179 protein-coding genes, 1 tRNA gene, 5 pseudogenes and 2 riboswitches are annotated in these 202255 nt (G+C 75.1%); of the genes and pseudogenes, 105 read left to right on the forward strand and 80 right to left on the reverse strand.

Annotated features, from left to right (window positions below):
- Window positions 1-1029, forward strand: a 1029-nt coding sequence (locus tag RM780_RS05655) for a short-chain fatty acyl-CoA regulator family protein (RefSeq protein WP_311629381.1), incomplete at its 5' end; no start/stop codon positions are given.
- A 384-nt stretch (window positions 1030-1413) separates the two neighbouring features.
- Here RM780_RS05655 and RM780_RS05660 read toward each other — a convergent pair.
- Window positions 1414-2469 carry a ribonucleotide-diphosphate reductase subunit beta gene (locus RM780_RS05660; RefSeq protein ID WP_394812890.1) on the reverse strand — a complete coding sequence of 352 codons (1056 nt, stop codon included), beginning with the start codon at window positions 2467-2469 and terminating at the stop codon, window positions 1414-1416.
- Entirely contained in the window at window positions 2460-4859 is a 2400-nt protein-coding gene (locus tag RM780_RS05665; protein WP_394812891.1) for a ribonucleoside-diphosphate reductase subunit alpha, read from the reverse strand. Before RM780_RS05665 ends, RM780_RS05660 begins: the two co-directional genes overlap by 10 nt.
- A gap of 165 nt (window positions 4860-5024) precedes the next feature.
- Window positions 5025-5109, reverse strand: a riboswitch (cobalamin riboswitch).
- A 124-nt stretch (window positions 5110-5233) separates the two neighbouring features.
- On the opposite strand from RM780_RS05665, the pseudogene RM780_RS05670 reads away from it, so the two are divergent.
- The 6 genes and pseudogenes from RM780_RS05670 to RM780_RS05695 all read left to right on the forward strand — a co-directional run.
- Window positions 5234-5347: pseudogene (locus RM780_RS05670) on the forward strand (DNA-binding response regulator); the annotation flags it as partial.
- A gap of 116 nt (window positions 5348-5463) precedes the next feature.
- Window positions 5464-5964: a hypothetical protein gene (locus RM780_RS05675; RefSeq protein ID WP_311629382.1), complete on the forward strand. Its 501-nt coding sequence runs from the start codon at window positions 5464-5466 to the stop codon at window positions 5962-5964.
- Between the two features lie 293 nt (window positions 5965-6257).
- Window positions 6258-7658 carry a lipase family protein gene (locus RM780_RS05680; protein ID WP_311629383.1) on the forward strand — a complete coding sequence of 467 codons (1401 nt, stop codon included), beginning with the start codon at window positions 6258-6260 and terminating at the stop codon, window positions 7656-7658.
- A gap of 108 nt (window positions 7659-7766) precedes the next feature.
- A pseudogene (locus RM780_RS05685) lies at window positions 7767-8603 on the forward strand (RtcB family protein); the annotation flags it as partial.
- Between the two features lie 198 nt (window positions 8604-8801).
- A pseudogene (locus tag RM780_RS05690) lies at window positions 8802-9317 on the forward strand (LAGLIDADG family homing endonuclease); the annotation flags it as partial.
- A gap of 72 nt (window positions 9318-9389) precedes the next feature.
- Window positions 9390-9989 (forward strand): RtcB family protein, encoded by a 600-nt coding sequence (locus tag RM780_RS05695; RefSeq protein ID WP_311629551.1) that lies wholly within the window; start codon window positions 9390-9392, stop codon window positions 9987-9989.
- 66 nt (window positions 9990-10055) lie between these two features.
- Here the strand turns inward: RM780_RS05695 and RM780_RS05700 are convergent, their stop codons facing one another.
- Window positions 10056-11066, reverse strand: coding sequence for a GlxA family transcriptional regulator (locus RM780_RS05700; RefSeq protein ID WP_311629384.1), 1011 nt, complete (start codon window positions 11064-11066; stop codon window positions 10056-10058).
- Window positions 11067-11199: 133 nt separating this feature from the next.
- Between RM780_RS05700 and RM780_RS05705 the strand changes: the two genes are divergently transcribed.
- A complete protein-coding gene (locus RM780_RS05705; RefSeq protein ID WP_311629385.1) occupies window positions 11200-12135 on the forward strand; it encodes an NAD-dependent epimerase/dehydratase family protein in 936 nt (311 codons plus the stop codon).
- 101 nt (window positions 12136-12236) lie between these two features.
- Entirely contained in the window at window positions 12237-13139 is a 903-nt protein-coding gene (locus RM780_RS05710; protein WP_311629386.1) for an NAD-dependent epimerase/dehydratase family protein, read from the forward strand.
- 19 nt (window positions 13140-13158) lie between these two features.
- Here the strand turns inward: RM780_RS05710 and RM780_RS05715 are convergent, their stop codons facing one another.
- Window positions 13159-13749, reverse strand: a complete 591-nt coding sequence (locus tag RM780_RS05715) for a dTDP-4-dehydrorhamnose 3,5-epimerase family protein (RefSeq protein WP_311629387.1) — start codon at window positions 13747-13749, stop codon at window positions 13159-13161.
- 5 nt (window positions 13750-13754) lie between these two features.
- A complete protein-coding gene (rfbD, locus tag RM780_RS05720; RefSeq protein WP_311629388.1) occupies window positions 13755-14720 on the reverse strand; it encodes a dTDP-4-dehydrorhamnose reductase in 966 nt (321 codons plus the stop codon).
- Window positions 14721-15164: 444 nt separating this feature from the next.
- On the opposite strand from rfbD, the gene RM780_RS05725 reads away from it, so the two are divergent.
- A complete protein-coding gene (locus RM780_RS05725) occupies window positions 15165-16364 on the forward strand; it encodes a cytochrome P450 (RefSeq protein ID WP_311629389.1) in 1200 nt (399 codons plus the stop codon).
- 115 nt (window positions 16365-16479) lie between these two features.
- Here the strand turns inward: RM780_RS05725 and fabV are convergent, their stop codons facing one another.
- The 3 genes from fabV to RM780_RS05740 all read right to left on the reverse strand — a co-directional run bounded on the left by fabV (window position 16480) and on the right by RM780_RS05740 (window position 19760).
- A complete protein-coding gene (gene fabV / locus RM780_RS05730) occupies window positions 16480-17697 on the reverse strand; it encodes an enoyl-[acyl-carrier-protein] reductase FabV (protein ID WP_311629390.1) in 1218 nt (405 codons plus the stop codon).
- Window positions 17698-17900: 203 nt separating this feature from the next.
- Window positions 17901-18608: a GntR family transcriptional regulator gene (locus RM780_RS05735; protein WP_311629391.1), complete on the reverse strand. Its 708-nt coding sequence runs from the start codon at window positions 18606-18608 to the stop codon at window positions 17901-17903.
- A gap of 120 nt (window positions 18609-18728) precedes the next feature.
- Window positions 18729-19760: a M29 family metallopeptidase gene (locus RM780_RS05740; RefSeq protein WP_311629392.1), complete on the reverse strand. Its 1032-nt coding sequence runs from the start codon at window positions 19758-19760 to the stop codon at window positions 18729-18731.
- 429 nt (window positions 19761-20189) lie between these two features.
- Between RM780_RS05740 and RM780_RS05745 the strand changes: the two genes are divergently transcribed.
- The 8 genes from RM780_RS05745 to RM780_RS05780 all read left to right on the forward strand — a co-directional run bounded on the left by RM780_RS05745 (window position 20190) and on the right by RM780_RS05780 (window position 28647).
- Window positions 20190-21584 carry a UbiD family decarboxylase gene (locus RM780_RS05745; protein WP_311629393.1) on the forward strand — a complete coding sequence of 465 codons (1395 nt, stop codon included), beginning with the start codon at window positions 20190-20192 and terminating at the stop codon, window positions 21582-21584.
- Window positions 21585-21591: 7 nt separating this feature from the next.
- Window positions 21592-21741: a zinc-ribbon domain-containing protein gene (locus tag RM780_RS05750; protein WP_311629394.1), complete on the forward strand. Its 150-nt coding sequence runs from the start codon at window positions 21592-21594 to the stop codon at window positions 21739-21741.
- 3 nt (window positions 21742-21744) lie between these two features.
- Complete coding sequence (locus tag RM780_RS05755) at window positions 21745-22368, forward strand: UbiX family flavin prenyltransferase (protein WP_311629395.1); 624 nt, start codon at window positions 21745-21747, stop codon at window positions 22366-22368.
- A 111-nt stretch (window positions 22369-22479) separates the two neighbouring features.
- Window positions 22480-24099 carry a hypothetical protein gene (locus RM780_RS05760; protein ID WP_311629396.1) on the forward strand — a complete coding sequence of 540 codons (1620 nt, stop codon included), beginning with the start codon at window positions 22480-22482 and terminating at the stop codon, window positions 24097-24099.
- A gap of 40 nt (window positions 24100-24139) precedes the next feature.
- A complete protein-coding gene (locus tag RM780_RS05765) occupies window positions 24140-25450 on the forward strand; it encodes an amidase (RefSeq protein WP_311629397.1) in 1311 nt (436 codons plus the stop codon).
- A 142-nt stretch (window positions 25451-25592) separates the two neighbouring features.
- On the forward strand, window positions 25593-26318 hold the full coding sequence (locus tag RM780_RS05770) for a FadR/GntR family transcriptional regulator (protein ID WP_311629398.1): 726 nt from the start codon (window positions 25593-25595) through the stop codon (window positions 26316-26318).
- A 194-nt stretch (window positions 26319-26512) separates the two neighbouring features.
- Window positions 26513-27409, forward strand: a complete 897-nt coding sequence (locus tag RM780_RS05775) for an alpha/beta fold hydrolase (RefSeq protein ID WP_311629399.1) — start codon at window positions 26513-26515, stop codon at window positions 27407-27409.
- Window positions 27406-28647: an FAD-dependent monooxygenase gene (locus tag RM780_RS05780; protein ID WP_311629400.1), complete on the forward strand. Its 1242-nt coding sequence runs from the start codon at window positions 27406-27408 to the stop codon at window positions 28645-28647. Before RM780_RS05775 ends, RM780_RS05780 begins: the two co-directional genes overlap by 4 nt.
- A 69-nt stretch (window positions 28648-28716) precedes the next feature.
- On the opposite strand, the gene RM780_RS27950 is transcribed toward RM780_RS05780, so the two are convergent.
- Together RM780_RS27950 and RM780_RS27955 are read right to left on the reverse strand one after the other, a co-directional pair.
- Window positions 28717-28836 carry a poly(ethylene terephthalate) hydrolase family protein gene (locus RM780_RS27950; protein WP_449657195.1) on the reverse strand — a complete coding sequence of 40 codons (120 nt, stop codon included), beginning with the start codon at window positions 28834-28836 and terminating at the stop codon, window positions 28717-28719.
- On the reverse strand, window positions 28790-29275 hold the full coding sequence (locus RM780_RS27955; RefSeq protein WP_449657196.1) for a poly(ethylene terephthalate) hydrolase family protein: 486 nt from the start codon (window positions 29273-29275) through the stop codon (window positions 28790-28792). Before RM780_RS27955 ends, RM780_RS27950 begins: the two co-directional genes overlap by 47 nt.
- Here RM780_RS27955 and RM780_RS05785 point away from each other — a divergent pair.
- The gene (locus RM780_RS05785; RefSeq protein WP_394812892.1) at window positions 29172-30152 is read left to right on the forward strand and encodes a LysR family transcriptional regulator; all 981 of its coding nucleotides are present in this window, start codon (window positions 29172-29174) and stop codon (window positions 30150-30152) included. The two genes, RM780_RS27955 and RM780_RS05785, sit on opposite strands and share 104 nt — an antisense overlap.
- Before the next feature lie 56 nt (window positions 30153-30208).
- On the opposite strand, the gene RM780_RS05790 is transcribed toward RM780_RS05785, so the two are convergent.
- Window positions 30209-32125: an alpha/beta fold hydrolase gene (locus RM780_RS05790; RefSeq protein WP_311629401.1), complete on the reverse strand. Its 1917-nt coding sequence runs from the start codon at window positions 32123-32125 to the stop codon at window positions 30209-30211.
- Window positions 32126-32469: 344 nt separating this feature from the next.
- On the opposite strand from RM780_RS05790, the gene RM780_RS05795 reads away from it, so the two are divergent.
- Window positions 32470-33447 carry a helix-turn-helix domain-containing protein gene (locus RM780_RS05795; protein WP_311629402.1) on the forward strand — a complete coding sequence of 326 codons (978 nt, stop codon included), beginning with the start codon at window positions 32470-32472 and terminating at the stop codon, window positions 33445-33447.
- A gap of 45 nt (window positions 33448-33492) precedes the next feature.
- Here the strand turns inward: RM780_RS05795 and RM780_RS27805 are convergent.
- The 4 genes and pseudogenes from RM780_RS27805 to RM780_RS05815 all read right to left on the reverse strand — a co-directional run.
- Window positions 33493-33747, reverse strand: a pseudogene (locus RM780_RS27805) (peptidoglycan-binding protein); the annotation flags it as partial.
- A 737-nt stretch (window positions 33748-34484) separates the two neighbouring features.
- On the reverse strand, window positions 34485-35132 hold the full coding sequence (locus tag RM780_RS05805; protein WP_311629404.1) for a peptidoglycan DD-metalloendopeptidase family protein: 648 nt from the start codon (window positions 35130-35132) through the stop codon (window positions 34485-34487).
- Window positions 35133-35813: 681 nt separating this feature from the next.
- Complete coding sequence (locus tag RM780_RS05810) at window positions 35814-36113, reverse strand: low molecular weight phosphatase family protein (RefSeq protein WP_311629562.1); 300 nt, start codon at window positions 36111-36113, stop codon at window positions 35814-35816.
- Complete coding sequence (locus RM780_RS05815; protein WP_311629405.1) at window positions 36110-36478, reverse strand: ArsR/SmtB family transcription factor; 369 nt, start codon at window positions 36476-36478, stop codon at window positions 36110-36112. Before RM780_RS05815 ends, RM780_RS05810 begins: the two co-directional genes overlap by 4 nt.
- Before the next feature lie 136 nt (window positions 36479-36614).
- Between RM780_RS05815 and RM780_RS05820 the strand changes: the two genes are divergently transcribed.
- The 6 genes from RM780_RS05820 (at window position 36615) to RM780_RS05845 (ending at window position 42277) form a co-directional block, all read left to right on the forward strand.
- Window positions 36615-37988: an FAD-dependent oxidoreductase gene (locus tag RM780_RS05820; protein ID WP_311629406.1), complete on the forward strand. Its 1374-nt coding sequence runs from the start codon at window positions 36615-36617 to the stop codon at window positions 37986-37988.
- Between the two features lie 135 nt (window positions 37989-38123).
- On the forward strand, window positions 38124-39179 hold the full coding sequence (locus RM780_RS05825) for an AAA family ATPase (RefSeq protein ID WP_311629407.1): 1056 nt from the start codon (window positions 38124-38126) through the stop codon (window positions 39177-39179).
- A 357-nt stretch (window positions 39180-39536) separates the two neighbouring features.
- Complete coding sequence (locus RM780_RS05830; RefSeq protein WP_311629408.1) at window positions 39537-39713, forward strand: hypothetical protein; 177 nt, start codon at window positions 39537-39539, stop codon at window positions 39711-39713.
- Between the two features lie 49 nt (window positions 39714-39762).
- A complete protein-coding gene (locus RM780_RS05835; protein WP_311629409.1) occupies window positions 39763-39996 on the forward strand; it encodes a cupin domain-containing protein in 234 nt (77 codons plus the stop codon).
- Between the two features lie 39 nt (window positions 39997-40035).
- Window positions 40036-41550, forward strand: a complete 1515-nt coding sequence (locus tag RM780_RS05840) for an MFS transporter (protein ID WP_311629410.1) — start codon at window positions 40036-40038, stop codon at window positions 41548-41550.
- 49 nt (window positions 41551-41599) lie between these two features.
- Window positions 41600-42277 (forward strand): TetR/AcrR family transcriptional regulator, encoded by a 678-nt coding sequence (locus RM780_RS05845; protein ID WP_311629411.1) that lies wholly within the window; start codon window positions 41600-41602, stop codon window positions 42275-42277.
- A 32-nt stretch (window positions 42278-42309) separates the two neighbouring features.
- Here the strand turns inward: RM780_RS05845 and RM780_RS05850 are convergent, their stop codons facing one another.
- Window positions 42310-42708: a helix-turn-helix domain-containing protein gene (locus RM780_RS05850; protein ID WP_311629412.1), complete on the reverse strand. Its 399-nt coding sequence runs from the start codon at window positions 42706-42708 to the stop codon at window positions 42310-42312.
- Between the two features lie 106 nt (window positions 42709-42814).
- The gene (locus RM780_RS05855) at window positions 42815-43345 is read right to left on the reverse strand and encodes a GNAT family N-acetyltransferase (protein WP_311629413.1); all 531 of its coding nucleotides are present in this window, start codon (window positions 43343-43345) and stop codon (window positions 42815-42817) included.
- A gap of 255 nt (window positions 43346-43600) precedes the next feature.
- On the opposite strand from RM780_RS05855, the gene RM780_RS05860 reads away from it, so the two are divergent.
- The gene (locus tag RM780_RS05860; RefSeq protein WP_311629553.1) at window positions 43601-44437 is read left to right on the forward strand and encodes an MFS transporter; all 837 of its coding nucleotides are present in this window, start codon (window positions 43601-43603) and stop codon (window positions 44435-44437) included.
- Here RM780_RS05860 and RM780_RS05865 read toward each other — a convergent pair.
- From RM780_RS05865 to RM780_RS05895, 7 genes are read right to left on the reverse strand one after another with little or no spacing between them, the layout of a single operon-like run.
- Window positions 44421-45407, reverse strand: a complete 987-nt coding sequence (locus tag RM780_RS05865) for a zinc-dependent alcohol dehydrogenase family protein (RefSeq protein WP_311629414.1) — start codon at window positions 45405-45407, stop codon at window positions 44421-44423. The genes RM780_RS05860 and RM780_RS05865 overlap by 17 nt on opposite strands.
- An 18-nt stretch (window positions 45408-45425) precedes the next feature.
- On the reverse strand, window positions 45426-45860 hold the full coding sequence (locus RM780_RS05870) for a lipocalin-like domain-containing protein (RefSeq protein WP_311629415.1): 435 nt from the start codon (window positions 45858-45860) through the stop codon (window positions 45426-45428).
- On the reverse strand, window positions 45857-46180 hold the full coding sequence (locus RM780_RS05875; RefSeq protein WP_311629416.1) for a hypothetical protein: 324 nt from the start codon (window positions 46178-46180) through the stop codon (window positions 45857-45859). The genes RM780_RS05870 and RM780_RS05875 overlap by 4 nt, the downstream gene beginning before the upstream one ends.
- Window positions 46181-46236: 56 nt before the next feature.
- The gene (locus tag RM780_RS05880) at window positions 46237-48219 is read right to left on the reverse strand and encodes a DUF6081 family protein (RefSeq protein WP_311629417.1); all 1983 of its coding nucleotides are present in this window, start codon (window positions 48217-48219) and stop codon (window positions 46237-46239) included.
- Window positions 48216-50129 carry a flavin-containing monooxygenase gene (locus tag RM780_RS05885; RefSeq protein WP_311629418.1) on the reverse strand — a complete coding sequence of 638 codons (1914 nt, stop codon included), beginning with the start codon at window positions 50127-50129 and terminating at the stop codon, window positions 48216-48218. Before RM780_RS05885 ends, RM780_RS05880 begins: the two co-directional genes overlap by 4 nt.
- Window positions 50129-50620 carry a flavin reductase family protein gene (locus RM780_RS05890; RefSeq protein ID WP_311629419.1) on the reverse strand — a complete coding sequence of 164 codons (492 nt, stop codon included), beginning with the start codon at window positions 50618-50620 and terminating at the stop codon, window positions 50129-50131. Before RM780_RS05890 ends, RM780_RS05885 begins: the two co-directional genes overlap by 1 nt.
- Window positions 50617-51771 carry an acyl-CoA dehydrogenase family protein gene (locus RM780_RS05895; protein ID WP_311629420.1) on the reverse strand — a complete coding sequence of 385 codons (1155 nt, stop codon included), beginning with the start codon at window positions 51769-51771 and terminating at the stop codon, window positions 50617-50619. The genes RM780_RS05890 and RM780_RS05895 overlap by 4 nt, the downstream gene beginning before the upstream one ends.
- A 220-nt stretch (window positions 51772-51991) precedes the next feature.
- Between RM780_RS05895 and RM780_RS05900 the strand changes: the two genes are divergently transcribed.
- The 5 genes from RM780_RS05900 to RM780_RS05920 are packed head-to-tail and all read left to right on the forward strand — an operon-like array spanning window position 51992 to window position 55897.
- Window positions 51992-53272, forward strand: coding sequence for a beta-ketoacyl-[acyl-carrier-protein] synthase family protein (locus RM780_RS05900; protein WP_311629421.1), 1281 nt, complete (start codon window positions 51992-51994; stop codon window positions 53270-53272).
- On the forward strand, window positions 53269-54636 hold the full coding sequence (locus RM780_RS05905) for a ketosynthase chain-length factor (protein WP_311629422.1): 1368 nt from the start codon (window positions 53269-53271) through the stop codon (window positions 54634-54636). Before RM780_RS05900 ends, RM780_RS05905 begins: the two co-directional genes overlap by 4 nt.
- On the forward strand, window positions 54636-54887 hold the full coding sequence (locus tag RM780_RS05910) for an acyl carrier protein (RefSeq protein WP_311629423.1): 252 nt from the start codon (window positions 54636-54638) through the stop codon (window positions 54885-54887). Before RM780_RS05905 ends, RM780_RS05910 begins: the two co-directional genes overlap by 1 nt.
- 12 nt (window positions 54888-54899) lie before the next feature.
- The gene (locus RM780_RS05915) at window positions 54900-55442 is read left to right on the forward strand and encodes an SRPBCC family protein (RefSeq protein ID WP_311629424.1); all 543 of its coding nucleotides are present in this window, start codon (window positions 54900-54902) and stop codon (window positions 55440-55442) included.
- Window positions 55439-55897, forward strand: coding sequence for an SRPBCC family protein (locus tag RM780_RS05920; protein ID WP_311629425.1), 459 nt, complete (start codon window positions 55439-55441; stop codon window positions 55895-55897). Before RM780_RS05915 ends, RM780_RS05920 begins: the two co-directional genes overlap by 4 nt.
- 64 nt (window positions 55898-55961) lie before the next feature.
- On the opposite strand, the gene RM780_RS05925 is transcribed toward RM780_RS05920, so the two are convergent.
- Window positions 55962-56867 (reverse strand): MBL fold metallo-hydrolase, encoded by a 906-nt coding sequence (locus RM780_RS05925; RefSeq protein WP_311629426.1) that lies wholly within the window; start codon window positions 56865-56867, stop codon window positions 55962-55964.
- A gap of 168 nt (window positions 56868-57035) precedes the next feature.
- On the opposite strand from RM780_RS05925, the gene RM780_RS05930 reads away from it, so the two are divergent.
- Together RM780_RS05930 and RM780_RS05935 are read left to right on the forward strand one after the other, a co-directional pair.
- A complete protein-coding gene (locus RM780_RS05930) occupies window positions 57036-57638 on the forward strand; it encodes a response regulator transcription factor (protein WP_311629427.1) in 603 nt (200 codons plus the stop codon).
- A gap of 94 nt (window positions 57639-57732) precedes the next feature.
- Window positions 57733-58509 carry an AfsR/SARP family transcriptional regulator gene (locus RM780_RS05935; RefSeq protein ID WP_311629428.1) on the forward strand — a complete coding sequence of 259 codons (777 nt, stop codon included), beginning with the start codon at window positions 57733-57735 and terminating at the stop codon, window positions 58507-58509.
- Between the two features lie 3 nt (window positions 58510-58512).
- Here the strand turns inward: RM780_RS05935 and RM780_RS05940 are convergent, their stop codons facing one another.
- Window positions 58513-59535: a methyltransferase gene (locus RM780_RS05940; RefSeq protein WP_311629429.1), complete on the reverse strand. Its 1023-nt coding sequence runs from the start codon at window positions 59533-59535 to the stop codon at window positions 58513-58515.
- A complete protein-coding gene (locus tag RM780_RS05945) occupies window positions 59532-61157 on the reverse strand; it encodes an MFS transporter (protein ID WP_311629430.1) in 1626 nt (541 codons plus the stop codon). The genes RM780_RS05940 and RM780_RS05945 overlap by 4 nt, the downstream gene beginning before the upstream one ends.
- A 153-nt stretch (window positions 61158-61310) precedes the next feature.
- Between RM780_RS05945 and RM780_RS05950 the strand changes: the two genes are divergently transcribed.
- From RM780_RS05950 to RM780_RS05960, 3 genes are all read left to right on the forward strand, one after another.
- Complete coding sequence (locus RM780_RS05950) at window positions 61311-62288, forward strand: LysR family transcriptional regulator (protein ID WP_311629431.1); 978 nt, start codon at window positions 61311-61313, stop codon at window positions 62286-62288.
- 71 nt (window positions 62289-62359) lie between these two features.
- A complete protein-coding gene (locus tag RM780_RS05955) occupies window positions 62360-63940 on the forward strand; it encodes a phytoene desaturase family protein (protein ID WP_311629432.1) in 1581 nt (526 codons plus the stop codon).
- 99 nt (window positions 63941-64039) lie between these two features.
- A complete protein-coding gene (locus tag RM780_RS05960; RefSeq protein WP_311629433.1) occupies window positions 64040-64888 on the forward strand; it encodes a PIG-L family deacetylase in 849 nt (282 codons plus the stop codon).
- A 75-nt stretch (window positions 64889-64963) separates the two neighbouring features.
- Here RM780_RS05960 and RM780_RS05965 read toward each other — a convergent pair whose 3' ends face one another.
- From RM780_RS05965 to RM780_RS05980, 4 genes are all read right to left on the reverse strand, one after another.
- On the reverse strand, window positions 64964-65086 hold the full coding sequence (locus RM780_RS05965) for a hypothetical protein (protein WP_311629434.1): 123 nt from the start codon (window positions 65084-65086) through the stop codon (window positions 64964-64966).
- On the reverse strand, window positions 65083-66471 hold the full coding sequence (locus tag RM780_RS05970) for a protein kinase domain-containing protein (protein WP_394812893.1): 1389 nt from the start codon (window positions 66469-66471) through the stop codon (window positions 65083-65085). Before RM780_RS05970 ends, RM780_RS05965 begins: the two co-directional genes overlap by 4 nt.
- 403 nt (window positions 66472-66874) lie before the next feature.
- The gene (locus RM780_RS05975; protein WP_311629436.1) at window positions 66875-68134 is read right to left on the reverse strand and encodes a glycerophosphodiester phosphodiesterase family protein; all 1260 of its coding nucleotides are present in this window, start codon (window positions 68132-68134) and stop codon (window positions 66875-66877) included.
- A 421-nt stretch (window positions 68135-68555) separates the two neighbouring features.
- On the reverse strand, window positions 68556-69632 hold the full coding sequence (locus RM780_RS05980) for a PP2C family protein-serine/threonine phosphatase (RefSeq protein WP_311629437.1): 1077 nt from the start codon (window positions 69630-69632) through the stop codon (window positions 68556-68558).
- Between the two features lie 275 nt (window positions 69633-69907).
- Here RM780_RS05980 and RM780_RS05985 point away from each other — a divergent pair, with 275 nt between their 5' ends.
- The 3 genes from RM780_RS05985 (at window position 69908) to RM780_RS05995 (ending at window position 71928) form a co-directional block, all read left to right on the forward strand.
- Window positions 69908-71170: a cation:proton antiporter gene (locus tag RM780_RS05985; RefSeq protein WP_311629438.1), complete on the forward strand. Its 1263-nt coding sequence runs from the start codon at window positions 69908-69910 to the stop codon at window positions 71168-71170.
- A gap of 40 nt (window positions 71171-71210) precedes the next feature.
- Complete coding sequence (locus tag RM780_RS05990; protein ID WP_311629439.1) at window positions 71211-71378, forward strand: hypothetical protein; 168 nt, start codon at window positions 71211-71213, stop codon at window positions 71376-71378.
- Window positions 71379-71511: 133 nt separating this feature from the next.
- Window positions 71512-71928: an enolase-like domain-containing protein gene (locus RM780_RS05995; RefSeq protein WP_311629440.1), complete on the forward strand. Its 417-nt coding sequence runs from the start codon at window positions 71512-71514 to the stop codon at window positions 71926-71928.
- A 308-nt stretch (window positions 71929-72236) separates the two neighbouring features.
- On the opposite strand, the gene RM780_RS06000 is transcribed toward RM780_RS05995, so the two are convergent.
- The 8 genes from RM780_RS06000 to RM780_RS06035 form a co-directional block, all read right to left on the reverse strand.
- A complete protein-coding gene (locus RM780_RS06000) occupies window positions 72237-73673 on the reverse strand; it encodes an NADH-quinone oxidoreductase subunit N (protein ID WP_311629441.1) in 1437 nt (478 codons plus the stop codon).
- A complete protein-coding gene (locus tag RM780_RS06005; protein ID WP_311629442.1) occupies window positions 73670-75178 on the reverse strand; it encodes a complex I subunit 4 family protein in 1509 nt (502 codons plus the stop codon). The genes RM780_RS06000 and RM780_RS06005 overlap by 4 nt, the downstream gene beginning before the upstream one ends.
- A 9-nt stretch (window positions 75179-75187) precedes the next feature.
- Window positions 75188-77047, reverse strand: a complete 1860-nt coding sequence (locus RM780_RS06010) for an NADH-quinone oxidoreductase subunit 5 family protein (RefSeq protein ID WP_311629443.1) — start codon at window positions 77045-77047, stop codon at window positions 75188-75190.
- Window positions 77044-77349, reverse strand: coding sequence for an NADH-quinone oxidoreductase subunit NuoK (gene nuoK, locus RM780_RS06015; RefSeq protein WP_311629444.1), 306 nt, complete (start codon window positions 77347-77349; stop codon window positions 77044-77046). The genes RM780_RS06010 and nuoK overlap by 4 nt, the downstream gene beginning before the upstream one ends.
- The gene (locus RM780_RS06020) at window positions 77346-77852 is read right to left on the reverse strand and encodes an NADH-quinone oxidoreductase subunit J (RefSeq protein WP_394812901.1); all 507 of its coding nucleotides are present in this window, start codon (window positions 77850-77852) and stop codon (window positions 77346-77348) included. Before RM780_RS06020 ends, nuoK begins: the two co-directional genes overlap by 4 nt.
- 72 nt (window positions 77853-77924) lie before the next feature.
- Window positions 77925-78821: an NADH-quinone oxidoreductase subunit H gene (locus RM780_RS06025; RefSeq protein ID WP_311629446.1), complete on the reverse strand. Its 897-nt coding sequence runs from the start codon at window positions 78819-78821 to the stop codon at window positions 77925-77927.
- The gene (locus RM780_RS06030) at window positions 78814-80040 is read right to left on the reverse strand and encodes a hypothetical protein (protein WP_311629447.1); all 1227 of its coding nucleotides are present in this window, start codon (window positions 80038-80040) and stop codon (window positions 78814-78816) included. Before RM780_RS06030 ends, RM780_RS06025 begins: the two co-directional genes overlap by 8 nt.
- A complete protein-coding gene (locus tag RM780_RS06035) occupies window positions 80031-80381 on the reverse strand; it encodes an NADH-quinone oxidoreductase subunit A (RefSeq protein ID WP_311629448.1) in 351 nt (116 codons plus the stop codon). Before RM780_RS06035 ends, RM780_RS06030 begins: the two co-directional genes overlap by 10 nt.
- A gap of 182 nt (window positions 80382-80563) precedes the next feature.
- On the opposite strand from RM780_RS06035, the gene RM780_RS06040 reads away from it, so the two are divergent.
- Window positions 80564-80818 (forward strand): hypothetical protein, encoded by a 255-nt coding sequence (locus RM780_RS06040; RefSeq protein ID WP_311629449.1) that lies wholly within the window; start codon window positions 80564-80566, stop codon window positions 80816-80818.
- Window positions 80819-81127: 309 nt separating this feature from the next.
- Window positions 81128-81385: a hypothetical protein gene (locus tag RM780_RS06045; protein WP_311629450.1), complete on the forward strand. Its 258-nt coding sequence runs from the start codon at window positions 81128-81130 to the stop codon at window positions 81383-81385.
- Between the two features lie 211 nt (window positions 81386-81596).
- Here RM780_RS06045 and RM780_RS06050 read toward each other — a convergent pair.
- Window positions 81597-81684: transfer RNA gene (locus RM780_RS06050), tRNA-Leu, on the reverse strand.
- A 114-nt stretch (window positions 81685-81798) separates the two neighbouring features.
- Window positions 81799-82404 carry an ATP-binding protein gene (locus tag RM780_RS06055; protein WP_311629451.1) on the reverse strand — a complete coding sequence of 202 codons (606 nt, stop codon included), beginning with the start codon at window positions 82402-82404 and terminating at the stop codon, window positions 81799-81801.
- 179 nt (window positions 82405-82583) lie between these two features.
- Between RM780_RS06055 and RM780_RS06060 the strand changes: the two genes are divergently transcribed.
- Entirely contained in the window at window positions 82584-82826 is a 243-nt protein-coding gene (locus RM780_RS06060; RefSeq protein WP_311629452.1) for a DUF397 domain-containing protein, read from the forward strand.
- Window positions 82827-82943: 117 nt separating this feature from the next.
- Complete coding sequence (locus RM780_RS06065) at window positions 82944-83873, forward strand: helix-turn-helix domain-containing protein (RefSeq protein WP_311629453.1); 930 nt, start codon at window positions 82944-82946, stop codon at window positions 83871-83873.
- Between the two features lie 55 nt (window positions 83874-83928).
- Here the strand turns inward: RM780_RS06065 and RM780_RS06070 are convergent, their stop codons facing one another.
- On the reverse strand, window positions 83929-84747 hold the full coding sequence (locus RM780_RS06070) for an SAM-dependent methyltransferase (RefSeq protein WP_311629454.1): 819 nt from the start codon (window positions 84745-84747) through the stop codon (window positions 83929-83931).
- A gap of 92 nt (window positions 84748-84839) precedes the next feature.
- On the reverse strand, window positions 84840-85799 hold the full coding sequence (locus tag RM780_RS06075) for an alpha/beta fold hydrolase (protein WP_311629455.1): 960 nt from the start codon (window positions 85797-85799) through the stop codon (window positions 84840-84842).
- A gap of 219 nt (window positions 85800-86018) precedes the next feature.
- Here RM780_RS06075 and RM780_RS06080 point away from each other — a divergent pair, with 219 nt between their 5' ends.
- Window positions 86019-86846, forward strand: a complete 828-nt coding sequence (locus RM780_RS06080; protein WP_311629456.1) for a helix-turn-helix domain-containing protein — start codon at window positions 86019-86021, stop codon at window positions 86844-86846.
- Window positions 86847-86885: 39 nt separating this feature from the next.
- Here RM780_RS06080 and RM780_RS06085 read toward each other — a convergent pair whose 3' ends face one another.
- The 3 genes from RM780_RS06085 to RM780_RS06095 all read right to left on the reverse strand — a co-directional run bounded on the left by RM780_RS06085 (window position 86886) and on the right by RM780_RS06095 (window position 88766).
- Entirely contained in the window at window positions 86886-87329 is a 444-nt protein-coding gene (locus RM780_RS06085; protein WP_311629457.1) for a hypothetical protein, read from the reverse strand.
- A gap of 149 nt (window positions 87330-87478) precedes the next feature.
- Window positions 87479-88498 (reverse strand): serine hydrolase domain-containing protein, encoded by a 1020-nt coding sequence (locus tag RM780_RS06090; protein ID WP_311629458.1) that lies wholly within the window; start codon window positions 88496-88498, stop codon window positions 87479-87481.
- Between the two features lie 40 nt (window positions 88499-88538).
- Window positions 88539-88766, reverse strand: coding sequence for a hypothetical protein (locus tag RM780_RS06095; protein WP_311629459.1), 228 nt, complete (start codon window positions 88764-88766; stop codon window positions 88539-88541).
- A gap of 163 nt (window positions 88767-88929) precedes the next feature.
- On the opposite strand from RM780_RS06095, the gene RM780_RS06100 reads away from it, so the two are divergent.
- From RM780_RS06100 to RM780_RS06140, 9 genes are all read left to right on the forward strand, one after another.
- A complete protein-coding gene (locus RM780_RS06100; RefSeq protein ID WP_311629460.1) occupies window positions 88930-90048 on the forward strand; it encodes a LacI family DNA-binding transcriptional regulator in 1119 nt (372 codons plus the stop codon).
- The gene (locus RM780_RS06105) at window positions 90045-90950 is read left to right on the forward strand and encodes a PfkB family carbohydrate kinase (RefSeq protein WP_311629461.1); all 906 of its coding nucleotides are present in this window, start codon (window positions 90045-90047) and stop codon (window positions 90948-90950) included. Before RM780_RS06100 ends, RM780_RS06105 begins: the two co-directional genes overlap by 4 nt.
- Before the next feature lie 279 nt (window positions 90951-91229).
- A complete protein-coding gene (locus tag RM780_RS06110) occupies window positions 91230-92351 on the forward strand; it encodes an ATP-binding protein (protein WP_311629462.1) in 1122 nt (373 codons plus the stop codon).
- Window positions 92348-92749, forward strand: coding sequence for a roadblock/LC7 domain-containing protein (locus RM780_RS06115; RefSeq protein ID WP_311629463.1), 402 nt, complete (start codon window positions 92348-92350; stop codon window positions 92747-92749). The genes RM780_RS06110 and RM780_RS06115 overlap by 4 nt, the downstream gene beginning before the upstream one ends.
- Entirely contained in the window at window positions 92746-93159 is a 414-nt protein-coding gene (locus RM780_RS06120; RefSeq protein ID WP_311629464.1) for a DUF742 domain-containing protein, read from the forward strand. Before RM780_RS06115 ends, RM780_RS06120 begins: the two co-directional genes overlap by 4 nt.
- Window positions 93134-93724 carry a GTP-binding protein gene (locus RM780_RS06125; RefSeq protein ID WP_311629465.1) on the forward strand — a complete coding sequence of 197 codons (591 nt, stop codon included), beginning with the start codon at window positions 93134-93136 and terminating at the stop codon, window positions 93722-93724. Before RM780_RS06120 ends, RM780_RS06125 begins: the two co-directional genes overlap by 26 nt.
- A 12-nt stretch (window positions 93725-93736) precedes the next feature.
- Window positions 93737-95131: a cytochrome P450 gene (locus tag RM780_RS06130; protein ID WP_394812894.1), complete on the forward strand. Its 1395-nt coding sequence runs from the start codon at window positions 93737-93739 to the stop codon at window positions 95129-95131.
- Window positions 95132-95609: 478 nt separating this feature from the next.
- The gene (locus tag RM780_RS06135; protein ID WP_311629466.1) at window positions 95610-96539 is read left to right on the forward strand and encodes a cytochrome P450; all 930 of its coding nucleotides are present in this window, start codon (window positions 95610-95612) and stop codon (window positions 96537-96539) included.
- A 33-nt stretch (window positions 96540-96572) separates the two neighbouring features.
- On the forward strand, window positions 96573-97340 hold the full coding sequence (locus RM780_RS06140) for an enoyl-CoA hydratase/isomerase family protein (RefSeq protein ID WP_311629467.1): 768 nt from the start codon (window positions 96573-96575) through the stop codon (window positions 97338-97340).
- An 86-nt stretch (window positions 97341-97426) separates the two neighbouring features.
- Here the strand turns inward: RM780_RS06140 and RM780_RS06145 are convergent, their stop codons facing one another.
- Window positions 97427-97642 carry a dodecin gene (locus RM780_RS06145; protein ID WP_311629468.1) on the reverse strand — a complete coding sequence of 72 codons (216 nt, stop codon included), beginning with the start codon at window positions 97640-97642 and terminating at the stop codon, window positions 97427-97429.
- A 116-nt stretch (window positions 97643-97758) separates the two neighbouring features.
- A riboswitch (ZMP/ZTP riboswitch) is annotated at window positions 97759-97849 on the forward strand.
- A gap of 23 nt (window positions 97850-97872) precedes the next feature.
- Here RM780_RS06145 and RM780_RS06150 point away from each other — a divergent pair.
- The gene (locus RM780_RS06150; RefSeq protein WP_311629469.1) at window positions 97873-99321 is read left to right on the forward strand and encodes a glycine hydroxymethyltransferase; all 1449 of its coding nucleotides are present in this window, start codon (window positions 97873-97875) and stop codon (window positions 99319-99321) included.
- Between the two features lie 111 nt (window positions 99322-99432).
- Here the strand turns inward: RM780_RS06150 and RM780_RS06155 are convergent, their stop codons facing one another.
- The gene (locus tag RM780_RS06155; protein ID WP_311629470.1) at window positions 99433-100509 is read right to left on the reverse strand and encodes an aminotransferase class V-fold PLP-dependent enzyme; all 1077 of its coding nucleotides are present in this window, start codon (window positions 100507-100509) and stop codon (window positions 99433-99435) included.
- 201 nt (window positions 100510-100710) lie between these two features.
- On the opposite strand from RM780_RS06155, the gene RM780_RS06160 reads away from it, so the two are divergent.
- The 5 genes from RM780_RS06160 (at window position 100711) to RM780_RS06180 (ending at window position 109132) form a co-directional block, all read left to right on the forward strand.
- The gene (locus tag RM780_RS06160) at window positions 100711-103134 is read left to right on the forward strand and encodes an ABC transporter substrate-binding protein (RefSeq protein WP_311629471.1); all 2424 of its coding nucleotides are present in this window, start codon (window positions 100711-100713) and stop codon (window positions 103132-103134) included.
- 66 nt (window positions 103135-103200) lie between these two features.
- Complete coding sequence (locus RM780_RS06165; protein WP_311629472.1) at window positions 103201-104346, forward strand: CaiB/BaiF CoA transferase family protein; 1146 nt, start codon at window positions 103201-103203, stop codon at window positions 104344-104346.
- Window positions 104347-104428: 82 nt separating this feature from the next.
- Complete coding sequence (locus tag RM780_RS06170) at window positions 104429-105574, forward strand: acyl-CoA dehydrogenase family protein (protein ID WP_311629473.1); 1146 nt, start codon at window positions 104429-104431, stop codon at window positions 105572-105574.
- A 122-nt stretch (window positions 105575-105696) separates the two neighbouring features.
- Window positions 105697-106911, forward strand: coding sequence for an acetyl-CoA C-acetyltransferase (locus RM780_RS06175; RefSeq protein ID WP_311629474.1), 1215 nt, complete (start codon window positions 105697-105699; stop codon window positions 106909-106911).
- 37 nt (window positions 106912-106948) lie between these two features.
- Window positions 106949-109132 (forward strand): 3-hydroxyacyl-CoA dehydrogenase NAD-binding domain-containing protein, encoded by a 2184-nt coding sequence (locus RM780_RS06180; RefSeq protein WP_311629475.1) that lies wholly within the window; start codon window positions 106949-106951, stop codon window positions 109130-109132.
- Window positions 109133-109205: 73 nt separating this feature from the next.
- Here the strand turns inward: RM780_RS06180 and RM780_RS06185 are convergent, their stop codons facing one another.
- Window positions 109206-109631, reverse strand: a complete 426-nt coding sequence (locus RM780_RS06185) for an ATP-binding protein (RefSeq protein ID WP_311629476.1) — start codon at window positions 109629-109631, stop codon at window positions 109206-109208.
- 259 nt (window positions 109632-109890) lie between these two features.
- Between RM780_RS06185 and RM780_RS06190 the strand changes: the two genes are divergently transcribed.
- The 3 genes from RM780_RS06190 (at window position 109891) to RM780_RS06200 (ending at window position 117933) form a co-directional block, all read left to right on the forward strand.
- The gene (locus RM780_RS06190; RefSeq protein WP_311629477.1) at window positions 109891-113322 is read left to right on the forward strand and encodes a hypothetical protein; all 3432 of its coding nucleotides are present in this window, start codon (window positions 109891-109893) and stop codon (window positions 113320-113322) included.
- A 142-nt stretch (window positions 113323-113464) separates the two neighbouring features.
- Window positions 113465-115942 (forward strand): Tex family protein, encoded by a 2478-nt coding sequence (locus tag RM780_RS06195; protein WP_311629478.1) that lies wholly within the window; start codon window positions 113465-113467, stop codon window positions 115940-115942.
- Between the two features lie 362 nt (window positions 115943-116304).
- Window positions 116305-117933 carry an ABC-F family ATP-binding cassette domain-containing protein gene (locus RM780_RS06200; protein WP_311629479.1) on the forward strand — a complete coding sequence of 543 codons (1629 nt, stop codon included), beginning with the start codon at window positions 116305-116307 and terminating at the stop codon, window positions 117931-117933.
- Between the two features lie 108 nt (window positions 117934-118041).
- Here the strand turns inward: RM780_RS06200 and RM780_RS06205 are convergent, their stop codons facing one another.
- The 4 genes from RM780_RS06205 to galE form a co-directional block, all read right to left on the reverse strand.
- Window positions 118042-119808 carry an ABC transporter ATP-binding protein gene (locus RM780_RS06205; protein ID WP_311629480.1) on the reverse strand — a complete coding sequence of 589 codons (1767 nt, stop codon included), beginning with the start codon at window positions 119806-119808 and terminating at the stop codon, window positions 118042-118044.
- A 359-nt stretch (window positions 119809-120167) separates the two neighbouring features.
- Window positions 120168-120737, reverse strand: coding sequence for an isopentenyl-diphosphate Delta-isomerase (idi, locus tag RM780_RS06210; protein WP_311629481.1), 570 nt, complete (start codon window positions 120735-120737; stop codon window positions 120168-120170).
- A 100-nt stretch (window positions 120738-120837) separates the two neighbouring features.
- Window positions 120838-121773, reverse strand: coding sequence for a cation diffusion facilitator family transporter (locus RM780_RS06215; protein ID WP_311629482.1), 936 nt, complete (start codon window positions 121771-121773; stop codon window positions 120838-120840).
- 149 nt (window positions 121774-121922) lie between these two features.
- Complete coding sequence (gene galE / locus RM780_RS06220) at window positions 121923-122903, reverse strand: UDP-glucose 4-epimerase GalE (protein ID WP_311629483.1); 981 nt, start codon at window positions 122901-122903, stop codon at window positions 121923-121925.
- 207 nt (window positions 122904-123110) lie between these two features.
- Between galE and RM780_RS06225 the strand changes: the two genes are divergently transcribed.
- The 11 genes from RM780_RS06225 (at window position 123111) to RM780_RS06275 (ending at window position 134768) form a co-directional block, all read left to right on the forward strand.
- The gene (locus tag RM780_RS06225) at window positions 123111-124955 is read left to right on the forward strand and encodes a DUF5941 domain-containing protein (protein WP_311629555.1); all 1845 of its coding nucleotides are present in this window, start codon (window positions 123111-123113) and stop codon (window positions 124953-124955) included.
- A complete protein-coding gene (locus tag RM780_RS06230; RefSeq protein ID WP_311629484.1) occupies window positions 124952-125704 on the forward strand; it encodes a phosphocholine cytidylyltransferase family protein in 753 nt (250 codons plus the stop codon). The genes RM780_RS06225 and RM780_RS06230 overlap by 4 nt, the downstream gene beginning before the upstream one ends.
- Entirely contained in the window at window positions 125692-126753 is a 1062-nt protein-coding gene (locus RM780_RS06235) for an iron-containing alcohol dehydrogenase family protein (RefSeq protein ID WP_311629485.1), read from the forward strand. The genes RM780_RS06230 and RM780_RS06235 overlap by 13 nt, the downstream gene beginning before the upstream one ends.
- Window positions 126731-127516: a CDP-alcohol phosphatidyltransferase family protein gene (locus tag RM780_RS06240; protein WP_311629486.1), complete on the forward strand. Its 786-nt coding sequence runs from the start codon at window positions 126731-126733 to the stop codon at window positions 127514-127516. Before RM780_RS06235 ends, RM780_RS06240 begins: the two co-directional genes overlap by 23 nt.
- A 20-nt stretch (window positions 127517-127536) precedes the next feature.
- Window positions 127537-128409, forward strand: coding sequence for a glycosyltransferase family 2 protein (locus RM780_RS06245; protein ID WP_311629556.1), 873 nt, complete (start codon window positions 127537-127539; stop codon window positions 128407-128409).
- An 87-nt stretch (window positions 128410-128496) separates the two neighbouring features.
- Window positions 128497-129411 (forward strand): ABC transporter permease, encoded by a 915-nt coding sequence (locus RM780_RS06250; protein WP_311629487.1) that lies wholly within the window; start codon window positions 128497-128499, stop codon window positions 129409-129411.
- A complete protein-coding gene (locus RM780_RS06255) occupies window positions 129404-130198 on the forward strand; it encodes an ABC transporter ATP-binding protein (protein WP_311629488.1) in 795 nt (264 codons plus the stop codon). Before RM780_RS06250 ends, RM780_RS06255 begins: the two co-directional genes overlap by 8 nt.
- Before the next feature lie 93 nt (window positions 130199-130291).
- Entirely contained in the window at window positions 130292-131209 is a 918-nt protein-coding gene (gene hpnC, locus RM780_RS06260) for a squalene synthase HpnC (protein ID WP_311629489.1), read from the forward strand.
- A gap of 11 nt (window positions 131210-131220) precedes the next feature.
- Window positions 131221-132192: a presqualene diphosphate synthase HpnD gene (gene hpnD, locus RM780_RS06265; RefSeq protein ID WP_394812902.1), complete on the forward strand. Its 972-nt coding sequence runs from the start codon at window positions 131221-131223 to the stop codon at window positions 132190-132192.
- Window positions 132183-133700 carry a hydroxysqualene dehydroxylase HpnE gene (gene hpnE, locus RM780_RS06270; RefSeq protein WP_394812895.1) on the forward strand — a complete coding sequence of 506 codons (1518 nt, stop codon included), beginning with the start codon at window positions 132183-132185 and terminating at the stop codon, window positions 133698-133700. The genes hpnD and hpnE overlap by 10 nt, the downstream gene beginning before the upstream one ends.
- 9 nt (window positions 133701-133709) lie before the next feature.
- Window positions 133710-134768, forward strand: coding sequence for a polyprenyl synthetase family protein (locus RM780_RS06275; RefSeq protein WP_311629491.1), 1059 nt, complete (start codon window positions 133710-133712; stop codon window positions 134766-134768).
- A 123-nt stretch (window positions 134769-134891) separates the two neighbouring features.
- Here the strand turns inward: RM780_RS06275 and RM780_RS06280 are convergent, their stop codons facing one another.
- On the reverse strand, window positions 134892-135704 hold the full coding sequence (locus RM780_RS06280; RefSeq protein WP_311629492.1) for a tyrosine-protein phosphatase: 813 nt from the start codon (window positions 135702-135704) through the stop codon (window positions 134892-134894).
- A 90-nt stretch (window positions 135705-135794) separates the two neighbouring features.
- Window positions 135795-137225 carry a cytochrome P450 gene (locus RM780_RS06285; RefSeq protein WP_311629493.1) on the reverse strand — a complete coding sequence of 477 codons (1431 nt, stop codon included), beginning with the start codon at window positions 137223-137225 and terminating at the stop codon, window positions 135795-135797.
- Between the two features lie 79 nt (window positions 137226-137304).
- On the opposite strand from RM780_RS06285, the gene RM780_RS06290 reads away from it, so the two are divergent.
- The 3 genes from RM780_RS06290 to RM780_RS06300 all read left to right on the forward strand — a co-directional run bounded on the left by RM780_RS06290 (window position 137305) and on the right by RM780_RS06300 (window position 140652).
- Window positions 137305-137925: a TetR/AcrR family transcriptional regulator gene (locus tag RM780_RS06290; RefSeq protein ID WP_311629494.1), complete on the forward strand. Its 621-nt coding sequence runs from the start codon at window positions 137305-137307 to the stop codon at window positions 137923-137925.
- Window positions 137926-138039: 114 nt separating this feature from the next.
- Window positions 138040-138774, forward strand: a complete 735-nt coding sequence (locus RM780_RS06295; protein ID WP_311629495.1) for an alpha-ketoglutarate-dependent dioxygenase AlkB — start codon at window positions 138040-138042, stop codon at window positions 138772-138774.
- A 213-nt stretch (window positions 138775-138987) separates the two neighbouring features.
- Window positions 138988-140652, forward strand: a complete 1665-nt coding sequence (locus tag RM780_RS06300; RefSeq protein WP_311629496.1) for a sensor histidine kinase — start codon at window positions 138988-138990, stop codon at window positions 140650-140652.
- Window positions 140653-140736: 84 nt separating this feature from the next.
- Here RM780_RS06300 and metG read toward each other — a convergent pair whose 3' ends face one another.
- The 6 genes from metG to RM780_RS06330 all read right to left on the reverse strand — a co-directional run bounded on the left by metG (window position 140737) and on the right by RM780_RS06330 (window position 149407).
- A complete protein-coding gene (gene metG / locus RM780_RS06305) occupies window positions 140737-142452 on the reverse strand; it encodes a methionine--tRNA ligase (RefSeq protein ID WP_311629497.1) in 1716 nt (571 codons plus the stop codon).
- 199 nt (window positions 142453-142651) lie between these two features.
- Window positions 142652-144817: a putative bifunctional diguanylate cyclase/phosphodiesterase gene (locus RM780_RS06310; protein ID WP_311629498.1), complete on the reverse strand. Its 2166-nt coding sequence runs from the start codon at window positions 144815-144817 to the stop codon at window positions 142652-142654.
- On the reverse strand, window positions 144814-145614 hold the full coding sequence (locus RM780_RS06315; RefSeq protein ID WP_311629499.1) for an SAM-dependent methyltransferase: 801 nt from the start codon (window positions 145612-145614) through the stop codon (window positions 144814-144816). Before RM780_RS06315 ends, RM780_RS06310 begins: the two co-directional genes overlap by 4 nt.
- A gap of 171 nt (window positions 145615-145785) precedes the next feature.
- Complete coding sequence (locus RM780_RS06320; protein WP_311629500.1) at window positions 145786-147216, reverse strand: transglycosylase family protein; 1431 nt, start codon at window positions 147214-147216, stop codon at window positions 145786-145788.
- 228 nt (window positions 147217-147444) lie between these two features.
- Window positions 147445-148323: a phosphatase PAP2 family protein gene (locus tag RM780_RS06325; protein ID WP_311629501.1), complete on the reverse strand. Its 879-nt coding sequence runs from the start codon at window positions 148321-148323 to the stop codon at window positions 147445-147447.
- A gap of 160 nt (window positions 148324-148483) precedes the next feature.
- Complete coding sequence (locus RM780_RS06330; RefSeq protein WP_311629502.1) at window positions 148484-149407, reverse strand: SDR family NAD(P)-dependent oxidoreductase; 924 nt, start codon at window positions 149405-149407, stop codon at window positions 148484-148486.
- A gap of 132 nt (window positions 149408-149539) precedes the next feature.
- Here RM780_RS06330 and RM780_RS06335 point away from each other — a divergent pair, with 132 nt between their 5' ends.
- The gene (locus RM780_RS06335; RefSeq protein WP_311629503.1) at window positions 149540-150256 is read left to right on the forward strand and encodes a TetR/AcrR family transcriptional regulator; all 717 of its coding nucleotides are present in this window, start codon (window positions 149540-149542) and stop codon (window positions 150254-150256) included.
- A gap of 128 nt (window positions 150257-150384) precedes the next feature.
- The gene (locus RM780_RS06340; protein WP_311629504.1) at window positions 150385-151578 is read left to right on the forward strand and encodes an MBL fold metallo-hydrolase; all 1194 of its coding nucleotides are present in this window, start codon (window positions 150385-150387) and stop codon (window positions 151576-151578) included.
- Between the two features lie 463 nt (window positions 151579-152041).
- Here the strand turns inward: RM780_RS06340 and RM780_RS06345 are convergent, their stop codons facing one another.
- The 5 genes from RM780_RS06345 to bioB form a co-directional block, all read right to left on the reverse strand.
- Window positions 152042-152683, reverse strand: a complete 642-nt coding sequence (locus RM780_RS06345; protein WP_311629505.1) for an HhH-GDP family DNA glycosylase — start codon at window positions 152681-152683, stop codon at window positions 152042-152044.
- A gap of 32 nt (window positions 152684-152715) precedes the next feature.
- Window positions 152716-152916: a hypothetical protein gene (locus tag RM780_RS06350; RefSeq protein WP_311629506.1), complete on the reverse strand. Its 201-nt coding sequence runs from the start codon at window positions 152914-152916 to the stop codon at window positions 152716-152718.
- A 79-nt stretch (window positions 152917-152995) separates the two neighbouring features.
- Window positions 152996-153721, reverse strand: a complete 726-nt coding sequence (gene bioD / locus RM780_RS06355) for a dethiobiotin synthase (protein WP_311629507.1) — start codon at window positions 153719-153721, stop codon at window positions 152996-152998.
- Between the two features lie 4 nt (window positions 153722-153725).
- Window positions 153726-155060 (reverse strand): adenosylmethionine--8-amino-7-oxononanoate transaminase, encoded by a 1335-nt coding sequence (locus RM780_RS06360; protein WP_311629508.1) that lies wholly within the window; start codon window positions 155058-155060, stop codon window positions 153726-153728.
- A complete protein-coding gene (gene bioB, locus RM780_RS06365; RefSeq protein ID WP_311629509.1) occupies window positions 155053-156135 on the reverse strand; it encodes a biotin synthase BioB in 1083 nt (360 codons plus the stop codon). Before bioB ends, RM780_RS06360 begins: the two co-directional genes overlap by 8 nt.
- A 162-nt stretch (window positions 156136-156297) precedes the next feature.
- Between bioB and RM780_RS06370 the strand changes: the two genes are divergently transcribed.
- A complete protein-coding gene (locus RM780_RS06370) occupies window positions 156298-157491 on the forward strand; it encodes an 8-amino-7-oxononanoate synthase (RefSeq protein ID WP_394812896.1) in 1194 nt (397 codons plus the stop codon).
- A 48-nt stretch (window positions 157492-157539) separates the two neighbouring features.
- On the opposite strand, the gene ligD (RM780_RS06375) is transcribed toward RM780_RS06370, so the two are convergent.
- A complete protein-coding gene (gene ligD / locus RM780_RS06375; RefSeq protein ID WP_311629510.1) occupies window positions 157540-158562 on the reverse strand; it encodes a non-homologous end-joining DNA ligase in 1023 nt (340 codons plus the stop codon).
- A 77-nt stretch (window positions 158563-158639) separates the two neighbouring features.
- On the opposite strand from ligD (RM780_RS06375), the gene RM780_RS06380 reads away from it, so the two are divergent.
- Window positions 158640-159719 carry an ATP-dependent DNA ligase gene (locus RM780_RS06380; protein WP_311629511.1) on the forward strand — a complete coding sequence of 360 codons (1080 nt, stop codon included), beginning with the start codon at window positions 158640-158642 and terminating at the stop codon, window positions 159717-159719.
- A gap of 14 nt (window positions 159720-159733) precedes the next feature.
- On the opposite strand, the gene RM780_RS06385 is transcribed toward RM780_RS06380, so the two are convergent.
- Window positions 159734-160189, reverse strand: a complete 456-nt coding sequence (locus RM780_RS06385; protein ID WP_311629512.1) for an HIT family protein — start codon at window positions 160187-160189, stop codon at window positions 159734-159736.
- Window positions 160190-160243: 54 nt separating this feature from the next.
- Here RM780_RS06385 and RM780_RS06390 point away from each other — a divergent pair, with 54 nt between their 5' ends.
- From RM780_RS06390 to RM780_RS06400, 3 genes are all read left to right on the forward strand, one after another.
- Window positions 160244-161341 carry an NAD(P)-binding domain-containing protein gene (locus RM780_RS06390; RefSeq protein WP_311629513.1) on the forward strand — a complete coding sequence of 366 codons (1098 nt, stop codon included), beginning with the start codon at window positions 160244-160246 and terminating at the stop codon, window positions 161339-161341.
- A 449-nt stretch (window positions 161342-161790) separates the two neighbouring features.
- A complete protein-coding gene (locus RM780_RS06395) occupies window positions 161791-162585 on the forward strand; it encodes an SAM-dependent methyltransferase (protein WP_311629514.1) in 795 nt (264 codons plus the stop codon).
- Window positions 162586-162698: 113 nt separating this feature from the next.
- Window positions 162699-163208, forward strand: coding sequence for an NUDIX domain-containing protein (locus RM780_RS06400; RefSeq protein WP_311629515.1), 510 nt, complete (start codon window positions 162699-162701; stop codon window positions 163206-163208).
- A gap of 17 nt (window positions 163209-163225) precedes the next feature.
- On the opposite strand, the gene RM780_RS06405 is transcribed toward RM780_RS06400, so the two are convergent.
- The 4 genes from RM780_RS06405 to RM780_RS06420 all read right to left on the reverse strand — a co-directional run bounded on the left by RM780_RS06405 (window position 163226) and on the right by RM780_RS06420 (window position 168733).
- A complete protein-coding gene (locus tag RM780_RS06405) occupies window positions 163226-164329 on the reverse strand; it encodes a type III polyketide synthase (RefSeq protein WP_311629516.1) in 1104 nt (367 codons plus the stop codon).
- An 84-nt stretch (window positions 164330-164413) separates the two neighbouring features.
- Window positions 164414-165637: a cytochrome P450 gene (locus tag RM780_RS06410; protein WP_311629517.1), complete on the reverse strand. Its 1224-nt coding sequence runs from the start codon at window positions 165635-165637 to the stop codon at window positions 164414-164416.
- A 374-nt stretch (window positions 165638-166011) separates the two neighbouring features.
- Window positions 166012-167109 (reverse strand): ATP-grasp domain-containing protein, encoded by a 1098-nt coding sequence (locus RM780_RS06415; RefSeq protein WP_394812897.1) that lies wholly within the window; start codon window positions 167107-167109, stop codon window positions 166012-166014.
- Window positions 167110-167353: 244 nt separating this feature from the next.
- Entirely contained in the window at window positions 167354-168733 is a 1380-nt protein-coding gene (locus tag RM780_RS06420; protein ID WP_311629520.1) for an MFS transporter, read from the reverse strand.
- 211 nt (window positions 168734-168944) lie between these two features.
- Between RM780_RS06420 and RM780_RS06425 the strand changes: the two genes are divergently transcribed.
- Complete coding sequence (locus RM780_RS06425; protein ID WP_311629521.1) at window positions 168945-169313, forward strand: tetratricopeptide repeat protein; 369 nt, start codon at window positions 168945-168947, stop codon at window positions 169311-169313.
- A gap of 92 nt (window positions 169314-169405) precedes the next feature.
- Here RM780_RS06425 and RM780_RS06430 read toward each other — a convergent pair whose 3' ends face one another.
- The 3 genes from RM780_RS06430 to RM780_RS06440 form a co-directional block, all read right to left on the reverse strand.
- Window positions 169406-171289 (reverse strand): transketolase, encoded by a 1884-nt coding sequence (locus RM780_RS06430; RefSeq protein WP_311629522.1) that lies wholly within the window; start codon window positions 171287-171289, stop codon window positions 169406-169408.
- A gap of 124 nt (window positions 171290-171413) precedes the next feature.
- Window positions 171414-172592, reverse strand: a complete 1179-nt coding sequence (locus RM780_RS06435) for a baeRF2 domain-containing protein (protein ID WP_311629524.1) — start codon at window positions 172590-172592, stop codon at window positions 171414-171416.
- A 74-nt stretch (window positions 172593-172666) separates the two neighbouring features.
- Window positions 172667-173209 carry a type 1 glutamine amidotransferase domain-containing protein gene (locus RM780_RS06440; RefSeq protein WP_311629525.1) on the reverse strand — a complete coding sequence of 181 codons (543 nt, stop codon included), beginning with the start codon at window positions 173207-173209 and terminating at the stop codon, window positions 172667-172669.
- A 158-nt stretch (window positions 173210-173367) separates the two neighbouring features.
- Between RM780_RS06440 and ligD (RM780_RS06445) the strand changes: the two genes are divergently transcribed.
- Window positions 173368-174354, forward strand: a complete 987-nt coding sequence (ligD, locus tag RM780_RS06445; RefSeq protein ID WP_311629526.1) for a non-homologous end-joining DNA ligase — start codon at window positions 173368-173370, stop codon at window positions 174352-174354.
- A 185-nt stretch (window positions 174355-174539) separates the two neighbouring features.
- Complete coding sequence (locus RM780_RS06450; RefSeq protein ID WP_311629527.1) at window positions 174540-176468, forward strand: Dyp-type peroxidase; 1929 nt, start codon at window positions 174540-174542, stop codon at window positions 176466-176468.
- A 91-nt stretch (window positions 176469-176559) separates the two neighbouring features.
- Here RM780_RS06450 and RM780_RS06455 read toward each other — a convergent pair whose 3' ends face one another.
- The 4 genes and pseudogenes from RM780_RS06455 to RM780_RS06470 form a co-directional block, all read right to left on the reverse strand.
- A complete protein-coding gene (locus RM780_RS06455; RefSeq protein ID WP_311629528.1) occupies window positions 176560-177531 on the reverse strand; it encodes a TIGR03557 family F420-dependent LLM class oxidoreductase in 972 nt (323 codons plus the stop codon).
- Window positions 177532-177742: 211 nt separating this feature from the next.
- A pseudogene (gene gndA / locus RM780_RS06460) lies at window positions 177743-179241 on the reverse strand (NADP-dependent phosphogluconate dehydrogenase).
- Window positions 179242-179243: 2 nt separating this feature from the next.
- A complete protein-coding gene (locus RM780_RS06465; RefSeq protein ID WP_311629529.1) occupies window positions 179244-180074 on the reverse strand; it encodes an aldo/keto reductase in 831 nt (276 codons plus the stop codon).
- Window positions 180075-180158: 84 nt separating this feature from the next.
- Window positions 180159-180932 carry a ZIP family metal transporter gene (locus tag RM780_RS06470; RefSeq protein WP_394812898.1) on the reverse strand — a complete coding sequence of 258 codons (774 nt, stop codon included), beginning with the start codon at window positions 180930-180932 and terminating at the stop codon, window positions 180159-180161.
- A gap of 81 nt (window positions 180933-181013) precedes the next feature.
- Between RM780_RS06470 and RM780_RS06475 the strand changes: the two genes are divergently transcribed.
- The 17 genes from RM780_RS06475 to RM780_RS06555 all read left to right on the forward strand — a co-directional run bounded on the left by RM780_RS06475 (window position 181014) and on the right by RM780_RS06555 (window position 199733).
- Window positions 181014-181481: a phage holin family protein gene (locus RM780_RS06475; protein ID WP_311629531.1), complete on the forward strand. Its 468-nt coding sequence runs from the start codon at window positions 181014-181016 to the stop codon at window positions 181479-181481.
- A complete protein-coding gene (locus RM780_RS06480; protein WP_311629532.1) occupies window positions 181457-181663 on the forward strand; it encodes a DUF3618 domain-containing protein in 207 nt (68 codons plus the stop codon). The genes RM780_RS06475 and RM780_RS06480 overlap by 25 nt, the downstream gene beginning before the upstream one ends.
- Window positions 181664-181716: 53 nt before the next feature.
- A complete protein-coding gene (locus tag RM780_RS06485) occupies window positions 181717-182949 on the forward strand; it encodes a DUF4032 domain-containing protein (protein WP_311629533.1) in 1233 nt (410 codons plus the stop codon).
- A 4-nt stretch (window positions 182950-182953) separates the two neighbouring features.
- Window positions 182954-183742 carry an Fpg/Nei family DNA glycosylase gene (locus RM780_RS06490; protein ID WP_311629535.1) on the forward strand — a complete coding sequence of 263 codons (789 nt, stop codon included), beginning with the start codon at window positions 182954-182956 and terminating at the stop codon, window positions 183740-183742.
- Between the two features lie 113 nt (window positions 183743-183855).
- Window positions 183856-184833, forward strand: a complete 978-nt coding sequence (locus tag RM780_RS06495) for an ATP-binding cassette domain-containing protein (protein WP_311629536.1) — start codon at window positions 183856-183858, stop codon at window positions 184831-184833.
- Window positions 184830-185645 carry an ABC transporter permease gene (locus RM780_RS06500; RefSeq protein ID WP_311629537.1) on the forward strand — a complete coding sequence of 272 codons (816 nt, stop codon included), beginning with the start codon at window positions 184830-184832 and terminating at the stop codon, window positions 185643-185645. Before RM780_RS06495 ends, RM780_RS06500 begins: the two co-directional genes overlap by 4 nt.
- Before the next feature lie 37 nt (window positions 185646-185682).
- Window positions 185683-186627, forward strand: a complete 945-nt coding sequence (locus RM780_RS06505; protein ID WP_394812899.1) for a Rieske 2Fe-2S domain-containing protein — start codon at window positions 185683-185685, stop codon at window positions 186625-186627.
- A 142-nt stretch (window positions 186628-186769) separates the two neighbouring features.
- Window positions 186770-187597: an SAM-dependent methyltransferase gene (locus RM780_RS06510; protein ID WP_311629538.1), complete on the forward strand. Its 828-nt coding sequence runs from the start codon at window positions 186770-186772 to the stop codon at window positions 187595-187597.
- A 134-nt stretch (window positions 187598-187731) separates the two neighbouring features.
- A complete protein-coding gene (locus tag RM780_RS06515; protein ID WP_394812900.1) occupies window positions 187732-188319 on the forward strand; it encodes an AAA family ATPase in 588 nt (195 codons plus the stop codon).
- Between the two features lie 321 nt (window positions 188320-188640).
- Window positions 188641-189621 (forward strand): hypothetical protein, encoded by a 981-nt coding sequence (locus RM780_RS06520; RefSeq protein ID WP_311629539.1) that lies wholly within the window; start codon window positions 188641-188643, stop codon window positions 189619-189621.
- 38 nt (window positions 189622-189659) lie between these two features.
- Complete coding sequence (locus RM780_RS06525) at window positions 189660-190760, forward strand: alcohol dehydrogenase catalytic domain-containing protein (RefSeq protein WP_311629540.1); 1101 nt, start codon at window positions 189660-189662, stop codon at window positions 190758-190760.
- 149 nt (window positions 190761-190909) lie between these two features.
- Complete coding sequence (locus tag RM780_RS06530; protein WP_311629541.1) at window positions 190910-192040, forward strand: ABC transporter substrate-binding protein; 1131 nt, start codon at window positions 190910-190912, stop codon at window positions 192038-192040.
- Window positions 192040-193872: an ABC transporter permease gene (locus tag RM780_RS06535; protein ID WP_311629542.1), complete on the forward strand. Its 1833-nt coding sequence runs from the start codon at window positions 192040-192042 to the stop codon at window positions 193870-193872. The genes RM780_RS06530 and RM780_RS06535 overlap by 1 nt, the downstream gene beginning before the upstream one ends.
- Before the next feature lie 76 nt (window positions 193873-193948).
- Window positions 193949-195082 (forward strand): ABC transporter ATP-binding protein, encoded by a 1134-nt coding sequence (locus tag RM780_RS06540; RefSeq protein WP_311629543.1) that lies wholly within the window; start codon window positions 193949-193951, stop codon window positions 195080-195082.
- A 40-nt stretch (window positions 195083-195122) separates the two neighbouring features.
- Complete coding sequence (locus RM780_RS06545) at window positions 195123-196085, forward strand: TAXI family TRAP transporter solute-binding subunit (protein WP_311629544.1); 963 nt, start codon at window positions 195123-195125, stop codon at window positions 196083-196085.
- A gap of 286 nt (window positions 196086-196371) precedes the next feature.
- Window positions 196372-197172 carry an ABC transporter ATP-binding protein gene (locus RM780_RS06550; RefSeq protein ID WP_311629545.1) on the forward strand — a complete coding sequence of 267 codons (801 nt, stop codon included), beginning with the start codon at window positions 196372-196374 and terminating at the stop codon, window positions 197170-197172.
- Window positions 197169-199733 (forward strand): ABC transporter permease, encoded by a 2565-nt coding sequence (locus tag RM780_RS06555; RefSeq protein WP_311629546.1) that lies wholly within the window; start codon window positions 197169-197171, stop codon window positions 199731-199733. Before RM780_RS06550 ends, RM780_RS06555 begins: the two co-directional genes overlap by 4 nt.
- A 198-nt stretch (window positions 199734-199931) precedes the next feature.
- On the opposite strand, the gene RM780_RS06560 is transcribed toward RM780_RS06555, so the two are convergent.
- Window positions 199932-200657: a TetR/AcrR family transcriptional regulator gene (locus RM780_RS06560; protein WP_311629547.1), complete on the reverse strand. Its 726-nt coding sequence runs from the start codon at window positions 200655-200657 to the stop codon at window positions 199932-199934.
- 130 nt (window positions 200658-200787) lie between these two features.
- Between RM780_RS06560 and RM780_RS06565 the strand changes: the two genes are divergently transcribed.
- Complete coding sequence (locus RM780_RS06565; protein ID WP_311629548.1) at window positions 200788-202242, forward strand: MFS transporter; 1455 nt, start codon at window positions 200788-200790, stop codon at window positions 202240-202242.
- The last annotated feature ends 13 nt before the right edge of the window (window positions 202243-202255 follow it).

A 202255-nucleotide genomic window follows, 5' to 3' on the forward strand; every position in this document is an offset into this window, starting at 1 on the left:
CACCCGCCCGCCCCCGCGGCTCCCCGTTCCCCCCACGAGGAGATCCGCGACTTCTTCTACCGCCGCCAGAACTACCTGCACGACGCGGACACCGCCGCCGAGGCCCTGGCCGCCGGGACCGGCATCCGCCCCGGCGAGATCCTGCGCGCCCTTGCCGACCGGCTGTCCGAGCGCCACGGGGTGCGCCTGGTCACCGGCCCCACCGGCCGCGCCGACGAGGCGCACCGCTTCGATCCCTCCGGCCGTATCCTGCACCTCTCGCCCCTGCTGCGCCCCGGGCAGCGGGCGTTCCGCATGGCGACCCAGCTCGCGCTGCTGGAGTACGACGCGGAGCTGTCCCGGCTCGCCGCCGAGGACTTCGAGCCGGGCACCGGCACCTGGTCCCTCACCCGCGTCGCCCTCGCCAACTACCTGGCCGCCGCGCTGATCCTGCCCTACCGCGAGTTCCACGCCACCGCCGAGGAGCTGCGCTACGACATCGAACGCCTCGCCGACCGCTACGGCGTCGGCTACGAGACCGTCTGCCACCGCCTGTCCACCCTGCAACGCCCGCGGCTGCGCGGCGTGCCCTTCTCCTTCGTCCGCGTGGACCGCGCCGGGAACATGTCCAAGCGGCAGTCCGCCACCGACTTCCACTTCTCCCGCGCCGGCGGCACCTGCCCGCTGTGGAACGTCTACGAGGCGTTCGCCGCCCCCGGCCAGGTCCACGTGCAGATCGCCGCGATGCCGGACGGGCGCCGGTACCTGTGGACCGCCCGCACCGTCACCCGCAACCGCGGGGGCTGGCGGCGGCCGGGCCGGACGTTCGCCGTCGGCCTGGGCTGCGAGATCCGCCACGCCGCCCGCCTCGTCTACTCCGACGGCCTGGACCTGGCCAACACCGCCGCCGACACCCCCATCGGCATGGGCTGCCGGGTGTGCGAGCGCCTCGACTGCGCCCAGCGCGCCGCCCCGCCGCTGGGCCGCGCCCTGGCCACCGACGAACACACCAGCACCTTCGTCCCCTTCCCCCTCGCCGACGACCGCTGACCGCCCCGTCCTGCGCGGCGTCCACGGTCCTCTTCGCAGCCCTCTTCGCAACCTTGGGCAAGGGCGGGGCGAAGATTCGCGGAGGCTGGCGCCGCTCCATGGTTGATGGCATCCAGTGCCGCAGGCACAGTCTCCCCACGGCCCCCGACGCTCCCGCGGCCCCCGCCGCGAGCACCCGCTGAAGGAACGCCGCCGGCAGGCCATGCGCCTGGCCGAGGGCGCCCGGCTCGACTGGGGTCGTCACCCCCGCCAGAGACCTGTCCCGGGGCAGGACTCGCCGCCAACCGCGCGGCGCTCGCCTCCCGCGCGGGCCCGCCCGTCACCCGCGCCCCAGCGGGCCCACCTCCGCCTGACCCGGGCACCCGGCCCCGGAGAGGCCGTTCCTCAGAACTCGTCGTCGAAGGTCACCGAGCCCTCGACCGCGACCTGGTAGGCGGAGACGCGGCGCTCGAAGAAGTTGGTCAGCTCCTCGACGTTCTGCAGCTCCATGAAGCCGAAGGGATTGCGCGAGCCGTAGCGCCGGGGCAGGCCCAGCCGGGCCAGGCGCTGGTCGGCCACGCACTCCAGGTACTGCCGCATGGAGTCGGTGTTCATCCCCGGCAGCCCGTCCCCGCACAGGTCGCGGGCGAACTGCAGCTCCGCCTCGACGGCTTCCTCCAGCATGGCGGTCACCTGCCGTCCCAGATCCTCGTCGAACAGGCCGGGCTCCTCGGCGCGCACGGTGTCCACCACCTGGAAGGCGAAGTCCATGTGCATCGACTCGTCGCGGAAGACCCAGTTGGTGCCCGTGGCTAGGCCGTGCAGCAGGCCGCGGGAGCGGAACCAGTACACGTAGGCGAAGGCGCCGTAGAAGAACAGTCCCTCGATGCAGGCGGCGAAGCAGACCAGGTTCAGCAGGAAGCGGCGCCGGTCCTCGCGGGTGCGCAGCGCGTCCAGTTCCTCCACCGCGCTCATCCACCGGAAGCAGAACTGTGCCTTCTCCCGGATGGAGGGGATGTTCTCCACGGCGGCGAACGCGGCGGAGCGGTCCTCGGGATCGGGCAGGTAGGTGTCCAGCAGCGTCAGGTAGAACTGGACGTGCACGGCCTCCTCGAAGAGCTGTCGCGAGAGGTAGAGCCGGGCCTCGGGCGCGTTGATGTGCTTATAGAGGGTGAGCACCAGGTTGTTCGCCACGATGGAGTCGCCCGTGGCGAAGAAGGCCACCAGGCGCCCCAGCAGGTGGCGTTCCCCCTCGCTCAGCCGCGCCAGGTCGGCCACGTCCGCGTGCAGGTCCACCTCCTCGACGGTCCAGGTGTTCTTGATGGCGTTGCGGTAGTGCTCGTAGAAGGCCGGGTAGCGCATCGGGCGCAGCGTCAGCTCGAAGCCGGGGTCGAGGATGTGCGGCGTCCGGGCGCCGGTCCGGCCGGTCGTTCCGGGAGCGGGCTGGGCGGTCACTGGCATGCCTCGCAGGTCTCGGGGTTCCCCAGGGAGCAGGCGACGGCCTGTTCCGGGACGGCCTGCTCGGGAGCGGCCCGTCCGGGACCGGCTCGCTCGGGAACGGCCGCGGCACCGGCCGCGCGGGCGATCCGGGTGGCCGGGCGCGAGCGCAGGTAGTACGTGGTCTTCAGGCCGGCGCGCCAGGCGTAGGCGTACATCGAGCTGAGCTTGCCGATCGTCGGCGTTGCCATGAAGAGGTTCAGCGACTGGCTCTGGTCGAGGTAGGGCGTGCGGGCGGCGGCCAGGTCGATCAGGGCTCGCTGCGGCAGCTCCCAGGCCGTCCGGTACAGCCGCCGGATCTCCCCCGGCAGCCCGGGGACCTCCTGGACCGAGCCGCCGTGCTCACGCAGTGCCTCGCGCAGCTCCTCCGTCCAGCCGCCCGCCGCCTTCAGGTCGGCGACGAGGTAGGGGTTGACCTGGAGGAACTCCCCGCTGAGCGTCTCGCGCTTGAAGAGGTTGGAGACCTGCGGCTCGATGCACTCGTACACCCCGGCGATCGAGGCGATGGTCGCGGTCGGGGCAATGGCCAGCAGCAGCGCGTTCCGCAGGCCGTCACGCGCGACCAGCTCCCGCACCCGCCCCCACTCTTCCGCCCAGTGCGGGACCGCCCCGGGGAAGTGGTCGGGGTGCAGCGTCCCGCGGGCGGCGCGGGTCTCGGCGCAGGCGGGGTGCGGGCCCAGGCGAGCGGCCAGCTCGGCGCTCGTGCGGTAGGCCGCCAGCGCGATCCGCTCCGCGATCAGCGTCGACAGCCGCCGCGCCTCCTCGGAGTCGAACGGCAGCCGCAGCCGGAAGAACACGTCCTGGAGGCCCATCACGCCCAGGCCCACCGGGCGCCAGCGGGCGTTGGAGGCGGCGGCCTGCGGCGTGGGGTAGAAGTTGATGTCCACCACCCGGTCCAGGAATGTCACCGCCGTCCCGACCGTGGCCTCCAGGCGGGCCCAGTCCATCGCCTCCTCCGGGGCGCCGGCGCGGGCGCCCTCGGCCAGGTGCGCGGCGAGGTTGACGGAGCCGAGGTTGCACACGGCCGTCTCGCCGTCGTCCGTGACCTCCAGGATCTCCGTGCAGAGGTTGGAGGAGTGGATCGTGCGGCCGGGCAGCGCGGTCTGGTTGGCCGTGCGGTTGGCGGCGTCCTTGAACGTCATCCACCCGTTGCCGGTCTGCGCCAGGGTCCGCATCATCCGGGCGTACAGCGCGCGGGCCGGGAGGGTGCGCACGGCCTTGCCCGCTGCCTCGGCCGCCGCGTAGGCCGCCTCGAACTCCTCGCCCCACAGGTCGGTCAGCTCGGGCACGTCGGACGGGGAGAACAGCGACCACTCCTCGTCCGCCTCCACCCGCCGCATGAAGGCGTCCGGGATCCAGTGCGCGAGGTTGAGGTTGTGCGTGCGCCGCGCCTCCTCGCCCGTGGAGTCCCGCAGTTCGAGGAACTCCTCGATATCCGCGTGCCAGGTCTCCAGGTACACGCAGGCCGCGCCCTTGCGCCGCCCGCCCTGGTTGACCGCCGCCACCGAGGCGTCCAGCGTCCGCAGGAACGGCACGATGCCGTTCGACAGGCCGTTCGTCCCCCGGATCAGCGAGCCGCGCGAGCGCACCCGGCTGTAGGACAGGCCGATGCCGCCCGCGTGCTTGGACAGCCGCGCGACCTGGGCGTACCGCTCGTAGATCGAGTCCAGCTCGTCCAGCGGCGAGTCCAGCAGGTAGCAGGAGGACATCTGAGGGTGCCGTGTCCCGGAGTTGAACAGCGTCGGCGAGGAGGGCAGGTACTCCAGGCGGCTCATCGGGCCGTACAGCCGCGCCACGTCGGCCACGTCCGCCGCGCCGTCGCCCGTCCGCAGCCCGCAGGCCACCCGCAGCAGGAAGTGCTGCGGCCGTTCGGTCACCCGCCGGGTCACCGGGTGGCGCAGCAGGTAGCGGGAGTGGACCGTGCGCAGGCCGAAGTACTCGAAACGGTCGTCCCCGCGCGGGTCGATCAGCGCCTCCAGCGCCTCGGCGTGCGCGGCCACGAACGCCGCTGTGCCCGCGCCGACCAGCCCCTCGCGGTGGCCCAGCGCGATGGAGGAGGCGAAGTCGCCCACGCCCTCGCCGGCCGCCTCCTCGGCGATGCCCCGGGCCAGCAGCCGGGCGGCCAGCCGTGAGTAGCCCGGGTCCTCCGCGATGAGCGAGGCGGCGGCTTCGACCGCGAGCTCCCGCAGCTCCGCCTCGTCCGCCTCCGCGCTGCGCCCCCGCGCGACCGCGGCGGCGACCCGCCCGGCGTCCACGCCCGGCAGGTCCGCGCACAGGCTCTCCAGGGGCGGGAGCGGGGCAGCGGCCGGGCCTGCGGGCGGCCGGAACGGCGGGGTCGTGATGGTGACGCTCACGTGTACTCCTCCACGGAATGACCGAGGGCCCGGGCCGCGCCGGGGAGGAGTGGGGGCGTGCCGGGGCGGGGCGCGCGGCGGCGCCCGGCGGCGGCGTCCCCGGCCCACCCGCGAGGCCCGGACGTACGGCGCCGCGGGGCCGTTGCCCCGGGCGCACCGCCGGCAGGTACTCGGACTCGCGGCCCGTCCGCGCGCACGCGGGCAGGCCGCTCACCGTTGCGGGGCAGTCCCGGAATCGCACCGGGTTCCCCTGCGTCGGCAGCGGGACGAGCATACATCTTGGGGGTGGGTCGCGTGCGTGACCCCACATCTAGTGGTCCGCGTCCGGCCGCCCGGCGAGTCGCCGCCACCCTCCGCCCGCCGCCGGACGGGCCGTCGCGGAACAGACCGTCGAGACGCACGGAGGCCGCGTCCTCGGCGAGCTCGGCCTGCACGACCGCGCCCAGGCCCTGGTCACGGCCTACGAGTCCGGCCTCGTCAGCCCGGGCCCCCGACCGCCCCGGGTCCCCTCCCGTCAACAGGTCTTGACGGGCGCGTCCCCTTCGTCAAGGCTTCTTGACGGGCGGCGGGGCGCCGTTCGAGCGGGCGAGGAGAGGGCCGGGGCATGAGCTGGGTGCTGGAGGGCTTCGGCCTGTACGGGCACGAGGGCACGATGGCCGCCCTGCTGGAGGACGGCTCCGAGATCCCGTACGCCGAGGCCGGGCCGCGCGAGGCGACCCGGGTGCGGGCCGTCTGTTCCTGCGGCTGGCGCGACGTCGAGGACCACCCGGCCGTCCCCGGGGACCTCCGCGCGACCGAGGGGCGCGGCAGCGACGACACCCCGCACGCCGCCTGGGAGGCGCACGCGGCGGGCGTCCTGCTGGAGTCCCTGTCCGAACTCGACGAGGCCGTGCGGACGGTGGACTGGTACCTGGACCGCCTCGCGGACTCCCGCCCCATGGTCACGCTGGCCGCCGCCTCCCGCCTGGAGGCCATGATCCAGCGCGTCCTGCCCCGCGCGGCGGCCCGCGCCCGCATGCAGGACGCCACCTGGGAGGACATCGGCCGCGTCATGGGCCGCTCCCGCCAGGCCGCGCACCAGCGCCTGCGCAAGTACACCGCCTGAACGCCCGCCCCGGGCACGCCGGTGCAATGCCCGCGCCGGGCACGGCCGTTCAACGTCCACGCCGGGCACTGCGTTGGACGCCCCGACCGGCCCCGCCCCGTCCGTGCCCGCCCCGGCTGCTCCGGAAGTGAGCAACGCGCCCGCCGCCGCGCCCCGCCTCGTCATCCGGTGCGGCTCACCCCGAGGAGCCCGGCTTTGCCGACCCGTGAATTACTGACCGGTTACTTACCGGCCCTCCCGGGTGCTTCACTTCCCTCACCCCGCCCCCCTCGGCCGGAGCCAAGGAGACCCCGATGACCACCGCACCCACTCCCACTCCCGCCCGCGGCGGCGGCCGTACCCGCGGGTCTGCGCGGCGCCGACTGGCCTGCGCGCTGGCCGTGGTGGCGAGCGTCGGCGCGGGAGTGGCGTTCCTCCCGGCCCCCGCCTCCGGCGCCCCCGAGCGCCCCGCCGCGCAGGCCGACGCGCCCGGAGTCCCCGCGTTCTACGACCCGCCCGCCACGCTGCCCGCCGCCGACGGCGCCCTGGTGCGCACCGAGCCCCTCACCCTCGGCCTCCGGCTCCCGGGCCTCAACGGCCGCGCCCTGCCCGGCACCGCGACCCGCCTGATGTACAAGTCCACGGACTCGCGCGGCCGTCCGATGGCCGTGACCGGCGCCTACATCGAGCCCGCCGCGGACTGGGACGGCCCCGGCCCGCGCCCCCTGGTGGCCCTCGCCCCCGGCACCATGGGGCAGGGCGACCAGTGCGCGGCCTCCCTCGCCCTGGAGAACCCCTTCGACCTCGACATCCTCGGCGGCACCGTCTCCGTCGGCTACGAGAACATCGCCGTCTACCGCCTGCTCGCGGAGGGCATCGCCGTCGTCGTCACCGACTACGCCGGCCTGGGCACCCCCGACCGCGTCCACACCTACGTCAACCGCGTCGACGAGGGCCACGCCGTGCTCGACGCCGTCCGCGCCGCCCGCGCCGTCGAGGGCGCCTCCGTCACCGCCGCCTCGCCCGTGGGCCTCTACGGCTACAGCCAGGGCGGCGGCGCCACCGCCGCGGCGGCCGAGCTCCAGCCCTCCTACGCCCCCGAACTCGCCCTCGCCGGCGTCTACTCCGGGGCCCCGCCCGCCGACCTCGCCGCCGTCCTGGAAGGCGTCGACGGCAGCGCCCTGGCCTCCGCCATCGGCTGGACCGTCAACGGGGCCGCCGAGTCCGACCCCGCCCTCCTGCCCCTCATCGAGGAGAACCTCAACGACGCCGGGCGCGAGGCCCTGGCCGAGAGCGCGGAGATGTGCGTCGGCGACGGGATGCTCGCCCACGGCTTCACCGAGTCCACCGAGTGGACCGCCACCGGCGAGACCGTCGGCGGACTCGTCGCCCGCGAGCCCGCCGCCCGCGCCTTCCTCGCCGCGCAGCGCCTCGGCCGCGCCCGCCCGGCCGTTCCCGTCCGCGTGGCCACCGGCGTGGCCGACGACACCGTCCCGCACGCCCAGGCCAGGCGCCTGGCCGTCGACTGGTGCGCGCGCGGCGCCGACGTCACCTACGTGCCCGTCCGCCTGCCCAACCTCGGCGACGGCCTCGTCCTCACCAACCACTTCCTGCCCCTGATCGCGGACCAGGGCGACGCGCTGGCCTGGCTGACCGACCGTCTCGAAGGCGAGCCCGCCGCCCCCAACTGCGCCGCGCTGCCCCGCCTGCCCTGAGCCGCCCCCGGCACCGACCCCCGCCCGGCGCGGGGGAAAACGCGTTGCCGCCCCACCCTCCCCCCGACACCATGAGTGACCGAAGGTCGTCTACGGGGGAGGGACCCGATGCACACCGAACTGCCCGGCGCCCGCGTGCCGATCCGGATGTGGGCCGACCCGGCCGAGGTCGAGGACGCCGCGCTGCGCCAGTTGCACAACGTCACCACCCTGCCCTGGGTGCGCGGCCTGGCCGTGATGCCGGACGTGCACTTCGGCAAGGGCGCCACGGTCGGCTCGGTCATCGCGATGGAGGGGGCGGTGTGCCCCGCGGCGGTGGGCGTGGACATCGGCTGCGGCATGTCCGCGGTCCGCACCTCGCTCACCGCCGAGGACCTGCCCGAGGACCTGTCGCGGCTGCGCTCGCGCATCGAGCGGGCCATCCCGGCCGGGCGCGGGATGCACGAGGAGCCGGTCAGCCCCGCGCGCCTGCACGGCTTCGCCACCGCCGGGTGGGGGGCGTTCTGGGACCGGTTCGACGGGGTGGCCGACGCGGTCTCCTTCCGCCGGGAGCGGGCAGAGAAGCAGATGGGCTCGCTCGGCTCGGGCAACCACTTCGTCGAGGTCTGCCTCGACACCGAGGGCGCCGTGTGGCTGATGCTCCACTCCGGCTCGCGCAACATCGGCAAGGAGCTGGCCGAGCACCACATCGGCGTCGCCCGGAAGCTCCCCCACAACCAGGGCCTGATCGACCGCGACCTGGCCGTCTTCGTCACCGGCACCCCCCAGATGGACGCCTACCGCCACGACCTCTTCTGGGCCCAGGAGTACGCCCGCCACAACCGCGCCGTGATGATGTCCCTCCTGAAGAACGCCGTCCGCCAGGAGTTCGCCGGGGCCGGCCCCCGCTTCGGCGAGGAGATCTCGTGCTTCGCGGGAGAGACCGAAGTCCTCACCCGTCAGGGTGTCCGGCCGATTCGCGACCTGGCGGGCGCGTGGCACGAACTGCTCACCACCGGCGGCGAGTGGGTGAAGGCGCCGGTCGAATCGTTCGGCGAGCAGCCGCTGTACGAGGTCGTCGTCGGGCGATTCGGCAAGGAGAAGGTCATCCGCGCGACGGCCGAGCACCGCTGGCTGCTCCGCGCCAAGACCAAGCACAACCGCATGGAGGCGATCACGCGCGAACTCCGGGTCGGCGACAGGCTCGACTACGCGTTCCCGCACCGTGTCAGCGGCCTCAGCCCGGCGCCCTCGGGTGTCGCCCGCGGCTTCGTGTTCGGCGACGGGACCGCTCGCCCCGGAGGCGGGCGCGCCTGTGCGCTGTTCTACGGCGACAAGGACGCGGCCCTGTTGCCCTGCTTCCAGGGCGTGGGCGGCACGCTGCTCACCTACTACTACCGGTACGACGCGGCCACGGGCGTCAAGCGGCACGTGCCGCCCGCCGAGGTGACCCCCGAGCGGCTCGCGACGGGGGAGGTCAGGCCCTACCGGCGACTCGACGGCCTCCCTCGCGAGTGGAAGACGGAGTGCCCCTCGCTCGCCAGCGACGAAGGCGAGCTCTACGGCTGGCTGGCCGGTTACTTCGCGGCGGATGGCGAGGTCGGCAAGACCGGCAGGCCCGCGATCTGGTCGGCGAGCCGGGAGAACCTGGAGTTCTTCAAGGCCGCCTGCGACACGCTGGGCATCTGGACACTGCCGATCCGGTCCAGGGTGCGGCGCGGCTCCGCCCGGGAGGCCCGGGCCATGTATGTCATGGGCATCTCCCGCGCAGACCTGACAGCGGAGTTCTTCCTCCACGAGGAGCACCGCATCCGGTGGGCCGCGCACCGCGACGCCGTCGAACGCCGTGGGTGGACCGTTCGTGCGGTCCGCCGGACCGGCGCCGTCGAGGAAGTCTTCTGCGCCGTCGTGGACGGCACGCACGCCTTCACGCTGGCCGACAACATCCTCACGGGGAACTGCCACCACAACTATGTGGCCGAGGAGAGCTACGACGGGATGGACCTGCTCGTCACGCGGAAGGGGGCGATCCGGGCCGGGGAGGGGGAGCTGGGGATCATCCCGGGGTCGATGGGGACCGCCTCGTACATCGTGCGGGGTCTTGGCAGCACGGCCTCCTTCCGGTCGGCCTCGCACGGGGCCGGGCGGCGGATGAGCCGGGCGGCGGCGAAGCGGCGGTTCACGGAAGCCGACCTGGCCGAGCAGACGCGGGGCGTGGAGTGCCGCAAGGACGCCGGGGTGGTGGACGAGATCCCGGCCGCCTATAAGCCGATCGAGCAGGTCATCGACCGGCAGCGGGACCTGGTCGAGGTCGTGGCGCGGCTGCGGCAGGTGGTCTGCGTCAAGGGCTGAAGGCGGCCCGGGCGCGCGGCGCGGAGCGGGTGAACGCCCCTCCCGCGCCGCCGCGTCGGGCTCCCGTCAGGGCGTGGCCGGGACCCGGGCGTGGGCGGCGCGCCAGGCGCGGGGCGTCAGGCCGGTGCGGCGGGCCAGGTGGCGGCGCAGGGAGTCGGCCGTGCCGATGCCGCTGCGGTGGGCGACGTGCTCCATCGTCAGGTCCGTGCGCTCCAGCAGCTCCTGCGCCCGGTCCAGCCGGGCCTCCAGCAGCCATTGCAAAGGGCTGAGCCCGGTCTCGGCGCGGAAGCGGCGGGTGAGGGTCCGGACGCTGGTGCGCGCGTGGCGGGCCAGGTCGGGCAACGCCAGCGGCCGGTCCAGCCGCCCCAGCGCCCACTCCCGGGTCGCGGCCAGGGACAGGCCCCGCTCCTCGGGCAGCGGGGCCTGCACCACCTGGGCCTGACCGCCCGGCCGGACCGGGGCGGCGATCAGCCGCCGGGCGGCCTCGGCGGCGACGGCCGCGCCCAGGTCGTTGCGGATCAGGTGCAGGCACAGGTCCACCCCGGCCGAGCCGCCGGCCGAGGTCAGCACCTGCCCGTCGTCCACGAAGAGCACGTCGCCGACCAGGTCCACGTCGGGGTAGCGCCGGCGGAAGACGTCGCTGTACTCCCAGTACGTGGTCGCCGCGCGCCCGTCCAGCAGGCCGGCCTCGGCCAGCACGAAGGAGCCGGAGCAGATCGAGGCGATCCGCCGGCCCGCGGCGGCGGCCTCGCGCAGCGCGTTCAGGACCCGCCGGTCGGTGCTCTCGGGCCGCCAGATGCCGGTGACGAGGACGGTGTCCGCCTCCGCGACCTCGTCCAGGCCGTGCGGCAGCACCACGTCGAGGCCGCCCAGGCCCCGCACGGTCCCGGGCCGCGCGGTGCAGACCCGCACGTCGTAGGCGGGGTGCCCGTCCACGCGCAGCTCGCCCAGGACCAGGCCGGGGATGGACAGGTCGAACGTCGTCAGCGGCGGCACGGCGACCACGGCCACCCGGTGCGGGGCGGGCGGGGCCGAGGGGGCGGGCTCGTCGGTTCCGTCCCCGGTGCGGTGCGGCATGGCCCGATCCTCCGGTTCTTCGGCACGTGGACCCCTGTCGGGTCCCACCGGCCCAACGCAGGCTGAGGCGTCGGTTCTTCCCGGCGCCCTCGCCCGAGGCGCGAGGCCCACCCCTTCCCCCAGGAGCACACCCATGCCCACTCATGTCGTCATCGGTGCCGGTCCCGTCGGCTCCGCGGTCGCCCGCCTGCTGGCCGCATCCGGCGAGCGGGTCCGCGTGATCACCCGCGGCGGGAGCGGACCGGACCTCCCCGGGGTCGAGCGCGTCGCCGCCGACGCCACGGACGCCGACCGGCTGAGCGGCCTGACGGCCGGGGCCGCCACGGTGTTCCACTGCGCGATGCCGCCCTACGACCGCTGGCCCGAGCTGTTCCCGCCGCTGTCGGAGGCGGTGCTGGCCGCGGCGGCGAGCGCCGGGGCCCGGTACCTGCTGCTGGGCAACGTCTACGGCTACGGGCCGGTGGACGGCCCGCTGACCGAGGACCTGCCGCTGGCGGCCGTCACCCGCAAGGGCCGGGTGCGGGCCGCGATGTGGCGGGAGGCGCTGGCCGCGCACGAGGCCGGGCGGGTCCTGGCCGCGGAGGTCCGGGGCAGCGACTACCTCGGCCGGGGCGCGGGCTCGCTGTTCAACCTGACGGTCGCCCCGGCCGTTCTCGCCGGGGAGCCGGCCGCCTACCCGGCGGATCTGGACGCGCCGCACGCCTGGACGTACACGGGCGACGCCGCCGCCACGCTGGTGGCGGTGGCCCGCGCGGGGGAGGGGGCGTTCGGCCGGGCCTGGCACGTGCCCTCGGCCTCGGACCTCCCGGCCCGGGAGCTGACCGCCCGGCTGGCCGGGGTGAGCGGCGCGCCCGCGCCGCGGCTGCGCGCGATGCCCGAGGAGGAGCTGGAGCGGCTGGGCGCGACGGATTCCGTGATCGCCGAGCTGCCCGAGATGGCCTACCTCTACCGCCGCCCGCTGGAGGTGGACGCGGGCGCGGCCGAGCGGGAGCTGGGCGTGGGGGCCACGCCCCTGGAGCGGGTGCTGGAGGAGACGGCCGCGGGCCACCGGGAGGCGGCGGCCCGGTGAGCCCGGCGTTTGACAAAGCTTGCGCACGGCGTCAATCTTGAATCGCAATAATAGGCGTGTGCAAGTAAATGAGATGCTGGAGGGGCCGGATGAAGGTCTTCGTGACAGGTGCGACCGGATACATCGGGGGGACGGTCGTCGTCCGGCTCCTCAAGGAGGGGCACGCCGTCGCCGGGCTCACCCGCGGCGGGCCCAAGGCCGAGGCTCTGGCCGCCCTCGGCGCCGAGCCGGTCCTCGGCACCCTGGACGATGCTGAGCTGCTGACGGAGCGGGCCCGCGCCGCGGACGCCGTGATCAACGCGGCCGACAGCGACCACCGCGGCGCGGTCGAGGCGCTGATCGCCGGGCTGGCCGGCTCGGGCAAGCCCTTCGTGCACACCAGCGGCTCCAGCATCGTCAGCGACGGCGCCGGGGGACGGGCCACCGAGGCCGTGTTCACCGACGCGGACGTCACCCCCGGCTCGGCCTGGACGCCCCTGCCGGACAAGGCGGAGCGGGTGGCCGTCGACCGCCTGGCTCTGGGCGCGGCCGAGTCCGGCGTCCGCGCGGCCGTGCTGTGCCCCACCCTCATCTACGGCCACGGCCGCGGCCCCAGCCGCGACAGCATCCAGATCCCCGCCCTGGTCCGCCAGGCCAGGGCCGACGGCGTCGTGCGCCACGCAGGCCCGGGGCAGAACGTCTGGTCCCACGCCCACGTGGACGACCTCGCCGAGCTCTACCTGCTGGCCCTCGAACGCGCCCTGCCCGGGGCGTTCTTCTTCGTGGAGAACGGCGAGGAGTCCTTCGGCGCGCTCACCGCCGCCCTCGCCAAGGCCCTGGGCCTGCCCGGCCCCGAGCCCTGGGGCATCGAGGAGGCCGTCGCCGCCTGGGGCAGCGGCATGGCCCTGCACGGGCTGGCCTCCAACTGCCGCGTGCGCGGCTCGGCCCGCGAGGCCCTGGGCTGGTCCCCGCGCCACGCCTCCGTCACCGACTGGATCGCGGAGCAGGGACCCGCCGTGGCCTGATCCGGCGTCAGGCCGGAGATCAGGCCAGGTTCTTGCGGAACGCGGCGCACTCCTCGTACGACGGCAGCAGCCCCTCGCGTTCGGCCGCCGCCAGCGTGGGCGCCCCGGCGTCCTTAGGGGAGAGCAGCGGTTCGATGTCCGCGGGCCAGGCGATGCCCAGGTCGGGGTCCACCGGGTTGATCCCGTGCTCGCGGCCGGGGGAGTACCCCTCGGAGCACAGGTACACGACGGTGGCCTCGTCCGTCAGCGCGAAGAACGCGTGGCCCAGGCCCTCGGAGAGGTACACCGCGTCGTGGTCGGCGTCGTCCAGCCGGACCAGCTCCCACTGCCCGAAGGTCGGGGAGCCGGTCCTGATGTCCACGACCGCGTCCAGGACCGCGCCGCGCACGCAGCGCACGTACTTCGCCTGGCCGGGCGGCACGTCCGCGAAGTGGATGCCGCGCAGGGTGCCGCGGCGGGAGACCGAGCAGTTGGCCTGCGCCAGCGCCAGGCCGTGGCCCGTCGCGGCGCGGAAGTCCCCGCCGCGGAACCACTCGTGGAAGGAGCCCCTCTCGTCCGGGAAGACCCGCGGCCTGGTCACCCAGGCCCCCTCGATGGACAGCGCTCGCATCGTCCTCAACCCCTCCTGACGTCCTCGTGGCCGACTGCCGTGCCGGCCGCGCCCGTTGATCCGGCCATGTCCGCCCCGGCCATGTCCGTCCGGGAACGGCCCTCCGCCCGCAGCAGCGCCGGGAACGCCGCGGCCAGCGCCTGACGCCACGGCCGTATCGCCTCCCCGGCTCCCCAGCGCCCGTGCCCCAGCACGCTGTACGCCGGGCGCGGGGCGGGCCGCACGTAGGCGGCGCTGGTGGTGGGCCGCACCCGCTCCGGGTCGGCGCCCAGCAGCCGGAAGATCTCCCGGGCGAAGCCGCACCACGTGGTCTCCCCGCCGCTGGTGCCGTGGTAGATCCCGGCGGGAACGTCCTTGGCGGCGGCTGCCTCGCCCAGCCGCGCCAGGAGGGCGGCGAGATCCGCGGACCAGGTGGGCTGCCCCCGCTGGTCGTCCACCACCTCCAGCGTGGGCCGCTCCCGCTCCAGGCGGATCATCGTGCGCGCGAAGTTGGGCCCGCCCGCCCCGTAGAGCCAGGCGGTGCGGACCACGAACCCGGCCTCGGGCAGGATCTCGCGCACCGCCAGCTCGCCCGCCAGCTTGGTGCGGCCGTAGACGCTGCGCGGCGCCGTGGGGGCGTCCTCGGCGTAGGGCGAGTCGGCCTCGCCCGCGAACACGTAGTCCGTGGAGACCTGGAGCAGCACCGCGCCCTCCTCCCGGCACGCTTCCGCCAGGCGGCGCGGGCCCTCGGCGTTGGCCCGCGCGGCCTCCTCGGGCCGCGCCTCGGCCTCGTCGACGGCCGTCCAGGCCGCGCAGTTGACCACCACGGCCGGGCGCGTCTCGCGCAGGGCCGCGTGCACGGCGGCGCGGTCGGCGATGTCCAGGGCCCTGCGGTCCAGGCCCCGCGCGCGGTGGCCGTCCGCGGCCAGGCGGGCCAGGACGTCCCGCCCGAGCATGCCGCCGGCGCCCGTGACCAGCCAGCCGCCGCTCACGCCTCGCTCCCGCGGGGAATTCCGCGCCCCTTCTCCGCCTTCCGCGCTCTTCCGGCTCTTTCCGCTGTTCTCGCCTTTTTCCCCGAAGCCGGGAAATCCGGGCGGACTCGGCGGGCCGGCGGCCGGGCCGCCGGAGAGAAACGGGTCATGGGTGAAGCCCTCCCAGCGATTTCGGCCGGCGGTGACGGCGCCTCCGCTCCGCAACGATGCCAGTGCCGGGGCCCGCCCCGCGAATCCCCTAGCCCCCTGCTTTCGGGGCAGGTGGGCCCCTACTCACCTCCTATGGGCCGGGTAGGGGTTGCCCGCCCCGGTCCTGACGGGAGGATGGAAAGCACCTGCCGAATTCTCCGCCGGGAGCCCGGACGGCGGACGGCGAGGCAGGTGGTCGCGGCAGATCCCGCGGGCCCCGGGAAAGCCCGGAGAAAACGCAGAAAGGTGAATCACATGACGGTGGACACGGACCTGCCGCAGCTCCCGTTCCGCCGCTCCGGCCTTCTGGAGATCGCCCCCGAGTACGCGCGGCTGCGAGAGCGCGCGCCCCTGGTGAGGGTGCGCACGGAGGCCGGCGACCTCGCCTGGCTGGCCACCCGCTACCACACCGTGCGGCAGCTCTTCGCCGACGAGCGCCTCGGGCGTTCGCACCCGGACCCTTCGAGCGCGCCGCGCGTCTCGGGATCGCTCCTCTTCGGCGGCCCCACCGGGGACTTCGACACCGAGCCGGAGCTGAACCGCCTGCATCGCGAGGTGCTGGCCCCGGCGTTCTCGGCCCGCCGGGCGCGCCTGGTCGCCGGGCACGTCCGCGCGCTCGCCACCGGCATGATCGACCGCCTCGCCCAGCGGCAGCCCCCGGTCGACCTGCACGAGCACCTGTCGTTCCCGCTGCCCGTCATCGCCATCTGCGAGCTGCTGGGCGTCCCCGTGGCCGAACGCGACCTCTTCCGCCTGTGGTCGGCGCGCTTCGCCGGCCTGGTGGACCCGGCGGACGCCGCGGGCGCCGTGATGGCGATGCAGCACCACATGCGCGAACTCGTCGGTGAGAAGCGGTCGCACCCGGGGGACGACCTGGTCAGCGACCTCATCGCCGCCGCCGAGGGCCACCCGCTGCTGACCGACGACGAGATCGCGGACATCGCGGTGCACCTGCTGCTCGGCGGGCACGAGAACACCGTCGCCCGCATCGACCACGGCACCCTCCTGCTGCTGCGCCACCCCGAGCAGCGCGAGGCGCTGCGCCGCCACCCCGCGCTGGTGGAGGCGGCCGTCGAGGAGATCCTGCGGGTGAGCGTCCCCGTGGAGGACCACTTCCCGCGCTGGGCGCGCGCCGACATCGAGGTGGGCGAGGTGACGATCCGGGCCGGCGAGGCCGTGCTGCTCTCGCCGAGCGTCGCCAACATGGACGAGAGCGTCTACCCCGAGCCGGAGCGCTTCGACATCTTCCGCACCCCGGCGCCCCCGCAGACCGGCTCCGGGCAGGGTTTCGCCCCCACCGTGGGCGCGGCGCTGGCCCGGATGGAGCTGCGGGCCATCTTCTCCCTCCTCTTCCAGCGCCTTCCCGGCCTGCGGACGGCCGTGCCGCTCGCGGAGCTGCGCGGCGAGGAGGAGCGCGGGACCGGCGGCCTGAAGTGGCTGCCCGTCACCTGGTGACTCCCCGGGGGACCCCGCCCTGCGGCCGTCACCGGCGGCTGCGGTGGGTCCCGGGGCGGCCCGAGGCCGGTCCGTGCGGGGGGGAGCCCGCACGGACCACCGGCCCGGCCCGGCGTCAGGCGCCGGGCCAGGGCACGGCCGTCTCGACCGGCCTGTCGTAGTCGATCCCCGGCACGGCGAAGCCGTACAGGCGGCGGACCTCGCCCAGGAACCAGTCCACGTCGGCCAGTTCGGCGATGGACTCGGTCGTGGCCAGCTCCCAGCGGCGGGTGACAGCGGCCTGCACCTCCTCCTCCAGCTCCCAGGTGTCCAGGCGCACCCGGCCCTCCCCGTCCACGGGCAGCGGGGCGGCCCCGGTCAGGTCGTCCCACAGCGCGGAGAGCTGCGCGGCCGGCGGCACCAGGCCCTCCCCGAGAACGCCCCGCAGCAGGCCGGTGTACAGCGCGATGCCCGGGATCGCGGTGGAGGACTGGGTGACCGCGGCGCCGTTGACGGAGGTGAACGCCCGGCCGCCGACCAGCTTTTCCAGCCGCTCGTGGAGGATTCCGGCCGTGGCCTCCAGGTGGGCCTTGGCCGCGCCGATGGTGCCCTGCCGGTACAGCGCCGCCGTCAGGGGCGAGCCGATGTAGGTGAGCGCGACGGTGGCGAAGCCCTCGGCCAGCAGGCCGCGCCCGGCCAGGTGCGCGATCCACCGCTCCCAGTCGGCGCCGCCCATGACGTTGACGGTCTGCTCCACGTCGTCGCCCTGGGCGGCGGCGGCCTCCACCTCGCGGACCACGGGCACGTCCCCGTCCTCGAAGAGGAGGGTCTTGGTGCGGTGCGGCCCGCCCACGGGCTTGAGCACGGAGGAGTACGTCGCGCCCGTGTCGGGGTCGGTGCGCCGGGGCGCGGCCACCGAGTACACCAGGTGGTGCAGCCGCCCGCCGAAGCGCTCCTCGATCAGGGTGGCCACCCGCTCCTTGAGGTCGTCGCCGAAGGCGTCGCCGTTGAGGAAGACCATCTCTTGTCCGGCCTGCCCGGCCTGGCGGGCCAGTTCGGCCGTCGCCGCCGTCCGGTACCAGCCGGCCGTGCCGGTGCGCCGCCCCGTGGGCTCCTTCTCGAAGCAGACCGCGACGCCGCGGATGCCCGCCCGCCGCAGGCCCGCGACGGTGGCCGCGAGGCCGTAGCCGGCGGAGGAACCGATGATCAGGGCCACCGGGCGTTCGGCCTCGGGGGCGGGCGCGGCGGCGGGAACGGCCTGCCACATGTCCTCCACCACCCGTCGGCAGCCCGCGGGGTGGGCGTCGACGTAGAGAAAACCGCGATGACGGGGCGCGACGACGCGTTCGCTCACGAGGTCAGTCCTCCTGGGGCCGGTCCGGGCTCGCGCGGCGGCCCGGCGGCCACCGCACCCGCAAGTCTGGGGCCCGCCGCGACCCCCCAGGACCCTTCCCGGGCACAACAAAGCCCCCTGGCCCTTGGAGCGTTCCCACCAAGACGGTCGGCCCCGGGACAGGGCGGGCGGGGACCGCCGGTCCCGCGCGGGGGGCCGGCGGCTCAGGCCACGAAGCCGAAGCCCCGCAGCGCTGCCTCGCGGCCGTGGGCCACGTGCATCCGGGTCAGGCCCACCGCGCCGACCACGTCGCCGTGCTCGTAGCAGCGCACCAGCTCGGCGTGCTCGCGGTGGGCCTGCTGACGGCGGTCGCCCTGGGCGGAGATGTTGATGAACCGCTCGCAGGCGTGCCAGATCATCCGCGTGGTGCGCTGGAGCAGGCCGGGCCCCAGGGCGCGGAAGACCTCGAAGTGCAGCGCCCGGTGCGCCTCCAGGTACCTCTCGGGGTCGGCCTCGGCCGACAGCGCCTCCAGTCGCTCCAGGTGGGGCCGCATCCGGGCGGCCGTCTCCTCCGGGGCGGCGGCAGCGCAGCGTTCGGCGGCCATGGCCTCCAGGTACTCCAGCATGCGGTAGCCCTCCTCGACGTCCTGGCGCCGGACCTCGGTGACCACCGCTCCCTTCCAGGGGTAGATCTCGGTCAGGCCCTCCGCCAGCAGCTCGCGGAACGCCTCGCGCACCGGCACGCGGCTCATCGACAGCTCGGTGGCCAGCACGTCGACCCGCAGCTTCGTCCCGGCGGGGAGCCGGCCCAGGACGATGCGCTTCCGGATCTCCTCCACCGCGATGTCGGTCATCGTCTCCTGGGTGGCGACCGCCTCCGTGTCGGTGCGGGAGGAGTCTGCCGCCTGGTCGGTCTTCTTCACGTTGGTCATGGTCGCATGGGCCGGCCGTCCGCCCGGCCGGGCCTTCGCAGTCCTCGGAAGGGGGTGGGAGGCCCGGCGGCGGGGGCGGCGTGCCGCCCGCCGCCGGGCCCGTCGGCGGGCGCGGCGGGGTCAGCCGCGCGGGCGCATCTCCTCGATGACGAGGTCGCCGGTGTCGATGACCTGGCGGTCGTCGAGGAAGAGGGAGCAGCCGCGCATCGGGATGTCCAGGTGGCAGGGGGAGTCGTTGGAGCCGCCCAGCTCCTGGTTGGGGCCGGTGGCGAAGAGGACGTTGCCGTAGAACGCCCGGCCCTCCTGGCCGATGCCGCGGGTGTCCATCTTCAGGCAGGACCACAGGGCCTTCTCGTTCAGGCCCCAGCCGATGTGCGAGATCGCGTAGCCGTTGGGGTCGTTGAACTGGGCCATGTAGTCCTTCATCAGCTCCGCGTCGAGGTCGCCGCGGATGTCGGTGATCATCCCCTCCTCGATCCGGATGTCGATGGGCGTGCGGATGTAGTCCTTGAAGGGGTAGACGATCGTGCCCGGGGCCAGCACCACCCGGCCGTTGACGCCGGTCTCGTGGGCGCCGGTGAAGACGAAGCCCGAGGGCCAGTGGTCCCAGCCGCCGGGCTTGTCGCTGTAACCGGTCTGCGCGATCACGGGGTACTTGCCCAGCTCGTAGGTGACATCCGTGCCGGACTCGTGGGTGATGCGCAGGTTCCTGGCGCCGCGCAGCAACTCGCCCGCGAACTCCGTGCGTTCGCCCAGCTCCCGGGTCGGCAGCAGCCGGGTCAGCACGTCCTCCGGCTCCACGGCCAGGATGATGCGGGTGCCGGAGGCCTGGATCTCCAGCTGTTCCTTGGAGAACAGCAGGAAGACCAGATCCACGACGATGTCGGCCTCCTTCAGGGCGGCCATCGCCGGCCCGTGGCCCTCCAGGGGCGTGGTCCCCACCTTCCAGCCGCCGCCGCCCTTGCCGCGGCTGGCGGGGACGCGGACGTGGTAGGGCAGCGCGCCCAGGCTCTTGGCGGCGGCCATGAAGGCGTTGGCGTACCCCAGGCGCTCCTCGTCGGCGTCGCTCGTCAGGATCGCCACCGACTCTCCCTCGTGCACTCCGCAGAGCTTCAGCTCCTCACGGCAGGTGGCGATGAAGTCCCAGCTCATTTCGGGTTCCTCCAGTCAGTGTTCGTCTGCGCGGTCCGGATGCCGGAGTCTAGAAGTTAATTAAATCTGAGGCAAGGGGTTGGCGAGAGCGTCCGGGGTGAGGGATGCTGGGTGACGTTTCCGCAGGTCATAGGGGGTCGATGTTTCTCCGAGGTGAAGTCTCGCGGCAACCTCTTGACAGGAAGATATGAAAAAGACAGCATGATGCCTCCCCGTAGCCCGCAGTGAGCCAGGTCACATTCCGGTGTCGTCCTGGGTCTTCGCGGGGTCGGGGCGAGGTGGTTCGGTGGTAGGACGTCTCACGCGGACGTAACAAACGCCGCCTCGCTCGTTCATCAGCGTCCGATGGAGTGTCCGGGCCCCGCCGCACCGCGGCGGCCCGGCCGCCCGGTGCTCGCCCGGGCCACGAGAAGCAGGAGCGCACGCCCCATGGCCAAAGACCTCAGAGACTTCCTCGCCACGCTGGAGGCCGAGGCGCCGGACGACCTGCTGCGCGTCGCCAAGCCCGTCGTCCCCCAGGAGTTCGACTGCACCGCGATCCTGGAGAAGCTCGATCGCCGGGGCCGCCGCCCCCTGGTGGTCTTCGAGTCCCCCACGGACGTGGCCGGCCGCCCCTCCCCGGTCCCCGTGGTCATGAACGTCTTCGCCACCCGGGAACGCTGCGCGCGGGCGCTCGGCGCGGACCCGGCCCGCCCCGGCATGGAGCTGGCCCTGGAGTTCGCCCGCCTGGGCCGCCACCCCCTGCCGCCCGTGACCGTGCCCCCCGGGGCGGCCCCCGCGCAGGAGGTCGTCCACACCGGCCAGGACGTGGACACCTCCCGGCTGCCCATCGTCACCCACTCCGAGGGCGACTACGGCCCCTGCCTGACCATGACCCTCATCGTCCGCGACCCCGAGTCCGGCGCCTACAACGTCGCCTTCATCAAGGCGTTCTACGACTTCGACTCCCCCCGGCGGCTGCGGATCACCATCCACTCCCCGGACTCCCTGCGGGCACTGAAGCACTACGAGGACCGCGGCCTGCCGATGCCGATCGTCGCCGTCCTCGGGCACCACCCGGCGTTCTACCTCGGCAGCATGGGCCTGACCTCCTACCAGAACGACGACTACGCCACCATCGGCGCCTACCTCGGGGAGCCGCTGCGCCTGGTGCCCTCCCGCACCTGGGGCGAGGAGTTCGTGGTCCCGGCCGACGCGGAGATCCTCATCGAGGGCACCGTCCCGCCCGGCGTCCGCGAGATCTGCGACCCCTTCGGCGACATCACCCGCCAGTACCAGGCGCAGACCCTGCGCCCCGTCATGGACGTCACCGCGATCACCCACCGCGAAGAGCCTTTGCTCCAGGACGTCTTCGCCGGGCACCGCGACCACATGACCGTCGGGCAGATCCCCAAGGAGGGGTCCCTGTTCAACACCCTGACCGACCGCTTCGGCTCCATGGTCAAGGCCGTGCACCTGCCCTACTCGGGCTGCGGCCGGCTGGCCTGCTACGTCGCCGTCGAGAAGTCCAAGGAGGGCCAGGGCAAGGCGGTCGCCCTGGCCGCGCTCCAGGAGTCCTTCACCTTCCAGACCGTCGTCGTGGTCGACGCGGCCATCGACGTCTTCGACGAGGAGGACGTCCTGTGGGCCGTGATGGTCTACACCGACCCCTCCCGCGACGTGGACCTCGTCCACAACATGCCGACGCTCTTCACCACGGCCATGGGCACGCGCAAGGTCCTCATCGACGCCACGCGCCCCCTGGACCGCGCCATGCCGGAGCAGAACCGCATCCCGGCCGAGGCCCTGAACAGGGTCCGGCTGGAGGACTACATCGAGGAGTGACACCGTCGTGGAACGCATCTTCTGGGTCTCGTGCCCCTCGTGCCGCTTCCGGTACTCGGTCGACCACGCCCTGCGCCGGCGCGCGGACGTGACGCTGGAGTGCCCCCGCTGCCGGGACAGGTTCCCGGTCGAGTCCGCAGCCTCGATCGAGGACTGAGCCGTGCCGCCGCCGCCCGCACCGCCCGCGGCCCCGCCGCGCCGCCTGGTGGTGGCCATCACCGGGGCCAGCGGGGCCGCCTACGGCCTCACCGCCCTGCGCCTGCTGCGCGAGGACCCCGGCGTGGAGACCCACCTCGTCGTCACCCGGGGCGCCCGCGCCACCATCCGCGAGGAGCTGGGGACCCCTGTTCCCGGACTCGCGGCCCTGGCCGACGTCGTTCACAGCGAGGGCAACCTCGGCGCGAGCATCGCCAGCGGCTCCTTCCGGGCCCACGGCATGCTCGTCGCCCCCTGCTCGGTGAAGACGCTCTCGGGCATCGCCACGAGCTGTGCGGACAACCTCGTGGTCCGCGCGGCCGACGTGATGCTCAAGGAGCGCCGGCGCCTCGTCCTCCTGCTGCGGGAGACCCCGCTCCACCTGGGCCACCTGCGCCTGATGACCGCCGCCACCGAGGCCGGCGCCGTCGTGATGCCGCCGGTCCCCGCCTTCTACGCCCATCCCAAGTCCCTCGACGACATGGTCGAGTTCACCGTGGTCCGGGCCCTGGACCTCCTCGACGCCGGCACCGCGCCCATCCCGCGCTGGCGCGGCAACGACGCCCCGCCCCGCACCCCGCACCCCTGACGTGCCGGTCCCTCCCCGCACCCGCCCGGCCGGTATCACCATCCCGCTCAGCTCGCGGTCCCGTGGCCCGCGCCCGCCGTTCGCGAGCCCTCAACCCCCAAGAGGCACACAGTGGATGTCGACATAACCTCCGTACACTGGATCTATCTCGCCGGAATCGTCCTGATCATCGCCTGCATGCTGCGCCGCAAGAACGTGGTCATCCCCTCCGTTCTCGCCACGCTGCTGACCGCGACCTTCTTCTCCCACAGCCTCATCACCGGCATCGCGGCGGTCTTCAACGCCAGCCTCACCGCCGCCAAGGAGCTCTTCAGCGTCTTCCTGATCATCGCGCTGGTGACGGCGATGCTCGGCGCCCTGCGCGAACTGGGCGCCGACCGGCTGATGGTGCTGCCCTTCCGGCGCCTGATGCGCGGCGGCATCGTCAGCTTCCTCGTGCTGGCGGCCGTCAGCTACGTCATGGCCCTGTTCTTCCTGCCCACACCCTCGGTGCCGCTGCTGGGCGCGATCCTCATCCCGGTCGCGATCCAGTCCGGCCTGCCGCCCATGACGGTGGGCCTGGTCGTCGCCATCACCGGCCAGGGCATGGCCCTCTCCTCCGGCATGGTGCTGCGGTTCCTGCCGGAGATCTCGGCCAGCGCCGCCGGCGCGGACGTGGACACGGTCGCCAACCGGGCCTTCGTGATGTCCCTGCTGACGGGCGTCACCGCCCTGGTCATCACCTACGTCATGCAGCGCCGCAAGTTCCAGGAGCCCTCCGACGCGCTGCTGGAGGCCTGGGAGAGCCGCGTCTCGGACACCGGCGCCTTCGGCGGGACGCGGGGCGGCGGCGAGGCGAAGCACGGCACGGCGCGCGGTGGCGAGGCGGGGGGCGGCGCCGGGCCCGGGCGCCGCACGCCGCCGGGCGGCGCGGGCCCGGGCGCGGAGCAGGCCGGGGCAGCGGAGTCCGGCGGCCCGGAGCCGGAGGGCGGGGGAGTGGCCGTCGCCGCCCCGCCCGCGCCGGTCCTCGCGCCTCAGCGCCCCGCCGCGGCTCGGACGTTCGCGATCCTCGTCCCGGTCGCCTACCTCTGTCTCATCCTCTACCTGGCCCTGGAGAGCTTCACCGACGTCGTGGGCCACCCCGAGGGCCTGGACGCGGCGGCCCTGGTCGGCGGCGTCGCCACGCTGATCCTCTTCGCCGCGGCGATGACCAACGACCGCGGGGACAGCCTGGAGACCGCCTCCGGACACCTCATCGACGGCCTGCTCTTCGCGTTCAAGACGATGGGCGTGGTCATCCCGATCGCCGGCTTCTTCTACCTGGGCAACGGCGGCTACGCGCCCGGCATCCTGGGCATGCCCGAGGACGCCGAGGGCGGCCCCAGCCTCATCTTCGACCTGGCCACCGCCGCCCAGTCGCACCTGCCCGAGAACGGCCCGGTGCTGGCCTTCGCGATCCTCGCCGTGGGCCTGGTCGCGGGCCTGGAGGGCGCCGGCTTCGTCGGCCTGCCGCTGACCGGCTCGCTCTCGGCCGCCTTCGGCCCCGGCGTGGGCATGGACCCGGCGACGCTGGCCGCCATCGGCCAGATGGGCAACGTCTGGTCCGGCGGCGGGACGCTGGTCGCCTGGTCCTCGCTGATCGCGGTCGCCGGCTTCGCCCGGGTATCCGTCTTCGAGCTGGCCCGTCAGTGCTTCATCCCGGTCATGGCGGGGCTGATCGTCTCGACCACCGTCTCGCTGTTCATCTTCTGACGTGGAGAGCGGGGTGAAAGCGGAGAGAGGGAGAGGAACCATGCCCACCGACGACCGCGCGGGCCCGCCCGCCGGCGACCTCGCCGCGCTGGTGAACGCCCTCGCCTCCGGCCGGCTCACGGCCCGGGGCGCGGTGGAGGCGTCGCTGGAGCGCGTCGCCGCCACCGACGGCGCCCTGCGCGCCTGGGTGGAGATCGCCGCGGAGCGGGCCGTGGAGGAGGCCGGGCGCCTCGACACGGCCCCCGGCCGGGGCCCCTTGCACGGGGTACCGCTCGGGGTGAAGGACCTCATCGACGTGCGGGGCCTGCCCACCCGCTGCGGCTCGCCCCTGCGCGGCCCGCGGCCGGCGGAGGCGGACGCCGGCGGCGTGCGCCTGGCGCGCGCCGCCGGGGCCGTGCCCCTGGGCAAGACCGTGACCACCGAGTTCGGCTACTTCGCCCCGGGGCCCACCCACAACCCGCACGACCCCGAGCGCACGCCCGGCGGCTCCTCCAGCGGCTCGGCGGCCGCCGTCGCCGCGGGCGCCGTGCCCCTGGCGTTCGGCACCCAGACCGCCGGGTCGCTCACCCGGCCCGCCTCCTACTGCGGCGTGGCCGGATACGTCGCGCAGGCCGGGGAGTTCCCCCTCGACGGGATCACCGGCCTCTCCCCGGGCCTCGACCGGCTCGGCCTGCTGACCGCCAGCGTGCCCGGGCTGCATCTCGCGTGGCGGGCCCTCACCTCGGGAACGGCCGCGCCGCTGCCCGCCTGCGGACCCCCGCGGGTCCTGGTCTGGGACGGGGCGCCGCTGGGCGAGGTCCACCCGGCGATGGCCGACGCGGTCGAAACGCTCGCGGCGGCCCTGGCCCGCTCCGGCGCCCCCTGCGAACGGCTGGGCCGCGAGGGCGTGGTCCGCGAGCGTTTCGTGGCCTCCCTCGCCGCCCACCACCGGCTGATCATGGCCTACGAGGCGCGCCGCGAGCGGGCCGAACTCCTCCCGCACGCCCAGGAGGTGAGCCCACAGCTGCGGGAACTCCTGGAGGCGGGCGGGGAGATCGAGGAGGCCAGGTACCGGGGTGCGTGGGAGCGCGTGCGCGACGCGCGGGCCCCCGTGGCCGACATCTTCGGCCGCTACGACGTGATCCTGGGGCCCGCCGCCTTCGGGCCCGCGCCCAAGGGGCTGGAGTCCACCGGCTCCCCGGACCTGAGCAGGCCCTGGCAGGTCCTGGGCCTGCCCGTGGTCACCGTGCCGGGCCTGGCCGACCCCGCCGGCATGCCGCTCGGCGTGCAGGTGATCGGCCGGCACGGCGGCCAGGAGCGGCTGTTCGCGGTCGCCGCCTGGATCGAGGACGCCATCCGGGGGGCGCGGTGAGAGCGGCCCCGGACACAACTCGACTGGTAGGGTTTTCGGTTGGTAGGAGGACTGACCATGTCGTCGTACCGCCCGCGTCCCGCCCCGTGCGGCGGCGCGGAAGAAGGGGCATGCCCGGCGGCATGCAGAGGGGAGAGCGGCCGTGACAGCGCAAAACGCCCGTCCGGACGCCCGGTTCACCGCGGTCAGGCTCGGCCGCGTCTCGCGCCAGGTCGTCGAGCAGTTCCAACGGCAGCTTCGCGAGGGGAACTTGCGCCCCGGCGACCGGCTGCCCCCCGAGCGGGAGATGGCGGCCCAGTTCGGCGTGGGCCGCAACTCCGTGCGCGAGGCCCTGCGCGAACTCGACCTGCTTGGCCTGGTGGAGAGCCGGCACGGCGAGGGCACGTTCGTCTCCGCTCCCTCGCCCGAGGCGCTGATGACGCCCTTCCGTGCCGTCATCGAACTGTCCAGCACCGCGGCGGGCACGGTGATGGAGTTCCGCCGCGCGTTCGAGCCCGGGGTCGCCGCCCTGGCCGCGACCAACCTCACGGACGCGGGACGGGACCGGCTGCACGCCGCGCTCACGGACTTCGAGACCCGCGTCACCCAGGGCGTCACCGAGGTGGAGCGCGCGGACGCCGACTTCCACCTGATGACCGGCCACGCCACGGAGAACGCCGCCGTCATCGGCGTGCACACCGCCCTCTACACCCTGCTGCGGGACGTCCGTTCGCGCGTCACCTCGGCGCGCTACGGCCCCTCCGACAGCGCCGTCGCGGGCCACCGGCTGATCTACGAGGCCATCCTCGCCCGCGACCCCGAGGCCGCGGCCCGCGAGATGCGGGCCCACCTGGACGACGTCTCGGAGACGCTCGCCGACTTCTGCTGACCCCGACCTCCGCCACACCGGACTTTCGCCGACCCGGCGACGGCCGGGGCGCCCCGCGCCCCGCCGCCGCGTTCCCCAGCCCGACCCGCCCCTCCTTCCCCGCGGGCCGAAAGGTAGGTCCACCGGACCTCTGAGCCGCCCGCGCGGCCCACCCGCCGGAGAAGGAGGCCGATCCACCGAAAGGAGCGTTTGCGATGAACACCGGCAAGCGTCCTCCCGCCCCCACCGCCACGCCCGTGCGCGACCGGATCGCGGCCATCGCCGCAGAGGACCGGTTCACCTCGGGCGGCCTCGCCCACCGCGTGCTGTCCTTCGGGCCACCCACCGGGCGGGACCTCGTCTACGTCCCCGGCATCACCACCAACGCCGAGGCCGTCCACTTCATCGCCGCCGCGCTGCCCGAGTTCCGCTTCCACGTGCCCGACCTGCGCGGGCGCGGCGGAAGCGATGCGGCGGGGCCCGGCCGTTACACGCTCGGGCACTACCGCGACGACCTCGCCGCGCTGATCGCCCACCTCGGCGTCCGGGCGCCCGTGGTCGTCGGGCACTCCCTCGGTGCCCGGATCGTCGCCGCCTGGGCCGTGGACCACCCCGACGCGGCCACGGAGGCCACCGTCGTCCTGGTCGACCCGCCCACCTCCGGGCCCGGCCGCGCGCCCTACCCCATCACCCGCGCCGCCTTCCTCGCCCAGATCGACGCCGCCCGCCGCGGCGTCACGGCCGAGGAGCTGCGCGCCCACTACCCCAAGTGGCCCCCGCGCGAGCTGGAGCTGCGGACCGAACTCCTCGGCTCCTGCGACCGCACGGCCGTCTCGGAGACCCACCGCGGCTTCGAGGAGGAGGACTTCTTCCCCCTGTGGGACCGGCTCAGCGGCGATGTCACCCTCGTCCACGGCGCCGACAGCCCCATGGTGCCGCCCTCCGCCGTGGCCGAACTGGCCCGGCGCAACCCGGCCGTGCGCCTGGCCCGCGTGGACGGCGCCGCCCACATGATCCCGTGGGAGAACCTGCCCGGCTTCACCGCCGCGCTGCGCGCCGCCACGGCGGCCCCGGCGGGCGCGTCCACCAGCGGCACGACGGAGGAATCATGAAGGCGGTCATCGTCGGCGCGGGCATCGGCGGCCTGACCGCGGCGCTCGCCCTGCGCACCCGCGGCATCGCCGTGACGGTGCTCGAACAGGCCGGGCGCCTGGGCGAGATAGGCGCCGGCCTCCAGATCGGGCCCAACGCCTCCCGGGTGCTCTACCGGCTCGGCCTGGCCGAGGCCCTCGCCCCGGTCTCCCTGGTGGTGGAGGAGAGCGTCCGCCGCCGCTGGAGCTCCGGCGAGATCCTGGCCAAGACGACTCTGGGTCCCGGCGCGGCTGCCCGTTTCGGCGCGCCCTACCTGCACCTGCACCGGGCCGACCTGCACCGGGTCCTCCACGAGGCCGCCATCGACCCCCGCCGCCCCGGGCCCGTGGTCCGGGTCGAGACGGGGCGGAGGGTGGTGGGCCTGGAGGATGCCGGGGTCCGGGCACCGGCCGTGGTCACCGAGGACGGCTCCCGCTTCGGCGGCGACCTGGTCATCGGCGCGGACGGCATCCGTTCCCGCGTCCGCCGGCTGATCGGCGCGCCCGACGAGGTCCACCACTCCGGGGACATGGCCTACCGCACGCTGATCCGCCGCCCGCAGGTGGCCCGCGACCCCGTCACCCGGTGGTTCTTCGACTGGCCGGCGGCGAACTTCTGGCTCGGCGAGAACCGCCACCTGGTGGCGTACCCCGTGCGCGGCATGGAGTTCGTCAACATCGTGGCCATCGTTCCCATCGGCGAGCGGGTGCGGGAGGAGCTGCGCGCGGAGGTCCCCGCCGCCGAGATGCGCGCCCACTACGAGGGCTGGGACGAGCGGGTGGTGCGCCTGCTGGGGTACTCCGACGAGCGTGTCGTCGCCTGGGCGCTGAACTACCAGACGCCCTTCCCCCGGTGGCACCGCGGCCACGTCGCCCTGCTGGGCGACGCCTGCCACGCGATGCTGCCCTACTTCTCGCAGGGCGCCTCGCAGGCGATCGAGGACGGCGCGGTGCTGGGCGAGCAGGTGGCCAAGGCCGCGCTGGGCAAGCTCTCCGTCGCCGAGGCCCTGGCCGGGTACAGCGCCCGCCGCGCCGAGCATGCGGGCGTGGTCCAGAACGGCGCGCTGAACAACCGCGCCCTCTTCCACCTCCCCGACGGCCCCGAACAGCGCCGCAGGGACGAGAAGTTCCGCCGCCACCACCAGGAGTCGGACGTCTCCTTCGACTGGATCTACGAGGGCACCCCGCTGGAGGACGATCTCGTGGGCCAGGGCGCCTGACCCCGCACCCCCACGCGGGCCCGGCCCCCGGGCGCTGTCGCCCGGGGGCCGGAACCGTGGTGGGGCGGGTCAGTAGGAGGGGCAGGAGCTGCGGTACGCGGAGATCGTGAGGCTGGGGGTGGGCGCCGGGCAGAGGAACAGCTCATAGCGGGTGTCGTTGTCCACGAATCGCTTGGCCCACGACAGCACGTACCGGGTGAGGGGTCGGGCTGTAGGCCAGCGGCGCGCCGTGGCCGGCCCCGCGCAGCTCCAGGTAGGCCCGCTCCTCGGCGGAGGTGAGGCTGTTGTAGAACGGCTCGGCGTGCTGCCGCACGCCCGCGACCGCGTCGTTCTCCGCCCCGATGATGAGGGTGGGAGTGGTGACCCGCTGCCAGCCGCTCAGCAGCCGTCCCTTCCGGCCGCCGGACGGCGGAAGGGCCGCAGGATCGCGCCGGCGCGCCCCGGTGCCGCCCGGCGGCCGGCCGCCGAGGAAGGCTCGCGCGCCCCGGGACGAGCGCCCTCGGGCAGGGCCTAGAGTCTTCGGCGTGCCGCACCGAGACCCCGAGGAGGCCGCGGGCCCCCGCCCCGCGCAGGAGACCGCCGCGCCCCCCGCGGCCGAGGGGCTGATCGATCTCAACCTGCTGCGCACCTTCGTGGCGGTGCATCAGGCGGGCTCGTTCACCGCCGCCGGGCAGGTGCTCGGCCTCTCGCAGCCGACCGTCACGGCGCAGATCCGCACGCTGGAACGGCGCCTGGGCCGCGAGCTGTTCGAACGCCTGCCGCGGGGCGTCGCGCCCTCCCCCTACGCCGACGAGCTGGCCGCCCGCCTCGCCCCGCCGCTGGACGCGCTGACGGCCGCCGCGGGCGAGGGCGCCGGGACGGGCGCCGCGCGGCCGGGCCCGGTGCACCTGGCCGGCCCCGCCGAGGTGATGGCCGCGCGCGTCCTGCCCGAGCTGGCCCCTCTGGTCGAGGGCGGCGTGCGGCTGCGCGTCACCCTGGGCCTGACGGAGCCGCTGCTGGCCGAGCTGCGCGCCGGGCGCCACGACCTGGTGATCGCCAGCACCCGGCCGCGCGGCCGCACGCTGGAGTCCGTGCCGCTGCTCGACGAGGAGTTCGTGCTGGTGGCCGCGCCCGCGTGGGCGCGGCGGATCGGCGCCCCCGGGCGGGTGGAGGCGGAGGGCCCGGCGGCGCTGGAGCCCGTGCCCCTGATCACGTACGCGGAGGACCTGCCCATCGCGCGCCGCTACTGGCGTTACGTCTTCGGACAGCGCCTGACCCGGCAGGCCGCCGTCACGGTGCCCGACCTGCGCGGGGTCCTCGCGGCGGTCGTCGCGGGCGCCGGCTTCAGCGTGCTGCCGCGCTACCTGTGCCTGTCCGGACTGGCCTCCGGCGCCCTCGTCCCCCTGCACGTCCCCGAGGACGCCCCGCTGAACACCGGCTTCCTCGTCCAGCGCCCCGGCGTCCCCGCGAACCCCCACGTCCTCCTCGTCCGCGACCACCTGCTGCGCGCGGGCCGGACCTGGTAACGCCCGCGGCCCCCCGACCGGCGTGGGTCCGGGGGCCGCGGGTGCGAGGCGGGGGCTCAGGCCGTGGCGGCCTCCCCCGGCTCGGCCGGCGCGTCGTCCTTGTCCCCCCGCGTCCGCAGCCGCCGGGCGGCCTGGCCCAGCAGGGCCAGGCCGAGCAGCAGCGGCAGCCCGACGCGGACGAACTGGCTGCCGCCGCCCCAGGCCGTCACCGGGTGCTGGGTGGCGGTGCCGGCCACCAGGTTCCACGTGATGAGGACGGCGTTGACGAACGCCCCCGGCAGGACGCTGCCCGTCGCGCGGAAGAAGTACGTGGACAGCAGCGCGGCGACGGCCAGCATCAGCACGGCCTGGAAGGCCACGATGATCAGCAGCGGCTGCGTCGGGACGGCCAGGGTCCCGCCCGCCAGCAGCGGGACGTAGTCCACGACGATCAGCACCGCCAGCCCCGCCACGACGATGCCCGCGTTGGCCGCCATCTCCCGGCGCAGCGAGCGTTCCGCGCCGCTGGGCCTGAACTGGCCGTGCAGGACCGTCCCCAGCACCACGAAGAAGAAGGCGAACGGCAGCAGGTAGGTGAGGAAGATCCGGAAGTGCAGCGCGTCCATCAGGTGCAGTTGCGCCACCCAGATCCGGAAGTCGGTCGTGAACGCCCAGTCCGAGAAGGCCAGCAGCGCGTACAGCCCCGCCGTGACCGAGGCGGCGAAGAGCGCCGCCCGGCCCGCCTCCCGGAAGCGCAGGCCGTAGTCCGCCGCGCCCGCGCCCCGGTTGGCGCGCAGGTGCCAGACCGCCAGCAGTGCCAGGGAGATCAGGCCGCCGACGACGGCCCAGCCCATGAAGCCGGTGGTGATCAGCTGCGGGAACAGGCCGCTGACCTCGATCCGCCTATTCGTCTGGTCCTGGACCCAGAAGAACGTCACCGCGGGCAGCGCCGTGGCCACCGCGGCCGAGGCCCACCAGCCCGGGCCCCGGGGGATGCCGCGGGCCCGCGGAACGCTCCCGCGCAGCCCAGCGAAGTACGGGGTGCGCAGCAGCAGCGCGCCGAAGGGGAAGAGGAAGAGGAGGCCGCCGGCGAAGGCGACCAGCGTGCCCAGCTCCTTCAGCCACCAGATCTGGCCCGGGGCCGGGTGCCCGCCCTCCAGCGTCCTGGCCATCCAGTCGGTGGCCCGGTCCACGGCCCTGGGGTCGAAGTGCAGGCCCGGGTGGGTGTTCGCGGGCCGGTACAGGACGCGGGCCGTTCCCTCCTCGATGTCGCCGTAGACGCGGCCCTCGACGACCTCCTCCTCGGTGCCGAAGAGCGTGCGCATCTTCTCGGAGCCGTTCGCGTCGGCGGGGTTGTCCACCCCGTACATCAGCGGCGAGAACTCCTCCCAGGTGCCGTAGATGTTCGCGAGGTTGCGCGGGAACTCCGTCGTCCCGGGCGGGGCGGCCGGGAATGCCGCGTCCCCCGGCGAGGAGCCCACCAGCACCATCGACCGGTAGCCCTCGGGGAAGGCCGCCGCGGCGTTCAGCACGGTCCAGCCGCCCATCGAGTGGCCCTCCAGCCCGATGTTGTCGGTGTCCACGATGTCCAGCGAACGCAGGTACGCCAGCGCCGCCGGGCCGCCGAAGCCGTTCTGCATGGCGGGCGGGTCGGAGAAGCCGTGGCCCTGCTGGTCCAGGGCCAGCACGACGTAGCCGCGCCGCGAGTACTCGATGGCGAACGCGTCCTGGGTCTCGCGGGAGTTGATGTAGCCGTGCACGGCAAGGACGGCGGGCGCGGGATCGGCCGCGCTGACCCCGTCCGGCACATAGAGCAGGCCGGACAGCCGGCGGCCGTCCGCGCCGTTGAACCGGACGTCCTGGATGGCGACGTCGCCGCCGCTGGTCTGCGCCCACGCGGCGGTGCCGCCGCCGAGCAGGACCAGGGCGAGGGCCAGGAGGAGCAGGGCCCTGGCCCTGCCGGTGCGGGGTCTGTCCCGGGGTGGACTGTCCATGGGAATCGCGGCCTTTCTTCTTGCCTTCCGGGGGCCCGGGGCCCCCGGTCCTGCGGGGCGGCCCGCCGGGCAGCGGCGTGGGCGTCCGCCACGCCGCTGCCGACATGGCGCGCCGTTGTTCGACAATGCCGAACGCGGGCCACTCAAGCACCGCTGCCCGGCCAGGGGAAGAGCCCCAGCCATCGGATTCCCGATGCCGGCCATCACCGCGCCGATGGCGACGGGCGGGCCGCCTCCGGTGGGGGGCCGCGTCCGGCTCTACCCGCCGCCGGTCCGGCGTTCTAGCCTTGCGTTGTCCGAGGCGAGGGGCTGCCGCCCGCCACGTCGGCCCGGGGGAGCACGCGATGATCAGGACGGTATTCCACAGCGAGGACCTGCCTCCGCAGGAGCGGCTGGCCGCCTTCAACGCGGCGCAGGTGCGCAACCCCCACCCCGTGCGCTTCGGCTCGGAGCGTCCGCAGGAGTTCTGGGCCACGGCGCGGGAGCTGGACCTGGGGACGGTGAACGTCTCCGTGCTGACGTGCTCGACCGCCGAGGTGCGGCGCACGCCGAGGCTGATCCGGGACTGGGACCCGGAGCTGTGCTCCCTCGTCCTCCCCCTGCGGGGCGATGTGGCGATCGGCCAGGCCGGCCGCCAAGCCGTCCTGGAAGAAGGCGACTTCGCGGTGTACGAGAGCTCGAAGCCCTTCCGGGCCCTGGTCGGCGGCGGCTCGGGCACGGCGACGGTGGTGACCGCCCACGTGCCCCGGAGGCTGTTGTCCCACCCGGCCGGGGACGACGGCAGGCTGCTGGCGGTGCGCCTGCCCGGCCGGGACGGCGTGGGGGCGCTGCTCACCCAGTTCCTCACCGGGCTGATGGCCGGGGCCCCCACCTACCGCCCCAACGACGTTCCCCGGCTGAGCACGGTGGCGATCGACCTGCTGACCATGGCGCTTGCCCACTACGCCGACCACGGCCGCTCGGTGCCGCCCGACGCCCAGCAGCGGGTGCTCCTCGTGCGCATCCAGGCGTTCGTCCAGAGGCGCCTGCACGACCCGCTGCTGACCCCGGCCGCGATAGCCGCCGCGCATCACATATCCCTGGGCCACCTGCACCGCCTCTTCCGCGCCCAGGACACCACCGTCTCGGCGTGGATCCGCCGCCGGCGCCTGGAGCGCGCCCGCCGCGACCTGGCCGACCCGCTGCTGTGCGCGCTCCCGGTCCACCGCATCGCGGCCCGTTGCGGCTTCAAGGACCACGCGACCTTCACCCGCTCCTTCCGCGCCGCCTTCGGCGTGCCCCCGAAGGAATACCGCAGGAACGCCCTGAGCCCGGCGGCGTGAACGGCGGACGCGGCGCACCGGCGCGCGCCCGCCGCCGCGGGATCAGATGTCCCGGCCGCCGCCGGTGACCAGAAGCCGCCACGTGGTCGGGCCGGGGATGCCGTCGGCGTCCTCGCCACGCCAGCCCTGCGCCTGCTGGAAGGCGCGGGTGGCCCTGAGGTCGGCCTCGCTCCACTTCGGGCCGGGGCCCACCGTGTAGAACCGCCCGGCGCCGCGCTGGATCAGCATCCGTCCCAGCTGGGTGACGTAGGCGTTGTTCGCGCCGGGCCCGAAGTACTGGGCGCCGGGGAAGTCGCCGACGCCGCGCTCACCGCCGCTGCCGGGACGGTCGTGGAACCACCCGCTGGCCCATTCGAGCCGCTGCCGCGCGGTGGCGTTCCGGCGCGGGAACGCGGGGCAGTCGGCCTGAAGCCAGTTGGCCAGCGCCCGGCCGGGGCAGGCCGTGGAGACGTGGTCGCGGTGGCCGTTGACCTGCGCCCCCGCGCCGTGGTGGCGCAGGTAGTGGATCGTGGCCCGCCCGGCCGCGGCCATCTCCGGCCACACCGGGGTCCGGGTCCCGGCGAGGAAGCACACGGAGTAGAAGGCGCGATTGGCCTTCGCCGTGCCGTTGGCCCCCGAACGCACGCCCAGGCCCCGGCCCTCGAAGAGCACGCCGTGCATGCAGATCAGGAAGGAGTAGGCGATGTCGTTGTAGTCCTCGGTCGGGTGGTTCAGGTGTGCCCGCTGGATCCCGCGCACCCGTCCCGCGCACGAGTCGTGGTCGGGCGGGTCGATGGTGCCGGCGTTGCCCTCGTAGTGGAAGGTGACGCCCTGGGGGACGAAGTCGCGGCTGACGCCCTGCGAGGGCGCGGCGCCCCACTGCGTCCGCGTGATCAGTGTGCCGTCGAAGCGCATGTCGTTCGGTCCTCTCTGTCCGCTGGCCGGGGTGGCCCTTCGGTGTCCGGGGTTCGGCCGTCGAGGCCGGTGCGCGGGTCCCGCCCGGCCGGACGGCGGGTGGTGCCGCCCGGCCGGAACGGGGTTGCCGCGGTGGGCCGTTCTCACCAGGAGGGGTCGCGGTCCTGCCCGTAGCCGCCGCCGCGGGGGCGGTCCTCGAAGTGCAGGTGCGGGCCGGTGGTGTTGCCGGTGGAGCCCACCCGGCCGAGCCGGTCGCCGGCCTTGACCCGGTCGCCCTTGCCGACCTCGCGCCGGGAGAGGTGGCAGTAGAGGTAGTCCCGGCCGTTGTCGGCGCGCAGGCACACCCAGTTCCCGTACGAGCCGCCGTCGCCGTTGGACCACGCGATGGTGCCGTCCCGCACGGCCACCACCGGCGTGCCGGTGGGCGCGGCGTAGTCGTCGCCCGTGTGGTACCCGGCGGTGTAGGGGCCGGAGGCGCCGTAGCGGTGGCTGATGCGGTACCCGGGCACCGGGGAGGCGATCCGGCCGCCGGACCCGCCGGAGCGGTGGCCGCCGTCGGACAGGCTCAGGCGGGCGAGCGTCTGCGGCCCGGGCAGGCCGTCCGCCCCGCTGCCGCTCCAGCCCTGGGCGCGCTGGAAGGCGGCGCAGGCGGCCTTCGTCTCCTCGCCGTAGAGGCCGGTGGGACCCGAGGGGATCCTGTGGCCGCGGGAGATCAGTGCCTTCTGGAACGCGACGATGCACGTGGAGTCGGTCGCCCCGAACCTCACATGGGAAAATTCGATCGTAGCCATGACAAATGCTCCTTGGTGTGGGTGTGCTGAGGTGTGGTGCGGACCCACGCCCGGCGCGGCCCGGGTACGGCTGTGCTCGCCCCCGGAGCGCATCGCTCGGGAGGCGGCGTCGCGGCGGAGTGCGTGGGATGCCCGGCGACGCGCGCGTGGGACGCGCGGAGCTCGGGCCGTGACCGGAGCCGGCGGGGTGAGGGCACCTCCCAGCGTTAGCCGGGGGCGGCCGATGGGCCGCGCCCGCTGCCGTGGGTGAGGTGCCGACCCGCCCGGGCCGAGGGCCGGGCGGGGTGGTGACCTACGCGCCCCGGTCTGTGGCTGTCGCGGGGACCGGGCCTCCGCGGGCGGCTTCGCCGCATGTCCGTGCGACCGCGCGCCGCTGGGCCGCCGACGACATCGGCGTCCGTCCCCTCCTCGGTCCGGGCCGTCGGCGGCCCTCGGGAGCGCGGCTCCCCGTCGGCGCGGCCGGTGCCCTCAAGGGCGCGGCCGGGCGCGGACGTCTGCGGTACATGCGTGAACCCCCCCGTGCGGATGAGCCCCCACGGGATTCAGTGGCCCCCGCGGCAGCACACTCCGTAGCCTGCCGCCCCGGCGCGGGGAAATCCTTGACGCGGAATGACCTGAGCTTGACGCAGCAGCGCCTCAGTGGCGCCCGGGCGGGCGAACCCGCCGCCCGGCCGGTGGGCCTCAGGCCCCGCGTCGATCCCGGCGGTCAGGGCCTCGACGGGCCCCGACGCGCTTCCTGATCTCGTCGCGGATGGGGCGGACGGCCGCCAGGCCCTGGCCGGCGGGGTCCTCCAGGGCCCAGTCGAGGTAGGTCTTGCCGGGGAAGACGGGGCGGGTGTCGCCGCAGGACGGGCGTTCACCCACCCCTTCGCCGGCATCGCCCCCGCCTCCGTTCCCGCCTTCCTCGCCGCCCAGCTCCTCAACACCGCCGCGGGCCTGGCCCTCACCACCCTCGCCTTCGGCCGCGCGCGGGGCGGTCACGCCGCCGCGGGCGACCCGAGCAGCGCGCCCATGGCGGCCAGCACGGAGGGCTCGACGCGGTAGTAGACCCAGGTGCCGCGCCGCTCAGAGGTGAGCAGCCCGGCCTCCTTCAGCTTCCTCAGGTGGTGGGAGACGGTCGGCTGCGAGACGCCGACGTCGGAGATGTCGCACACGCAGGCCTCCCCGCCCTCGCGAGAGGCGATGGCGCTGAACAGCCGCACCCGCACCGGGTCCCCCAGCGCCTTGAACATCCGCGCCGCCCGCTCCGCCTCCTCCGGCGTGAAGGGGCGCTCGGCCAGCGGCGGGCAGCACGGCTCCACGCCCGTCGGCTGGAGCACGGGCAGCGGCGTGCGAACGTTCGACATGCGTTCATGGTGGCACATGCGGCAGCGACAGGACCAGGGTGTTTCGATCTCTGTCTATATTGACTTCCATCGAATCGGCTGCCACGCTGGCCGCGCAGGACATCGACAGACATCGAAACAGTGAGGGAGTGCCGCCATGCCGCAGCACACGCAGCTCCCCGTCGCCGTCATCGGCGCCGGACCCGTCGGACTGGCCGCCGCCGCGCACCTGGCCGAGCGCGGCATCGAGGCCCTGGTCCTCGAACGCGGCGCCCGCGCCGGGGCGGCCGTGCGGGAGTGGGGGCACGTAAGGCTGTTCTCGACCTGGGGCGAGCTCACCGACCCGGCCGCGGAGCGGCTGCTCGCCCGCACCGGCTGGACCAGGCCCGAGCCGGGCGCCTACCCGACCGGCGCCGAGTGGGCCGAGCGCTACCTCCAGCCGCTGGCCGACGCCCTGGGCGGGCGCGTCCGCTACGGCGTCACCGTCACCGGCGTCTCCCGCGCCGGGCGCGACCGCGTGGTCGACTCCGGCCGCCAGGACCAGCCGTTCACCGTCCACCTCGCCTCCGCCAGGGGCGGCGAGGACCGCAGCGCGGTGCGGGCGGTCATCGACGCCTCCGGCACCTGGTCCGGCCCCAACCCCCTGGGCGCGGACGGCTGTCCGGCCGCGGGCGAACGCGCCCTCGCCGCCGAGGGCCTGATCACCTATCGCGTCCCCGACCTGGGGGACGCGGCCGTCCGCGCGCGGTTCGCCGGGAGGCGCACGGCCGTGGTCGGCAGCGGGGCCTCCGCGTTCACGGCCCTGGCGGGCCTGGCCGGCCTCGCCGCGGAGGAGCCCGGCACGCACGCGGTCTGGGTGCTGCGCCGCGGGCTCGGCGCGAGCACCTTCGGCGGCGGCGAGGCCGACCGGCTCCCCGCCCGCGGCGCCCTGGGTCTGCGCGCCAAGGCCGCCGTCGAGGCCGGGCACGCCACCGCGCTGACCGGCTTCCGCGTCGCCGCCGTCGAACGCGGGGGCGAGGGCCTCGTCCTGGTCGCCGAGGACGGCCGCCGCTCCGCGCCGGTGGACCGGGTCGTGGCGCTCACCGGACTGCGGCCCGACCTGTCCTTCCTCTCCGAAGTCCGCCTCGGCCTGGACGAACGCCTGTCCGCGCCCGCCGCCCTGGCTCCGCTGATCGACCCCAACGTCCACTCCTGCGGCACCGTCTACCCGCACGGCGTCAAGGAGCTGTCCCACCCGGAGGAGGGCGTGTTCCTGGCCGGGATGAAGTCCTACGGCCGCGCCCCCACCTTCCTGGCCCTCACCGGCTACGAGCAGGTCCGCTCCCTCGCCGCCGCCCTCGCCGGCGACCTGGAGGCCGCCCACCGCGTGGAGCTGACCCTCCCGGAGACGGGCGTGTGCGGCGGCGCGGGCCTCTTCGACGAGACCGGGGCCGAGACCGGGGCCGGGGCCGGGGGAGCGGGAGGCGGCTGCTGCGCCCCGTCCCCGGCCCTCGTCCAGCTCGGCGCCGCCCCGGCCGCCCGCGGCTGCTGACGAAGGCGCGACGCGCGGGGGCGGCCCCGCGGCCGGAACGGGGGGCCGGCCGCGGGGCCGTGTCGCGGGGCCGTCTCGCGGGCCGGGCGCCGCCGTCCGCGTCCGGGAGGGGTCCCCGGCGGTCTCCCGCGCCCTGTGCGCCATGAGGCCCTGCGCGAGCTGCGGGACGGCGGGAGCGAGGCGTTGCGCGAGGTGCGGGAGGGGACCGACGCGGCGCTGCGGGAGGTGCGGGGGAGGACCGGGGACGCGCTCGCGGAGCTGGGCCGGGCGCGGGCCGGGTCCGCCGTGGAGCGGCTGACCGCGGAGAGCGGCGCGAAGGTCCGCGGCATGCTGGACGAGGGCCGGGCCGCGCTGCTCGACTTCGCCCTCGACGAGGCCGCCAGGCTCTTCGCGGAGCCGGCACCCCCGGTGATGGAGGTGGTCCTGCCCGGCACCGAGGCGATCCGGGTGACGGGCCACCGCCACCGCGTCCTGCCGGACGTGCTGCGCGTGCTGGACGCCCGTTGCCACGCGCTGCTGGTCGGCCCGGCCGGGACCGGCGAGTCGATGATGGCCAAGCAGGCGGCCGAGGCGCTGGGCCTGGAGTTCCAGGCCCTCTCGCTCGGGCCGACCACGCCGATGAGCAAGATCTTCGGCTACTACGACGCCGACGGCCACTACCACGCGACGCCCTTCCGCCGGGCGTTCGAACACGGCGGCCTGATGCCGCTGGTCGAGCTGGACAGCGGGCCCCCCGGGCTGCCGGCCGAGCTGAACCAGGCGCTGGCGATCGGCACCTGTGCCTTCGCCGACGGCATGGTGACCGCCCACCCCGGCTTCGGCCTGGTCGCCACGGCCAACACCTACGGCACGGGCGGCGACCGGCAGGACGTCGGCCGCCAGGCCCTGGACGCGGCGACGCTCGACCGCTTCGTCATCGTGGACGTGCCGGTGGACGAGGAGCTGGAGGAGCGGATCGCCCTGGCCCACGCGCCGGACCGGCAGGAGGAGGCGCGGGAGGTCGTCCGGGAGGTGCGCGGGCTGCGCTCCGCCGCGGCGGAGAAGCGGCTGCCGGTGACGTTCCCGCCGCACGCCAGCGTCGACGCGGCCAAGCCGCTCCAGGCCGGGGCGGACGTGGAGCAGGCGTTCCAGTGGCGGGTGGTGCGCGGGATGTCCGACGGGCACCGGGCGGCGCTGGGGATCGGCTCGTGACCGCGCCGGCCGCCGGGAGCGGCGGCGGGACCCAGCCGTGGACCCAGCCCTGGGACCGGCCGTGGACGGAGTACGCCCTGCCACCGATGTGGTCCTGGCAGGAGCTCACCGACCGGGCCCCCGCGCCCGACACCGTCCCGCGCGGCCAGGGCCGCCACAACACCGGCGCCTGGCCCGGCGCGACCTGGCCCGAGACCCTGCGGCCGGCCACCGACGGCCGGACCCGCCAGGTCCCGGCGGCCGACGTCACCGTGGCCGCTCTGCGCGCGCGTGCGGGCGAGGAGGTGGTGACCACCGCGCTGGTCCCGACGTGGGTCGTCACCGGCAGCGAGGCGGACATCGGCGTCCACCTCCGGCGTGCCCGAGTGCATGGTGGACGCCGCACCGCAGCGCCTCTCGGCGCGGGGGCGCGTGGTCACCTTTCTGGTGCCGGCCGGCTACGTGCACAGCACGCCCCACGGCTCGGTGATCAACCGCGGCATGGCGCTGGCCGCGCTGTCCTCGGCGATCATCGTCCGGGCGAGGCGCGGGTGAGACCGTCCGTCCCCGGGGCCGCCCCGCCAGGCAGAGCCCGCGGGCCCCGGTGAACCCGCCCGCCGGGATCAGCGGCAGGCGCGGCCACGTCCTCGCGGGTGAGCTGCGGCTGATCCTGGGCGAGCGGGAGTTCACGCTGCGGCCGGGGGAGGTGACGGAGTTCGCCACCGCCGAGCCGCACTGGTTCGGCCCGGAGCACGCGAGCGCCGTGGAGATCCTGCACCTGTCCGGGCCACGCGGGGACCAGGCGGTCGTCCGCGCCGGCCGTTCCGCCGTCCGATAAGCATTTGAGCGGAGCGCTCCGCTCCGATAGCGTCGCGGCATGCGCACGCCCGCCCCCGCCCCCCGCCCGGGAGCGGTCCTCACCGCCCTGCTCCTGACCGTGGGCACCTACACCGTCATGCAGACCATGGTGATCCCCGCCCTGCCGGTCATGACCGGCGAGCTGGACACCGACACCGCCACCGCCGGCTGGCTGATCACCGCGTTCCTGCTCGGCTCCGCGGTGCTCACCCCCGTCCTCGGAGCCCTCGGCGACCGGTACGGGCACCGCAGGATGCTGCTCGTCACCCTCGGCGTCTACCTGGCCGGCACCGCCGCCGCGGCCCTCGCGCCGGACGTCGGCACGCTGATCGCGCTGCGCGCCGTCCAGGGCGTGAGCATGGCGACGCTGCCGCTCTCGCTCGCCGTCATCCGGCAGACCATGCCGCCCGAGCGGATGGCGAGCAGCTTCGGCCTCACCGCCGCCATGCTCGGCGGCGGGGCCGGGGCCGGCCTCGTGCTGGGCGGCCTGATCATCGACAACGCCTCCTGGCGGTGGATGTTCGCCTTCCTCGCCGCCCTGGTCTCGGTCGCCGCCTGGCTGGTCGCCCGCCTCGTGCCCGAGAGCCCGCGCCCGGCCACGGGGACCGGCGGCGCCGGGAACGCCGGGCCCGCAGGGCCGACGAACGCCCGCGGCAAGGGCGTTGACCTTCCCGGTGCCCTCCTGCTGGCCGGAGCCCTGGCGCTCCTGCTGCTGGGCATCACCCAGGGCACCCCCTGGGGCTGGACCTCCCCGGGCGTGCTCGGCCTCTTCGCCGGCTCCCTGCTGCTGTTCGTGCTGCTGATCCCCGTCGAGTCCCGCAGCCCCCGCCCGCTGGTGGACCTGCGGCTCTTCGCGCACCCGCCCCTGCTGGTGGTCAACCTCGCCGCGCTGCTGCTGGGCGTGGTCCCCTTCTTCTTCTACGTGCTGCTGCCCCGGCTGTTCCAGACGCCCGGCGAGCTGGCCGGCTACGGGCACGGCCTGTCCGTGGTGCAGTCCGGCCTGCTGATGCTCCCCAGCGCCGCCGCGGTGATGCTCGGCGGCCGGCTCGCGCCCCCGCTGCGCGCCCGGACCGGGCCCCGGATCCCGCTGGCCGCCGCCCTGGCGGTGTGCGCGGCGGGCGCGGTGCTCACCGCGCTGTGGCACCGGGACGCGGTGGCGATCGCCGCCTGGTTCTGCCTGATCGGCCTCGGCGTCGGCTGCGGCCTGGCCACCCTCGCCGAGCTGGTGGCCGAGCTGGTCCCCCCGTCCGAGATCGCCGCGGGCAACGGCCTGAACACCGTGGCCCGCACCGTCGGCAGCGCCCTCGGCGGCCAGTTGACGGCCGCCCTGCTGGAGGCCAACACCGCCGCGGGCTCGGCCGCACCGGACGGCCGGGCGTTCACCGTCAGCTTCTGGCTCGCCGCGGGCCTGGCGGGCGGCGGTATCGTGCTCACCGCCGCGCTCAGGCCGCGCCCCTACCGGCCCGCCTCCCCGCAGCCCCCGCCCGCCGGGCGCGCGGCGGCCCCGAGCGCGGTGGCCGCGGAGAGGCCATGAGCGCCCGCCGGGCGAGGCGGGCGGCGAGAGAAGCAGCGGAGGCGACACGATGAGAACGGAGCGCACCGGCCCGCCCCGCGGGCGGCAGAGAGAGGCGGATCTCAACGACGAGAAGCTGCTGCGCGCCGCCCGGCGGGTCTTCGTCGAGCACGGCTGGGACGCACCGGTCTCGGTGATCGCCCGCGAGGCCGGCATCGGGATGGGCAGCCTCTACCGGCGCTTCGCCAGCAAGGAGGAGCTGGTCCGGCGCATCGAGCTGTGGTGCCTGGACCTCAAGGCCACCGCCGCGGAGGAGGCCCTGCGCGAGGCCGATCCCTGGCAGGCACTCCTCGCCTACCTGCGCGGCGTGCTGCTCTCCCGCGACCACGGCGGCCTGCTGCCCCGGGTCGGCGGGCGGGTGGCCTCCGACCCGGAGCTGGCCGCGGCGGCCGGGCGGCTGCGCGTCGCCCTGGAGGCCCTGGTGCTGCGCGCCCGCGAGGCGGGCGTCCTGCGCCCGGACGTGGAGCCGGCCGACATCCCGCTGGTGCTGGAATTCCTCAAGGCCCGCCTGCCCACCTCGCCCGAGCGGGTCGAACAGCTCCACCTGCGCTACCTCGACCTCTTCCTCGACGGCCTGCGCGCCCCGGCGGCCCACCGCCCCCTCCCCGGCCCGGCGCCCGACTGGCCCGAGCTGACCACGATGTGGAACCGGCCGCCGGACCCGCCAGGACCCGCGGACGCACCCTAGGCCCCAGGTCCGCGGGTCCCGGCCCGCGCGCGTCAGGTCCGCACCAGCGGCAGCAGGATCTCGTCCACGATCTCCCCGAGCAGGGCGTCGGAGACCGGTCCCTCGGTCAGGGAGTGGTAGATCATCATCGCCGAGCCGGCGTTGGCCACGAGCCGGGTCGCGGCCTCGGGCCGCAGCGCGCCGCGCAGCGGGATGACGACCGGCGAGGGGAGCGCGTGGCAGAGCGCGTCCAGCACCAGTTCGTCCTTGTCCGCCCAGCGGCGGTACAGCGTCGCCCTGCCGGTGTGCGCCTCGGCCGCGACGCCGTCCATGGTCAGCCGGGCGTAGCCGACCCGCTCCAACTGCGCGAACACGGCGTCGTGGATGGCCTGCTCCAGCACGCGTCCGCACCGCCTGGTGCGGCCGGGCTCGGCCGGCTGATTCCGCGCCACGCGGCCCACACCTCCCTGCGAGGAAACGCTGCCGTTCCCCTCGTTCCCTCCGCTCGGACTGGCTCCCCCCAGTCCAGGCCCGGGCCCGGGCCATGCCGGGGCGCGGCTACCGCTCCCACTCCGTGGCCAGGAGCCCGAGCAGCACCTCGTCGAGGAACTCGCCCATCACCCAGGCCGAGGAGCGCAGCACGCCCTCGCGGACGAAGCCGTTGCGCTCGGCGGCGCGCAGCATCGCGGCGTTGTCCGCCAGCGTCTCGATCTGCAGCCGCCGCAGGCCGCGCACGACGAAGCCGTAGTGGCACAGCGTGGCGACCACGTCGGTCCCGTACCCCTGGCCGCGGCGGGAGGGCAGCAGGCCGAGCCCGATGTGCGCGGACCGGTTGTGGGTGTCGATGCCCCACAGCGTCGCGGTGCCGACCAGGGTGCCGCCGGCCAGCTCCACGACGGAGAACGGGACGCTGCCCTGCTCCTCGTTGTCCCCCGTCAGCCGCGGGTCCTTCGCGCCGGGCGTGATCGGGCGCCAGGGCCCGCTCTCGGCCCGCGCGGCGTTGACCACATCGTCGTAGAGCTCGGTCCGCAGGACCGGGATGTCCTCCTCGTGCCGGGCCCTGAGCCCGACCTTGCCGCCTTTGAGCATGCGGGCTTCCTATCCGCCCGGCCCGGCCGGGGGCAAGCCGATATGCCGGGCCGTCACCCGGCCTTGGAAAAGACGGAGTTCGTTCGCCAATAATCGGAGACGAATCCGTTCACTACGGGTGCCCGCTCGGCACCCCGCTATCCGGGAGGCACGCGTGACCCCGGCGACCTCCGCGACCGGCCGCCCTCCGCGACCGCCCGGCCAGGCGGGCGCCCCGGCCCCGCCCCGGCCGCGATCCTGTCGTTCACCCTGCTGATCGGAGTCGACGCCAGCATCGTCAACGTCGCGCTCCCGATGCTCCGGGAGCCGCTGGGCTTCTCCACCGCCGGCCTGGCCCGGGTGCTCAACGCCGACACGCTGACGTTCGGCGGCCTGCCGCTGCTCGGCGGCCGTCTCGGCGACGTGCTCGGCCGCCGCCGCGTCTACCTCGGCGGCATCCTGGTGTTCACCGTCTCCTCCCTGCTGGCCGGGCTCGCCACGGCCGACCGGCGGCTGATCGCCGCCCGCGCCGGGCAGGGCGCCGGCGCCGCGGTCACCGCAGCCGTGTACAGCGTCGTCTTCCTGCTGACGCAGTACCACCAGGAGGTCCGCGGCCTCAGCCCGCTACGGGCCGGCCTCGCGCCGCTGCCGATGGCCCTCGCGCAGCTCGCCCTCGTCCGCCTGGTGCCCCGCCTGGTGCCCCGGTCCGGCCCGGCAACGCTGCTGGTGGGCGGCGTCGCCCAGGTGACGGCCGGCGTGGGCCGGCTGAGCGCGCTCACCCCGGACAGCGCCTACGCCGCCTCCGTCCTCGGCCCGCCGCTGCTCATCGGCGCCGGCGGCGGCCTCGCCTTCCCCGTCCTCAGCCTCACCGTCCTGGCGGGCGTCGCGCCCGAGCGCGCCGGGGTCGCCTCCGGCCTCCTCCAGACCACGCAGTGGCTCGGCGGCGCCCTCGGCCTGGCCGTCTTCGTGACCGTCCTCGGCCTCGCCGCCGACGACGCCCCCGGCGCCACGGCCCTGACCGAGGGCATCACCGCCGCCTTCCTCGCGGCCTCGATCGCCGCCGGCACCGCCCTGGTTCTGGCCACCGCCGCCCCGGTCAGGAGGACACCCTGACCACGAGCTTCCCGACGTGCGCGTTGCTCTCCATGCGCCGGTGGGCCTCGACGGTGTGCTCCAGGCCCTCGTACACGCGGTCCACCCGGGGAAGGAAGGCGCCGTCGCGCAGGCCGGCGTCGATGAAGTGCCGGGCGCGGCGGAAGCGTCCGGGGTCGGCGAGGAACCGGTCGTTGGTGTAGGTCGTCACGGTCAGCGGCCAGTTGGGGGGCAGCGGCGTCGGCTCCCCGCTCTGGGCGCCGTAGACGATCAGCGTGCCCCCGGGCGCCACGGCCAGGGCGGCCCGCGGCGTGAACGGCCCGCCGACCGGGTCCAGGACCAGCTCCGCGCCCCGGCCGCCGGTGATCGCCGCGACCTCCTCGGCCAGGTCCTCCTCGTCGGTGACGATCACGTGGGCCGCCCCCTCCTCCTCCAGGGCGGCCCGCTTCGCCTTCGTCCGGGTCGTGGCGATCGGTATCGCGCCCAGCCGGTTGGCCTGCTGGATCGCGGCCAGCCCGACGCTGCCGGTGGCCGCCGCGATCACGACGTGGTCGCCCGGCCGCATGCCGCCCCCCTCGACGAGGGCGCCGTAGGCGGTGGTGTGCGCGACCCACGCCGCCGCCCCGGTCACCGCGTCCACGTCCGGGGCCCGGTGCAGGACCGCGGCGGCCGGGACGTTGGCGTGCGTCCCGTACACCCCGTACCGCCCCATGGCGAAGCCCGAGACGGTGCTGACCGGGTCGCCCACGGCGAAGCCCGCCACCGAGGGGCCGACCGCCTCGACCACCCCGGCGGCCTCGTAGCCCAGCCGGGCGGGCAGCGCGCAGCGGTAGACGTACGTGCCCGAGCGCAGCATGCCCTCCGCCCGGTTGAGGCCGAACGCCTCGACGCGGATGCGGAGTTCGCCCGGCCCCGGCTCCGGCAGCTCGACGTCCTCCACGCGCAGCACCTCGGGCCCGCCCGTCTCGTGGAACAGGACGGCCTTGGACATGGCTCTCTCCCTCGTCTCTCAGCGGGCGTCCTGCCGGGTGGCGGCTCCGGCGCCGGGCTGGGCGCGCTGCCAGACCAGCACCCGGTGCCGGAGGCGCCCGTCGACGACCGCGTCGCCGCGCAGCGTGAGCCGGTCGCCCTCAAGCTCGGCCTCCCGCGGGTGGTCCCGGTCGATCCAGTGGTCGACCGGGGTGACGGTGGTGCGGTGCACCAACTGCCCGTCCGTGAGGCTCCACGTGCCGCCGTAGCCCATGTACCGGGCCTGGTCCGCCGACCCGTCGCGCTCCTCGGGGGCCCGCATCATGTGCACCGAGACCCGGCCGTCCGCCGTGTACAGCAGCTGACCGCGCGGGGACCGGCCGAGGGGACCCTCGACCGGCCGCCCGCCGTCGTCCAGGTCGTGCAGGGAGCGCAGCTCCCAGGCGCCGATCAGCGCCTCCGGCCGGAGCGTCACGTCAGCGGGAACAGCTCGTGGTTGGCGTAGGCCGCCTCGTAGGAGAGCCGTGCGCGCCAGCCGGAGATGAACTCGTGGGTCCCGGGCCGCTCGGAGAACTTCCGCAGCGTCTCCATGTCCGGGCAGGAGAACTGCGCGACGTGCGTGGCCGTCATGCCTCGCGCGTGGTCGTCCACGGGCAGGCGCAGGTGCGGGCCCCGGCCGAAGCCGGTGACCAGGCCGGAGTCGAGGCACAGCCGCTCCAGGCCGGTGAAGAACTCCTCCAGCAGGGCGGGGTCGGTGTCCTCGGGAAAGCGGTAGACCAGGGTGTGCACGATCATGGTGAACCTCCTCGTCGGGCGGACGGTCGGTGGGCGGGCGTTCGGGAGACGGGCGTTCAGTGCGCGGGCAGGGAGAAGACGGTGAACGAGCGCAGCCGGGCCTCGGCGCCCTGGCCGAAGAGCCGCAGTTTCTCGGGGGCCTCGTCGTGGGCGAACTCCTGCGGCGCCGGGGGGCCCTGGCTGGTCGACAGGTAGTACCCGGGCTCCGAGGAGAGCCGGACCAGGCCCCGCTGCCCCGGCCCGGCGTGGTCCAGCGCGGTGAACAGGCCGAGCCCGGCGTTGAACTGGCGCGGCCGGACCGTCTCCTCCTCGCCCCCGTGGTCGGCGGCCAGGCAGTCCGCGTACCGCTCGGGCAGCCGCCGGCCGATCTCCTCGACGGTCAGCACCTCGCGGCCGTCCAGCGTCCACCGCAGGACGCCGTGCCTGCGGTCGTAGGCGATCCGGCAGCGGTGCCAGTCCTCGGGGGAGCGCTCGGCCACGGGGACGTGGTACGCGAAGGAGGCGTAGGGGCCCAGCGCCGCCCGGCTGAGCGGCAGGCGTTCGTACACGGCGTACACCCGCCGGTTGGTGAGCAGGAAGTTCAGCGTCAGCGAGGTCTCGAAGTCCTGCACCGGCAGGCCCGTGCAGGCCAGGCGCAGGTCGTCCTCGGGGTCCGTCACCTCGGCGCCGAAGGGATGCTCCGCGGTGCCGAAGGTGCGGCCCGACAGCACGGCCTCGCACACCAGCTGGCCCGAGGCGGGCGCGTCGTAGCCGGGGAAGCCGCTGCCGGCCATGTGGTCGGTGAACGCCAGCCACTTCACGTGGTCGAGGGTCCCGGGCAGGCCGGTGACGTACCGGTCCTGCGGCGAGACGCCGCGGGCGAACGCCGGCTCGCCGGTCTTGGGGTGGACCCCGGAGGCGCGCACGCACAGCTCCCCGCCGCGGTGGCGCACGACGCCGTCGTCCGCCGCGTACGCCCCGAAGCTGACGCCCTTCCAGCGGGCCTCGGGCCCCTCGGTGCGCAGCCCGGTGCGGAAGTCGTCGAAGAACAGCGGGATCGCCGCCGCCGACCCCGGCCCGGCCCCCGCCCCGGGCTGGCCGGTGTCCCCGGCCAGGGTGTCGCGCAGCGCGGCCACCTGGTCGTCGCGCATCTCCCGGGAGACCCGCGCCTCGGGGTGGGCCCAGGCCAGGTGCAGGGTGCCCGGGTAGTGGCGCAGGCGGGTGCGCACGTCCGCCCGGATCAGGCGCAGCGCGAAGTCGAGGTTCTCGTCGCGCAGCGGGTCGAACTCGGTGACGGCGACGAACGCCGGCGGCAGCCCGCCGAGGTCGTCCGCGCGCGCGGGGGCGGCGTAGTAGGGCACGGGGCCCGCGCAGCCGCCGAGGTAGGCCTGCCAGCTTGAGACCAGGTCGGCGCGGCGCAGCCGGGGCGTGTCCGAGTAGCACAGCGCCGCCCCGGTCAGCAGCCGGTCGTCGAGCTGGGCGGAGACCAGGAGCTGGCAGCGCAGCGCGGGCCCGCCGCGGTCGCGGGCGGCCAGCGCGAGCGCCGCGGCCAGGCCGCCCCCGGCGCTCTCCCCGCCCACGCCGATCCTCGCCGGGTCGCAGCCCAGGGACGCGGCGTCCCGGGCCAGCCACTGGAGCGCGGCCCAGCAGTCGTCGAACGCCGCGGGATAGGGGTGCTCGGGGGCCAGGCGGTAGTCGACGGAGACGACGGCGATGCCGGCCCGGTCGGCGAACTCGTCGGCGGTGGCCGCGACGTTGTCCGGGCCGCCGGCCATGAACGCCCCGCCGTGCATGAACAGCAGGGCGGGCAGGGGCTCCGCGGCCTTCTCGGGCCGGTGGACGCGCACCCGCACGTCCGTGCCCGGCACGGTCAGCTCGGCCACGGACACCGGGCCGTGCGCGGGCCGGTAGGGGGCGCGCCTCCCGGCTGCCGCGCGCAGCACGGCGCGGGCCGCCGCCACGTCGCTGAAGTCGGCGTCGACGCCCTGCTCCGCCCAGCCGCGCAGGTCGGGATCGACGCCGTAGCGCACGGCCGTCGCCGGCCGCGGTTGCGTGGTCATCGGATCAGGTACTCCTCGGGGTTGAAGCCGCGGGTGAGGCGCCAGTACTCCGCTGCGGAGTACGGCCAGTTCTGGGCGCTCCTGCCGTGGGCGTTGCGCAGCCAGCTCGTGGTGCCGGAAAAGCCCCAGGGGCGCAGCGCGTTGCCCTGATCCACCCAGGCGTTGTAGTGGTCGTGGATCCCGCCGCGCACCTCGGCGGAGCGCGCGCCGCTCTCCTGGAGCACCCGCAGCGCGTCCAGCAGGTAGGTGGTGCCGCATTCGGAGAAGTAGAAGATGCTGCCGCCCTGGCCGGCGAGGTTGGTGTTCGGCCCGTACAGCAGGAAGAAGTTGGGGAAGCCCGGCACGGTCAGGCCCAGGTAGGCGCGGGCGTCGCCGTTCCAGGACTCGCTCAGCTCCGTGCCGCCGCGCCCGGTGATCCGCATCGGGGCCATGAACTCCGAGGCCCGGAAGCCGGTGGCCCAGACGATGGCGTCCACCTCGTGGCGTTCCCCGTCGGCGGTGAGGACCGCGTCCGGCGCGATGCCGGAGATTCGCTCGGTGACCAGCCGCACGTCGGGCCGCCGCAGGGTGCGCAGCCAGCTTCCGTCGTCCCGCAGGACCCGCTTTGCGCCCACCGGGTAGTCGGGGACGACCCTCGCCAGCAGCTCCGGGTCGTCCGCCACCTGCGCGGTCATGGACGCCAGGAGCGCGGCGCGCAGCGCCTCGTTGCGGGCGGAGACGGCGCGCTCTGTGGGCGGGTGGCCCGGGTCGACGATCCAGCCGTCCAGCACGCCGCGCTCGCCGATGCCCGGGGCGAACAGCCAGAAGCGCTGCCACTCCCGGTAGAAGGGCACGTGCTCCAGGAGCCAGCGCTCCGCCTCCGGCACGGGGGCGCGGTAGTGCGGGGTGGGGCGCAGCCAGGGCGCGGTGCGCTGGAAGACGGACAGCCGCGCGGTGCGTCCGGCGATCGCGGGAACGATCTGGGCCGCGCTGGCGCCCGTGCCGATCAGCGCGACCCGGCGGCCCGTCAGGTCCGTGCCCGGCTCCCAGCGCGCCGAGTGCAGCGAGAGGCCGGCGAAGGAGTCCCGGCCGGGGATGGCGGGGAAGCTGGGCCGGCAGAGCTGGCCCGTGGCGCAGACGAGCACGGCGGCCCGCGCCTCGCGTTCGCCCTCCGGGGTGCGCATCCGCAGCCGCCACAGCGCCTCCTCCTCGTCCCAGGCCGCCTCGGTGACCTCGGTGCGGAAGCGGATGTGCTCGACGAGGCGGAACTCCTTGGCGAAGTCCCGGAAGTAGCCCTGCACCACCTCCCGCTCGCAGAAGTGGTCCGGCCAGTCGGTGCGGGCGGCGAAGGAGTAGTGGTAGAGCTGGCTGGGCACGTCGGTGCGGCAGCCGGGGTAGTCGTTGTGCTGCCAGGTGCCGCCGACGTCCTCGCCCATCTCGTAGATCTCGAAGGGCACTTCGGCCTGGGCGAGCCGGTGGGCGGCCAGCAGCCCGCTCATCCCGGCGCCGACGATCGCCACGGACAGGCGGCTGCCCGGCTGACGGCGCCAGCGGGGGCGCTTGGGGTCGGTGCGCGCTCCCGCCAGGTCCTCGGCGATCATCGGCAGCAGGGCCGTGGTGTCCTCGCCCAGCGCCCAGCGGGTGAGGGCGCGCAGCAGGCCGGGCTCGGGCAGGGCGTCGCCCGCGCGCTCGGCGGCCCCGCCGGGGGCCAGCACCTCGGCGGCCAGGCTCCGCAGCCGGGCCCGCTCCCGCGGCGGGATGCCGCCCTGGGGCGTGGTCAGCCAGCTTCCCCCGCCGCCGAGGGCGGGCAGCACGGAGGGGTCCCCGGTCAGGTGCGCGAGGGTCAGCGCCAGGCTGGGGGCGTCGGCGTGCTCCAGGGCGGCGACCAGCTCGGCGCGCGAGGCCACGGGCAGCGGGGACGGGTTGAACATCAGCGGCCCTCCGTGCTGAGGGTGGTGAAGGAACGGTCGAAGTAGACGGCGGGAGCCCCCGGCGCGGTGACCGGCACGCTCACCACCCGCCCCACCAGCAGCGTGTGGTCGCCCACGCCCTGGCGCTGGGCGACGTCGCACTCCAGCACGGCCAGCGCGCCGGCCGGGACGACGGAGCCGTGGGCGGTGGTCTCCAGGTCCCCGTCGGCGAACTTGTCCGCGGCGCGGCTGGCGAACCGCCGGGCGACGGGCTCCTGGCCGTGCCGCAGCACGCTGATGGCGAAGGCCTCGGCGCGCGCGAACACCGGGTGGCAGCGCGCCGACCGGGCCAGGCACACCAGCACCAGCGGCGGGTCGAGGGAGACGGAGCAGAACGAGGTGGCGGTGAAGCCGTGCGGCTTTCCCGCGCCATCCCGCGTGGTCACGATGACGACGCCGGAGGCGAAGCGGGAGAGGGCCGCACGGAACGCCGCGTCGGCGGCCGTCGTCATCCAAGCGCCGCCGCGGCGTAGAGGCGGGCCGCCGGCTCGGGCTGGAGCGCCTGGTGGGTGGCCACGGAGTTGACGTCGCGCCAGTGCCGCTCCAGCGGGGCGCCGGGCCGCTGCCCGGAGGTGCCCGCCGCGCGGAACATCCGGTTCACCGCGGACACCAGGAGGTCGACGGCGTAGGCGGTGTCGCGCACGTTCCTGGCCACCTCACACGGCGTGAACTCCCCGTCCCCGTCCGCGAGGTCGGCGATGCGGCGCAGCAGCAGCTCGGCGGCGTCGACCTCGGCGTCGGAACGCGCCAGCGCCAGCTCGTGGCTGACCTGGTTGCCGGCCACTCCCGGCACGCCCGGCAGCCGCGGCGCGTTCCGCAGCTTCCCGGCCAGGTACGCGGCGAACGCGGCCCGCGCGCCCCGGGCGGCGCCGAGCGCGGGCACGACGAACGTCAGGCCGTTCACCGCGGGAAGCGGCGCGACCCGCCCCTCGCGCGCCACGCCCTCGGACACCCGGCCCTCGAAGACCCGGGCCCGCTCGCAACTCAGCCGCTCCGGCACGGTGAGGCCGTCGACGACCACGGTGTGGCTGCCGGTGCCGCGCATCCCCACCGACTGCCAGGTGTCCTCGACGGCGAAGGCCGAGCGCGGCAGCAGGAACAGGCGCAGCCCCGGCTCCGCGGAGCCGTCCTCAGGGGCGGTCTTCGCGCAGACCACGGCCCACTCCGCGTGCTCGACGGCGCTCATGTACGGCCAGCGGCCTCGTACCCGCCAGCCCTCCGGCACCCGCTCCGCTTCCCCGAACGGGGTGACCGAGCTGACCACGGCCACGTCCGGCCCCTCGGCCCACACCTCCCGCTGCCCCTCCTCGGGGAAGAAGGACACGATCCGCGAGGAGGCGGCGAACAGCGAGGCGCACCAGGCGGAGGCGGCGCAGGCCTCGCCGACCGGCAGGACCGCGTCCAGCAACTCGCTGAAGCCCCCGGCCCTGCCGCCCCACGCGGCCGGGACCATGTGCCGCAGGAAGCCGGCGGCGGCCAGCCGCTTGACGACCTCCGGGTGCGGCCCCCGCGCCTCCTCGCTCTCGGCCGCGTGGCGGGCCGCGACCGCGGCGACCTCCCCGGCCGAGGCGGGAAGTGACGGTTGTTGCATGGCGAGACTCATGGCGACGACTCCTCTCACCCCTCTGTTCGCGCTCCGGGTGCCCGCAGCAGACCGATCGTGGCGGCGCCGCGTGGAGGCCCGGTCGAGGAGCGCTCGAAGCCGGAGGACCCGGCGGGTCCCGCCTTCGAGCCGCCTTCCAGATGCCCTTGAGCGGCACGCGAGGGCGGCTCGGCATAGTTCCCGACCATGTGTCATGGAAACAGTGCGGAAGGGGGTTGACATGTCAGGTGCCACCCGAAGAGTGGTGATCACCGGCATCGGGGTGCGGGCCCCCGGCGGCAGCGGGACCAAGGAATTCTGGGAGCTGCTGTCCGCAGGCCGCACCGCCACCCGCGGAATCACGTTCTTCGACCCGGCTCCGTTCCGGTCCCGGGTCGCCGGCGAGGCGGACTTCGACGCCGCCGCCGAGGGGCTGACCCCCCGCCAGATGCGCCGGATGGACCGCTCCACCCAGTTCGCCGTCGCCTGCGCGCGGGAGGCGATCGCCGACAGCGGGCTGGACACCGGCCTGCTCGACCCGGCCAGGATCGGGGTCAGCCTGGGCAGCGCCGTGGCCGCCGCGACCAGCCTGGAGAACGAGTACCTGGTGATGTCGGAGTCCGGCCGCGACTGGGTGGTGGACCCCGGCTACCTGTCGCCGCACATGTTCGACTACCTCAGCCCGGGTGTGATGCCCGCCGAGGTCGCCTGGGAGGCGGGCGCCGAGGGGCCGGTGGCGCTGGTCTCCGACGGCTGCACCTCGGGCATCGACAGCGTCGGGATCGCCGTGCGGCAGATCCGCGAGGGCGCGGCCGACGTCATGATCGCCGGCGCCACCGACACGCCGATCACACCGATCGTCATGGCCTGCTTCGACGTCATCAAGGCCACCACCCGCCGCAACGACGAACCCGCCCACGCCTCCCGGCCGTTCGACGGCACCCGCGACGGCTTCGTCCTGGCCGAGGGCGCGGCGATGTTCGTGCTGGAGGAGTACGGCGCGGCCCGGGCGCGCGGCGCCCGCGTCTACGCCGAGATCGGCGGCTACGCCACCCGTCTGAACGCCTACCACATGACGGGGCTGCGCAAGGACGGCCGCGAGATGGCCGAGGCCATCCGCCGCGCCCTGGACGAGTCGCGGCTGGACCGCACCGCGATCGACTACGTCAACGCCCACGGCTCGGGCACGCGGCAGAACGACCGCCACGAGACCGCGGCGTTCAAGCGCAGCCTGGGCGAGCACGCCTACGCCGTGCCGGTCAGCTCGATCAAGTCGATGGTCGGGCACTCGCTGGGCGCCATCGGCTCCATCGAGATCGCCGCCTGCGCGCTGGCCATCGAGCACGGCGTGGTGCCGCCCACGGCCAACCTGCACACGCCCGACCCCGAGTGCGACCTCGACTACGTCCCGCTGACGGCGCGGGACATGAAGGTCGACGCCGTCCTCACGGTCGGCAGCGGCTTCGGCGGATTCCAGAGCGCGATGGTGCTGACCGCACCGGAACGGAGCGGGCACGCATGAGCGCCGTGGACGCGCTGAGCACGACGGACCCAACGAACGCGGCGGACGCGGCGCAAGCGCCCGGCCCGGCGCACGAGCCCACCGTGGTCACCGGGATAGGGGTGGCCGCGCCGAACGGCCTGGGCACCGAGCGGTTCTGGGCCGCGGCCCTGGCCGGCCGCGGCGGCATCGCCGAGCTGACCCGCTTCGACGCCTCCGCCTCCCCCTCCCGGCTCGCCGGTCAGATCACCGACTTCGAAGCCGGGGAGCACCTTCCCGGCCGCCTGCTGCCGCAGACCGACGTGTCGACGCGCTACGCCCTGGCGGCGACGGCCTGGGCCCTGGAGGACGCCGGCGTCCACCCGGAGTCGCACCCCGCCCCGGGCCGCCCGGCCGACTACGACATGGGCGTGGTCACCGCCAACGCCACCGGCGGATTCGAGTTCACCCACCGGGAGTTCCGCAAGCTGTGGACCCAGGGGCCGGAGTTCGTCAGCGTCTACGAGTCGTTCGCCTGGTTCTACGCCGTCAACACCGGCCAGATCTCCATCCGGCACGGCATGCGCGGCCCCGGCGCCGCCCTCGTCGCCGAGCAGGCCGGCGGCCTCGACGCGCTCGGCCACGCCCGGCGCACCATCCGCGGCGGAACGCCCCTGGTGATCGGAGGCGGCGTGGACTCCGCCCTGGACCCCTGGGGCTGGGCCTCCCAGCAGGCCGGCGGCCGGGTCACCCGCTCCACCGACCCCGAGCGCGCCTACCGGCCCTTCCACCCCGACGCGGACGGCTACGTGCCGGGCGAGGGCGGGGCGTTGCTGGTACTGGAGGCCGCGTCCTCCGCCCGGCGGCGCGGCGCCCCTGCGGTCTACGGGGAGATCGCCGGCTGCGCCTCGACCTTCGACCCGCGCCCCGGCAGCGGCCGCCCGCCCACCCTGCGCCGCGCCGCCGAACTGGCCCTGGCCGAGGCCGGGCTGGCCCCCGGCGACATCGACGTGGTCTTCGCCGACGCCGCGGGCGTCCCCGAGCTTGACCGCGCCGAGGCCGAGGCCATCACCGGGCTGTTCGGGCCGCGCGGCGTGCCGGTCGCGGCGCCCAAGGTCCTGACCGGGCGCCTGTACGCGGGCGGCGGGCCACTGGACGTCGCCTGCGCCCTGCTGGCCATCCGCGACGGCGTCATCCCGGCCGTTCCCGCCGCAACGGCCGGCGCGGACCCCGGGGCCGCCGGCGGCCTGGACCTGGTGACCGGGGAGCCGCGCCCGGCCCGGGTACGCGCCGCGCTGGTGCTGGCCCGCGGCAGGTGGGGCTTCAACTCGGCCGTGGTCGTGCGGGCCGCCCCGCCCCTTTCCTCCTCCGCTGCTCCGTCCCGAGACGAAAGGATTCATCCCTGATGATGCCGACGATCGACGATCTGCGCAGGCTCCTGGTGGAGTGCGCGGGCTCCGACGCGACGCTGCCGCCGGGCGCGGACATCGCGGACACGCCCTTCGAGGACCTGGGCTACGACTCGCTGGCCCTGATGGAGACCGCCGCCCGCATCAAGCAGGAGTTCGGCATAGTCATCGAGGACGAGGCGCTCGCGGAGGCCGAGACGCCGCGCGCCCTCCTGGACGCCCTCGCGTCGGCCGCGGCCCGGGTCTGAGGAGAGGCAGCCATGACGACCACCGCTTCCTCCAGCTCCTCCGCCCCGCCGCGGGTGACCATCGACACCTCCCGGGCGTTCACCCACCGCTGCGTGCGGTCCGCCGTGATCCCCGCCTCGCGGGAGGCCATCTACGGGGCGCTGTTCGACATGCGGGCGTGGCAGGACCTGCTGCCCCACGTGCAGCGCATCGAGGTTCTCCACGACGACGGGCAGTACCAGGAATTCATGATGACGGTGAAGTCGGACACCGACGGGCAGCCGCTCACCGTGCGTTCCATCCGCAACTGCCGGGAGGACATCGAGTTCTTCCAGCCGGTGCCGCCCCGGTTCCTGCGCCACCACGGCGGCATCTGGCGCTTCCACCCGCAGGGCCCCGGCGAGACGCTGGTGGAGGTCACCCACGTGTGGAACCTCCTGCCCGAGGTCGCCGCCGAGGTCTACCCGCCCGGCCCCGAAGGCTCCACCGAGGACCAGGTGGAGCGGATGCTGGGCAATCACTCGCAGCTGACCCTCCAGGGCTGGCAGCGCGTCTTCTCCGGAGGTGGACGATGAGCACGGCGGCGAACCCCGCTACGAGCACGGACATCAGCAGGTCGGTCACGGTGCGGGCCTCCGCGGAGCGGGCCTTCGCGGTCCTGGCGGACCTCGCCGGCTGGCCGGCCGTCCTCCCGCACATCGGCGGCAGCGAGGTGCTGTACGCCGACGGCTACCAGGAGGAGTTCACCCTGCGGACCAGCGGCGGGCGGGTGCGCGGCATCCTCTACCGGCGCCCGCCGCACGAACTGGAGTTCGTGGCGCTGGAGCCGCCGCGGGGGCTGGCCCGCATGACCGGCCGCTTCACCCTCACCGAGGGCGAGGACGGCACCACCACGGTCACGGCGGAGCGCGGCTTCGCGCCGGCCCGCGGCGGAGAGGCAGGCTCGGAGCGGCTGGCCGAGGAGCTGGGCCGCCGGCTGACCGAGGACCTGGAGTCCTTCCGCTCCGCGATCGAGAACGCGGGGCCGTGACCCGGTAGCCGGGGCGGCCGGGCCGGGAGCGCCTCCCCGGCCCCGCCGCCCCGGCGGCGGGCGTTCAGGCCCGGCAGATCAGGGGACCGCCGTGGAACTCCTCCATCTCCCGGTGGAGCCTGACCATGTCCAGCGGGGCGCCGGGCGGGGCGCCCCGCTCCTCGGCATAGGCCCGGTGCAGGTTGGGCACCAGCCGCTCCGCGTCCAGCAGGGCGGCGAACTCGCCGAGGTCCGCGTCCCGGGCGACCTCCGAGGGCGTGAGGCCGGCGGCCAGTCCGGTGCGCGCCAGGTCCACGAGCCAGGTGAGGTAACGCTCGTTCAGCTCCAGCAACTCGGGCCCGGCCACCGGCCCGTGGCCGGGCACCACCGTGCGCGGGCGCAACTCGGCCAGGCGCCGCAGCGCGCGCAGGGTGCCGTGGGCCGAGCCCATCGGGCAGAAGGGCGTCACCCCCGACATGACCAGGTCGCCGGCGAACAGCACGGACTCCTCCGGCAGCCAGACGGCGGTGTCGCCCGTGGTGTGGGCGGGCCCGAAGTGCAGCAGCTCGACGCGGGTCCCGCCGACGTGGAGCCGCATCCCGTCGTGCGCGGTGACGGTGGGCGGCGCCACCGCGATGTCGCCCCAGCCGACCTCCGGCCACAGCTTGGTGAGCGCGAGACCGGCGGCGGCCATCTCGATTCGCGCGTTCTCGTGTGCCACGATCGCTGCCTCGGGGAAGAGGGAGTTGCCGAAGACGTGATCGCCGTGGAAGTGCGTGTTGACCAGCAGGCGCGGAGGCTCGGCGGTCACGCCGGCGACCAGCTCCCGCAGCCTGCGCGCCCTTCGCCCGGTCGCCGCGGTGTCCACCAGGAGCGACGCGGAACCCCGCACCAGGAGCCCGGCGTTGCTCAGACACCAGCTGCCGTCGGGCTGGAGGTGCGCGTGCACTCCATCGGCGATCTCCTCCAGATGCTGGGGCGGTGCGTCCATGCGGCCTCCTCCTGCGACGGGTCTCCTCGGGTGCCAACCGTTCCAGGCGGCGGTGGAGGACAGCTGGAGCCGCCGCCCGCTCACTCCGGCCATTGCTAGTACGCCATAAGTCGTAATATGTTCATGAACGGGACGCCATCGTGATCAGTGGCTAGGGGGGACGCCATCGTGATCAGTGTTCTTGTTGCCGGCGGGGCCATCCTCACCCGGGAGCTCATCGTCTTCGCGCTGGCCCGGGAGCCGGACATCGCCGTGGTGGGCGAGGTGGGCGGCGGCGAGGAGGCGCGCGACGCCGTGCGCCGCGTCCGCCCCGACGTGATGATCGTGGACGCCGCGGGGCCCCACGGCGGAATTCTGTCCTCCTCGTGGCTCGGCCAGGCCCTGGCCGACTGCCGCCTCCTGGTGATCGCCGACGCGGACCGCCTGGAGGCGCTGCGCGGGCCCGCCGGCGCCGGGGCGACGGGCCTGCTGCGGCGGAACGCCTCAATGTCCGACCTCTTCGCCGCGGTACGCCGGGCGGCCCGGGGAACGGCCTGCGCCGACCGGGGCCCCCACGCGGGGCACCAGGGCAGCGGCCTGGCCCTGCTCACCCCGCGCGAGGCCGAGGTCCTCCAGATCGCCTCCAAGGGGCACCCCGCCCCGCACATCGCGGCCGAGCTGGGCCTTTCGGTCGGCACGGTGCGCAACTACCTCACGGCGGTGATCACGAAGCTTAACGCGCGCAATCTCGTCGACGCCGTGCGCATTGCGTGGGAGAGTGGCTGGCGGTGATTGAGGCCGCAACAATATGCACTTTGCCGTATCTTTACACTCCCTATGAAGTTCTCACTGTGCAGCAGGGAATGTGCGTGGCATTGTTCCGGTTATGGATATTCGCCTCCTCGGAGCCGTGGACATACGTAAGAACGGAACCTCGGTGGTGCCATCCGCCCCCAAGCCGCGCCAGTTGCTGATACTTCTGGCCATGCGGCGCGGAAGACCGGTGGACATAGCCACCATCGTTGACGAACTCTGGGGCGACCGGGTTCCCAGAAGCGCGGCGTCGACCCTGCAGACCTACGTCATGCAATTACGGCACGCGATCTCCAGGACCCTGGCCGACGAACGGAAGGAGACGGCGAAGAGCCTTCTCGTCACGTGTCACGGCGCGTATATGCTCAACCCGGGAGACGGATTCTCGGACGTGGTCGAATTCGAGGATCTTCTCTCGTCGGGGAACAAGTACTTCGACTGCGGTGATTACTCCGCGGCGGCCCGCGACCTGGACCGGGCCCTGGACCTGTGGCGCGGCTCCCCCCTGATGGGCGTCCAGCACGGGGACAGCCTGGCCCTGGACGTCGTCGCCCTGGAGGAGGCGCGCCTCCAGGCGCTGGAGCGGCGGGGGACGGCCTACCTGCACCTGGGCCGCAACTCCCAGCTCATCCGGGAGCTGCGGCGCCTGGTGCGGGAACAGCCCATGCACGAGACGTTCAGTTTCCAGCTGATGGTGGCCCTGCACCGCAGCGGGAACACCTGGCGGGCCGTGGAGGAGTACTCCCGGCTGCGGCACACGCTGGCCGAGGAACTCGGCATCAACCCGTCGCCGAGGCTGCGCCGGCTGCACCAGGCGATCCTCTCGGACGGGCGGGTGCCGGTTCCCTGACCGTCACTTGATCCCGACGATCATGGAGTCAGGGCCGGTCAGGTGCTCGGCCCTGGTCTCCGTGAAGCCGGCCTCCCGCATCCACTCCCGGCAGTCGGCCGCCGTGTAGTTGACGCCCTCCTCGGTGGCCGTGAGCATGTTCAGGCTCATCAGCAGGCCCCCGACGTTGCGCGAGCGGTCGTCGTCGATCACCGCGTCGTAGCAGATCACCGCGCCGCCCTCGGGAAGTGCCCGGTGCGCCCGGCGCAGCAGCAGCCTCTTCTTCTCCAGATCCCAGTTGTGCAGGACGTGCCCGAAGGTATAAACGTCCGCCGGGGGCAGGTGATCCACGAAGAAGTCGCCGGCCGTGAATTCCAGCCGGTCCGACAGGCCGTTTTCCGCCACGTACGCGCGGAACACCTCGGCCGCCACCGGAAGATCGAGGCCGATTCCCCTCATGTGCGGGTTGGCGAGCAGGATTTGCACCGCGAGATCTCCCTGAGCCGTCCCCAGGTCCGCGACCGAGCCGTACGAGGACCACGGAAATCGCCGCGCGATCTCCACATTTGCCGCGTGGCTGACCCCGGTCATCGAGGTGAGGAACTTCCTCACCCGCTCCGAATCCGCGTACATCGCCTCGTAATTCGAGTGCTCCCGGTCGGCGTCCTCGCTCTGCCGCTTTCCCGTGCGCAGGGCCTCGGCAAGGTTGCCCCAGAACCCGTACAGTCGGTCGCCCGCCATTTCCAGAAGCGAACCACTGTGCACGAACGAGGGCTTGGCCCGGTCCAGGTACGCGTCGGCGTCCGGGGCGTTGCGGTACACCCCCTCCTGCCGCAGCAGGAAGCCCAGCGCCACCAGGGTGTCGAAGAAATCGCGGGCCCCGCGCGGGTGCAGCCCCAGGCGGTCGCGCAGCTCGTCGGCGCCGGCCGGACGGCGGGCCAGCTCGGTGAACACGTCCAGCTCCACGGCGGCCAGCAGGGCCATCGAGGGCTGGAAGCCCATGCCCACGTCCATGATGCGCTCGGGCGACGGCGGGTTCTCGGTCACGACATGCTCCTCGTCTTCTCGGGGGCCCCGTCCTGGGCGGGGGGCGCGGGCGGCGGGCCCGGGGGCGGCAGCACCTTCGGCAGCCAGCGCCAGGCCACGGCGGCCGCGAGCACCGCGATCGCGGCGGTCAGCAGCATCGCCACGCCCATCGCCGACAGGTAGGAGTCCGCGGCGTGCTCCACCACGGCGGCGGCGTCGCGGTCCAGGGCCAGCAGGCGGTCGGACACCCCGCCGGACCCGGCCTGCTCGTGAACCTCGGCCAGGGCCCGGTGGGTTCCGCCGATGGAGCCTGCCGCCTCGTCCTGGAGGTCCGCTGGAAAGCGGTCCCGCTCCGAGCCGAAGGAGCTGCGGTAGACGGCGCCCAGCACGCTGCCGGTCACCGCGATGCCCAGGGCCGTGCCCACCTGCCGCAGCGTCTGCGAGATCGCCTGGCCCGCGCCCGCCTTGGGCAGCGGCACCGCCGACATCAGCGCCCCCGTGGCCGGCGCCTGGATGCAGCCCCAGCCCAGCCCGTACAGCAGCAGCACGGCCAGGAGCGCGATCAGCGGGGTCTCCGCGCCGAACAGGCTGAAGCAGACGAAGGCCGCGGCCATGCCCAGGGCTCCGGCCGCGATCACCCCGCGGACGGTGAAGGCCGCGGTCAGCCGCGGCGCGAGGATCGCGGTGGCCAGCGAGCCCACGCCCATCGGGACCGTCAGCAGGCCCGCCTCCAGCGGGCTGTAGCCCAGCACCGACTGGAAGTAGAAGGTCAGCACGTAGATGGCGCCCATGAAGGCGAAGAAGGCGAGGCTGACCACGGCGGTGCCCGCCGAGAAGCGGGCGCTTTTGAACAGGCCCATGTCCAGCGACGGGGTCCGGCGCCGGCGTTCCACCGACACCAGCACGGCCGTCAGCGCCAGACCCGCGACGATCGAGCCCCAGACCTCCACGGAGGCCCACTCGTTGTCCTGGCCGCCGACGACGACGCCGTACACCAGCAGCCCGATGGCCGCGATCGACAACAGCACCGCCACCGGCTCGAAGCGGGCCTGGCGGCCGGGCTGCGACTCGGGCACGAAGACGAACGCCAGCACGATGCCCGCGAGCACCAGCGGGGCGTTGATCAGGAAGACCGACCCCCACCAGAACTCCACCAGCAGCAGCCCGCCGATCAGCGGGCCCGCGACGAGGCTGATGCCGCCCGTGGAGGCCCACATCGCGATGGCCCGGGGCCGCTCCGGCGGCGGGAACTCGCGCATGATGATCGCCAGGCTCGCGGTCGGGATCACCGCCGCCCCGACGCCCATCACCGCGCGCCAGGCGATGAGTTCGCCGATCGAGCCGGAGTAGCCGGCCAGGACCGAGGCCACGCCGAAGATCACCAGGCCCACGATCAGCGTGCGGCGCTGGCCGAACCGGTCGATGCACACGCCGGTGGTGAAGATGAGGGTGGCGAAGGTGATGGTGTAGGAGTCCAGCGCCCACTGGAGGCCGGCGTTGGAGGCGCCCAGCTCCCGCTGGGTCTCCTCCAGGGCCACGTTCAGGATGGTCACGTCCATGACCACGACCAGCGTGGCCAGCGCCAGAAGGATCATCAGGGCGCGGCGTCGTGGGGGGATCGGGGTGTTCGGAGGCGCGGTCATGCGGCCTTTCCGTTCGTCGGCTGACTCGGGCGGGGGCGAGGGTGGGGGAGGAGAAGGCTCCCGGGGGAAAGCCCCGCCTCCCCCACGTCCATCGCATCACCGTCGCGACGAGAAGGGAAAGACCAGTTGGGTGCGGTCCTATACTCTGAAGGTATGGACGTCGAGCTTCGCGAGCTGCGCTACTTCGTCGCGGTCGCCGAGGAGTTGAACTTCTCCCGCGCCGCCGAACGCATCGGCATGGCCCAGCCGCCGCTCTCACGAGCCATCAGCAAGCTGGAACACCGCCTCGGCGTCAGGCTACTGGACCGCGACACCCGCCGGGTATCCCTCACCCCGGCGGGGGAGACGCTGCTGGGCGCGGCCAACGGCCTGCTGGAGAGCATGGCCGCGGCGGTCCGCGACACGCGCCGCGCGGCACAGCCGGCCCCGGCCTTCACCGTCACGGCCAAGCCGGGCGTTGCCAACGGCCTGCTGCGACGCATCGTCAACGCCTTCGCCGCGCTGCCCGGTTCGCCCCCCGTGGACATCCTCGTCAGCCCCTACCGGCGCCAGGCCGAGCTGGTGCGGGACGGCCGCGCCGACCTGGCCCTGCTCAACTCCCCCTTCGACGCGCGGGGCCTGGAGACCGAGCTGCTGCTCTCCGAGGAGCGCGTGGCCGCGCTGTCGGCCGAACACCCCCTGGCCGGGCGGGCGTCGCTCTCCCGCGCCGACCTGGCCGGCGAGCCGATCGCCCGCTGGCCCGAGTCCACCCCCGCCGAGCGGCTGTACTGGGCGGGCGGCAGCGACGACCCCTTCCGTGCGGACGACGCCTTCCGCGCCGCGGACGTGGAGGTGCTGGGCCCGGAGGTCAGCGACTCGGCGGAGCTGCTGGACGTCATCGGCCTGGGCCAGGCCGTCGCCGTGGTGCCCGCGCACACCGCGCGGCAGTACCCGCGGCCCGACATCCGCTACGTGCCCGTTCCCGACGCGGCCCCCACGATCACGGCCATCGGCTGGCGTGCGGGACGCCGCGACCCGGTGCTGGGCGCCTTCCTGCGCGCGGCACGCCTCGTGGCGGCGGAGCCGGCCGAGCCGGTCGCCTCCGGCGGGCCCGCCTCCTCCGCCGAGCCGGCCGAGGCGGTCCTGGGCTGAGCCGCCGGCGCCCCCACCGGGCTCCAGCGGCTCTCCAGCGGTCCTCCAGCCCCCGGCCCTACCCTGCCCGCATGTCCAGGGAATACGACGTCGTGGTCATCGGTTCGGGGCACAACGCCCTGGTGGCAGCCGCCTATCTGGCCGTGGCGGGCAAGCGCGTGCTCGTGCTGGAGCGCAACGCCTACCCGGGAGGCGGCTCGGCCACCGCGGAGCTGACCGAGCCCGGCTTCCACAGCGAACGCCATGGGCTGATGCACGTGCTGATCCTCGCCAACCCGCTGATCACCCGCGACGAGCTGGGCCTGGTCTCCCGCTACGGCCTGGAGTACATCGACACCGACAAGCCGTACGCGGCCATCTTCGACGACGGCACCTGCCTCACGCTCTACCGGGACCGCGCCCGCAGCCGCGAGTCCATCGCCCGGTTCTCCAAGGCCGACGCCGAGGCGTACGAGGAGTTCGCGACCGTCGCCGGAGAGATCGTGGAGGCCGCAGCCGCGAGCTTCTTCGTCCCGCCGCCCAGCGTCCAGGACTACTTCGGCCGCGAACTGGCCACGCCCGCCGGCCTGCGCGCCTACCTGACCGGCAGCCGCAGCTTCAGCGACGTCCTGGACGAGTGGTTCGAGGGTGACCACCTGAAGATCGCGATCACTCGCCTGGCCTCGGAGATCGTGCTCACCCACCCCGACGACAAGAGCACCGGCTTCCTGCCGTACGCCGGCGTCGGCTTCCTGGAGCGCTACGGCGTGGCCCTGCCGCGCGGCGGCAGCGGCAGCCTCACGAACGCCCTGGTCCGCTGCATCCTCGACCACGGCGGCGAGCTGCGCACGCACTGCGAGGCCACCGAGGTGGTGCACGAGCAGGGCCGGGCCGTCGCGGTCCGCACCTCCGGCGGCGAGCTGATCGGCGCCAGGGACGCCGTCCTCGGCTCCCTCCACCCGCACCACCTGGGCCGTTTCGTGGACGGCCTCGATCCCGAACTCCTGCGCGCCGCACGCCAGGTGCAGCTTTCCCCGTTCACCGGCTTCGCCGTGCACGCGGCCCTGGAGGAGCCGATCCGCTACCGGGTCCCCGGGGTGGACATGTCCGTCCTCAACACGCTGACCGAGCCGAGCCTGGCCGCCATGTACGACGCCTACGACGACCTGCGCCGCGGCCGGCTTCCGCGGCTCCCGCTGCTGTGCGCGGGCTGCACCTCGGTCGAGGACCCCTCCCGGGCCCCGGCCGGCAAGGCCGTGCTGCACGTCTTCTGCCAGGTGCCCTACCGGCTGGCCGACGGCGGGCCGGAGCGCTGGAACGAGATCAAGGACGCCTACGCCGACCAGGTCCTGGCGCGGCTGGCCGAGTTCACCACCAACCTCTCGCCCTCGATCATCCGCTCCCGGCACGTCGTCACGCCCTTCGACCACGAGACCTCCTCGCCCAGCTTCGCCGGGGGCGACATCCTCGGCGCGGCGATGTACGGCTACCAGTCCGGCAGCCTCCGCCCCACCCCCCGGCTGAGCGACTACCGCGTCCCCGGAGTCGAACGGCTTTACCTGGCGGGCCCCTTCATGCACCCCGGCGGCGGCATCACCGGCGGCGGACGCGCCACGGCCATGACGGTCTTCCAGGACCTCGCCCTCGACCCATCGGTCTTCGGCACCTCTTAGTTCGGGACCCCGTCCGGGAATAGGCGGGGCGGCCGGGAGCGTTGGTCGGCGGGGGAGCGGCGCCGCGCCGGGGCCCTTTTCGAACACGAGGAGCACTTCATGAACGCCCTGCCGTTGACGCTCATGGCGGTCCACGCCCACCCCGACGACGAGGCCACCGGGACGGGCGGCGTCCTCGCTCGGTACGCCGCCGAGGGTGTGCGCACGGTCCTCGTGACCTGCACCGACGGCGGCTGCGGCGACGGGCCCGGCGGGGTCAAGCCGGGCGACCCCGGGCACGACGCGGCGGCCGTCGTCCGGATGCGGCGGCGGGAACTCGAAGCGAGCTGCGGGATCCTGAAGGTCAGTCACCTGGAGACGCTGGACTACGCCGACTCCGGGATGATGGGCTGGCCGGCCAACGACGCCCCGGGCTCCTTCTGGCGGACCCCCGTGGCGGAGGGCGCCGCCCGGCTGGCCGAACTCATGCGGCGCTACCGGCCCGACGTGGTGGTCACCTACGACGAGAACGGCTTCTACGGCCACCCCGACCACATCCAGGCCAACCGCATCACGATGGCCGCGCTGGAGATGACCGCGCTGGAGATGACCGCGCCGACGCCGAAGGTGTACTGGACGACGGCGCCGCGCTCGATGATGAAGAGGTTCGGGGACGTCATGCGGGAGTTCGGCCCCGAGGGGTACGAGCCGGACCCCGAGGAGGCCGCCGCCATCGCCGAGATCGGGCTCCCCGACGAGGAGGTCACCACCTGGGTGGACACCACCGCGTTCGGCGGCCAGAAGTTCGACGCGCTGGCCGCCCACGCCAGCCAGGGCGAGAACATCTTCTTCCTGAGGATGGGCCGGGAGAGGTTCACCGAGCTGATGGGCGTGGAGACCTTTGTCCGCGTCCGGGACACCACCGGCGCGGCCGTACCCGAGAACGACCTCTTCGCCGGCCTGCGCTGAGCCGCTCCCCCCGAGGCCCGTGGCCCCGGCGCGCCGTCCGGCGCCGGGGCCACGGGCGCAAACGCCCGTGCCCGGTCAGCCGAGGTGGGCGGCGCCGCGCCAGACCGTGACGTCCACGGTCACGTACGCGCTGGGCGAGTCGTCCGGCGCGTCGTCGACGACGGTCACCAGGGCGATGTCGCCGGTGGCGGTGGTCACGCAGATCTGCGAGCCGGGCGGCGCGGACTCCCGGTCGATGCTGTCGGTGTAGCGGGAGACCGAACGGCAGGTGTCGAGCGTTCCCTCCTCCTGCTGCTCCAGGAGGACCAGAGTGTTCCCGTCCTCGCCGGTCTGGAGCCGGTAGTCCCCGAACAGGCTGTCGTGGTAAAGGCCGAAGTCGCCCTCGTAGCCGGCGCCCAGCTCGGCGTCCTGCGGCGTCGGCGGGTCGTCGTAGAGGTGAATGACGTAGTCCCCGGGGATCTGGATGCCCGGGTAGTCCGCCGGCTCGGGGTCGGCGGGCGGCTCGGCGGTGGGCTCCTCCCGCGCCGGAGGGTTCTGGCCCCCGTCCTGGGTGGGCTCCAGGAGGCCGTCGGGCCCTGCGAGACGTCGTCGCCCGCGTTCTCGCCGCCGCCGTCCCCCTCGTCGCCGAGCCCCAGCAGCCGCCCGACGACGCCCAGCGCGATCAGCACCGCGACCACGGCGGCGACGGCCAGGGCGACGGTCCGTCCCCGCCGCTGCTGGCCGGGCGCCGGGTGCGCGGGGTGGGCCCCCGTCGCGTGGGCGGGGGCCGGGTGCGCCGGGTACGGGTGGCCCGGCGCCGGGCCGAAGCCGCCGGGGACGGGCGGCGCGGGCGGGGCTGCCACGGGGGCGGGCGGCGCGGGCTGGGTCGCCACGGCCGTGACCGTGGCGGTCTGGTTCTCGATCTCGGCCGTCACGGCGGGCGGCAGCCAACCAACGGCATCCGGCGGGACGTTGGGCCCCAGCGGGCGGCACGCCTCGATGACCTCGGTCGGCGAGGGACGTCCGGCGGGGTCCTTGGTCAGGCAGCGGGTGACCAGCTCCCGCAGCTCCTCCGGGACGCCCGACAGGTCCGGCTCCTCGTGAACGATGCGGTACAGCGCGGCCGGTGACGACCCGTCACCGAAGGGCGGCATGCCGGCGGTGATGAAGACCGCGATCTGGCCGAGGGCGAAGATGTCCACGGCGGGCGTGAGCGACTGGCCCACCGCCTGCTCCGGCGCCATGAACGCGGGCGTTCCGGCGGTGACGCCGCTGCGGGTCAGCGAGGTGGCGTCGGCGGCCCGGGCGATGCCGAAGTCGATCACCCGCGGGCCGTCGGCCGCCAGCAGGACGTTCGACGGCTTGAGGTCCCGGTGGATCACGCCCGCCCCGTGGATGACCTGAAGGGCCTCGGCGATCCCGGCCAGCGTCCGCGCCGCCGCCGGCACCGGGAGCGCGCCGTGCTCGCGGACCGCGGCGTGCAGGGAGGGCCCGGCCACGTACGCGGTGGCGAGCCAGGGCTGCGCGCCCTCGGTGTCGCTGTCGAGGACCGGAGCCGTGTACAGCCCCTCCCACCGGAGGGCGCGGACACGCCGCGCCCTCACGCCAGCCCGAACGGGTCGGCCAGGGTGTCGACGTGGGCGGCGAGCAGCGTCGCCGGCCGGTGGCCCTTGCCGGCGCACTGGCCGGCCGCCTCCAGCCCCGACGGTGCCGTGCGTCTGGGACCAGGCGGCGATGGCGCCGGCCAGGGCCACGGCCGCCGCGGGCCCGTCGTTCGGCAGGCCCCGTCCACTGCTCGACCCAGGCCGCCACCGCGGCGTCCTCCCGCAGCCACCGCGCACAACGCCGACGAGCGGGCCCACCGAGCCCAGCGGCCGTCCCCCGGCGAAGACGGGGAGGAACGGCCCCTGGACCGCTGGACCGCGCCTTCCTCACCGCGCGGCGCTGACCACCCACTCCCGGACACCGGACGCGCCCGCGGCGGGCGTTACCTCCGCGTCACCGCGGCTACCGCGGGGGCGCCAGGTAGGAGTGGACGTCCTCGATCTCGTGGCGCTCGTTGTAGTAGAGGACCGTGTCGCCCACGGTGTTGTTCAGGATCGCCGTGGAGTAGCCGTTGTGGTAGTCGGTGGGGCTGTTGGTGCCGGGGCCAAGGTGGACGCGGAGCAGGCTGCCGGGCGGGATGACGTAGCCCTCCCCGATGAACACCCGGACGTTGCCCGCCCCGTCGCGCAGGTAGTGGCCGCCGACGTCGAGCGGGCGGCGGGTGGTGTTGCGCAGCGCGATGTACTCCGAGCGCTCGGGCTGCATGTCGTCGCCCGAGGGGTTGGGCACGACGTGATCGACGACCACGCCGGCCGCCCGCGGCTCCGGGTTCCTGCCGTCGCGGACCCGGGCCGCCAGCTCGGGGACGTTGGTGACGAGGTGGTCGTAGCCCTGGTCGAGCGCCATGTCGAGCTGCTCCGGGCTGTCCACAGGGTCGCTGTAGGCGACCAGCCCGGCCTCGTGCGCCCGGTCCACATCGGTGGCCGAGGTCAGGCGGGGGTCGGCGAAGACGCCGACGGTCCACTCGGCCAGCGCGGCGAGCTCCGCGTCGGCCGGCATCGCGCCGCCGGTCAGGTAGGCGATCGGCACCTCGGGCAGCTCCCGCGCGAACTCCCGCAGCGCACCCTGGTCCCGCGAGTGCACCATGATCTTCCAGGCGCCGTCCCGGGTCCGGTCGTCGCCGTCGTAGCCGTACTCCTCCAGCAGCGCGGCCAGCCTGGTGGCCACGCCGGGGCTGTTGCCCGGCTCCTTCAGCTCCAGTGAGAGGCCCGCGCGCCCGCGGCTCAGCCGCAGCACCTCCTCCACGGTGGGCACCCGCTGCCCCGCGAACTCCGGCCGGTGCCACGAGCCGGCGTCCAGCCGCCGGATCTCCGCCAGCGTGAACTCCCCGACGTTCGCGGACGCCCGCTCCGGGAAGACCTCCTCGACGTCGGTGGTGCGCTCCAGCGTGTCGTCGTGCAGCAGGATCAACTCCCCGTCCGCCGTGAGCTGCACGTCGCCCTCCAGCACCTCCGCTCCCTGAGCGAGGGCCTCCCGGTACGCGGTGACGGTCTCCTCCGGCCCCTCCCGCGAGGCCCCCCGGTGCGCCACCACCGGCACGTCCCGCCCCTCACGCCCCACCCGCTCCTCCGCCCCCGGCACGGCGTTCCCCACCACCACGGTCACGACGGCCGACACCGCCGCCGCCACGGGAATCCCCCACCCACGCCTACGCACCCGCATGCCGAGGCTCCTCGCTCTCTCACCCGACAGATCCCGCGAGACCCTACGGACCACCGGCGTACACACGGCAAACAGGGGCCAACGGGCAGCGGACCGCTCACACCGAGACGCACCGCGGGGGCAGGCACAAAGCCCGGTGAGGCGCTTCGGGCGGGCGTTGGTTGGGAACGCGTCGAACACCTCGCTGACCCGGCGGGGGAGCATGACGGCGCCGCCCTGGCCGCGTCGTCCGGCGACGGCTCCCCGCCCCCTGTCCCTGTGCTCCTTCGGCGCCCGCCCGCGCGGCGAGGTGCGCGGAAGACGCACGCGCGACCAGCGCGAGGCTCGGCCGTCGGCCTCGGTGGGACGCTGGAGTCCGCTCTCCGGGGCGAGAAGACCGCTCGCTGGGCAGGGGTACGTGTCCCCTGACCGGGGGCGAACCTCACGGATTGTGCTGGGCGGCGGGCCGGGCCGGGCGGCGGACCAGGAGCATGGCCGCGTCGTCCTGGAGGGAGCCGTGCGTGTGGCGGAGCACGTCGGCCAGGAGGGCCGCCAGGGCGGCCTTGGGATCGGGGGCGCGCAGCAGCGCCGCGCGCCGCTGGAGTGGGTAGAACGCGCCGTGGCGGTCGCGGGCCTCGGTGATGCCGTCGGTGTAGAAGAAGAGCTGGGCGTCGGGGGGAAGGTCGAGGGGGTACGTCTCGGGCTTGTCGGCGCCATGCCCGGCCAGGCCGAGCGGCGGGGCGGGGTGGCCGGGGCCGGTGAACTCCGCGCTGCCGTCGGGGTGGCACAGCAGCGGGGGCGGGTGGCCGTAGCTGACGAGCGTGACGTGCCGGCCGTTGACCTCGGCCAGCAGGGCCGTGACGAAGCGCTCCTCGTAGCCCTCGCGCTCGACGGCGCGTTCGATGCGGGCGCCCACGGCGGTCAGAGCGGGCTCCTCGTTGGCGGCCTCGCGGAACGCCCCCAGCACCACCGCCGCGCTCTCCACGGCGCCCAGCCCCTTGCCCTGGACGTCCCCGACGATGAGGCGGATGCCGGCCGGACAGGTGATCACCTCGTACAGGTCGCCGCCGATGCGGGCCTCGGCCACCGCCGAGGTGTAGGAGACGGCCACCTGGAGGTCCCCGGTGTCGCGGGGTACCTGACGCAGGATGACGCGCTGGGCCACCTCCGCGACGGTGCGCACCCGGGCCAGCTCCTCCTCGCGGCGCCGCCGCATGGCGGTGGCCACCAGGGCCGCGGCCGTGACACCGGCGACGGAGGCCAGGGCGACCGTGCCGCGGCGGCTGCCGAGCAGGCCGTCGTAGGCCGCCAGGGCCGTGCAGGCCGCGAGTGCCAGGGCGCCGATCGCGGCCGTGCGACGCCAGCCGCCGACGAGCCCGGCGAACGCCGGGCCCAGGGATACCAGTCCCAGGAAGCCGACCTCGGGACCGGCCGTGATGTCCACCGCCGCCACGGCGGCGATGACGGCGTACGGCAGCAGGGACAGCACCAGACTGTCGGGCCGGTGCACCTCGACCACGCGAACCTCCGCCGGTGGGGAGCGCGACGACGCCGGGACCACTGGCCCGCGTCGCGCAGGGGTCGTTCCACGATGACACGAGCGGGCACCCCCTCGCACACCCCCGTACCGGACGTACATCCGTGCGGAGGCGGTCGCGGGTCAGCGGGCGGCGCACCCGCGGGCCCGGCGTACGCCCTTGAGCGGGGGGCCCCGGCCCCCGGGGTAGGGTGCCGGGGCGTCCGGCCCGCGGCGGCCGTACGCGTCCTGTCTGTGCCGAGTGGGGAGCCTTTCGCATGGTGCTGGTCGCGGTGTTCGGGGTCGGCCTGCTGATCGCCGTCCTGCTGTCCGGCCTCGCGGCGCGCTCGGTGCTGTCGACGACCTTGATCTTCCTGCTGGGCGGCGCCCTGGTCAGTGAGGGCTTCCTGGACTGGATCCACATCACGGCCGAGGACGACATCGTCGCGGTCACCGCCGACCTGGCCCTGTTCGCCGTGCTGTTCACCGACGGCATGCACGTGTCCTTCCCGGCTCTGCGCACGGGCTGGCGCAACCCCGTGCGGGCGCTGGCGCTGGGCATGCCGCTGGCGCTGGTCGGCATGGCCGTGCTCACCCACTTCCTGGTGGGGCTGGACTGGACGACCTCCTTTCTGGTCGGAGCGGTTCTCGCGCCCACGGACCCGGTCTTCGCCTCGGCCATCGTGGGCCGCAAGGAGGTGCCCGCGCGGCTGAGGCAGCTGCTGAACGTCGAGAGCGGGGTCAACGACGGCCTGGCGCTGCCCGTGGTGCTGCTGCTCATCGCCGCCGCCGGGCCCTCGGCGCACTCGGCCGAGGCCGATGTCGCCGTGATCGCCGCGGAGCTGGCCCTGGGGCTCGGCCTCGGCCTGTGCTTCCCGCTGGCCGTGCGAGCGCTGGCCGGGTTCCGGCTGCTGGGGGCCGAGCCCCGGCTGCAGCCGCTCCTGCCGCTGGCGGTCGGGGTGACCCTGTACGCGGTGTGTCACCTCACGCACGCCAACCCCTACCTGGCTGCCTTCTCGGCCGGCGCCGTGCTGGCTTCCGTCTCCCCCGAGGGCAAACGGGCGTTCGAGCCCCTGGGGGACGCCCTCGCCGAACTGGCGAAGTACGCCGCGCTGCTGGTCTTCGGGGCGCTGCTCACCCCGGGGCTGTTCGGCGACCTCTCCATGGGGGGATACGCCGCCGCCGTCCTGGCGATCCTGCTCATCCGCCCGGCCTCGATGCTGCTGTCGCTGGCCGGCACCGGCTTCGACCGGCGGGAGCGGCTGACGGCGGCGTGGTTCGGGCCCAAGGGCTTCGCGTCCGTGGTGTACGGGCTGCTGGTCCTCCAGGCCGGCATCCCCCAGGGGGAGGAGGCGTACACCCTCATCGCGGTGTGCATCGCCTTCTCCATCGTCGCCCACAGCAGCACCGACGTTCCCATCGCCCGCCGGTTCCACGTGGACGACCTGGTCGGCATCCCCGGTCCGCGGGACGCCGGGCCGGCGGACAGCGCGCCGGGAACGCCGCCGGCCCAGGCCCCCGGCCCGCCCCCGGCCGGCTGAGCCGGGGCGCCGCTGGGAGGCGGACCGCTGCGCCGTTGCGGTGTACGCGGAGCTTCTGGGCCGGCGGGGCATCCACGGCGACGCCCTCAAGGCCGTGGGCGCCGCCTGGGGCGAGGCCCTGGCCGCCGGCCGGCCGGTCGTCCTGGAGTTCAGGACCGACCGGGGGATCGCCCCGATCCGGCCGCACATCATGGCCGAGCAGGGCTAGAAGGCCGCCAAGGCGGCCGTGCGCGAGCCGGAGGGCGTCGGCATCGTGGCGCGCGGCGTGCGCCAGAAGCTCGCCGGGGTGACCGGTCACCTGCCGGGCCGTGGGCACTGACCCCTGCCCTCCCACGTGCCCGGTGGAGGAGGCCCGCGTCCACGCCTTCCGCATTCCCACGGACGGGCCCGGCGGCGTCGAGCAGGACGGGACGCTGGAGTGGAGCGCGGCCACCGTGGTCCTCGTCCGGCTGCGGGCGGCCGGGCACGAGGGCATCGGCTTCACCTACGGCGACGTGTCCGTGGCCGCCTTCGCCGCCTCGCCGCTCGTGCCCGTCGCGCGGGGCGCCGACGCCCTGGCCCCGCCCGCCCTGTGGAGCCGGATGCCGGAGGCGATCTGCGACGCCGGCCGGCCGGGGGCGGGCGCCATGGCCCTCTCCGCCGTCGACGTGGCCGCGTGGGACTTCGAGGCGCGCCTTCTCGGGCTGCCGCTGACCGGCCCGCTGCCCGCCTTCCACGAGCGGGTCCCGGTCCACGGCAGCGGAGGCTTCACCAACTAGCCCCGCACCCGGCTCGTGGAGCAGCTCGCGGCCTGGGCGGAACAGGGGATTCCGCGGGTGCACTGAAGATCTCCCGCCATCCGGAGCAGGATCCCGCCCGGCTGACGGCCGCCCGGCGCGCCGTGGGGGACGGGGTGGAGCTGTTCGCCGACGCCAATGGCGCACTCTCCCGCAGCGACGCCCGTGCCCGGGCGCACAGGCTCCGGGAGGAGCGGGACATCCGGCCGCGTGCTGCCTCCCGCGACAGCCCTCGTGCCGGCCGTTCGGCACCACACTCCGGGGCCCTGTCGGCGGGACGACCGGCGGGCTCAGGACGCAGGGCCGTCCAGGAGGGCGAGGAGGGGACCGCCGAGGACGCCGAGGAGGAGGGAGCCGCCGGCCGCGGCGCAGGCGGCGACGGCCGCTGCCGGCTCGGGGGCGGCGATGGGCGTGTGGCGAGGTGGTGCGGCGGGGGCCAGGGCGGGGGCGAGCCAGCGCAGGTAGTAGAAGAGCGAGGCCACGGTGTTGGCCGCGGCGACGACGGCGAGCCAGGCGTAGCCGCCGTCGATGGCGGCGCCGAACGCCTCCAGCTTGCCGAGGAAGACGGCGGTCGGCGGGGTGCCGACCAGGCCGAGGAGGCAGACCGCCAGCGACGCGGCCAGGGCGGGCCGGGTCCGTGCCAGGCCGCGGTAGTCGGCGGGGGCGCGGGCCCGGGGCAGGGCGCAGACGACGGCGAATGCGCCGAGGTTGGTCAGGGCGTAGGCGGCCAGGTAGTACAGCAGCGCCTGTTGGGCGAGGCCGGAACGGCCGGCGACGGCGATCGGCATGAGGAGGTAGCCGACCTGGCTGATCGTGGAGTAGGCCAGCAGCCGTGTGACGTCCTGCTGGAAGAAGGCGGCGAGGTTCCCGAGCGTCATCGACGCGGCGGCGAGCACGGCCAGCAGGCCGGGCCACGGCACCGTGGTGCCGGCCAGGGGTTCGGTGGCGAGGCGGTAGAGGGCGGCGAGCGCTCCTGCCTTGGGCAGGGTGGTGAGCAGGGCGGCGACCTGCGGGGTGCTTCCCTGGACGGCGTCGGGCACCCAGAAGTGGCCGGGCACGGCGCCGGCCTTGAACAGCAGTCCGGCCAGCAGGGCGACCAGCCCGGCGGCGACCAGGGCCTCGGGTGCCTGTGGCAGTCCGGCTCGCAGTGTCCCGTAGGCGGTGGCGCGCCCGGCCGCGTGCAGGACGGTGATGCCGGCCAGCATGAGCACGCCGAGCAGCGCGCCGAGGACGTAGAACTTCAGCGCCGCCTCCGTGCCGGGGCCGTTCTTGGCGAAGGCGGCCAGGGCGTAGGAGGGAACGCCGGCCAGCAGGTAGGCGGCGGCGAGCAGCAGCAGGTCGTTGGCCCCGGCGAGCATCAGGGCGCCGAGCGCGGCCAGTTGCAGCAGGACGTAGTACTCGCTCTCGCGCGGGTGGCCGCGCGCCGGCGCTGCGGCGAGCGCGATCAGGAGGAGGGTGGCGGCGAGGATGACGACGCGGGCCGCGGTGGTCACCGGGTCGATGGCGAACGCGCCGCCGAAGGCCGTGGTGGGGGAGTCGGCGGCGGCTTGGACGGCCGCCGCCGCGATCCCGCCCGCGGCGGCCGACGCGGCGGTCAGGCGGGCGGGCCACTGGCGGTGCCGGGGAAGCCAGGAGCCCAGCAGCAGCGCGAGGACGGCCCCGGCGGCGAGCAGTACTTCCGGCAGGATGGCCAGCGGGTTCTCGTTCATCCCGGTCGTCTCGTTCATCGCGCGAGGAGGTCCAGGACGGTGCGGGAGGCGGGCTCGACCACGTCGAGGAAGAAGCGCGGCGCGATGCCGAGCACGACGGCGAGCGCGAGCAGCGGCACGATCGCGGCGGCCTCGTGCGCGCGGATGTCCGCGAACGCGCCGGGCGCTGCCGGCTCGCCGGGCAGCCGGGGCGGGCCGAGAAGGATCTGCTGGAGCGCGCGCAGGAACAGCCCGGCGGTCAACAGGATGCCGAGCACGGCCAGCGCCGTGGCCACCGGCCGGGCGGGCAGGCTGCCGGCGAAGATCTGGAACTCGGCGATGAAGCCGGAAAAGCCCGGCAGGCCCAGGGAGGCGAACGCGGCCAGTCCGGTCAGCGCGGCGAAGACGGGCGCCCTGGCGGCCAGGCCGGAGTAGGCGTTCATGCGGTAGGTGCCGCCGCGGTCGTACAGGATGCCGGCCAGCAGGAACAGGGCGCCGGTGAGCAGGCCGTGGCTGACCATCTGGGTGACCGAGCCGCTGAGGGCCAGCCGGCCGTCGCGCCCGGAGCCGCCGGTCGCGGAGGCCGCCGCGCCGATGGCGAGGATGATGTAGCCCATGTGGTTGACCGAGGTGTAGGCGATCATTCGCTTGAAGTCGGTCTGGGCCAGGGCCACCAGCGCCCCGTAGAGCACCGAGAGGACGCCGACGACGACGGCCGCCAGCGCCCAGCGGCGCCAGGCGTCCGGCAGGAGCGGCATCGCGATGCGCAGGAAGCCGTAGGTGCCCATCTTCAGCAGGACGCCGGCCAGGATCGCCGACCCCGCGGCCGGGGCCTCGGTGTGGGCCGGCGGCAGCCAGGTGTGGAAGGGGAACGCCGGCGTCTTGACCGCCAGCCCGACGCCGACGGCCAGCAGCACCAGCCCGGCGTATCCGGAGCGGCCTGCCAGCGGGTTCTCCCGGGCCAGCCGGACGATGTCGAAAGTGTGCGGCTCGGCGGCCAGGTACAGGCCGATGAAGCCGAGCAGCAGGGCGAGGGAGCCGATGAACGTATAGAGGAAGAACTTCAGCGCCGCGCGGGCGGCGGCCGGCTGGTGTCCCCAGCCGGCGATGACGAAGTACATCCCGACGATCGACAGGTCGAAGAAGACGAAGAACAGGATCAGGTCCAGGGCGGCGAACAGGCCCAGGCAGGTGGTCTGAAGAAAGAGGAACAGCGCGGCGAACTCCCGCACCCGCCGGGTCTCGCGCAGCGAGTAGAGCGCGCAGGCCAGGAACAGCACGCAGGTCACGGCCAGCAGCGGCAGCGACAGCCCGTCCACGCCGACGTGGTAGCCCACGCCGGCACTCGGGATCCAGCGGGCCTCCGCCTCGTACTGCACCCCGGCGTCGTTCCGGTATCCCGCCCACATCGCGACCACGAGCCCGAGTTCGGCGGCCGTGACGGCCGTCCACAGCCACAGCACCGCGCGGCGCGGAACGACGGCGGCCGGAAGCAGGGCCGGCAGCGCCGCGGCGGCGGGCAGGAAGACCAGAAGAGTGAGCACCGGGCCGCGTCACCTCACCAGGACGAAGACGACGGCGAGCGCGGTGAGGCCCGTGACGGCCTGCGCCAGATACTGGTGCAGCCGGCCGGTCTGCGGCCTGCGGGCCAGCCGGCCGCAACGGCCCACCCCGGCGGCGAACCCCTCGACCGCCCGGTCGACAATGCGCCGTTCGGAACGCACCTCCACGGCGCGCGCCAGCCCCACCGTGCCCCGCGCCGCGGCCTCGGCCACGGGGTCCAGAACCCGGTCGTCGAAGGCGGCCAGCGCCCGGGCGAGCCGCAGGACGGGGGCGACCACCCCGACGCGGACCGCTCGCTCCAGCCCGAGCCACCCCGCGCACCAGCGCCCCAGCCGGGCGGAGGCCGGCGGCGGCGCCCGGTCGCCCCACGCCCAGGCCAGTGCCCCGCCGGCCAGGGCCACCGCCCCGGAGAGCGCGAACTCCCAGCCGCGCACCGCCGGCTCCCCGGAGCCCAGGACCCGGCCGAGGCTCTCCCGCACCACCGGAAACGCGCACACGCTCAACGCCAGACACCCCGCCGCCAACAGCATCAGCGGCGCTCCGGCCACGGGCGGCAGCCGCCCGGCCGCCGGCCCTCGCCGGGCCGGTCGCCACACGAACCAGAGGACCCTGGCGCTGTAGACCGCGGACAGGGCCGCCGCGGTCAGTCCCGCGGCGTAGAGCCACGGGCTGTCCGCCAGCGCTGCGGCCAGCAGCACGTCCTTGGCCGCCCACAGCGCCAGCGGCGGCAGCCCGGCGAGCGCCAGCAGGGCGACGGTGAAGGTGAGCCCGAGCGTCCGGTGGCCGCGGGCGGCACCGCGCAACCCGGTCAGCTCCTGCGTGCCCAGGCCGGCCAGCCACGCCCCGGCGACGAGGAACGCCAGGCTCTTGGCCGCGGCGTGCGCCGTCAGCTGCACCGTGCCCCCGGCCGCCGAGCCGACGCCGGCGGCCAGCACCATGAACCCGATCTGCGCGCAGGAGGACGCGGCCAGCAACTGCTTGAGTTCCGTCTGAGCGATGGCCACCAGGCCCAGCGCGACGGCGGTCGCCGCCCCGGTCCAGGCCACCACCGCGGCGCCCCAGCCGGTCGCCTCCAGCAGCGGGCCCGTCCGCAGCAGCAGATAGGCGCCGGCCACCACCATGGTCGCCGAGTGCAGCAGCGCGGAGACCGGGCTCGGGCCCTGCATGGCCCGGGACAGCCAGAAGCTGAACGGCAGTTGCGCGGACTTCCCGAGCGCCGCGGCGAGGAGCCCGGCGGTGGCCAGGGACAGCCAGGGCTCCGCGGTGGCGGGCAGCTCCTCCAGGGCCAGCGTCGCCGCGGCCGGGCCGCCGGCGAGCGCGGCCCCGGCCGCCAGATACAGCCCCAGGTCCCCGGCCCGGGTCGTGAGGAATGCGACCGCGGCGGCCTCGACCCGCTCCGGCTCCCGCCACCAGTAGCCGATCAGCGCCCAGGAGGCGGCGCCCATCACCTCCCAGGCCATCAGCAGCAGCGGCAGCGTGGTGGCGGTGACCGTGAGCAGCATCGCCCCGGCGAAGACGAGCACGAGCCCGAAGAACCGGGCCCGTGCCTGCTCCGGCCCACACTCCGCCGCGCTGAAGACCAGCACCAGCAGCGTGACCGCGGCGACGGTGACCACCATGATCGAGGAGAGCCCGTCCACGGCCAGCCGCGCCGGCAGGCCCTCCAGCAGCGGCGCCCCGGCGGCCGGGCGGGAGGCCGCGGCCAGGCCGGCCAGCACGGTGGCCGCCCCGGCGACGGCGAGCGCCGCCCCCGGGGCGATCCGGTCCGCCGCGCGGCCCGCGCCGGTCAGCAGCGCCCCGGCGAGCAGGGGCAGCCCCACCAGCGTCCACAGCAGCCAGCCGCCGCTCATTCGCGCAACTCCGCCGCCATATCGGTCGTGTCGACCTCGCGGGCCCGGAACAGGGCGGTGACCACGGCGAAGCCGACGGCCATCTCCACCGCCATGGCCGTGACCAGCAGAACCACCAGCACCTGACCGTCCGCCGCGCCCGGGGCGACGTAGTGCCAAACCGCCGCCGCGGCCAGGATGACGCCGCCCAGCATCAGCTCCAGGCCCATCATCAGCATTACCACCGACTGCTGGCTGAGCGCGCCGAACAGCCCGACGCTGAACAGCGCCGAGGCCACCAGCAGCATCGGTTCGAGGCTCACCGGCCCACCCCGCCCCGGACGGGATCGTCGGCCCGCCGCGCCCGCAGCCCGTCGCCGAGCCGGTCGTAACGCCCCCGCCCGGTGGCCAGGACCACCACGGCGACGATCGTGGCGAACAGCACCATGCCCAGCGTCATCATGGTGAGCATCTGCGGCCCCATCAGGGACAGGCCCAGCGCCCGGGTCGGATCCCGCGGCGTCCGGCCCTCCCGCCCCGGCCACGGCGCCAGCAGCACCCCGGCCGCCAGCACGGCGAAGACGCCACCGCAGATCCCGGCGGCGCCGCGGGCGTTGTGCACCATCGACATCGGCATCAGCCCGCCCGGCGACATCATGAACATGATCATGAAGACGGCCATGATGGCCATCTCGATCGTCATCATCAGCACGATCACCACGCCCAGGTAGTCCAGCCCGAGCAGCAGCACCTCCCCGCCGACGGCCAGCAGCGCCGTGAGCAGTGCATAGGTGGCCCGCGCCATCGAGGCGAAGCGGAAGACCATCGCCGCACCACTCACGGCCAGCGCGGCGAGCACCCAGAACAGCGCCTCCCTCACCACGGCACCGGCCTCCCTTCATCGGTGGAGCACGACAATCGCCACGACCAGCGCCTGCGCCACGGCCAGCGGAGTCAGTACCAGCCAGGCCAGTTCCAGGAAACGGTCCATCCGCACCGCCGGAAGCCGCCTGCGCAGTCCCAGCAGCAGCCCCAGGACGGCGGCTGTCTTCAGCAGCGTCCAGCACCAGGCGGGCAGCAGGGGCCCGTGCCCGCCGCCCAGGAACAGCGGTACGCTCATCCCGGCCGCCACGACCAGCAGCAGCCACCGCCCGCCCAGGAACACCAGCCGGTCCGCCCCGGCCCGCTCGCCCGCCGCTCCGCCCGCCACGTCCCGCCCCACGGGCTGGCCGAACGGTCCCCAGAAGGCCATCGCCATCGCGCTCAGCAGATAGACGGCGAACGCCACCGGCATCCACACCGCGAACCACAGACCGCCCTGCGCCTGGGCCACCGCGCCCACCCGCAGCGAACCCGCCCCGAGCGCCGCCGTGGTGATCGCCAGCATGTGCGGCACCTCGTAGGCCAGGCCCTGCGCGAGGAACCGGTAGCCGCCGATCAGCGAGAGCGCCGAGTTCGGTCCCCACCCCGCCAGCCACACCGCCGCCCACGCCAGGGCCTCCATCGCGTTGAACCACACGATGCCCACCGACAGGTCGCTCACCGGGCGGAAGCCCAGCGGCAGCACGACGGCGGCCAGCACCGCCGCGGTCGGCAGCAGCACGCCCCCGAGCCTGCCCAGCAGCGCGTCGTCGGCGTTCGTCCGCCGCCGCCGCTGCGCCAGCAGCCGAAGCGACTCGCGCAACGGCCCCGGCTCCGCGGCCAGTGCGGCGTTCGCCGACGCCGCGGCCAGGGCGGCCAGCGCCAGCACCACGGGCAAGGCGAGCGCCCACCACAGCGGGGCCGACTCAGCCATGCCTCGCTCCGGCCGCCGCCTCGCAGAGCTCGTCGAGGTCCGGGTCCAGGCTGGCCACGATCAGCCGCGCCCCGGCGAACTCGGTGCCGGCCAGGAGTCCCGGCAGCACGGCGAGCAGCGCCTGCGAGGGCGGCGCTCCACGGTCCAGCCGCCCCCGCGGGCCCGCGAGTTCGTGCCCCCCCAGCACGCCGCGTTCCGCGAAGTCCGCCGCCGCCCGGCCGATCTCCGCCAGCCAGTACCGGAACCGGTCGTACACGTCCCCGTCCGCTGCCAGGGCCGGTCCGGTGACCCCGGCCCCGCGCGCCGCGGACGCCGGGAGCGGGCCCAGCCCCCGCAGCAGCCACCGCAGGGTGCGCGAACGCTCCCCCCGTCTGATCAGCGCGGCCAGTTCGCCTCGCAGGTCGTCGGCGGCGACGCCGTCGAGCACCCGGTCCCGCAGGCAGCGTGCCAGGGCCGCGAGATCCGCCCAGCCCGCCACCGCGAGGAGCCGCCCCACGCTGTCCAGGTGCGCTGCGCACAACCGCCGTGCCGCCATGGCCCGTTGGACGCGCTCGCCGCGCAGGGCCCGCAGCCACGGCTCGTCCCAGAACGGGCAGGCCGCCACACCCTCCTGCAGCCGGTCGACGCCGGCCGACTGGACGACGTCTCCTTGCAGCGCCAGGCGCAGCACCAGGCCGGCGGGCCAGTCGCCCAGCGCCGGTCCCAGCGAAAGGTGGAGGCGGTCCAGCCGCAGCCCGTCCCGGTCGTCCGCCCTCCCGGCCATGGGCAGCCCGGCCACGAGCGTGCCGTGCTCGCCGTGCTCGCCGTGGTCCAGGGGAGCGGCATGGCCGGCGTGCTCTTCGTGCCCGTGATGACCGGCACCGGTGCCCTCGGCCCGTCGGCGCCCGCGTCGGCGCGGCCGGCCGCCGTCGGCGATCAGCCGGGCCTGTCCGTCCAGGAGGGCGTCGGCGGCGTCGCCGGGGGACGTCACGGTGACGCGGACGCGCGGACGGGGCAGTTCCCCGAACAGTCCGTCGATCCAGGCGGCCTCCGCGGACAGCCCCGGCCCGCCGGCCACGACGAGCAGGTCCGCCGCGGCGGGCCCGTCCGCCCGCGGCCACCGCAGCCGCCGCAGCTCGCGTTCCAGGGCCAGGCGGACGCGGGTAGTGCCCGGCAGCACCACCGGCAGGACGGCGGGCCGGGCCAGGGCACGCCGCCGCAGCGCGGCCGTCAGCTCCACCGGAACGCCCCCTCGCGCCAGGCATAGCCGACGCCGGCCAGCAGGATCCCGAGGAAGACGAACATCTCGACGACGGCCGCGGTGCCGACCTCGGCCACCACCACCGCCCACGGATACATGAAGAGCATCTCCATGTCGAAGGCGAGAAAGATCATCGTGACCGCGTACCACCGGACGTGGAACCGCGACACCGCGTGCTCCGCCGGGCCCGGCCCGCCGCTGAACGGCCCCGCCCGCAGCGGCTCGCCGGCCCCGGCCAGCCACCGCGCCGTGCCGTAAACGGCGGCCAGCGCCCCCGACACCGAACCGAGGGCCACGAGCACCGGCTCCCACTCACTCATACCAGCGATCCTGCGTCGGCATCCGCGCGCCCGCATCCCCGCGGAACGGCCATCGAGGAACGGCCGGCGCTCGTTCCGCAGGCCCCAGGGGCCGCGCGCGGCAGGCACGGCGGCCGGTCACCATGAAGGAGGCCGGGACGCCCTCCGGGCGCGCCGGCGACGTCAGCGAAGGAGCCGGTGCCATGGCCGTCCTCGTCGCGATCCTGATCGGAACGCTGATCCTGGCCCTCCTGGCCTACGAGGTGGCGCGCCTGATCACGCCCGAGGAGCCCCGCCGCCCGCCGCTGGCCCGGCTGCGTGGCCGCCGCGCGGCCCTCGAAGCCGCCGAACGGTGGTGCGTCGGCCTGCGCCTGCACGGCCGTATCGACCCGCCCGCCTACCAGCGGCGCATGAGCGGCATCGCCCGCGGCCGACGCGTCATCCCCCCGCGCCGCTGAACGCCGGCAGGGCGCAGCGGCTCCATTCGGGTGTCAGCGGCGAGGACCATCGTTGCCGCACGCCGCGCGGCGGATCCGCCTGCCGCCGCCAAAGGCCGGGGAACGGCGCAAGGGAGTCGGCGGGCACGCCCAACCCCCCGGCCGACCCGGGCCCACGCCCGCCCCCGCACCCGGTGGTTACGGCGCGCGGGCCTGGCCGCTGCACGGACGGCCGGATACCCCTTCCTCGCCCTGTCCGCCCTCCGCCTGCCCAGCCTCAACCCCCGCACCCGCCACAGCACGGGTGGCCAGAAAGCGGGGGGGGAGGGGATGAACGGCCGCGACGCCATCGGCGTCACCGTCGCCCCCCGCACCATCCATGGCGGCGACCAACTGCTCATCGCAGGCCGGGCGTTCACCATCACCGACATGACCGCCACCCCCCACGGCGGCCGACGCCTGGACTTCACCGGCGGGGAGTCGTTCACCATGAAGGCCCACACGGTCCTCTACGCCACCCGCACCATCCGCCCTGCGCCCGACAGGACCGGGGCCAGATCGGGACGGCCGCGCCCCCGCGCCCACTGACGGGGTCGCTGGTCCGCGGCCAGGGCGGACGGCATGCGGCGCGGCAGGGGCGGCAGGAGAGGGAAAGGGGCCCGGGACCGGTCGGTCACGTGACCAACGCTTGTCCAACAGCGGGCGGGAACAGACAGAAAGCCCAGGTAACAGGCATGAAGCCCGACCCCGGGAAACGCCGCTCAGAGGGGCGTTTCCGCAGGTCAGAGGCCGACAAGGCTGGTGTCCGAGGGGGGACTTGAACCCCCACGCCCTTAAACGGGCACTAGCACCTCAAGCTAGCGCGTCTGCCATTCCGCCACCCGGACGAGTGGCCGCACGGCTCCTCGTGGGGGCCGTGTCGGGTAGGGATAACGATACCAAGCCCGGCGGGGTGGTCTCACACGTGTATCGGACGGGTGAGCGGGTGGGTGCGGAGCGTGTCAGGTGCGGGTGGTGACGGAGGTGCCGAGGGAGGTGAGCCAGGTGGGGGCGTTGAGCAGCTCCAGGAGGAGCAGGAGGCGGGTGAGGGGCTCGACGTCGGGGGTGCCCGGGGGGTCGCCGGGGGCGGGGAGGAGGGCCCAGACCGCCTTGCCGTGGCGGTCGGGGGTGGTCCAGCCCCAGCGTTGGGCCAGGGACTCCAGGACGTGCAGGCCGCGGCCGGACTCGCGCAGGAAGTCGGGCTCCTTCAGGCGGGGGGTGGCCTCGCCCGGGTCGGAGACGGCGCACAGGACCCAGCCGCCGCAGTGGACGAGGCCGAGGAGGATCGGCCGGTCCGGCGTGGCGGGGGGTATGGGGTGGCGCGCGGCGGCCGGGAGGCCGTAGCGCACCGCGTTGGTCACTAATTCCGAGACGACGACCGCGGCGTCGTCCACCGCGGCGTCAAGTCCCCAGCCGCGCAGGGTGGCCGCGGTGGCCCGGCGGGCGGCGCGGGGGGACTCGTCCGTGCCGGCCAGGGGGAACGTCGCGAAGCCCGCCGCGTCCAGAGCCCGGCCGGAATCGGCCGTCGGCTGTTCAACGGCCGTGGCGGCGAAGGGGACTGCTGTCATGGGACCTCCTGGGCGGCTCCGCTGGGTCCATCCTCGCCCACGGTACGTGGCGCCTGCAAGTGCATCCGAAAGAACACATGCAAGAACAGATGCAAGAACACTCGCCTCCGGGGCAAGATTCGGTCAGTGGCCGCCCTCTCCGCGAGGGGGCGGCAAGCACGACAGAACCAGGAGTGGACATGCCGCAGTTCGTCAACGGTGTTCCGGCCGGCCAACTCACAGGGGCCGCCTGGCGGAAGAGCGCACGGAGCAACCCGAACGGAAACTGCGTCGAGGTGGCCGGGCTGCCCGGCGGCGCGGTCGCCGTCCGCAACTCCCGTGACCCGCATGGCCCGGCGCTCGTGTACACCCGGGCGGAGATGACCGCCTTCATCCAGGGAGCGAGGGACGGGGACTTCGACGACCTCATCGCCGTCGACTGAGATCGACCGCCCCCGACCGTCCCTGACTGATTTCACCCTGAGTATCGCGTAGGCGACTGTACGCCTCGCCCGAACAGTGCAACACTTGGGCGCGAATTCGACACCCAGGGGACACAGATGACGTCAGCTCAGCCTCGTCAGGCCGGTGCCGCGCCGGTGCGTGACATCCTCTCGCACCCGCGAGGAGGCCCGACGGTGCTGCGGATCGTTCTCGGCACGCACCTGCGGCGGCTGCGCGAGTCGTGCGGCATCACCAGGGAGGCGGCAGGGGACGCGATCAGGGGATCGCACGCCAAGATCAGCCGACTTGAGCTGGGCCGGGTGGGCGCGAAGGAGCGCGACATCGCCGACCTGCTGACCCTCTACGGCGTGACCGCCGAGGAGCAGCGGGAGCAGTTCCTCACGCTCGCCCGGCAGGCGAGCATGCCCGGCTGGTGGCAGCGGTACAGCGACGTGCTGCCGAGCTGGTTCGAGACGCTGATCGGCCTGGAGGAGGCCGCCTCGATGATCCGCACCTACGAGGTGCAGTTCATTCCCGGCCTGCTCCAGACGCCCGACTACGCCCGCGCCTGCATCCGGCTGGGCAACCCGCGCGCCACCGACCGGCAGGTGGAGCGCCGCGTCGAGCTGCGCATGGAACGCCAGCGGCTGCTGACGAAGCCGCACGCGCCCAAGTTGTGGGCCGTCGTGGACGAGGCCGCGCTGCGCCGCCCGCTCGGCGGGACCGAGGCGATGCGCCAGCAGATCCGCCACCTGCGGGAGATGGCCGAGCGGCCCAACGTCACGCTGCAGATCGCGCCGTTCCGCCTGGGCGGGCTCGCCGCCGCGGGCGGGCCGATCACCGTCCTGCGCTTCCTGGAGCCGGACCTGCCCGACATCGTCTACCTGGAGCAGCTCAACAGCGCGCTCTACCTGGACAAGCGGGAGGACGTCGAGGACTACCTGGCCGTGATGGACAGCCTCTGCGCCACGGCCGAACCGCACGGCAAGACCGCCGACTTCCTCGACGGGCTGCGTTATCTGGAGGGCCTGAAGCGCTCGTTGTGAGCCGAGACGCTCGGTGAACGGCCGGCCGCGGGCGGGCGGCGCCGCGCCGGCCCGGTCAGCGCACGCGTGCGACGCCGCCGAACTCGGTCCACTCGTCGGTCAGTTGACGGGGCGCCAGGTCGCTGTCGGGCCGCCAGGTGCTGACCTCCACGAGCCCGGGCTCCAGCACCTCGAAGTCCTCGAAGTACCGCCGCACCTCGTGCTCCTCGCGGACCCGGCCCCACTGCCCTCGGGTGATCTCGTTGAGGTAGGCCGTCATCCGCTTGCGCAGCTCCGCGTCCGCGCTGACCAGTTGGTTGATCACCAGGAAGCTGCCGCGGGGCAGCCGGTCCGCCACTCGCCGCACCAGGGCCCACGGGTCGTCCTCGTCCGGGACGCAGTGCAGCACCGACACCAGCAGCGCGGCAATCGGCTGTCCGAAGTCGATGAGCCGACGCACCTCCGGGTGCTCGAACACCCGGTCGGTGTCCCGGAAGTCCGCCTGGATCACCGCCGTGCTGTCGGTCTCCTCCAGCAGCGCCCGGCCGTGCGCGAGGACCATCGGGTCGTGGTCCACGTAGACCACGCGCGCGTCCGGCGCGTAACGCCAGGCGATCTGGTGGACGTTCTCCTGCGTGGGCAGCCCGGACCCGAGGTCGAGGAACTGCCGTACCGCGTACTCCTCGGCGAGGATGCGCACCACGCGGCGCAGGAAGCGGCGGTTGTTCAGGGTCAGCGGCCGGGTGCTGGGCGCCTCGGACTCGATGCGGTCGAACGCCGCCCGGTCCGCGGCGTAGTTGTCCTTGCCGCCCAGGGCGTAGTCGTACATGCGTGCCACGTTGGGCACGTTGACGTCGATATCGCTCGACATCGCGCTGCCGCGCGTCTCTGACATGGTGCCATTCTGACCCGGAGGCCGGCGTACACGTGCGCGGACAGGGCGTTGGGGGCGGAAATTCGAAAATTTCGCCGCCCAACCCCCGCTCCTCAGCCTCGCAGGCGCCCGAGCCAGGCGAGCAGGCCGGCCGTCACCTCCTCGCGGTTCGTCTCGTTGAGCACCTCGTGCCGCGCTCCGGGCCAGGCACGCCAGCTCAGGTCGCTCAGCCCCAGGTACCGGAAGTCTTCGAGGAGTTCGTAGACCAGCGTCATCCCGGCGTTGCACGGGTCCTGATCGCCGACCACCACGTGGACCGGCAGCGACCGCGGGACGCGGGCCAGGTGCACGGGGTCGTTGATCTTCCGCGAGCCCGTGACCCAGTCCAGGGCCAGGCCCGCGCTGAAGGGGAAGCCGCACCAGGGGTCGGCCGCGTACGCGTCGACCTCGGCGGCGTCGCGGGAGAGCCACTCGTAGCCGGTGCGGAAGGGGAGGGGGTCGTTGAACGCGGCGAAGAGGTCGGGCACGAACTCCGAGGCCGCCGCCCGCCCGCCGCGTTCCACCTCCTCGGACAGTTGCGCCAGGGCCGTGGCCGGCTCGCAGCCGGGCAGGGAGCGGAAGGTGCCCGACAGGATCAGTCCGTCCAGGGCCCCGCCGTGCTCCTGGGCGTAGTCCCGCGCTAGCTGCGAGCCCATGCTGTGGCCGAACAGGACGAAGGGCAGACCGGGTTGCTCGCCGCGGGCCCGCTCGCCCACCGCGTGGAGGTCCTCGACCGTGGCGCCCCAGGCGGGCGTCGCCGAGATCCCGAGCCCGCCGGTGTGCTCGGCGGTGGCGCCGTGGCCGCGGTGGTCGGAGGCGATGACGGCCCAGCCCTCGGCGTTCAGCCGCCGGGCGAACCGGTCGTAGCGGCGGGCGTGTTCGGCGGCGCCGTGCGCGATCTGCACCCAGCCGTGGGGGGAGCCGTCCCCGGGGAGCCAGGTGTAGGTGGCCACGGGCACCCCGTCCGCCGCGGCGGTGGTGTCGGCGCGGGCGGTGGGCGGGAGGGGTCCGGGGGCGGGGGGCTGGTCGGTCATCCGGGTGCGCTCCTCGGCGTCGGGCGGGCGGGGCGGTGGGGCGGACGGACGGCGGCGTCGGCGGGGGAGGGGCCGGCGCCGCCAGCCAGTATGGAACGGCCGCCCACGCGCGCCGCGCTTCCGCGCGCCCGGCGGGTCAGGGCCCCACACCCGCGCACCAGGACCGGCGGCCTCCCTGCGCCCGGCCTGCCCCGCCGTACCCGGAGGTACGCTGCCCGTATGACCACAGCGACCGCCACCGCCCCGCCCGGCAGCGGGAGCGCGGCCGGCGTCGGCCCCCTGCTGCGGGAGTGGCGCCGCCGCGCCGGCGTCAGCCAGCTCGAACTGGCCCTGCGCGCCGACTCCGCCGCCCGCCACATCAGCTACATCGAGACGGGCAAGAGCCGCCCCAGCCGCGAGATGGTGCTGCGCCTGGCCGAGCACCTGGACGTCCCGGTCCGGGAGCGCAACGCCCTGCTCGTCGCCGCCGGTCACGCCCCGCACTACCCCGAGTCCGCCCCCGACTCTCCCTCGCTCGCCGTGCTGCGCGGCGGGCTTGACCGGCTGCTGACCGGCTACGAGCCCTATCCCGCCCTCGTCGTGGACGCCGGGTACCGGGTCTGGGCGGCGAACCGGGGCGTCTCCCGGCTGCTGGAGGGCGTCGCGCCCCACCTGCTGACCCCGCCCCTGAACGCCATGCGGATCACTCTCCACCCCGAGGGCATGGCCCCGCGCATCCTCAACTTCCGCGAGTGGCGCTCCCACCTGCTCGACCAGATGCGGCGGCAGCTTGCCCTGCTGCGCTCGGCGCCGCTGCGCGAGCTGTACGAGGAGGTCTCCGCCTACCCGCTGCCGCCCGGCGGCGAGGAGCGGGCCGGGGAGACGTGGCCGGGCGGCGCCCCGCCGGCCCTGCCGATGGTGATGGAGCTCGACGGACGGCGGCTGTCGTTCCTTTCGGTCATCGCGACCTTCAACACTCCCGTGGACGTGACCGTCTCCGAGCTGGCTATGGAGACGTTCCTCCCGGCCGACCCGGAGACGGCGGACCACCTGCGGTCCCTGGTCTGACGTTCCTCCGGGGCACCCGCCCCGGGCGCGGGCCCGCGCTCAGCCGCGGGCCCGGCGCATCGCGCGCAGTGCCCCGAACTGGAGGGCGGCGAGCGCGCCCACCACCAGGCCCTGTGCCGGGATCCACACCGCGCCCGCGGTGCTCGGCTCCAGCAGCAGGAGGGGGGCGGCCAGGCCGAGCAGGGCCCAGGCGGCGTTCGCCTCGATCACCGCGCCCACGGCCCGCACCGGCGGCCGGGGGCTGCGCGCCAGGAGGACCAGCCCGGCGGTGAACAGCAGCAGGAACGCTCCCGTGCCGGCGACCAGCGCGGTCTCCAGGCCGAGCAGGCGGCCGATCGGGCCGGAGGCGACCACGTAGGCGAGGGCGTTCGCGCCGGTCAGCAGCGCGTCGATCGTCAGCCAGCGGCGCAGCGCGGCGGTGGCTCCGGCGCGGTCGGTGGCGGGGGCGGCGGTGCGGCCGGGGGCGGCGGTCAGAGCGGACATGGCGTTCAACTCCCTGGGACGGGCGGCCCGTTCCCGGGCCGCCTGCGGCTTCGACACCCCTACGGTCCCCCGGCGGCCCCCTCCCGGTCGATGACGTCACAGGTCATGGCGGCGGACGAGGCCGGGCCCCGCCGCTGAGGCCCCGCCGATCAGGCCCCGGCCCCCTCGGAGCTCAGCTCCGCCAGCAGGTCCAGGCCCGGGCGGTCGACGTGGGCCGCGTTGGCGCTGAGCACCACCACCGCCGTCCGCGCGGCGGGGGCGACGGCGAGCAGCGAACGGTAGCCGCCGGTACCGCCGTTGTGGAACAGCACATCCTGCCCGCCCCGGCGCGGCGGCATCCGCAGGCCGATCCAGCCCGGGTGGGAGGCGGCCCCGCCCATCCGGTGCGAGGTGGCGTGCGTCAGCGCGACGGCCTCGTCCAGCGGGGCGGGCGCCTCGCCGAACTGGGCGCGGGCCAGGCGCAGCAGGTCGGGAACAGTGGAGTGCAGCCCGCCGGCCCCGGCCAGGGCGGCGAGGTTCCAGCCGGGGCGCGGGCGTCCGCGCCGGGAGTGGCCGGGGGCCAGGCGGGCGGAGCGGTCCGCGTCCAGCGTGACGCGCGTGTCGTCGAGCCCCAGCGGCCGGCAGACCTCGGCGCGCACCAACTCCTCGTAGGAAATGCTCCGTGGGCGCGCCAGGGCCAGGCCGAGCAGGCCGCCGCCGAGGTTGGAGTAGTGGAAGCGGCGGCCCGGCTCGGAGCGCAGGCGGGTGCGGGCCAGCGAGGCGAGCAGCGCCTCGGCCGTGCAGCCGGCGTACGGGTCGGGCGGCGGGATGAGGAACGCCCGGCGCGGCAGCAGGCCCTGGGGCAGCCGCGGCAGCCCGGAGGTGTGCAGGGCCAGGTGCTCCAGCCGTATGGGCTCCTCGCCGCGCCGCGGGACCCCCGCCTCCGGCAGCAGCCCGGCCAGCGGGGCGTCGAACGCGACCTCGCCGCGCACGGCGAGCGCCGCCAGGGTCAGGGCGGTGAAGGTCTTGGTGATGGAGCCGATCTCGAACAGCGTGTCCGGGGCGGCGCCGTGCAGCGCGGACTCCTCCCCGCGCACCGCGCCGACGGCGACCGCGCCGCGGCGGCCGTCGGCGACCCGCTCCGCGGTGCGGCGCACCCGGTCGTCCAGGGACAGGGCCGTGATGGTCATCGTGAACCCCCTCGTAGTGCTGCCGGCGTCCCGTGCGCCGTCAGTCCTCGCGGCGGCCCAGGCGCCGCCCGCCGTACTTCTTGTGCACCGCCTGCTTGCTGACGCCCAGGGCCGCGGCGATGCCGGCCCAGCTCGCACCGGCGTTGCGCGCCCGGCGCACGAGGACCGCCTCCTCGCGCTCCAGGCGCCGCCGCAGCTCGGCGGCCAGGCGCAGCGCGTGAAGCGGGTCCGACTCCCCGGTGAGCGGGGTCAGGTCCACCTCTCCCATGGCGTCAATGTTGGTTGACGATTCCCGAGGAGTCAACCCTGGTTGACGATCCGGGGTCCGTCGGCGCGCGGCCGTTGACAGGCCGGGGTGCACGGCAGCATGCTCCTGTCCAGCGCTAAATCGAATTAGCACCGCCAGCCGCCCACCGGAGGACCCGCCCGCCATGCCGACCGCAGGCCCGCCGCCCCGGCGCCGCGTCACCATGAGCGACGTGGCCCGGCGCGCGGGCGTCTCCGCGACCACCGCCTCCTTCGTCCTCGCGGGCCGGACGGACATGCGCATTTCCGAGGCGGCCAGGCAGCGCGTTCAGGAGGCCGCGCGCGCCCTCGGGTACCGGCCCAACGCCATCGCCCGCAGCCTGCGCACCCGCTCCACCCGCACGATCGGCCTGGTCTCGGACACGATCACCACCACCCCCTACGCGGGCGAGGTGATCCGCGGCGCGTTGGAGGCGGCCCGGGACCGCGAGCACCTGCTGTTCATCACCGAGACCGGCGGCGACCCGGGGGCCGAGCCGGGCCTGGTGGACGCGCTGCTCGACCGCGACGTGGACGCGGTGATCTACGCCGCCATGTACACCCGGACCGTCGCCCCGCCCCCGCAGCTGCGCGGGCGGCGGGTGGTGCTCCTCAACTGTCTGGCCCCCGGGTTCTGCGCCCCGAGCGTCGTCCCCGACGAGCGCGGCGCCGGCCGCACCGCCGCCCGGGCCCTGCTGGAGGCCGGGCACCGGGAGGGCGTCTGGGCCGTCGGCGGGCGCGGCCTCGCCCACCGGCCTCCGGACGGGCTGCTCGCCGGGCACGACCGGCTGCGCGGGCTGACCGAGGAGCTGGCCGCCGCGGGCGCCGCCCTGGCCGGAACGTCCGAGTGCGGCTGGGAGGCCGACGACGGCCGCCGGGCGGTGGCGGAGCTGCTGGCCCGCGGCGGCCCCGCGCCCCGGGCTCTGGTCTGCGCCACGGACAGGACGGCCTTCGGCGCGTACCAGGCGCTGGCCGACGCGGGGCTGCGGGTGCCGGGGGACGTCTCCGTCCTCTCCTTCGACGACCAGGACTTCGCCTCCTGGCTGCGGCCCGGATTGACCACGCTGGCCCTGCCGCACCACGCGCTCGGCCGCGCGGCCGTGGACCTGGTTCTCGGCGGCCCGCGGCCTCTCGCGCCGGAGGTCCACCGCGTGCCGGTGCCGCTGCGCGCCCGCGGGTCGGTCGGACCCCCGGCGGCCGGAGGCGGGCGCGTCCACAGCCCCGGTGCCGACGGGGAACGACAGGGAAGAGAACGAACGACATGACAGCGCGCGTGACCGTCATCGGCGAGGCCCTGGTGGACCTCCTGTGGCCCGCCGGGGCCCGCGAGGCGCGGGCCGTCGCCGGGGGGAGCCCGGCGAACGTGGCCGTGGGCCTGCACCGGCTGGAGCGGCCCGCCACGCTCCTGACCGCCTGGGGCGAGGACCCGCCGGGGGAGCTGGTGCGCGAGCACCTGGCCGCCACCGGCGTGGACGTGCGCCGGGTGGCCAGCGGCGCGGAGCGCACCATGGTGGCCCTCGCCTACCTCGGCGGCGACGGCGTGGCCAGCTACGACTTCCTCGCCGCCTGGGACCCGCGCGAGCTGCCCGTCCCCGCGGACACCGCCGTGGTGCACACCGGCTCCCTGGCCGTCGTCCTCGAACCGGGCGCCGCCCGGGTGCTCGACGCCTGCCGCGCGCAGCGGCGCCAGGGCCGGGCCGTGGCCGCCGACCTCAACGTCCGCCCGGCCGTTCAGCCCGACCGCGACGCCTATCGCGCCGCCTGCGCCCGCCTGGCCGCCGAGGCGGACGTGCTGAAGGCCAGCGACGAGGACCTGGCCTGGCTCTACCCCGGCCGCGCCCCCGCCGAGGCCGCCCGCGCGCTGCTGGACGCGGGACCCCGGCTGGTGGCCGTCACCCTCGGCGCCGCCGGGGCCCTGGCGGTCACGGCGGGGGAGGAGGTGCGGGTGCCGGCGCCCGCCGTCGAGGTGGCCGACACGGTCGGCGCGGGGGACACCTTCCAGGCCGCGCTGCTGGACGCCGTCGCCGCCGCGGGCGGCCCGCCGCAGGGCCGCGAGGCGCTCGCCGCGGTCCTCGCCCGATGCGCCGCGGCGGCGGCGATCACGTGCACGCGGGTCGGCGCGGACCCCCCGACGCGGGCCGAGCTGGAGGCGTTCGACCGGGCATGACCTGGCCTTAACAGCGTTGAAACAGCAGGTCGGTGAACGCCGTGTCAACTTTCGCCGCTGCCACGGAAGCACGGATGCACGACGACGCAACGATGGTACGATCGCCGGGCTGCCGAGCGGGCTGAGGGCACGTCAGGCAGAGACCGAATGGTCATGCAGCCACGAGGGTTTGACCCTGAGGAGCACTATGCCGTCAGTCGGGCTACGGGGACCAACGTATTCCCGGCAGGGACACCCTCCCTTTTTCGTGTACCTGGCGGTCTAGCCGAAGAGAATCTCATGACCAACTACCTTCACGATCCGGCGATCTGGGGTCTCGTCGCCGGAACTCCCCTCGCCGCTGCCGTCATATACCGGGGACGAAAGGCCAACTCCCGGCTGCGCGCCGAGAAGACCGAGCTGGAGACCCGCCGCAACGAACTCGAAGCGGGTCTTGAGGAGCGCGTCCAGGACGCCCGGCTGCGGGCCGAGGAAGCGACCAGGACCGCCCTGAAATCCGCGATGCGCACCCTCCAGGGTCTGGCGAACGAACAGCAGTTGGCCATTTCCCGGACCCAGGAGAAGTACGGCGACCGGGAGATACTTCAGGATCTCCTCGAAATCGACCACATGAATTCGCAGTTCGGCCGGCGGGCCCAGTCCGTCGCCGTCCTGTGCGACGGATGGCTCGGCCGCCAGCGCGGCGTCGCCTCCGTCTACGACGTGGCGCGCAGCGCCAAGGGCCGCATCCGGCACTACACGCGGGTCGAGATCCGCTCCCAGACCAGCTTCGCCATCGTCAGCCAGGCCGTCGAGCCGGTGGCCCTCGCCCTGGCCGAGCTGCTGGACAACGCGACGAGCTACTCGGCGCCCGAGACCTCCATCGACATCAACATCCGGGCGGTCCCCAAGGGCGTGTGCGTGATCATCGACGACGCCGGCGTCGGCATGAACGACGAGGAGAAGAACCGCGCCTCGCGGCTGCTCTCCGGCGACCGTCCGATCACCGTGACCGACCTGGGCAACCCGCCGCAGTTCGGCTTCGCCGTCATCGGCGTCCTCGCCCGTCGCTTCGGCTTCAGCGTTTCCGTGGACTCCGCCTCCCCGTACGGAGGCGTGCGGGCCGTCGTCCTGCTGCCCGAGGAGCTGCTCACCGCCATGCCCGACCCGCAGGAGAACGCCCCGCGCCAGGCCACGCGGGCCGCCGCCGCCACCGATGACGAGGCGACCACCGCCGGAGGGCTGCCCAAGCGCCGCCGCCGGACGGCCATCACGATCGTGCCCGAGGTGAACCAGCCGGCCGGTCCGGCCCCGGTCCGCTCCAGCGAGGAGACGGCGTCCATCATGGGCGCCTTCCAGCGAGGGACGCGCTCCGGCCGCTCGGACAACGCCAGCAGCAGGGAAGGGTCTGATGCCCGGTGAGCACCGAACTGTCGTGGATGCTGGAGAGCGCCCTTGAGGTGCCCGGGGCCCGCCACGCCATCCTGGTGTCGGCCGACGGCCTGCTGATGGCGCGTTCGCGGGACGTCGACGCCGACGAGGCGGACACCGTCGCGGCGGCCATGAGCGGCATGCAGTCGCTCAGCCGCACCGTGGCCGGGTTCAGTGGCGGCGTGGCCACGGCCTGGCGCCAGACCGTCGTCGAGTTCGACGGCGGCTGGGTCTTCCTGATCTCCGCGGGCGAGGGGGCCTATCTGGCCGTCTCGGCGTCTCCCCATGTCGACATGGCGGACATCACCTTCCGCATGCAGCAGCTCGTTGCGCAGCTCGGCAAGGTGCTGACCACACCGCCGCGTGAAAGTTCGGGTATTCAGGCATGACCGCACCGCACGACGAACAGCCCGTGCATTCCCCGGGCTTCTCCGAAGCCCCGGAGGCGGCGGACGCCGTCGAATTAGTACGTCCCTACGTCATCACCAACGGCCGCGGTTCCGCCGACACCGCCGAATTCGACGTGGTCACCCTGGTCACCGCGTCGGCGAGCGGACAGCGGACCGGGCATCTCGACCCCGAGAAGCGCAGTCTTCTGGAACTCTGCGAAGGCGGTTACCTGTCGGTCGCCGAGATCGCCGGGCACCTCCGGCTGCCCATCGGTATCGTCCGGGTGCTGCTGTCCGACCTCGCGCGCGCCGGCTACATCACCACCCGCGCCCCCGTGCCGGCGGCGCAGCTCACGGATATTCAGGTTCTCCAGGAGGTGCTGGATGGTCTCCAGGCCCGTTTCGGCTGACGCGGTGCATCTTGGGGAGAACGTCCGGATAGCGGCGAAAATCCTCATCGTCGGCCATTTCGCGGTCGGAAAGACCACCTTTATCGGCACCCTTTCCGAAATACCGCCGCTGCGCACCGAGGAGCGGATGACGCAGGCGGGCGCCCACGTGGACCGGCTCAACGGCGTGCCGGACAAGACCACCACCACCGTGGCCATGGACTTCGGGCGGCTGACGCTCAGCGAGCGGCTGGTGCTCTACCTCTTCGGCACCCCCGGCCAGGAGCGCTTCGTCCAGGTGTGGGAGGACATGAGCCGCGGGGCCCTGGGCGCGCTGGTGCTGGTCGACCCCCAGCGGCTGAAGGAGTCCTTCGCCGTCATGGACCTGGTCGAGACCTACGGGATTCCCTACGCGATCGCCGTCAACCACTTCGACGGCACGCCGCCCCGGCCCGAGGCGGAGCTGCGGGAGGCCCTCGACCTGCTTCCCGAGACGCCGCTGACCACCTGCGACGCACGGGACGGGAGCTCGTCGGCACAGGCACTGGTGGCTCTGGTCCGCTACCTCCAGAGCCGCACTCGATAGGAGAGAACAACCGTGAACTCATTCCCGGAATCCGGGACGCCCCCCGTCGGCTGCCCCGCCCACCGCTCCACCGACCCCGACGCCGGGGCCCGCATTCCGCTGTACGGCCCCGAGTTCGCGGCCAACCCGCAGGCGTTCTACGACAAGATGCGGCAGCACGGCCCGGCCGCCCCGGTCGAGCTGGCGCCCGGTGTGCGCGCCACCCTCGTCACCGACTACTCCGCCGCGCTGAAGATCCTCCAGCACCCCGACGCGTTCACCCGCGACTCGCGCCGCTGGAAGGCGTTGCAGGAGGGCGAGGTCGCCCCCGACAACCCGGTGCTGGGGATGATGGCCTACCGGCCCAACGTCCTGTTCACCGACGGGGCCGAGCACGCCCGGCTGCGTCAGGCCGTCACCGACAGCCTGGCCCGCCTCGACGCCTACCGGGTCAGCCGGCACGTCGAGCGCGTCTCCACCTACCTGGTCGACCAGTTCGCCCGGCGCGGCAGCGTGGACCTGCTCAACGAGTACGCCAAGGTGCTGACGTTCCTGGTCTTCAACGAGCTGTTCGGCTGCTCCGCCGAGGTGGGCGACCGGCTCATCTCCGGCTTCACCGGCATCTTCGACGGCATCGACGCCGAGGCGGCCAACCAGGAGCTGGCCGAGAGCCTGGTCCAGCTCGTCGCGCACAAGCGCGCCGAGCCGGGGGACGACCTCACCTCCTGGCTGATGGAGCACCCGGCCAAGCTCTCCGACGAGGAGATGGTCCACCAGGTGACCATCATGCTCGGCGCCGGGATCGAGGCCGAGCGGAACCTCATCGCCAACGGCCTGCTGCTGATCCTCTCCGACGAGCGGTACTTCGGCGGCCTCTACAGCGGCGGCCTGCTGGTCGAGGACGCCCTCAACGAGGTCCTGTGGAACTCGCCGCCCATCGCCAACTACGCCACCCACTTCCCGCTCCAGGACGTGGACCTCGGCGGCGTGACCCTCCCGGCCCGGCAGCCCGTGCTGATCAGCTTCGCCGCGGCCAACACCGACCCGGCGCTGTCCTCCTCGCGGCAGATGCTCAGCACCCGCGCGCACCTGGCCTGGGGCTCGGGGCCGCACGCCTGCCCGATCAAGGATTCGGCCTCCCTGATCGCCGTGGTGGCCATCGAGAAGCTGCTCAACCAACTGCCCGACATAGAGCTGGCCGTCCCCGCCGACGAACTCCAGTGGCGCCCGGGCCCGTTCCACCGCGCGCTCAGCGAGCTGCCCGCCCGGTTCACCGCGGTCCAGACCGCGCCCGCGGCCCGGTCGGCGGCCACCCCGGACCGCGCCACCGCGGCCGGAATCGAGCGGACGGCCGCCGCGGCCGAGGCCACCGGGCCGCAGGGCAGGGGCCGTTGGTGGAGCTCGTTCCTGAACTGGTGGCGGGCCTGAGGGAGATGCTCAGGCACATGCAGCATGCATATGTATGAACGCCGATGTAAGGGGGTACAGGACTCCAAGGTCGCACGGACCCGGAGCGGGCGAGGTGAGCGGCGGACGTGCGGCCTGACCGGGCAGCATCGAAGGAGTTTCCGTGGAACTTGCTGAACACCGTACGGCGATCGATCCACGAACGGTTGTCTCCTACGTATCGCGTCTACGCGCGTCGCGAGGGCAGGCCGATCCTTACCCCATCTATTCGGAATTCAGGGCCCTGGGAGACGTCGTTCCCGCGCCCTGGGGAGCCTATTTCCTCACCAGGTACGAATTGTGTGACCAGGTCCTGCGCGGCAGGACCTGGCGGACCATCGATGATGACTGGCGCGCTGGTCAGGAGCCCGGAAGCCGGTGGAACAGCTTCGGTGCCAGAGAATTGGGCAGGGTGCTCCAGGGGCAGAACCCCCCGGAACACACCCGCTATCGCCGCTCCGTGGGGAATGTATTCGACCGCCGCACCCTCGGGGATCTGCGGGGGCATGTGACCCGCATTACCGAGCGTTTGCTGGACCGCCTCCAGGAGCACCTCAGGGACGCGGGTGAGGCGGATTTCTCGGCGCTCGTGAGCGAGGAGCTGACCATTGCCGCCATGGGGCAGTGGATAGGAATTCCCGAGGCCGATCAGCCCACGGTGCGATCCCTCAGTCACACCCATCTCTATTCCCAGGAATTGCTGCCCTCGCCGAGCCAGCTGAGCGCCGCCGACGTCGGCGCCCTGGGCATGCGGGACTACTTCACCGGCCTGGTGCGCGACCGCCGCGCCCACCCGGGGGACGATGTCGTCTCCGGGTGGCTTCGCGCCTGGGACGAGCTGGAACCGGACAGGGAGGCCGCCGACGAGGCGGTCTACTACCTGACGATGTTCATCGTGGGCGCCGCCCTGGAGACCACCTCCACGCTGCTGTCCAACCTCGTCCTCGTCCTGGACCAGCACCCCGACCAGCGCAACTGGCTGCGCGAGCACCCCGAGCAGGTGCCGCAGGCGGTGGAGGAGGTCCTGCGCTGGGACGCGCCCGTGCATGTGACGACCAGGGTGGCCGGGGAGGACACCGAGCTGGCCGGCGTGCGAATACGGAAGGACGAGATCGTTCACGCCCTGATCGCTTCGGCCAACCACGACCCCGCCCGGTTCGACGCGCCCGAGGTCTTCGACATCGCGCGCGCCGGCCGGGGCCTGACCCACCTCGCCTTCGGCGGGGGCGTTCACTACTGCCTGGGCGCCGGAATGGCCCGGCTCCAGGCCGGTGTGTTGCTGGAAGCCCTCCTGCGCCGCTTCCCGGCCCTCCGGGTGAGCAAGCCCCCCGAGTGGGAGCCGCGGGTGGCGTTCCGGCGCCTGTCCGCTCTGCACGTCGTGGAGCAGTAGCCCGGCTCCACCGAGGCCCTAGGACCCCGCGAAATGCTGCCTGATCCCAAGACGCTCCTCGTCAGCCGCGAGGAGCACGTCGCGCACGTGCGGTTCAACACTCCCGACAGCGGCAACCTGGTCACCGAGGCGGTGCTGGACGAGCTGATCGCGGTGCTGACCGCCGTGAGGGACGATCCGGCCGTCCGGGTGGTGACGCTCTCCGGCGCCGGCCCGGACTTCTCGCTCGGCGGGGACAGGGAGGAGTCGGTCGGCCTGATGGAGGAGGACCCGGGCGGGGCCGCCGTCGGCCGGCTCGTGGCCAAGGCCCGCCAGGCCTGCGACGCGCTCGCCGCCGGCGGCGCCGTCTCCATCGCCCGGCTCCACGGCCGGGTGGTGGGGGCGGGTCTCGCGCTGGCCCTCTTCTGCGACCTGAGAGCGGGGGCGGAGGGCAGCACCTTCCGGATGCCGGAGCTCGCCCTGGGCGTTCCGCTGGCGTGGGGCGGGGCGCTGCCGCGGCTGGTCCAGGAGGCGGGCGCGGCCCGGGTGCGGGAGCTGCTGCTCTTCGGCGGCTCCTTCGACGCCGCGCGGGCGCAGGAGCTGGCCATCCTGCACCGGGTGGTGCCCGAGGAGGAGCTGGACGGCGTGATCGCCGGGTGGGTCAGGCCGCTGGTCCGCCGCAGCCCCACCGCCCTGCGGGTGACCAGGACGCTGCTCAACGCGCACCTGGCCTCCTCCCGGCTGGCGGACGCCACGCTGCTGGACGGGCCGCTGATGGCCTCCGTCCTGGCGATGGGCCAACGCCCGGCACGCGGCCGTTGACCCGGGGCGCGGCCGTTCGACCCTGCGCGCGGCGGCCCGGCGAGGCCGGTCCGCCCGCGCGGGACCGCAGGGCCGCCCGCCCCGGGCTACGCCCCGCCCTCCAGGCGGAAGCCGATCTTCAGGCCCACCTGGAAGTGGGCCACGGCCCCGTCCTCGATGTGCCCGCGGATCTGCGTCACCTCGAACCAGTCAAGCTGCCGCAGCGTCTCGGCCGCCCGGCCGACGCCGTTCCTGATCGCCGCCTCCACGCTCTCCGTCGAGGAGCCGACGATCTCGGTCACCCGGTAGACGTGCTCGCTCATCCCGTCCTCCGAAAGGGGTACCTGCCGTGTGCCTGCCGCCCCACCACCGTGCACCCGGCGGCCCGCCCCCGCGACCCGGGAGCGCCTGTGGCCCCCGTCCGCGCGGTGCTAGTCTCCGTGGTGGCCGTGACTGGCGCGTGCGGATGGGTTGAACCATCGGGGAGCGGCCGTGCCGAAGTGGAAGTGCCGTGCGCCTGGGCCGACCCGACGTCACCCGAGGAGTCGCACCCGTGACCGCAGAATCCGCCCGCACCACCGAGTCCGTCGCGTTCCGCAGCGGGATCGAGGCCGTCCGGGCCGTCGACCCCCGCATCGCGGACGCCATCGGCGCGGAGATCGAGGACCAGCGCGCCTCGCTCAAGCTGATCGCCAGCGAGAACTACGCCTCCCCGGCCGTCCTCCTGGCCATGGGCAACTGGCTCAGCGACAAGTACGCCGAGGGCACCGTCGGCCGCCGCTTCTACGCCGGCTGCCGCAACGTCGACACCGTGGAGTCCGTCGCCGCCGAGCACGCCCGCGAGCTGTTCGGCGCCCAGCACGCCTACGTCCAGCCGCACTCCGGCATCGACGCCAACCTCGTGGCGTTCTGGGCCGTGCTCGCCGCGCGCGTGGAGAGCCCGGCGCTCCAGCGGGCCGGCGCCCGCCAGGTGAACGACCTCACCGAGGAGGACTGGGAGGCGCTGCGCAACGACCTGGGCAACCAGCGGATGCTGGGCATGTCCCTGGACGCCGGCGGCCACCTCACCCACGGCTTCCGGCCGAACATCTCGGGCAAGATGTTCCACCAGCGCAGCTACGGCACCAACCCGGAGACCGGCCTGGTGGACTACGACGCGGTCCGCGCCGCCGCCCGCGAGTTCCGCCCGCTGATCCTCATCGCCGGGTACTCGGCCTACCCGCGCCTGGTCAACTTCCGCGTCATGCGGGAGATCGCCGACGAGGTCGGGGCCACGCTGATGGTGGACATGGCGCACTTCGCCGGCCTGGTCGCGGGCAAGGTCCTCACCGGCGACTTCGACCCCGTGCCGCACGCGCAGATCGTCACCACCACCACCCACAAGTCCCTGCGCGGCCCGCGCGGCGGCATGGTGCTGTGCGACGACTCCCTCGCGGACCAGGTGGACCGCGGCTGCCCGATGGTGCTGGGCGGCCCGCTGCCGCACGTGATGGCCGCGAAGGCGATCGCGCTGGCCGAGGCCCGCCGCCCCGAGTTCCGCGACTACGCCCAGCGCATCGTGGACAACTCCCGCGCGCTGGCCGAGGGCCTGATGCGGCGCGGCGCCCGCCTCGTCACCGGCGGCACCGACAACCACCTCGCGCTCATCGACGTCTCCGGCTACGGGCTCACCGGCCGGCAGGCCGAGGCCGCGCTGCTGGACGCCGGCATCGTCACCAACCGCAACGCCATCCCGCAGGACCCGAACGGCGCCTGGTACACCTCCGGCATCCGCATCGGCACCCCCGCGCTGACCACCCGCGGCCTGGGCACTGCCGAGATGGACGAGGTCGCCGAGCTGATCCACACCGTGCTGGCCGGCACCACGCCGGGCACCGCGAAGAACGGCGGCCCCTCCAAGGCCACCTACGCGCTGGCTGCGGGCGTTGCCGACGAGGTGGCGCAGCGCGCCGCGGACCTGCTGGGCAAGCACCCGCTCTACCCGGAGATCGACCTGGCCTGAGGCCGCGCGTCGCTCCGGCCCGCGCGCCGCTCCGGCCCGGACGCCGGCCTGGCCCGGACGCCGGCCCGGCCCGCCCCGGCCCGCCGCCCGGCGGGCCGGAGCGGCGCCGCGTCAGGCGCGGGCCGCCCCCCGGCCCGGCCGCGGCAGCGCCCCGGCCAGCGCCGTCAGGGCGCGGTCCACGTGCTCGGCCGTGTTGTAGACGTGGAACGACAGGCGCAGGTTGGGCCCGCGCACCGAGGCCTGCACCCCCGCGCGCTCCAGCTCCTCGGCCGCCCCGCCCAGGCCCGGCACCGCCACGATGGGGGACTCGGCCGGGACCGCCTCGGCCCCCAGCGCGGCCAGGCCCTCCCGGAACCGGCGGGCCAGCGCCAGGTCGTGCGCGGCGATGGCGGCCGTTCCCAGCTCCTCGACCAGGCCCAGCGCGCGCTCGGCGCCGACCCAGGCGAGGAAGGCGGGGGACTCGTCGAACCGGCGCGCGCCCGCGGCGAATTCGGTGACCGTCCCGTAGGAGGAACGCCACATGTCCTCGCCGGCCGGCCAGCCGGCGTGCACCGGCTGAAGGCCGCCGAAGTCCTCCGGCATCGTCAGGAACGCCGTGCCGCGCGGGCACAGCAGCCACTTGTAGGCGGCGCAGACGGTGAAGTCGGCGTGGGCCGCGGGCTCCGCCAGCCAGCCCGCCGCCTGCGTGAGGTCCACCATCAGCCGCGCCCCGTGCCGGGAGGCCGCGGCCCGCAGCGCCGGGAGGTCGGCAACCCGCCCGTCGAGGGACTGCGCGGCCGAGACGGCGACGAGCGCGGTGTCCGGGCCCACGGAGGCGGCAAGCTCCGGCAGGGGAACGGCCCGGGTCCGCAGGCCGGGGCGGGTGGCGTAGGGCGTCACCGCCGAGCTGAACTCGTCGACCGCGTGCAGCACTTCGGAGCCCGGCGGCAGGGAGGCGGCGATCACCGCGGTGTGCACGCTCACGGAGCTGCCGACGGCCACCCGGCCGGGCGGCAGCCCCAGCAGGCGGGCGTAGGAGGCGCGGGCGGCGTGCATCGCCTCCAGGTAGCGGGACACGTCCACCCGCCCCTCGTGGGTGTCCGCGACGGCCTCGTGCAGCGCGGCGACGGCGCGGGCCGGGATCAGCCCGTGCGCCGCGGTGTTCAGGTAAGCCGTGGGCAGCGCGTACTCGCCCTCCGGAATGTCCACCGGACCTCCTCCCAGTGGCGCGGAACGCCACCGCTTCGCTACAGTCTGACGTTCCGACAGCGCCGACGGCCCCCGGGCGCCGGGCAGTTGAGGCGCCTGACCCAGTGACGGGGAGGGAACGGTGCGGTACCCCAGGCCGGACGATGCCCAGGGGCCCACCCGTGTGAGCTTAGGGCGTGGCCGTGGCCGGGGCCGGGCGCGGTGAGGCCGCTGGAGGAGGCGGACCCGCGGCGGATCGGCGGCTACCGGCTGCTGCGGCGGCTTGCGGAGGGCCGGACCGGGGTGGTCTACCTCACCCGGTACGCCGACGGCGGGGCGGCCGTTCTGAAGCTGATCCGGCCCGAGCACGCGGCGGCGCCGGGGTTCCGCGCGCGGTTCGAGGCGGACGTGGCCGCGGCCCGGCACGTGCGGGCCTCCTACCTGGTGACGGTGCGCGCCGCGGATACCGCGGGCGGCACGATCTGGGCCGCCTACCCCTACCTGCCGGGCCCCGCGCTGCCGCGGGCCCTGGAGGCGCACGGGCCGCTGCCCGCCCGGACCGTGCGGGTGCTCGGCGTGACGCTGGCGGGCGCGCTGTGCGCGGTGCACGCGGCGGGCCTGGCGCACGGGGACGTGCGGCCGGGGCACGTGTCGCTGGCCGCCGACGGCGGGTGGCTGACCGGGTTCGGCGGCTCGGGCACCCGGGGCGCGCGGCCGGGCTTCGCCGCGCCGGAGCAGACCTTCGCGCGCGCCCCCGAGCGGGAGCGGCGGCGGGCGCAGGGCCGGGCCCGGGCGCGCGGCGAGGCGCGGGCGGCGGCCGGGGACGTGTTCGCGCTGGGCTGTGTGCTGGCGCTGGCCGCCTCGGGACGGCCGCCCTTCGGCTCGGGAACGAACGCGGAGCTGCTGCTGCGCACCCGGGCGGAGGCGCCTGACCTGGCGGACGTACCGCGCGAGCTGGCGGAGGTCGTCCGGGCCTGCCTGGAGAAGAACCCGGCGGCGCGGCCGACGGCCGACGAGGTGCGGATGGAGCTGGCCACCGAGGGCGGCGCCCGTTGGCTGCCGGACGCGCTGGCGGCCGAGATCGAGGAGCGGGCGGGCCGGCCGCTGCCCTCCTGGGAGGCGCCGGGCTCGCCCCGGGCCGCCGGGCGCCGGGCGCCGGGCGGCAGGTCCGGAGGCGGGAAGACGGGCGGCGGGAAGACGGGCGGCGGGAAGCCGAAGGGGGCGAAGGGCGAGAAGGCGGGCGCCGCGAAGGGCGGCGGCCGTAGGTCCGGGGGCGCCGGGCAGGGAGCGGCCTCCGGGAGCGGCGAGCCCGAGGCGGAGTCGGCCCCCGGCGGGTCCGGCGGCGGGGTGGCCGCGGACCACCACCCCAAAGCCGGGCACGAGGCACGCGCCGCCGCCGTGGAGGACGTGCCACGGCGCGCCGGGCGCCGCGGCCTGCTGCTGGGCAGCGGCGCCGTGGGACTGGCCGGGCTGGCCACGGCCTGGCGGCTGATGCCGGGCCCCCGCTCGCCCGCCGCGACCGGCGAGGAGCGCGGCGGGACCTACGCCATCGGACTGCACGCCGATCTGAGCGGCCCGCACGCCCGCTACGGCCGCGGCCAGTGGCGCGGCGCCGGGATGGCGGTCGACGAGCTGAGCCGCAACGGCGGGCTGCCGTTCGGGCTGCGGCTCACGCAGGCCGACGACGGCGGCGACCCGGACCGGGCGCGGGAGGTGGCGGCCCGCCTCGCCGCGGACCCGTCCGTGATCGCCGTCATCGGGCCCACGGCCGACCCCGTGGCGCGGGCCGCCGCCGAGGTCTACGCCGCCCAGGGCGTTCCCCTGCTGGCGCTGTCCGTGGGCAGCTTCGGCCCCCGGGAGGGCCTGTCCACCCTGCTGCACGCCCGGCCCAACACGGCCACGCTCGGGCTCGCCGTGCCGGCCTGCCTGGCCGGGGAGGGCCGCCCGCTGCGGGTCGGCGTGGTGGACGACCTGGCCGCCGCCTCCTACAGCCGGGAGACGGTGCGGGCGGTGACGGCCACCGCGGGCGGCTCGGGCGCCGAGCTGGTGACGATGGAACTCCGCGCCGATGAGCGGGACTTCGCGGGGATGGCGCGGCGGCTGGCGGCCGAGCGGGTGGAGGCCGTGGTCTGGGGCGGGTACGCCGAGGGGGCCGGGCGGCTGGCGCGGGAGCTGCGCACGGCCGGCTTCGCGGGGCGCTGCCTGGCGACGCAGGAGGCCCTGGACCCGGCGTTCTTCGAACACGCCGGGCGCGCCCAGCGGCAGTGGCGCTTCCTTGCCAGCTACACCGACGCCCGGGGCGACGAGGGCGCGCGGCGGTTCGGGGCGGTGTACCGGGAGCGCTTCGACGAGGAGGCCGGGCCGTACGCGGCCGAGGGCTACGACGCGGCGCGGCTGGTGGCCAAGGCGCTGCGGCAGGCGGCGGGGGAGGGGGGCCGGGTCGGCCGGGAGCCGCTGCTGGAGCGGCTGCGGGGAACGCACTACCGCGGCGTCGCGCGGGAGCTGGCGTTCGACCACGCCGGGGACTATGCGGGGGCAGGGCCGCTGGGCTACCTGTACGAGGCCGAGGACGACGCGTTCCACTTCAGGGGCGTGGCGCCCTTCCCCGGGGCGTCGGGGGAGGCGATTCCGGGGGACCCCTTGTAAAAACTGAAACCTGTTCTTATTCTCGCCCTGTCACCGCAACGCAGCGACGTGCCCAGGGGAGCCCCGATGACGACAGCGACGCAGCCAGGCAGCGGACCCCTGGCCGGAGTGCGCGTGGTCGAGCTGGCCGGGATCGGCCCCGGCCCGTTCGCCGCCATGCTGCTGGCCGACCTGGGCGCCGACGTGGTCCGGGTGGACCGCCCCGGCGGCGCGGCGCTGGGCCTTGACCCCGAGCGGGACATCGTCAACCGCAATAAGCGCTCCCTCGTCCTGGACCTCAAGGCCGAGGGCGCGACCGCCCGCGTGCTGGACCTGGCCGAGCGCGCCGACGTGCTCATCGAGGGCTTCCGCCCCGGCGTCGCCGAGCGCCTGGGCGTCGGCCCCGAGGACTGCCTGGCCCGCAACCCCCGCCTGGTGTACGGCCGGATGACCGGCTGGGGCCAGGACGGGCCGCTCGCCGACCGCGCCGGGCACGACATCTCCTACCTCGCGCTGACCGGCGTCCTCGGCATGACCGGCCCCGCCGACGGCCCGCCCGTCGTCGCCGCCAACCTGCTGGGCGACTACGCCGGCGGCTCCCTCTACCTCGTCGTCGGCGTCCTTGCCGCCCTGCACCACGCCCGCTCCGCCGGCCGCGGGCAGGTCGTGGACGCCGCCATCGTGGACGGCGCCGCCCACCTGAGCACCTTCATCCACGGCCTGCTGGCCGCCGGCGCCTGGCAGGACCGGCGCGAGGCCAACCTGCTGGACGGCGGCGCCCCCTACTACGGCGTCTACGCCACCTCAGACGGCGGCCACATGGCGGTCGGGCCGCTGGAGCCGCGTTTCTACGACGAGTTCGCCCGCCTGCTGGGCCTGGACGACCCCGCGGCGGGCGCCCCCGACCGCGACGACTTCGCGCGCTGGCCGGAGCTGCGCGAGGCCATCGCCAAGCGCTTCGCCACCCGCACCCGCGCCGAGTGGACGGCCGTCTTCGAGGGCTCCGACGCCTGCGTCGCCCCCGTCCTGTCGCTGCGCGAGGCCCCGGCCGACCCCCACCTGGCCGCGCGCGGGACGTTCACCGAGCACGGCGGGATCACCCAGCCCGCGCCCGCCCCGCGGTTCTCCGCCACCCCGGCGGGCATCCGCCGCGGCCCGGCGGTCCCGGGCGCCGCCGCAGAGGAGATCGCCCGCGACTGGGACCTGCCCCGTCCCGCCCCCGCGGACGGCTGAGCCCCGCCCGAGGCCGCCGGACCCCGGCCGGCCGCGCCGGACACCGAGCAGCAGCCGAGCAGCAGCACTGAGGAGCACACCGATGGAGCGACAGATCTACGGCCAGGACCACGAGGCCTTCCGCGAGACCGTGCGGGCCTTCCTGGCCAAGGAGGTCACCCCCCACTACGAGGAGTGGGAGCGCGCGGGCGCCGTCTCACGCGACGCGTGGCTGGCCGCCGGCCGGCAGGGCCTGCTGGGCCTGGCCGTCCCCGAGGAGTTCGGCGGCGGCGGGGAGCCCGACTTCCGCTACAGCGCCGTGATGGGCGAGGAGTTCGCCAAGGCCGGGGTCTCCGGCCTTGCCCTGGGCCTGCACAACGACATCGTCGGCCCCTACCTCACCTCGCTGGCCACCGACGAGCAGAAGCGCCGCTGGCTGCCCGGCTTCTGCTCCGGCGAGACCATCTCCGCCATCGCCATGACCGAGCCCGGCGCCGGCTCCGACCTCCAGGGCATCCGCACCTCGGCCACCGACGCCGGCGACCACTTCGTCCTCAACGGCGCCAAGACGTTCATCTCCAACGGCATCCTCGCCGACCTCGTCGTGGTCGTGGCGAAGACCACCCCCGAGGGCGGCGCCAAGGGCCTGAGCCTGCTGGTCGTGGAGCGCGGGATGGAGGGCTTCGAGCGCGGGCGCAACCTCGACAAGATCGGGCAGAAGGCCCAGGACACCGCCGAGCTGTTCTTCAAGGACGTGCGCGTCCCCAAGGAGAACCTCCTGGGCGAGCTGAACGGCGGCTTCCTCTACCTGGTGCAGAACCTCCCGCAGGAGCGGCTGACCATCGCCGCCGCCGCCGTCACGGCCGCCGAGCACCTGCTGGAGATCACCAAGACCTATGTCCTGGAACGCCAGGCGTTCGGCCGCCCGCTGGCCAAGCTCCAGCACATCCGGTTCGAGATCGCCGAGATGGCCACCGAGTGCGCCGTCACCCGGACGTTCGTCGACCGCTGCATCGCCGAGCACGCGGAGGGGAAGCTCGACCACGTGCACGCCTCCATGGCCAAGTGGTGGTCCACCGAGCTCCAGAAGCGCGTCACCGACCGCTGCCTGCAACTGCACGGCGGCTACGGCTACATGACCGAGTACCCCGTGGCCCGTGCCTTCACGGACGGCCGCATCCAGACCATCTACGGCGGCACGACCGAGATCATGAAGGAGATCATCGGCCGCTCGCTCCTCGCCGGCTGAACGCGCCGCCCGCGGCGAATCACCCGCACCCGGCCGCGGCGGAACGACCCGCGTCCGCCCGCGCCGAACGACCCCGACAAGCCCTCGACGATCAGCTCCGCACGAAGCGAGGAGAGACCTCCGTGACCACCGAAGCGTACGTCTACGACGCGATCCGCACCCCGCGCGGACGCGGCAAGGCCAGCGGCTCCCTGCACGGCACCAAGCCCATCGACCTCGTCGTCGGGCTCATCCACGAGCTGCGCGGCCGTTTCCCCGGCCTGGACCCGGCCGCCATCGACGACCTCGTCCTGGGCGTGGTCAGCCCCCACGGCGACCAGGGCTCCGACATCGCCAAGACCGCGGCCCTGGCCGCCGGCCTGCCCGACACCGTGGCCGGCGTCCAGGAGAACCGCTTCTGTGCCTCGGGCCTGGAGGCCGTCAACCTGGCCGCCGCCAAGATCCGCTCCGGCTGGGAGGACCTGGTCCTGGCCGGCGGCGTGGAGTCGATGTCCCGCGTCCCGATGGGCTCGGACGGCGGCGCCTGGGCCATGGACCCGATGACCAACTACGAGACCCGCTTCGTCCCCCAGGGCATCGGCGCCGACCTCATCGCCACCATCGAGGGCTTCTCCCGCCGCGACGTGGACGAGTACGCCGCGCTCTCCCAGGAGCGCGCCGCCACCGCCTGGAAGGAGGGCCGCTTCGACCGCTCCGTCGTCCCGGTCCTGGACCGCTCCGGCCTGGTCGTCCTCGACCGCGACGAGCACGTCCGCCCCGGCACCACCGCCGACAGCCTGGCCGGCCTGAAGCCCTCCTTCGCCGACATGGGCGAGCTGGGCGGCTTCGACGCCGTGGCCCTCCAGAAGTACCACTGGGTGGAGAAGATCGACCACGTCCACCACGCGGGCAACTCCTCCGGCATCGTGGACGGCGCGGCCCTGGTCGCCATCGGCACCCGCGAGGCCGGCGAGCGCGCCGGGCTCACCCCCCGCGCCCGCATCGTCTCCGCCGCGGTCACCGGCTCCGAGCCCACCATCATGCTCACCGGCCCCGCCCCGGCCACCCGCAAGGCGCTGGCCAAGGCCGGACTGAGCATCGAGGACATCGACCTGGTCGAGATCAACGAGGCCTTCGCCGCCGTCGTCCTGCGCTTCGTGCGGGACATGGGCCTGGACCTGGAGAAGGTCAACGTCAACGGCGGGGCCATCGCGCTGGGCCACCCGCTGGGCGCCACCGGCGCCATGATCCTGGGCACCCTCGTGGACGAGCTGGAGCGCCGCGACCTGCGCTACGGCCTGGCCACCCTCTGCGTCGGCGGCGGCATGGGCATCGCCACCGTCGTCGAGCGCGTCTGACGTCCCGAAGCCACGGAAGCCGGAGAAGAACGAGATCATGCCTGAGCCGACCACCATCCGCTGGGACCAGGACGCCGACGGCGTCGTCACCCTCACGCTGGACGACCCCGACCAGTCCGCCAACACCATGAACGCGGCGTTCATCGCCTCCTTCACGGCCGTGACCGAACGCCTGGAGGCCGAGGCCGGGAACGTCCGCGGCGTCATCGTCGCCTCCGCCAAGAAGACCTTCTTCGCCGGCGGCGACCTCAACGACCTGCGCAAGGCCGGCCCCGAGCACGCCGAGGAGGTCTTCGCCTCCGGCATGCGCATCAAGCGCGCGCTGCGCCGCCTGGAGACCCTGGGCAAGCCCGTCGTCGCCGCCATCAACGGCTCCGCGCTCGGCGGCGGCCTGGAGCTGGCCCTGGCCTGCCACCACCGCGTGGCCCTCACCGCGCCCGGCTCCAAGCTCGGGCTGCCCGAGGTCACCCTCGGCCTGCTCCCCGGCGGCGGCGGCGTCACCCGCACCGTCCGCCTGCTGGGCATCACCGACGCCCTGCTGAAGGTCCTGCTGGAGGGCCGCCAGTACAACCCGGCCCGCGCCCTGGAGGCCGGCCTGGTCCACGAGCTGGCCGACACCCCCGAGGAACTGCTCGCCAAGGCGCGGGCGTTCATCGAGGCCAACCCCACCGCCCAGCAGCCCTGGGACGTCAAGGGCTACCGCATCCCCGGCGGCACCCCCAGCAACCCCAGGTTCGCCGCCAACCTGCCGGCCTTCCCCTCCAACCTGCGCAAGCAGCTCAACGGCGCTCCCTACCCGGCGCCGCGCAACATCCTGGCCGCCGCGGTCGAGGGCGCGCAGGTGGACTTCGAGACCGCGCAGGTCATCGAGGCCCGCTACTTCACCGAGCTGGTCACCGGCCAGGTCGCCAAGAACATGATCCAGGCGTTCTTCTTCGACCTGAAGGCCGTCAACTCCGGCCTCTCCCGCCCCGCGGGCGTGCCCGAGCGCACCGCCCGCAAGGTCGGCGTCCTCGGCGCGGGCATGATGGGCGCCGGCATCGCCTACGCCTGCGCCCGCGCGGGCATCGAGGTCGTCCTGAAGGACGTCAGCGCCGAGGCCGCCCAGCGCGGCAAGGCGTACTCGGAGGGCCTGCTGGACAAGGCCCTCTCCCGGGGCCGCACCACCCCCGAGAAGCGCGAGGCGCTGCTGGCCCGCATCCACCCCACCGCGGACCCGCAGGACCTGGCCGGCTGCGACACCGTCATCGAGGCCGTGTTCGAGGACCCCTCCCTCAAGCACAAGGTCTTCCAGGAGATCGAGGCCATCGTGGCGCCCGACGCGCTGCTGTGCTCCAACACCTCCACCCTGCCCATCACCCTGCTGGCCGAGGGCGTGCAGCGCCGCGACGACTTCGTCGGCCTGCACTTCTTCTCGCCCGTGGACAAGATGCCGCTGGTGGAGATCGTCCGCGGCGCGGAGACCGGCGACAAGGCCCTGGCCCACGCGTTCGACCTGGTCCGCCAGATCAACAAGACGCCCATCGTCGTCAACGACTCCCGCGGCTTCTTCACCTCGCGCGTCATCGGGACGTTCATGAACGAGGGCGTGGCGATGGTCGGCGAGGGCATCGACCCGGCCACCGTGGAGCAGGCCGCGGGCCAGGCCGGCTACCCGGCCAAGGTGCTCTCCCTGATGGACGAGCTGACCCTCACCCTGCCCCGCAAGATCCGCGAGGAGACCAAGCGGGCCATCGAGGAGGCCGGCGGCACCTGGCCGACGCACCCGGCCGAGGCCGTCATCGACCGGATGGTGCTGGAGTTCGGCCGCACCGGGCGCTCCGGCGGCGGCGGGTTCTACGACTACGTGGACGGCAAGCGCGCCGGGCTGTGGCCCGGCCTGCGCGAGCACTTCGCGGTGCCCGGCGCGCCGGCTCCCGAGCCGGGCGAGCTGACCGAGCCGGCGGAGCGGATGCTCTTCGTCGAGGCGCTGGACTCGGTCCGCTGCCTGGAGGAGGGCGTCCTGACCTCGGTGGCCGACGCCAACATCGGCTCCATCATGGGCATCGGCTTCCCGGCCTGGACCGGCGGCGTCCTTCAGTACATCAACGGCTACCCCGGCGGCCCGGCCGGCTTTGCCGCCCGGGCCCGCGAGCTGGCCGCCCGCTACGGCGACCGCTTCGAACCGCCGGCCCTGCTGGTGTCCAAGGCCGAGCGCGGCGAGATCTTCGCCGACGACTGACGGCCCCCGGGCCTTCGGGCCCACGGGTCCCCGGCGGCCCGCAGGGGACCCGTGGCCGGGGAGCGGCGCGCGCTCAGGAGGGCGCGAACCGCTCCCCGGCCACCCGCACCCACACGCGTTTCCCCTCCGGCGTCCGCTCGTGCCCCAGGCCGTCGGCCATCTCCCGCAGCAGCCACAGCCCCCGGCCCTCCTCCGCCGTCCACTCCGGCAGCGTGATCCGCGGCGGCTCGGGGGAGCGGTCGAGCACCGCGACCTCCACGGTGGCGCCGCTGAGCGTCAGTTCCAGCGTGCAGCGCGGGTCGGGCACGTGCCGGGCCACGTTGGAGAGCAGCTCCGTGACGCCGTGCAGGACCACCTCGGTCACGTCGGCCGGCTGACCCCACTCCCGCATCGCCAGGGCGGCCAGGCGCCGGAAACGCGCCAGGTCCTCCCGGCGGGCCGTCAGCGGCCAGCGGTGGACCAGGCCGTCGGCGGCGGCGTGGGGGCTGGTGAGCGTCATGATCCCTCCGTGGGGGGCTGCACGGGACGTTACGGTGTGAGTGCACCGTGTCACTTCTCTCGCACCCTGCCCGTAACTCCCGGCAGTCCGCAAGGAATTCAACTGCACGTGTGGAGTTCATATCACTCGAATCGGTGACTGAGTTGACATTGGGTCAGACCATGCGCTTGGCTGCCTGACCCCGCTGCCCCCGCCGCGTCCCCGTCCCCCACCCCCACCCGCCGCACGCGCCCGCGGGCGTGGCGGGACAATCACCGCCATGACCCAAGCCAGCGCCGAACGCCTGCTGCGTGACCTCGACCCGCTGCCCCACCCGCGGCGCGCCCGCGAACTGGCGGCGCGGGCCCGCGCCGCCGCCGGCCGCGGCGAGCTGCGCGACCTGGTCGAGGCCCTGGCCCGGCACGGCGAGCACGGCCGGCGGCTTGCCGCGCTCGCCGCCGCCGTCGGCCGCGAGACCGGCTACCTCGCCGCCCTGCTGACCGACCCCGACCCCGTGGTGCGCCGCCGCGCCCAGCGCGCCGCCCGGGCCGCCGGGGTCGGCGACTACGCGCTGGAGGTGGCCCTGGAGGACGCGCCCCGCGCGGTGCGCCGCGAGCTGCTGCGCACCGTCGTCGCCACCCGCCGCACCGCCCTGGCCGACCTCCTCGTCGACCGCCACCGCGCCCGCTGGGGCGACGCCGAGGCCGCGCCGCTGCTGTCCGCCTGCCCGCCGCGCACCGTCGCCCGGCTGCTCCCCGCGCTCTTCCCCGCGATACGCGGCTGGCGGGCCCTGGCCACCCGCCACCCCGACCTTGTGCTGGACGAGGCCGCCCGGCGGCTGGCCGCCCTGCCCGCCGCCGCGCACCCCGGCTGGTGGGCCCGCCACGCCCCCGCCGTGGCCCTCGCCGCGGGCCCCCGCCCCGGCCGCGCCCTGGCCCTGCTGGAACGCCACGACCCCGGCCCGATGCCCGAACCCCTGTGGCAGGTCGTTCCCCGCCTGCTGACCGCCGAGCCCGGCCGCACCCTGCGCCTCCTCCTCGCCCCCGCCCGCGCCTCCCGCCTGGCCGAACGCGGCCTGCCGGGCGAGACCCTGCGCCGCCTGGCCCGGCGCCACCCGCCCGAGCTGGCCGAACTCGGCCGCGCCTGGGCCGGCCGGCCCAGGCGCCGGGCCGCGCTGCTCGCCGCCCTCCCGCCCCACCGCCGCGCCGCCTTCCACGACGCGGTCACCGGCGGGGCCGACTCCGACCCGGCCGCCGGGCCCGCCGGGCCCGCCCCCGTCGCCGACCGCATCCTCGCCCTGCTGCCCCACGCCCGCCGCCACGCCGAGGCCCGCCGCCTCGCCGAGCGCGCCCGCTCCCGCGGCCTCGGCCGATACGCCCTGCTCGCCGCCCTCGCCCACCTCCCCGTGGCCGAGGCCGCCGCCGAGCTGCGCGCCGCCACCCGCGGCCCGCTGGCCGAGGAGCGCGCCGACGGCTGGGTCCTGCTGATTCGCAACGCCGCCCGCTCCGCCGACCCCGTCGCCCTCACCGCCGTGCTGGCCGAGGCCGGGCGGCTGCGCGACGAGCAGGACCCCGTGCGCGCCGCCGCCCTGGACGCGCTGGCCGCCGTCCCGCCCCGGCTGTTCACCGACGAGGCCGAGCCCGGCCTCGACCGCGTCGCCGCCGACGCCGTCGCCGCCCGCGACTCCTCCCCGCGCGCCCGCGCCGCCCTGTCCCGCCTCGCCCTGGCCGTCCTGCGCGAACACGCCGTCACCGACCAGCGCGACCTGCTCGGCTGGTCCCTGCGCACCCTCGTCCGCCTCACCGGCCACACCGGCGAGGCCGACCTCGGGCGGCTGGAGCGCACCCTGCGCCGCGGCCAGGAGCACGACGTCTTCGCCTCCCTGCGGCCCTGGCTGGAGGCCGGGGCCGAGAAGGTCGACCACGGCCTGACCTTCGCCCTGGCCCGGGCCGTTGGCCGCCGCGCCCGCGGCATGCCCGAGCTGCAGGAACTCCTGCGCCAGGCCATCCAGTTCGGCAGCGACCAGACCGTGCGCACCGCCGCCGGGCTCTGGCTGGAGGACCCCGCCACCCGCGACGCCCGCGTCGCCGACCTCCTCGCCCTCGACCCCTCGGCCGCCGCCCTCCCGCCCGTCACCCGGGTCCTCACCCACCGCCGCACCGACCTGCTCGACACGCTGCTGGGCGAACGCCCGCCCTACGGCCGGTTCCTGCCCCGCGAGGCCGACCCCCTGCCGCCCCTGGCCGCCTCCCACCGCTGGCAGCCCCGCCAGCGCCGCGCCGCCGCCCGCCGCTGCGCGCGCCTGGCCGAGTCCGCCAGCACCCCGGGCGCCCGCCGCGCCGCCGCCGTCGCCGGCCTGGCAGCGCTCGGCTCCGAGGGCGCCGAGGAGCTGCGCCGCCTCGCGGGCGAGGCCGACACCGTCGTGGCCGAGGCGGCCCTGGACGCCCTCTCCCGCACCGAGCGGCCCGGCGACGCCCTGCCCGGCCTGCTCGCCCTGGCCGGCGGGGACCGCGCCCGCGTCGCCGTCCCCGCCGCCGCCCGCGCGGCCCGCCACGTCCCGCCCTCCCGCCTCGGCGGCCTGCTCACCTCCGTCCTGCTGCCCGCCCCCGGCCGCGCCCCCGCCAAGGTCACCGCCCGCAAGGCGGCCGTTCACCTCGCCGCCGCCCTGCTGCCCGTCGCCGAGGCCGCCGCCCTCCTGGCCGAGACCGCGGGGCCCTCGGGTCCCGGCCCGGCTGTTCACCCCGGCGTCCACCCGGACGTGGTGGCCGCCTGCGTCGCCGCCGCCCCCCGGCTGCTGGGCGACGAGCGCGCCTGGCGCCTGCTGGGCGCCGCCACCTCCGGGCCGCCCGCCGCCCGCCTGGCCCTGCTGCGCGTCCGCCCGCTCGACCTCGCGGACGCCCACCGGGTGCGTTACGCCGCGCTGCCCGTCGCGCTCGCCGCCGACGCCGACCCGCGCACGGCCGCCGCCGCGCACGCCGCCCTCGCCCACTGGGGCGTCTGGGCCCCCGAGGCGGCCGGCGTCCTGGTCGCCGCCGCCACCGACCTCGCCCATGACGCGACCTGGCAGTCCGCCGTCGAGGCCCTCACCGCCCTCGCGCGCACCCTGCCCGCCGCCCGCGACGCCCTGCACACCGCCGTCGCCTCCCTGGCCGTGGCCGACGCCGCCGAGGCCACCCCCGACGCCCAGGCCGAGGCCGACCTGCCCGCCCGCCGCCGCATCCAGGTCTGCGCCGCCCGCCTGCGCACCGGCGTCGCCCAGCGGGAGCCCTCCTCCCGCCCGCTGGCCGCCGGCATCGGGGAACTCCTCTCCCACTATCCCGACTTCACCCGCGAGGCCACCGAACTGCTGGCCGCCGCCACCGACCTGGACGCCCCCGCCCTCACGGCCGACCTGACCCGCCTGGCCGCCCTCCACCGCGAACGCCCCGCGCTCGCCGCCCGCACCGCCGAGGCCCTGGCCCGCCGCCTCGCCGCCCCCGACCGGCCCGGGGACCCCGCCGCCCTCCTCGCCGCCGCCGGCTCCCTGGCCGCCGAAGGGAGCCTGGCCACCGGCCTGTTCGCCGTCCGCCTCGCCCGCGCCTGCGGCACCAGGACCGGCTGGCCCGCCCCCTGGCGCGACCTGCTGCGCGCCCTGCGCCGCCACCCCTGCGCCGATGTCCGCGACGAGGCGCACGCCCAGCGCACCGACCTGCCCGCGCGCCCCGCCGGTTGAGCGCGCGCCGCTCCGGACGAACGCCCGCGCCGGGCCTGGACGCGCCCGCAGGACCCAGCGCGCCTGAGCGCCCGCTCCCCGCCCGGCCCTGCCACAATGCACACCGCGGCGCACCCGGCGCCGGGAAAGCGGAGCGTTGATCGTGACAGAGTCCGTCGCAGAGTCCGTCGCAGGCCGGTCCATCGAGGCAAGGATCGCCGAGGAGCTGGGCGTACGGGAGGGGCAGGTGCGGGCGGCCGTGGGGCTGCTCGACGGCGGCTCCACCGTCCCGTTCATCGCCCGCTACCGCAAGGAGGCCACCGGCACCCTGGACGACGGGCAGCTGCGCGCCGTCGAGGAGCGCCTGCGCTACCTGCGGGAGCTGGAGGAGCGGCGCGAGGCGATCCTGGAGTCCGTTCGCTCCCAGGGCAAGCTGGACGAGGCCCTGGAGGCCTCGATCCGCGCCGCCGAGACCAAGGCGCGCCTGGAGGACATCTACCTCCCGTACAAGCCCAAGCGCCGCACCAAGGCCCAGATCGCCCGCGAGGCCGGCCTCGAACCGCTGGCCGACGGGCTGCTGGCCGACCCGGGCGTGGAGCCGAAGGCCGCCGCCGCGGCCTTCGTGGACGAGGCGCGCGGCGTGCCGGACGCGGACGCCGCCCTGGCGGGGGCCCGGGCCATCCTCACCGAGCGCTTCGGCGAGGACGCCGACCTGCTGGGCGAACTGCGCGAGCGGATGTGGGAGTCGGGCCGGGTGGTCTCCCGCGTCCGCGAGGGCAAGGAGACGGCCGGGGCGAAGTTCGCGGACTACTTCGACTTCTCCGAGCCGTTCGCGAAGCTGCCCTCGCACCGGGCCCTTGCCCTCTTCCGCGGCGAGAAGGAGGAGGTCCTCGACCTCACCCTGGAGCCCGAGCCGCCCGCCGAGCCCGACCCGCGGACGGGGACCGCCCCGCCCAGCTCGTTCGAACGCGCCATCGCCCGCCGCTTCGGGATCGCGGACCGCGGCCGGCCCGCCGACGCCTGGCTGGCCGAGACCGTCCGCTGGGCCTGGCGCACCCGTGTCCTGGTCCACCTGGGCATCGACCTGCGCACCCGGCTGCGCACCGCCGCCGAGGACGAGGCCGTCGGCGTCTTCGCCGCCAACCTCCGCGACCTGCTGCTGGCCGCCCCCGCCGGCACCCGCGCCACCATGGGCCTGGACCCCGGGCTGCGCACCGGTGTGAAGGTCGCCGTCGTGGACGCGACCGGCAAGGTCGCCGCCACCGCCACCGTCTACCCGCACGCCCCGCAGCGCCGCTGGGAAGAGTCCCTGGCCGCGCTGGAGGCCCTGGTGCGGGAGCACGGCGTGGAGCTGATCGCCATCGGCAACGGCACCGCCTCCCGCGAGACCGACCGGCTGGCCGGGGAACTGCTGACCCGGCTCGGCGGCGAGCGGGAGGTGACGCGGATGGTCGTCTCCGAGGCCGGGGCCTCGGTCTACTCGGCCTCCGCCTACGCCGCCCAGGAGCTGCCGGAGCTGGACGTCTCCCTGCGCGGCGCGGTCTCCATCGCCCGCCGCCTCCAGGACCCGCTGGCCGAGCTGGTCAAGATCGACCCCAAGTCCATCGGCGTGGGCCAGTACCAGCACGACCTGTCCGAGGTGAAGCTCTCCCGCTCGCTGGACGCCGTGGTCGAGGACTGCGTCAACGGCGTGGGCGTGGACGTCAACACCGCCTCCGTGCCGCTGCTGGCCCGCGTCTCCGGCATCGGCTCGACCCTGGCCGAGAACATCGTCTCCCACCGCGACGCGCACGGCCCCTTCCGCAGCCGAGCCGCCCTGAAGGACGTCTCGCGGCTGGGGCCCAAGGCGTTCGAGCAGTGCGCCGGGTTCCTGCGGATCCGCGGCGGGGACGACCCGCTGGACGCCTCGGCCGTCCACCCCGAGTCCTACCCCGTGGTCCGCCGGATGGTCGCCTCCGCCGGAACGGACGTTCCCGCGCTGATCGGCAACGCCGCGGCCCTGCGGGCGCTGCGGCCCGAGGAGTTCGTGGACGGCTCCTTCGGTCTGCCGACCGTCACCGACATCCTGCGCGAGCTGGAGAAGCCGGGGCGCGACCCGCGGCCGGCCTTCCGCACCGCCCGCTTCAAGGAGGGCGTCGAGACCCTGGGCGACCTGGCCCCCGGCATGGTCCTGGAGGGCGTGGTCTCCAACGTCGCCGCCTTCGGGGCGTTCGTGGACGTGGGCGTGCACCAGGACGGCCTCGTGCACGTCTCCGCGATGTCGCGGAAGTTCGTCTCCGACCCGCGCGAGGTCGTCAAGCCCGGGGACATCGTCAAGGTCAAGGTCCTGGACGTGGACGTGCCCCGCAAGCGGATCTCCCTGACCCTGCGGCTGGACGAGGAGCCGGGCGCGGCCCGCGGCGGGCGCGGCGGCCGGGACCGGGGGCAGGACCGCGAGGGCGGGGGCGGGGGCCGGGAGCAGCGCGGGCGTGGGCAGCGCGACCGGGAGGAGCGCGCCCCGCGCGGCGGGAACACCCCGCGCCAGCGCGACCGCCGCGGCGGCGAACGCCGCCGCCCCGCCGACCGCGAGCCCGCGAACAGCGCCATGGCCGACGCCCTGCGCCGGGCCGGCCTCCTCGGCCGCGACCAGGGCGGGCGCTGAGGGCGGACGCCCGGCGCGCGGGGCCCGTCCCGGCCGGGGCGGGCCCCGCGGCAATCCCGCTTGCCCCGGCCGGGGGCGTGCCCCTACCCTCGACGACGGCCCTGTTGCCGTCGTGAGGAGAGGCCGTTGCTCATCTGAGGTCATGACACCGTGGACCCGCCCGCCCCGTGCCGGGCGCGCCGCACACGGACGACCTCGGAAGCAGACGGCTACCGCCCGCGGCCCCTTTCCGCCGCGCCGGCCGCGTTCCCGCGCCGCACCCCTGGCCTTCCCGGCCCTTCCCCGGTCCTCCGTCGGCCCCTCCGCGGGCCCGGTGTCCTTCCCGCCCAGCCCCTGGACACCGCAGACCCCCGGAGGACCGCATGAGCAACGCCCGAATCACCTGCGCCCGCCTGAGCTTCTCCTGGCCGGACGGCACGCCCGTCTTCGAGGACCTGGACCTGGCGTTCGGCCCCGGCCGCACGGGCCTGACCGGGCTCAACGGCTCGGGCAAGTCCACCCTGCTGCGGCTGATCGCCGGGCGCCTGACGCCCGCCTCCGGCGCGATCCGCACCTCGGGCGAGGTGGGCTACCTGCCGCAGAGCCTGACCCTGGACACCGGGCAGCCCGTGGACCGGGTGCTGGGCATCGACCGCGTCAGGGCCGCCCTCCACGCCATCGAGGGCGGCGACCCGGACGAGGCCCACTTCGAGACGGTCGGCGACGACTGGGACGTCGAGGAGCGCACCCGCGCCACGCTGGACCAGCTCGGCCTGGGCGGCATCGACCTGGACCGCACCGTGGGCCAGGTCTCCGGCGGCGAGACCGTGCTGCTGCGGCTGGCCGCGCTGCTGCTGTGCCGGCCCGAGGTGCTGCTGCTGGACGAGCCGACCAACAACCTCGACCTCCGGGCCAGGCGGCGGCTCTGCCAGGCCGTGGACGCCTGGCCCGGCGTGATGGTCGTCGTCAGCCACGACCGCGAGCTGCTGGAGCGCGTGGACCGGATCGCCGAGCTGCGCGGGCAGGGGCCCGGGCAGCGGCGGGGCGTCGGCGCGGTCCGCGTCTTCGGCGGGCCCCTGTCCGCCTACGAGGAGACCCTGGCCGTCGAGCAGGAGGCCGCGGAGCGGACGCTGCGCGCGGCCGAGGCGGACGTCAAGCGCCAGAAGCGGGACCTGACCGAGGCGCACGTCAAGCTGGCGGCGCGGGCCAGGAACGGCCGCAAGGCCGCCGAGACCAAGGGCCTGCCCCGGATCGTGGCCGGTGCCCTCCAGCGCTCCGCGCAGGTCTCGGCCGGCAAGCACCGCCAGCTCCACGAGGACCGGCTGGCCGGCGCGCGCGAGCGGCTGGCCCGGGCGGAGGAGGCGGTGAGGGACGACGACGAGATCCGCGTCGACCTGCCGCACACGGCCGTCCCGCCGCGGCGGGCTGTGTTCACCCTGCGGGAGGTGGTGCTGCGCTCGGGGGCCCGCGCGGACCTGGCCGTGCACGGCCCGGAGCGGATCGCGCTGACCGGCCGCAACGGCGCAGGGAAGACGACGCTGCTGCGGGCCCTCACCGGCGAACTCCCGCCGGCGCAGGGCGAGGCTGCCGTGCACGTCCCGCTGCGGCACCTGCCCCAGCGCCTCGACGTGCTCGACCCGGAGGTCTCCCTGCTGGAGAACGTCCGGCGCCTGGCGCCCGGCGCGAGGGAGCAGGAGATCCGGGACCGGCTGGCGCGGTTCCTCTTCCGCAAGGCGCGGCCCGACCAGCGGGTGGGCGACCTCTCGGGCGGGGAGCGGTTCCGGGCCACCCTGGCGGCCCTGATGCTCGCCGAGCCGGCGCCGCAGCTGCTCCTGCTGGACGAGCCGACCAACAACCTCGACCTGGCCAGCGTCGGCCGGCTGACCTCGGCGCTCGCCTCTTACCAGGGGGCGCTGCTGATCGCCAGCCACGACGTGCCCTTCCTGCGGACGGTGGGCATCACCCGCTGGCTGAGCCTGGACGGGGAGCTGACCGAGACCGAGCCGCTGTGAGGCGAGGCGCGCGCGGGTGTCCCGGCCGGGGGAGGGCTCCGGCCGGGACGCCCGGGTCGGGGGTCCGCGCGGCACGAGGGGACCGGCGGGCGTTGAACCGGCTCCGCGTCAGGAGATCTGCGTGGACTGGAGACGGGCGTACGCCCCGCCGCGTCTGAGCAGCTCGGCGTGGGTGCCGATCTCCAGGATGCGGCCCTGGTCCATCACTACGATCCGGTCCGCTCCCCGCACCGTGGACAGCCGGTGGGCCACGACGAACACCGTCCGCCCGCGCATCAGCCGGTTCATCGCCTCCTGCACCAGCGCCTCGGAGCGGGTGTCCAGCGCGGAGGTCGCCTCGTCCAGCACCAGGATCCGCGGGTCGCGGATCAGGGCGCGGGCGATGGCCAGGCGCTGGCGCTGCCCGCCCGAGAGACGGGCGCCGCGCTCCCCGACCACGGTGTCCAGGCCGTCGGGCAGCCGGTCCACGAACTCCAGCGCGTTGGCGTCCTGCAGGGCGGTGCGCACCGCCTGGCTGTCCACCTCGGCCAGGCCGTAGCCGACGTTCTCCCGGATGGAGCCCTCGAAGAGCACCGACTCCTGGGGCACCACCGACAGGAAGCGGCGGTAGCTGCGCAGGTCCAGCGTGGCCATGTCGGCGCCGTCCAGCAGGATGCGGCCGGAGGCGGGGCGGATGAAGCCGATCAGCAGGTTGAGGATCGTGGACTTGCCCGCGCCCGAGGCGCCCACCAGGGCCACGGTCTGTCCGGGCGGCACGGAGAGGCTGAAGTCGGTGATGGCGGCGGGCCCTTCTCCGTCGTAGCGGAAGGTCACCGACTCGAAGTCCAGGCGGCCCTTGACGGCCGTCACCTCGGCCTTGCCGGTGTTGACCTCCAGGTCCGGGGCCTGGAGCACCTCGCCGGCCGAGCGCACGGACTCGAGTCCCTTGGTGATGATCGGCGTCAGGCCCATCAGCATCGTCATCGAGCCGGTCAGGGTGGTGAAGAAGGTCGAGAGCATCACCACGTCGCCGGGGCTGACGGGCAGCCAGGCGTAGTAGGAGATCAGGGCCGCGCCGACGAGGAAGCCGATGCCGATCGACTGGAGCAGGATCCAGGCGATGGCCCCGAAGTGGCCGTTGAGCAGGTCGAGCCGTATGCCCGCCGTGAGCACCTTGCGCAGCGAGCCGTCCACGCGGCCGAGCGCGGTGCGCTCCAGGCCGTGGGCGCGGGTGACGGGGATCAGGCTGGTCATCTCGCCGACGCGGGAGGACAGTTGCTCGACCTGCCGGCGGAACTGCTCGTTGTGGCTGCGCAGCCGCCCCCGGAGCCTGCGGACCAGGATCGAGGCGGCGGGAACCACCACGACGAACGCCGGGATCGCCGCCGGCACGCGCACGGCGATGACCACCAGGCCGCCGATCAGCGTGATGACGGCCGCCAGGCCGGTGTCCGCGCTCTGCTGCGCCGAGGTCTCGATGTTTTCCACGTCGCGGATCACCTTGGTCTGCAGGGCGCTGGCACTGACGCGGGAGTGGTAGCCGATCGACAGCTCCTGCATCCGGCGGCAGAGCGCGGAGCGCAGGGCGGTGCCGACGCGGCGCACGCTGCCGTGCATGCACCTCACGTAGAGCAGGTGGGTGGGGTAGTTGAGCACCAGGACCACCATGAGGATCGCGGTGTTGGTGCCCATCTCGGTGACGGGGCGGCGCTCCACGACGATGTCGATGATGTTCGCCGTCACGAGGGGAAGCAGCCACACCGGGCTGTGCTTGACGGCGAACGCCAGCACGGCGACCAGGACCCGGAGGCGGTCTTCCCGGAAGAGGTAGGCGAGAGTCCGCACCGGGTGTTCCCCCCGGTAGCGATGCTCCAGGGGACCTTGCGGAAGAGCCATGACAGCAGCACTCCAACGTCCAGGGGATTCGGTCGCGTTGACCCTGCCCCGTGCCGCGCCGGACACTCACCGAAATGTCATCAGCCTCGGTACTCTGCCCTCATCTGTCTGGTTCGGGGTAGTTCGTATACATGGTGATAGTAACCATGGGCGCGGGCCGGGCCCGGCGCAAAGGCCAAGGTCGCGGCCGTTCCGCGGTCCGATTTCTCATCTTCCGTATAGTCGCGAAAGCCGTTCCGGGGGCGAAACGGCGCGCGCGTGGGGAGGACCGTCCGCCGGGCGTTCGCAACGGTGCGCCCGCCGCCCGGGTGAGGGCGCCGGCCCGCCCCCGCGCCGTCCGCGCGGGGGCGGGCGCCGCCTCACCAGCCGGCCGCGGGCCCGGTCAGCTCGCGGATCGCCGGCCGCGCCGCGTCCAGCACCGTCGGGAACCAGGCGGAGAACGCCCCCGCCGCGCGCATCCTGCCCAGCTCGGCCGGGCCGGCGAAGACCGTCTCCGCCACCTCCTCGGGGTCCGGGTCCACCGGCGCGCCCACCCGCCCGGCGAAGAGGTGGTTGAACTCCTGCTCCACCAGGCCCGAGGCCGGGTCCGGGTGGTTGTAGCGGACCGTCCCGGCCTCGCGCAGCAGCGCGGGCGCGGCGCCCAGCTCCTCGACGGTGCGCCGGGTCGCGGCCAGGAACGGCGGCTCGCCCGGGTAGGGGTGCCCGCAGCAGGTGTTGGACCACACGCCGGGGGAGTGGTACTTGCCGGGCGCCCGCCGCTGGAGCAGCAGCCGTCCCGCGCCGTCGAAGAGGAAGACGGAGAACGCCCGGTGCAGCCGCCCGGGGGCCCGGTGCGCGGCCAGCTTCTCCTCGGTGCCGGTGGTCCGGCCCTCCTCGTCCACCAGCTCCAGCAGGACCGGCTCGGTCACGACGGCTGACTCCTGCGGCATCTCCACCACTTCCCGGCCCCCGCGGGGCCCGACTCGACGCTCCCCACGTCCCGGACCCGGCGTCCGCGCACGCGGCGGGGCACCAGTGTGCCGCACCCGGTCAGTCGCAGACGCCGGCCTCGTGCGCCACGTGCCCCGAGGGCTCCAGCTGGAACGTGCAGTGAGCCACGTCGAAGTGGGTGCCCAGGCAGCTCTGGAGGTCGCGCAGCATCCGCTCGTGGCCCGGCGCGTCCAGCGCCTCCCCGCCGACGACGACGTGCGCGGAGAGGACCGGCATGCCCGAGGTGATGGTCCACACGTGCAGGTCGTGCACATCCTCCACGCCCGGCAGCCGCAGGATGTGGGCGCGCACCTCCGGTATCGACACGTCCCGGGGCGCGGCCTCCAGCAGCACGTCCAGCGCCTCCCGGGCGAGCTTCACCGTGCGCGGCACGATCATCAGCGCGATCAGCAGCGAGGCGACGGGGTCGGCCCCCTGCCAGCCGGTGACCAGGACGACCAGGGCCGCGGCCACCACCGCGAGCGAGCCGAGGGTGTCCGCGGCGACCTCCAGGAAGGCGCCCCGGACGTTCAGCGACTCCCGCTGGCCGCGCATCAGCAGCGCCAGGGAGAGGCCGTTGAGCGCCAGCCCCAGGAGGCCGAAGAGGATGGTCTGCCCCCCGGGCACCTCGGTCGGCTCCCGCAGCCGCCCCACCGCCTCGAACAGGATGTAGCCGCCGACGCCCAGCAGCAGCAGGCAGTTGGCCAGCGCGGCGAGGATCTCCATCCGCGCGTAGCCGAAGGTGCGGCGCTCGCCCGCCGGCCGGTTGGCGACGTGGATCGCCAGCAGCGCCATGGCGATGCCGATGGTGTCCGTGGCCACGTGCCCGGCGTCCGCCAGCAGGGCCAGCGAGCCGGTGAGCGCGCTGCCCACCAGCTCGGCCACCAGCAGCAGCGCGGCGATGGCCAGCGCGATCCGCAGCCGCCCCCGGTAGGCGGCGCCCGCCGTCCCGCGCGGAGAGGGGGACGGGCCCCCGTGCTGGTGTCCGGCTCCCATCGGCGCCCGCCTCCTTGGTCGATACCCCACAGTGAACTACGGGAGGGGGGTATCTGGCAACGCGGCACTGAACACCGTTGTCATGTGCTCTGACCTGCGTGAACGCCCCTGCTGCGGGCCGCGCGCGAGGGGCGGGCGTTAGCGGGTGACTACAGTCCGGGGTGGCGCAGCCGCCAGCCCTCCCAGGCGGAGGCGACCATCTCCCGCAGGTCGCGGGAGGCCGTGAAGCCCAGCCGCTTGGCAGCCTGCTCCGCCGAGGCCACCACCCGGGCCGGGTCGCCCGGGCGGCGCGGGGCGACGACGGCCGGCAGCGCGCGGCCCGTGACCTCGGCGACCAGGGAGGCCAGCTCGCGGACCGAGACGCCGGTGCCCGTGCCGACGTTCACCGTCAGGTCGCCTCCCGGCGCCGCGTCGGGGCCCTCCAGGTGCCGGGCGGCGGCCAGATGCGCGTCGGCCAGGTCCGCCACGTGCACGTAGTCCCGCACGCAGGTGCCGTCCGGGGTGGGGTAGTCGTCGCCGAAGATCCGCGGGGGCTCGCTCCGGGTGATGGCCTCGAAGAACAGCGGGATGACGTTGGCCGCGCCCGTGTCCGACAGCTCGGGGGCCGCGGCGCCCGCGACGTTGAAGTACCGCAGGCAGACGGTCGCCATCCCGTGCGCCCGCCCGGCCGCGCGCACCAGCCACTCGCCGGTCAGCTTCGTCTCCCCGTACGGGGAGAGGGGCAGGCAGGGGGTGTCCTCCGTCACCAGGTCCACGTCCGGCATCCCGTAGACCGCCGCGGAGGAGGAGAAGACGAACCGCCGCAGCCCGGCCGTGGCCGCCGCCTCCAGCAGCACGGTCAGGCCGTGGACGTTCTCCCGGTAGTAGCGAAGCGGCTCGGCCACGGACTCGGCCACCTGCTTGCGCGCCGCGAGGTGCACCACGCCGCTCGCGCCCTCCAGCGCGAGCGCCCGGTCCACCGCGGCCCGGTCGAGCACCGAGCCGCGCACCACCGGAACGTCCGTCGGCAGCCGCTCGGGCAGGCCGGTGGAGAAGTCGTCCAGCACCGCCACCCGCTCGCCCGCGTCCCGCATGGCCCGCACCACGTGCGCCCCGATGTACCCGGCTCCCCCGGTGACCAACCAGCTCATGGGCGCAGCCTAACCCCTGCCTCCGACACAGAGATTGCGCTGGGTGTCGGTGCGATCGCATAGAGTCGCGTCGGCCGCCGGGCCCGGGCTCCGACATGAACTCCGGGTTTCCTGGGGCCAACGCCGTTCTTGCCGAACGGTAGTCATCAGATAATCTCTGCCGACGTCCAGCCGTTGAAGACGGTTCCGCCTCTAGGAGTGAGTCAGCTGCCGACCGCCATCCTCACCGGTCCGCCCCCGCCCGGGTCGCCCCTGGGAGGCGACCTCGCCGCCCTCGGGTTCACCGTCCGGACGGCCGGGGACGGGGGCACCGGCGGGCTCGCGGCGGCCCTCGCGGACGTGCCGGCCGGGGAGCGCGTCGCGGTCGTCGACGCCCGGTTCGCCGGGCACCGGCACAGCCTCCGGCTCGCGCTCACCGACCCGCGCTTCCCCGCCGCCGCGGTGCCCGGCGCCCTGGCCGTACTGCCCCCCGCGCGCGAAGCGTTGACCCGCGCCGCCGCCGGGACCGCCGGGGACGGTGCCCGCGCGCGGGCGAGCGGCCCCTCCCTCGCCGCCCCGCCCGAGGCCGGGCCGCTGCCCGACCGCCTCGCCGGCCTGCTCGCCGCCGGGGGAACGCCCGTGCACCGCCCGGCGCTCGGCACTCTGGTCGCCGCCGTGCCCGCCACCCCCGAGGAGCGGGCCGAGGCCGCCCGCGCCGTGGCCGCCGTGGACGAGGAGGCCGTCCGGCTGCGGTCCGCCGTCAAGTCCCGGGACGGCTTCTTCACCACGCACTTCGTCAGCCCCTACTCCCGCTACCTGGCCCGCTGGTGCGCCCGCCGCGGCCTGACTCCCAATCAGGTCACCACCGCCTCCCTGCTGGTGGCCCTCCTCGCCGCCGGGTGCGCGGCCACCGGGGAGCGCGCCGGGTACGCCGCCGCCGGCGCCCTGCTGCTGGCCTCCTTCGTCCTGGACTGCGCCGACGGCCAGCTCGCCCGCTACGCCCTGCGGTACTCCACCCTCGGCGCCTGGCTGGACGCCACCTTCGACCGCGCCAAGGAGTACGCCTTCTACGCCGGGCTCGCCCTGGGCGCCGCCCGCACCGGTGACGACGTATGGGCCCTGGCGCTGGGCGCGATGCTCCTCCAGACCACCCGGCACGTCGTGGACTTCGCCTTCAACGAGGCCCACCCGCCCGGGCCCTCGGGCTCCGCCGGCGGGGCCGCCGCCCTCTCCGGCCGCCTGGACCGCATCGGCTGGACGGTGTGGCTGCGCCGGATGATCGTCCTGCCCATCGGCGAGCGCTGGGCCCTCCTCGCCGTCCTCACCGCCCTGACCACCCCCCGCGTCACCCTCACCGTGCTGCTGATCGCCGGCGGCCTGGCCGGCTGCTACACCACGGCGGGCCGCCTGCTGCGCTCCCGCCGCCTGGCCGGAGGCGGCCCCGGGACGGCCGAGGCGCTGGCCGGCCTGGCAGACGGCGGGCCGGTCTCCGCGGCCGTGGCCTCCTGGCGCCCGCCCGCCGCGCGCGGGCGTTACACCGCCCCGCTGTGGGCCCTGGCCGGGACCGCCGCCCTGCTGGGCGCGCTGCTGGTGCCCGGCGTCGCCGGCGGCTGGTACGCCCTGGCCGCAGCCGCCGTCTACGCCCTGTGTGCCGCCCGCGCCACGGCCGCACCCCTCGTCCGGCCGTTCGACTGGCTCCTGCCCCCGCTGTTCCGGGCGGGGGAGTACGGCGCCCTCCTGGCCCTGGCCGGGCACAGCGGGGTGAACGGGGCGTTGCCCGCGGCTTTCCTCCTGGTGGCGGCCAGCGCCTACCATCATTACGACACGGTGTACCGCCTCCGCGGCGGCGCCGGGGCGCCTCCCCGCGGGCTGGCCATGGCCGCCGGCGGGCACGAGGGGCGCGTCCTGGTGGTCACCGCCGCTGCCGCCCTCTGGGCGACCGGGCAGGGCTTCACCGCCGCGCTCGCGGCCCTCGCGGGGGTCCTGGCGCTCCTGGTGCTGGGGGAGAGCATCCGCTTCTGGATCTCCTCCCGGGCACCGGCCGTACACGACGAAACAGGAGAACCCGCATGATCGGCCTTGTGCTGGCCGCCGGCGCCGGACGGCGTCTTCGCCCCTACACGGACACCCTGCCCAAGGCCCTGGTGCCGGTGATCGGCGAGGAAGGCCCCGACGCCCGGACCGTCCTCGACCTCACCCTGGCCAACTTCGCCGAGGTCGGCATCGCGGAGGCGGCCATCGTCGTCGGCTACCGCAAGGAGGCCGTCCACGAGCGGCGCGAGGCCCTGGAGCGCCGCTACGGCGTCCGCCTCACCCTGATCGAGAACGACAAGGCCGAGGAGTGGAACAACGCCTACTCCCTGTGGTGCGCCCGCGAGGCCATCCGGGAGGGCGTCATCCTCGCCAACGGCGACACCGTCCACCCCCCCTCCGTCGAGGAGACGCTGCTGGCCGCCCGCGGCGGCGGCAAGAAGATCATCCTCGCCCTCGACACGGTCAAGGACCTGGCCGACGAGGAGATGAAGGTGATCACCGACCCCGAGAAGGGCGTGCAGCGGATCACCAAGCTGATGGAGCCCGCCGAGGCCACCGGCGAGTACATCGGCGTCACCCTCATCGAGCCGGGCGCCGCCGAGGAGCTGGCCGACGCCCTGCGCACCACCTTCCAGCGCGACCCCCAGCTCTACTACGAGGACGGGTACCAGGAGCTGGTCCACCGCGGCTTCCGCATCGACACCGCGCCCATCGGCACGGTGAGCTGGGTGGAGATCGACAACCACGCCGACCTCGCCCGGGGACGGGAGATCGCGTGCCGGTACTGACCCGCCTCATCCCGTCCCCCGTCTCGGTGGACATCACCGCCGGGGCCCTGGACAACCTGGCGGGCCTCCTGGCCGACCAGCGCATCTCCTCCTCCGGGCGGCTGGCCGTGGCGATCAGCAACGGCTCGGGGGCCGCCCTGCGCGAGCGGCTGACCCCGGCGCTGCCCGGCGCCGACTGGTACGAGGTCGGCGGCGGCACGATCGACGCGGCCGTGCAGCTCGCCGACGCGATGCGCTCGGGCCACTACGACGCCGTGGTGGGCCTGGGCGGCGGCAAGATCATCGACGTCGCCAAGTACGCCGCCGCCCGCGTCGGGCTGCCCATGGTCGCCGTGGCCACGAACCTCTCGCACGACGGCATCTGCTCGCCGGTGTCCATCCTGGACAACGACGCGGGCCGCGGCTCCTACGGGGTGCCCACGCCGATCGCGCTGGTCGTGGACCTGGACGTGATCCGCCACGCCCCCCTGCGCTACGTCCGCTCCGGCATCGGCGACGCGGTCTCCAACATCTCGGCCATCGCCGACTGGGAGCTGTCGCACCGGGAGACCGGCGAGCAGATCGACGGACTGGCCGCGGCGATGGCCCGCCAGGCCGGGGAGGCCGTGCTGCGACACCCGGCCGGATGCGGGGACGACGCGTTCCTGACCGTGCTCTCCGAGGCCCTGGTGCTCTCCGGGATCGCCATGTCGATCGCCGGGCACACCCGGCCCTCCTCCGGCGCCTGCCACGAGATCTCGCACGCCCTGGACCTGCTGCACCCGCGGCGTTCCGCCCTGCACGGCGAGCAGGTGGGCCTGGGCGCGGCCTTCGCCATGCACCTGCGCGGCGCGCGGGAGGAATGCGCGCTGATCGCCGAGGCGCTGCGGCGGCACGGGCTGCCGGTGCTGCCGGACGACATCGGCTTCACCGCCGACGAGTTCGTGGCGGCGGTGGCCTTCGCCCCGCAGACCAGGCCCGGCCGTTACACCATCCTCGAACACCTCGACCTGACCCCCGAACAGATCAGGGACACCTACGCGGACTATGTCAAAACCATCGGTAGCTGAACTCCGCCCGGTCGTGCACCCCCCGGGGGTGAAGGACCGGCGCAGCGGCGAGCACTGGGCCGGACGCCTGTACATGCGGGAGATCTCCCTGCGCTGGACCAGGCACCTGGTCGGCACCCGGGTCACGCCCAACCAGCTCACCTACCTGATGGTCCTGGCCGGCGTCGCGGCCGGCGCGGCCCTGCTCGTCCCGGGGCCCGCCGGGGCCCTGGCCGCGGCACTGCTGATCCAGCTCTACCTGCTGCTCGACTGCGTGGACGGGGAGGTCGCCCGGTGGCGGGCCCAGACCTCCATCACCGGGGTCTACCTGGACCGGATCGGCCACTACCTGGCCGAGGCCGCGCTGCTGACCGGCTTCGGCGTCCGCGCGGCGGACGTCTTCGCCGCCGAGGGCCCCGCGCCCGACTGGCTGTGGGCCTTCCTCGGCACCGTCGCCGCCCTGGGCGCCATCCTCATCAAGGCCGAGACCGACCTGGTGGACGTGGCCAGGACGCGCGGCGGGCTGCCCGCCGTGCGGGAGGAGGCGGCCACCCCGCGCTCCTCCGGGCTCGCGGTGGCCCGGCGCGCGGTCGCGGCCCTGAAGTTCCACCGGCTGGTGGGCGGCGTCGAGGCCTCGCTGCTCATCCTGGCCGTGGCGCTGCTGGACGCGGCGCACGGCGACCTGTTCTTCTCCCGCCTCGGGGTGGCCGTGCTGGCGGCCGTCGCCCTGGTGCAGACGCTGCTGCACCTGGTGTCCATCCTCGCCTCCAGCCGGCTGCGGTGACCGGGGTGGGGACGGCACAGCTGCGCCTGGGCGCGGTGGTTCTCACGATGGGCAACCGGCCCGAGGAGCTGCGGGCGCTGCTGGACTCTGTGGCCGCGCAGGACGGCGAGCCCATCGAGGTGGTGGTGGTCGGCAACGGCGCGGCCCTGCCCGACCTGCCGCCCGCCGTGCGCACCCTCGAACTCCCGGAGAACCTCGGCATCCCCGGCGGCCGGAACATCGGCATCGAGGCGTTCGGCCCCGGCGGCAGCGAGGTCGATGTGCTGCTGTTTTTGGACGATGACGGACTGCTTCCGGACAAAGGCGCGGCGGAAGTGGTTCGTTCCCTGTTCGATGCCGATCCGCAGCTCGGCATCGTCAGCTTCCGGATCACCGACCCCGACAGCGGGACGACGCAGCGCCGCCACGTCCCGCGCCTGCGCGCCTCCGACCCCGAGCGCTCCTCGCGCGTGACGACCTTCCTCGGCGGCGCCAACGCCGTGCGCACCCAGGTGTTCCAGCAGGTCGGCGGCCTGCCCGAGCAGTTCTTCTACGCCCACGAGGAGACCGACCTCGCCTGGCGCGCCCTGGACGCCGGCTGGGACATCGCCTACCGGGGCGACCTCGTGCTGCACCACCCGGCCACCGCGCCCTCCCGGCACGCGGTCTACCACCGGATGGTGGCGCGCAACCGGGTCTGGCTGGCCCGGCGCAACCTCCCGCTGCCGCTGATCCCCGTGTACCTGGGCAACTGGCTTCTCCTCACCCTCCTGCGGCGCCCCTCCCGGGAGGGCCTGAGGGCGTGGTTCGCGGGCTTCGCCGAGGGCTGGCGCACGCCGTGCGGTCCCCGCAGGCCGATGCGTTGGCGTACGGTATGGCGCCTGACCCGGCTGGGACGACCTCCCGTTATCTGACAAGCTCGGGTCTGAGAACATCCAGGGGCCGCGCACCCGCGCCTGCGGCTCCTTCCGGCCTGTGCCCTGCGAGGACGAGAGTTCAAGGTGAGTGACACCACGCACGAGAGTGCGCCCCCACGTGACGTACCCCTGGCCGAGCTCGCGGCCCGTCACGGCCTGTCGGTCAGCGGGGCGAGGCCCTCGCTGCCCGACTACGTACGGCAGCTGTGGGGGCGGCGGCACTTCATAGTCGCCTTCTCCCAGGCGAAGCTGACCGCCCAGTACAGCCAGGCCAAGCTCGGCCAGATCTGGCAGGTCCTCACCCCCCTGCTCAACGCCCTGGTGTACTTCCTCATCTTCGGCCTGCTGCTCGGCGGCCGGGGTGGCATGTCCAACGAGGAGTACATTCCCTTTCTGGTGACCGGGGTCTTCGTCTTCACCTTCACCCAGGCGTCGGTGCTCGCGGGCGTGAAGTCGATCCCGGGCAACCTCGGCCTGGTGCGGGCCCTGCACTTCCCGCGCGCGGCGCTGCCCATCTCGTTCTCCCTCCAGCAGCTCCAGCAGCTCCTGTACTCGATGGTGGTGCTGGTGGCCGTGGCGGTCGGCTTCGGGCACCTGCCCTCCTTCGCCTGGCTGCTGGTCCTCCCGGCCCTGGCCCTGCAGCTCGCCTTCAACATCGGCCTGGCCATGATCTTCGCCCGCCTGGGCAGCGGCACCCCGGACCTCGCCCAGCTGATGCCGTTCGTCCTGCGCACCTGGATGTACGCCTCGGGCGTGATGTTCCCGCTGAGGCACATGGTCGAGGAGCGCGCGAACTGGCCCGACTGGGTGGCGGATATCCTGGAGGCGAACCCGGCCGCGGTCTACATGGACCTGATCCGCTACGCCCTCATCGACGGGGACTATCACAACAGCATCCCCGGGACCACCTGGCTCTTCGCCCTCGGGTGGGCCGCGGTCATCGGGATCGGCGGCTTCGTGTACTTCTGGAAGGCGGAGGAGCAGTACGGCCGTGGCTGAGCAGAACTCCCCCGCCCGGGTGGCGGACGACGGGCGCGTGCCCACCGTCATCGCCGACGACCTGCACATCGTCTACCGCGTGCACGGAGGCGGCGGCCGGGGCACCGCCACCGCCGCCCTGCGCCGCATCGTCCGGCGCGAGCCGTCCTCCCGCGTCCGCGAGGTGCACGCGGTGCGCGGCGTCAGCTTCGTCGCCTACCACGGCGAGGCCATCGGCCTCATCGGCACCAACGGCTCGGGCAAGTCCACGCTGCTGCGCGCCATCGCCGGGCTGCTCCCCGCCGAGCGCGGCCGGGTCTTCACCCACGGCCAGCCCTCGCTGCTCGGCGTCAACGCCGCCCTGATGAACGACCTCACCGGCGAGAGGAACGTCATCCTCGGCGGCCTGGCCATGGGCATGACCCGCGAGCAGGTCCGGCAGCGGTACCAGGGCATCGTCGAGTTCTCCGGGATCAACGACAAGGGCGACTTCATCAGCCTGCCGATGCGCACCTACTCCTCCGGGATGGCCGCCCGCCTGCGGTTCGCCATCGCGGTGGCCAAGGACCACGAGGTGCTGATGATCGACGAGGCGCTGGCCACCGGCGACAAGAAGTTCCAGCGGCGCTCCGAGGCCCGCATCCGCGAGCTGCGCTCCGAGGCCGGCACGGTCTTCCTGGTCAGCCACAACAACAAGTCCATCCGGGACACCTGCGACCGGGTGCTGTGGCTGGAGAAGGGGGAGCTGATCATGGACGGCCCCACCGAGCAGGTGCTCAAGGCGTACGAGGAAGAGACGGGCAAGTAACCGTCCGCGGGGCGACCGCGTGTCCGCCCGAGAATCATCGGATCATCGGGTAGAAGTGGGCAGCATGCAGCCAGAGGTGAGGGCGGGCCGGCCGTGACGGCCGCGGTCGCGGACCGGCACGCCCAGGCCGTGCTGGAGAAGTCCGCCCACGAGAACTTCCCGGTCGCCCCGCGCTTCCTCCCCCGCGCCTGGCGGGAGGACCTGATGGCCCTCTACGGCTTCGCCCGCCTCGTCGACGACATCGGCGACGGCGACCTGGCCCCCGGCGGGGCCGACGCCGCCGTCCTGGGCCTGGACCCCGGCACCTCCGACCGCCTCGCGCTGCTGGACGCCGCCGAGGCCGACCTGCGGCGCGTCTTCGGCAGCGCCCGCGGCGGCCCCGCCCCCCGCCACCCCCTGCTGCGCGACCTGATCCCCACCGTCCGCCGCGCCGGCCTCACGCCCGGGCCGTTCCTGGCGCTCATCGAGGCCAACCGCCTCGACCAGCGGGTCCGCCGCTACGCCACCTACGCGCAGCTCCTGGAGTACTGCGAGCTGTCCGCGAACCCCGTCGGCCGCCTCGTGCTGGCCGTCACCGGCACCTCGACCCCCGAGCGGGTGCGCCGCTCCGACGCGGTCTGCACCGCCCTCCAGCTGATCGAGCACCTCCAGGACGTCGCCGAGGACCTGGCCCGGGACCGGATCTACCTGCCCGCCGAGGACATGGCCCGCTTCCGGGTCTCCGAGGAGGACCTGGCCGCCCCCACCGCCTCCGCCTCGGTGCGCACCCTGGTCGCCTGCCTGACGGACCGGGCACGTAGGCTGCTGGACGAGGGGGCGCCACTGACCACGGGCGTGCCCTGGCGGCTGCGGCTGCTGCTCGCCGGATTCATCGGGGGTGGCCGCGCGGCGGCCCAGGCCATCGCCGACGCCGGGTACGACGTGCTGGCGGGCCCGCCCAAGGCGTCCATGGGCGGCCTGCTGTACGCGGCGGCGCGGACGGCGGCCGGCACCCTGCGAAGAGGAACGTGAGCGCCGAGCCCGTGAGCCAGACCCGAGCACCGAGTCCGCATCCGCGCCCCGCCCCGGGGCAGCGGCCCTCGCCCGCCGTCGTCGCCGCCTACCGGTACTGCGTGACCGTGGCCGGCCAGCACGCCAGGAACTTCAGCTACGGCGCCCGCCTGATGCCCGGCCCCCGCCGCGACGCACTCTCCGCCCTGTACGCCTTCGCCCGGCGCGTGGACGACGCCGGCGACGACGGCACGCTGCACCCGGGCGCCAAGGAGCAGCGCCTGGCGGACGCCCGCGCCCTGGTGGCCCGCGTCCGCGCCGGCGAGGTCGCCGAGGACGACACCGACCCGGTGGCCGTGGCCCTGGCCGACGCCGCCCGGCGCCACCCCGTGCCGCTGGACGCGCTGGACGAGCTGATCGACGGCGTCCTGATGGACGTCCGCGGCGAGCACTACGAGACCTGGGACGACCTGCGGCTCTACTGCCGCCGCGTGGCCGGCACCATCGGCCGCCTCTCGCTGGGCGTCTTCGGCGTGCGGCCCGGCGCACGCCAGGCGGACCGCGCCCCCGCGTACGCGAACACCCTGGGCCTGGCCCTCCAGGTGACCAACATCCTGCGGGACATCCGCGAGGACGCCCAGGGCGGACGGGTCTACCTGCCGGCCGAAGACCTGCGGAAGTTCGGCTGCCCCGAGGACCCCGACGGCCTTCGAGTCCCGCCGCGCGGGGCGGACTTCGGCGGGCTGGTGCGCTTCGAGGCCCGCCGCGCCCGCGAGCTGTTCGCCGAGGGCTACCTGCTGCTGCCGATGCTCGACCGCCGCTCCGCCGCCTGCGTGGCCGCGATGGCCGGCATCTACCACCGCCTGCTCGACCGCATCGAGGCCGAGCCCGCGGCCGTGCTGCGCGGGCGGGTCGCGCTGCCCGCCGCGAGCAAGGCCGCCGTCGCCCTGCGCGCCCTCACCGGCGTGGACGCCCGCCGAGTGGCCCGCGGGCGGTGGACGTGACCGCCACCGCCCCGGCGGCCCCGCGCCGCGCGCGGCCCCGGGCGGTGGTCGCCGGGGGCGGGCTGGCGGGGATCACCGCGGCCCTGGCCCTGGCCGACCGCGGCCACGCCGTCACCCTCGTGGAGGGCCGCCCGCGGCTGGGCGGCCTGGCGTTCTCCTTCCGCCGCGACTCGCCCGCCGGGCCGCTGACCGTGGACAACGGCCAGCACGTCTACCTGCGCTGCTGCACCGCCTACCGCGGCTTCCTGCACCGGATCGGCGGCGCGGACCTGGCGCCCCTCCAGCCCCGCCTGGACGTTCCCGTGCTGGACGCCGCCCGCGGCCGGCAGGCCCGCATCCGCCGCACGGAGCTGCCCGTTCCGCTGCACCTGGCCGCCAGCATGGCGCGCTACCCGCACCTGACCCCCGGCGAGCGGGCCGCCGCAGCCCGCGCCACCCTCGCGCTGCGCGGGCTGGACCCGGCCGATCCCGCCCTGGACGAGCGGGACTTCGCCGGCTGGCTGCGCGAGCGGGGCCAGTCGCCCCGGGCCGTCGAGGCGCTGTGGGACCTCATCGGCGTCGCCACCCTCAACGCCCGCGCGCAGGACGTCTCGCTGGGCCTGGCCGCGATGGTCTTCCGCACCGGCCTGCTCACCGGCCGGGGCGCCGCCGACATCGGCGTGCCCCGGGTGCCGCTGGGCGAGCTGCACGACACGCTGGCCCGCGCGGCGCTGGAGAAGGCCGGCGTCACCGTGCTGCTCGGCACCCGGGTCCGCCGCCTGCGCCGCGAGCACGGCGGCACCTGGCGCGTGGTCCTGGCCGGCCGCGCCCCGGGCGGCACGGACGATGCCCCGGAGGACTTCCCTGTGGACGGCTCCCCGCGCGAGGGCGAGCACGGCCGTCCCGGGCGCGAAGCCCGGGAGCTGAGCGCCGAGCGCGTGGTGCTGGCCGTGCCGCACGACGCCGCGCACGGGCTGCTGCCCGCGGGCGCGCTGGAGGACGCGGGGCGGCTGCTGCGCATCGGGACCTCGCCGATCCTGAACGTGCACGTCGTCTACGACCGGCCCGTGCTGCGCGAGCCGTTCCTCGCCGCGCTGGGCACCCCGATCCAGTGGGTCTTCGACCGCACCGGCCCCGCCGGGCTGCCCGGCCCGCCCGGCCGGTACGTGGCCCTGTCCCAGTCGGCGGCCGGCGAGGAGATCCAGCAGCCCGCCGACGTGCTGCGCAAGCGGTACCTGCCCGAGCTGGCGCGGCTGCTGCCCGAGGCCGCGGACGCCCGGGTCGTGGACTTCTTCGTCACCAGGGAACGCGCCGCCACCTTCGCCCCTGCCCCCGGCGTCGGGCGGCTGCGGCCGGGTCCGGTCACACGGGCCCCGGGCCTCTTCCTGGCCGGCGCGTGGACCGCGACGGGGTGGCCGGCGACCATGGAGGGCGCCGTGCGCAGCGGCCTCGCGGCGGCGCGGGCCGCGGCGGGCGGCGCGCCCTCCGACCCTCCCGACCAGGCCCGCGAGGCCGCAGGCAGGCGTTAAGGAGAGCGCGTGACCACAGCCAACCCCCACCCCGGCGTCGCCGTCCCGGCGCTGCTGGAACGCGGACGGGCGCTGACCGCCCCCGCGCTGCGGGACGCCGTCGGGCGCCTGGCGGCGCCCATGGACACCGTCGCCGCCTACCACTTCGGCTGGATCGACGCCCAGGGGCGCCCGGCCGAGCAGGACAGCGGCAAGGCGGTGCGGCCCGCCCTGGCGCTGCTGTCAGCCGAGGCCGCGGGCGCCCCGCCCGCCACGGGCGTTCCCGGGGCCGTCGCCGTGGAGCTGGTGCACAACTTCTCGCTGCTGCACGACGACCTGATGGACGGCGACGAGCAGCGCCGCCACCGCGACACGGTCTGGAAGGTGCACGGCCCGGCGCAGGCCATCCTGGTCGGCGACGCCCTGTTCGCCCTGGCCAACGAGATCATCCTCAACGCCGGGGAGGCGGGCCCTCGGGCGGCCAGGCGGCTGGCCACCGCGAGCCGGCGGCTGGTCGACGGGCAGGCCCAGGACCTGGCGTTCGAGCACCGCGAGCGGGTCTCGGTGGCCGAGTGCCTGGAGATGGAGGGGAACAAGACCGGCGCCCTGCTGGCCTGCGCCGCCTCCATCGGGGCCGTGCTCGGCGGGGCGGAGGACGCGCTGGCGGACGCGCTGGAGGTGTACGGGCACCACCTGGGGCTGGCGTTCCAGGCCGTGGACGACGTGCTCGGCGTCTGGGGGGACCCGGCCACCACGGGCAAGCGGACCTGGAGCGACCTGCGGCAGCGCAAGAAGTCGCTGCCGGTCGTCGCCGCGCTGGCGGCGCCCGGGCCGGCCGCCGAGCGGCTGACCGCGCTGCTGACGGCGGACGCCAAGAAGTCGCCCGAGGAGTTCGACGACTTCGACGAGGCGGAGTTCGCCGCCCGGGCCGCGCTGATCGAGGAGGCCGGCGGCCGGGCCTGGACCGAGGCCGAGGCCCGGCGGCAGTACGACGCGGCGGTGGCAGCGCTGGACACCGTCCCGATGCCGGCCGGGGTGCGGGAGGGGCTGGCGGCGCTCGCCGACTTCGTCGTGGTGCGCAAGAAGTAGCGGCGCGCCCCGGGCGGTCCGGGGGCGCGCCGGGGCCGGTTCGCGCGGCGAGGCCGGGCGCGCGGCCGGGGGAGGGGCGCCTTCCGGGGCCCGCGCGCCGGGGGCGGCGGGGCCCGGAGCGGGTCAGGCCTCGGTGAGGAGGGCGGTGCGCAGCCGCTCGCGGTCGGCGGGGCCGAAGCCCAGGCCCTCGGTGAGGTAGCGCTCGGTGGTGCCCCAGGTCTCGGCGATCTGGTCCAGCGCCGCCTGAAGGTACTCGGCGCGGGCGTCGAAGAGCGGGTCGAGCAGCTCCAGGATGTCGCCGGGCAGCGGCGAGCCCGCGCCCTCTGCGCGTTCACCCCGCCGGATCACGTAGCGGCGGTGCGGAGCGCTGGAGAGCAGGTAGTCCTCGGCGATGACCTCCTCCTCCGCCCCCAGCGCCAGCAGGATGACGGCCACGGTCAGCCCGGCCCGGTCCTTGCCCGCCGAGCAGTGCAGCAGCGCGGGCAGGCTGCCCTCGGCCAGCTCGCGCAGCACGCGGCCGTGCTCGGCCGTGCGGTGCAGGATCATCGTGCGGTAGGAGCCCCGCATCCGCCCTGCCGCGCGGCGCTCGGTCAGCTCGGCGCGCAGCCGCGCGAGGCTGCCGTCGCGCACCAGCGTCCAGAACGCCGCGCCCTCGGCCGGGTCGTTCAGCGGGATGTTGAGGTTCCGCACGCCGGCCAGGGCCACGTCCTGGCCCTCCAGTGCCTGGTCGGCGGAGTTGCGGAAGTCGAAGACGGTGTGCAGCCCGAGCCCGTCGAGGAACGCCCGGTCGTCGGCCGTCGCCCGGGCCAGGTGGCCGCTGCGGTGCAGCAGCCCGGGGCGCACCCGTCTGCCGTCGGCCGTCGGCAGGCCGCCGAGGTCGCGGTAGTTGCGGATGCTGGCGAGCACCGGTTCGGTGGACTCCTGCTGCTGCGTCACGGGCACTCCTCACGCCTTCGTCGGATGGTCATACCGGCCAGACCGAGCCCGACCCTACGGCATCGCACGGTCCGCGCGGAGGCGCACTTCTCAGCCCGCCGGGGCGTGCGCCGGCGCGGGGACCTTGCGCCGGGTCAGCGTGAGCGTGAAGCCCTCCGGCATCAGCGTCAGCCGCTCGGTCACCCGCAGGCGGTAGTCCGCGTGGTCGTGCAGGTCGTAGCGGCGCAGCAGCAGGCCGAGGACGAGCACGGCCTCGTGGAGGGCGAACTGGCGGCCGATGCAGGCGCGTTCGCCCGTCCCGAAGGGCTTGAACGTGTGGGCGGGCCGCGCCCGGACCCTCTCGGGCAGGAAGCGGTCGGGGTCGAAGGCCTCCGGGTCGGGGCCCCAGACCTCCTCGTCCCGGTGCAGCGCCGGGATGAGGACCAGCGCCCACGCACCCTCGCGCATGGGGTAACGCCCGCCCAGCACGGTGTCCGCCCGCGCGGCCCGGACGTAGCCGGGGGCCGTGGGCCACAGGCGCAGCGCCTCGTCCAGCGCCCGGCGCACGTAGCGCAGCTTGCTGACCTGCTCGTATCCCGGGACCTCGGCGCCGCCCCAGACCTCGTCCACCTCCTGGCGTGCGCGGGCCAGCACCTCCGGGTGCTTGGCGAGGTAGTACAGCGCGAAGGACAGGGCGCCGGAGGTGGTCTCGTGGCCCGCGACGAGGAAGGTGATCACCTGGTTCCGGATGTTGGCCGCGTCCAGGCGCTCTCCGGTGCCGGGCCGGCCGGTGTTGAGCATCAGGCCGAGCAGGTCGTCGGTGCTCTCGTCGCCCTCGGCCGTCCGCCGCCGCACCACCTCGTCCACGACGGACCTGAGGTGGCCGTGGTGCCCGGTGACCCGCTTGCGGACGGCGCGGGCGAACACGGTGCGGACCCCCGGGATCAGCAGCCGCCGGTCCTGAGCGTGCAGGAGGGCGGAGACCATGGAGGTGACGAAGGGGTGCGGCTCGGAGCGCTCGAAGGAGCCGAAGTCGTAGCCGAAGCCGGTGTGCGCGATGGTCTCCAGCGTCAGCTTGGTCATGTCGCCGGGCACGTCCACCGGATCGCCGGCCGCCGCGCGCCGGTCCCAGGAGGCGGTCAGGCGCTGGGCCATGGCCACCATCGTGGGGTGGTAGCGCACCATGGCCTCGCGGGTGAAGCCGGCGGCCAGCACCTCGTGCCCCAGGCGCCAGTTGGGCTCGTCGCTGTGCGCGGTGAACAGGCCGTCGCCCGCCACGTCCCGCAGCCTCTCGACGGCGAGCACGACCTTCTTGACGAACCGGGTCTCGTCCGCCAGCTCCGCCACCAGGCCCGGGTCGGCCACGAAGACGATCCGCTGGCCGAAGACCTTGCGCTGGAAGACGGGGCCCAGCTCCCGGGCCATCCGCATCGAGTCCTGGACGGGCGCGCTGGGGGAGACCCCGAGCACGTCACCGAGGAGCGGCACCCGCCGGGCGGGGTGCGGTATGCGGGCGATCCCGGGCCACAACGAGGGAGCCATCGGCCTTCCTCCTTTATTGAACCTCTGTTCACTAGTAACGATCGGCTCCCGGTGAATCCGTGTCAAGTAGTCTGGGCGCGTGAACGAGGAGACCGTGCGCCGGCCCCGTGCCGGCCGCGCCCGCACCCGGCTGGACACCGGGCAGCGGCGCGAGCAACTGCTCAGCATCGGGCTTGAGCTGTTCGCCGAGCGGCCGTACGACGAGGTGTGGATCGAGCAGGTCGCCGAGCTCGCGAACGTCTCCCGCGGGCTGCTCTACCACTACTTCCCGACCAAGCGGGACTTCTTCGTCGCCGTCATCCGCCGCGAGGGCGAGCGCCTGTTCGAGATGACCGGCACCGACCCCGGCGCCCCCGCCGCCGACCGCCTCGCCGCCGGCCTGGACGCCTACCTCAGCTACGCCGAGGGCCACGCCAAGGGGTACCGCGCCTTCCACCGCGCCAACGTCACCAGCGACCAGGAGATCCGCGAGATCTACGAGGAGCTGCTGGTCCAGCAGCAGGAGCGCATCGTCGAGGTGCTGACCGAGGACTGCCGGGCCCCGGCCGAGACGCTGCGGCTCGCGGTGCGCGGCTGGCTGGCGTTCATCGTCACCGTCTGCCTGGAGTGGCTGGCCACCCGCTCGCCCTCCCGCGAGGAGGTCAGGGACCTGTGCATCCGGACGCTGCTGTGCGCCGTGAGCCCGCGCGCCCACGGCTGAACGGCCGGTGTCGCCCGGGCGGCCGGCGAGCGACGTGCGCGCGGCTGCCGGGGTGCAGGTGATGGTGAGAGCCGCGCTGTGCCGCGCGGGCGGAGAAGCAGGCGAGAGGGCGCAGTGACCGAGGAGCTGTTCCCCCGGGCCCCGCGCGAGGTCGCGGCCGGGGCCGTGCACCTGCCAGGGCTGCTGGGCGAGGCGCGGCAGCGGGAGCTGCTGGCCGCCTGCCGCGCCTGGGCCCTGCCGCCCGCCGGGCTGCGGACCGTCCGCACCCGGGCCGGGGTGATGTCCGTGCGGCAGGTGGGCCTCGGCCGGCACTGGGGCCCCGTCCCGCGCTGCCCCGCCTGCGGCCGGGCCCGCGCCGAGCCGGGGGAGTGCGCGGCGCACGCCTACCCCTACGCCTACACCCGCGTCGCGCACGACGGCGACGGCGCGCCCGTGAAGGCGTTCCCCGCCTGGCTCGGGGACTGGGCCCGCGAGGCCGTGGCCGCCGCCGCGCGGGCGGGCGCCACCGGCCTCGCCGCCCACGCCGGGGCCGCCTACGACACCGGCCTGATCAACTTCTACGACGCCCGCGCCCGGATGGGCATGCACCAGGACGCCGACGAGCGCTCCCCGGCGCCCGTGGTCTCCTTCAGCCTGGGCGACGCCTGCGTCTTCCGCTTCGGCACCCCGGCAGGGCGCGGCCGGCCCTGGGAGGACGTGGAGCTGCGCGGCGGCGACGCCTTCGTCTTCGGCGGCCCCTCCCGCCTGGCCTACCACGGCGTGCCCCGCACCCGGCCCGGCACCGCGCCCCCGTGGCTGGGCCTGGAGGGGCGCGTGAACGTCACCGTGCGGGTCTCCGGGCTCGCCTGACGACTCGCATCGCAGGTCAAGAGCGGGCAAACGCGTCACCCATTGGGAGGTGGCGTGGGGTGGCGTTTGCCGGAACTGTGCCTGTTGGGTGGTCGGTTGGCCCCTAGCGTGGGCCCGTACACACGCGGCCCGCCCCTCCACGGGCACCGGGCGGGGGCCGCGCGCCCTCACGCTCCCGGCCCCACCCTCACGCACACACCCTCAAGGACACCCATGCCAGAAGAGCAACGCACCGGGGCGCGCGCCGCCCGCCCCGGCAGGTCCGCGGCCGGCTCCCGGCTGCTGCGCCTGGCCGTGCTCCCCGCCGTGCTGATCGCCGCCATCGCGGCGGGCGCGTTCGCCTGCCTGCTGCCCCAGGGTCCGCTCCCGGGGCCGGACGGCCCGCGCTCCGGCTCCGGCGGCGGCATCCCCTGGGGCGCCCTGGCCGGGGCGGCGCTGCTGACGGTGGCGGTGCTGGCGTTCGCCACCCTGGCCGCCGTGAACGAGGCGCGGGCGCAGGAGGCCCGGCTCGCCGAGCTGCGCCGCCGCTCCGCGCGCGGCCGGGGCGAGCTGGCCGCGCTGCTGGCCCGGGTCGAGCGCGGCGAACGCGTCCCCGGCCAGGACGGGCCCGAGGCCCCGGGGCGCACCGCACGCGCTGGGACAACGCCCGCGGCGCAGCCCGCCCCGGGCGAGCGGGCCGCGGGCCCCGCCGTCCTGCCCGCCCTCCCCGTCCGCGACCCCCGCCCCTCGCCCGGGGACCCCTTCGCCACCCTCCGCCGCGAGATCGACGCCGCCCGCGACGCGGCCCGGACCGCCGTCTGCCGCGCCGCCGCCCTCGCGCGCACCCCCGCCGAGGCCCGCGGCCGGGCCCCGAGGGCGGGCGGGGGGGCCGAGCGGGCCGCCGCCCTGGTCACGCTGGCCGGGCGCATGCAGGACCTGGTGCGCCGCCAGCTCGAGTGCCTGGACGAGCTGGAGCAGGAGGCAGAGGACCCGGAGCTGCTGCGCGGCCTGTTCCAGATCGACCACCTCGCCACCCGCACCCGCCGCCACGCCGAGAACCTCGCCGTCCTGGGCGGCCTCCCGCAGCGCCGCCGCTGGAGCCGCCCGGTGCACGTCTCCGAGGTGCTGCGCTCGTGCACCGCCGAGGTCGAGCAGTACGCCCGCGTCGAGCTGGTGCCCCCCTGCGAGGGGACCGTCCGGGGCCACGCGGTCGCCGACGTGGTGCACCTGCTGGCCGAACTGGTCGAGAACGCCACCGAGTTCTCCGCCCCGCAGACCCGCGTGCGGCTGCGGGTGCGCAGCGACCCCGCCGGCCTGGCCGTCGAGGTGGAGGACCGGGGCCTGGGCATGACCGCGGCCGAGCTGGCCCGGATGAACGCCGTGCTGGCGGGCAGCGGCCGGCGCGAGGCCGCCGAGCTGCTGGCCGACGGCCGGGCCGGGCTGTTCGTCGTCGCCACCCTCGCCCGCAGGCACGGCGTCGAGGTCCGCCTGCGCGCCAACCTCTACGGCGGGACGCAGGCCGTTCTCCTGCTGCCGCACGAGCTGCTGGGCGCCGAGAGCGAGGGCCGCTTCACCGCGGGCAGCGCCCTGCGCACCCTGCCCGCCGCCCCCGAGCCCCCCGAGGCCGCGGCCGAGGCCCCGGCCGCCGGGGAGGCGCCGGCCGGGACCGAGCCCGCGGGCGAACGGCCGGGAGCCGCCCGACCGCCGCTGCCCCGCCGCCGGCGCCTCGAACACATGGCGGCGCAGCTGCGCGACCGGCCCCGGCCGGCCGCGCCCGAGGCCCCGGCCGGGCCGCCGGACCCGCACCTGCTCATCGCCTTCCTGCGCGGCGCGGGCCGCGCCCAGGAGGCCGTCCAGGAGACGGTCCGGGAGCGGGAACGCCCGCCCGCCGTGCCGTGACCCGGCCGGGCGCCGCCCCGCCCCTCGCCGCGGGCTGAGGGAGCCTCAGCCCGCGGCGTTCCGGCCCTCGGAGCCCGCGGCGTTTCAGCCCTCCGAGCCGAACCGCTCCCGGAAGCCGTCCAGGTCCTCCTCGGTCAGCTTGGTGAAGAGGACGGGCGGGACGGTGAACGGCGTTCCCTCCGGCACCGCGTCCAGCGCCCGCGCCCCCTCCGGCGACACCCACCGCTCCTCGGTCCCCGGCGCGAACACCTCGCGCAGCGCCGCCGAGGTGAAGGGGATGAAGGGCTCGGAGACGACCGCGTAGAGCCGGATGAGGTTCATCGCGGTGCGCAGCGTGAGGGCGGCGGCGTCCTGGTCGGTCTTGATCTCCAGCCAGGGCGCCTTCTCCTCCAGATAGGCGTTGCCCGCGCTCCACAGGGCGCGCAGGGCGAAGGCCGCCTTCCGGAACTGGAGGGCCTCCAGGTGCTCCTCGTACTCGGCGAGCAGGCGGGCGATCTCCTCGCCCAGCCGCGCCTCCGGCTCCCCGGGCGCGTGCCCGCCGGGCACCTGGTCGCCGAACCGCTTCTTCGAGAAGGACAGCACACGGTTGACGAAGTTCCCCAGCGTGTCGGCCAGGTCCTTGTTCACCACCGAGGCGAACAGCTCCCAGGAGAACGACGCGTCGTCCGACTCGGGGGCGCCCGCCATCAGGAAGTACCGCCAGTAGTCCGCCGGGAGCAGCTCCAGGGCGGCGTCCGTGAAGATGCCGCGCTGCTGCGAGGTGGAGAACTTCCCGCCGTAGTACGTCAGCCAGTTGAACGCCTTGACGTAGTCCACGCGCTTCCACGGCTCCCGCGTGCCCAGCTGGGTCGCCGGGAACATCACGGTGTGGAAGGGGACGTTGTCCTTGGCCATGAACTCCGTGTACCGGACCTCGTCCTCCACGTCGTACCACCAGGAGCGCCAGTCCCGCTCCTCGCCCTCGCCCGCGGAGTCCGCCCACTCCTTCGTCGCGCCGATGTAGCCGATCGGCGCGTCGAACCACACGTAGAAGACCTTGCCCTCGGCCGCCAGCTGAGGCCACACGTCCGCCGGGACGGGAACGCCCCACTCCAGGTCGCGGGTGATCGCCCGGTCCAGCAGGCCCTCGGTCAGCCACTTGCGCGCGATGGAGGAGGCCAGCGTCGGCCACTCCTTGCCCCGCTCGTCCACGAAGGCCGCCACCTCGCCCTCCAGCGCGGACTGGAGCAGGAACAGGTGCGTGGTCTCCCGCACCTCCAGGTCGGTGCTTCCGCTCACCGCGGAACGGGCGTTGAGCAGGTCCGTGGGGTCCAGCACCCGAGTGCAGTTCTCGCACTGGTCGCCGCGGGCCGCCTCGTAGCCGCAGTACGGGCAGGTGCCCACGATGTACCGGTCGGGCAGGAAACGGCCGTCGGCCGCCGAGTACACCTGGCGGGTGGAGCGCTCCTCGATGAAGCCGTTCTCCTTCAGCCGGCGCGCGAAGTGCTGGGTGATCTCGATGTTCTGCGCGGAGGAGGTGCGGCCGAAGTGGTCGAATGCCAGGCCGAACCCGTCGTAGATCGCCTTCTGCACCGCGTGCTGCCGCGCGCAGAACTCGGCCACCGGCAGCCCGGCCGCCTTCGCCGCGAGCTCCGCCGGCGTCCCGTGCTCGTCCGTGGCGCAGATGTACAGCACCTCGTGGCCGCGCCGGCGCAGGTAGCGGGCGTACACGTCGGCGGGGAGCATCGAGCCCACCATGTTCCCCAGGTGCTTGGTGCCGTTGATATAGGGCAGCGCACTGGTGATGAGGTGTCGGGCCATCCTCGGATGCTCCAATGTGAGAGGGACGTGCGAGCGTCAGCGGGCCGCGGTGCGCGACGGGTCACGCTGTGCGACGGGTGACGACGTGAATACCCGCCATCCTACCGAGCCCGCCGCACGGCCCCCCACGGCGTTTTCGCCGCCCCGCCCCCCGGCCCCGCCCCTCCGCGCCGGGCCGCGCGCGCACGGGACGGGCCGGTCAGACGGCCTGCGGCAGCCGCTCCGGCGGCCCCGGCCTGGCGTAGAACCAGCCCTGCGCCGAGTCGCAGCCGAGGTCCCGCAACTGCTGCGCCTGCGCCCCGGTCTCCACACCCTCCACGGTCACCGAGAGCTGGAGCGTGTGCGCCAGCGAGACGATGCCCTCCACGATCTTCAGGTCCACCGGGTCGGCCGGGTCACGCTGGAGGCCCTGGGTGAAGGAACGGTCCAGCTTCAGCGTGGAGGCGGGCAGGCGCCGCAGGTTGGCGAGGTTGGAGTACCCGGTGCCGAAGTCGTCCAGCGCGATGCCCACGCCCAGCTCGGCCAGCTCCCGCAGCGGGCGCAGCTCGTTCTCGTCCGCGCGGATCATCGCCGTCTCCGTGACCTCCAGGCACAGGGAGCTGGGCGGCAGCCCCGCCTCCTCCAGGACCGCGATGGTGTCGTCCACCAGCTCGGGGTGGTGGAGCTGCCGGGGGGAGAGGTTGACGTTGACTTTCAGGGGTCGGGCGCCGCCGATGCCGCGCACCTGCCACTTGCACGCCTGGCGCACCGCCTCCTGGAGCACCCAGCGGCCCAGCGGAACGATCAGCCCGGTGTGCTCGGCCAGCGGGATGAAGCGGTCGGGGCCCAGGACCCCGTGGCGCGGGTGGCTCCAGCGCACCAGGGCCTCGGCGCCCTCCAGGCTGCCGTCCTCCATGCGCACCAGCGGCTGGTACTCGATGAAGAACTCGGCGCCCTTCAGGGCCGCCGGGAGGTGGTGGGTCAGGTGGTGCCGGCTGATCGCCCGGGCGTCGGAGTCGGGGTCGGCCAGGGCGTAGCGGTTCCCGCCCTCCGCCTTGGCCCGGTACATCGTGATGTCGGCGCTGCGCAGCACCTCCGCCGAGGTCAGGTGCAGCGTGGGGCCCTCGACGATGCCGATGCTGGCGCGGACCATCAGCTCCCGGCCGCCGACCTCCACCGGCGCGGACAGCGCCTCCAGCGCGCGCTGCGCCAGCTCGGTGACCGCCTCGGGGGTCGGCGGGTCTATCACCAGGGCCACGAACTCGTCCCCGCCGATGCGGGCCAGCATCTGCCCCGGGCCGGAGGCGCAGGACTGGAGGCGCTCGGCCACCGCGATGAGCAGCTGGTCGCCCACGGCGTGGCCCAGGCTGTCGTTGACCGCCTTGAAGCCGTCCAGGTCGAGGTAGCACAGCCCGATCCGGCTGGGCCCCGATCCCGGGGCCAGGGCCTGTTCGAGCCGCTCGAAGAACAGCGAGCGGTTGGGCAGGTCGGTCAGGGCGTCGTGGGTGGCCTGGTAGCGCAGCCGCAGGTGCAGCAGGCGGCGCTCGGAGACGTCCTCGATCATCGCCAGCATGTAGCGCGGCTCGCCGTCGGCGTCGCGCAGCAGGGAGACGGTGAGGTTGGTCCACAGCACCGTGCCGTCGGCGCGCTGGTAGGGCTTCTCGACCTGGTAGTGGTCGCGCTCGCCGCGCACCAGCTCGCCCTGGAGGCGCCACACCTCGGGGGCGTCGTCCGGGTGCGTCCAGTCGTGGAGGCTGCGGCTGGGCAGGTGCGCCTCGGAGCCGCCGAACATCTCGGTCAGCGCCTCGTTGACGTCGAGGACCTTGCCGTCCATGTCGGCGATGCCGATGCCCAGCGGGGCGCCGCGGAAGACGGCGCGGAAGCGGGCCTCGCTCTCGTGCAGCGCGTGGGCGATCTCCGTCTGGGCGGCCAGCGCGGCGCGGGAGAGCGACTCCTGCTCGCTGCGGGTGCGCTCCTGGAGGGCCTGGGCGAAGCCGGCGGAGAGGGCGTGCTGCAGCCGCGCGCAGCGGGAGCGGACCTGCTCGCCGGAGAGGGCGCCCGGCGGCGGGCAACTGGCGGCCAGCGCGTCGTCGATGACGCCGAGGATGCCCGGCAGGGCGCCCGGCGCGGTGCAGTGAGCCGCGACCAGCTCCTGGCCGACGGCGCGGCCGGGGGAGGGGTCGAAGTCCTCGGCGGCGAGGGCGTCCGCGAGCCGCCCGGCCAGGCGCAGCAGCAGCTCCTCGAACTGATCGCGGGTCAGCGAGGTGGAGGTGTTCGGGTAGACGGCCCCGCACCACGCGGCGGCGAACCGGCGCAGGCCGTCGGGCGGTGCCGCGCGGCCGTCGGTGCGGTGGTGGCCGGGCGGCCCCGATGGCGGGAATGTCACGCTGTACGTCCTACTCCGGCATATCCGCTGTACACGTTCGGATCCTCCTGGGCGGGCGGGGACTCGGGGCGCCAGTCGGGCAGCGCCACCACCCCCGGCTCCACCAGCTCGAACCCCTCGAAGAAGCGGGCGACTTCGGCGGCGTTCCTGGTCACCAGCGTCGCGCCGCCGCGGCGGTAGACCTCGGTGATGGCCCCGGCCCCGGCGGGGCCGTCGTCGGTCAGGTGCGTGAGAACCAGCAGGCTGCCGGGCGGCAGCGCGTCCCGCAGGGCCGCGACGTGCGCACCGGGCTTGTCCTCGTCCGCGAAGAAGTGCAGCAGGGCGACCAGCAGCAGCGCCACCGGACGCCCCGGCTCCAGCAGCCGGCGGACCGGCTCGCGCTCCAGGAGGGCGGCCGGCTCGCGGAAGTCGGCGGCCACGATCTCCGCCCGCTCCTCGCCGGCCAGCACGGCGCGGCTGTGGGCCACGGCCACCGGGTCGTTGTCCACGTAGACGACCCGGGCCCCGGGCTCCCCGGCCAGTGCGATCTCGTGGACGTTGCCGAAGGTCGGGATGCCGGAGCCGATGTCCAGGAAGCGGTGCACGCCCTGGTCGAGGGCGTACCGCACGGCCCGCCGCATGAAGGCACGATTCGCCTGGGCCAGCTTGGGGAGGCCGGGGAAGAGGTCGATGGCGCGGCGGGCGGCGGCCCGGTCCACCTCGAAGTTGTGCGAGCCGCCCAGGTAGTAGTCGTACATCCGGGACACGCTCGGCACGGACAGGTCGATGCCCTGTGGTGCCCAGGCGGGTCGTTCCATCGACGTCTCCAATGTCCCCTGCATATGCGCGAATTGGCCCCCAGACGGTTGAGACTACTGACCGGGCGGCAGATGAGGGAAGGAAACAGCGGATCAACATCCCTCTTCGGGGTGATTACCTGCGCATCTGTCCGGATTGGCGGCCCCGGGCGGGCGCGTGCGCGCCCGGTTTCAGAGCGAGACGCCGTGCGAGCGGAGGTAGGCCAGGGGGTCGATGTCGGAGCCGAAGCCCGTCCCGGTGCGGATCTCGAAGTGCAGGTGGGGGCCCGAGGAATTGCCCGTGGACCCCGAACGGCCGATGCGCTGGCCGCTGTTGACCGGCTGGCCCTCGGAGACGGAGATCGCGGAGAGGTGGGCGTACTGGCTGTACCGCCCGTCGGCGTGCCGGATGATGACCTCGTACCCGTAGGAGCCCGCCCAGCCGGCCGAGACCACGCGGCCCTCGGCGACCGCGCGGATCGAGGTGCCGGTGGCCACGGGGAAGTCGACGCCCGTGTGGTACCCCAGGGACCAGGAGCCGCCGGAGGCGCGGTAGGGCGTGCCGATGCCGGCGTCCACGGGGGAGGTGTAGGCGGAGCGCTGCTGCTCGGCCTCCCGCTCCCGCTCGGCTGCGGCGCGCTCCGCCGCCTCGCGCTCGGCGGCCTCCCGGGCGCGGGCCTCGCGCTCCCGCTCCTCGGCCTCGCGCTCGGCTGCCTGCCGGGCCTCGGCGGCGCGCTCGGCGGCCTCGCGCTCCGCGGCTTCCCGTTCCTCCGCCTCGCGGGCCTCGGCTTCGCGCTGCTCGGCCTCAGCCGCCGCGCGCTCCTCGGCTTCGCGCTGCTCGGCCTCAGCCGCCGCGCGCTCCTCGGCCCCGGCCGTCTCCTCGCTGCCCTCCGTCTCCTCGGCGCGCTCCCGGGGCGTGCGCTCCTCCTCGCCGCCGCCGGACGGCCGGCGCAGGGCGAGCCGCTGGCCGGGGAAGATCAGGTCGGGGTCGCCGCCGACGGTTTGGCGGTTCATCTCGTAGAGGGAGACCCAGCCGCCGCGCACGCCGTGCGAGGCGGCGATCCCCGAGAGCGTGTCGCCGCTGATGACCTCGTACAGGTCGCCGCCGGTCTCGCGGGTGCGCTCGGGTGCGGCGGGCGCCGCGGGCGCGGACGCCTGGCGCGCCTCCGGCGCTGCCCCGGGCTCCTCGCCGGCGTCCCGGGTCTCCTCCCGGGGGGCGGCGGGAGCGATCTCCGGGGCGTCGCCGCCGCGGGTCAGGCCCGCCTCCGGGCCGCAGACGGGCCACGCCTCGGGGCCCTGTCCGACCAGGACGCGCTCCGCCACGGCGATCTGCTGGTCGCGGGTGGCCAGGTCGGCGCGGGGCGCGAACTCCGTGCCGCCGAACGACTCCCAGGTGCTCTGGGCGAACTGGAGGCCGCCGAAGTACCCGTTGGCCGTGTTGATGTCCCAGCGACCGCCGCTCTCGCACTCGGCGACCTCTTCCCACGTGCTCACGGGGGCCGCGTGACCGGCGCTCGCCGCCAGCAGCGGGAGCGCGAGCCCCGCGCCGGAGGCCGTCACGGTGAGCGAGGCGCGGGAGACGGCGCTGGGCCGGTAACGGCGGTGTCGTCCGCGTGTGGTCATGGCGTCCCTCCCCGGGCCCGGGCCCCTACGCGCCGTCAGATGATGGCCTCATCATGCGATGTGGACGGCGGACCAACGATACGGGCGGTGGACTTCGCTGGGCAAGGGACCGAATGCGGCAGGTGACCGCCGGGCGCGCACGCCCGCGCGGACCTGCACGGACGCGCCCCCGCCGCTGCCGTTGGCCGCCGTCGTTCCGCCCGGCGGCCGGGGCTGGGCGCCCCGGGCTCAGCGCTCGGGTCCGGCGGCCAGGCCGGCCCGGGGCGGCTCGGGGCCCGCGGCGGCGGCGTCCTCCGGGGCCGGGGAGGCCGCGGGGGCGGAGGCCAGGGCGGGAACGGGTGCGGTCCGGCCCGTCGCGGCCCCGGGGCGGGGCGGCGGACGGAGCATCAGCAGCGTGGCCGCGAGCAGCAGGCAGGCGACGATGCCGTCCATCCAGTAGTGGTGCGCGGTGGAGACGACGGCCAGCACGGTGACCGCCGGGTGCAGCAGCCACAGCCAGCGCCACCGGGTGCGGGAGGAGACGATCAGCGCGAGGGCGATGAACACGGCCCAGCCGACGTGCAGGGAGGGCATCGCTGCGAACTGATTGGCCATCGAGTCCGGGTCGGGCTCGTCGTAGACGGCCGGGCCGAAGAGGACGCCGGTGTCCACCATGTCGCCGGTGCGGTAGAGCCGGGGCGGGGCCAGGGGGACCAGCAGGTGCAGCACCAGGGCTGCGCCGGTCACCCAGGTCAGGACCCGGCGGGCCCACAGGTAGTGGCCGGGGCGCCGCCAGTACATCCAGACCATGAACAGGAGGATCGCGGGGAAGTGGACCGTGGCGTAGTAGACGTTGATGCCCCGGATGAGGGTCTCGCTGCGCATCACCAGGTCCTGCACCCAGGCCTCGCTCGGCAGGTGGAGCGCGCGTTCGAGGTCCCAGACCCGCTCGGCGTTGGCGAAGGCCTCGGAGAACTGCCCGTTGGCGACGCGGCGGCCGAACCTGTACCCGAGGTACAGGGCGATGACGAGCGGCAGCTCCAGCAGGAGCGGCGGGCGGAGCCGGGAGGCGGCGTGGGCGCGGTCCCAGGCCGCACGAACTCGCTTCAGCGCGCCGGTGCTTGGCATAGGCAGATATCCCCGAGAGTTTCCGAGAGCTTCGGACGGGCGGTGCCGGCGCGTCCCGCGCCCTTCACGTTTCGATCTCCTGTTCCCCGCCGAAGTCTACGACGGGCGCCGGGGCGCGAGACGGGGGCGCACCGGATCCACGCACGCCCGCCGGGGCCGTTCAGGGGACCTGCGCGAGACCCACAAGGCGTGCGGCGGTCGCCCACAGGTCCTCCTCGCGCTCCCGGTCGTAGGAGGCGGGGGAGGAGCGGGTGACGCGGCCGCCCGCGAGGTGGCTGCCCGAGGGGCCGGGCGCCTCCCCGATCGCGGCGGCGGCCAGGCGCCGGGCGGCGGCGCGGGGGCTGGTGACGCCGGGCAGCACCCGGGTCAGGCGCAGCACGCTGTGCCAGGCCGCGCGTTCGAGGGCGGTGCCCTGCCGGGCCAGCCCGGTGCCCGGCATCATGCCGGGGTCGAGGCAGTAGACGGCCACGTCGGCGGGGGTGCGCCGGTCCAGGGCGTGGGTGAGGCGGACGACGGCGAGCTTGCTGGTGGCGTACGCCGCGCGCCCGGCCCGGGGGGTGGCGGCGTCGGGCGCGGTCCAGGGGCGGGCCAGCCGCGCGGCGGGGGCGTCCCGGGGGGCGGGAATGAGGCCGAGGTTGTGCCGGAAGTCGCCGTAGTGCGTGCCGCTGCCGACGAGGACGATCCGCGCGGGGGCGGTCAGGCGGTCCAGCAGCAGGCGGATGAGCAGGTAGTGGCCCAGGACGTTGACGCCGAAGGTGGCCTCGAAGCCGTCGGCGGTGCGCTGGGTGGCGGTGGTGGCCTGCATGCCGGCGTTCGCCACGATCCCCCGCAGCGGCGGGAGGCGATCGGCCTCCAGCAGCCCGGCGAGGCGGCCGGCCGCCTGGCGGACGGAGTCCAGCGAGGCGAGGTCGCAGGTCAGCCCGGTGACCCGCCCGGGGGCGTCGGCGGACAGGCGCGAGGCCAGGGCCTCGGCGTCGCCGCGCACGGCGGTCACGAGGTGAAGCCCGGGGTCCCGGCGCAGGAGGAACCTGGCGGTGGCCAGCCCCAGGCCCCGGCCGGCGCCGGTGAGCAGCAGCGTGCGCATGCGGGCTCCCTCGGTCTCATGCGAAGACTCGGTCTAATGTGAAGAAAGATTCGCGTTCCTCGAAAAATACGAGCGAGTATTCGCATTGTCAAGCTGCTGCCATCATGGGCGGGAACGGACCGAGGAAAGGCGGTGACGCGCGCCGTGGCGGAGGCGACGGGGGCGGCGACGGGGGAGCGCCGCGCGCGGGGCGCACGCCCGGCGCGGCGGCGGCAGGCCCGGGGCGAGCGGCGGATGGCCCAGATCCTCGACGCGGCGGCGGCCGTCTTCGCCGAGCACGGCTTCGAGGCCGCGACCACCGTGCGCATCTCCGCCGAGGCGGGCATCTCGCCGGGCTCGCTCTACCAGTTCTTCCCGAACAAGGAGGCCATCGCCGAGGCTTTGGCCCGCCGCTTCGCGGAGGGGCTGCGCGGCGCGCTGGCCGCGGCGTTCGGCGAGGCGGACCCGGCGGGAGCGACCCCCTCGGCGGATGCGGCGCGAACGGCCGCCCTGGCGTCCGGCGACCTCGTGGCCGCCGTGGACCGCGTGGTCGACCCCTTCCTCGCCTTCGCCCTGGAGCACCCGGGCTTCGAGGCCCTGTTCGCGAGGACCGACCAGCCGCCCGGCCTGCTCGCCGTCACCGGGCCCCTGCACGAGGTCGTCCTCGCCGGGGTGACAACGGCCGTGCGCCGCCGGGCGCCGGGGCTGACCGCGCCGGAGGCGGAGCTGGCCGCCAGGGTGGCCGCCCAGCTGTTCAAGGCCCTCGTCCCCCTGGCCGCCGCCGCCGGGACCGAGGCGGAACGCGCCGCCGTCGTCCGGGAGCTGAAGCGTGCGCTGATCGGCTACTTCACCCAGCTCGGCCCGGCCTGAGGGCCCCTCGGCGCCCGGCCGGGCGCGGCCCCGCTTCGGGATCACCCTCCGCGCGCGGCGAATGGCGGGGCGTGACGGAGTGTCACTGCGATGGCCTACAGTGGCCTCACGCGTTCAGGGAGGTTCTCATGACCGAGTTCGCCGAGTTCCCCGAGTCGTCCGTCCGCGCCCGTTCCCGCCCTCGGTCCCGGCTGCTGCCCGCGGCCTTCGGTGCCAGGCCCTCGGGCGAGCGCCTGGCCCGCGTCCTGCGCTCCCCCCAGTACCGCGACGGCGCCTTCCGCAACGGCGGGCCCGTCCGGCTCGGCGGCAGCGGGGACCTGCCCGCGCTGCTGCGCGACCTGCTGCTCCACCCCGACCGGGGCCGGCGCAAGCCGGCCGGGCCGGTGCCGCTGGTGCGCCCGGCCGCAGCCGACCCCTCCGACCGCCCCGGCTCCGGGCTGCGGCTGACCTGGCTCGGGCACGCGGGGGTGCTGGCCGAGATCGACGGGCACCGCGTCCTGTTCGACCCTGTGTGGGGCGAGCGCTGTTCGCCCTTTCCCTTCGCCGGGCCGCGCCGCCTGCACCGCTCGCCCCTCTCCCTGCGCGAGCTCGGCCGCCTCGACGCCGTCGTCATCTCCCACGACCACTACGACCACCTGGACATGCCGACCATCCGCTCCCTGGCCCGCGGCGGGGCCGCCTTCGTGATGCCCCTCGGCGTGGGCGCGCACCTGGAGCACTGGGGCGTGCCCGCCCGGCGCCTGACCGAGCTGGACTGGGGCGAGTCCACGCGCGTCGGCGAGCTGACCCTGACGGCCACCCCCGGGCAGCACTTCTGCGGCCGTGGCCTGCGCGACCGGTTCCAGACCCTGTGGGCCTCCTGGGTGGTTGCCGGGCCCCGGCACCGCGTCTTCCACAGCGGCGACACGGGATACTTCCCGGGATTCGCCGCCATCGGCCGGGAGCACGGCCCTTTCGACGCGACGATGATGCAGGTCGGCGCGTACAGCACCGAGCACTGGCCGGACATCCACATGACGCCGGAGGAGGGCGTCCGCGCGCACCTCGACCTCTCCGGCGGCTCCGCGCACGGCGTCCTGCTGCCCGTCCACTGGGGGACGTTCGTGCTCGCGATGCACCCGTGGGAGGAGCCGGCGGAGCGGACCGTGCGCGAGGCCGGCCGCCTCGGCGTGACGGTGGCGGTGCCGCGGCCGGGGGAGTCCTTCGAGCCGGCCGCGGGGCTGCCGTTGACCGCCTGGTGGGAAGCGGTGGCGGCGCGTCCCGCGCCTGCCGCCACCGCCTCCCCGCTCGGTGCGCGCCCCGCCCGGCCCGCCGGAAGGTGACCGGCCCGCCGCCGGACCGGCAGGATTCCTCAGGTCGGCGCGCACAGCAGGGAGGAGGCTGTACGCCTCGGGGCGGATGGGCCGCCCGCTCACGGTGTGTGGTTGCACCCGTACGGGTGGTAGGGGTGCCCGGTCGGTGATGGCCGAGCCGTCCGGGTCTACCGCCGGGCCGGAGGGATGTCAGGTCTGTGGAGCCGGCGCAAGACCGGTGGCTGGTGCCCCAGCCCTTGCCGTTTGTTCGGCTCGGCGGCTGTCGATGAAGCAGAAAGCGCAACCCGCGAGGGGCGAATCCCCCTGCTTCCGCTGGGGGAGAAGTCACGTTCACGACTCTGGGGAACCCGGCCTTCAGCGCGTCGATCTGCGGTGCCTCGATGTCGGCCATGGGGAGCCTCCCGGGGCGGTCCGCCGCTTCGCCTCCCACGAGTCCCCTGGCCGCACCGGGAGGAACCCCGGGAGAGACGCCCTAGGCGGACGCGTGCTCCCGGACGTCCTCGGCCAGCTTCCGGTCCAGGGAGACCCGCACCAGACCGGCCGTCAGCCGCGGCACGTCCTCGCCGTCCACCAGGCGCCCCAGCGCCTCGGGCGAGCGCGGCAGCCCGACCCGCTCGGCCCCGGCCCGCGCCTTGCCGTCGATGAAGGGGGCGTACTCGGGCCACACCGCCTGCACCTCGCGCAGGAAGATGTTCACGCCGGTGGGCCCGATGCCCGGCAGTTCCCGCAGCCGCCGCTCCAGGTCCTCGCCCCGCATCCGGCGCACGTCCCCGCCGTAGCGGTCGAGCAACAGGTTCGCCCCGTCGCCCAGTTGCGTGGCGGTCCGCTCGTCGTAGCGGCGGTAGTGGCCCTTGCCCAGGGCGTCCACCCGCTGCTGCCAGGTGGCCTCGGCCATCCGCCGCGGGTCGCGCATCCCGTCCTCGAACAGCGCGCGGGCCGCCGCCACCGCCACATCCGCCTTGATGGGGGCGGACAGCAGGTGCGCCAGCACCACGGTCCGATAGAGCGGCCCCGGCGTGTTCCGCAGCCGGATGCCGGCCTGCGCGGCGTAGGTCTGCCCGCAGCGGTCGATCAGCGCGCGCGCCGTGCGGCGTCGCGCGTCGTTGCTCGCCATGTCTCTGCTCGCCTTCCTCGGCGGCCGGGCCCCTAGTCCTGGGACCCGGGGCGCTCGGCCTTGGGTCCGCGCCCGCGCTCGGTGCGCGGGCCGCGCCGGCGGAAGTGGGGGTCGCTTCGCAGGTCCTCGTTGGCGGCCCGGTTCGCGTCCTGGTCGGAGACGCCCTCGTTCTCGGCGTTCTTCCGGCGCCGGGCGCGGTGGATGTCGTAGCTCTTGCTGCCCGGTTCAGGCATCGTGATCACCTCCCGCGCCGGGTTCCCGTCCGGTCCCTCACGAAACGCCCGCCCCTCCCGCCCCGGGACGCCCGCGCGTTCAGCCCGGCGCGCGCCGCCCGCCGAGCGCCGGGGCCAGCCACCGCGCCGCCCGCGCCCGGAACTCCGCCGGGGCCAGCGCCCCCGCCCCGGCCGGGACCGCCCCCAGCAGCGGCGCCCCCGCCGCCTGCGGCAGGTCGGCCAGGTTGCAGCGGGCCGCCAGGTCCGGCTCGGCCGGCCAGCTCCCGATCACCACTCCCGGCAGCTCAAGCCCCCGGGCCCGCAGCGCCTCGGCGGTCAGGCTGGTGACGTTCAGCGTGCCAAGACCCGCCGCCACGACTACCAGCACCGGCGCGCCCAGCAGCGCGGCCACGTCCGCCAGCGTCCCGCCAGCCCCGTCGTAGCGGACCAGCAGGCCGCCCGCGCCCTCCACCAGCACCAGGTCGTGGCCGGTGGCCAGCTCCGCCGCCGCCTTGGCGACCTCGGCCGGCCCGACCGGCGGCAGCCCGGCCCGCAGGGCGGCGGTGGCCGGGGCCAGCGGCTCGGGGAAGCGCGCCAGCTCCCGCGCGGTGACCCCGGCGCCGCCCGCCAGCCGGGCGGCCTCCGCGGCGTCGCCCGGCTCCCCGGGCTCCAGGCCGGTCTGCGCCGGCTTCAGGATCGCAACCGAGCGCCCCGCGGCCCGCGCCAGCGCGGCCACGGCCGCGGTCACCACCGTCTTGCCGATCTCCGTGCCGGTGCCGCTGACCACCAGTACCGGACCCGGCGGGCGCCCGCCCCGGGCGTTCACCGCCTCACCCCGCGCTCGCCGCGGCGCGGGCCGCCGCGCAGATCAGGGCCACGTCCTCGTCGGCGGTGACGTAGGGCGGCATCGTGTAGATCAGGTCGCGGAACGGCCGCAGCCACACCCCGGCCGACACCGCGGCCCGGGTGGCGGCGGCCATGTCCGCGGGGTGGTCGAGCTGGATCACGCCGATCGCGCCCAGCACCCGCACCTCCCGCACCCCGGGCAGCTCCGCGGCGGGCGCGAGGCCCTCGCGCAGCCCCGCCTCGATCCGCTTCACCTCGCCCGCCCAGTCCCCCTCCAGCAGCAGCCGCACGGACGCCTCCGCGACGGCCGCGGCCAGCGGGTTGCCCATGAACGTCGGCCCGTGCGCCAGCACCGGGACCTCCCCGCGCGAGATGCCCTCGGCCACACGCGGCGTGCACAGGGTCGCGGCCAGCGTCAGGTATCCGCCCGTCAGGGCCTTGCCCAGGCACATCACGTCCGGGGTGATGCCCGCGTGGCCGGCGGCGAAGAGGGCGCCGGTGCGGCCGAAGCCGGTGGCGATCTCGTCGAAGATCAGCAGCACCCCGTGCTCGTCGCACGCCTCGCGCAGCACCCGCAGCAGCCCCGGCGCGTGGAAGCGCATCCCGCCCGCCCCCTGAACCACCGGCTCGACGATCACCGCCGCCACCTCGTGCGCGTGCCGGGCGATCAGCTCCCGCAGACCCCGCTCATACGCCGGGTCCGGCTCCGCGTCGAAGCCGGGCGGCGGCGCCTCGGCGAAGATCTGCCGCGGCAGCGCCCCCGACCACAGCTGGTGCATCCCGCCCTCGGGGTCGCACACCGACATCGCGTGCCAGGTGTCGCCGTGGTACCCACCGCGCCAGGTCAGCAGCCGCCGCTTCTCCGGCCGCCCCAGCGAACGCCAGTACTGGAGGCACATCTTGAGGGCGACCTCGACCGCCACCGAGCCCGAGTCGGCGAGGAAGACGTGCTCCAGGCCCTCCGGCGTGACCTCGGCCAGCAGCCTCGCCAGCCGGACCGCCGGCTCGTGGGTGAGCCCGCCGAACATCACGTGGCTCATCCGGTCGAGCTGGTCGCGGGCCGCGGTGTTGAGCACCGGGTGGTTGTACCCGTGCACCGCGGACCACCAGGAGGCCATCCCGTCCACCAGCTCCCGGCGCCCGGCCGCCGGCTCGGCCAGCCGCAGCCGCACCCCGGAGGCGGACTCCACCACCAGCGGGTCCTCGCGCCCCGGCATCGGCCCGTACGGGTGCCACACGTGCCGCCGGTCCAGCTCCAGCAGCGGCGCGGCGGCGCCCGCCGCCGCGCCCCCCGGGCCCGGAGCGGGCGCGTCAGGCATTGGGCGGCAGCTCCGTGCCCGCGCCGCGGCGGCGGACCGACACCAGGTCGCCGCGCAGCTCGTCCCGGGGGTCGCGGTGCTCGGGCAGCGTCGTGGTCTCCGTGCCCTCCACCTCGAATCCGGCGTCCGCGATCATGTCCAGGTCCGCCTTGCCCGCCTGGCCCTCGCTGGTGAGGTAGTCGCCCAGGAAGATCGAGTTGACCAGGTGCAACGCCAGGGGCTGGAGCGAGCGCAGGTGCACCTCGCGCCCTCCCGCCAGCCGCACCTCCACGTCCGGGCAGACGAAGCGGGTCATCGCCAGGATGCGCAGCGCCCGCTGCGGGGTGAGGTTCCACTCCTGCGCCAGGGGCGTTCCCTCGAAGGGAATGAGGAAGTTGACCGGGACGGAGTCCGGGTCCAGCTCGCGCAGCGCGAAGACCACGTCCACCAGGTCCTCGTCACTCTCGCCCATGCCCGCGATCAGGCCCGAACAGGCCGACAGGCCCGCCGATTTGGCCTGCTCGACGGTGGCCACGCGGTCCTCGTAGCCGTGCGTGGTGCAGATGTCGGCGTAGGTGGCCTCGGAGGTGTTGAGGTTGTGGTTGTAGGCGTCCGCGCCCGCCTCGCGCAGCCGCTCGGCCTGGCCCTGGGAGAGCAGGCCCAGGCAGGCGCAGACCTCGACGTCTGCGTGCCGCTCCCGGATCGCGGCGATCGTCTCGGAGACCCGCTCCACGTCCCGGTCCGTCGGGCCGCGCCCGCTGGCCACCAGGCACACCCGTTTCGCGCCGCCGGCCACGCCCGCGGCGGCGGCCTCGGCGGCCTCGCCCGGCTTGAGCCAGGTGTACTTCAGGATGCCCGCCTCGGAGCCCAGGCGCTGGGAGCAGTAGGAGCAGTCCTCCGGGCACAGGCCGGACTTGAGGTTCACCAGATAGTTGAGTTTCACCCGCCGCCCGAACCACTGCCGCCGTACCTTGCCGGCCGCGGCCACCACGTCCAGCAACTCGTCGTCGGACGTGGCCAGAACGGCCAGCGCCTCCTCACGGGTGGGCAGCTCGCGGCGGAGGCCCTTGTCCACCAGGGTGCTCAACAGGTCCATGGCGCCGATCCTGGCTCACCGCCGCCCGCCCTGGGTAGGTCGGAAGCCAACAAGAGCGGGTCCGGGCACTGTGTTCATCACCACATGCTCTGCGCGCATGGCGCGCACTAGGTTTAGCCACTACCCACAATCGTCCCCCCCTCCAGCGAAGGACGGCGCGCCGTGCACGAGGACAGCCGCGAGGACAGCTTCGCCAGCAGCCCGGGCCGGGTCTTCGACCGGCTCGACGAGGCCCACGAGGGGCGCGAGCGCGCCGGCCTGACACGGCGGCTGCGACCCCGCCCGGCCGATTCGCCCCTGCTGGACCTGGCCGGAAACGACTACCTCGGCCTCGCCCGCCACCCCGAGGTCGTGGCCGCCGCGCGGGGGGCCGCGGCCCGCTGGGGCGCAGGCTCCACCGGCTCCCGCCTGGTCACCGGCACCACCGAGCTGCACGCCGAACTGGAGGCCGAACTCGCGGCGTTCTGCGGCTTCGAGGCCGCCCTCGTCCTGGCTTCCGGCTACGCCGCCAACCTCGCCGCCCTCACCGCCCTGGGCGAGGCCGGGACGCTGATCGTCTCCGACGCGGGCAACCACGCCTCGCTCATCGACGGCTGCCGCCTGGCCCGCGCCGAGGTCGCCGTCGTCCCGCACGCGGACCCCGAGGCGTTCCGCAAGGAGCTGTCCGCCCACCCCGGCCCGGCCCTCGCCGTCACCGACGCCGTCTTCTCGGTGGACGGCGACATCGCCCCGCTGCGGGACCTGTCCGCCGTCTGCCGCGCCGCCGGGGCGGCCCTGGTCGTGGACGACGCGCACGGCCTGGGCGTGCTCGGCGAGGGCGGGCGCGGCACCCCGGCCGCGGCGGGCCTGGCCGGGCAGCCGGACGTGGTGGCCACCGTCACCCTCTCCAAGTCCCTGGGCAGCCAGGGCGGCGCGGTGCTCGGCCCGGCCCGGGTCATCCGCCACCTGGTGAACGCCGCCCGCACCCTGATCTTCGACACCGGCCTCGCCCCGGCGGCGGCCGGGGGCGCGCTCGGCGCGCTGCGGCTGCTGCGCCGCGAGCCGGAGCGCCCCGCACGCGTGCGGGCCGTCGCCACCGGCCTCCACGGCCGCCTGGCCGCGGCGGGCCTGGACGTCACCCGGCCCGACGCCGCCGTGATCTCGGTCCGCGCGCCCGCGCCGGGGGAGGCGTCCGCGTGGGCGGAGCGCTGCCGCGAGGAGGGCCTGGCGGTCGGCTGCTTCCGCCCCCCGTCCGTCCCCGACGGCATCTCCCGCCTGCGCCTGACCGCCCGCGCGGACCTCACCGAGGCCGACCTGGACACGGCCGCCGGCACCGTCGCCCGCACCGCCCCGCCCGGGGCCCGCCACCCGGCGTAACGACGGCGCGCGGCGGGGACGTTGCGCCGGTGCCCGAGCCGGCGCGCGTCAGTCCCCCTCCGCCGGCCGGCGCCGCGCCCGGCTGGGCTGGACGCGGGTCGGCTCGCCCTCCGCCTTCGGGTGGTCCGGCGGGTAGGGCAGGTCGCCCAGACCGTGGTCGCGCTCGTGCCGGTCCGCCAGGTCGAGCACCGCCTCCAGCCGGAACGCCCGCCCCTCCATGTCCGCGTGCACGTCCCCCTCGGCCGCGTACCGGCCCGGCATCGTCCCCAGGTCGAAGTCCTCGGGCCGCGCCTCGGGCACCTCCTCCCAGCGCAGCGGCGCCGAGACAGTGGCCCGCGGCGTCGGCCGCACGGAGTAGGCGCCCGCGATCGTGCGGTCCCGCGCCATCTGGTTGTAGTCCACGAAGATCCGGCTGCCGCGCTCCTCCTTCCACCACGCCGTGGTGATCCGCTCCGGCGCGCGCCGCTCCAGCTCGCGCCCCAGCGCGATGGCCGCGCGCCGCACCTGGGGGAACGTCCACTCCGGCGCGATCGGCACGAAGACGTGCAGCCCGCGCCCGCCCGAGGTCTTCGGCCACCCCTCCAGCTCCAGCTCCGCCAGCAGCTCCCGCAGTTCCAGCGCCGCCCGCACGGCGTCCGGGTAGGACGTTCCCGGCTGGGGGTCCAGGTCGATCCGCAGCTCGTCGGGGTGGTCGGTGTCCCCGCGCCGCACGGGCCAGGGGTGGAACGTCAGGCAGCCCAGGTTCGCCGCCCACACCAGCGCCGCCGGCTCGTTCGGGCAGATCTCGTCCGCGAACCGCCCGCTGGGGAACGCGATCCGCCCCGTCGGGATCCACCCGGGCAGGTGCTTCGGCGCCCGCTTCTGGTAGAACGACTCGCCCTCGACGCCCTCCGGGTACCGCTCCAGCGTCGTGGGCCGGTCCCGCAGCGCCCGCACCGCGCCCTCGCCCACTGTCACGTAGTACTCGGCCAGGTCGCGCTTGGTGAACCCGCGCTCCGGGAAATACACCCGGTCCGGGCTGGACAGCCGCACCTCGCGGTCGCCGACCGTGAGGGTCATCGCCTCCGCCATACCGTCACCGTAGGCGCGGCCACGCGAACGCGCCCGCCGGCGGGCGCGCGCGGACGGCCGCCCGCAGAATCCGGATCATGGACCTCCCGGTGATGCCGCCCGTCAAGCCGATGCTGGCCAAGGCCGTCCCGGCCATCCCGCCCGGCATGCACTACGAGGCGAAGTGGGACGGCTTCCGGGCCATCGTCTTCCGCGACGGGGACGAGCTGGAGATCGCCAGCCGCACCACCAAGCCCCTCACCCGCTACTTCCCCGAGCTGGCCGCCGGCCTGCGCCGCGAGCTGCCCGGGCGCTGCGTCGTGGACGGCGAGATCGTCATCGCCCGCGGCGGGCGGCTGGACTTCGACGCCCTGCTGGAACGCATCCACCCCGCCGAGTCCCGCGTGCGGACGCTGGCCGGACGCACGCCCTCGGCCTTCGTCGCCTTCGACCTGCTCGCGCTGGGGGACCGCGCGTTGCTGGAGGAGCCCCTGCACCGCCGCCGCGAGGCCCTGGCCGGGGCGCTGGCCGGGGCCGGGCCGCCGCTCTCGCTCGCCCCGGCCACCCGCGACGAGGAGGTGGCGCGGCGCTGGTACGCGCAGTTCGAGGGCGCGGGCCTGGACGGCGTGGTCGCCAAGTCCTTCGACCTGCCCTACCGGCCGGGGGAGCGGGTGATGGTGAAGGTCAAGCACGAACGCACCGCCGACTGCGTCCTGGCCGGGCTGCGCCACCACAAGTCGGGCCCCGTGGTCGGCTCGCTGCTGCTGGGCCTGTACGACGGCGGCGGGCGCCTCCAGCACGTCGGCGTCTGCGCGGCGTTCCCCATGCGCCGCCGCCAGGAGCTGATGGAGGAGCTGTCGCCCCTGATCCCCGGGAGCATCGAGGGCCACCCCTGGGAGGAGTGGGCCCGCGAGGAGGCGCAGGCCGAGGGCCGGATGCCCGGGGCGCCCAGCCGCTGGAGCGGCGGCAAGGACCTGGGCTGGGTCCCGCTGCGGCCCGAGCGGGTCGTGGAGGTCGCCTACGACCACATGCAGGGCGACCGCTTCCGGCACACCGCCCGCTTCCGCCGCTGGCGCCCGGACCGGGAGCCGCGCGAGTGCACCTACGCCCAGTTGGAGGAGCCCGTCGGCTACGACCTCGGGCAGGTGCTCGGCACCCGGCACGCCTGGGAGCCGTGACGGCCCCCGCCGCCCTAAAGCCCGCCCGCGCCCGCCTCCCCGCCGGCCTCCCCGCCCGCCTCCTGGAACGCCCCGCGCAGCCGCTCCGCGACCGCCTCCGCCTCGGCGGCGTCCGCGTACGGCCGCCGCGGCCAGAAGAAGCCCCGCAGCCCGTCCTTCCGCCGGCGCGGCACCACGTGGACGTGCAGGTGCGGCACCGACTGGCTGACCCGGTTGTTCATCGCGACGAACGTCCCCTGCGCCCCCGTCCCGCGCTCCACGGCCGCCGCCGCCCGCCGCACCCGCGCGAAGAACGGCCCCACCTCCTCCGGGGCCAGGTCCGTCAGGGTCTCCGCGTGCCGCCGCGGGATCAGCAGCACGTGGCCCGGGAAGAGCGGCCGGGTGTCCAGGAACGCCACCGCCGCGCCGTCCTCCCACACCCGCACCGCCGGACCCGAGCCGTCCGCCACCGCGCAGAAGGGACAGTCCATGGCCCCAGTGAACCGCCCGGGAAGCTCCGCCGCCCCCCGGCCGTTGACACCGGCATGACCGGGAACCGGGCGCCGGGAGACCTCCAGGCCGTCGTCGTCGGCGGCGGCCAGGCCGGGCTCTCCGCCGCCTACCACCTCCGCCGTCGCGGCCTGCGGCCGTGGGAGGACTTCGTGCTGCTCGACCACGCGCCAGGACCTGGCGGGGCCTGGCAGCACCGCTGGCCCACCCTCACCTACGGCCGGGTCAACGGCATGCACTCCCTGCCCGGCCGGGAGCTGACCGGCGCCGACCCCTCCCGGCCCTCCTCCGAGGTCATCGCCGGCTACTTCGCCGCCTACGAGCGGGAGTTCGCGCTGCCCGTGCTGCGCCCCGTCCACGTCGCGGCCGTCCGCGAGGCCGGCGGCGGCCGGCTCGCCGTGGACACCCCGGAGGGGACGTGGACCGCGCGGGCCCTGATCAACGCCACCGGCACCTGGGAACGCCCGTTCTGGCCGCACGTGCCCGGCCGCGAGACCTTCCGGGGCCGCCAGCTCCACACCGCCCAGTACCCCGGCCCCGCCCCCTTCGCGGGCCGCCGCGTCGTGGTCGTCGGGGGCGGCAGCTCGGCCCTCTCGCACCTGCTGGAGCTGGAGGGGGTCGCCGCCTCCACGCTGTGGGTCACCCGCCGCCCGCCGGTCTTCCGCGAGGCCGGCTTCGGCGAGGTCGAGGGCCGCGGCGCGGTCGCCCTGGTCGAGGAGCGAGTGCGCAACGGCCTTCCCCCGCGCAGCGTCGTCTCCGTCACCGGCCTGGTGCGCAGCGAGGCCATCCGCGCCGCCGAGGAGCGGGGCGTCCTGAAGCGGCTGCCGATGTTCGACCGCGTGCTCCCCGGCGGCGTGGCCTGGGCGGACGGGCGGACCGCCGCCGCCGACACCCTGCTGTGGGCCACCGGCTTCCGCGCCGCCCTGGACCACCTCGCTCCGCTGCGGCTGCGCGAGCCCGGCGGCGGCATCCGGATGGAGGGGAGCCGGGCCGTGCGCGACCCGCGGGTCCACCTCGTCGGCTACGGGCCCTCCGCCAGCACCGTCGGCGCCAACCGCGCCGGGCGCGCGGCCGTCAACGACCTTCTGGAGCGCGGGGTCATCGCCCCGGCGCCCGCCGCGGCCCTCCGATAGCCGCACGCACACAGGACCCTGACATTTTGTCGACGTGGTGACAGGGCCGCTCTATGATCCGGTGCTGTCGTGACGTTGCCCCGGGCCGCGCGTCCGCCGGAAGGGGCGGCGCCACCGCAGGCCGGGGAGGCCCTTCCCCCGCCGGCCCCGGCCGGCGGTCCCCTCGCTAGGAGACCGATGGAACCGCGCCCGCCGCGCCGACCGGCCGCCGGCCCCCCGCGGCGCGCGGCCACGGGCCCGGCCCGGCCCCCCGGCCTCCGTCCGCCGCGCGCCGCCGCCCCGCGCGGACCGCACCCGCGCCGGGAGGCGTTACGCCCCGGCCGGCCCCCGGCCTAGCGGCCCGTCCGGCCGCCGCCCGCCTCCGTCCGCGGACCGGCGCGGCCCTTCCCTGCACGGCAGACGACAGCAGCTCACGGCAGCACCGCACCGCAGCAACAGGAGAAACACGCGTGACCGACGACGCGCCCACGATCGACACCTCGGTGCCGCACTCGGCCCGCATCTGGAACTACTGGCTCGGCGGCCGGGACCACTACGAGGTCGACCGCGAGGCGGGGGAGCGCTACCGCGCCGTCTTCCCCGGCATCGCCGATGTCGCCCGCGCCTCACGGGCGTTCATGCTCAGGACCGTCCGCTACCTCGCGCGCGAGGCCGGCATCCGGCAGTTCCTCGACATCGGCACCGGGCTGCCCGACCAGGAGAGCACCCACCTCGCCGCCCAGGCCATAGCCCCCGAGGCCCGCGTCGTCTACGTCGACAACGACCCCCTCGTCCTGGCCCACGCCCGCGCCCTGCTCACCAGCGGCCCGCCCGGCGTCACCGACTACCTCGACGCCGACCTGCGCGACCCCGAGGGCCTGCTGGCCGCCGCCGGCCGCGTGCTGGACTTCTCCGAGCCCGTGGGCCTGATCCTCAGCGGCGTGCTCGGGCACGTGACCGACGACGCCGAGGCCCGCTCGGTCGTCGCCCGGCTCCTGGCCGCGCTCGCCCCGGGCAGCCACCTCTCCCTGAACGACGGCAGCACCGCCTTCAGCCCCGCGTTCGGCCTCGCCCAGCGCGCCTACAACGAGAGCGGGGCCACGCCGTACGTGTTGCGCGCCCCGGAGCGGATCGCCGCCTTCTTCGCCGGGCTGGAACCGGTCCCGCCGGGCGTGCTGCCCGTCCCGCACTGGCGCCCCGAGACCAACGGCTCCGGGCCCTCCCGCGGCTTCGAGGTCATCGGCGGCGTCGGCCGCAAGCCCTGAGGCGCCTGGGCAGGAACCGGCCGGACGGGACGCGGGACGCCCCGCCCGCCGCGTTCGTTAAGCTCGGTCCGACGATCACACCGCGATCACGGAAGGGTGGGTGTCAACCGCCGATGGTTTACACGTACGGCCGCGCTGTCTCCCACTGTCCCTACTGCGGCACCACCTACGCGGCGGAGGCCGCCTGGCCGCGGGACTGCGCCGGCTGCGGCGAGACCCACTGGGCCAACCCCCTGCCGGTGGCCGTGGCCCTGCTGCCCGTCGTCGGCGCGGAGGGCCCCGGCCTGGTCGTCGTGCGCCGGGACATCGAACCCTGCCGCGGCGAACTCGCCCTTCCCGGCGGCTACATGGAGCTGGGCGAGTCCTGGCAGCAGGCCGCCGTGCGCGAGCTGTGGGAGGAGACGGGCCTGACGGCCGACGCCGGGGACGTCCGGCTGTTCGACGCCCACAGCGCCGACCGCACCCTGAACCTCTTCGCCCTCCTCCCCGCGCGGGAGGCGCTCTCCCTCCCGCCCTCGGCGGCGACCGACGAGGCCACCGAGTGGCTGGTGCTGCGGGAGCCGGCGGAGCTGGCCTTCCCCACCCACACGGCGGTGGTCGAGGCGTACTTCGCCGGCCGCTGAACCCGCGCCCCCGGGCCCTAGGCCACCGGGGCCCGCTCCTGCGCGCGGCGGCCGGGGACGACCGCCCGGGAGCGCTCCCCGACCCACCGGCCGAGCGCGATCTCGGCGGTGATGCCGGGCCCGAAGCCCGCGATCAGGCCGCGCGCCGAGTCGTCCGCCCCGCCCGCGGCGAACAGCCGCTCCAGGGCGTCGAAGACGACGCAGCTGGCGATGTTCCCCCGCTCGGTCAGCGTCTCGCGGCTGTAGCGGAACATCTCCGGAGGGATGTCCAGGAAGTGGCACAGGTCGTCCAGGATGCGGGGCCCGCCCGCGTGCACGATGTGGAAGTCCAGGTCGGAGACCTCCCAGTCGTGCGCGGTGGCCAGCGTGCGCAGCGCGGGCGCCAGCATCTTCATGGTCGTGGGGACCCGCTTGTCCAGCAGGAAGTGGAAGCCGGTGCCCCTGACGGCGTAGGAGATCCAGTCCTCGGTGTCCGGGACCAGGTGAGAGCCGTTGCGCTCCAGGCGCACCCCGGTGCCCCCCTGCCCGCGCACGACGGCCGCGGCCACGGCGTCCCCGAAGAGGCCGTTGGACAGCAGGGAGCCCACCCCGACGTCGGTGGGCTGGTAGCACAGCGAGCAGAACTCGCAGGCCACGATGAGGGCGTTGGCCTCGGGGTAGGCCCGGCAGAAGTCGTCCGCGCGGTTGATCGCCGCGCCGCCCGCCGCGCAGCCGAGCTGGGCGATCGGGAGCTGCCGGGTCTCGCTGCGGAAGCCGAGGGTGTTGATCAGCCAGGCGGTCAGCGAGGGCATCATGAACCCGGTGCACGAGACGTACACGATCAGGTCGATGTCCCGGACGGTCAGCCCCGCGTGGTCCAGGGCGCGGTAGACGACCGGCGGGACCCTGCGTTTGGCCTCCGCCTCGTAGACGCGGTTGCGGGCCTCGAAGCCCGGGTGCCGCAGCGTTTCCTCGATCGGCTGAACGATACGCCGGGTGCGGACGCCGGTGTTCTCGATCAGGCGCAGGGCCAGGCCGAGTTGCGGGTGGTCGGCGTGCATGGTGCGCGCCAGCTCCAGCGTCTCCTCCATCGTGAGGACGTTGTCCGGAACGGCGATGGATGGCCTGCACAGCGTTGCCATGATCCCCTCCCCTTGCCGCGCGGCCGGCGTGCGGCCCGCGGTATCGATGGCCGTGTCATTGGCCGTGTTCGGTGGACGCCCGGGTCACCAGGTGACCGGGAGCTCGTACGGATAGCGCCAGATCGACTCGTCGTTCCAGCGGATCTCCCCGGCGGGGACCGCGAGGTCCAGCGCGGGGAAGCGGCTCAGCAGCGAGCCGATGGCCAGCTCCAGCTCCATCAGCGCCAGCGGCGAGCCGATGCAGTGGTGCGCGCCCCAGCCGAAGGTCATGTGCGGCGAGGGCTGCCGGTCCAGGTCCAGCTCGTCGGGCCGCTCGAACCGCCGCGGGTCGCGGTTGGCGGCCAGGTAGGAGACGTGGACGGTGTCGTTCGCGCGGATGGTCACGCCGCCGACCTCCACGTCCTCGGTGGCGATGCGCGGGATGCCGACCCCCTTGCGGAACGGGATGTACCGCAGCAGCTCCTCCAGGGCCCGGGGCAGCAGCTCGGGCCGGGAGCGAAGCTTCGCCAGCTGCTCCGGATGGGTCAGCAGGGTGTAGGTGATGTTGCTGAGCTGGTAGGTGCTGGTGTCGTGGCCGGTGATCAGCAGGACCATGGCCATCACCGCCAGCTCGTCCTCGCCGAGCAGGTCGTCGCCCTCGCGGGCGGTGGCCAGCGAGCTGACCAGGTCCTCGCCCGGGGCGGCGCGGCGGCGGCGCGTCAGCTCCAGGAAGTACGCCCGCAGCTCGGCCTTGGCCTGCACCGCGCTCTCGCGGGTGGTGGCGCCGATGTTCATCATCGCCATGGCCCGGCGCCGCAGCTCGGGCCGGTCCTCCTCGGGGATGTCCAGCACCTCGCAGATCGTGGTCAGCGGCAGGCGCATCGACAGGTGCTTGACCAGGTCGGCGGGCGCGCCGTGCTCGGCCATGCCGTCCAGCAGCTCGTCCACGATCCGCTGCGTCGCGGGCCGCATCGCCGCCACCTTGGGGGCCGTGAACGCCTGGGAGACCAGCCGGCGCAGGCGGCTGCTGGCCGGGGGGTCCATGAGGTTGATCGATTCGTCCTGGACGATCGGGGCGGGCGTCATCCGGGGGAAGTCACGCCCGGTCACGGCGGCCCGGCTGAAGCGGCGGTCGGTCGTCACGAAGCGTACGTCCTCGTACCGGGTGACCAGCCACGCCTCGCCCTGGCCGTACGGCATCCGGATCCGGGCGATGGGGGCCTCGGTCATCATCCGCCGCAGCAGTGGGTCGAACTCCATGCCCTCGGCGAAGTCGAAGGGACAGGTCCACACGGTCTCGGGGGTGCCCACGGAAGGACTCCAATCCATCTCGGAACGCCGCGGCGCGGGTGGCGGACGGCGCGCGGCCAGGCGTTGCTGGACGTGGCGTTGTGTCCCCTCGCGCCCGCGCGATCATGTCGCGGCGTCGCGGAATTCACCCGTTAGAGGACAGGATGGGGGAAATCCGGCACGGAGCGTCAAGCCTTGACCGGAGCTTGATCGCGGGCGTGTTCCCCTGGCGCGCGCATCGCGCCCTTCCCCGCGCGGAGCGGGGGCCGCGGCCGGCGCCGCGTGCGGCGAGCGTCCGCTGAGGGGACGCCCGCCGACGGTCCCGGGCCGCGGGGCGGCCCGGGCGTGCTGCTCGGTGGTGCTGTGCGGATGGTGCGGGTGGTGGCGCCGGCCGGCGCGGTGCCGGCGGCGCCTCAGGCGGCGTCGGCGAAGGCGCCGGGGGTCACCTCGGTGACCGTCTCCGTCACCGCGACCCGGCCGCCGAGCCGAAGCCCCGTCAGCGGCCCGGGATCCCCGGCCAGGAGCAGCCGCACGGCCGCCCAGGGCAGGTTGACCCCGCTGAACGCGGTCTGGAAGATCCCCGCGGAGGGCCGCGGGTTGGCCTCCAGCAGAACCGGCCGCCCGTGCCGGTGCCGGAGCTGGACGTTGGACAGGTACGCCAGCCGGAAGTGGCCGACGAGCCGTTCCGCGATCTCCGCGTAGGCGGGATTGTCCAGCAGCAGCCGGTAACGGCCCTCCTTGGCCCGGGGTATGGCCGCGAGCAGCCTCCCCCCGGGCGCCGAGAGGCAGTCCACGCTGACCTCCGGGTCGTCCAGATAGGGCATGACGATGAACTGCGGGACCTTCTCCTGCCCGTCCGCCGCCCGTTTCAGCGCGTCGGCGACGGCGTTGACGGAGACCAGCGGCCGGGCCGGCTGGAGCAGGTCCCGCATGCTGAGCGGGCTGTCGTCGAGGATGCGGAACCCGAAGGCCGAGTACTCGCCCGCGGGCTTGATGCAGACCGTCTCACCGGCCCGCGACAGGTCCTCCACCGCCGCGCGCAGCCCGTCCGCGTCGGAGACCACGCGCCACTCGGGCACGGGAACGCCGATGGCGCGGGCCGCCTCGTACGTGCGGCCCTTGCTGGTGAGCGCGCCGATCGCCCCCGGCGAGGAGCACATCAGCCGGGTGCCCAGGGCGGCGAACGCCTCGGCGCGCCCGGCCAGGGCGTCGAGGCGGCGGGGAGGAATCAGGACGTCGACTCCGTGCCGGCGGCAGAAGTCGAGGGCGAAGTCGGCGTAGACGTCGTTGCCGACGCGATGGGGTTCGACCTCCCCCACATCGCAGGCGGCCAGGGCGGGCGCGGAGGGATCCACGTTGGTCCCGTAGATGCGGACGGGCGCGCCGTCGGGATTCTCGCGCAACATCCGGATCACCTGGGTCGTGGCTGCCCCTGCGCTGCTGAGCCAAATACGTAGTGCTATCGCGCACGCTCCCCTCAACACGATGGCGGACCCCAAGAACCGGCTCACGTCGGCCGGTGACCGGGCAGGGGTGAGGTCCCCACGCCTCTACCTCGGTCGCCGGGCCATACATGAACGGGTGTGAGGTGGATCATAACTCCCCAGCATGTCGGCGATGTTTCCCCGCGGGACACGGTCGGGACTCGGCCGAATGCGAAACGGCCCCGCCTTCAACGGAATTCGCCCTCAGGGCCCCCGCCGTTCGCCGGTCCGGCAACGACCGTTCCCTTGCCGCCCGGAAGGGGGCAGGGCCTCAGTCGGTCGCGCGATGGGCCGTGCCCGCCGCCCACTTGCCGGTGCTCACCGCGCCCAGCAGCAGTACCAGCGCGCCGCACCCGGTCAGCACCCACCAGCCGGCCGTGCGCGACCCGGCGGCCAGGACCGTACCGGTCACCGCGACGCCGAGCGCGGAACCGACCTGCCGCGCGGTCGAGGCGATGCCCGCCGCGACCCCGGAGCGCGAGCGGGGCATGCCGGTCAGGGCCGCGTTGGTGATGGGCGCGTTGACCAGGGCGAAGCCGACGCCGAAGGCGGCGTAGGCACTGAACAGGTGCGGCAGGGGCGTGCCCGCCTCCAGCCGGGTCAGCAGCAGCCCGCTGGCCGTCAGCGCCACCCCGCCCAGCACCAGCGGCAGCCGCGGCCCCCAGCGCCCCAGCAGGAACCCCGACAGCGGGGCCACCACCAGCGTCGCCCCCGCCATCGGCAGCAGGTACAGGCCGGCGTTCAGCGCGTCCAGGTCCCGGTCGTGCTGGAGGTAGAGGGTGTTGAGGAACAGGAAGCCGCCCAGCCCCGCGAAGGCGGCCACCGCGATGCCGAACGCCCCGCTGAAGGGCACGCTGCGGAAGAACCGCAGCTCGATCAGCGGCTCCTCGCGGCGCGGCTCGTACCACAGCAGCCCGCCCAGGGCGAGGGCTCCGATCCCCAGGCACACCAGCAGCTCGGGGGAGGACCAGCCCGCCGCGCCGCCCTCGATGATGCCGAAGGTCACCGAGCCCAGGAGCACGATGACCAGCAGTTGCCCCACCGGGTCGGTCCGCCGCGGGTGGGGCGCGCGCGACTCGGGCACGTAGCGGGCGGTCAGCACCAGCGCGGCCAGGCCCACCGGGAGGTTGAGCCAGAAGATGGCCCGCCAGCCGAAGGTGTGCACCAGTGCGCCCCCCAGCACGGGCCCGGCCGCCATCGACAGGCCCACCACCGCGCTCCACGCGCCCAGCGCCCGCGCCAGCTCCTTGGGGTCGCGGAAGGTGGCGGAGATGATCGAGACCGCCACGGGGTTGAGCATCGAGCCGCCGACCGCCTGCGCGGCGCGGAAGACGATCAGCCAGCCGAGGCCGGGGGCCAGCGCGCACAGCACCGACCCGGCGGTGAACAGGGCCAGACCCGTGCGGAAGACCCGGCGGCGGCCGATCCGGTCGGCGGTGGAGCCGGCCAGCATCAGGAAGGAGGCCAGGACCACGGTGTAGATGTCCAGGGTCCACTGCAGCCCGGAGACGTCGGCGTCCAGGTCCTCCTGGAGCGAGGGCAGCGCCACGTTCAGGGCCGTGATGTCCAGGCTGACGATCAGCAGGCTCATGCAGCAGATCGCCAGCACCAGCAGGCGGCGGGGCTCGGCGGCCTCTCGGGGGGCGGGCACGAACGCCCACCCTATCCGGGCGTTTCGGGCGCGGCGCGGCCGGACCGGGCGGGGCCCACCACCGGGGCACTGGAGTGCGGACCTTCCGGGTAGGTCACCGGGGGACCGGGCATACCGGTGGGGGATCCCGGTGGGGAATAACGGCCCCTGCCGCGGCGTTGCGCCACACCGGTCCCCGGCCGGCCGTCGTCTCGCGCGTCAAGGAGGGCCCGTGCCCGAAGCAACCCCGGAAACCAACGTCGTCGCGTTCCGAGCGGCCGAACAGCTGCTCGCCGCCCGCGATCCGCGCGGCGCGCTGAAGCTGCTCGACCCCCTGATCACCGCCCACCCCGAGAACACCGCCGCCCGCCTGCTGCGCGCCAGGGCCTTCTTCCTCGCGGCGCAGCTGCGCTCGGCGGAGCTGGAGTTCCAGCTCGTCATCGAGCGGGAGCCGGACAACGCCTTCGCCCACTTCGCGCTGGCCCGCACCCTGGAGCGGGGCGGCCGGGACGCGGAGGCCCTGCGGCACTTCCGCCTGGCCGCCGCCCTCGACCCGCGCCCGGACTTCGTCGCCGCGGCGCGCTTCGAGGAGGCGCCCTAACGGCCGGGCCGGCGAAGGACGCCGGCACTGACCAAGGCCCCGGCCCGCGCGGGAACGCGCGGGCCGGGGCCTTCGGCCGTCACCGCCGGGGGTCAGGCCGCCGCCGCGCCGGAGGCGGCCACGTGGCGGCGCACCGCCGCCGCGATGGCCTCCGCGTCGATGCCGGCCTCCCGCAGCTGCTCCTCGGGCGTTGCCGAGCCCGGCATGTTCTCCACCGCCAGCCGGATCAGCCGGGGGGCCGGGCGGCCGTCCGTGAACGCGTCCAGCACCGCGTCGCCCAGGCCGCCCTCCGGGTGGTGGTCCTCCACCGTCAGCAGGCAGCCCGTGCGCTCGGCCGCCTCCCGCAGCGCCGCCGCGTCCACCGGCTTCACCGAGTACAGGTCGATCACCCGCACGGGGATGCCCTCCCCGGCCAGCCGGTCGGCCGCCGCCAGCGCCTCGTGCACGGTCACGCCCGCCGCCACCACGGTCAGCCGGTCCTCCTCGGAGGAACGCAGCAGCTTGCTGCCGCCCACCGGGAAGCGCTCGGCCGGGTCGTAGATCACGGGCGACTTGCCGCGCGAGGTCCGCAGGTAGCGCAGGCCCTCGCCGTCCGCCATCTCCGCGACCAGGCGCGCCGTGGCGTTCCCGTCGCAGGGGTAGAGCACGGTGCTGCCGTGGATGGCCCGGAACATCGCCAGGTCCTCCAGGCCCATCTGCGAGGGCCCGTCCTCGCCGATGGACACGCCCGCGTGCGAGCCCGCCACGCTCAGCCCGGCCCGGGAGACGGCCGCCATCCGCAGGAAGTCGTGCGCCCGCGTCAGGAAGGCCGCGAAGGTGGAGACGAACGGCGTCCAGCCGCGCACCTGCATGCCGACGGCCGTGGCCACCAGCTCCTGCTCGGCGATGTAGCACTCGAAGAACCGGTCCGGGTGCTCCTTGGCGAAGTACTCCGAGCGCGTGGAGTCGCTGACCTCGCCGTCCAGCGCGACGATGTCCCGCCGGTCGCGGCCGACGGCCGCCAGCGCCTGCCCGTAGGCGTTGCGCGTGGCGACCTGCTCGCCCGCCTCGTACCGGGGCAGGTCGGCCTCCACGCCGTGCGGGACGCGGGGCGCGGTCGCGGCGCCCGGCCGACGGACCTCCACCCGCAGGTCCCGGACCCCGCCCAGCTCCCCGACGGCCTCCTCCGCGTCGGGCACCGGCTTGCCGTGCATGCCCTCGCGGTCCTGCACGGCCGCCACGCCCCGGCCCTTCATGGTGCGCGCGAGCACCGCCGTGGGCCGGTCGGAGACGCTCAGCGCCTCGCTGTACGCGGCGTCGATGGAGGCCGGGTCGTGCCCGTCGCACTCCACCGTGTGCCAGCCGAAGGCCCGGATGCGGCGGGCGTAGGCGTCCAGATCCCACTCGTGGCGGGTGGGGCCGCGCTGGCCGAGGCGGTTGACGTCCACGATCAGCGTGAGGTTGGCCAGGCCCTCGTAGCCGGCGTGCTCCATCGCCTCCCACACCGACCCCTCGGCCATCTCGCTGTCGCCGGAGATCACCCACACCCGGTAGGGCATCGGGTCAAGGCGCCGCCCCGACAGGGCCACGCCCACGCCCACCGGCAGGCCCTGCCCGAGCGAGCCGGTGGCCACGTCCACCCACGGCAGGCGCGGCGTGGGATGCCCCTCCAGGCGGCTGCCCAGCTCCCGGAACGACAGCAGCTCCTCGTCCGTGACGGCCCCCGCCGCCTTGTACGCGGCGTACAGCAGCGGCGAGGCGTGCCCCTTGGAGAGGATCAGGTGGTCGTTGCCCGGGTGGCCGGGCCAGTCGAAGTCGTACCGCAGGTAGCGGGCCAGCAGCACGGCCATCAGGTCGGCCGCGGACATCGAGGAGGTGGCGTGGCCCGAGCCCGCGTGCGAGGTGGCGCGGACCGCGTCCACCCGGAACTGCTGTCCCAGCTCGGCCAGGAAGTGGTCGTCGAGCGCGTCCGCGGTGATGTCAGCCATGTCGGCCATGTCAGCCTCCTGCGTCGTCTGCGTACCCGGAACGTCCGGGGACGGTCCGGGGCCACCGGCGCGGGTACCCCTCCCGCGCCGGGCGTAACGGCCCCGCCGGGCTCCCGCCCGGCGTCGCCCGGGGTCACTCCCCGGGCCGCACCCCGCCGCCGGGGATCGTGCCCTCGTAGGGCCAGCGCAGCAGCGCGCCCAGGCCGCCCACGGGGATCTGGCGGGGCGAGGTCGTGGGGTCGGGCAGCGGCACGGCCGTCGCGCCGGTGGCCGCGGCCGAGCGCAGCAGCGCGTCGTCCGCGCGGGCCGGGGCCGGCTCGGGCGCGCCGAGGGCGCGCGAGTCGGTGCGGCGCAGCGCGACCTGGTCGGGCTCCTGGCCCACCCACACGTCGCGGTGCAGGTCGGCCCCGCCCGGCCGCATCAGCAGCGCCGCGATCCGGTGCTCGCGCGCGGCGTCCACCAGCGCGGGAACGCCCTCGGCGGCGTCGATCCGGCCGTTGCCGCCGCCGCTGCCCAGCACCCGGGCGGCGTGGAAGCGCTCCAGCGCCTCCTCGGCCTCGGCCCGTGCGCGCTCGGCGCGGGCCCGCTCCACGTCGGCGTCCAGCAGCCGGTCGTCGGAGCCCGCGGCGCGCGCCCCGTGCTCGGACTCCACGGTCACCTCGCGCAGCGCCTCGGGCAGCCGCTCGTGGACGGCCCGGCGTTCGCGCGGGTCGCCCGCCAGCACGACCATCCCGGCGTGCGCGCGCTCGGCGTCCTCGGCCAGCGTGCCGGCGACGCGGGCCGCGTTCTCCTCCCAGGTGTTCTCCACGGCGAACTGGAAGTGCCGCTCGGACCAGTCGGCCCGGCCGGTGCGGTGGATCGGCCACTGCCTGCCCGCGACGCTCCCGGCGGGGGTGGGGCGGCCGTGCGTGCCGCGCATCTCCAGGTCGGCGCCCCTGCGGTCGACGTAGGCCACCAGGCACGTCGGGTCCTGCCCGGCGTGGTCCAGCAGCGGGGCGATCCGCGGCAGCGCGGCCCAGAACGCCCGCGGCGGGGAGGGCGGCGGCGTGGCCAGCGGCACGTCGAGCACCACCTCGCCGCCGGCGGCGAACACCGCGTGGCCCGCGTCGTCCCGGGAGACCGAGGCGAGGGCGTCGCGCACGGCCCGGCAGGTGGCCTCGTCCGCTCCGAGGCCGGCCAGGGACGAGGCGGCGTCGCGGGCCTGGAGCTCCCGCACCGCCTCGGCGTCCTCCGAGACGTCCGCGGTCTCCAGGTAGGCCGAGGCCCACGGCCCCTGCCGTTCGAGCAGGGGGGCGAGGAACGCGAGATTCATGGCTTCCTCCTTCGGCTCTCGCGAGTCCGGCGGACCGGGCCCCGCGCCGGGGACCCTCGTCCGCGGGGCGCCGCTCAGGCGGCGACCTTCCCGAACTCGCGCAGCATCGCGTCGTTGAACTGCGGGATGTCGGCCGGCTTGCGGCTGGTGACCAGGGTGTTCGGCCCCGAGTCGTCCACCGCCACCGGCTCGTCGACCCAGGTGGCGCCCGCGTTGCGCAGGTCGGTGCGCAGGCTCGGCCAGGACGTCAGGGTCCGGCCGCGCACCACGTCCGCCTCGATCAGCGTCCACGGCGCGTGGCAGATCGCCGCCACCGGCTTGCCCGCCTCGAAGAACGCCCGTGCGAAGGCGACGGCCGCCTCGTCCAGCCGCAGGGCGTCGGGGTTGGCCACGCCGCCGGGCAGCACCAGGGCGTCGAACTCCTCCGGGGAGGCCTGCTCCGCCGTGGCGTCCACGGGGAAGGTCTCGCCCCAGTCCAGGTGGTTCATGCTCCGGACGGTGCCGGGCCTGGTCGAGATCAGCTGCGGCGTCTCGCCCGTCTCCGCGGCTGCCTGCCAGGGGCCGGTCAGCTCGGCCTGCTCGACGCCCTCGGGCGCGGTCAGGAACGCGATACGCATGCGGGGGTCACCCTCCTCGGGTTGTCGTCTGCTGGTTCCGGCCAGGCCCGCCCGCGTGTGGGGAACGCCCGGCCGCGCCCCGGGTAACCGGTGGTGCGCGGGGGGAAACCCGGGGCCGCCCGTTTCCGGGACCCGGCGCCGGGCACCCGTGCGGGGTCATGAGCAGCGCACAGGGCACACGCACACAGGGCAAGCGGGGCGCGGCGGGCCGCCGCCCCGAGGTGAGGGTGAGCGGCCGGTCGGTGCCGCTGTCCAACCCGGGCAAGGAGATGTTCCCGGAGGACGACATCACCAAGGCCGAACTCGTCGACTACTACCGGGCGGTGGCCCGGCCGATGCTCGCGCACCTGCGCGGCCGTCCGGTGGCCATGGAGCGGTACCCGGACGGCTACCGCGGCCGGTCGTTCTACCACAAGGCCGTCCCCGCGCACTTCCCCGGCTGGGTGCACCGCGAGACGGTTCCCAAGCAGGGCGGCACCGTGGAGATGGCCGTGTGCGACGACGCGGCGACGCTCGCCTACCTGGCCAACCAGGCGTGCCTGACCCCGCACGCCTGGCTGAGCCGGGCCGGGCACCTGGGGTGTCCCGACCGGATGGTCCTGGACCTCGACCCGCCCTCGGCCACGGACGACGGCGATCCCTTCGAACTCGTCCGCTGGGCGGCGGGGGAGTGCGCCGGACTGCTGACGGGCCTGGGCCTGCACCCGGCCGCGATGACCACGGGCTCGCGCGGCGTGCACGTGGTGGTGCCCCTGGACGGCGGCGCGGACTTCGACGAGGTGCGGGACTTCGCGCGCCGCGCGGCAGGGCTGCTGGCCCGCCGCCACCCCGGCCGCCTGACCACCGAGATCCGCAAGAACCGGCGCGGGGCGCGCCTCTACCTCGACGTGCAGCGCAACGCCTACGCGCAGACCGCCGTCGCCCCCTACGCCGTGCGCGCCCGCCCGCACGCCCCCGTGGCGACCCCGCTGCGCTGGGAGGAGCTGACCGAGGAGGGCGTCGGCCCGCGGGACTTCACCCTGCGGACGGTGCCCGGCCGCCTCGCCGAGCACGGCGACCCGTGGTCCGGCCTGCACCGCAAGCGGCGCTCGCTGCGCGCGGCCCGCGGCCGGCTGGACGCCCTGGAGCGCGAGGAAGGACGTTAGCCGTCCCACGTGCCCCGGGCGCGCGGCCCGGCGCGCCCCCCGGCGCACCACCCCGGCGCCGGGAGTGCCGCGCGCGGCCCCCTCCCGGGTGGTTTCGGCTCCCGGCGGGGCTGACGCGCGGGGCGGACAGGTAGGTACCGGGCGCGCCGCGGACCGGCCGCGCGCCCGCACCGACCGGAGAGCCGATGCCCGATTCCCCCGCCCCGCCCGCCGTGCCCCTGCCCACCGCCCTGGAGGCTCCGGCCGGCGCCATCCCCGCCCAGGCCGCCGCCGAGGACCCCGCGCTGCCGCTGCGCCAGAGCACCGAGATCCAGGGCGACATCCTGGCCGGCTTCAAGAAGGACCACGTCCGCCTCCTGCTGCTGGCCTTCACCGACCGTGCCCTGGCCAGGACCTGGCTGGACCGGCTGCGCGCCCGCGTGGCCACCACCCGCGACGTGGCCGCGTTCAACGCCGCCTTCCGCAACCGGAGGCAGCGGATGCGCGGCGCCGAGCCGCAGGGTCTCTACGCCACCTGGCGGGCCGTCAGCCTCACCTACCCCGGCCTGACCGAGCTGGTCGGCGGCGAGCCGGTGGCCGACGTGCCGCAGGGCACCACCCACGACGCCCTGCGCCAGGGCGCCGCCGCCCGCAAGGACATCCTCGGCGACACCGGCACCAGCGACCCCGCGGGCTGGCTCTTCGGAGGACCGGAGAACGCCCCCGTGCACGCCGTCCTGACCCTGGCCGCCGACCGGCCGGAGGACCTGGACGCGGCCGTGGCCGAGGAGCGCGCCGAGGCGGACCTGCACGGGCTGACCGTGGTCTTCGACCAGCCGGGCGCCACCCTGGCCGGGGAGCGGCGCGGAAACGAGCACTTCGGCTTCAAGGACGCCATCAGCCAGCCGGCCGTCCGCGACTTCGACGAGGCCGACCCCGAGGACCCCGAGCACGCCCTGGGCAAGCCGGGGACCCGCGTCATCCCCGCCGGCGAGTTCGTCATCGGCCACCCCATGGACAACCGCCTCGACCCCGGCCTGCCCTCCTGGATGGCCGACGGCTCCTTCCACGTCGTGCGGCGGCTGGCCCAGGACGTTCCCGGCTGGTGGGCCCAGGCCGCCGACCGGCTCGCGGACCTCAAGGAGGCGGGCGCGGTGCCCGCCGACGCGGGCGTGGAGTGGCTCGCCGCGCGCCTCGTCGGCCGCTGGCGCTCCGGCACCCCGATCGCCAAGAGCCCCGACGCGGACGTCCCCAGCCCCCCCGGCTCCGAGGCGGACAACGACGTCAGCTACGCCGACGACCTGGAGGGTCGCGTCACCCCCCTCTTCAGCCACGCCCGCAAGGTCGGCCCGCGTGACGGCCTGCTGGTGCGCCACACCGCGCCCGGCCCGCTCACCCAGCGCGGGGCGCTGGACGGCCGTCGCGTGATGCGGCGCGGCGTGCCCTACGGGGACCACTTCGACCCGGCCGCCGGCTCGGGCCACGGCCCGGACTCGCCGCGCGGCCTGGTCTTCGTCTCCTACCAGTCGGACCTGGTGGCGCAGTTCGAGTTCATGCAGCGGGTGTGGGTGCACGGGGAGAACTTCCCCGAGCGCGATGCCCGCCCGGGCCGGGACACGGTCATCGGCGGCGAGGGGCCCGTGTCGTTCCCGGCCGGAGGCGCCGGCTCGGACGCCAGCGTGGCGATCGAGCTGCGGCAGTTCGTACGCACCGAGGGAACGCTCTACGCCTTCACGCCGTCCCTGACCGCGCTGCGGCTGCTGGCCGAGGGCGCGATCCCGCCCGGCGGCGAGCCCCCGAGGGAGCGGGTGCTCAGCGCGCCCGCGACGATCGGCCTGGGCGCCGTGATCAGCTCCGGCAAGGCCAGGCTGCGCTTCCAGGACCGCACCGGCCAGCTCACCGTGCACGACGAGAACGAGCTGCTGCGCTGGAGCACCGAGCCCTCCGACCTCGCGGTGCGCGCCGAGCTGCGGGAGAACGGCGAGCTGATCCTGCGCGACGAGCGGAACGCCACGCTGTGGACCTCCGGCACGGACGGCCACCCGGGGGCGACGCTCGTCGTCGCGCTCGACGGGGACGTCCTGATCCGCTCGGCCGAGGGCGAGACGCTGTGGCACACGGGCACCGCCCACTGAGCCCGCCGCCGCACCCGCGCCGCCCCGGCCGCGGGGGCCGGGGCGGCGCGGCGAGGGGACGGCGCCGCCGGGGCAGGCCGCGCCGCCGGGCTCAGCGGCGCGGGGTCAGCGCCCGCAGCGGCCCGTCCAGCTCCTTGCGGTAGAACTCCAGGAAGCCGTCCGGGTCGGGCCCGGCGTTCTGCGTGACCAGGTGGTCGAAGCCGGCGTCCACGAACTGCTGGGCCACCTCCAGGAAGCGCGCCGGGTCCGAGCCGCAGGCGAACTGCCGCAGGATGTCCTCCTCGCGGACCGTGGTGGAGGCCGCCTCGAAGTTCACCGGGTTGGGCAGCTCGCTCATCACCTTCCAGCCGGTGACCGCCCAGCGGGAGGTCTCCAGCGCGGCCTTGGCCGCGGTGTGCTCGTCCCGGGCCCAGGCCATCGGGACCTCGGCGTACCGCGGCCCGGAGCCGCCGGCCTCCCGGTAGGCGCGGACGATCTGCGGCTTCGGCTCGGTGGCGAACAGGCCGTCGCCCAGCGTCGCCGCGATGCGCGCGGCCTCGGGCCCCCCGGCCGCCACCGCGATCACCGGCGGCTTGGGCGGCAGGTCGAAGACCCGCGCGTCGTCGATCCGCAGGTGCTTGCCCTCGTAGCTGCGGTAGCCGCCCTGCCACAGCAGCCGGATGATCTCCAGCGCCTCGCGCAGCCGCTCGTGCCGCACGGCGGTGGAGTCGGGGAACCCGGTGCCCACCACGTGCTCGTTCAGCCGCTCGCCCGCGCCCAGGCCGAGGGTGAAGCGGCCGTCCGACAGCAGCGCGAGCGTGGCCGCCGCCTGGGCGATGATGGCCGGGTGGTAGCGGACCGTCGGGCAGGTGACGCCCGTGGCCAGGCCGATGCGCTCGGTCCTCGCGGCGATCGCGCCCAGCACCGTCCAGGCGAAGGGGGAGTGGCCCTGGTTGTCCAGCCACGGGTGGTAGTGGTCGCTGATCTCCACGAAGTCGAATCCGGCCCGCTCGGCCTCCACGGCCTGCCGTACCAGCTCCTGGGGCCCGTAGCCCTCCGCCGCCAGCTTGTATCCGATCTGCATGCCTCTCCGCTCCCGCCGCAGGTCAGTCCGATGGGGTCCGCCCCCGGGTACCCCCTCGGCACGCTGCCAGCACACCCGGGCGCCGCGGAGACGACATCCCGCCCGGCGCCCGCCACGTCCGCCGGATGGCGCACGGGCGCCCCGGGCGGCGCACGCCGCCCGGAAGGCGCCCCCCCGGGCGGCGCCCGCCCGGACGTGCGCGCCCGGCCGTTCAGGCGGTGACCTCCGAGCGGTCCCCGCCCCACAGCGTGTGGAACGAGCCCTCCCGGTCGGTGCGTTCGTAGGTGTGCGCGCCGAAGTAGTCCCGCAGCCCCTGCACCAGCGCGGCCGGAAGCCGCCCGGCCCGCAGCCCGTCGTAGTACGCCAGCGCCGCCGAGATGCCCGGCACCGGCACGCCCAGGCGGGTGGCGGTGGCCACCACGTGCCGCCAGGCGTCCTGGGCGCGGCCCAGTGCCTCCGCGAAGCCGGGGTCGGCCAGCAGCGTCACCGGCGGCTGCCCGCCGGCCCGGTACGCGGCCCGGATCTCGTCCAGGAACCGCGCCCGGATGATGCAGCCCCCGCGCCAGATCGCCGCCACCGTGCCGCGGTCGATGTCCCAGCCGTACTCCCGGCTGCCGGTCTGGATCAGGTGCCAGCCCTGTGCGTAGGCCGCGATCTTCGAGGCGTACAGGGCCTGTTCGACCTGCTCGGTGAAGCGGGCCGCCTCCTCCTTCGCGAGCCCGCCCCCGGCGGGGCCCGGCAGGCCGGCAGCCGCCGCCCGCAGCTCGGTGTGCCCCGACAGGGCGCGGGCGAAGACCGCCTCCGCGATCCCGCTGACGGGAACGCCGAGGTCCAGCGCCGTCTGCACCGTCCAGCGACCGGTGCCCTTCTGCTCCGCGCGGTCGGCCACCACGTTCACGAAGGGCGCGCCGGTGGCCGCGTCCGCGTGGGCCAGCACCTCGGCCGTGATCTCGATGAGGTAGGAGTCCAGGCGGCCCTCGTTCCAGCCGCGGAAGACCTCCGCGATCCGCCGCGGCTGATACCCGGCCACCTGCCGCAGCAGGTCGAAGGACTCCGCGATCAGCTGCATGTCGGCGTACTCGATGCCGTTGTGCACCATCTTGACGAAGTGACCCGCGCCGTCCGGGCCGATGTGCGCGCAGCACGGCTCCCCGTCGCCGGCCCGGGCGGCGATGCTCTCCAGCAGCGGGCCGAGCGCCGCGTAGGACTCGGCCGAGCCGCCGGGCATGATGCTCGGGCCCAGCAGCGCGCCCTCCTCGCCGCCGGAGATCCCGCAGCCCACGAAGTGCAGCCCGCGCTCGCGCAGCGCGGCCTCCCGGCGCCGGGTGTCCGCGAAGTGCGCGTTGCCGCCGTCCATGATCATGTCGCCGGGCTCCAGCAGCGGCGCGAACTCCTCGATCACCGCGTCCGTCGCCGTCCCGGCCTTCACCATCACCACCAGCCGCCGGGGCCGCTCCAGCGCGGCCACGAACTCCCGCGCCATGGGGGCACCGCCCAGCCTCCCCCAGACTCCGTCCGGGGAGACCCCCTTGGCTGGGGGAGGGCCGGGACGAACGCCCCCTCGTGCCCGAAGGAGCCGGTCAGCTCCTCCGTCCTGGCCGCCGTGCGGTTGTGCACCGCCACGGTGTGCCCGTGCCGCGCCAGGTTCCGGGCCAGGTTGCGGCCCATCACGGCCAGCCCGGTGACGCCTATCCGCGCCTGATCCGCCATTCTCAGAACTCCTCGTGGTGGTCCGGGTCCCCGCCCAGCCGCCGCGGCGGCCGTCCGGCGACCGCCTCCAGCTCAGCTTCGGTCAGCGCGAAGCCGAAGACGTCGAGATTCTCGCGCTGCCTGGCCGGGTTCGCCGACTTGGGGACGGGAACGGCCCCCAGCTGCACGTGCCAGCGCAGCACCGCCTGCGCCGGGGTCACCCCGTGCGCCCGGGCCACGCGGCCGATCGCCGCGTCCTTCAGCAGCTCGCTCCCGCGCCCCAGCGGGCTCCAGCTCTCCGTGACGATCCCGTGCTTGGCGTGGAACGCCCGCAGCTCCTCCTGGGGCAGCAGCGGGTGCAGCTCGACCTGGTTGACGGCCGGGAGCACGCCGGTCTCCCGCTCCAGGCGCGCGATCTGCTCCGGCGTGAAGTTCGAGACGCCGATGGAGCGGGCCAGGCCCTCCTCGCGCAGCCGGATCATCGCCCGCCAGGACTCCACGAACCTGTCCACGCGGGGCAGCGGCCAGTGGATCAGGTACAGGTCCACCCACTCCAGCCCCAGCCGGTCCAGGGACTCCCGGAACGACCTCAGCGTCTCCTCGTACCCGTGGTCGCGCCCGGGCAGCTTGGTGGTGACCGCGACCTCCTCCCGAGGCACGCCGGAGGCCGCGACGCCGCGGCCCACGCCCCGCTCGTTGCCGTAGTTCACGGCCGTGTCGACCAGCCGGTACCCGGCGGCCAGGGCCGAGCGCACCGCCTCCTCCGCCGCCTCGTCGTCCAGCGGATACGTCCCGAGCCCGGCCGCGGGCAGCGTGCGCCCGTCGTTGAGCGTGTGAACGGGGGATTCGGCCACGTGCGCCTCCTGGGGTCCTCCTCAAGTCTGGGCGCGCCCCGCGCGGGGCGCACGTCCGGCCGCCCGCCCCGCCCCGGGCGGTTGTCACGCGTGGGAGAGCCCGAAGGACACCAGGAAGCCGCACACCAGCACCAGCCCGATCGCCAGGTGCGCGCGGGCGAAGGCCTCCGGGATCATCGTGTCCGCCAGCATCGTGAGGATGCCCCCGGCGGCCACGGCCGTCACCGCCGCCTGCACGCCCGTCGGCAGCCCGCCCACCACGGCGTAGCCCAGCACCGCCGAGGCCGTGCTCGCCGCCGCGATCCCGCCCCACACGCCGAAGACGTAGCCCGGCCGCCGCCCCGCGGCCCGCATCCCGGCCGAGGAGGACAGGCCCTCGGGGACGTTGCTGAGGAAGACCGCCACCACCGTCACCAGGCTCACCTCCCCGCCGTCCAGCAGGCTGACCCCGATGGCCGCAGATTCCGGCACGCCGTCCAGCAGCGCGCCCAGCGCCAGCGCCACGCCCGAGCCCTCCTGCTGCGCCTCCGAGGGCTGCCGCTGGCCCGGCCCGCCGTCCCCGGAACGCTTGCGGTGGCGCGCCCCGCGCCGGGCCAGCGCCGCGTTGCCCGCCGTATAGGCAACGCCCCCGGCGAGCGTGCCCGCGACCGCCGGGCCGAGGCCGCCCTGGTCGTAGGACTCCCCGACCAGCTCGAAGGAGACGGCCGAGATCAGCACCCCGGCGCCGAAGGCCATCACCGTGGCCACCAGCCAGGAGGGCACCCGCAGCCCATAGCCGAGGGCGGCGCCCAGCAGCAGCGCCGACCCGGCCACCAGGCCCCACAGGCCCGCGAGCACCGCTTCGGGGATCGTGTCCATATCCGTCCTGGTTTCCCCCCAACCACCCGGGCTACTCGTGGGCCCAGGGACGCCGAAGGGGCGTCCGGCGGAGGTATTGAGATGTCGTTGACCTCACGGAAGCCCGTCCAGGAACGGGGGAGCGAGGCCCGGGACGGGGACGCGCGGGCGGACGGCCGCCGCGGGGACCGTTCCCGCGAGTCCCTGGGAACGCTCTTCTCCGACGTGGTCGAGGACGCGCAGGACCTGTTCCGGCAGGAGGTCGAGCTGGCCAAGGCCGAGGTGCGCGAGGAGGTGGCCGGTGCCGGGCGCGCGGCCGGGATGTTCGGCGCCGCCGGGTTCGCCGGCTACATGGTCGCCGTCTTCCTCTCCCTGGCCCTGGCGTTCGGCCTGGCCAACGTCATGGACGCCGGGTGGGCCGCGCTGATCGTGGCCGGCCTGTGGGCCCTGGCGGGCGGCGTGCTGTTCCTGCGGGGCCGCGCGCGGATGAGCCGGCTCTCGCCCAGGCCCGAACGCACGCTGCGCACCCTGAAGGAGGACGCCGCATGGGCACGTCACCCGACCGGATAAGGGCCGACATCGAGGCCACCCGCGACCGGCTGGCCGGCGACCTGAACCGCCTGGCAGAGCGGGCTTCCCCGCGGCGCCCGGGAGCGGGCCCGCGCAAGGGCCGCCTGCGCGGCGCGGTCTCCGGACTCCAGGGACTCCGGGCCCGGCTGCGGGGCCGGGGCGGCGCGAAGGCCCGCCGCTGACACCCCCCTCCGGGCAGGGCCACGACTGGGCGGTCCTGGCGCAGACTGGGGACATGGAGCTCCAGATCACCGCCACCGACCCCGCGCAGCCGGCGAACCTGCTCGACCTGCCGTGGGACGTTCCGCTGGCCGAGTGGCCGGAGAAGCACCTGGTGGCGCTGCCGCGCGGCATCTCCCGGCACGTGGTCCGCTTCGCGCGGGCCGGCAGCGAGGTGTTCGCGCTCAAGGAGGTCGGGGAGTGGGCGGCCGTGCGCGAGTACGAGCTGCTGCGCGACCTGGACCGGCTGGCCATCCCGGCCGTGGACCCGGTGGCCGTGGTCACCGGCAGGCGCGCGGTCGAGGGAGAGCCGCTGGAGCCGGTGCTGATCACCCGTCAGCTCAAGGGTTCCCTGCCCTACCGCTCGATGTTCGAGACGACCATGCGGCCGGGCACCATCAAGCGGCTGCTCGACGCGCTGGCCGTGCTGCTGGTCCGCCTCCACCTCAGCGGCTTCGCCTGGGGCGACTGTTCCCTGTCCAACACCCTCTTCCGGCGCGACGCCGGCGCCTACGCCGCCTACCTGGTCGACGCCGAGACGGGCCAGCTCCAGCCCGAACTCACCCATGGCCAGCGCGACTACGACCTGGAGGTCGCCCAGGTCAACATCGTCGGGGAGCTGATGGACCTGGAGGCCGGCGGCTCCCTGCACCCGGCCGTCGACCCGGTGCCCTTCGGTCAGGAGATCGTGGAACGCTACGGCGACCTGTGGCACGAGCTGACCCGTCCCTCGGTCTACCCGCGCGACAAGCGCCACTACATCGACCGCCGCATCCGCCGCCTGAACGAACTCGGCTTCGACGTCGCGGAGATGCAGATCCAGCACTCCCCGGACGGCGACGAGGTCACGTTCCTGCCCAAGGTCGTGGACGCCGGCCACCACCAGCGCCAGCTCTTGCGCCTGACCGGCCTCGACGCCGAGGAGAACCAGGCCCGCAGCCTGCTGAACGACCTGGAGACCTGGATGGCCACCCAGGAGGACTACGTCCCCGGCGACCCCCTGGGCGCGCGCCCCGAGGTCCTGGCGCACCGCTGGGTCCGCGACGTCTTCCGCCCGGCCGTGCGGGCCGTCCCCACCGCGCTGCGCGAGGGCATGGACACCGCGCAGGTCTACCACGAGCTGCTGGAGCACCGCTGGTACCTCTCGGAGCGGGCCCAGCGCGACGTGGGCATGGAAGTCACCGCAGAGGACTACCGGCGCACGATCCTCGCCCCGCGCGCGGAGGCCGAGCCCGACGGCGTACCGTAGCGATATGCCCGAATTGCCGGACGTGGAGGACTTCCGCCGCACGCTGGACTCCTGCGCGCGGGGACGCCGCGTGGAGCACGTCGAAGTCGCCGACTCCGGGGTGCTGCGCGGCCTGACGCCCCAGCGGATGCGCCGGGCGCTCACCGGCCGGACGGTCGCCGGCTCCGAGCGGCGCGGCAAGTGGCTGCTGGCCCGCACCGACGGGCCCACCCTGCTGCTGCACTTCGGAATGACGGGACGCCTGGCCTGCCTCGGCCCCGAAGATCGTGCCGCCCGCCACGACCGCGTCACCCTGGCCCTGGACGACGGCCGCCGCCTGGCCTACCGCGACCAGCGCAAGCTCCGGGGCCTGTGGCTGGCCTTCCGCGAGGAGGACGTCGGCCGCGTCATCGGGGACCAGGGCCCCGACGCGCTGAGCCTGACCCGCTCGCAGCTCGACGGCCTGCTCGCCGGACGCCGGGCCCGCGTCAAGGCCGTTCTCACCGACCAGTCCGCCCTCGCCGGGCTCGGCAACCTCCTGGGCGACGAGATCCTGTGGCGCGCCCGCATCGCCCCGGCCCGCCGGGCCGACGACCTGGGCCCGGACGAACGCGGGCGGCTGGCCACCGCGCTGCGCCAGGTGCTGCGCGACTCCGTGCGCGCCGGGCACGTGCCCACCCGCGACTCCTGGCTCACCGGGCACCGCGACGACCCCGACGCCACCTGCCCGCGCTGCGGCGGCCCCCTGGCCCGCGACCGCATCGCCGGACGCACCACCGCCTGGTGCCCCCACTGCCAGCGCCCCGCCTCCTGACCCGCCCCCACGTCCCCCGCCCGCCCGCCTCGCCTCGCGGGCCCCGCCGGTCCGGCCCATAGTGGGGGAGACCCGGGCTCCGGCCCGGGAGGGCGAGGAAGGGAGCGGACCCCATGGCCGACGCCATCGTCGCGGAGGGGCTGGTGAAGCGCTTCGGCGCGACCACCGCGCTCGACGGCGTGGACCTGAGCGTTCCCGCCGGGACCGTGCTCGGCCTGCTGGGGCCCAACGGTGCGGGCAAGACCACCGTCGTCCGCGTCCTGGCCACCCTGCTGCGGCCCGACGCCGGGAACGCCTCCGTCGGCGGCCACGACGTGCGCTGCGACGCCCACCGCGTGCGCCAGCTCATCGGCCTGACCGGGCAGTACGCCTCCGTGGACGAGCAGCTGACCGGCACCGAGAACCTCCTGCTGATCGGCCGCCTCCTGGGCATGGGCCGCGCCGAGGCCCGGCGCCGCGCGCACGAGCTGCTGGAGCGCTTCGGGCTCTCGGACGCCGGGAGCAGGGCCGTGGGCACCTACTCGGGCGGCATGCGCCGCCGCCTGGACCTGGCCGCCAGCCTCGTGGGCAGGCCGCCCTTCCTCTTCCTCGACGAGCCGACCACCGGCCTCGACCCGCGCGCCAGGACCGGCCTGTGGGAGCTGATCCGCCGCCTCGTGGACGAGGGCACCACCGCCCTGCTCACCACCCAGTACCTGGAGGAGGCCGACGAACTGGCCGACAGGATCGTGGTGATCGACCACGGCCGGGTCATCGCCCAGGGCACGCCCGAGGAGCTGAAGGCCACCACCGGCGGGCGGATGCTCGCCGTGCGCCCCCGGGACGCCGAGCGCCTGCCGCTGGTCCGGCAGGCCGTCGCCGAACTCGTCGAGGCGGAGCCCGAGGTGAAGGGCGGGGTGATCACCGTCCCCGTCACCGACCCGGCCGTGCTGCCCGCCGTGGTCCGCCGCCTGGACGACGCGGGGGTCCTGCTCACCGAGCTGGCCCTGCGCGGTTCCAGCCTCAACGAGGTCTTCCTCAGCCTCACCGGCCGGCCCACGGACGGCGACCCGGGCATCGCCCCCGGCGCCGGAGAGGAGGCGTCCCCGTGACCGCCGAGGCCCCCGCCCACGCCGACCGTCCGCTCAGCCCCCGCGTCGGCCTCCTCCAGGGCGTCCGCCAGAGCCTCACCCTCGCCTGGCGGACCCTGGTGCAGGTGCGGCACAACCCGTACGAGCTGAGCGACTTCAGCATCCAGCCGATCATGTTCGTCCTGCTGTTCACCTATGTCTTCGGCGGCGCCATCGCCGGCTCCACCCAGGACTACCTGCGCTTCATGCTCCCCGGCATGATCGTGATGAACATGCTCTTCGTGACCCTCTACGTCGGCCAGGGCCTCAACACCGACGTCCGCAAAGGAGTCTTCGACCGCCTCAGGTCCCTGCCCATCGCCCGCTGGGCCCCGCTCGCCGGGCGGATCGCCGCCGACCAGGTCAAGCAGGCCTGGTCCATCGTCCTGGTGGTCGCGGTCGGCATGATCCTGGGCTTCCGCCTCGGGAGCCCCGGGGTCCTCGGCCTGCTGGGCGCCGCGGTGCTGCTGCTGGCGTTCGCCCTGGCGTTCTCCTGGGTCGCCGTCCTGGTGGGCCTGCTCGCCAAGGACGCCGAGCGCGTGCAGATCTTCGGCTTCACCGCCCTCTTCCCGGTCACCTTCGTCAGCAACGTCTTCGTACCGGCCGACACCATGCCCGGCTGGCTCCAGGCGTTCGTGGACATCAACCCCGTCAGCACGCTGGCCGAGGCCTGCCGTGGCCTGATGCGCGGCGGCGAGGTGGCCACTCCCGTGGCGCAGTCCCTTGCCTGGGCCGCGGCCATCGCCGCCGTCTTCGCGCCGCTGTCCGTCGCGGTTTTCAAACGCAAGGTCTGAGGAACCCGCTCAGCCAGCCTCAGAAGGGACGCCCCGCATGGCCGCACCGACCGACCTCGTCACCGAGGGCCGAACGCCCGCCGAAGGAGCGCTCGCCGCGATGCGCGCGCTGCTGCCCGACCCCGACCGCCCCGGGCGGGTGCAGGCCGCCCTGGACCGCGTGGAGTCGGCGCGCTGGGCCGACCCGCTGCTGATGCGGCTGCGCGGCCTGGTGCGGTCCCTGCCAGAGGGCACCCGCGACGCGCTGCACGGCACCCGCCTCGGGCACCCGGTCCACCCCGTGCTGGTCCAGGTGCCCATCGGCACCTGGACCTCCGCGGCCGTGCTCGACCTGCTGCCGGGCCGGCGCCGCGGCGCCGGCCTCCTGGTCGGCGTCGGCCTCGCCGCCGCCGCGCCCGCCGCCCTCGCCGGCTGGGCCGACTGGGCCGAGCTGCACAAGCCGCAGATGCGCGTCGGCCTGGTGCACGCCGCGGCCAACACCGTCGCCGTCGGGCTCTACGCCGCCTCGCTCGCCGCCCGCCTGCGGGGCCGCAGGATGAAGGGGCGCGCCCTGGCGTACGCCGGCCTGCTCACCGTCAGCGCGGGCGGCGCCCTCGGCGGCCACCTCGCCTACCGCCAGGCCGCGGGCGTCAACCACGCCGAGCCCGTCTCCGTGCTCGCCGGGCCCGGCTGGCAACCGGTCGGCGAGCTGGCCGACTTCCCGGTGGGAACGCCCGTCTCGCGCATGCTGGGCGAGGTGCCGGTCTTCGTGCTGCGGCAGGCCGACGGCACCGTCCACGTCCTGGCCGACCGATGCTCCCACCAGGCCGGGCCGCTCTCCGGCGGCGAGGTCGCGGACGGCTGCGTCCGCTGCCCCTGGCACGGCAGCACCTTCCGGCTGACGGACGGGCACGTCGTGCACGGCCCGTCCACCGCGCCCCAGCCGGTGTTCGAGACCCGGGTGACCGCGGGGTTGCTGGAGGCCCGCCTGCCCGGGACCTGACGGCCCGCCGGGACCCGCCGCCTGCCCGGCCCGGGCCGGCGATCCCGGCGGAGCGCTGGCCCGCCCGCCCTCCAGGTGGTTCGATGTCCGCGTCGCCTCAACGTGAGGAAGGCGTGCGCGAGATGAACCAGGGGAGTGGCCGGTGAGTGGCGAAAAGGAGTCCGAGACGGGGGCGTCCGGCGGCGGCAGGGGAGCGGCCATCGACGCGTCGGTGCCGCACTCGGCCCGCATCTGGAACTACTGGCTGGGCGGCAAGGACAACTACGCGGTGGACCGCGCCGCGGGCGACGCCTACCGCGAGGCGTTCCCCGACGTGGTCGACATCGCCCGCTCCTCGCGGTACTTCCTGGTCCGCAGCATCCGCTACCTGGCCGGCGAGGCCGGCATCCGCCAGTTCCTCGACGTCGGCACCGGCCTGCCCACCGTGGACAACACCCACGAGGTCGCCCAGCGCGTCGCCCCCGAGGCCCGCGTGGTCTACGTGGACAACGACCCGCTGGTCCTCGTCCACGCCCACGCGCTGCTCACCAGCTCCTCGCAGGGTGCCACCGAGTACATCCAGGCCGACGTCCACGAGCCCGAGGCCATCCTCGCCGCCGCCGGCCGCACGCTGGACCTGACCCGGCCCGTGGGCCTCATCCTCTCCGGCATCCTCGGCCACGTCGCCGACTACGACGAGGCCAGGTCGATCGTCGCCCGCCTGCTGGACGGGCTCCCCGCGGGCAGCTTCCTCTCGCTGAACGACGGCATGATCACCGACGAGGCGTACGCGCGGGCGCAGCAGGAGTACAACGACACCGGCGCCGTCCCGTACAACCTCCGCACCCGCGACCAGATCGCCGGCTATTTCGAGGGCCTGGAGCTGGTGGAGCCGGGCGTGGTCCCGGTGCCGCTGTGGCGGCCCGACCTGCCTGAGCTGGACGGGGGCCAGCCGCCGAACGCCGTGGGCGGGGTGGGGCGCAAGCCGTAACGGCCGTCCGCGGCAGGGGGGTTGGGCCCGGCGGCATTGCCCGCCCCGGTCGCGGCCGGTTACCGTGAGCGACACCGGGGCACCAGGGAGGGGACAGGGCCATGGCGCACTGCGCGAGGAGTGCCCCGCCGCGGGTGCTCGATTTCCGGGGCGCCGAGGCGCGCGCTCCGCTGGTCCTGCGCTGGCCGGCGGGCCACCACGTGGTGGTCTCGGGGCTGCCCGGCAGCGGCAAGTCGACGCTGATGCGCCGGCCCGTGGTCGTCGCCGGGCCCCCGGTCGCCCGCATCGACTCCCAGGAGACCCGGGACCTGTGGGCCGCGCGGCTGCCCGCCTGGCTGCCGTACGCCTGCTACCGGCCCGCCGTGCGGCTGGCCCACTACGCGCGCCTGTGGCGGGCCCTGCGCTCGGGGGCCAGCGTGATGGTGCACGACTGCGGCCGGACGGCCTGGGTGCGGCGCTGGCTGGGGCGCGAGGCGCGGCGCTCGGGGCGGGCGTTCCACCTCCTGGTCCTCGACGTCCCCCCGCCGGCCGCCCTCTCGGGCCAGTCGGCCCGCGGCCGGTGGGTCTCCCGGCGCGCCTTCGCCGGGCACCGGCGCGCCGTCGCCCGCCTCCTGGCCGAGATCGAGGCGGGCCGCCTCCCCCCGGGCTGCGCCTCCGTCGCCCTCCTGGACCGCACCGCGGCCGGAGCCGTCCGCCACTTCGGCTTCACCCGGCCCGGCTGACGCCCCGCCCGCCGTTCCCGTGATCGCGGTCCGCCTCTCCCGGGCCGCGCCGCTCCTCCTAGCGCACAGCACCCCGGTCGCTCCGCGGCCGGGGTGCTGTGCGCGTCCGAATGAGTCCTGATATACGGGATGCCCGGCCTGGTATACGGGACCGCGTTTCGAGCAGATCGGACGTAACCTGTCCAGTCCGATCCTTGCAGATGTATTGACCGCCACATCCCGGTCGTGGCAGGGTCCCAAATCGAAGGACAGCAGTCTCGCTAAGCAGGACATGAAGCGGGTGGCCGGAAGGCCGCCTCACCCGGTCAAGGAGGATCGATCATGGGGATCGTCCAGGAAGTCATCGACGCCTTTCCGTTCGACGGACGGCCCCTGCTGCTGGAGCGCGACGAGGACCTGCTGCTGGCGCCCCCGCTGCCGAGCCGCAAGCAGCTACGGGCGCACCCGCCCGTGGAGGCCGTCCACTTCCCGCCGGAGTACATCGAGCGCGAGTTCTCCCACCCGCGCGGGATCTACGAGAGCGACTTCCTGCGCGTCGAGTGGCAGACGATGAACAACCGCCAGCCCTTCTACCACCGCAACTGCGACGTGGACGAGATGTCCTTCCAGGTGGCGGGCGAGCGGACCCTGATGACCGAGCTGGGCACCGTCGAGCTGACCCCCGGCGACTTCTCCCGCATTCCCGTCGCCATCGCCCACGACAACTACGGCCGGCGCGACATCCACCTGCTCTTCTACGTGCCCGCCCCCGTCGAGGAGCTCCAGCCGGCCGTGCGCACCGCCCAGCCTCTCGAAACGCCCTTCCCCGGCTGGGAGGCCGCCCACACCAACGAGCTGATCACCGAGTGCCTGGGCGGCCCGGAGCACGACATCGTCATGGCCCCCGCCGACGAGCGCCTCCTGCTGGGCCACGCCGACCGCGTCGCCGAGCGCATCCGCCTCCAGCGCCCCGACGAGGACGCCGAGGGCACCACCTGGCTCTACGGTTCCCGCGACCTCCTCATCGGCCGCGCCGACGCCGCCTTCTCCGACGGCCGCACCTACACCCGCCACCGCAACGCCACCGAGATCCAGTACCAGATCAGCGGCACCCGCACCCTGGTCACCCAGCGCGGCAGCCTCCACCTGGAGCCCGGCGACTTCGTCAGCATCCCCGTGGGCATCGCCTTCACCAGCATCCACGGCGGCCCCTCCCGCCACATCGTGCTGGCCTCCGCCCGCGAGGTCCCCCGCGTCGCCGACGCGACCAAGAAGGGCGAGCCGATCACCGCCGCCGAGGCCGACGCCCTGCGCGCCGCCTGACCGGCCCGCCCCCGACCCGCCGACCCAGGAGCCGCGCCATGCCCCTCATGTCCGCCGCCCGTGCCCACCGGGGCACCGCGGACTTCACCCTGGAGAAGACCGAGATCCCCGAGCCGGGCCCCGGCGAGGTGCTGATCAAGGTCGCCGCCGCCGGCCTCGCGCCCAGCATCCCCAAGCTGCTCGCGCTCGGGGCGTTCAGGCACCTGCCCACCACGCCCGGCCACGAGATCGCCGGCACGGTCACGGCCGTCGGCCCCGACGCCGACGAGGCCCTCACCGGCCGCCGCGTCCGCGTCCACCCCACCCTCTCCTGCCGCGCCTGCCGCTTCTGCCGCACCGACCGCGAGCAGCTCTGCGCCGAGTCGGCCATGATCGGCCACGCCGCCTTCGGCAAGGGCGAGCTGAAGCTGTACGCCCGCTACCACGACGGCGGCCTGGCCGAGTACGTCCGCGTCCCCGCCTGGCTGGTGGACGAGCTGCCGGACAACGTCAGCTTCGAGGTCGGCGCCAAGGTCCACGACCTGGGCAACGCCGTGCGCGCCCTGAAGTGTGCCGCCCTCCCTGCGGCCGGCTCCCTGATCGTCACCGCCGCCACCGGCACCATGGGCGTGGCCACGGTCAAGCTCGCCCGCCACTTCGGCGCCGGGCGCCTGGTCCTGGTCGGCCGCTCCGCCGAGCGTCTGGAGGCCGTCCGCGCCCTGGCCGGGCCCGTTCCCGCCGAGACCGTCGCCCTGGAGGAGCTGGGCGAGGACTGGGGCACGGACGGCGCCCTCACCGGCCGCCTGCGGGCCCTGCTGCCCGAGGGCGCCGACGCCGCCATCGACTACCTCCCGGCCGGACCCGGCTCCGGCCAGACGGCCGCCGCCGTCGGCGCGGCGGGAACGTTTGTGCACATGGGCGGGAACGGCGCGCCCTTCCCGCTCTCGCTGCGCGACCTGATGCACGACTGCCTGCGGATCGTCGGCACCCGCAACTGCACCCGCGCCGACACCGCCGCCGTCCTCGGCCTGCTCGCCTCCGGGCAGCTCACCGCCGAGGAGCTGATCACCCACCGCTACCCCCTGACCGAGGTCAACGCCGCCGTCGCCGCGATGCTCGGCCGCACCGAGCCCATCTGGATGGCCGTCGTCCACCCCTGAGACCCCCGGAGCGCGCCGGCCCACTCCAGGCCGCCCCGGACCCCCACACCCCACAGCACCACACCGACACCCCGACCCGCCCCCCGTGGCCCCGGCATGCCCGCACCCGCCTCCGTGACCGGAGCCCGACCCGTAAGTGAGGACCCCCGATGAGACGCCGCCTGATGCGCCACTGGCGCGCGGCCGTGGCCGCGACCGCCCTGATGACCATAGCCACCGCCTGCGGCTCCGACGACGACGGCGGCGGCAACGACGACCCGGCCGCCCTCGCCGAGGCCGCCGAGCAGCGCCTGGCCGACAACCCGGCCCTGGCCGAGCTGGTCGAGGCCGCCCGCCAGGAGGGCGCCCTCAACCTCAACTGGGGCCTGCACGGCCAGGGCGCCCTGGAGGACCTGACCGACGCCTTCCAGGAGGCGTACGGTCTCGACCTGGACGTCACCCTCACCCCCGACCAGAACATGCCGGGCAACGTCGCCGAGGTGATCGAGGAGAACAACTCCGGCTCCCGCTCCTCCACCGACGCCCTCCTGGCCAGCTCCGACCTCACCTTCAGCGTCGGCCCCCAGGGCGCCGACGCCCTCCAGGCCATCGACTTCACCGAGGTCGCCCCCTGGACCGAGGACCTGGTCAACTCCGACGGCACCTCCGTGACCCTGCTCGACCAGATTCCCGGCTTCACCTACAACACCACCCTCATCCCCGAGAACGAGGTCCCGCGCTCCGCCGCCGAGGTGCTGGAGCTGGACCAGCCCGTCGCCAGCACCCCCTACGCGGCGCAGTTCAACATCCTCGGCGACGAGAACATCATGGGCGAGGAGGGCATACGCGAGTACCTGGGAGCCTTCGAGCCCGCCGGCCTCTTCGGCTGCGGCGAGCTCAGCCGCGTCGCCTCCGGCGAGTTCGCCGCCCTGTGGCTCTCCTGTGGCAGCAACCTCGCCGCGGTCGTCGCCGAGCAGGGCGCCCCGCTGGAGACCGCCATCCTGGAGGACGCCGCCGTGGTCTCCCCCTGGTACGCATCGGTGCCCAAGAACGCCGCACACCCCGCCGCGGCCACCCTGTGGGTCACCTGGCTGACCACCCCCGAGGCCCAGGAGCTGCTGTACGAGCACGAGCTGGCCGACAACACCCGCGTCGAGGGCAGCCGCACCGCCGAGGAGATCGCCGCCCACGAGGCGGACGGCGTGGAGTTCACCGAGAACAGCTACGAGTACGTCGCCGACCACCCCGAGCTGTTCAGCCGTGAGTTCAAGAGCGAGCTGATCGAGCTTCTGACGGACTGATGGACATGCACGAAGAACAGCACCCGGGCGGCGGTGTCCTGACGGCCGATCAGGCCGCGGACGACCGGCCCGCCCCCGCCGCCCCGGCTCCGGCCGGGGCGGCGGCCCCCGCCCCGCGCCGCCGCCGGCCCACCGCGACCGGCGTCCTGGCCGCCGTCATCGCGCTGCCCGCCCTGTGCGTGGTGGCCCTCCTGGTCCTCCTGCTCTACCTCGGCTTCCGCGAACAGGGCTCGCCCCACGGCGCGTTCACCCTGGACAACTACACGTCGCTGTTCGGCGACGCCCGCGTCTGGGAAGTCGTCTTCAACACCGTCCTGTACGTCCTCGTCACCCTCGTCGTCGCGCTCAGCCTCGGCACGGCCCTGGCCCTGCTGGTGGAACGCACCGACTTCGGCTGGCAGCGCACCATCAACACCGCCATGGTGCTGCGGGTCCTGGTCCCCGGCTTCTTCACCGCCATGGGCTGGATCTTCCTCTTCCACCCCCGCATCGGCGCGGTCAACCAGTGGCTGATGGACTGGTTCGGCCTCTCCTCGGCGCCCATCAACATCGCCTCGCTCGTCGGCATGGGCTTCGTGGAGGGCATGGCCCTGTCCGCCGTCACCTTCATCATGGTCTCCAGCAGCCTGCGTTCGGTGGACGGCTCCCTGGAGGAGGCCGCCCGCGCCTCCGGCGCCACCGCCTGGGGCGCCCTGCGCCGCGTCACGCTGCCGCTGATCCGACCCAGCCTGATGGGCTCCGCGATCTTCTCGGCCACCATCGCGATCTCCGCGCTCGACATCCCCCTGATCATGGGCCTGTCGAACAACATCCACGTCTTCAGCAGTTACCTCTACGTCGCCACCAACCCCTCCTCCGGCGTCACCGAGTACGGCGTGCCGGCGGCGTTCAGCGGCGTGATGATCCTGCTCGCCGTGGCCTTCAGCCTCTGGTACCTGCGCACCCTGAAGTCAGCCCGCCGCTACCAGGTCGTCACCGGCAAGGGCTACCGCCCCGTCCGCATCCGCCTGGGCAAGTGGCGCTGGGCCGCCTGGCTCTTCGTCGGCGGCTACTTCCTGTGGTCCACCATCCTTCCCGTGCTGATGGTCGTGTGGATGTCCCTGCTGCCCTTCGTCCAGCAGCCCTCCGCCGAGGCGCTGGAGAACGTCTCGCTGGACAACTACCGCAACCTCGACTGGGACTACGTCCTGCGCGGCCTGGAGACCACCGTCAAGCTGATGCTCATCGCGCCCACCCTCGCGGTGCTGCTGAGCCTGGCGTTCTCCTGGATCGTGGTGCGCTCCCGCCTGCGGTTCCGCTACGCCTACGACTTCATGGCCTTCCTCCCGCAGGCCGTGCCCACCACCATCTTCGCCTTCAGCGCGCTGATCGCCGCCCTGTACTGGACCGAGGGCTGGTACGACCTCTACGGAACGCTCATCCTGCTCGCCGGCGTCATGGCTCTGGTCCAGCTCGCCTTCGGCACCCGCATGTTCAACGCCGGGCTGATGCAGATCCACACCGAGCTGGAAGAGGCCGCGGCCATGTCCGGCGCCTCCTCCTGGCAGGCGATCCGCCGCGTGACCCTGCCCCTGCTGCGGCCCGTGGCCACCTACACCTGGCTGTGGCTCGCGCTGCTGACCCTGCGCGACCTGACCGTGCCCACCCTCCTGGGCTCCCAGGACACCCTCACCCTCTCCGTGGCCTCCTGGATGCTCTACAACACCGGCCAGGTCGGCGCCTCCTCCGCGGTCACCCTGATGACCCTGCTGTTCATGGCCCCGGTCGTCGTGCTCTTCCTGGTGCTCACCCGCGGCCGAGGGGCCGCGGCCGGGGCCGGGGGAGCGCCGTGACCGCCCGCCGCACCCCCCGACCCGGAGCTGTTCCGGGAGGCTCCGACATCCGCACCACACCCCCGGAGGGACTCGCATGACCGCCACCGAACCGCGCCGGCCCCTGGCCGTGGAGGACCTGCGCAAGGGCTTCGCCGACCGCGGCAACACCGTCAACGCCGTGGACGGCGTCAGCTTCGAGATCAAGGAGGGCGAGCTGTACACCCTCCTGGGCCCCTCCGGCTGCGGCAAGACCTCCACCCTGCGCTCCGTCGCCGGCCTCGAACGCCCCGACGGCGGCCGGGTGGTCATCGACGGCACCCTCGTGGCGGGCGTCGCCGAGGGCACCTTCGTGCCGCCCAACCGCCGCGACATCGGCATGGTCTTCCAGAGCTACGGCATCTGGCCGCACATGACCGTCTTCGACAACGCCGCCTTCCCCCTCCAGGTGCTGCGCCGCAAGCCGCCCAAGCAGGAGATCAGGGAGCGGGTGGAGAGCGCGCTGGCCGTCGTCCAGCTCGCCGGCTACGAGGGCCGCATGGCCACCCAGCTCTCCGGCGGCCAGCAGCAGCGCCTCGCGCTGGCCCGCGCCCTGGTGCGCCGCCCCAAGCTGCTGCTGCTGGACGAGCCGCTGTCCAACCTCGACGCCAAGCTCCGAGGGGCGATGCGCGCCGAACTCGCCTCCCTCCAGCAGCAGTTGGGCATCACCACCCTCTACGTCACCCATGACCAGGCCGAGGCGCTGGGCATGTCCAGCCGCATCGCGGTGATGTCCGCCGGCCGCATCGTGCAGGAGGGCACCCCCCGCGACATCTACCAGCGGCCCGCCACCCGCTTCGTCGCCGACTTCGTCGGCACCACCAACTTCCTCGAAGGAACGGTCGTCTCCGCCGCCCCGGCCGGGGATTCCGGCCCCGGCACCCGGATCGGCACGGCCCTGGGCGAGCTGGTGGGCACCGCCGCGCCCGGAGTGAAGACCGGCGACCAGGTCCTGCTGGCCGTCCGCCCCGAGGCCGTCCGCCTCCACCTCACCGAGCCGGCCGCCGCGCCCAACGTGGTGCCCGGCGAGCTGGAGCAGGTGATGTTCACCGGCGAGTGCCTGGACTGCCACGTCCGGGTGGGCGACCACGTCTGGATCACCCGCCAGGAGCCGCGCCTGGCCGCCGGCCCCGGCGACAAGGCGTGGCTCGAACTGCCCGCCGACGCCCTGTCCATCGTTCCCAGCGCCTGACCGCCCGCCCCAGCGCCTGACAGCAAGGACCCGCCACCCCATGCCCCTCGAAGCCCGCGACCTCAAGATCCTGTGCCCGGGTCAGAACTGGATGGCCATCGGCAGCCTCCTGGCCAACGGCCTGGGCGGCTACTACAGCCCCCTGCCCGACGGCACCACCATCGCCGCCGTCACGGGCACGCCGCCCTCCGCCCTCGGCATGGACGGCCCGCGCCTGGTCGCCGAGGGCCACTACCAGTTCGCCATCACCACCCCGGCCTGGAACCTCACCTGCGCGGTGGAGGGGCGCGGCCCCTACGAACGGCCGCTGCCGCTGCGCGCCCTGGCCGCCTTCCCGCACGACGACCGGCTCGCCCTGGCCGTGCGCCGCGAGACCGGCATCACCGGCCTGCGCCAGATCGCCGAACGCCGCGTCCCCCTGCGCCTGTCCGTGCCGCCCCGCGAGCAGGGCCACCCCGTCACCTGGGTCCTGGACGAGGTGCTGGGCCGCTGCGGCTTCGCCCCCGAGGACGTCGAACGCTGGGGCGGCGCGCTCCTCAAGGACCGGCCCCGCTCGCAGAACTCGCCCGAGGCCACCCCCGTGGACCCCTCCTTCGACGCGGTCTTCGACGAGGCGATCATGACGCTGCGCTGGCGGCGCATCAGCGAGACCTACGACCTGCGCTACCTCCCGCTGGACGAGGACGTCCTCGCCCACTGCGCCTCCCTGGGCATGCCCGCCGGGGTGCTGGAGCGCGGGCGGCTGCGCGGCGTGGAGGAGGACGTTCCCACCCTCGACTTCTCCGGCTGGGTCCTCTACTGCGCCGCCGACCTCCCCGAGGAACTGGCCTACCTCGCCATCCGCGCCCTGGACGAGCAGCGCGAGGCGATCACGGCCCGGTTCACCGGCCCCACCCCGCCGATGACCAGCCCCTTCGAGCTGGGCCGCGCCGCCGCCGACGTGCCCGTCCCCCTCCACCCCGGCGCGGAGGCGTACTACCGCGAGCACGGCCACCTCGACTGACGCGCGCGCGGCGGCCGTTGACCCCACGGCCGGCCCCGCGCAACCGGACCGCCCCGCCGGGAGCAGCCCCGGCTACCACCGCAGGAGTAGCCGGGACCCCGGCGCTCCCGGCGGGGCCTCCCCCCGCAGCAGCCCCACGGCCGCCGCCCGTACGACGACCCGGGCACCCCCCGGACGGAAGGCTCGGAACGACGCACCGCACCGCGTCCCCGAGACCCTCCGACCGAGGAGCTGACCCCGCGATGAACGTCCCCACCGCCCGCCGCCGCGCCCACGGAGGCGCGGCATGAGCGTCTCCGCCCCCGTGCTCGCCGCCGCGGCCCGCGTCATCGACGCCGTCAAGATCCACGGCACCGGCACCGCCGAGGTCCGCGCCCTCGACGGCGTCAGCGTCGAGTTCCCCGCCGGCCGCTTCACCGCCATCATGGGCCCCTCCGGCTCCGGCAAGTCCACCCTGATGCACTGCGCCGCCGGCCTGGACACCCTCACCGGCGGCCACGCCTTCCTCGGCGACACCGAGCTGACCGGCCTCGACGACCGCCGCCTGACCCTGCTGCGCCGCGAGCGGATCGGCTTCGTCTTCCAGGCGTTCAACCTCCTGTCCACCCTCACCGTCGCGGAGAACATCACCCTCCCGCTCGACCTCGCCGGCCGCCGCCCCGACCCGCAGTGGCTGGAGACCCTCATCGGCCTCGTCGGCCTGCGCGACCGGCTGCGCCACCGCCCCGCCCAGCTCTCCGGCGGCCAGCAGCAACGCGTCGCCGTGGCCCGCGCGTTCGCCGGCCGCCCCGAGGTCGTCTTCGCCGACGAGCCCACCGGCAACCTCGACTCCCGCTCCGGCGCCGAGGTGCTGGGCCTGCTGCGCCGCACCGCCCGCGACCTGGGCCGCACGGTCGTCATGGTCACCCACGACCCCGTGGCCGCCGCGCACGCCGACGAGGTCCTCTTCCTCGCGGACGGCCGCCTCGTGGACCGGATGGCCTCGCCCACCGCCGACCTCGTCCTGGACCGGATGCACCGCTTCGTCCCGGGCGCCGGGCGCGCCGGAACGTCCCCGGCCCGCACCGGAGAGGACGGCCGGCCGTGAGCGCCGCACGCACCGGACTGCGCCTGAGCGCCGCCTCGCTGCGCGCCCACCGGCGGCGCTTCGCCGGGACCTTCCTCGCCGTCCTCCTCGGCACCGGCTTCCTGGCCGGCACCCTCGTGATGGGCGACACCCTCCGCGCCGCCTTCGACACCATGTTCGGCAACGCCACCGGCGGCACCGACGCCGTCGTCCGCGGCGCCGACGAGATCACCGTCGAGGACGAGCCCTTCGGCACCCGCCGGCCCGTGGACACCTCCCTGCTCCCGCGCATCGAGGCCCTGCCCGAGGTGGCCGCCGCCGCCCCCGGCATCGAGGGCTTCGGCCAACTCCTCGACGCCGAGGGCGAGCCCGTCGGCGGCGGCGGGCCGCAGACCCTGGCCGGCAACTGGATCGCCGACCCCGGCCTCAACCCCTACGCCCTGGCCGAGGGCCGCGCCCCCGCCGCCCCCGGCGAGGCCGTCATCAACCGCGGCGCCGCCGAGGACGGCGGCCTCGCCATCGGAGACACCACCACCCTCCTCACCCCCGACCCTCTGACCGTCACCATCACCGGCCTCGTCACCTTCGGCGGCCAGGACGGCATGGGCGAGAACACCTTCACCGGGCTCACCGAGGCCGACGCCCAGCGCCTCACCGAGCGCCCCGGCACCGCCGGCACCCTCCAGGTCCGCGCCGCCCAGGGCGTTGCCCAGGACGCCCTGGTGCGGGCCCTGACGCCCCTGCTGCCGGAGGGCGTCGAGGCCGTCACCGGCGAGGAGGCCACGGCGGAGAACACCGACGCCATCTCCGGCCAGTTCCTCGACGGCTTCACCACCGGCCTGACCGCCTTCGCCGGGGTCGCCCTGCTGGTGGCGGCCTTCACCATCCACAACACCTTCGCCATCGTCGTCGCCCAGCGCACCCGGGAGAACGCCCTCCTGCGCGCCCTGGGCGCCACCCGCCGGCAGGTCGTGGCCCAGACCGTGACCGAGGCCCTGGCCGTCGGCACCGCCGCCGCCCTCGCCGGCCTGGCCGCGGGCCTGGGCATCGCCACCGGCCTGCGCGCCCTCTTCCCCGCCGTCGGCTTCCCCTTCCCCGACGGCGGCCTGGTGATCACCGGCACCGCCCTGGCCGTCCCCTCCCTCACCGGCCTTGCCGTCTGCGCCGGCTCCGCCCTGCTGCCCGCCCTCCGCGCCGGCCGCACCGCCCCGCTGGCCGCGCTGCGCGCCACCGCCGTGGACGGCGCCGGAGCCTCCCGCGCCCGCGCCCTCGCCGGGCCGCTGCTGGCCGCCGCCGGAGTCGCGCTGGCCGTCGCGGGCGTCGCCTCCGGCCCGTCCGTGGCCCTCACGGTCACCGGGGCCGTGCTCACCCTGGCCGCCTTCGTCGTCGCAGGCCCCGTCGCCGCCGCGGCCGCGCTGCGCCTGGCCGGGCCGCCCCTGCGGCGGCTGCGCGGCGCCTCCGCCTCCCTGGCCCAGCGCAACGCCCTGCGCAGCCCCCGCCGCACGGCCGCCACCGCCACCGCGCTGATGATCGGCGTCGCCGTGGTCTCCCTGTTCACCGTCCTGGGCGCCTCGCTGCGGACCACCATGGACGAGACCGTGGACCGCGCCTTCGCCGGCGACGTCGCCGTCCGCGTCCCCGGCTTCGGCCCCGAGTCCGGCGCCGCGCTGAGCCCCCAACTCGCCCCCGCCCTCGCCGCGTTGCCCGAGGTGGAGACCGCCCTGGGCCTGGGCAGCGGCGTTGCGGAGGTGGCGGGGGAGGGCAGCGCGCTGACCGTCACCGACCCCGCGGCCCTCGGCCGCGTCCTGGCCCTCGGCGCGGTGGACGGCGACCTCGCCGCCCTGGGAACGGACGGCCTGGCCGTCTCCGCCGACGCCGCCGACGACCACGGCTGGCGCGCGGGCTCCACCGCGGAGCTGACGTTCGCCGACGGCAGCACCCAGGCGTTCACCGTCCGCGCCGTCTACGCCGAGGACGGCCTGGCCGGGGACTACGTCCTCACCCGCGCCGCCTGGGCCCCGCACGCCCTGCGCGAGGCCGACACCCTCGTCGCCGTCACCTTCCGCGAGGGCGTGGACCCCGCCGCCGGGAAGGCCGCCGTCGAGGCCGCGGCCCGGGACCACGGCAACGCCGAGGTGCAGACCCGCGCGGAGTTCGCCGCCTCCTCGGCGCAGGGCGTGGACATGATGCTCACCCTCGTCTACGCCCTGCTCGGCCTGGCCGTGCTCATCGCTCTGTCCGGCATTGCCAACACCCTCACCCTCGCGGTGCACGAACGCACCCGCGAGCTGGGCCTGTTGAGGGCCGTGGGCCAGACCCGCGCCCAGCTCCGGGCCACGGTCCGCTGGGAGTCCGCGCTGGTGGCCGCCTTCGGCACGGCCGGCGGGCTGACCCTGGGCGCGTTCCTCGGCTGGGCCCTGGTCCGCGCCACGGACTCCTCCGGCACGGGCGCCTTCACCGTCCCGCCGCTCCAGCTCACCATCATCGCCCTCACCGGCCTCCTCGCCGGCGCCGCCGCGGCCTGGCGCCCCGCCCGCCGAGCCTCCCGCCTCCCTGTCCTCCAGGCGGTGGGCATGGAGTAACGCGCCACCGCCCGGTCGCGGGCCGCGCGACCGGGCGACGGGCAGGCCGTGCGATCGAGTTCCCCGGCTCTCCGGACCGGGCGTTTGCCGGAGGCGCCCGTTCGGCCGGGGGCCGGGCGCCGCACGCCTTGACGGGCGCAGGCGTTTTCCGGCGCCCCCGCCTTGCAGCCCCTCCGCCCACCCCTGGTCGCCCGGCGGTCAGCCGGCCGTCGCGGCCCGTGCCGATCCGGTCGCAAGGCCCGACGCCGTGCGGGCTGCTGGGCGCTCGGGTCGCGTGAAGCGGGCGGGACGCCTCGGCCCGGCGAGGGCCGCGCGCAGGGCCGGGCCCAGAATGCGCCGGACCTCCTCCGGGGACAGCGCGGCGACCGGCCCCAGCGGGTTGAGGTACCGGGTGAAGATCAGGCCGCCCATCAGCGTCATCGCGGCCGTGGCCCGCTCGGTCGCGTCCGGGCCGCCCAGATATTCAGCAATCCGGGCCAGCACCTCCCGTTCGAGGAATTCCCGCAGCACCGGCAGCGCCTCCTCGTCCGCGCCCAGCGCCATCCGCCCGAAGCCGGAGAGCGGGTCGCCCGGCGCCGGATCGTCCCCCAGGTCGGTGATGGCCCGCAGCAGCCGGTCCGCCAGCTCGGCCGGGCCGCCCCCGCGCCCCGCCGCCAGGGCCTCGGCCACCGCCAGGGACTGCCCGCACCGAACCCGCAGCGCCTCCCCGAACAGGCCCTGCTTGGACCCGAAGTGATAGGCGATCAGGGCCGAGTCCACCCCCGCCGCGGCGGCCACGGCCCGCAGCGTCGTGCCCCGGTAGCCGCGTTCGAGAAACAGCCCGCGGGCCACCTCCGCGATCCGCTCGCGGGTGGGCGGGTTCCCCGGCGGGCGGCCCCGCGTCCTCGTGCGTTCCCCGCCCGCCGGCGCGCTCACGTTATTCATCACCGTTGAATATCCGGGCCTCTCGCTCGCACTGTCAAGGCCCGCCCGCCACCCCCGGCTGGGGGCACCTCCCAGCGGTAGCTGGAGGAGGGCCTGTTCCACCCCCGAGCCAGAAAGCGAAGCACCGGCCATGACCCTCGCACCGTCCCCCGCCCCCGCCACCGGCCGGGCCCCCGCCCGGCCGGGGCTCGTCCTGGCGTTCCTCTGCGCCGTCCAGTCGATGATCTACCTGGACGTGACCATCGTGAACGTCGCCCTCCCCTCCATCCAGAACGACCTGGGCATGGCCGCCGGCGACCTCCAGTACGTCGTCACCGCCTACGGCACCCTCCTGGGCGGCTTCCTGCTCCTGGGCGGCCGGCTCGCGGACACCCTCGGCCGGCGCCGCCTGCTGCGGGCCGGGGTCGCCCTGTTCGGCCTCGCCTCCCTGGCCGCCGGGCTCGCACAGGACCCGGGCCTGCTCATCGCGGCCCGCGCCGCGCAGGGCTTCGGCGCCGCGCTCACCGCGCCCGCCGCCCTCTCCACGCTGACCACCACCTTCCCCGAGGGCGCCGCCCGCAACAAGGCCCTGGGGATCTGGGGCGCGCTGGCCGGCGTCGCCTCCGTCTGCGGCGTCCTGGCCGGCGGGCTGATCACCGAAGGGCCGGGCTGGCGCTGGGTGTTCCTCATCAACGTCCCGATCGCCGCCGCCGCGGTCGCCTGCGCGCCGCTGCTCCTGCCCGCCGGGCGGAACGCCGCGCCCGGCCGCCGCTTCGACACGGCCGGGGCCGTGACCCTGACCGCCGGGCTGCTCCTGCTCATCTACACGCTCGACGAGGCGGTGGAGGCCGGCTGGTGGGCGGGCCGGACGGTCGGGGGACTGGCCGGGGCCGCCGCGCTGCTGGCCGCGTTCGCCCTCATCGAGACCCGCGCCGCCGCGCCGCTGCTGCCGCCGCGCGTCCTGCGCCTGGCCGCGCTGCGCACCGCGAACGCCACGACGGTGCTGCTGTTCGGCGCGATGCTGACCCTCTTCTTCTTCGCCAGCCTCTTCATGCAGCAGGTCCTCGGCTACTCGGCGCTGCGGGCCGGGCTGGCGTACGTGCCGCTCGCGCTCACCGTGGCCTTCGCCGCGGGCGTCGCCTCCGGCCTGGTGGCCCGGGTGCCGGCCAAGGCGGTCCTCCTGGCCGGCTCCCTCCTCGCCACCGGGGGCCTGCTCCTGCTGGCCCGCCTGCCCGTGGACGCCTCCTACGCCGCCGACGTGCTGCCCGCCTTCCTGGTCCTGGGCGCGGGGCTCGGCCTGTGCTTCGTCCCGCTCCAGATAGCCGCGGCCCACGGCGTCGGGGAGCGCGACGCGGGCGTGGCCGCGGGCCTGATCAACACCAGCCAGGAGGCAGGCGGCGCGCTCGGCCTGGCCGTCGTCTCCACGCTCGCCTTCAGCCGCGTCGCGGACCTGATGCCGGCGGCCGGGGCCGACCCTCAGGCCCAACGGGCCGCCCTGGCAAGCGGCTTCCACCACGCCTTCCTCACCGGCGCCTGCTTCGCCGCGGCGGCGCTCCTCCTGGCCCTCGTCCTCCTGCCCCGGATGGCCCCGGCCCGGCCCGCCTAGCCCTCGCCGGCCT

This window comes from Streptomyces boetiae, from assembly GCF_031845405.1.
Classification (GTDB): Bacteria; Actinomycetota; Actinomycetes; order Streptomycetales; family Streptomycetaceae; genus Streptomyces; species Streptomyces boetiae.

Excerpts from the sequence above, each read along its gene's own strand:
- RM780_RS05660 (WP_394812890.1), bottom strand. The coding sequence starts at position 2,469 with ATGCCAGTGACCGCCCAGCCCGCTCCCGGAACGACCGGCCGGACCGGC.
- RM780_RS05675 (WP_311629382.1), top strand. The coding sequence starts at position 5,464 with ATGAGCTGGGTGCTGGAGGGCTTCGGCCTGTACGGGCACGAGGGCACG.
- RM780_RS05680 (WP_311629383.1), top strand. The coding sequence starts at position 6,258 with ATGACCACCGCACCCACTCCCACTCCCGCCCGCGGCGGCGGCCGTACC.
- RM780_RS05695 (WP_311629551.1), top strand. The coding sequence starts at position 9,390 with ATGGGCATCTCCCGCGCAGACCTGACAGCGGAGTTCTTCCTCCACGAG.
- RM780_RS05700 (WP_311629384.1), bottom strand. The coding sequence starts at position 11,066 with ATGCCGCACCGCACCGGGGACGGAACCGACGAGCCCGCCCCCTCGGCC.
- RM780_RS05705 (WP_311629385.1), top strand. The coding sequence starts at position 11,200 with ATGCCCACTCATGTCGTCATCGGTGCCGGTCCCGTCGGCTCCGCGGTC.
- RM780_RS05715 (WP_311629387.1), bottom strand. The coding sequence starts at position 13,749 with ATGCGAGCGCTGTCCATCGAGGGGGCCTGGGTGACCAGGCCGCGGGTC.
- RM780_RS05725 (WP_311629389.1), top strand. The coding sequence starts at position 15,165 with ATGACGGTGGACACGGACCTGCCGCAGCTCCCGTTCCGCCGCTCCGGC.
- RM780_RS05735 (WP_311629391.1), bottom strand. The coding sequence starts at position 18,608 with ATGACCAACGTGAAGAAGACCGACCAGGCGGCAGACTCCTCCCGCACC.
- RM780_RS05740 (WP_311629392.1), bottom strand. The coding sequence starts at position 19,760 with ATGAGCTGGGACTTCATCGCCACCTGCCGTGAGGAGCTGAAGCTCTGC.
- RM780_RS05745 (WP_311629393.1), top strand. The coding sequence starts at position 20,190 with ATGGCCAAAGACCTCAGAGACTTCCTCGCCACGCTGGAGGCCGAGGCG.
- RM780_RS05765 (WP_311629397.1), top strand. The coding sequence starts at position 24,140 with ATGCCCACCGACGACCGCGCGGGCCCGCCCGCCGGCGACCTCGCCGCG.
- RM780_RS05775 (WP_311629399.1), top strand. The coding sequence starts at position 26,513 with ATGAACACCGGCAAGCGTCCTCCCGCCCCCACCGCCACGCCCGTGCGC.
- RM780_RS05780 (WP_311629400.1), top strand. The coding sequence starts at position 27,406 with ATGAAGGCGGTCATCGTCGGCGCGGGCATCGGCGGCCTGACCGCGGCG.
- RM780_RS05790 (WP_311629401.1), bottom strand. The coding sequence starts at position 32,125 with ATGGACAGTCCACCCCGGGACAGACCCCGCACCGGCAGGGCCAGGGCC.
- RM780_RS05795 (WP_311629402.1), top strand. The coding sequence starts at position 32,470 with ATGATCAGGACGGTATTCCACAGCGAGGACCTGCCTCCGCAGGAGCGG.
- RM780_RS05805 (WP_311629404.1), bottom strand. The coding sequence starts at position 35,132 with ATGGCTACGATCGAATTTTCCCATGTGAGGTTCGGGGCGACCGACTCC.
- RM780_RS05815 (WP_311629405.1), bottom strand. The coding sequence starts at position 36,478 with ATGTCGAACGTTCGCACGCCGCTGCCCGTGCTCCAGCCGACGGGCGTG.
- RM780_RS05820 (WP_311629406.1), top strand. The coding sequence starts at position 36,615 with ATGCCGCAGCACACGCAGCTCCCCGTCGCCGTCATCGGCGCCGGACCC.
- RM780_RS05840 (WP_311629410.1), top strand. The coding sequence starts at position 40,036 with ATGCGCACGCCCGCCCCCGCCCCCCGCCCGGGAGCGGTCCTCACCGCC.
- RM780_RS05845 (WP_311629411.1), top strand. The coding sequence starts at position 41,600 with ATGAGAACGGAGCGCACCGGCCCGCCCCGCGGGCGGCAGAGAGAGGCG.
- RM780_RS05855 (WP_311629413.1), bottom strand. The coding sequence starts at position 43,345 with ATGCTCAAAGGCGGCAAGGTCGGGCTCAGGGCCCGGCACGAGGAGGAC.
- RM780_RS05865 (WP_311629414.1), bottom strand. The coding sequence starts at position 45,407 with ATGTCCAAGGCCGTCCTGTTCCACGAGACGGGCGGGCCCGAGGTGCTG.
- RM780_RS05875 (WP_311629416.1), bottom strand. The coding sequence starts at position 46,180 with ATGATCGTGCACACCCTGGTCTACCGCTTTCCCGAGGACACCGACCCC.
- RM780_RS05880 (WP_311629417.1), bottom strand. The coding sequence starts at position 48,219 with ATGACCACGCAACCGCGGCCGGCGACGGCCGTGCGCTACGGCGTCGAT.
- RM780_RS05885 (WP_311629418.1), bottom strand. The coding sequence starts at position 50,129 with ATGTTCAACCCGTCCCCGCTGCCCGTGGCCTCGCGCGCCGAGCTGGTC.
- RM780_RS05890 (WP_311629419.1), bottom strand. The coding sequence starts at position 50,620 with ATGACGACGGCCGCCGACGCGGCGTTCCGTGCGGCCCTCTCCCGCTTC.
- RM780_RS05895 (WP_311629420.1), bottom strand. The coding sequence starts at position 51,771 with ATGAGTCTCGCCATGCAACAACCGTCACTTCCCGCCTCGGCCGGGGAG.
- RM780_RS05900 (WP_311629421.1), top strand. The coding sequence starts at position 51,992 with ATGTCAGGTGCCACCCGAAGAGTGGTGATCACCGGCATCGGGGTGCGG.
- RM780_RS05905 (WP_311629422.1), top strand. The coding sequence starts at position 53,269 with ATGAGCGCCGTGGACGCGCTGAGCACGACGGACCCAACGAACGCGGCG.
- RM780_RS05910 (WP_311629423.1), top strand. The coding sequence starts at position 54,636 with ATGATGCCGACGATCGACGATCTGCGCAGGCTCCTGGTGGAGTGCGCG.
- RM780_RS05915 (WP_311629424.1), top strand. The coding sequence starts at position 54,900 with ATGACGACCACCGCTTCCTCCAGCTCCTCCGCCCCGCCGCGGGTGACC.
- RM780_RS05920 (WP_311629425.1), top strand. The coding sequence starts at position 55,439 with ATGAGCACGGCGGCGAACCCCGCTACGAGCACGGACATCAGCAGGTCG.
- RM780_RS05925 (WP_311629426.1), bottom strand. The coding sequence starts at position 56,867 with ATGGACGCACCGCCCCAGCATCTGGAGGAGATCGCCGATGGAGTGCAC.
- RM780_RS05935 (WP_311629428.1), top strand. The coding sequence starts at position 57,733 with ATGGATATTCGCCTCCTCGGAGCCGTGGACATACGTAAGAACGGAACC.
- RM780_RS05945 (WP_311629430.1), bottom strand. The coding sequence starts at position 61,157 with ATGACCGCGCCTCCGAACACCCCGATCCCCCCACGACGCCGCGCCCTG.
- RM780_RS05950 (WP_311629431.1), top strand. The coding sequence starts at position 61,311 with ATGGACGTCGAGCTTCGCGAGCTGCGCTACTTCGTCGCGGTCGCCGAG.
- RM780_RS05955 (WP_311629432.1), top strand. The coding sequence starts at position 62,360 with ATGTCCAGGGAATACGACGTCGTGGTCATCGGTTCGGGGCACAACGCC.
- RM780_RS05960 (WP_311629433.1), top strand. The coding sequence starts at position 64,040 with ATGAACGCCCTGCCGTTGACGCTCATGGCGGTCCACGCCCACCCCGAC.
- RM780_RS05975 (WP_311629436.1), bottom strand. The coding sequence starts at position 68,134 with ATGCGGGTGCGTAGGCGTGGGTGGGGGATTCCCGTGGCGGCGGCGGTG.
- RM780_RS05985 (WP_311629438.1), top strand. The coding sequence starts at position 69,908 with ATGGTGCTGGTCGCGGTGTTCGGGGTCGGCCTGCTGATCGCCGTCCTG.
- RM780_RS06000 (WP_311629441.1), bottom strand. The coding sequence starts at position 73,673 with ATGAACGAGACGACCGGGATGAACGAGAACCCGCTGGCCATCCTGCCG.
- RM780_RS06010 (WP_311629443.1), bottom strand. The coding sequence starts at position 77,047 with ATGAGCGGCGGCTGGCTGCTGTGGACGCTGGTGGGGCTGCCCCTGCTC.
- RM780_RS06020 (WP_394812901.1), bottom strand. The coding sequence starts at position 77,852 with ATGGTCTTCCGCTTCGCCTCGATGGCGCGGGCCACCTATGCACTGCTC.
- RM780_RS06025 (WP_311629446.1), bottom strand. The coding sequence starts at position 78,821 with ATGGCTGAGTCGGCCCCGCTGTGGTGGGCGCTCGCCTTGCCCGTGGTG.
- RM780_RS06035 (WP_311629448.1), bottom strand. The coding sequence starts at position 80,381 with ATGAGTGAGTGGGAGCCGGTGCTCGTGGCCCTCGGTTCGGTGTCGGGG.
- RM780_RS06040 (WP_311629449.1), top strand. The coding sequence starts at position 80,564 with ATGGCCGTCCTCGTCGCGATCCTGATCGGAACGCTGATCCTGGCCCTC.
- RM780_RS06045 (WP_311629450.1), top strand. The coding sequence starts at position 81,128 with ATGAACGGCCGCGACGCCATCGGCGTCACCGTCGCCCCCCGCACCATC.
- RM780_RS06055 (WP_311629451.1), bottom strand. The coding sequence starts at position 82,404 with ATGACAGCAGTCCCCTTCGCCGCCACGGCCGTTGAACAGCCGACGGCC.
- RM780_RS06060 (WP_311629452.1), top strand. The coding sequence starts at position 82,584 with ATGCCGCAGTTCGTCAACGGTGTTCCGGCCGGCCAACTCACAGGGGCC.
- RM780_RS06065 (WP_311629453.1), top strand. The coding sequence starts at position 82,944 with ATGACGTCAGCTCAGCCTCGTCAGGCCGGTGCCGCGCCGGTGCGTGAC.
- RM780_RS06070 (WP_311629454.1), bottom strand. The coding sequence starts at position 84,747 with ATGTCAGAGACGCGCGGCAGCGCGATGTCGAGCGATATCGACGTCAAC.
- RM780_RS06075 (WP_311629455.1), bottom strand. The coding sequence starts at position 85,799 with ATGACCGACCAGCCCCCCGCCCCCGGACCCCTCCCGCCCACCGCCCGC.
- RM780_RS06080 (WP_311629456.1), top strand. The coding sequence starts at position 86,019 with ATGACCACAGCGACCGCCACCGCCCCGCCCGGCAGCGGGAGCGCGGCC.
- RM780_RS06085 (WP_311629457.1), bottom strand. The coding sequence starts at position 87,329 with ATGTCCGCTCTGACCGCCGCCCCCGGCCGCACCGCCGCCCCCGCCACC.
- RM780_RS06090 (WP_311629458.1), bottom strand. The coding sequence starts at position 88,498 with ATGACCATCACGGCCCTGTCCCTGGACGACCGGGTGCGCCGCACCGCG.
- RM780_RS06095 (WP_311629459.1), bottom strand. The coding sequence starts at position 88,766 with ATGGGAGAGGTGGACCTGACCCCGCTCACCGGGGAGTCGGACCCGCTT.
- RM780_RS06100 (WP_311629460.1), top strand. The coding sequence starts at position 88,930 with ATGCCGACCGCAGGCCCGCCGCCCCGGCGCCGCGTCACCATGAGCGAC.
- RM780_RS06105 (WP_311629461.1), top strand. The coding sequence starts at position 90,045 with ATGACAGCGCGCGTGACCGTCATCGGCGAGGCCCTGGTGGACCTCCTG.
- RM780_RS06110 (WP_311629462.1), top strand. The coding sequence starts at position 91,230 with ATGACCAACTACCTTCACGATCCGGCGATCTGGGGTCTCGTCGCCGGA.
- RM780_RS06120 (WP_311629464.1), top strand. The coding sequence starts at position 92,746 with ATGACCGCACCGCACGACGAACAGCCCGTGCATTCCCCGGGCTTCTCC.
- RM780_RS06125 (WP_311629465.1), top strand. The coding sequence starts at position 93,134 with ATGGTCTCCAGGCCCGTTTCGGCTGACGCGGTGCATCTTGGGGAGAAC.
- RM780_RS06140 (WP_311629467.1), top strand. The coding sequence starts at position 96,573 with ATGCTGCCTGATCCCAAGACGCTCCTCGTCAGCCGCGAGGAGCACGTC.
- RM780_RS06145 (WP_311629468.1), bottom strand. The coding sequence starts at position 97,642 with ATGAGCGAGCACGTCTACCGGGTGACCGAGATCGTCGGCTCCTCGACG.
- RM780_RS06165 (WP_311629472.1), top strand. The coding sequence starts at position 103,201 with ATGACGACAGCGACGCAGCCAGGCAGCGGACCCCTGGCCGGAGTGCGC.
- RM780_RS06170 (WP_311629473.1), top strand. The coding sequence starts at position 104,429 with ATGGAGCGACAGATCTACGGCCAGGACCACGAGGCCTTCCGCGAGACC.
- RM780_RS06180 (WP_311629475.1), top strand. The coding sequence starts at position 106,949 with ATGCCTGAGCCGACCACCATCCGCTGGGACCAGGACGCCGACGGCGTC.
- RM780_RS06185 (WP_311629476.1), bottom strand. The coding sequence starts at position 109,631 with ATGACGCTCACCAGCCCCCACGCCGCCGCCGACGGCCTGGTCCACCGC.
- RM780_RS06190 (WP_311629477.1), top strand. The coding sequence starts at position 109,891 with ATGACCCAAGCCAGCGCCGAACGCCTGCTGCGTGACCTCGACCCGCTG.
- RM780_RS06200 (WP_311629479.1), top strand. The coding sequence starts at position 116,305 with ATGAGCAACGCCCGAATCACCTGCGCCCGCCTGAGCTTCTCCTGGCCG.
- RM780_RS06205 (WP_311629480.1), bottom strand. The coding sequence starts at position 119,808 with ATGGCTCTTCCGCAAGGTCCCCTGGAGCATCGCTACCGGGGGGAACAC.
- idi (WP_311629481.1), bottom strand. The coding sequence starts at position 120,737 with ATGCCGCAGGAGTCAGCCGTCGTGACCGAGCCGGTCCTGCTGGAGCTG.
- RM780_RS06215 (WP_311629482.1), bottom strand. The coding sequence starts at position 121,773 with ATGGGAGCCGGACACCAGCACGGGGGCCCGTCCCCCTCTCCGCGCGGG.
- galE (WP_311629483.1), bottom strand. The coding sequence starts at position 122,903 with ATGAGCTGGTTGGTCACCGGGGGAGCCGGGTACATCGGGGCGCACGTG.
- RM780_RS06230 (WP_311629484.1), top strand. The coding sequence starts at position 124,952 with ATGATCGGCCTTGTGCTGGCCGCCGGCGCCGGACGGCGTCTTCGCCCC.
- RM780_RS06240 (WP_311629486.1), top strand. The coding sequence starts at position 126,731 with ATGTCAAAACCATCGGTAGCTGAACTCCGCCCGGTCGTGCACCCCCCG.
- RM780_RS06285 (WP_311629493.1), bottom strand. The coding sequence starts at position 137,225 with ATGGCTCCCTCGTTGTGGCCCGGGATCGCCCGCATACCGCACCCCGCC.
- RM780_RS06300 (WP_311629496.1), top strand. The coding sequence starts at position 138,988 with ATGCCAGAAGAGCAACGCACCGGGGCGCGCGCCGCCCGCCCCGGCAGG.
- metG (WP_311629497.1), bottom strand. The coding sequence starts at position 142,452 with ATGGCCCGACACCTCATCACCAGTGCGCTGCCCTATATCAACGGCACC.
- RM780_RS06315 (WP_311629499.1), bottom strand. The coding sequence starts at position 145,614 with ATGGAACGACCCGCCTGGGCACCACAGGGCATCGACCTGTCCGTGCCG.
- RM780_RS06320 (WP_311629500.1), bottom strand. The coding sequence starts at position 147,216 with ATGACCACACGCGGACGACACCGCCGTTACCGGCCCAGCGCCGTCTCC.
- RM780_RS06325 (WP_311629501.1), bottom strand. The coding sequence starts at position 148,323 with ATGCCAAGCACCGGCGCGCTGAAGCGAGTTCGTGCGGCCTGGGACCGC.
- RM780_RS06330 (WP_311629502.1), bottom strand. The coding sequence starts at position 149,407 with ATGCGCACGCTGCTGCTCACCGGCGCCGGCCGGGGCCTGGGGCTGGCC.
- RM780_RS06340 (WP_311629504.1), top strand. The coding sequence starts at position 150,385 with ATGACCGAGTTCGCCGAGTTCCCCGAGTCGTCCGTCCGCGCCCGTTCC.
- RM780_RS06345 (WP_311629505.1), bottom strand. The coding sequence starts at position 152,683 with ATGGCGAGCAACGACGCGCGACGCCGCACGGCGCGCGCGCTGATCGAC.
- RM780_RS06350 (WP_311629506.1), bottom strand. The coding sequence starts at position 152,916 with ATGCCTGAACCGGGCAGCAAGAGCTACGACATCCACCGCGCCCGGCGC.
- RM780_RS06360 (WP_311629508.1), bottom strand. The coding sequence starts at position 155,060 with ATGCCTGACGCGCCCGCTCCGGGCCCGGGGGGCGCGGCGGCGGGCGCC.
- bioB (WP_311629509.1), bottom strand. The coding sequence starts at position 156,135 with ATGGACCTGTTGAGCACCCTGGTGGACAAGGGCCTCCGCCGCGAGCTG.
- ligD (WP_311629510.1), bottom strand. The coding sequence starts at position 158,562 with ATGGCGGAGGCGATGACCCTCACGGTCGGCGACCGCGAGGTGCGGCTG.
- RM780_RS06380 (WP_311629511.1), top strand. The coding sequence starts at position 158,640 with ATGGACCTCCCGGTGATGCCGCCCGTCAAGCCGATGCTGGCCAAGGCC.
- RM780_RS06385 (WP_311629512.1), bottom strand. The coding sequence starts at position 160,189 with ATGGACTGTCCCTTCTGCGCGGTGGCGGACGGCTCGGGTCCGGCGGTG.
- RM780_RS06390 (WP_311629513.1), top strand. The coding sequence starts at position 160,244 with ATGACCGGGAACCGGGCGCCGGGAGACCTCCAGGCCGTCGTCGTCGGC.
- RM780_RS06400 (WP_311629515.1), top strand. The coding sequence starts at position 162,699 with ATGGTTTACACGTACGGCCGCGCTGTCTCCCACTGTCCCTACTGCGGC.
- RM780_RS06405 (WP_311629516.1), bottom strand. The coding sequence starts at position 164,329 with ATGGCAACGCTGTGCAGGCCATCCATCGCCGTTCCGGACAACGTCCTC.
- RM780_RS06410 (WP_311629517.1), bottom strand. The coding sequence starts at position 165,637 with ATGGATTGGAGTCCTTCCGTGGGCACCCCCGAGACCGTGTGGACCTGT.
- RM780_RS06430 (WP_311629522.1), bottom strand. The coding sequence starts at position 171,289 with ATGGCCGACATGGCTGACATCACCGCGGACGCGCTCGACGACCACTTC.
- RM780_RS06435 (WP_311629524.1), bottom strand. The coding sequence starts at position 172,592 with ATGAATCTCGCGTTCCTCGCCCCCCTGCTCGAACGGCAGGGGCCGTGG.
- RM780_RS06440 (WP_311629525.1), bottom strand. The coding sequence starts at position 173,209 with ATGCGTATCGCGTTCCTGACCGCGCCCGAGGGCGTCGAGCAGGCCGAG.
- ligD (WP_311629526.1), top strand. The coding sequence starts at position 173,368 with ATGAGCAGCGCACAGGGCACACGCACACAGGGCAAGCGGGGCGCGGCG.
- RM780_RS06450 (WP_311629527.1), top strand. The coding sequence starts at position 174,540 with ATGCCCGATTCCCCCGCCCCGCCCGCCGTGCCCCTGCCCACCGCCCTG.
- RM780_RS06455 (WP_311629528.1), bottom strand. The coding sequence starts at position 177,531 with ATGCAGATCGGATACAAGCTGGCGGCGGAGGGCTACGGGCCCCAGGAG.
- RM780_RS06470 (WP_394812898.1), bottom strand. The coding sequence starts at position 180,932 with ATGGACACGATCCCCGAAGCGGTGCTCGCGGGCCTGTGGGGCCTGGTG.
- RM780_RS06475 (WP_311629531.1), top strand. The coding sequence starts at position 181,014 with ATGTCGTTGACCTCACGGAAGCCCGTCCAGGAACGGGGGAGCGAGGCC.
- RM780_RS06480 (WP_311629532.1), top strand. The coding sequence starts at position 181,457 with ATGGGCACGTCACCCGACCGGATAAGGGCCGACATCGAGGCCACCCGC.
- RM780_RS06485 (WP_311629533.1), top strand. The coding sequence starts at position 181,717 with ATGGAGCTCCAGATCACCGCCACCGACCCCGCGCAGCCGGCGAACCTG.
- RM780_RS06490 (WP_311629535.1), top strand. The coding sequence starts at position 182,954 with ATGCCCGAATTGCCGGACGTGGAGGACTTCCGCCGCACGCTGGACTCC.
- RM780_RS06495 (WP_311629536.1), top strand. The coding sequence starts at position 183,856 with ATGGCCGACGCCATCGTCGCGGAGGGGCTGGTGAAGCGCTTCGGCGCG.
- RM780_RS06505 (WP_394812899.1), top strand. The coding sequence starts at position 185,683 with ATGGCCGCACCGACCGACCTCGTCACCGAGGGCCGAACGCCCGCCGAA.
- RM780_RS06520 (WP_311629539.1), top strand. The coding sequence starts at position 188,641 with ATGGGGATCGTCCAGGAAGTCATCGACGCCTTTCCGTTCGACGGACGG.
- RM780_RS06525 (WP_311629540.1), top strand. The coding sequence starts at position 189,660 with ATGCCCCTCATGTCCGCCGCCCGTGCCCACCGGGGCACCGCGGACTTC.
- RM780_RS06530 (WP_311629541.1), top strand. The coding sequence starts at position 190,910 with ATGAGACGCCGCCTGATGCGCCACTGGCGCGCGGCCGTGGCCGCGACC.
- RM780_RS06535 (WP_311629542.1), top strand. The coding sequence starts at position 192,040 with ATGGACATGCACGAAGAACAGCACCCGGGCGGCGGTGTCCTGACGGCC.
- RM780_RS06540 (WP_311629543.1), top strand. The coding sequence starts at position 193,949 with ATGACCGCCACCGAACCGCGCCGGCCCCTGGCCGTGGAGGACCTGCGC.
- RM780_RS06545 (WP_311629544.1), top strand. The coding sequence starts at position 195,123 with ATGCCCCTCGAAGCCCGCGACCTCAAGATCCTGTGCCCGGGTCAGAAC.
- RM780_RS06550 (WP_311629545.1), top strand. The coding sequence starts at position 196,372 with ATGAGCGTCTCCGCCCCCGTGCTCGCCGCCGCGGCCCGCGTCATCGAC.
- RM780_RS06560 (WP_311629547.1), bottom strand. The coding sequence starts at position 200,657 with ATGAATAACGTGAGCGCGCCGGCGGGCGGGGAACGCACGAGGACGCGG.
- RM780_RS06565 (WP_311629548.1), top strand. The coding sequence starts at position 200,788 with ATGACCCTCGCACCGTCCCCCGCCCCCGCCACCGGCCGGGCCCCCGCC.